This is a genomic window from Maridesulfovibrio sp. (assembly GCF_963676065.1).
Classification (GTDB): Bacteria; Desulfobacterota; Desulfovibrionia; order Desulfovibrionales; family Desulfovibrionaceae; genus Maridesulfovibrio.
In genome coordinates, this window is sequence record NZ_OY780933.1 from 1,463,015 (window position 1) to 1,690,501 (window position 227,487).

Annotated in this window: 228 protein-coding genes and 12 tRNA genes (2 of these 240 only partly in view); 123 read left to right on the forward strand and 117 right to left on the reverse strand. The window is 47.2% G+C overall.

All coding sequences use genetic code 11. The features are described from left to right. A protein-coding gene (locus tag ACKU35_RS06415) for an MFS transporter (RefSeq protein WP_319764233.1) crosses the window boundary here: on the reverse strand, positions 1-722 show its 5' portion. Its footprint begins 535 nt before the window's first position; only the first 722 of its 1,257 coding nucleotides appear in the window; its start codon is at positions 720-722; the stop codon falls past the left edge of the window. 348 nt (positions 723-1,070) lie between these two features. Here ACKU35_RS06415 and ACKU35_RS06420 point away from each other — a divergent pair, with 348 nt between their 5' ends. Then, positions 1,071-3,275, forward strand: a complete 2,205-nt coding sequence (locus ACKU35_RS06420; protein ID WP_319764235.1) for an ATP-binding protein — start codon at positions 1,071-1,073, stop codon at positions 3,273-3,275. Here the strand turns inward: ACKU35_RS06420 and ACKU35_RS06425 are convergent. The 14 genes from ACKU35_RS06425 to ACKU35_RS06490 all read right to left on the reverse strand — a co-directional run bounded on the left by ACKU35_RS06425 (position 3,241) and on the right by ACKU35_RS06490 (position 15,829). Then, entirely contained in the window at positions 3,241-4,224 is a 984-nt protein-coding gene (locus ACKU35_RS06425; RefSeq protein WP_319764237.1) for a hypothetical protein, read from the reverse strand. The genes ACKU35_RS06420 and ACKU35_RS06425 overlap by 35 nt on opposite strands. 484 nt (positions 4,225-4,708) lie before the next feature. After that, the gene (locus ACKU35_RS06430; RefSeq protein WP_319764238.1) at positions 4,709-5,065 is read right to left on the reverse strand and encodes an STAS/SEC14 domain-containing protein; all 357 of its coding nucleotides are present in this window, start codon (positions 5,063-5,065) and stop codon (positions 4,709-4,711) included. A 256-nt stretch (positions 5,066-5,321) separates the two neighbouring features. After that, the gene (locus ACKU35_RS06435) at positions 5,322-5,546 is read right to left on the reverse strand and encodes a hypothetical protein (protein WP_319764240.1); all 225 of its coding nucleotides are present in this window, start codon (positions 5,544-5,546) and stop codon (positions 5,322-5,324) included. Positions 5,547-5,823: 277 nt separating this feature from the next. Further along, positions 5,824-6,381 carry a hypothetical protein gene (locus ACKU35_RS06440; RefSeq protein ID WP_319764241.1) on the reverse strand — a complete coding sequence of 186 codons (558 nt, stop codon included), beginning with the start codon at positions 6,379-6,381 and terminating at the stop codon, positions 5,824-5,826. Positions 6,382-6,892: 511 nt separating this feature from the next. Next, entirely contained in the window at positions 6,893-8,200 is a 1,308-nt protein-coding gene (locus ACKU35_RS06445) for an agmatine deiminase family protein (protein WP_319764243.1), read from the reverse strand. Positions 8,201-8,579: 379 nt separating this feature from the next. Continuing rightward, positions 8,580-8,656, reverse strand: a tRNA-Asp gene (locus tag ACKU35_RS06450). A 244-nt stretch (positions 8,657-8,900) separates the two neighbouring features. Further along, positions 8,901-9,737, reverse strand: a complete 837-nt coding sequence (locus tag ACKU35_RS06455; protein ID WP_319764245.1) for an MBL fold metallo-hydrolase — start codon at positions 9,735-9,737, stop codon at positions 8,901-8,903. An 84-nt stretch (positions 9,738-9,821) separates the two neighbouring features. After that, complete coding sequence (locus ACKU35_RS06460) at positions 9,822-10,022, reverse strand: hypothetical protein (RefSeq protein WP_319764247.1); 201 nt, start codon at positions 10,020-10,022, stop codon at positions 9,822-9,824. A gap of 249 nt (positions 10,023-10,271) precedes the next feature. Beyond that, the gene (locus ACKU35_RS06465) at positions 10,272-11,057 is read right to left on the reverse strand and encodes a transporter substrate-binding domain-containing protein (protein WP_319764249.1); all 786 of its coding nucleotides are present in this window, start codon (positions 11,055-11,057) and stop codon (positions 10,272-10,274) included. A 416-nt stretch (positions 11,058-11,473) separates the two neighbouring features. Further along, positions 11,474-12,904, reverse strand: a complete 1,431-nt coding sequence (locus ACKU35_RS06470) for an esterase-like activity of phytase family protein (protein WP_319764251.1) — start codon at positions 12,902-12,904, stop codon at positions 11,474-11,476. Positions 12,905-13,450: 546 nt separating this feature from the next. Beyond that, positions 13,451-13,527, reverse strand: a tRNA-Asp gene (locus ACKU35_RS06475). 40 nt (positions 13,528-13,567) lie between these two features. Further along, positions 13,568-13,643: transfer RNA gene (locus ACKU35_RS06480), tRNA-Val, on the reverse strand. Positions 13,644-13,776: 133 nt separating this feature from the next. Further along, positions 13,777-14,553: a 2-amino-3,7-dideoxy-D-threo-hept-6-ulosonate synthase gene (locus ACKU35_RS06485; RefSeq protein ID WP_319764253.1), complete on the reverse strand. Its 777-nt coding sequence runs from the start codon at positions 14,551-14,553 to the stop codon at positions 13,777-13,779. 19 nt (positions 14,554-14,572) lie between these two features. After that, a complete protein-coding gene (locus ACKU35_RS06490) occupies positions 14,573-15,829 on the reverse strand; it encodes an RsmB/NOP family class I SAM-dependent RNA methyltransferase (RefSeq protein ID WP_319764255.1) in 1,257 nt (418 codons plus the stop codon). A 371-nt stretch (positions 15,830-16,200) separates the two neighbouring features. Here ACKU35_RS06490 and ACKU35_RS06495 point away from each other — a divergent pair, with 371 nt between their 5' ends. The 7 genes from ACKU35_RS06495 to ACKU35_RS06525 all read left to right on the forward strand — a co-directional run bounded on the left by ACKU35_RS06495 (position 16,201) and on the right by ACKU35_RS06525 (position 22,865). Beyond that, positions 16,201-17,847, forward strand: a complete 1,647-nt coding sequence (locus ACKU35_RS06495) for an FG-GAP-like repeat-containing protein (protein WP_319764258.1) — start codon at positions 16,201-16,203, stop codon at positions 17,845-17,847. A gap of 132 nt (positions 17,848-17,979) precedes the next feature. Then, the gene (locus ACKU35_RS06500) at positions 17,980-19,002 is read left to right on the forward strand and encodes a TRAP transporter substrate-binding protein (RefSeq protein WP_407944198.1); all 1,023 of its coding nucleotides are present in this window, start codon (positions 17,980-17,982) and stop codon (positions 19,000-19,002) included. Between the two features lie 130 nt (positions 19,003-19,132). Next, positions 19,133-19,630 (forward strand): TRAP transporter small permease, encoded by a 498-nt coding sequence (locus ACKU35_RS06505; RefSeq protein ID WP_319764260.1) that lies wholly within the window; start codon positions 19,133-19,135, stop codon positions 19,628-19,630. A 14-nt stretch (positions 19,631-19,644) separates the two neighbouring features. Continuing rightward, positions 19,645-20,946: a TRAP transporter large permease gene (locus ACKU35_RS06510; protein WP_319764262.1), complete on the forward strand. Its 1,302-nt coding sequence runs from the start codon at positions 19,645-19,647 to the stop codon at positions 20,944-20,946. A 93-nt stretch (positions 20,947-21,039) separates the two neighbouring features. After that, on the forward strand, positions 21,040-21,906 hold the full coding sequence (locus ACKU35_RS06515) for an RluA family pseudouridine synthase (RefSeq protein WP_319764264.1): 867 nt from the start codon (positions 21,040-21,042) through the stop codon (positions 21,904-21,906). A 188-nt stretch (positions 21,907-22,094) separates the two neighbouring features. Further along, a complete protein-coding gene (locus ACKU35_RS06520; RefSeq protein ID WP_319764266.1) occupies positions 22,095-22,634 on the forward strand; it encodes a DUF2975 domain-containing protein in 540 nt (179 codons plus the stop codon). A 9-nt stretch (positions 22,635-22,643) separates the two neighbouring features. Beyond that, positions 22,644-22,865, forward strand: coding sequence for a helix-turn-helix transcriptional regulator (locus ACKU35_RS06525; protein ID WP_319764267.1), 222 nt, complete (start codon positions 22,644-22,646; stop codon positions 22,863-22,865). A gap of 143 nt (positions 22,866-23,008) precedes the next feature. Here ACKU35_RS06525 and ACKU35_RS06530 read toward each other — a convergent pair whose 3' ends face one another. Genes ACKU35_RS06530 through ACKU35_RS06555 form a run of 6 tightly spaced genes read right to left on the reverse strand, consistent with a single transcriptional unit; the run spans position 23,009 to position 28,103 of the window. Further along, complete coding sequence (locus ACKU35_RS06530; RefSeq protein ID WP_319764269.1) at positions 23,009-23,383, reverse strand: 4Fe-4S dicluster domain-containing protein; 375 nt, start codon at positions 23,381-23,383, stop codon at positions 23,009-23,011. 11 nt (positions 23,384-23,394) lie between these two features. Continuing rightward, positions 23,395-24,471, reverse strand: coding sequence for a nickel-dependent hydrogenase large subunit (locus ACKU35_RS06535; protein WP_319764271.1), 1,077 nt, complete (start codon positions 24,469-24,471; stop codon positions 23,395-23,397). Between the two features lie 48 nt (positions 24,472-24,519). After that, positions 24,520-24,891, reverse strand: a complete 372-nt coding sequence (locus ACKU35_RS06540; RefSeq protein ID WP_319764273.1) for an NADH-quinone oxidoreductase subunit C — start codon at positions 24,889-24,891, stop codon at positions 24,520-24,522. 20 nt (positions 24,892-24,911) lie between these two features. Next, on the reverse strand, positions 24,912-25,346 hold the full coding sequence (locus ACKU35_RS06545) for an NADH-quinone oxidoreductase subunit B family protein (RefSeq protein WP_319764275.1): 435 nt from the start codon (positions 25,344-25,346) through the stop codon (positions 24,912-24,914). A 4-nt stretch (positions 25,347-25,350) separates the two neighbouring features. Next, a complete protein-coding gene (locus tag ACKU35_RS06550; RefSeq protein WP_319764277.1) occupies positions 25,351-26,199 on the reverse strand; it encodes a complex I subunit 1 family protein in 849 nt (282 codons plus the stop codon). Next, the gene (locus ACKU35_RS06555; protein WP_319764279.1) at positions 26,199-28,103 is read right to left on the reverse strand and encodes a proton-conducting transporter membrane subunit; all 1,905 of its coding nucleotides are present in this window, start codon (positions 28,101-28,103) and stop codon (positions 26,199-26,201) included. Before ACKU35_RS06555 ends, ACKU35_RS06550 begins: the two co-directional genes overlap by 1 nt. A gap of 313 nt (positions 28,104-28,416) precedes the next feature. On the opposite strand from ACKU35_RS06555, the gene ACKU35_RS06560 reads away from it, so the two are divergent. Next, positions 28,417-28,914 carry a C40 family peptidase gene (locus tag ACKU35_RS06560; RefSeq protein WP_319764281.1) on the forward strand — a complete coding sequence of 166 codons (498 nt, stop codon included), beginning with the start codon at positions 28,417-28,419 and terminating at the stop codon, positions 28,912-28,914. 56 nt (positions 28,915-28,970) lie between these two features. Here ACKU35_RS06560 and ACKU35_RS06565 read toward each other — a convergent pair whose 3' ends face one another. Continuing rightward, positions 28,971-29,489, reverse strand: a complete 519-nt coding sequence (locus tag ACKU35_RS06565; protein ID WP_319764283.1) for a hypothetical protein — start codon at positions 29,487-29,489, stop codon at positions 28,971-28,973. Positions 29,490-30,051: 562 nt separating this feature from the next. Between ACKU35_RS06565 and ACKU35_RS06570 the strand changes: the two genes are divergently transcribed. The 6 genes from ACKU35_RS06570 to ACKU35_RS06595 all read left to right on the forward strand — a co-directional run bounded on the left by ACKU35_RS06570 (position 30,052) and on the right by ACKU35_RS06595 (position 36,614). Then, complete coding sequence (locus ACKU35_RS06570; RefSeq protein WP_319764285.1) at positions 30,052-30,339, forward strand: zinc ribbon domain-containing protein; 288 nt, start codon at positions 30,052-30,054, stop codon at positions 30,337-30,339. A gap of 170 nt (positions 30,340-30,509) precedes the next feature. Continuing rightward, on the forward strand, positions 30,510-31,805 hold the full coding sequence (purB, locus tag ACKU35_RS06575; RefSeq protein WP_319764287.1) for an adenylosuccinate lyase: 1,296 nt from the start codon (positions 30,510-30,512) through the stop codon (positions 31,803-31,805). 308 nt (positions 31,806-32,113) lie between these two features. After that, positions 32,114-33,370, forward strand: coding sequence for a L,D-transpeptidase family protein (locus ACKU35_RS06580; protein ID WP_319764289.1), 1,257 nt, complete (start codon positions 32,114-32,116; stop codon positions 33,368-33,370). Next, positions 33,370-34,074: a hypothetical protein gene (locus ACKU35_RS06585; protein WP_319764291.1), complete on the forward strand. Its 705-nt coding sequence runs from the start codon at positions 33,370-33,372 to the stop codon at positions 34,072-34,074. The genes ACKU35_RS06580 and ACKU35_RS06585 overlap by 1 nt, the downstream gene beginning before the upstream one ends. A gap of 43 nt (positions 34,075-34,117) precedes the next feature. Beyond that, the gene (locus ACKU35_RS06590; protein WP_319764292.1) at positions 34,118-35,776 is read left to right on the forward strand and encodes a M99 family carboxypeptidase catalytic domain-containing protein; all 1,659 of its coding nucleotides are present in this window, start codon (positions 34,118-34,120) and stop codon (positions 35,774-35,776) included. Between the two features lie 28 nt (positions 35,777-35,804). Next, positions 35,805-36,614 carry a sugar phosphate isomerase/epimerase family protein gene (locus tag ACKU35_RS06595; RefSeq protein WP_319764294.1) on the forward strand — a complete coding sequence of 270 codons (810 nt, stop codon included), beginning with the start codon at positions 35,805-35,807 and terminating at the stop codon, positions 36,612-36,614. Between the two features lie 21 nt (positions 36,615-36,635). On the opposite strand, the gene ACKU35_RS06600 is transcribed toward ACKU35_RS06595, so the two are convergent. Genes ACKU35_RS06600 through ACKU35_RS06610 form a run of 3 tightly spaced genes read right to left on the reverse strand, consistent with a single transcriptional unit; the run spans position 36,636 to position 38,247 of the window. After that, positions 36,636-37,190, reverse strand: coding sequence for an HDIG domain-containing metalloprotein (locus ACKU35_RS06600; protein ID WP_319764296.1), 555 nt, complete (start codon positions 37,188-37,190; stop codon positions 36,636-36,638). A gap of 23 nt (positions 37,191-37,213) precedes the next feature. Continuing rightward, positions 37,214-37,537: an AzlD domain-containing protein gene (locus ACKU35_RS06605; protein WP_319764298.1), complete on the reverse strand. Its 324-nt coding sequence runs from the start codon at positions 37,535-37,537 to the stop codon at positions 37,214-37,216. Further along, positions 37,537-38,247 carry an AzlC family ABC transporter permease gene (locus tag ACKU35_RS06610; protein WP_319764300.1) on the reverse strand — a complete coding sequence of 237 codons (711 nt, stop codon included), beginning with the start codon at positions 38,245-38,247 and terminating at the stop codon, positions 37,537-37,539. The genes ACKU35_RS06605 and ACKU35_RS06610 overlap by 1 nt, the downstream gene beginning before the upstream one ends. Before the next feature lie 136 nt (positions 38,248-38,383). Between ACKU35_RS06610 and ACKU35_RS06615 the strand changes: the two genes are divergently transcribed. Then, on the forward strand, positions 38,384-39,814 hold the full coding sequence (locus ACKU35_RS06615) for a PLP-dependent aminotransferase family protein (protein ID WP_319764302.1): 1,431 nt from the start codon (positions 38,384-38,386) through the stop codon (positions 39,812-39,814). 63 nt (positions 39,815-39,877) lie between these two features. On the opposite strand, the gene ACKU35_RS06620 is transcribed toward ACKU35_RS06615, so the two are convergent. After that, positions 39,878-40,423, reverse strand: coding sequence for a tetratricopeptide repeat protein (locus ACKU35_RS06620; RefSeq protein WP_319764304.1), 546 nt, complete (start codon positions 40,421-40,423; stop codon positions 39,878-39,880). A gap of 131 nt (positions 40,424-40,554) precedes the next feature. Between ACKU35_RS06620 and ACKU35_RS06625 the strand changes: the two genes are divergently transcribed. From ACKU35_RS06625 to ACKU35_RS06635, 3 genes are all read left to right on the forward strand, one after another. Then, the gene (locus ACKU35_RS06625; RefSeq protein ID WP_319764306.1) at positions 40,555-41,136 is read left to right on the forward strand and encodes a hypothetical protein; all 582 of its coding nucleotides are present in this window, start codon (positions 40,555-40,557) and stop codon (positions 41,134-41,136) included. Positions 41,137-41,159: 23 nt separating this feature from the next. Beyond that, on the forward strand, positions 41,160-41,639 hold the full coding sequence (locus tag ACKU35_RS06630) for a hypothetical protein (RefSeq protein ID WP_319764308.1): 480 nt from the start codon (positions 41,160-41,162) through the stop codon (positions 41,637-41,639). Between the two features lie 119 nt (positions 41,640-41,758). Further along, a complete protein-coding gene (locus tag ACKU35_RS06635; protein ID WP_319764309.1) occupies positions 41,759-43,909 on the forward strand; it encodes a Tex family protein in 2,151 nt (716 codons plus the stop codon). A gap of 205 nt (positions 43,910-44,114) precedes the next feature. On the opposite strand, the gene ACKU35_RS06640 is transcribed toward ACKU35_RS06635, so the two are convergent. The 4 genes from ACKU35_RS06640 to cbiQ all read right to left on the reverse strand — a co-directional run bounded on the left by ACKU35_RS06640 (position 44,115) and on the right by cbiQ (position 46,544). Beyond that, positions 44,115-44,450 carry a restriction endonuclease gene (locus ACKU35_RS06640; RefSeq protein ID WP_319764311.1) on the reverse strand — a complete coding sequence of 112 codons (336 nt, stop codon included), beginning with the start codon at positions 44,448-44,450 and terminating at the stop codon, positions 44,115-44,117. Between the two features lie 206 nt (positions 44,451-44,656). After that, positions 44,657-45,052, reverse strand: a complete 396-nt coding sequence (locus ACKU35_RS06645; protein WP_319764313.1) for a hypothetical protein — start codon at positions 45,050-45,052, stop codon at positions 44,657-44,659. A 17-nt stretch (positions 45,053-45,069) separates the two neighbouring features. Continuing rightward, entirely contained in the window at positions 45,070-45,774 is a 705-nt protein-coding gene (locus ACKU35_RS06650) for an ABC transporter ATP-binding protein (RefSeq protein WP_319764315.1), read from the reverse strand. Beyond that, entirely contained in the window at positions 45,771-46,544 is a 774-nt protein-coding gene (gene cbiQ, locus ACKU35_RS06655; protein WP_319764317.1) for a cobalt ECF transporter T component CbiQ, read from the reverse strand. Before cbiQ ends, ACKU35_RS06650 begins: the two co-directional genes overlap by 4 nt. A gap of 138 nt (positions 46,545-46,682) precedes the next feature. Here cbiQ and ACKU35_RS06660 point away from each other — a divergent pair, with 138 nt between their 5' ends. Both ACKU35_RS06660 and ACKU35_RS06665 read left to right on the forward strand, forming a co-directional pair. Next, a complete protein-coding gene (locus tag ACKU35_RS06660; RefSeq protein ID WP_319764319.1) occupies positions 46,683-47,363 on the forward strand; it encodes a methyltransferase domain-containing protein in 681 nt (226 codons plus the stop codon). Positions 47,364-47,435: 72 nt separating this feature from the next. Beyond that, positions 47,436-47,960, forward strand: coding sequence for a shikimate kinase (locus tag ACKU35_RS06665; RefSeq protein ID WP_319764321.1), 525 nt, complete (start codon positions 47,436-47,438; stop codon positions 47,958-47,960). Positions 47,961-48,000: 40 nt separating this feature from the next. Here the strand turns inward: ACKU35_RS06665 and ACKU35_RS06670 are convergent, their stop codons facing one another. Further along, positions 48,001-48,777: an arginine deiminase family protein gene (locus ACKU35_RS06670; RefSeq protein WP_319764323.1), complete on the reverse strand. Its 777-nt coding sequence runs from the start codon at positions 48,775-48,777 to the stop codon at positions 48,001-48,003. A 12-nt stretch (positions 48,778-48,789) separates the two neighbouring features. Further along, complete coding sequence (locus ACKU35_RS06675; protein ID WP_319764325.1) at positions 48,790-49,248, reverse strand: hypothetical protein; 459 nt, start codon at positions 49,246-49,248, stop codon at positions 48,790-48,792. 193 nt (positions 49,249-49,441) lie between these two features. Between ACKU35_RS06675 and ACKU35_RS06680 the strand changes: the two genes are divergently transcribed. From ACKU35_RS06680 to ACKU35_RS06700, 5 genes are all read left to right on the forward strand, one after another. Continuing rightward, positions 49,442-50,206 (forward strand): glycosyltransferase family 2 protein, encoded by a 765-nt coding sequence (locus ACKU35_RS06680; RefSeq protein WP_319764326.1) that lies wholly within the window; start codon positions 49,442-49,444, stop codon positions 50,204-50,206. Between the two features lie 2 nt (positions 50,207-50,208). Next, positions 50,209-51,924: a tetratricopeptide repeat protein gene (locus tag ACKU35_RS06685; RefSeq protein ID WP_319764328.1), complete on the forward strand. Its 1,716-nt coding sequence runs from the start codon at positions 50,209-50,211 to the stop codon at positions 51,922-51,924. 27 nt (positions 51,925-51,951) lie between these two features. Then, positions 51,952-53,238, forward strand: coding sequence for a DUF401 family protein (locus tag ACKU35_RS06690; protein WP_319764329.1), 1,287 nt, complete (start codon positions 51,952-51,954; stop codon positions 53,236-53,238). A gap of 47 nt (positions 53,239-53,285) precedes the next feature. Beyond that, a complete protein-coding gene (locus ACKU35_RS06695) occupies positions 53,286-53,795 on the forward strand; it encodes a peptidylprolyl isomerase (protein WP_319764331.1) in 510 nt (169 codons plus the stop codon). 185 nt (positions 53,796-53,980) lie between these two features. Beyond that, a complete protein-coding gene (locus tag ACKU35_RS06700; RefSeq protein ID WP_319764333.1) occupies positions 53,981-55,087 on the forward strand; it encodes an HD domain-containing phosphohydrolase in 1,107 nt (368 codons plus the stop codon). An 8-nt stretch (positions 55,088-55,095) separates the two neighbouring features. Here the strand turns inward: ACKU35_RS06700 and ACKU35_RS06705 are convergent, their stop codons facing one another. Further along, positions 55,096-55,779, reverse strand: coding sequence for a 4Fe-4S binding protein (locus ACKU35_RS06705; protein ID WP_319764334.1), 684 nt, complete (start codon positions 55,777-55,779; stop codon positions 55,096-55,098). A gap of 146 nt (positions 55,780-55,925) precedes the next feature. Between ACKU35_RS06705 and ACKU35_RS06710 the strand changes: the two genes are divergently transcribed. The 3 genes from ACKU35_RS06710 (at position 55,926) to ACKU35_RS06720 (ending at position 60,171) form a co-directional block, all read left to right on the forward strand. Further along, positions 55,926-57,401, forward strand: a complete 1,476-nt coding sequence (locus tag ACKU35_RS06710) for an STAS domain-containing protein (RefSeq protein ID WP_319764336.1) — start codon at positions 55,926-55,928, stop codon at positions 57,399-57,401. 101 nt (positions 57,402-57,502) lie between these two features. After that, complete coding sequence (locus ACKU35_RS06715) at positions 57,503-58,633, forward strand: ABC transporter substrate-binding protein (RefSeq protein ID WP_319764337.1); 1,131 nt, start codon at positions 57,503-57,505, stop codon at positions 58,631-58,633. Between the two features lie 32 nt (positions 58,634-58,665). After that, positions 58,666-60,171: a leucyl aminopeptidase gene (locus tag ACKU35_RS06720; protein ID WP_319764339.1), complete on the forward strand. Its 1,506-nt coding sequence runs from the start codon at positions 58,666-58,668 to the stop codon at positions 60,169-60,171. A gap of 38 nt (positions 60,172-60,209) precedes the next feature. Here the strand turns inward: ACKU35_RS06720 and ACKU35_RS06725 are convergent, their stop codons facing one another. Further along, complete coding sequence (locus ACKU35_RS06725) at positions 60,210-61,220, reverse strand: asparaginase (protein ID WP_319764341.1); 1,011 nt, start codon at positions 61,218-61,220, stop codon at positions 60,210-60,212. Positions 61,221-61,422: 202 nt separating this feature from the next. On the opposite strand from ACKU35_RS06725, the gene ACKU35_RS06730 reads away from it, so the two are divergent. Further along, a complete protein-coding gene (locus ACKU35_RS06730; RefSeq protein WP_319764343.1) occupies positions 61,423-63,357 on the forward strand; it encodes a PAS domain-containing protein in 1,935 nt (644 codons plus the stop codon). Between the two features lie 106 nt (positions 63,358-63,463). On the opposite strand, the gene typA is transcribed toward ACKU35_RS06730, so the two are convergent. Then, positions 63,464-65,311 carry a translational GTPase TypA gene (gene typA, locus ACKU35_RS06735; protein WP_319764345.1) on the reverse strand — a complete coding sequence of 616 codons (1,848 nt, stop codon included), beginning with the start codon at positions 65,309-65,311 and terminating at the stop codon, positions 63,464-63,466. 280 nt (positions 65,312-65,591) lie between these two features. Here typA and thyX point away from each other — a divergent pair, with 280 nt between their 5' ends. From thyX to ACKU35_RS06750, 3 genes are all read left to right on the forward strand, one after another. Next, complete coding sequence (thyX, locus tag ACKU35_RS06740) at positions 65,592-66,335, forward strand: FAD-dependent thymidylate synthase (RefSeq protein ID WP_319764347.1); 744 nt, start codon at positions 65,592-65,594, stop codon at positions 66,333-66,335. Positions 66,336-67,318: 983 nt separating this feature from the next. Next, entirely contained in the window at positions 67,319-68,680 is a 1,362-nt protein-coding gene (dnaA, locus tag ACKU35_RS06745; RefSeq protein WP_319764348.1) for a chromosomal replication initiator protein DnaA, read from the forward strand. A gap of 209 nt (positions 68,681-68,889) precedes the next feature. Next, positions 68,890-69,582 (forward strand): DnaA N-terminal domain-containing protein, encoded by a 693-nt coding sequence (locus ACKU35_RS06750; protein ID WP_319764350.1) that lies wholly within the window; start codon positions 68,890-68,892, stop codon positions 69,580-69,582. Positions 69,583-69,642: 60 nt separating this feature from the next. On the opposite strand, the gene ACKU35_RS06755 is transcribed toward ACKU35_RS06750, so the two are convergent. Together ACKU35_RS06755 and ACKU35_RS06760 are read right to left on the reverse strand one after the other, a co-directional pair. After that, positions 69,643-70,833, reverse strand: a complete 1,191-nt coding sequence (locus ACKU35_RS06755) for a PhoH family protein (RefSeq protein ID WP_319764352.1) — start codon at positions 70,831-70,833, stop codon at positions 69,643-69,645. A gap of 277 nt (positions 70,834-71,110) precedes the next feature. After that, positions 71,111-72,994, reverse strand: coding sequence for an NTP transferase domain-containing protein (locus ACKU35_RS06760; protein ID WP_319764354.1), 1,884 nt, complete (start codon positions 72,992-72,994; stop codon positions 71,111-71,113). A gap of 151 nt (positions 72,995-73,145) precedes the next feature. Here ACKU35_RS06760 and ACKU35_RS06765 point away from each other — a divergent pair, with 151 nt between their 5' ends. Both ACKU35_RS06765 and ACKU35_RS06770 read left to right on the forward strand, forming a co-directional pair. Next, positions 73,146-73,937, forward strand: a complete 792-nt coding sequence (locus ACKU35_RS06765; protein WP_319764356.1) for a 4Fe-4S binding protein — start codon at positions 73,146-73,148, stop codon at positions 73,935-73,937. 19 nt (positions 73,938-73,956) lie between these two features. Continuing rightward, entirely contained in the window at positions 73,957-74,349 is a 393-nt protein-coding gene (locus ACKU35_RS06770) for a DUF3574 domain-containing protein (protein ID WP_319764358.1), read from the forward strand. 65 nt (positions 74,350-74,414) lie between these two features. On the opposite strand, the gene ACKU35_RS06775 is transcribed toward ACKU35_RS06770, so the two are convergent. Further along, complete coding sequence (locus ACKU35_RS06775) at positions 74,415-74,954, reverse strand: ATP-binding protein (protein ID WP_319764360.1); 540 nt, start codon at positions 74,952-74,954, stop codon at positions 74,415-74,417. Then, on the reverse strand, positions 74,942-75,562 hold the full coding sequence (gene pnuC, locus ACKU35_RS06780; RefSeq protein WP_319764362.1) for a nicotinamide riboside transporter PnuC: 621 nt from the start codon (positions 75,560-75,562) through the stop codon (positions 74,942-74,944). The genes ACKU35_RS06775 and pnuC overlap by 13 nt, the downstream gene beginning before the upstream one ends. A gap of 197 nt (positions 75,563-75,759) precedes the next feature. Here pnuC and ACKU35_RS06785 point away from each other — a divergent pair, with 197 nt between their 5' ends. The 4 genes from ACKU35_RS06785 (at position 75,760) to ACKU35_RS06800 (ending at position 77,702) form a co-directional block, all read left to right on the forward strand. Further along, positions 75,760-76,449: an aspartate/glutamate racemase family protein gene (locus tag ACKU35_RS06785; RefSeq protein WP_319764364.1), complete on the forward strand. Its 690-nt coding sequence runs from the start codon at positions 75,760-75,762 to the stop codon at positions 76,447-76,449. 34 nt (positions 76,450-76,483) lie between these two features. After that, entirely contained in the window at positions 76,484-76,936 is a 453-nt protein-coding gene (locus ACKU35_RS06790) for a nucleoside deaminase (RefSeq protein ID WP_319764366.1), read from the forward strand. 137 nt (positions 76,937-77,073) lie between these two features. Then, complete coding sequence (locus ACKU35_RS06795; protein WP_319764368.1) at positions 77,074-77,403, forward strand: type II toxin-antitoxin system RelE/ParE family toxin; 330 nt, start codon at positions 77,074-77,076, stop codon at positions 77,401-77,403. A gap of 2 nt (positions 77,404-77,405) precedes the next feature. Further along, positions 77,406-77,702 (forward strand): addiction module antidote protein, encoded by a 297-nt coding sequence (locus tag ACKU35_RS06800; RefSeq protein ID WP_319764370.1) that lies wholly within the window; start codon positions 77,406-77,408, stop codon positions 77,700-77,702. A gap of 131 nt (positions 77,703-77,833) precedes the next feature. On the opposite strand, the gene ACKU35_RS06805 is transcribed toward ACKU35_RS06800, so the two are convergent. The 5 genes from ACKU35_RS06805 to ACKU35_RS06825 all read right to left on the reverse strand — a co-directional run bounded on the left by ACKU35_RS06805 (position 77,834) and on the right by ACKU35_RS06825 (position 81,177). Then, positions 77,834-77,909 (reverse strand) — tRNA-Thr (locus tag ACKU35_RS06805). A gap of 163 nt (positions 77,910-78,072) precedes the next feature. After that, a tRNA-Pro gene (locus tag ACKU35_RS06810) sits at positions 78,073-78,149 on the reverse strand. Positions 78,150-78,352: 203 nt separating this feature from the next. Continuing rightward, positions 78,353-78,511 carry a hypothetical protein gene (locus ACKU35_RS06815; protein WP_319764372.1) on the reverse strand — a complete coding sequence of 53 codons (159 nt, stop codon included), beginning with the start codon at positions 78,509-78,511 and terminating at the stop codon, positions 78,353-78,355. A 204-nt stretch (positions 78,512-78,715) separates the two neighbouring features. Beyond that, positions 78,716-79,891, reverse strand: a complete 1,176-nt coding sequence (locus tag ACKU35_RS06820) for a hypothetical protein (protein ID WP_319764374.1) — start codon at positions 79,889-79,891, stop codon at positions 78,716-78,718. Between the two features lie 131 nt (positions 79,892-80,022). Next, positions 80,023-81,177 carry an iron-containing alcohol dehydrogenase gene (locus ACKU35_RS06825; protein WP_319764376.1) on the reverse strand — a complete coding sequence of 385 codons (1,155 nt, stop codon included), beginning with the start codon at positions 81,175-81,177 and terminating at the stop codon, positions 80,023-80,025. Between the two features lie 201 nt (positions 81,178-81,378). Between ACKU35_RS06825 and ACKU35_RS06830 the strand changes: the two genes are divergently transcribed. After that, the gene (locus ACKU35_RS06830) at positions 81,379-82,488 is read left to right on the forward strand and encodes a twin-arginine translocation signal domain-containing protein (RefSeq protein ID WP_319764378.1); all 1,110 of its coding nucleotides are present in this window, start codon (positions 81,379-81,381) and stop codon (positions 82,486-82,488) included. 81 nt (positions 82,489-82,569) lie between these two features. On the opposite strand, the gene ACKU35_RS06835 is transcribed toward ACKU35_RS06830, so the two are convergent. Next, positions 82,570-82,881: a TIGR03905 family TSCPD domain-containing protein gene (locus tag ACKU35_RS06835; RefSeq protein WP_319764380.1), complete on the reverse strand. Its 312-nt coding sequence runs from the start codon at positions 82,879-82,881 to the stop codon at positions 82,570-82,572. Positions 82,882-83,102: 221 nt separating this feature from the next. Between ACKU35_RS06835 and ACKU35_RS06840 the strand changes: the two genes are divergently transcribed. After that, on the forward strand, positions 83,103-84,452 hold the full coding sequence (locus ACKU35_RS06840; RefSeq protein ID WP_319764382.1) for a radical SAM/SPASM family putative metalloenzyme maturase: 1,350 nt from the start codon (positions 83,103-83,105) through the stop codon (positions 84,450-84,452). Between the two features lie 68 nt (positions 84,453-84,520). On the opposite strand, the gene ACKU35_RS06845 is transcribed toward ACKU35_RS06840, so the two are convergent. Then, entirely contained in the window at positions 84,521-85,312 is a 792-nt protein-coding gene (locus ACKU35_RS06845; RefSeq protein ID WP_407944205.1) for a DeoR/GlpR family DNA-binding transcription regulator, read from the reverse strand. A gap of 617 nt (positions 85,313-85,929) precedes the next feature. Between ACKU35_RS06845 and ACKU35_RS06850 the strand changes: the two genes are divergently transcribed. The 7 genes from ACKU35_RS06850 to ACKU35_RS06880 all read left to right on the forward strand — a co-directional run bounded on the left by ACKU35_RS06850 (position 85,930) and on the right by ACKU35_RS06880 (position 94,219). Then, on the forward strand, positions 85,930-87,492 hold the full coding sequence (locus ACKU35_RS06850) for a glycerol-3-phosphate dehydrogenase/oxidase (protein WP_319764386.1): 1,563 nt from the start codon (positions 85,930-85,932) through the stop codon (positions 87,490-87,492). A gap of 658 nt (positions 87,493-88,150) precedes the next feature. Further along, on the forward strand, positions 88,151-88,858 hold the full coding sequence (locus ACKU35_RS06855; protein WP_319764388.1) for an MIP/aquaporin family protein: 708 nt from the start codon (positions 88,151-88,153) through the stop codon (positions 88,856-88,858). Between the two features lie 90 nt (positions 88,859-88,948). Continuing rightward, positions 88,949-90,436: a glycerol kinase GlpK gene (glpK, locus tag ACKU35_RS06860; protein ID WP_319764390.1), complete on the forward strand. Its 1,488-nt coding sequence runs from the start codon at positions 88,949-88,951 to the stop codon at positions 90,434-90,436. Between the two features lie 152 nt (positions 90,437-90,588). Next, positions 90,589-90,864, forward strand: coding sequence for a hypothetical protein (locus ACKU35_RS06865; protein WP_319764392.1), 276 nt, complete (start codon positions 90,589-90,591; stop codon positions 90,862-90,864). Between the two features lie 115 nt (positions 90,865-90,979). Further along, a complete protein-coding gene (locus ACKU35_RS06870; RefSeq protein WP_319764394.1) occupies positions 90,980-92,200 on the forward strand; it encodes a hypothetical protein in 1,221 nt (406 codons plus the stop codon). Between the two features lie 254 nt (positions 92,201-92,454). Beyond that, positions 92,455-93,096, forward strand: a complete 642-nt coding sequence (locus ACKU35_RS06875) for a peroxiredoxin (RefSeq protein WP_319764396.1) — start codon at positions 92,455-92,457, stop codon at positions 93,094-93,096. Positions 93,097-93,346: 250 nt separating this feature from the next. Continuing rightward, complete coding sequence (locus ACKU35_RS06880) at positions 93,347-94,219, forward strand: transporter substrate-binding domain-containing protein (protein WP_319764398.1); 873 nt, start codon at positions 93,347-93,349, stop codon at positions 94,217-94,219. A gap of 125 nt (positions 94,220-94,344) precedes the next feature. On the opposite strand, the gene ACKU35_RS06885 is transcribed toward ACKU35_RS06880, so the two are convergent. Next, positions 94,345-96,099 carry an ATP-binding protein gene (locus ACKU35_RS06885; RefSeq protein ID WP_324292729.1) on the reverse strand — a complete coding sequence of 585 codons (1,755 nt, stop codon included), beginning with the start codon at positions 96,097-96,099 and terminating at the stop codon, positions 94,345-94,347. Between the two features lie 692 nt (positions 96,100-96,791). Here ACKU35_RS06885 and ACKU35_RS06890 point away from each other — a divergent pair. Beyond that, the gene (locus tag ACKU35_RS06890) at positions 96,792-96,971 is read left to right on the forward strand and encodes a 4Fe-4S binding protein (protein WP_319764402.1); all 180 of its coding nucleotides are present in this window, start codon (positions 96,792-96,794) and stop codon (positions 96,969-96,971) included. Positions 96,972-97,065: 94 nt separating this feature from the next. Here ACKU35_RS06890 and ACKU35_RS06895 read toward each other — a convergent pair whose 3' ends face one another. After that, positions 97,066-97,272 (reverse strand): hypothetical protein, encoded by a 207-nt coding sequence (locus tag ACKU35_RS06895; protein ID WP_319764404.1) that lies wholly within the window; start codon positions 97,270-97,272, stop codon positions 97,066-97,068. 238 nt (positions 97,273-97,510) lie between these two features. Here ACKU35_RS06895 and ACKU35_RS06900 point away from each other — a divergent pair, with 238 nt between their 5' ends. The 3 genes from ACKU35_RS06900 (at position 97,511) to ACKU35_RS06910 (ending at position 101,417) form a co-directional block, all read left to right on the forward strand. Continuing rightward, the gene (locus ACKU35_RS06900) at positions 97,511-97,759 is read left to right on the forward strand and encodes a hypothetical protein (protein ID WP_319764406.1); all 249 of its coding nucleotides are present in this window, start codon (positions 97,511-97,513) and stop codon (positions 97,757-97,759) included. Between the two features lie 318 nt (positions 97,760-98,077). After that, on the forward strand, positions 98,078-99,214 hold the full coding sequence (locus ACKU35_RS06905) for an FAD-dependent oxidoreductase (protein WP_319764408.1): 1,137 nt from the start codon (positions 98,078-98,080) through the stop codon (positions 99,212-99,214). Between the two features lie 163 nt (positions 99,215-99,377). Beyond that, a complete protein-coding gene (locus ACKU35_RS06910) occupies positions 99,378-101,417 on the forward strand; it encodes a methyl-accepting chemotaxis protein (RefSeq protein ID WP_319764410.1) in 2,040 nt (679 codons plus the stop codon). 53 nt (positions 101,418-101,470) lie between these two features. Here the strand turns inward: ACKU35_RS06910 and ACKU35_RS06915 are convergent. The 3 genes from ACKU35_RS06915 to ACKU35_RS06925 form a co-directional block, all read right to left on the reverse strand. Then, positions 101,471-102,705 (reverse strand): IS3 family transposase gene (locus ACKU35_RS06915; RefSeq protein ID WP_319759405.1). Its coding sequence is split into 2 segments (ribosomal slippage): positions 101,471-102,351 and positions 102,351-102,705, totalling 1,236 coding nucleotides; the frame shifts between segments, so codons are not numbered across the junction. Positions 102,706-102,806: 101 nt separating this feature from the next. After that, complete coding sequence (locus ACKU35_RS06920; protein ID WP_319764412.1) at positions 102,807-104,498, reverse strand: hypothetical protein; 1,692 nt, start codon at positions 104,496-104,498, stop codon at positions 102,807-102,809. Between the two features lie 362 nt (positions 104,499-104,860). Further along, on the reverse strand, positions 104,861-106,462 hold the full coding sequence (locus ACKU35_RS06925) for a PQQ-binding-like beta-propeller repeat protein (RefSeq protein ID WP_319764413.1): 1,602 nt from the start codon (positions 106,460-106,462) through the stop codon (positions 104,861-104,863). Positions 106,463-107,504: 1,042 nt separating this feature from the next. Here ACKU35_RS06925 and ACKU35_RS06930 point away from each other — a divergent pair. The 5 genes from ACKU35_RS06930 (at position 107,505) to ACKU35_RS06950 (ending at position 113,418) form a co-directional block, all read left to right on the forward strand. After that, entirely contained in the window at positions 107,505-108,080 is a 576-nt protein-coding gene (locus ACKU35_RS06930) for a hypothetical protein (RefSeq protein WP_319764416.1), read from the forward strand. After that, positions 108,073-108,696 (forward strand): hypothetical protein, encoded by a 624-nt coding sequence (locus tag ACKU35_RS06935; protein WP_319764417.1) that lies wholly within the window; start codon positions 108,073-108,075, stop codon positions 108,694-108,696. The genes ACKU35_RS06930 and ACKU35_RS06935 overlap by 8 nt, the downstream gene beginning before the upstream one ends. Before the next feature lie 791 nt (positions 108,697-109,487). Further along, positions 109,488-110,288 carry an RHS repeat-associated core domain-containing protein gene (locus ACKU35_RS06940; protein ID WP_319764419.1) on the forward strand — a complete coding sequence of 267 codons (801 nt, stop codon included), beginning with the start codon at positions 109,488-109,490 and terminating at the stop codon, positions 110,286-110,288. A gap of 112 nt (positions 110,289-110,400) precedes the next feature. Continuing rightward, positions 110,401-110,922, forward strand: coding sequence for a hypothetical protein (locus tag ACKU35_RS06945; protein ID WP_319764421.1), 522 nt, complete (start codon positions 110,401-110,403; stop codon positions 110,920-110,922). Positions 110,923-111,612: 690 nt separating this feature from the next. Next, positions 111,613-113,418, forward strand: a complete 1,806-nt coding sequence (locus ACKU35_RS06950; RefSeq protein WP_319764423.1) for a hypothetical protein — start codon at positions 111,613-111,615, stop codon at positions 113,416-113,418. A 561-nt stretch (positions 113,419-113,979) separates the two neighbouring features. Here ACKU35_RS06950 and ACKU35_RS06955 read toward each other — a convergent pair. The 23 genes from ACKU35_RS06955 to ACKU35_RS07065 all read right to left on the reverse strand — a co-directional run bounded on the left by ACKU35_RS06955 (position 113,980) and on the right by ACKU35_RS07065 (position 127,479). After that, positions 113,980-115,041, reverse strand: coding sequence for a site-specific integrase (locus tag ACKU35_RS06955; RefSeq protein ID WP_319764425.1), 1,062 nt, complete (start codon positions 115,039-115,041; stop codon positions 113,980-113,982). A gap of 15 nt (positions 115,042-115,056) precedes the next feature. Further along, entirely contained in the window at positions 115,057-115,296 is a 240-nt protein-coding gene (locus ACKU35_RS06960) for a DNA-binding protein (RefSeq protein WP_319764427.1), read from the reverse strand. A gap of 5 nt (positions 115,297-115,301) precedes the next feature. Beyond that, positions 115,302-115,508: a Lar family restriction alleviation protein gene (locus ACKU35_RS06965; protein WP_319764429.1), complete on the reverse strand. Its 207-nt coding sequence runs from the start codon at positions 115,506-115,508 to the stop codon at positions 115,302-115,304. 3 nt (positions 115,509-115,511) lie between these two features. Then, positions 115,512-115,937 carry a hypothetical protein gene (locus tag ACKU35_RS06970; RefSeq protein WP_319764430.1) on the reverse strand — a complete coding sequence of 142 codons (426 nt, stop codon included), beginning with the start codon at positions 115,935-115,937 and terminating at the stop codon, positions 115,512-115,514. Next, positions 115,934-116,110, reverse strand: coding sequence for a hypothetical protein (locus ACKU35_RS06975; RefSeq protein ID WP_319764432.1), 177 nt, complete (start codon positions 116,108-116,110; stop codon positions 115,934-115,936). The genes ACKU35_RS06970 and ACKU35_RS06975 overlap by 4 nt, the downstream gene beginning before the upstream one ends. Next, entirely contained in the window at positions 116,107-116,487 is a 381-nt protein-coding gene (locus tag ACKU35_RS06980) for a hypothetical protein (RefSeq protein WP_319764434.1), read from the reverse strand. Before ACKU35_RS06980 ends, ACKU35_RS06975 begins: the two co-directional genes overlap by 4 nt. A gap of 15 nt (positions 116,488-116,502) precedes the next feature. Then, a complete protein-coding gene (locus tag ACKU35_RS06985; protein WP_319764436.1) occupies positions 116,503-117,042 on the reverse strand; it encodes a hypothetical protein in 540 nt (179 codons plus the stop codon). Next, a complete protein-coding gene (locus ACKU35_RS06990; RefSeq protein WP_319764437.1) occupies positions 117,042-117,224 on the reverse strand; it encodes a hypothetical protein in 183 nt (60 codons plus the stop codon). Before ACKU35_RS06990 ends, ACKU35_RS06985 begins: the two co-directional genes overlap by 1 nt. Next, positions 117,217-117,711 (reverse strand): class I SAM-dependent methyltransferase, encoded by a 495-nt coding sequence (locus tag ACKU35_RS06995; RefSeq protein WP_319764439.1) that lies wholly within the window; start codon positions 117,709-117,711, stop codon positions 117,217-117,219. Before ACKU35_RS06995 ends, ACKU35_RS06990 begins: the two co-directional genes overlap by 8 nt. A gap of 42 nt (positions 117,712-117,753) precedes the next feature. Beyond that, the gene (locus ACKU35_RS07000) at positions 117,754-118,848 is read right to left on the reverse strand and encodes a DNA cytosine methyltransferase (protein WP_319764441.1); all 1,095 of its coding nucleotides are present in this window, start codon (positions 118,846-118,848) and stop codon (positions 117,754-117,756) included. After that, on the reverse strand, positions 118,845-119,474 hold the full coding sequence (locus ACKU35_RS07005; protein ID WP_319764443.1) for a hypothetical protein: 630 nt from the start codon (positions 119,472-119,474) through the stop codon (positions 118,845-118,847). Before ACKU35_RS07005 ends, ACKU35_RS07000 begins: the two co-directional genes overlap by 4 nt. Further along, positions 119,467-119,709 (reverse strand): hypothetical protein, encoded by a 243-nt coding sequence (locus tag ACKU35_RS07010; RefSeq protein WP_319764445.1) that lies wholly within the window; start codon positions 119,707-119,709, stop codon positions 119,467-119,469. The genes ACKU35_RS07005 and ACKU35_RS07010 overlap by 8 nt, the downstream gene beginning before the upstream one ends. A gap of 2 nt (positions 119,710-119,711) precedes the next feature. Beyond that, positions 119,712-120,140, reverse strand: a complete 429-nt coding sequence (locus tag ACKU35_RS07015) for a hypothetical protein (RefSeq protein ID WP_319764447.1) — start codon at positions 120,138-120,140, stop codon at positions 119,712-119,714. Positions 120,141-120,142: 2 nt separating this feature from the next. Continuing rightward, positions 120,143-121,267 carry a recombination-associated protein RdgC gene (rdgC, locus tag ACKU35_RS07020; RefSeq protein WP_319764448.1) on the reverse strand — a complete coding sequence of 375 codons (1,125 nt, stop codon included), beginning with the start codon at positions 121,265-121,267 and terminating at the stop codon, positions 120,143-120,145. Positions 121,268-121,327: 60 nt separating this feature from the next. Then, the gene (locus ACKU35_RS07025) at positions 121,328-122,704 is read right to left on the reverse strand and encodes a recombinase RecT (protein ID WP_319764450.1); all 1,377 of its coding nucleotides are present in this window, start codon (positions 122,702-122,704) and stop codon (positions 121,328-121,330) included. Between the two features lie 12 nt (positions 122,705-122,716). After that, positions 122,717-123,625, reverse strand: a complete 909-nt coding sequence (locus tag ACKU35_RS07030; RefSeq protein ID WP_319764451.1) for a DUF1351 domain-containing protein — start codon at positions 123,623-123,625, stop codon at positions 122,717-122,719. Continuing rightward, positions 123,615-124,274 (reverse strand): YqaJ viral recombinase family protein, encoded by a 660-nt coding sequence (locus ACKU35_RS07035; RefSeq protein ID WP_319764453.1) that lies wholly within the window; start codon positions 124,272-124,274, stop codon positions 123,615-123,617. The genes ACKU35_RS07030 and ACKU35_RS07035 overlap by 11 nt, the downstream gene beginning before the upstream one ends. Beyond that, complete coding sequence (locus tag ACKU35_RS07040) at positions 124,275-124,541, reverse strand: hypothetical protein (RefSeq protein WP_319764455.1); 267 nt, start codon at positions 124,539-124,541, stop codon at positions 124,275-124,277. It lies immediately after the preceding gene. Then, a complete protein-coding gene (locus tag ACKU35_RS07045) occupies positions 124,529-124,732 on the reverse strand; it encodes a hypothetical protein (RefSeq protein WP_319764457.1) in 204 nt (67 codons plus the stop codon). Before ACKU35_RS07045 ends, ACKU35_RS07040 begins: the two co-directional genes overlap by 13 nt. Next, on the reverse strand, positions 124,725-124,925 hold the full coding sequence (locus tag ACKU35_RS07050) for a hypothetical protein (protein ID WP_319764459.1): 201 nt from the start codon (positions 124,923-124,925) through the stop codon (positions 124,725-124,727). The genes ACKU35_RS07045 and ACKU35_RS07050 overlap by 8 nt, the downstream gene beginning before the upstream one ends. Positions 124,926-125,551: 626 nt before the next feature. Continuing rightward, positions 125,552-125,740, reverse strand: coding sequence for a hypothetical protein (locus ACKU35_RS07055; RefSeq protein WP_319764461.1), 189 nt, complete (start codon positions 125,738-125,740; stop codon positions 125,552-125,554). Next, positions 125,730-127,019, reverse strand: a complete 1,290-nt coding sequence (locus ACKU35_RS07060; protein WP_319764463.1) for a hypothetical protein — start codon at positions 127,017-127,019, stop codon at positions 125,730-125,732. The genes ACKU35_RS07055 and ACKU35_RS07060 overlap by 11 nt, the downstream gene beginning before the upstream one ends. Position 127,020: 1 nt before the next feature. Further along, a complete protein-coding gene (locus ACKU35_RS07065; RefSeq protein WP_319764465.1) occupies positions 127,021-127,479 on the reverse strand; it encodes a hypothetical protein in 459 nt (152 codons plus the stop codon). 92 nt (positions 127,480-127,571) lie between these two features. Here ACKU35_RS07065 and ACKU35_RS07070 point away from each other — a divergent pair, with 92 nt between their 5' ends. From ACKU35_RS07070 to ACKU35_RS07135, 14 genes are all read left to right on the forward strand, one after another. Beyond that, the gene (locus ACKU35_RS07070; RefSeq protein ID WP_319764467.1) at positions 127,572-127,787 is read left to right on the forward strand and encodes a helix-turn-helix transcriptional regulator; all 216 of its coding nucleotides are present in this window, start codon (positions 127,572-127,574) and stop codon (positions 127,785-127,787) included. 308 nt (positions 127,788-128,095) lie between these two features. Further along, a complete protein-coding gene (locus tag ACKU35_RS07075; RefSeq protein WP_319764468.1) occupies positions 128,096-128,638 on the forward strand; it encodes a hypothetical protein in 543 nt (180 codons plus the stop codon). A 10-nt stretch (positions 128,639-128,648) separates the two neighbouring features. Beyond that, positions 128,649-129,551 carry a hypothetical protein gene (locus ACKU35_RS07080; protein ID WP_319764470.1) on the forward strand — a complete coding sequence of 301 codons (903 nt, stop codon included), beginning with the start codon at positions 128,649-128,651 and terminating at the stop codon, positions 129,549-129,551. 4 nt (positions 129,552-129,555) lie between these two features. Next, positions 129,556-130,164 carry a hypothetical protein gene (locus ACKU35_RS07085; protein ID WP_319764472.1) on the forward strand — a complete coding sequence of 203 codons (609 nt, stop codon included), beginning with the start codon at positions 129,556-129,558 and terminating at the stop codon, positions 130,162-130,164. Further along, positions 130,157-130,615: a hypothetical protein gene (locus ACKU35_RS07090; protein WP_319764474.1), complete on the forward strand. Its 459-nt coding sequence runs from the start codon at positions 130,157-130,159 to the stop codon at positions 130,613-130,615. Before ACKU35_RS07085 ends, ACKU35_RS07090 begins: the two co-directional genes overlap by 8 nt. A gap of 213 nt (positions 130,616-130,828) precedes the next feature. Next, complete coding sequence (locus tag ACKU35_RS07095; RefSeq protein ID WP_319764475.1) at positions 130,829-131,284, forward strand: RusA family crossover junction endodeoxyribonuclease; 456 nt, start codon at positions 130,829-130,831, stop codon at positions 131,282-131,284. Beyond that, positions 131,284-131,658: a hypothetical protein gene (locus tag ACKU35_RS07100; protein WP_319764477.1), complete on the forward strand. Its 375-nt coding sequence runs from the start codon at positions 131,284-131,286 to the stop codon at positions 131,656-131,658. Before ACKU35_RS07095 ends, ACKU35_RS07100 begins: the two co-directional genes overlap by 1 nt. Continuing rightward, positions 131,651-131,932: a hypothetical protein gene (locus ACKU35_RS07105; RefSeq protein ID WP_319764479.1), complete on the forward strand. Its 282-nt coding sequence runs from the start codon at positions 131,651-131,653 to the stop codon at positions 131,930-131,932. Before ACKU35_RS07100 ends, ACKU35_RS07105 begins: the two co-directional genes overlap by 8 nt. Before the next feature lie 38 nt (positions 131,933-131,970). Continuing rightward, positions 131,971-132,192: a hypothetical protein gene (locus ACKU35_RS07110; protein WP_319764481.1), complete on the forward strand. Its 222-nt coding sequence runs from the start codon at positions 131,971-131,973 to the stop codon at positions 132,190-132,192. After that, positions 132,189-132,320, forward strand: coding sequence for a hypothetical protein (locus ACKU35_RS07115; protein ID WP_319764483.1), 132 nt, complete (start codon positions 132,189-132,191; stop codon positions 132,318-132,320). The genes ACKU35_RS07110 and ACKU35_RS07115 overlap by 4 nt, the downstream gene beginning before the upstream one ends. Beyond that, positions 132,313-132,786 (forward strand): peptidase M15, encoded by a 474-nt coding sequence (locus tag ACKU35_RS07120; protein ID WP_319764484.1) that lies wholly within the window; start codon positions 132,313-132,315, stop codon positions 132,784-132,786. The genes ACKU35_RS07115 and ACKU35_RS07120 overlap by 8 nt, the downstream gene beginning before the upstream one ends. Continuing rightward, positions 132,783-132,983 (forward strand): hypothetical protein, encoded by a 201-nt coding sequence (locus ACKU35_RS07125; RefSeq protein WP_319764485.1) that lies wholly within the window; start codon positions 132,783-132,785, stop codon positions 132,981-132,983. Before ACKU35_RS07120 ends, ACKU35_RS07125 begins: the two co-directional genes overlap by 4 nt. After that, a complete protein-coding gene (locus ACKU35_RS07130) occupies positions 132,980-133,201 on the forward strand; it encodes a hypothetical protein (RefSeq protein WP_319764487.1) in 222 nt (73 codons plus the stop codon). The genes ACKU35_RS07125 and ACKU35_RS07130 overlap by 4 nt, the downstream gene beginning before the upstream one ends. Next, positions 133,198-133,833, forward strand: a complete 636-nt coding sequence (locus tag ACKU35_RS07135; protein ID WP_319764489.1) for a hypothetical protein — start codon at positions 133,198-133,200, stop codon at positions 133,831-133,833. Before ACKU35_RS07130 ends, ACKU35_RS07135 begins: the two co-directional genes overlap by 4 nt. Positions 133,834-133,884: 51 nt before the next feature. On the opposite strand, the gene ACKU35_RS07140 is transcribed toward ACKU35_RS07135, so the two are convergent. Both ACKU35_RS07140 and ACKU35_RS07145 read right to left on the reverse strand, forming a co-directional pair. Then, positions 133,885-134,457, reverse strand: coding sequence for a hypothetical protein (locus ACKU35_RS07140; RefSeq protein WP_319764491.1), 573 nt, complete (start codon positions 134,455-134,457; stop codon positions 133,885-133,887). Positions 134,458-134,628: 171 nt separating this feature from the next. Further along, positions 134,629-134,961 carry a hypothetical protein gene (locus tag ACKU35_RS07145; RefSeq protein ID WP_319764493.1) on the reverse strand — a complete coding sequence of 111 codons (333 nt, stop codon included), beginning with the start codon at positions 134,959-134,961 and terminating at the stop codon, positions 134,629-134,631. A gap of 370 nt (positions 134,962-135,331) precedes the next feature. Here ACKU35_RS07145 and ACKU35_RS07150 point away from each other — a divergent pair, with 370 nt between their 5' ends. The 26 genes from ACKU35_RS07150 (at position 135,332) to ACKU35_RS07275 (ending at position 164,624) form a co-directional block, all read left to right on the forward strand. Next, entirely contained in the window at positions 135,332-135,517 is a 186-nt protein-coding gene (locus ACKU35_RS07150; protein WP_319764495.1) for a hypothetical protein, read from the forward strand. Further along, positions 135,517-135,912: a hypothetical protein gene (locus tag ACKU35_RS07155; protein ID WP_319764497.1), complete on the forward strand. Its 396-nt coding sequence runs from the start codon at positions 135,517-135,519 to the stop codon at positions 135,910-135,912. The genes ACKU35_RS07150 and ACKU35_RS07155 overlap by 1 nt, the downstream gene beginning before the upstream one ends. Before the next feature lie 6 nt (positions 135,913-135,918). Beyond that, positions 135,919-136,158 carry a hypothetical protein gene (locus ACKU35_RS07160; protein WP_319764499.1) on the forward strand — a complete coding sequence of 80 codons (240 nt, stop codon included), beginning with the start codon at positions 135,919-135,921 and terminating at the stop codon, positions 136,156-136,158. Positions 136,159-136,166: 8 nt separating this feature from the next. Continuing rightward, positions 136,167-136,400, forward strand: a complete 234-nt coding sequence (locus ACKU35_RS07165) for a hypothetical protein (protein ID WP_319764501.1) — start codon at positions 136,167-136,169, stop codon at positions 136,398-136,400. Next, positions 136,401-136,865 (forward strand): hypothetical protein, encoded by a 465-nt coding sequence (locus ACKU35_RS07170; RefSeq protein ID WP_319764503.1) that lies wholly within the window; start codon positions 136,401-136,403, stop codon positions 136,863-136,865. Beyond that, positions 136,865-137,323: a hypothetical protein gene (locus ACKU35_RS07175; protein WP_319764505.1), complete on the forward strand. Its 459-nt coding sequence runs from the start codon at positions 136,865-136,867 to the stop codon at positions 137,321-137,323. The genes ACKU35_RS07170 and ACKU35_RS07175 overlap by 1 nt, the downstream gene beginning before the upstream one ends. Further along, positions 137,301-138,812, forward strand: a complete 1,512-nt coding sequence (locus tag ACKU35_RS07180; protein WP_319764507.1) for a hypothetical protein — start codon at positions 137,301-137,303, stop codon at positions 138,810-138,812. The genes ACKU35_RS07175 and ACKU35_RS07180 overlap by 23 nt, the downstream gene beginning before the upstream one ends. Further along, positions 138,812-141,016 (forward strand): hypothetical protein, encoded by a 2,205-nt coding sequence (locus tag ACKU35_RS07185; RefSeq protein WP_319764509.1) that lies wholly within the window; start codon positions 138,812-138,814, stop codon positions 141,014-141,016. Before ACKU35_RS07180 ends, ACKU35_RS07185 begins: the two co-directional genes overlap by 1 nt. Continuing rightward, the gene (locus tag ACKU35_RS07190) at positions 141,017-141,268 is read left to right on the forward strand and encodes a hypothetical protein (protein ID WP_319764511.1); all 252 of its coding nucleotides are present in this window, start codon (positions 141,017-141,019) and stop codon (positions 141,266-141,268) included. It begins immediately after the preceding gene. Positions 141,269-141,542: 274 nt separating this feature from the next. Further along, on the forward strand, positions 141,543-142,604 hold the full coding sequence (locus tag ACKU35_RS07195; protein WP_319764513.1) for a hypothetical protein: 1,062 nt from the start codon (positions 141,543-141,545) through the stop codon (positions 142,602-142,604). Between the two features lie 31 nt (positions 142,605-142,635). Continuing rightward, positions 142,636-143,553: a hypothetical protein gene (locus ACKU35_RS07200; protein WP_319764515.1), complete on the forward strand. Its 918-nt coding sequence runs from the start codon at positions 142,636-142,638 to the stop codon at positions 143,551-143,553. 52 nt (positions 143,554-143,605) lie between these two features. Further along, positions 143,606-144,097: a hypothetical protein gene (locus ACKU35_RS07205; RefSeq protein WP_319764517.1), complete on the forward strand. Its 492-nt coding sequence runs from the start codon at positions 143,606-143,608 to the stop codon at positions 144,095-144,097. Positions 144,098-144,100: 3 nt separating this feature from the next. Next, positions 144,101-144,769, forward strand: coding sequence for a DUF6682 family protein (locus ACKU35_RS07210; protein WP_319764519.1), 669 nt, complete (start codon positions 144,101-144,103; stop codon positions 144,767-144,769). Next, entirely contained in the window at positions 144,769-145,437 is a 669-nt protein-coding gene (locus tag ACKU35_RS07215; RefSeq protein ID WP_319764521.1) for a hypothetical protein, read from the forward strand. The genes ACKU35_RS07210 and ACKU35_RS07215 overlap by 1 nt, the downstream gene beginning before the upstream one ends. Before the next feature lie 9 nt (positions 145,438-145,446). After that, positions 145,447-145,869 carry a hypothetical protein gene (locus ACKU35_RS07220; RefSeq protein ID WP_319764523.1) on the forward strand — a complete coding sequence of 141 codons (423 nt, stop codon included), beginning with the start codon at positions 145,447-145,449 and terminating at the stop codon, positions 145,867-145,869. Further along, entirely contained in the window at positions 145,869-146,162 is a 294-nt protein-coding gene (locus tag ACKU35_RS07225; RefSeq protein WP_319764525.1) for a hypothetical protein, read from the forward strand. The genes ACKU35_RS07220 and ACKU35_RS07225 overlap by 1 nt, the downstream gene beginning before the upstream one ends. Positions 146,163-146,171: 9 nt before the next feature. Then, positions 146,172-146,888: a hypothetical protein gene (locus ACKU35_RS07230; protein ID WP_319764527.1), complete on the forward strand. Its 717-nt coding sequence runs from the start codon at positions 146,172-146,174 to the stop codon at positions 146,886-146,888. Positions 146,889-146,902: 14 nt separating this feature from the next. Then, positions 146,903-148,501: a discoidin domain-containing protein gene (locus ACKU35_RS07235; RefSeq protein ID WP_319764529.1), complete on the forward strand. Its 1,599-nt coding sequence runs from the start codon at positions 146,903-146,905 to the stop codon at positions 148,499-148,501. A gap of 3 nt (positions 148,502-148,504) precedes the next feature. Further along, positions 148,505-150,280, forward strand: coding sequence for a hypothetical protein (locus tag ACKU35_RS07240; RefSeq protein ID WP_319764531.1), 1,776 nt, complete (start codon positions 148,505-148,507; stop codon positions 150,278-150,280). Further along, complete coding sequence (locus tag ACKU35_RS07245; protein ID WP_319764533.1) at positions 150,280-150,582, forward strand: hypothetical protein; 303 nt, start codon at positions 150,280-150,282, stop codon at positions 150,580-150,582. The genes ACKU35_RS07240 and ACKU35_RS07245 overlap by 1 nt, the downstream gene beginning before the upstream one ends. Continuing rightward, positions 150,582-151,727 (forward strand): hypothetical protein, encoded by a 1,146-nt coding sequence (locus ACKU35_RS07250; RefSeq protein WP_319764535.1) that lies wholly within the window; start codon positions 150,582-150,584, stop codon positions 151,725-151,727. The genes ACKU35_RS07245 and ACKU35_RS07250 overlap by 1 nt, the downstream gene beginning before the upstream one ends. A gap of 171 nt (positions 151,728-151,898) precedes the next feature. After that, a complete protein-coding gene (locus ACKU35_RS07255; protein WP_319764537.1) occupies positions 151,899-152,279 on the forward strand; it encodes a hypothetical protein in 381 nt (126 codons plus the stop codon). Positions 152,280-152,296: 17 nt separating this feature from the next. Beyond that, positions 152,297-152,854 carry a hypothetical protein gene (locus ACKU35_RS07260; RefSeq protein ID WP_319764539.1) on the forward strand — a complete coding sequence of 186 codons (558 nt, stop codon included), beginning with the start codon at positions 152,297-152,299 and terminating at the stop codon, positions 152,852-152,854. Between the two features lie 75 nt (positions 152,855-152,929). Next, complete coding sequence (locus ACKU35_RS07265) at positions 152,930-153,826, forward strand: hypothetical protein (protein WP_319764540.1); 897 nt, start codon at positions 152,930-152,932, stop codon at positions 153,824-153,826. Positions 153,827-153,834: 8 nt separating this feature from the next. After that, positions 153,835-155,007 (forward strand): hypothetical protein, encoded by a 1,173-nt coding sequence (locus ACKU35_RS07270; protein ID WP_319764542.1) that lies wholly within the window; start codon positions 153,835-153,837, stop codon positions 155,005-155,007. Positions 155,008-155,015: 8 nt separating this feature from the next. Continuing rightward, positions 155,016-164,624 carry a PLxRFG domain-containing protein gene (locus ACKU35_RS07275; RefSeq protein ID WP_319764544.1) on the forward strand — a complete coding sequence of 3,203 codons (9,609 nt, stop codon included), beginning with the start codon at positions 155,016-155,018 and terminating at the stop codon, positions 164,622-164,624. A 77-nt stretch (positions 164,625-164,701) separates the two neighbouring features. Here the strand turns inward: ACKU35_RS07275 and ACKU35_RS07280 are convergent, their stop codons facing one another. Beyond that, the gene (locus ACKU35_RS07280; RefSeq protein ID WP_319764546.1) at positions 164,702-164,908 is read right to left on the reverse strand and encodes a hypothetical protein; all 207 of its coding nucleotides are present in this window, start codon (positions 164,906-164,908) and stop codon (positions 164,702-164,704) included. A 154-nt stretch (positions 164,909-165,062) separates the two neighbouring features. Between ACKU35_RS07280 and ACKU35_RS07285 the strand changes: the two genes are divergently transcribed. Continuing rightward, the gene (locus ACKU35_RS07285; RefSeq protein WP_319764548.1) at positions 165,063-165,269 is read left to right on the forward strand and encodes a hypothetical protein; all 207 of its coding nucleotides are present in this window, start codon (positions 165,063-165,065) and stop codon (positions 165,267-165,269) included. Between the two features lie 181 nt (positions 165,270-165,450). Here ACKU35_RS07285 and ACKU35_RS07290 read toward each other — a convergent pair. The 3 genes from ACKU35_RS07290 to ACKU35_RS07300 all read right to left on the reverse strand — a co-directional run bounded on the left by ACKU35_RS07290 (position 165,451) and on the right by ACKU35_RS07300 (position 166,942). Continuing rightward, positions 165,451-165,527, reverse strand: a tRNA-Pro gene (locus tag ACKU35_RS07290). Between the two features lie 113 nt (positions 165,528-165,640). Next, on the reverse strand, positions 165,641-166,654 hold the full coding sequence (gene amrS / locus ACKU35_RS07295) for an AmmeMemoRadiSam system radical SAM enzyme (RefSeq protein WP_319764550.1): 1,014 nt from the start codon (positions 166,652-166,654) through the stop codon (positions 165,641-165,643). Between the two features lie 18 nt (positions 166,655-166,672). Then, positions 166,673-166,942 carry a hypothetical protein gene (locus ACKU35_RS07300; RefSeq protein WP_319764552.1) on the reverse strand — a complete coding sequence of 90 codons (270 nt, stop codon included), beginning with the start codon at positions 166,940-166,942 and terminating at the stop codon, positions 166,673-166,675. Positions 166,943-167,102: 160 nt separating this feature from the next. Here ACKU35_RS07300 and purM point away from each other — a divergent pair, with 160 nt between their 5' ends. After that, on the forward strand, positions 167,103-168,149 hold the full coding sequence (purM, locus tag ACKU35_RS07305) for a phosphoribosylformylglycinamidine cyclo-ligase (protein WP_319764553.1): 1,047 nt from the start codon (positions 167,103-167,105) through the stop codon (positions 168,147-168,149). 60 nt (positions 168,150-168,209) lie between these two features. Here the strand turns inward: purM and ACKU35_RS07310 are convergent, their stop codons facing one another. From ACKU35_RS07310 to recA, 10 genes are all read right to left on the reverse strand, one after another. Then, positions 168,210-169,664, reverse strand: coding sequence for a protein adenylyltransferase SelO family protein (locus ACKU35_RS07310; protein ID WP_319764555.1), 1,455 nt, complete (start codon positions 169,662-169,664; stop codon positions 168,210-168,212). 9 nt (positions 169,665-169,673) lie between these two features. Beyond that, a complete protein-coding gene (locus ACKU35_RS07315; protein ID WP_319764557.1) occupies positions 169,674-170,270 on the reverse strand; it encodes a DUF1318 domain-containing protein in 597 nt (198 codons plus the stop codon). 17 nt (positions 170,271-170,287) lie between these two features. Continuing rightward, positions 170,288-172,408 (reverse strand): hypothetical protein, encoded by a 2,121-nt coding sequence (locus ACKU35_RS07320; RefSeq protein ID WP_319764559.1) that lies wholly within the window; start codon positions 172,406-172,408, stop codon positions 170,288-170,290. Between the two features lie 158 nt (positions 172,409-172,566). Next, complete coding sequence (locus ACKU35_RS07325) at positions 172,567-173,844, reverse strand: radical SAM protein (RefSeq protein WP_319764561.1); 1,278 nt, start codon at positions 173,842-173,844, stop codon at positions 172,567-172,569. Positions 173,845-173,867: 23 nt separating this feature from the next. After that, entirely contained in the window at positions 173,868-175,274 is a 1,407-nt protein-coding gene (locus ACKU35_RS07330; RefSeq protein ID WP_319764563.1) for a HAMP domain-containing sensor histidine kinase, read from the reverse strand. A gap of 37 nt (positions 175,275-175,311) precedes the next feature. Continuing rightward, positions 175,312-176,562, reverse strand: a complete 1,251-nt coding sequence (locus ACKU35_RS07335; protein WP_319764565.1) for an HDOD domain-containing protein — start codon at positions 176,560-176,562, stop codon at positions 175,312-175,314. Positions 176,563-176,732: 170 nt separating this feature from the next. Then, complete coding sequence (gene rpsI, locus ACKU35_RS07340) at positions 176,733-177,125, reverse strand: 30S ribosomal protein S9 (RefSeq protein WP_319764567.1); 393 nt, start codon at positions 177,123-177,125, stop codon at positions 176,733-176,735. A gap of 19 nt (positions 177,126-177,144) precedes the next feature. Then, positions 177,145-177,573, reverse strand: coding sequence for a 50S ribosomal protein L13 (gene rplM / locus ACKU35_RS07345; RefSeq protein ID WP_319764569.1), 429 nt, complete (start codon positions 177,571-177,573; stop codon positions 177,145-177,147). A 91-nt stretch (positions 177,574-177,664) separates the two neighbouring features. Then, positions 177,665-180,307, reverse strand: a complete 2,643-nt coding sequence (alaS, locus tag ACKU35_RS07350) for an alanine--tRNA ligase (RefSeq protein WP_319764571.1) — start codon at positions 180,305-180,307, stop codon at positions 177,665-177,667. 110 nt (positions 180,308-180,417) lie between these two features. After that, positions 180,418-181,485 (reverse strand): recombinase RecA, encoded by a 1,068-nt coding sequence (gene recA, locus ACKU35_RS07355; protein WP_319764572.1) that lies wholly within the window; start codon positions 181,483-181,485, stop codon positions 180,418-180,420. Between the two features lie 219 nt (positions 181,486-181,704). Here recA and ACKU35_RS07360 point away from each other — a divergent pair, with 219 nt between their 5' ends. Both ACKU35_RS07360 and ACKU35_RS07365 read left to right on the forward strand, forming a co-directional pair. Next, entirely contained in the window at positions 181,705-182,757 is a 1,053-nt protein-coding gene (locus tag ACKU35_RS07360) for a tRNA(5-methylaminomethyl-2-thiouridylate) methyltransferase (protein ID WP_319764574.1), read from the forward strand. A 172-nt stretch (positions 182,758-182,929) separates the two neighbouring features. Next, positions 182,930-183,877, forward strand: coding sequence for a calcium/sodium antiporter (locus tag ACKU35_RS07365; RefSeq protein WP_319764576.1), 948 nt, complete (start codon positions 182,930-182,932; stop codon positions 183,875-183,877). Between the two features lie 78 nt (positions 183,878-183,955). Here ACKU35_RS07365 and ACKU35_RS07370 read toward each other — a convergent pair whose 3' ends face one another. Then, positions 183,956-184,162, reverse strand: coding sequence for a TOBE domain-containing protein (locus ACKU35_RS07370; protein ID WP_319764578.1), 207 nt, complete (start codon positions 184,160-184,162; stop codon positions 183,956-183,958). Between the two features lie 196 nt (positions 184,163-184,358). On the opposite strand from ACKU35_RS07370, the gene ACKU35_RS07375 reads away from it, so the two are divergent. The 4 genes from ACKU35_RS07375 to rnr all read left to right on the forward strand — a co-directional run bounded on the left by ACKU35_RS07375 (position 184,359) and on the right by rnr (position 190,311). Beyond that, entirely contained in the window at positions 184,359-185,807 is a 1,449-nt protein-coding gene (locus ACKU35_RS07375; protein WP_319764580.1) for an oligopeptide:H+ symporter, read from the forward strand. A gap of 238 nt (positions 185,808-186,045) precedes the next feature. After that, on the forward strand, positions 186,046-186,777 hold the full coding sequence (locus ACKU35_RS07380) for a Bax inhibitor-1/YccA family protein (protein WP_319764582.1): 732 nt from the start codon (positions 186,046-186,048) through the stop codon (positions 186,775-186,777). Positions 186,778-186,860: 83 nt separating this feature from the next. Next, entirely contained in the window at positions 186,861-187,946 is a 1,086-nt protein-coding gene (gene lpxK, locus ACKU35_RS07385; protein WP_319764584.1) for a tetraacyldisaccharide 4'-kinase, read from the forward strand. Positions 187,947-188,070: 124 nt separating this feature from the next. Beyond that, positions 188,071-190,311: a ribonuclease R gene (gene rnr, locus ACKU35_RS07390; protein ID WP_319764585.1), complete on the forward strand. Its 2,241-nt coding sequence runs from the start codon at positions 188,071-188,073 to the stop codon at positions 190,309-190,311. Between the two features lie 61 nt (positions 190,312-190,372). Here rnr and ACKU35_RS07395 read toward each other — a convergent pair whose 3' ends face one another. Continuing rightward, positions 190,373-190,672, reverse strand: coding sequence for a hypothetical protein (locus tag ACKU35_RS07395; RefSeq protein ID WP_319764587.1), 300 nt, complete (start codon positions 190,670-190,672; stop codon positions 190,373-190,375). A gap of 156 nt (positions 190,673-190,828) precedes the next feature. On the opposite strand from ACKU35_RS07395, the gene ACKU35_RS07400 reads away from it, so the two are divergent. The 3 genes from ACKU35_RS07400 to ACKU35_RS07410 all read left to right on the forward strand — a co-directional run bounded on the left by ACKU35_RS07400 (position 190,829) and on the right by ACKU35_RS07410 (position 192,953). After that, positions 190,829-191,485 (forward strand): helix-turn-helix transcriptional regulator, encoded by a 657-nt coding sequence (locus ACKU35_RS07400; RefSeq protein ID WP_319764589.1) that lies wholly within the window; start codon positions 190,829-190,831, stop codon positions 191,483-191,485. A 230-nt stretch (positions 191,486-191,715) separates the two neighbouring features. Continuing rightward, complete coding sequence (locus ACKU35_RS07405; protein ID WP_319764591.1) at positions 191,716-191,883, forward strand: hypothetical protein; 168 nt, start codon at positions 191,716-191,718, stop codon at positions 191,881-191,883. Positions 191,884-192,242: 359 nt separating this feature from the next. Continuing rightward, positions 192,243-192,953, forward strand: coding sequence for a UPF0489 family protein (locus ACKU35_RS07410; RefSeq protein ID WP_319764593.1), 711 nt, complete (start codon positions 192,243-192,245; stop codon positions 192,951-192,953). 55 nt (positions 192,954-193,008) lie between these two features. On the opposite strand, the gene ACKU35_RS07415 is transcribed toward ACKU35_RS07410, so the two are convergent. Beyond that, on the reverse strand, positions 193,009-193,347 hold the full coding sequence (locus ACKU35_RS07415; protein WP_319764595.1) for a hypothetical protein: 339 nt from the start codon (positions 193,345-193,347) through the stop codon (positions 193,009-193,011). Between the two features lie 316 nt (positions 193,348-193,663). Beyond that, the gene (locus tag ACKU35_RS07420) at positions 193,664-194,233 is read right to left on the reverse strand and encodes a hypothetical protein (RefSeq protein WP_319764597.1); all 570 of its coding nucleotides are present in this window, start codon (positions 194,231-194,233) and stop codon (positions 193,664-193,666) included. Between the two features lie 81 nt (positions 194,234-194,314). On the opposite strand from ACKU35_RS07420, the gene ACKU35_RS07425 reads away from it, so the two are divergent. Both ACKU35_RS07425 and ACKU35_RS07430 read left to right on the forward strand, forming a co-directional pair. After that, the gene (locus ACKU35_RS07425) at positions 194,315-194,773 is read left to right on the forward strand and encodes a hypothetical protein (RefSeq protein ID WP_319764599.1); all 459 of its coding nucleotides are present in this window, start codon (positions 194,315-194,317) and stop codon (positions 194,771-194,773) included. 80 nt (positions 194,774-194,853) lie between these two features. Then, positions 194,854-195,027 (forward strand): hypothetical protein, encoded by a 174-nt coding sequence (locus tag ACKU35_RS07430; protein ID WP_319764601.1) that lies wholly within the window; start codon positions 194,854-194,856, stop codon positions 195,025-195,027. A gap of 5 nt (positions 195,028-195,032) precedes the next feature. Here the strand turns inward: ACKU35_RS07430 and ACKU35_RS07435 are convergent, their stop codons facing one another. Next, complete coding sequence (locus tag ACKU35_RS07435) at positions 195,033-195,635, reverse strand: substrate-binding periplasmic protein (RefSeq protein WP_407944199.1); 603 nt, start codon at positions 195,633-195,635, stop codon at positions 195,033-195,035. Positions 195,636-195,912: 277 nt separating this feature from the next. On the opposite strand from ACKU35_RS07435, the gene ACKU35_RS07440 reads away from it, so the two are divergent. From ACKU35_RS07440 to ACKU35_RS07450, 3 genes are all read left to right on the forward strand, one after another. Beyond that, positions 195,913-196,899: an endonuclease/exonuclease/phosphatase family protein gene (locus tag ACKU35_RS07440; protein ID WP_319764605.1), complete on the forward strand. Its 987-nt coding sequence runs from the start codon at positions 195,913-195,915 to the stop codon at positions 196,897-196,899. Positions 196,900-197,032: 133 nt separating this feature from the next. Beyond that, complete coding sequence (locus ACKU35_RS07445; RefSeq protein ID WP_319764607.1) at positions 197,033-198,094, forward strand: ABC transporter substrate binding protein; 1,062 nt, start codon at positions 197,033-197,035, stop codon at positions 198,092-198,094. A 20-nt stretch (positions 198,095-198,114) separates the two neighbouring features. Next, positions 198,115-201,135, forward strand: coding sequence for an ATP-binding protein (locus ACKU35_RS07450; protein ID WP_319764609.1), 3,021 nt, complete (start codon positions 198,115-198,117; stop codon positions 201,133-201,135). 7 nt (positions 201,136-201,142) lie between these two features. Here the strand turns inward: ACKU35_RS07450 and ACKU35_RS07455 are convergent, their stop codons facing one another. After that, the gene (locus tag ACKU35_RS07455) at positions 201,143-201,568 is read right to left on the reverse strand and encodes an iron-sulfur cluster assembly scaffold protein (protein WP_319764611.1); all 426 of its coding nucleotides are present in this window, start codon (positions 201,566-201,568) and stop codon (positions 201,143-201,145) included. Between the two features lie 149 nt (positions 201,569-201,717). Here ACKU35_RS07455 and ACKU35_RS07460 point away from each other — a divergent pair, with 149 nt between their 5' ends. Continuing rightward, positions 201,718-202,632, forward strand: coding sequence for a LysR substrate-binding domain-containing protein (locus tag ACKU35_RS07460; RefSeq protein ID WP_319764613.1), 915 nt, complete (start codon positions 201,718-201,720; stop codon positions 202,630-202,632). Between the two features lie 22 nt (positions 202,633-202,654). Next, the gene (locus ACKU35_RS07465) at positions 202,655-203,839 is read left to right on the forward strand and encodes a GNAT family N-acetyltransferase (RefSeq protein ID WP_319764615.1); all 1,185 of its coding nucleotides are present in this window, start codon (positions 202,655-202,657) and stop codon (positions 203,837-203,839) included. Here ACKU35_RS07465 and ACKU35_RS07470 read toward each other — a convergent pair. Further along, positions 203,836-204,438 carry a YqiA/YcfP family alpha/beta fold hydrolase gene (locus tag ACKU35_RS07470; RefSeq protein WP_319764617.1) on the reverse strand — a complete coding sequence of 201 codons (603 nt, stop codon included), beginning with the start codon at positions 204,436-204,438 and terminating at the stop codon, positions 203,836-203,838. The genes ACKU35_RS07465 and ACKU35_RS07470 overlap by 4 nt on opposite strands. A gap of 212 nt (positions 204,439-204,650) precedes the next feature. Here ACKU35_RS07470 and ACKU35_RS07475 point away from each other — a divergent pair, with 212 nt between their 5' ends. Next, entirely contained in the window at positions 204,651-205,802 is a 1,152-nt protein-coding gene (locus ACKU35_RS07475) for a GAK system CofD-like protein (protein ID WP_319764619.1), read from the forward strand. 19 nt (positions 205,803-205,821) lie between these two features. After that, a complete protein-coding gene (locus ACKU35_RS07480) occupies positions 205,822-206,673 on the forward strand; it encodes a deoxyribonuclease IV (protein ID WP_319764621.1) in 852 nt (283 codons plus the stop codon). Positions 206,674-206,682: 9 nt separating this feature from the next. Here the strand turns inward: ACKU35_RS07480 and ACKU35_RS07485 are convergent, their stop codons facing one another. Next, entirely contained in the window at positions 206,683-206,958 is a 276-nt protein-coding gene (locus tag ACKU35_RS07485; protein WP_319764623.1) for a DUF2325 domain-containing protein, read from the reverse strand. Between the two features lie 245 nt (positions 206,959-207,203). On the opposite strand from ACKU35_RS07485, the gene ACKU35_RS07490 reads away from it, so the two are divergent. Both ACKU35_RS07490 and ACKU35_RS07495 read left to right on the forward strand, forming a co-directional pair. Beyond that, positions 207,204-210,323 (forward strand): PAS domain S-box protein, encoded by a 3,120-nt coding sequence (locus ACKU35_RS07490; RefSeq protein ID WP_319764625.1) that lies wholly within the window; start codon positions 207,204-207,206, stop codon positions 210,321-210,323. Positions 210,324-210,545: 222 nt separating this feature from the next. Then, complete coding sequence (locus ACKU35_RS07495) at positions 210,546-211,046, forward strand: hypothetical protein (RefSeq protein WP_319764627.1); 501 nt, start codon at positions 210,546-210,548, stop codon at positions 211,044-211,046. Positions 211,047-211,168: 122 nt separating this feature from the next. Here ACKU35_RS07495 and ACKU35_RS07500 read toward each other — a convergent pair whose 3' ends face one another. The 11 genes from ACKU35_RS07500 to ACKU35_RS07550 form a co-directional block, all read right to left on the reverse strand. Then, on the reverse strand, positions 211,169-212,032 hold the full coding sequence (locus tag ACKU35_RS07500) for a nitroreductase family protein (RefSeq protein WP_319764629.1): 864 nt from the start codon (positions 212,030-212,032) through the stop codon (positions 211,169-211,171). A gap of 218 nt (positions 212,033-212,250) precedes the next feature. Then, positions 212,251-212,625, reverse strand: coding sequence for an amphi-Trp domain-containing protein (locus tag ACKU35_RS07505; protein ID WP_319764631.1), 375 nt, complete (start codon positions 212,623-212,625; stop codon positions 212,251-212,253). Between the two features lie 25 nt (positions 212,626-212,650). Beyond that, positions 212,651-213,838 (reverse strand): GAK system CofD-like protein, encoded by a 1,188-nt coding sequence (locus ACKU35_RS07510; RefSeq protein ID WP_319764633.1) that lies wholly within the window; start codon positions 213,836-213,838, stop codon positions 212,651-212,653. A gap of 22 nt (positions 213,839-213,860) precedes the next feature. Next, on the reverse strand, positions 213,861-214,949 hold the full coding sequence (locus tag ACKU35_RS07515; RefSeq protein WP_319764635.1) for an HprK-related kinase B: 1,089 nt from the start codon (positions 214,947-214,949) through the stop codon (positions 213,861-213,863). After that, the gene (locus ACKU35_RS07520) at positions 214,949-215,824 is read right to left on the reverse strand and encodes a GAK system ATP-grasp enzyme (RefSeq protein WP_319764636.1); all 876 of its coding nucleotides are present in this window, start codon (positions 215,822-215,824) and stop codon (positions 214,949-214,951) included. The genes ACKU35_RS07515 and ACKU35_RS07520 overlap by 1 nt, the downstream gene beginning before the upstream one ends. Positions 215,825-215,848: 24 nt before the next feature. Then, a complete protein-coding gene (locus ACKU35_RS07525; RefSeq protein ID WP_319764638.1) occupies positions 215,849-217,507 on the reverse strand; it encodes a PhoU domain-containing protein in 1,659 nt (552 codons plus the stop codon). A 3-nt stretch (positions 217,508-217,510) separates the two neighbouring features. After that, complete coding sequence (locus ACKU35_RS07530; protein ID WP_319764640.1) at positions 217,511-217,783, reverse strand: amphi-Trp domain-containing protein; 273 nt, start codon at positions 217,781-217,783, stop codon at positions 217,511-217,513. Positions 217,784-217,876: 93 nt separating this feature from the next. Beyond that, positions 217,877-219,016: a hypothetical protein gene (locus ACKU35_RS07535; RefSeq protein WP_319764642.1), complete on the reverse strand. Its 1,140-nt coding sequence runs from the start codon at positions 219,014-219,016 to the stop codon at positions 217,877-217,879. A 48-nt stretch (positions 219,017-219,064) separates the two neighbouring features. Continuing rightward, on the reverse strand, positions 219,065-219,619 hold the full coding sequence (locus tag ACKU35_RS07540) for a GAK system XXXCH domain-containing protein (protein WP_319764644.1): 555 nt from the start codon (positions 219,617-219,619) through the stop codon (positions 219,065-219,067). A gap of 154 nt (positions 219,620-219,773) precedes the next feature. Next, complete coding sequence (locus ACKU35_RS07545) at positions 219,774-220,307, reverse strand: HD domain-containing protein (protein WP_319764646.1); 534 nt, start codon at positions 220,305-220,307, stop codon at positions 219,774-219,776. A 12-nt stretch (positions 220,308-220,319) separates the two neighbouring features. Then, the gene (locus ACKU35_RS07550; protein WP_319764648.1) at positions 220,320-221,237 is read right to left on the reverse strand and encodes a LysR family transcriptional regulator; all 918 of its coding nucleotides are present in this window, start codon (positions 221,235-221,237) and stop codon (positions 220,320-220,322) included. 139 nt (positions 221,238-221,376) lie between these two features. Between ACKU35_RS07550 and ACKU35_RS07555 the strand changes: the two genes are divergently transcribed. Beyond that, positions 221,377-221,748 carry a hypothetical protein gene (locus tag ACKU35_RS07555; protein ID WP_319764650.1) on the forward strand — a complete coding sequence of 124 codons (372 nt, stop codon included), beginning with the start codon at positions 221,377-221,379 and terminating at the stop codon, positions 221,746-221,748. A gap of 74 nt (positions 221,749-221,822) precedes the next feature. Then, positions 221,823-222,632 (forward strand): nitroreductase family protein, encoded by an 810-nt coding sequence (locus ACKU35_RS07560; protein WP_319764652.1) that lies wholly within the window; start codon positions 221,823-221,825, stop codon positions 222,630-222,632. A 93-nt stretch (positions 222,633-222,725) separates the two neighbouring features. Here the strand turns inward: ACKU35_RS07560 and ACKU35_RS07565 are convergent. From ACKU35_RS07565 to ACKU35_RS07600, 8 genes are all read right to left on the reverse strand, one after another. After that, positions 222,726-222,803 (reverse strand) — tRNA-Glu (locus ACKU35_RS07565). 100 nt (positions 222,804-222,903) lie between these two features. Beyond that, a tRNA-Glu gene (locus ACKU35_RS07570) sits at positions 222,904-222,981 on the reverse strand. Positions 222,982-223,046: 65 nt separating this feature from the next. Next, a tRNA-Gln gene (locus tag ACKU35_RS07575) sits at positions 223,047-223,121 on the reverse strand. Positions 223,122-223,536: 415 nt separating this feature from the next. Beyond that, a tRNA-Glu gene (locus ACKU35_RS07580) sits at positions 223,537-223,614 on the reverse strand. A gap of 97 nt (positions 223,615-223,711) precedes the next feature. Further along, positions 223,712-223,789, reverse strand: a tRNA-Glu gene (locus tag ACKU35_RS07585). A gap of 21 nt (positions 223,790-223,810) precedes the next feature. After that, a tRNA-Gln gene (locus tag ACKU35_RS07590) sits at positions 223,811-223,885 on the reverse strand. A gap of 85 nt (positions 223,886-223,970) precedes the next feature. Then, positions 223,971-224,318, reverse strand: coding sequence for a hypothetical protein (locus ACKU35_RS07595; protein WP_319764654.1), 348 nt, complete (start codon positions 224,316-224,318; stop codon positions 223,971-223,973). 36 nt (positions 224,319-224,354) lie between these two features. Continuing rightward, entirely contained in the window at positions 224,355-224,858 is a 504-nt protein-coding gene (locus ACKU35_RS07600; RefSeq protein ID WP_319764655.1) for a DUF721 domain-containing protein, read from the reverse strand. A 186-nt stretch (positions 224,859-225,044) separates the two neighbouring features. On the opposite strand from ACKU35_RS07600, the gene ACKU35_RS07605 reads away from it, so the two are divergent. Further along, the gene (locus ACKU35_RS07605; protein ID WP_319764657.1) at positions 225,045-225,956 is read left to right on the forward strand and encodes a metalloregulator ArsR/SmtB family transcription factor; all 912 of its coding nucleotides are present in this window, start codon (positions 225,045-225,047) and stop codon (positions 225,954-225,956) included. Positions 225,957-226,103: 147 nt separating this feature from the next. Further along, positions 226,104-227,487 carry the 5' portion of an adenosylhomocysteinase gene (gene ahcY / locus ACKU35_RS07610; RefSeq protein ID WP_319764659.1) on the forward strand. It continues 35 nt past the right edge of the window, so only the first 1,384 of its 1,419 coding nucleotides appear in the window; it begins with the start codon at positions 226,104-226,106; its stop codon lies off the right edge, out of view.

Sequence of the window (227,487 nt, forward strand, 5' to 3'; positions counted from 1 at the left end):
TGGATCATAAACCAGCTGAGGATGAATCTGCCGTAGGGTGTTTCTGCCTTTCGTGCGAGCAGCACGATGTGGTCGGCGTTGAAACGTTCGTAATGATGGGTTTGCGGCAGGGCGGACCGAGATGCCATATGTTGGCGTCTATCGAGTTTCGGGGTTTCGAGAGGAGTGCTCCGCGCAGTGTTCGGAAGATCCATGCGTCCGAATATGAAACCCGGAATCATCAGCAGCGCTGAAAATATGAGCCCCAGTTCCGGGGTCATCTGAAGCAGCGCGGCAAGTCCCAGTCCGATGGCCTGTCCGGCTCCGTAGAAAGTCTGGAGCCAGCCTACGCGCTGATCCCATTCTTCTTTGGGGCGCCATTCCACAATAAACATGGCGGAAACAGTGTTCGAGGCTGCGGAACCTGCTCCCTGCAGCATGGACAGCAGCAGCCAGAAGGGTAGATTCGATGTTGCCGGAAAAAGAGCCAGTCCCAGAGCGAGCATAGCGAAACCGCTTAGGAAAACTATTTTGTGCAAACCGGAACGGTCGGTAAAAGTTCCGATTACAGGAGCCAGTAATTGGCCGACATAGAAAAGGGCAATTACCACACCAGCCTGCGCCGCTCCGCCTGCCTTGGCTACAACCAGCGGTAGAAGGATTGGAATGATTCCGAGTACGACCGCCCCCTGAAAGGCGTAACCTGCATACCAGCGTTCTGAATAGCGCTTCCAATTTATCATGGCAGAAGTTTACTTTAGATAAATTGTTCTAGCAATGTTCTTAAATGGTATTTTGTGAAGTCTCTCATTCTGCACTGTATTCAGTCTGAAAATGAATCCGGGTGTGACTGTTGTGTCAATGTTCTATTTAATGAATCCTTAGACATTAATCGATTTTATGGGTTATAGTTTAGGTCATTTCCGGTGTATTATGATTTGTAAAATTTTTTGTCGTGTAATTTTTTTTAAAAAAAACTTAATGAATATTTTGTCTAGTTTAAAACATACGATTAAGGACACAGCTCAATGCGGATTCGTCATTCAATTAGGTTCAATTTAGTTCTGGTAGCAATGTTGGGGGTGCTCCCCATGCTTGTTATGTTGATTTTTATCGGTATTGAACGGCGAGCGGATGAAATTGAGCACGCGCAACATACGGCACTCCAGCTGACAGAGTCATATGCGTTTACGGAAAATCAGGAACTTCGGCGGATTAAGAAGATTCTGGCCAACTTAGGTAAATCTCAAGCTGTCCAGTCGTTGGATGAAAATGCTTGCAATTCACTATTTAAAAAATACCTTAACGCTAATCCGGCTTACGCAAATTTTGCAATGATGGGGACCGATGGGTTCGCGATATCCTCAGCCTTACCCTTTAAAAAGCCCAAAGACCTTTCAAAGCGTAAGGAAATTATTGCTGCTTTGGATAGTGGACATTTTTCCATTGGAGAGGTTTCCACAGGGAGAGTTAGTAAATTACAAATACTTCCAGTTGCATATCCTGTATATAATGATGCAGGTGCAATGGTGTGTATTTTGGTCGCATCTTTAAAATTAGAAGGTCTGGACACTTTATTTCAACATATGATTTTACCGCCGGGGTCGTTTGTCGGGTTGATAGACCATAAAGGAAACCAATTGTTTCGTTACCCTCTTAACGGACATAAAATTGGAGCACCAATTACGGCTGATGTCGGGAAGCGGATTTTTGGCATTAAGAAAGCCGGAATGTTCAGTGCGAAAAATGAAAATGGAGTCGACATGGTATTTACCGTGCGACGTCTTGCGGGTAGCAGTGAAAGTAATCCATATCTCAATATTATCGTGGGCATACCTCGTGAGGTGCTCATAAAAAGAGTAGATGCGTATACTGTTTCATATATTGTGCTGAGTGGAGTGGGGTTTCTTTTTTCAGTGCTTTTTGCCATTTTTCTCGGCCATCGCCTAATCCACACCAAGATGCTTGATCTTCTGGCTGTAACGCAACGCCTGAAAGTCGGGGATTTAAAAGCACGTTCCAAGCTTCCATATTCAAAGGGAGAATTTGGGCAACTTTCAAATTCCATTAATAGAATGGCAGATGCGTTGGAAGAGGAAGTGGAGATTCGCACAAACGCTGAAAATGAAGTGCTGGCATTACGTAACTATCTTTCAAACATTATCGATTCCATGCCTTCAGTTATAATCGGCGTAACCTCGGATGGAATAATTACACAATGGAACCTCAAGGCTGAAAACGATTTCGGTTTATCCAAAGAGGAAGCTCTTGGGAAAAAGATTGAGGCTGTTTCGCCGCGCCTTGCACTTGAGATGGAAAAAGTGCGCGCAGCCATAAGTTCGCGCACAGTGCAGGCAGAAAACAAGCAGGTACGCAAGGAGGCCGGTCAAACCATTTACGAGGACATGACGGTCTACCCTTTAATTGCAGATGGCATACAGGGCGCGGTTATCCGCATTGATGATGTGACTGACCGTGTCAATCTTGAACAGATGCTTGTGCAATCCGAGAAAATGATGTCAGTAGGTGGGCTCGCTGCCGGAATGGCTCATGAAATAAATAATCCTTTATCCGGTATTCTGGGGAACGTATATAATGTTCACAATCGATTGTTTTCAACCATGGATTCAAACAAAATAGCCGCTCGAGAATGCGGAGTCGAACTTGAACAATTGCAGGAATATCTTGAAAAAAGAAAAATATCCAAAATGCTTGAAGGAATACGGGAAAGCGGCAAGCGGGCAGCATTTATAGTTCATAACATGCTCAGCTTCAGTCGTAAGAGTGACAAGAGAATGGAAAAGTTAGACTTGTCATCCCTCATAGACAAAACTTTGGAGCTTGCCTCCAATGATTATGATTTAAAGAGATTTTACGACTTCAAGCAGATCAAAGTGGTGCGTGATTATGAGAAAAACATGCCCGGAGTGATTTGCGAAGGCAATGAATTGCAGCAGGTTTTTCTTAATCTGTTCAAAAACGGTGCTGAAGCAATGTTTGAAAAAGACTATACAACTGAGAGCCCCAGCTTTCATTGCCGTCTTTACCGTCAGGATAATATGGCTGTTATTGAAATTGAGGACAACGGTCCCGGTCTGGATGAGTCTGCCCAGTCAAGAATATTTGAACCTTTCTACACGACCAAAGAAGTAGGCAAAGGAACGGGGCTTGGGCTTTCGGTTTCATATTTCATAATTACCGACCAGCACAATGGGAAGATGTCCGTGGAATCTTCTCTTGGGAAAGGAACAAAATTTATAATTAAAATTCCGCTAGATGGCCGAATGACGGGGTAGATAATCGTTTCAGAAAAGGGCTTTTGTAAAATGGATTGGAAAAGAGCTTATCTAATTCTGAATTTATCAGACCATAACCATCCAGTGTGAAATGGCATAAGGTATTATTGATCTCCGTCCACTCTGCTATGGGCACCTCCTCATCATATGGGAAATTAACAAAATTTTTTCTTCCCATGTTTATATAGTCTAGAGAGTTATGTGCCTTTTCAAATTTTTTATTAATTGATTTCAGGTAATCATCCGACAGTACTCCACACAACACATTCATAAGATCGTTTTTTAGGGAGTCTTTAACTATGTTTAATACTGTGCTGCTGGCAAGCCAGGATGCAACATCGAGACACTCGATCCTTGCGTTCCCGCAACTAACTACTTTTACTGGGGTATGCGCGCAGAGGGGCTCCTCTGCAACATATTTTGAAAAAGCTGACTGAGCAGCAACCGGAATGCTATCCCGGAACTGATCGCTCAATCTTCTATGTCTTTCTTTTTTTACGATCCTTAGCAGTAGACCTTTTTCAACAAAAGGAAAGAGCAAAGATGGATCAACGACCATTCTGCCCAGATCTTCAGAGTATTGCCATTCAATACACTTATGTACTTGCTTCCTGAACCAAATAGGAACGCTGTCAGTGACGCCATAATCTTCTTTTATCAATCTAGTATTTAAGATGCAAACGTCGATGTGCCTGGGGTTTACTACAAGATCCCCAAAATCCGTGATCTGGCAATTGTCGGCATATTTTCCTGCCAATAAAACAGTAAGTTCCAATAATTTTGCATAACTTAATGCAATAAAAGGAAGGCATTTAACATCGGAATTTTTGGATATACCACCTAGCTCGACTTGTCTTAAAGTAATAAATTCCTCATCTAACTTCTTTAGATCGATTGTTGAATCCAGAAAATCATTAAATTTGATTAAATCACCAATGGTCATGTCCATCTTTCACTCCGTATACCAAGTTGGAGAAAATAGTCTTGCAACGATACAGAGTTCATTACGAATAACGAAAAGAGGAATGATAGAAATTTAATTTCAATATGTTGCATAAAGACTTTCACTCGCTAACGGTATGTTGCAGAGCGATTCTAAGTCTAGTTTGCGCAATATGTGCTCAAATTGACACAATATGCTTCCCGGGCAGATTCGGCAGGATAAAATCAATAAGAGGTTGTAAAGAGTCCCCTCCCAACTGCCGTTTTTACTCTCGAAAATAAATATTTTTTTCGGTCAATTTTGCCGGCCAAAAAACAGGAAAAGGGCACCAATCCTATGATTAGTGCCCTTTTTGGAAAAGTGGCGGAGCCGCAGGGACTCGAACCTGTTCCCCTCGTCCTATGAGTCCTATGCTCTCACAAATGAGCTATATGCCCCAAGGGGCGAGGCAAAAATACTCTCTCAAGTTATCAACGCAAAATTTAAAAAATTATTCGAGTACCCATTTTTTCGCATTTTCACGCTCCTCAGGGGTGAAATGTCGAATTTCAATGGATGAAAAAAGCTTATCAATGACCTTTGCCAGCTTATCATGCCATTTGCTTTCAGATACAACCGCTTTTTTTGAAAACTTTTTTAAGTTGGGCAGTGCGAATTTAAGATCTGTAAAGAATGCATCGATGCTTATACCGCCCATTTCGATGATTTCGATATAAATAGCAATCCTGTCGTAGTTTTCTAACTTATCTTCACTGGTTTCGATCAGTTTCTGTATGTCTTCGTTCTGAATTTTTCCCAGAATTTTTAGACCTAGAACATTAGGGCCGATATCCATGAGTTCAAGCATGTCATACTCCAGCTTTTTTTCTTTGAACGTTAATTTACAGTAGTAAATTTAAAATAATGTAACTTACCTTTGCGGTCCTTCGCAAGAGTCCTTTCTTGGCTCTAGAATAGTTTGAAGTTTCTATTCAATATTTTGCCGTTGAGGTCATGAATATACCTGAAGACGGATTTAATAACTACTCGCTTTGTTTTAAATTGCGTGCCGCTCTTTCAAAGGCTGATAATGGATAAGGAGGCGGACGGTGTCTTCCTGAACTTTAAAAGCTTAAGCTGAGTCCCACTCCCACTTCAGTCCCTTTATCTTTCGCCTGATCTCTGTGCTTGTCATTCATCACATTCTTTTCACGCTTGGAGATAATTCCAGTGCTGATTCCATCTGAGATTTTAACATCGTCATAAGGATTTGCGAATTTATCCGTGATGTCTTTTTCCGACGAATTCTCCGGGCGTGATTCAGACCCGATAATCACACCGTTTCCCATATTGATGTCGTCTGCCTTAACTTGGTTTGATGCGGCTGACAAAAGAACAACTGTAAGTAATATAAATATTAATTTGTACATTTTCATATTAGCAAAAAGCTACCTGTTTTGTTTTCTTATTCAAGAAAGACTTATTTTCGAGCTTGCGTCATCTAGATACCCTTAAATATAAAAATATGTACTTCCAGCAGATAGTCAAATCTTTAGTCTGATCCAGCAACTGGGAAGGCTGCCACTCTTCATTACCCTTCAAGATGGTGGGAAGACTGTCCTCACATTACGAGCTTTCCTGGCGTGCTTGGTTTTCCAAATATTCAGCTCGTTGTTGTTGAAGTAGCTGGAGTTGATAGTAAATAGGGTCGGATTTCATAGACTCGTAATCCACGCTCGCTTTGGGCTTGGCAATGCTGTCGTACTGGGCTTGTGTCATGGCAGAGGACGATTTCACTATTTCACCCCCCATTGTTTCGGCAATTTTTTCCGCCCTGTCTTGAGCCAGACCAGGACCGCTCGATAAGTTTTGACTCCCACGGAGAGCATTTTGAATCCCTGAGAGGGCTGCGTTTGAGCTTTGCACAAAACCGTTATTGTCTATTTCGCAGATGACATTTCCATTCACCTCGATCGTTGCATATGATGAATTGGATGGATTGCAGGAGGGATCAGGCATCTTGGTATAAAGACATTCAAGAAATTTTTGCTGGCCCTCAATATAGGATTGGTAGAATTCTTCCGAACCTTCGGAAACATGGAACATAGTAAGATCTGCTTTATCCAGCTTTTTGGCCTGGGATAAATCTCTGGACCTCTCGTTAGAAGCTGCAATATACGACATGGAGACTTCCTTATGGGGTATTTTATTCCGGTTTTGGATTTGCGAAAATTTTAAGCAATATACATGCCGATAGTATACGAGGGAAGTCTATAATTAATTGTATGTTGGTTTAAAGCCTCGCATTATAACCTTGGGATATCCCTGCCTGGAGATCAGTTGGGTTGCCTTGTTAAGCTTTAGCGGCACCAAAAAGAAAAAGGATACTAATCTAAACGATTAGTATCCTTTTTCTTGAAAAATGGCGGAGCCGAAGGGACTCGAACCCTCGGCCTCCGGCGTGACAGGCAAGTGAACTTGCTACAGCGTATTAGAATTTAAGAACTCACTCTAAGAAAGAATAAGAGAGTAGACGTAGTGGACTTGCTGATGATCTTTTGCGCTCTTGATGCAGTCTCCTCCAGAGGCGCAACGAAAGAAACTATTCGTGAAGGAGCATTGCCAATTAATTTGATTGGTGATGGTTGAGATTAAAATAGGTACCTCAAACCGCTCACGGCAGGAATAGCCAGGTTTACTTTGTGTACTCTTGCACTGCAGGCTCCTGCTGAGTTGTGCAGTGAATGCCTCCACCACCGAAATTGATGCTCAGGGTGTTAATGGCAATCACTTTGCGATTCGGAAAAATTCTTTGAAGCACTTTAAGAGCTTGTTCATCCTTTTTCCTGACTGATTCGGGGGCCCCTTTGAACCAATACTTCTGGGCCAAAACAATATCATTAGTGATCAGAAAATTACAATAACTCTGTGCAGGGATAAGTTTGATCGGATTACCAAAAGGAAAAACTGTTCCGTCCGTAAATTGGGGGAACGAGGCCAAATTTAAATAAGCGGCATCGGTGGGGGAGGCGGTAAAATATTGTAATTCGGGCATGGGAATACGAACAATTTTGAACGGCTTACCATCTTGGTCGCGAGCCTGCTTGAGGATTGCAACATTCTCCTCCATGCGCCGACGGTTCTCCTTTTCAACCGGTCCACGGGAAGCTTCTTCCTCACTTACCTCAGCCAACAGGATGGTATCAGGGGCCACAAATCGGCAAAATTCGTCCGTATGGTTGTTGGCTGATCCGCTACGGTACGCAACTCCTTTACCGTCTGGGCCGGGTAAAGTGGAAGTGTTGTACGGGTCATCGTCTAATATGCCGCTTTTAAGCCAGATGAAATTGGTCCCCCCCAACATCTGGGACAAGGCCGCCTCAATGTCAGCTCTTGATAGATTGGGATTGCGCTGAAACTCGCAGGCTTCAGTCAATATGATGGAGCCTTTGCCGTTAAGTTCCCGGTTTCCCCCTTCGCTGATCAATCGGGTCATGCGACTGGAAAGCCCAAGAAATTTAGCCGCATCTCGGTCAATGCGTTCCATCATTCGGGCATGAGGATGAGATTCCGGGGTGTAGCCCCAACAATTGAAATTAAAGTCCGCAATGCTTTTAGTTCCACGATCATCTACAGTAAAAATGGGGCCGAAGTCCCGCCAGTAGAGCATAGTGAAGGGAGTGATGAAGAAAGAAATATTACTAGTATTCACAGAATTTTCATTAAGTAAGGAAAAGACATGATTTTCTTGTTCCTTACTCGGAACACAGATGCGAACCTTTACATGTTTCGCAAGATTGCGGGCCATTTCAAGAAGTACCGTGTCGGTGTTGAATCCCTTGATGTACTCCTTGGAAAGCCACCCCATCCAAACTGTTTCATGCGGTTCAAACTCTGCAGGGAAGCGCCACTTGGAAGCCTGCAGCGCTGACGCAGGCAAAGGAAGTGCAAAAGCAACAAGCATCAAGAGACATAAAATACTGATGACCGGTCGGTTGTTCATGCTAATATCCTTGGTTGGCTCTCACTTATGAGAATTCTGACTAAGCTGGTTATTACACAGTTTTCATTATCTGTATATATTCTATGGCTAACCCCTGGGTTACCAAGAAAAAACTGACCTGCATTTATGGATGTAATGCATTGAATTGTTGAAGGAAACTGTTGCAATAGTCTGCTCTTGGAAAGAGCAGGACAATGTGTCTTCAGGAGTGTGCTTCATGTCATCCAGAACTTGTTCTCATCGCAATTCTACGAATATTGGATTTTTGGGCTTGTTCTTAAGAATCGGCTGTGTCCGGTCTCATCCTCACCCTTGTGTCCAAAATACCAAAAGAGAAAAGGGTATCAATCATTTAGATTGATACCCTTTTCAGGAAAAGTGGCGGAGCCGAAGGGACTCGAACCCTCGGCCTCCGGCGTGACAGGCCGGCGTTATAACCAGCTTAACTACGGCTCCGCATATATTTAAGCACGTTAAGCGGTGCTTAAGTTCTCTTTCGTGAGAAAGTTTCTATGTAAAACTGCATCTGCTCGCAATTATAAAGATTTAGTTTTAAAATAACCAAACAGTTTTGTGCTTTAAGTGTCTGTTGTGACGTAATAATTTGCTATGCTTCGTTTATTATTTTTATGGATTTTGGGTAGCTGGTAGACATGTCACTGAGTATTTATTCGGAATAATTGCCCGGAATCTGCGCAGGCTAATAGTCTAGCCTAAGGCCCACGCCGGCCTCGCATAGATTGGCAACGCTGGAAAGTTTGATTTTAGATGCCAGATCCGTGCAATGACAGGCAAAAATTCGTTGCGCATTTAACTTGCTGAAATAGTCCAGAGTGCCTTGAACCTGTTCGGGCTTAGGATCTAGCAGGTGGAAGCCACCTATCACGTCGAGTATGCGTTCTTCTCCGCAGACTTCGCGGGCATGCGCAATTATGTTGCATATCCCTGCATGTGAACATCCGGTTATGATTACCAGTCCTTCGCCGGTGCGGTAAGCCATAGCGGAATCTTCTTTGACGAAACAGTCATCGATTCCCTCGGAAGTCCTGACTTTGCCCATGGGATCAAGATTCTCGAAATCGTTTTTGCGCGGTATTTCACCTAAGAATACGATGTCGTCAGTTATCCAGAGCGGATCTTTGGACAGCTGTACGGAACAGAAATTATTGATTGTTGCCTCGGTAAGGAAAGAACCAATTTCGGGCAGACCGTCCGCAGTGCGGCTGCAAAATACATCAGGATGGGCGATGAACTCCGGCTTCGGCGAGCCTAAACCCTCAATTATTGCTTCGGAAAAAAGCTGAAAGAGCGGGGCGAGCCCCCAGCTGTGATCCATGTGTGAATGTGAGAGCACGAGGCTGTCCAGCTTCAGCAGGTCGATACCTATCCGTGATGCGTTGCGGATAAAAGCATCGCTGTATCCGGCATCAAAAAGAATATTCTTTTCGTTTGTCGCAATGTGGAAACTCAGCCCTGGTTCACCAAGAAAGTATCTATCGATGAAGGTGTTGTTATCAACTAAAACAGTCAGTTGCATATGTGTTTTTCCGGTTGCTAATTGTGTTTCATGATCCAGATTATAGGATTCATTTGCGAGATCTGTAATGTGCCTGAATGATGGTCAGATCGGCCAGCTTGCCGAATCTGGGGAGATCATCCTGATGGCAGGTCTCGATGTGCTCCATTCGGTGCAGAATTCTGTAACCTTTTTTTGCTCAATCTTTTTATTAGCTTCACGCGCATTTGAGATCGCGTCAAGCAGGGATTTTATCGAACCGTCCCCTATTGAATGGGCGGCGACCTGAGTTCCTAGCCTGTCCACCAACACTCCCCACTCTTATGTCCTATCCCGCAAATATAGAACACGCCACTAATCTTACGATTGATGGCTTTCTGGCGAAAAGTGGCGGAGCCGAAGTCGATTTGGCTCGCGGCTTCCGGCGTGACAGTTGAGATGTTAATGGAAAGTTGGGGGAACATTCTGATAGAATGTAATGCCCTTACTATGGGCTTTTGCTAAAGAAAGGTGAATTGAGGGTAAGCGCCAGCTATAGACCTTGTTAGTTTATTGTTAGTGTATCTGGTACGTATCTTTTATTTTTCGCCATTTCTTATTCTTCTTTAATTTCGCTACAAAGTTAAAAATAAATTTTTTAAGTTTTGGGGATGGATTGTTAAGAAGTAAGTGACGAGTGTACTTCGCCAAAGGAGTTGGAGATATGTATGCTTTGTCTTTGTATCCAAATTTTAAAAGCAGGTATCCCAGCGTGGATTTTGGTATTGTTGTGAAATCATTGCCATGGTTCTCTATGACTGTACGCAGATTTAATGCCATGTTTTTAGCATCCCTACGCTTTATTTTACCTTGGGCTACAGCTGAGTCCAGATCCTTGTATTTATGTCCATGAACACCTGCAATGGTAAGGCCGTAAACTGATTCAGGACCTGAATAGTTTACTGGAAATGATTTTCTGGAAACAATTTCATTCTTATCATGCAGCAGAGGGGGACTCCATACGAAGTTTGCCTTACCTTTTTCCTCCATCCAAATAGGGCTGACAAATAAAGCAATTCCTGTTCGGCCGGCTTTGAGAAATGTATCAAGGCGTTTTCTGGACATTGATACTAAGTAGAATGTGAATTGTCCTTTTGACTCTTCATTAAGAAGATTAACTATATCATGTTCCAGTCCCTGATCTTGTCCTATGGCGAACGGAGGTTCATTGTAGTAGCACCAAACGGGTATTTCTAGATCTGCCAATGCAGGTGTTGATGCTAAAATGATTATTGTAAATAATGCAAACGCACGTATTATCTGGAAAGTGTGTTTGGGGCTGAGGGGAAGATGTATAGCCATACTCCTTCTAAAAAAAATTAGAACAACATGTAGAAGTCGATAAAACCAGTATACATTTTTGAGGAAGGGGTATGCTGGCGTATAGCGCAGTCTAAAAAAATATAACTATTGTGTCCATTAACTAGTTCTATCAATGTATCCAATGCACAAAAAAGAAAAGGATACCAATCTAAACGATTAGTATCCTTTCCTTAAAAAATGGCGGAGCCGAAGGGACTCTAACCCTCGGCCTTCGGCGTGACAGGAGTGCTGTATGTTTTAGTAATTCAATTAATTTGATGATTTAGAAGATTCACCAAACTAAATATTATCATTTTTTTCAGCTGATGGGTGCTTGTATGGGATTTTCTATGCTTAAAGAAAAGAGAGTGATCGGCAATTTCGCTGACCACTCTCTTTCATTTTATTCAGGTCGTTTAATCAAGTTTTATGTCGACGATGTACAGCGTATTGCCGTCGATCATGGTGTCGTTGAGCATTTTTTGATGCAGCTTGCCTTTGGTGGACCATGATGCAAAATCATCATCGTTCAAGACTCCAAGAGTGGTCTCATTAATCAACCAGAGCCCTTCCATCTTGTCGTGCGGATAGCCGACTTCTTTGACCATATCCACGACAAGCTTCTTGGAAACGGGCTTTATTCCAGCCGCCTCAAGCATTTCCCAGCCGCCTTTTTGAACAGCCTGTTCAACGGTCATGCCATTTATGAGAAGGCCAAGCTTCTCATCCTGTTTCAAACCGTTGCCGGACACTTTTTCCAGATCAGTTCCGGTTGAAAGATCGATGAGATACACATGCTTTTGCGCTTTGGCGTCCTTGTTCAAAAATTTGCCGTCACGCTCAATGACCAGGAACTTCGTTGGGGAAACCGCAACGATTTCAGAGTTGGAGTTTGCCGTCTTTTCCTGCTTGTAAAGGAATTGTGAGACAGCTCCTGTTTGCGGATCGATTGTGACAATGCGGGTGGCATCCAGTTTTTGAACACTCTTGTTCGGGTTGCGCATGGTGGACTGCATGATGCCCACCAGGGTTTTCTCATCCGGGGTAATGGCTAAGCCTTCCATCCCTCTGTTGGGACGACGGTTGGCAAATTCTGCAGGCAGATTGACCTTGCACCGTTTATCGGCTCTGAAAGCGTTGATGCGTTCGATTTCCTTTCCCTCGCTGTCAAAATGGACCATGTGGGGCCCGTATTCGTCACTGACCCAGAATGTCCCGTCGGAAACAGCGACAAGTCCTTCTCCATCGAGACCGTAATCATCCTTACGGATTGGATTATAGTCCGGGCTGGATGCATCGTTGTTGAATGGTTTTTCGCCGTTTTTGAGAATGGGACTGCCGTCATTGTGGTAAGGTGTTTCGCCAGTACCGCCCAGTGCAGATGAGTTTGGAAGGCCGGTGATGCGTGTTCCGTCAGGACGACGGAGCAGGATTGTTTTTACGAGTTTGACACTGCCGTCCTGTTGAAGTTCGAAAAGTCCGATGCGGGGGGTGTAATCAGGAGTCGGAAAAATCTTCCCCTTGCCGTATGCCTTTGTGGAGTATTTAGCGTTCGGGCCGCGGTCAGTCAGGGCGTAGAATTGATTGGCAACGGTAGGGTGCGCAGTCATTGCTGAACCAAATCCGCCATTGCGGACTTCCATGTTTTGATTCGGTTTCAAGCCATCGAGCATGTCGCTTCGCAAAACAGTATACGGAAGTCGTACTCCGTTGCGGTCGATTTTTTGCGTCGCTTTTAAGACGCTGACATTGGCCTGATCGTTTGCCTGAGCATAAATTGCATTAAAACTCAAGGCAAGTCCGAGGACGCCTCCGGCGAGAAGATGACGAAATTTTAAATTTTTCATTGAAATTTCCTGTTAGTGTTTGGAGTGAAAATAATTATTATATCACACTTTTTTTTCTTGGATTTCTTTTCAAATTCATGAACATTTCGTTACCGGGGGGAAACAGCCGGAGCTAATCGTTTGTTTATATTGTGGGCTTTTTCCATAACAGCGTCATCAGACGCACTTCATTGGAAGAATTGCAGGCTGTGAAAGCTGTCCAGAACGGCAAGCATGGAGTTTAAACTGAACGGACATTTCGGCCATTAGAAAGACGGACTGTCAGATCAAGTATGAACCACTACATGTCAACATTGCGGTGCCGATCTTCGATATTTACCTGATTCTATAAAATGTCGATGTCTTCAAATTTATAGGAGATTGGTGAGGAAAAAAGGTATTTCTGACACAATATTCTTCTCAAACAAATTGGGTAAGATAAGAGCAACAAATCGGAGGTTTAAGAATATAGCCTCCGCAACCTTAAAGAAGGGGGCGCTGAAATTTACCAGCGTTTAAAACAGAAAAAGCCACCAATCTTACGATTGATGGCTTCTCCGCGAAAAGTGGCGGAGCCGAAGGGACTCGAACCCTCGGCCTCCGGCGTGACAGGCCGGCGTTATAACCAGCTTAACTACGGCTCCGCATATATTTAAAAGCGCGGTATATTGCGCTTGTTGACGGTGGTAGGCGGAACAGGGCTCGAACCTGTGACCCTCGGCTTGTAAGGCCGATGCTCTCCCAACTGAGCTATCCGCCCACTGTCTTTGTGGTTTATCGTAAGCCCCTTGAATGTCTGTCACCATTCGGTGTTGCTCACTGCCACGAGGAGGGATACTGCCGATGTAACCCTGTTTTGTCAAATGAAAATTTGAATATTTTTAAAATAAATTCTAATCTTCTGAAATAACAGGTTTTTTGTGTGCTATTTGTGCGAATTTTTCAAGGCTTTCAATGGGGTTTTCAGTTTGGAAGATGTTGCGGCCTATGCAGCAGCCCTTGCAGCCGGACTCAAGCCCCTGTTTGGTGTTGTTCATGGCACCTTCTACATTCTGTCCCAGCGGTCCGCCTGTCACGAGGACCGGAATCGGGCTGGCAGCCACAGCTTTCACAAAAGTATCTCCGTTGTTGGGGTATGAGACGGCTACGATATCCGGTCCCAGTTCAGCACCGATGCGGATACAGTGGGCTACTAGGCTGGAATCGTGCTCATTTACTATCTGGCTTCCGCGGGCGAGGACTGTTGCCAGTACCGGGAGTCCGAACTGGTGCGCTTCATCAGTTATTTCGCCGAGGTCCACAAGCATGCGGTCTTCAAGCTCATTGCCTATGTTTACATGCATGGAAACCGCGTCGGCTCCAAGGCGCAGGGCTTCGGTGATGGAGCAGACTATGTTCTTATTGTATGCTGGTGAGCCGTGCCTTGTGCCTGCATTAAGCTGGATGATGAGATTTACATCCAGCGGTACCAGATGGCCGTAATGGCGGGCCAAGCCTTTGTTGAGAATTACTCCCTGAACGCCTGAAGCGGGGAGTGACTCAAGGATGGATTGGATAGAGCCGAGCCCTTCGATCATCCCTTCATTCGCTCCGTGGTCGAGGGCCAGAATCAGTGAGTTTCCGCTTTTCTGGTCAAATAGCCTTTTGAAGCGGCGGTTAGTTCCATTCATTGTTTGTTAAATCCTTATGTTACTTATCTGTCCAGATGAACCGGGTTCCTTTTTTTCCGGTAAATCCTAACAGCATGTCTTTATAGTATAACCCCACCGGACCTTTTCCTTTGGGTGGGGCGGGCAGGCTTTGTCCTGCAAGCAGGTTGGTAATGTCCTGCGGTTTATCAATTACAAGCGCTGAGCTGTTCGGTTTTTCCGGGAGCAGGCAGCGGGCAAATGGATCGGGCCTGAATTTGTCCCGATTGACTTTGCCGATGTGAAAGCCTTGCCAGCGCAATTTTTCGGGAAGGATTTCAAGGGCGTGCTTGTTCAGGAACATTGCTTTGCCTTTGAATTCATATATTTCACCGTCCGGAAGCGAAGAAAGATCTACGCTGCCGGGTATTTCGGTCTTTTTCAAATTTATTTTTTTACCCGGAGGGTTGCAGCTATCCGGGATTTGCGCTTCTTCGTTACCGGGTTTGCGCAGTCCGCATAGGTAGAATCCCTGTCCGCCTCCTGATCCGTCCACTCTCAGCACTCCTTCTGTCTCAGGCAGGAGCGGGTCGGCAATGGTGAAACCCTCGGGGCGGGGAAGGCTGTATAATTCAAAACCCAGCTCCTCAACGGCAAATCTGGTCTGCTCTTCATTTTCCTGTACGTTTGTGGTGCAGGTGGAATAAACCAGTCGTCCTCCGGGAGCGAGCAGTTCATATGCCTTGGAGAGCAGTTTGCGTTGCAGGTTTACCAGCGGGACGGTTTTTTCCCCTTTCCATACTTCCATCGCTTTGGGGTTTTTATTCAATGTTCCCCAGCCGCTGCAGGGTGGGTCGAGCTGGATTGTTTTCCAGCTTGATGGGGGCAGTGGAAGCTTTTGAGATTCGTAATGAACAGTTGCAGTATTTACAGCTTGGACTTTTCGCAGATTCTGTCGCAGCAGGGCCAGCCGATCACTTGACGGCTCACTTGCCAGTACGAAACCGCTGCGGCCTACAAGCCTTGCCAGCAGTCCTGTTTTGCTGCCGGGAGCGGCGCACATGTCCAGTACCCTGTCGCCTTCATCGGGGGCGAGCATAAGCGGGGGCAGCATGGAGGAACGGTCTTGAATGTAAATCCTTCCGAATCTTGCAGCAACCGACTCACCCAGCGGAAAAGGTTCTTTCTCTAGAATGCGGGCCATGGAATAAAATGGTTCCGGCCTGAATTCAAAGCCCTGCGCCCGGAGCAGCTCTTCAACTGCGGGTACATCTTTCGGGGAACAGACCAGCCTGAAAGTTCTCAAATCTGTGTTCATAAATATTAGTACCGGCCTTGGAAATAGGAGTAGAGTAAAAACAGGGAGCCGTAAAAAATGTAAAACAATGTAAAATTATGGCCTGATAGAAATTAAAGTGTACAGACCGGACTGTAGAAAGTCGCAAAACCCTTGTAAACAGAAGCAAGACAGATAAATCAGCAACGCGTGTTTGACAAGGGGCGGCGGGGCTTGTTTCCATCTTTAACTTTGCGTCTCAAAGCATTAACTGCTACAAGCATTTAACCCGCTTACACGAATATAAGTGTTTCCGTCATGGCGGGATGACATGTCTTGTTTTAAGTTTTTTGCATGTAATTGTTTATAATTAAAGTATATGTTTGCGTTAAAATTAATCCGGAGGATTATCCATGGCGTTTCGTCGTGTAATGATTTTTTTAATTGTCGCACTTTCCATGCTTGCGACCACAGCGGCTTTCGCGCAGGAAGCCCGCTCTTATGCAGTTTACCCTTTTGAGATTAATGGTCCGGCACAGTATAAATATCTGAGTCGCGGCGTTCAGACCATGCTCATCTCCCGTCTTAACTGGACCGGGCATTTTGAGCCCATGGCCGGTTCTTCCAGCTTGAAAGAATCTGACGTGCCTAAGGGTGAAATTGAAGAAGTAAAAAAGATTAAAACTCTTGGTGTTGATTATCTCGCTATCGGGTCAGTCGTCATCGCCGGTAAGCAGGCTTCTGTTGATGTCCGCATGATTGATGGTGACGGCAAGTCCTGGACCAAAACAGCTGAGACTACCATTTCCGGTCTGATTCCCGCTATTGACGGCCTTGCAAAAGAAATCAAAGGTCAGCTTTTCCAGAAGCCGGGTAGTAAAAAAGCCAGTGAGGAAGAGCAGAAGCGTGAAGAAGCTCGTCCTGACAGTCCTGTGAATCCTGAATTTGTTACTGCTGCCGGCGCCGGAAAAGTACTTGAAAGTACAATTAACCCTCAGTTCAGATATCAGGGCGGAGCCCAGACTCCGGGCCGTTGGCGCAGTCAGAGCATGAAGTTCGTTAACCGTGGCGGATTTGTGCAGGATGTGACCGGTGACGGTAAGAAGGATCTGGTTGCCCTTACTGAGCACGAAGTAAAAATACTCAGCATTGAAGGGCAGCGCCTGAAAGAAATTGCTTCCTACGATTTCGGAAAACGTGCTTCGGGATTGCGTATCAGCGGTATTGATCTGGATCGTGACGGAGTTTACGAGGTTGTGCTGTGTACTGAAGTAGATAGAAAACCGCTTTCTTATATTATTTCTTTTAAAGGCAAAACAGCGAAGGTTCTGCTTGACCGTGACCGGAATTTCCTTTCCGTGGTCAGAACTCCTCCGAACTTCACCGAAGCACTCGTAGGCCAGCGTTTTGACCCCAATAGAACATTTTACTCCAAGCATCTTGTTGAATACACTTTCGCCAATGGTAAGCTGATACCTATCCGCAAGATGAATGTTCCCGAATATGCCAATGTTTTTAACCTGACTTATCTGCCGCTGAAAGGTGATGACTATAAAATCATTGTCTTGAATAAATATGGTCGAATTAATCTTTACGATAAAAAGCTGGAGCCTCTTTACGAAAGTAACGACAGCTACAACTCTTCAGCCGTTTCTATTGAGCTTGTTTCAAAGTTGATAGGTATGAATGAGGTGAGCGAAAAAAGCAAGTTGGAGCATAATTATTTTATACCCATGCCTGTAACTGTTGCGTCGATCTCCGATCCAACTAAAAAAGAAGTTCTTTTGAATAAGGACCTTTCTGTCGCCGGGCAGGTGTTCTCCAACTATAAGAATTTTTCGCAGGGAGAAATCCATGCTGAATTCTGGGACGGAGTCGGTTTGAATCTGGCATGGAAGACACGCCGGATTAAAGGAACCGTTACCTCATACGGCGTTGCCGATATTGATAATGATGGAGAGGATGAACTCTTTTGCCTCATGAATACTTATCCGGGATCATTGGGGATTAAATACCGCAAGACACTGGTTATGGCCTACGAACTCAATATGGGCCAGTAAGTTGTTTGATAGGGCCTCCCGTTTATTACGGGGGGCCTTTTTATATGTAATTGTTACCCCCGTCTTTTTATTGTGAAGTTGCCTTGCCCTACTTCGCTGGTAAATCAATAAGTACTTACAATGGAGGAAGTGATGATGAGAACCGGAAAAGTGACCGGAATTCTGACTGTTCTTATGTTTTGTGTGTCTTTGCTTGGGTCTTTTGCTGTTGCATCTGCTGCGGAGATAAGCCTGAGTTACGCAAACTTTCCGCCTGCAAAGACCTTTCCCTGCATCCAGATGGAGCGTTGGAAGCAGGAAGTTGAAAAAAGAACCGGTGGCAAGGTTCAGGTGCAGACTTATCCCGGTTCAACCCTGCTTGGCGCCAAGAATACCTTGCGCGGAGTAATGCAGGGACAGGCCGATATCGGTTGTATCAGCCTCGCTTATCATCCGGGTGTGTTTCCTCTTTGTTCCGTGTTTGAACTGCCTCTGGGATTTACCTCTTCCTATTCCGCCAGTCTCGCACTCTGGGATCTCTATAATAAATTTCAGCCCAAGGAATTCCGTAAGTTCAAGGTTCTGACCATGTTTGCCTCTGCTCCTTCCAATCTCATGACCAAACAGCCTGTACGCTCTCTTGCCGATCTCAATGGCCTTGAATTGCGGGCATCAGGAATTCTGTCCAAGATTCTTGAATCACTCGGTGCCACACCGGTATCAATGCCCATGTCGGCAACTCCTGAAGCATTACAGAAAGGTGTGGTAAAAGGTCTCTTCTCTTCTTTTGAAGTCCTTAAGGACCTTAACTTTGCCGAGATCTGCCGTTATGAGACAGAAACCAACACAGCTGTTTATCCTTTTGCTATTATCATGAATAGAAATTCATGGAATGCCCTGCCCGATGATGTAAAAAAAGTACTTAATGATCTGGGCCGCGAACAGGCAGAATGGACCGGTAAATATATGGATCAGCACGTCAAGGATTCTCTTGCATGGGCCAAGGATAAATATTCAATTGAAATGATCAAGATGTCTGAAGCCGATATGAAAACCATTAAGGAAAAAACTCTGCCGCTGATCGAAGATTGGAAGAAAAAAGCAGCAGCGAAAGGTGTTGACGCAGACGCCGTGCTTTCAGAAGTGGAAGCTTCCCGCGTTAAATATGAAAAATAATTTGTGATGATTGTGCGGCCGGTGAATGAAACTGCTAAAATTTTCATTTACCGGCCGTATTCCTTAAATCTACAGCCTGCTTCGCATATAGCGTATTGGAGCTGTTTCGAAATAAAGCGTTTCAAATATCATGATTGATTACTTGGAAAAAATAGCGATTTGGATCTGTCGGATTCTGGCTGTTATTGCCGGAGCGGCGTTAACCCTGATGATCGTACTGGCCTGCGCAAATATGGTTTCGCGTGCTGTATGGCTTCCGGTTAAGGGCACCTTTGAGCTGATGGGGTTCCTCGGAGCGGTTACTGCCGGATTTTCTTTAGGATTTTCGCAGCTTCACCGTAGTCATATTGCCGTAGGATTATTTTTCAGGCTTTTTCCGCGTCCGGTCCAGATACTGCTTGATGTTTTGGCCGGGGCAGTTTCCTGTGTCTTTTTTATCTTTTGTGCCAATGAGACCTATAAATGGGGAATGTTCCTGCGTGAGATAGGAGAAGTGTCCGAGACTCTGGGAATTCTTTTTCATCCTTTCGTCTTTGCCGTCGCTGTCGGCTGTCTGTCCATGGCTTTTGTGATTATGCTTGATATCTTTCGTATTCTGCGCGGCAAAGAGCCGCTTAAACCCGTTTAATCCCGCTTAAAATTATGGAACCGATTACTGTTGGAATTCTGGGCATCCTCTGCCTGTTACTGGTTATTCTCGTGTTGCGTTTACCTGTTGGCTTTGCCATGGGAATTATCGGGTTTGTCGGCTTTGCGAAAGTGCTGAACCTGAAAGCCGCTTACGGGATGCTGGGTACCGAAATATGGAATGTTTTTTCCTCTTACGGATTGACTGTCATTCCTTTGTTCATCCTCATGGGCCAGATATGTTTCTATTCCGGGGTTAATGAGCGATTGTACAAGTCCGCATACGCATGGATGGGCCATATACGCGGTGGTATTGCCATGGCAACGGTTTTGGCCTGCGCTGGCTTTGCTGCAATTTGCGGCTCCAATACAGCCACGGCTGCGACCATGTCCACAGTGGCCCTGCCGGAGATGAAAAAATTCAACTACAATCCTGTTCTCTCCACCGGTTCTGTCGCCGCTGGAGCAACACTCGGTGTGGTTATTCCACCCAGTGTGGTACTGATCATTATCGGTCTGCAGACCGGGGAATCCATCAGTCGGCTGTTTATGGGCAGCGTCATTCCCGGAATCCTGCTCTGCCTGCTTTTTCTGCTTACGGTCTATTTGATGTGTGTTGCCCATCCTGATTGGGGTCCGGCCGGTCCGAAAGCTACATTCAAGGAAAAACTGGCTTCTCTGCCCGGTTCCATTGAGATGATCATTCTTTTTATATTGGTTATGGGCGGACTTTTTGTCGGCTGGTTCACTCCTACAGAGGCCGGTGCCGCCGGTTCTGCCTTTGCGCTTTTGATTAGTATGGTTTCCCGGGAGATGACCTTTAAGCGATTTGCCGCTGCCGTAAGCGATACCTTGAAGGTCTCCTGCATGATCATGGTTGTCATGCTCGGTGCGGTTATTTTCGGGCGTTTCCTCGCCGTGACCCGTATTCCGTTCGAGGCGGCTAGTTTTGTGGCCGGACTGCCTATCCCCCCCACAGTGATTATCCTGCTTATCTGCATAATCTATGCGATCGGCGGAATGGTCATGGACGCTCTGGCTCTGCTGCTTATTACCATCCCGATCTTTTTCCCCATTGTCAGCGCCATGGGTTACGATCCGGTCTGGTTTGGCGTTCTGATCACTATTGTAACGACTCTGGGGGCTATCACACCTCCGGTAGGCGTGACGACATTCATCGTTGCTTCCATGGCCGAGGATGTCTCAATCGACCGTGTTTTTCTGGGCGTCAGCTATTTCATGATTGCCTATGTGGTTTTGGTTGGGATCATGCTCGCTTTTCCTGCAACAGTGACTTTTATGCCCGGTTTATTATAATTTAGGATTACACATCGGTGAAGCCGGATTTAAAAGGTTTTGGGATTCTTAACCCTTTTTTTTAAAAGGGGTTAAGCCGTCGGAGGCAAAAAAATGGCTGCTGAATTTGTAGAAGTAACCAAAGCCGAAGCAGGGCAGAAGCTGGTCCGCTTTCTGGAGCGAAGGGTGGACAGTGCTGTTCCTCGTTCGGCCATTATGCGCTGGATTCGCAAAGGTAATGTGCGGGTCGATAAAGGGCGTTGCAAGCCTTTCGATCTGGTAAAAGAAGGTCAGACGGTGCGTATCCCGCCGTATCAGGCGGAGGAAACGAAGGGGAAGAAGCTGCCCGCATTACCGATAATTTATGAGGACGATGATTATCTGGCTGTCTGCAAGCCTGCCGGGTTGCCTACACAAGGTGGAACAGGGCATGAGGATTCCGTCGCGGACCGTCTTCTTTCCATGTTTGCTGATGCTCCCTACAAACCCGCTCCGGCGCATAGATTGGATCGCGATACGTCCGGAGTAATCCTTGCGGGTAAATCTCATAAGGGGCAGAAAAATCTGTCTGTCTTTTTTGCTGAACACGGCGAAGGTGGAAAATATTATCTTGCGGAGGTTGATGGATGCTGGCCTCATGATGACTGGACCGAGTTGCGGGATATGATGGAAAAGCGCGGTCCCAAGGGACGCGAAAAGGTTGTGGTTGGTTCAGGTAAAGAGGCCGTAAGCTCTGTTTGTACTGTAAAAAAAGGCGAAAAGGCATCGCTGCTTATCGTAAAGCTTCATACCGGACGTACCCACCAGATAAGGGTACAGCTTTCCTCGCGCGGATTTCCCATTATCGGAGATTCCAAATATGGCGGTAAAAATGGATCAATGAAATTACACTGCCTGCGTATAGAAACCCCTTGGTTTACTGCCTTCTGTTCACCTGATTGGGATAGTCTGCCTGAAATTTCCGAATGTTATTTTCTTTAAACTCAATTTAATTTTCTGGATACCAGAGTTCTAAAAATAAGACAGTTGTACTTGTTTCAGCTGTCTTTTTTTTGGCGTTTTGATAAAAGGAAGTTTATGTTTCACGGTATCAAGTTATTGACAAACGATAACTACTTTATGTAATACGGTAAGTGGGTGAGGGGAAAACTACTAAAAAGGAGGCACTGATGGAAAACATTAAGAAGATGAGTATTTTTTTAAAGTATGCATTTTTACTGACATTAATAGTCATCCCCATTCTTGAGTTTGCCGGATGGTTTTTATTTGATGGTAACCCGCAATCGTTTTTTATTTCAGAATTTTTGGTCGTAATAGACCCTGATTACTTGTCGGGGTTGACTGGCGAGCAAAAAGTATTTGGAGCATTAGTCTCTGTCCCGTACGCCGCTCTGAAAATGTATTGCTGCTGGCAGATGGTCAAATTGTTCGAGCTTTATTCACATGGCCGAATTTTCACTGCCGACAACTCTATGTGTTACAGAAAAGCAGCATGGGCGTTGCTCATAGGAGAGATTGTCTATCCCTTTATCCAGTCCGCGGCTTCGTATATTGCAACTATGAATAATGCGGTAGGTGAGAGGCTTATTTGCGTTTCTTTTGACGATACCAATATGGGTAACATCGTTGTCGCTTGTGTCGTTCTGGCCATATCATGGGTTATGGATGAAGGGCGCAAGCTTCAGGATGAAGCTGAATTAACCATTTAAGGGATTGATATGCCGATACTTGTCAACCTCGATGTAATGCTGGCTAAGCGTAAAGTTTCTTCCAAGGAATTAGCGAAATCGGTTGGAATTACTCCGCAGAATTTGTCTGTGCTTAAGACCGGAAAGGCCAAAGCTATAAGATTCAGCACTCTTGATGCAATCTGTACGGTTTTGGAATGTCAGCCCGGTGATATTCTGGAATTTAAGGCTGAAAAAGACGATGATTTTTAATTTTCTTGACGGCAGGGGCAGGATGTGACCGGTTTCATATAGAACTGGAATCGGCGCGATTTATTTGCAGGATGGCGATTATAGCAAAACCCCCGCAATCTTATGATTGCGGGGGTTTTTTATAGTTCGAACTAAGCTTTGAATTACTTCTTGGCTTTTTTCTTCGGCGGTTTGACTTTGCCGGTCTGTTCCATCATCTGACGTTCTGCGGACGGTGCGCGGTGTACAGGTTTCATGTACAGGCTGTTTGTCGGGCAGTGGTCAACGCAAATGGAGCAGTAGACACATGCGAAAGGATCACAAGTCCATGTGCCGGTTCCGCTGTCTTTGTCTTTAGTGACGGTAATGCACTGAGAAGGGCATTTCATCTGGCATTTCTTACAGAAAATGCAGTCGTCAATGTTATTGAACAGTTCACCTCTGTATCGGTCAAAGGGCTCACGCTTTTCCACTGGATACATACGCGTGGAGCTCTTTGAAAGGAGGTTCTTCAGTACAGTGGGAGTCATGTTAAGCATGTCTCGGCCTCCTAGCGTTCCGTGCAGCTGATGCACGGGTCGATTGACAGAATAATAACCGGAACATCAGCCAGTTCGCAGTTGGGAAGCATCGCCAGGAGAGGCGGTATGTTTGCGAACGTGGGGGTTCTGATGCGGACCCTGTCAAGGAACTTTTTGCCGCTACCTTTTATGTAGTAGAGGCATTCTCCGCGGGGCTGTTCCACGCGGGTTATGATTTCGCCTTCGGGATTGCCTTTGCATGGAGCAGCGATGTCACCCTGAGGCATGCCAGCAAGGGCCTGTCTCACGAGATCTACGGACTGCAGAGTCTCACGGAAACGAACTGTGGAACGTGCCCAGCAGTCGCCGTCGTTTTCTACAATAGGTTCGAAGTCGATTTTATCAAATGCTGCGTACTTGAGCAGACGCATATCAGAAGCAACACCGCTACCGCGCAGGGTCGGTCCCGCTGCGCCGAGGTCGTATGCCTGATCTTTAGTCAGAACGCCGACACCTTTAGTACGGGTGCATACTGTGTAGTCGTTGAGAATGGTATTCTGGATTTCCTTGATTTCTTTTTCGGCTGCATCGAGCTCGGAAAGAATCCAGGAACACATTTCAGGAGTAAGGTCCTGACGGACACCGCCGACGATGTTCACGGAAGTGATTACACGTGAACCGGTGGTGGCTTCGTTGATATCCATGATGCGTTCGCGAATACGCCAGAACTGCATGAACAGGGCTTCAAAGCCGAATGCATCGGCAAAGAGACCAAGCCAAAGCAGGTGACTGTGCATGCGGTGGAGTTCAGACCACGCGGTGCGCAGGAATTTAGCCCGTTCAGGAATTTCAATTCCCATTATTTCTTCAATGCCCTGACAGTAGCACATTGAGTGGATGTTGGAGCAGATTCCGCAAACACGTTCTACAACCTGAATCATCTGGTGGTAATCGCGAATTTCAGCGAGTTTTTCCAGACCTCTGTGAACGTATCCGAGCGCGGGAATGGCCTCCTGTACAATCTCGTCTTCCACGACAAGCTTCACATGCAGCGGCTCCGGGAGAACCGGATGCTGCGGACCGAAAGGTATGATGGTACGTGCCATAATTTACCCTATAGTTGTTTTCGTCTTGGGTTCATCCGGGAAGACGAGTTATTTATTTACCTTCATCGCCTTTGTGTTGTTACACATGGGGACGATTGTTATTTCATCGTCAAGATACAGCTTGCGGCCGAAATCGAGCACAAGGCCTTCGAATTTAATATCGAATTGGTCCTGTATTTCGTTTTCGATAAGCAGTGCTGCAAAGTATACGCTGCTGATAGAGGGCACGGGGTTGTCCATGTCCACGGTCAGGCGCAGGTTGGTGAGTACTTCGTTTTTATCAAAATGGTAGATGATATCCGCTTTACCGCCACCGATGTTGGTGCAGGAGAGAGTGACCATACGCTGGCCGGTACTCTTCATTTTGGATACTTCGCCTACCAGGCTTTCCAGAGTTACATCTATCTGATTTTCAATCACGATCTTACCCCTCGTAATGTTTAACCTTTGAGGCCTTCAAACTTGGCAAGGGCTGCGACCACGCCGTCGATGATGGCTTCGGGTTTCGCCGGGCAACCGGGGACGTAAACATCAACCGGGATAACCTTGTCTACACCGCCTATGACGTTGTAGCACTCGCGGAAAATACCGCCGGACAGTCCGCAGGCTCCGATGGCTATAACCCCTTTAGGGTCAGGCATCTGATCATAGATGTTGCGTAACACCTTTGCGTTTCTGTGGTTGACGGTTCCAGTTACCAGAAGGACATCGGCGTGCTTGGGGTTACCCACGTTGACAATGCCGAAACGTTCAATGTCGTACAGCGGTGTCAGGCATGCCAGAACTTCGATATCGCAGCCGTTACAGCTTCCGCAGTCAAAATGCATGACCCACGGAGACTTGGCGCGTGAACTTCCAATGAATTTCTTGAACATAAGCTTAACCTGCGTACAGCCAGATGAGGTTTACGAAAGACATGGCCAGACCGATGCTCCATACGTATTTCAGCATCCAGCGCCATGTCATGCGCGCCATAGTGTTATCTATGACCAACTCCGCAAAGTAGGTGGAGACGATCAGAAGTACGCAACCAACAAGGCTGGTGTGCCAGAAGAGAGCGCAGATTCCGAGAATGAAGATAGTCTCGTACCAGTGGCCGATTTCAATAATGCCGAGATAAGGACCGGAGAATTCGGTCAGGAGCCCTTTGACCAGTTCCTGATGCCCGTGATGGGAAGTGGAAAAGTCAAAAGGTGATTTTCTCAGCTTAATGGTCAGCGCGTATCCAAGAACAACGAACATTAGCGGCAGCTGAACAAGCAGAGGCTGGTCAAAAGCCATGATCGCGTCAACCCTGAAGCTTCCGGTCACCATGAAAATGGATGCGAAAACGAGGATGAGGAGCGGTTCGTAAGTAAGTACCTGGATCAGTTCACGCTGTGCACCGACCTGACTGTAAGGTGACGGGGTTGAAAGACCGCCCATAACCAGGAAAACAGCACCGATAGCCTGAACAAAGAAGATCAGGACCAGGTCAGTTCCTGCGAAGAGCAGGCCTACGGACAGGGCTGCTGCAGCAAGGTATATCCATGAGCAGAAAACCTGCCAGAAGTTACTGACAACCTTGTCTTTGCCAAACAGTTTGGCAACATCATAAAAAGGCTGCAGAATCGGCGGGCCGAAGCGGGATTGCAGGCGCGCGGTAATGCGTCTGTCAATACCGGAAATCAGGCCGCCTAATATAGGAGCAATGACAATGCCGAGTATAAGTAGAATGATTGTTTTCATTACAGTGCTCCTCCCAGCATAAGAACTATGAGAGCAAGAGCAACGAAGTTTACCCAGAGGGTGAGTTTTTCTTCACCGAAGAACTCCTTCATGTAGTAGTTGCTTGCCTTAAGTTCTACAGGAGTATTCATGGGGCCGATGAAGGACTGAACTCCTATTTCAGGAACGTTGGCACCACACATGTATGTCTGGGAAGTCTTATCGCTTGCAGACTTCTTGGTCTCAATCCATGAGTAGATGAACACGGCGGCAAGCACGAGGAATATGGGGTAGACCGCAAAAACACCTATTGGTGATGCGAATACGCCCGCAGTGATTTCGAAGGTTTTGCCGACCATGGGTTCAATGAGCTTGGTGTAGATTACGGGTGAGAAGAAAGACATAGCCACCGCGAGACATGCAAGGGTAGTCAGAGTCAGTCTTGTCAGTATACTTTGTGATTCCGCGGGAACCTTGTCGCGCAGGGGTGCAGTAAGCAGGATACCTGCCCATCTGGCCCAGAAGACCAGCGAAACAGCACTGCCGAGAGCGAGCATGGTGATGACGAACATGTCGCCGGATGCGGATTCGATTGCCATCCACTTACCGAGCAGGACGCCGAAGGGAGGCAGCAGCATAGTAAGTACGCCCACTATGGTGATTACCGTAGTACGGGGCATCTTGAGGTATAAGCCGTGCATGTCTTCGATGTCGCGGCTGCCGATGCCGTGCTCAATTGTGCCGACGCACAGGAAGAGCAGAGCTTTGGAAGCAGCGTGGAAGATAATCAGAATGATTGCCGCAGTGATAGCCCAGCTTGAATTCAAGCCGGCACAACAGATGATCAGACCGAGGTTACTGATAGTCGAGTAGGCAAGAATTTTCTTACCATTGCTCTGGCTGATCGCAATAGCAGCACATGCCAGAAAGGTGAACGCACCGCAAAGAGCCACGCCCTGACTGAGAAATGTTCCTGCGTAAGCGGGAGCGAGTCTCAGAACGATGTATACACCGGCTTTAACCATGGTGGAGGAGTGGAGCAGCGCGGAGACCGGAGTCGGCGCAACCATCGCTCCAAGCAGCCAGCTCTGGAAAGGAACCTGAGCGGCTTTTGTGAATCCGGCGAGGCAGAGCAGGCCCAGAGGAGCAAGCATAAGGCCGCCCATAGGACCGGCATGAATGATGACCTGAAGGTCAAGGGAGCCGGTTTCAGCGTAGGCCCAGATCATACCGAAGACGAAAGCGACACCGCCGAGTGCGTTAAGCATCAAGGCGCGGGTTGCGTTCTTAACCGCGATCTGGTTCTGATCATGCCCAATGAGCATGAAAGAGCAGAAGGTGGTCACTTCAAAGAAGAAGTAGAGCCAGAGAATGTTGTTGGAAAGTACCAATCCGTTCATAGCTCCGAGGAACAGAACGAGGTAGAAAAAGAATTGCGGTTGACGTGATTTTACAAGGTGCAGATGTTCTTCATGCTCTTTCATGTAAGGAATCGCGAAAATACAGATAAGCGATCCAATAATTGAGATGATTGCAACCATGATAAGAGAAAGGCTATCCGCAAAGATAGCGGGAGTCTCTACCGCATGGTCGACAACGAACAGCTCAAACGCAGCAAGCGGGATGATCTGCAGGATTACGAAAACCTTGATCATCTGATTTTTGAGTTTGAACGCGTAATAAAGCATTACGAAAAGCAGGGCAAAATCCGCCAGGGTTACGAGGGAATCCCAGTGGACTCCTACAATTGTACCTGGAGAATAGGTAAATGACCCTTGACCGAGCAGGGCAAGGGAGACCGCGGCAAGAACTACACCTGTGCAGAGTACGATCAGAGTCCTGATCGCGCTTACGCGCAGGAAATAGCAGCCGACAGCAGCCACCAAGGGCAACAAGATGGCCAGAACTAACATCATGGGCAACATACGGACCTCACTGTAACGCGATGTTGTACCAGATTTTGGAAAAAATACCTCAGCCGTGTTAACTTTTTAGGTTTCGTGTAACTCTTGAGAATGTTTCACTATTATCACCTAAACAGTAGAAATTTGTCTTCAAAATTTGAAGAAAAGTCAACTGCTAATTGAGCTGGAATGGGTTTAACTACCTATAGAAAAAGCTGATAATTGGAAAAAATATTGTGAAAAATTTAACCTTCTCTTTTGATGGTAGTGGTTAAATCTATTGTTAATGCCGATTATTCGAGGTAGAAACTATGCTATGAGTAGGGGGAGATAAGTGAAAAAAAAGATTTTGAGGCTGATATCTTTTTGCGTAATAGCTTTTTTTCTCTTTGGGTGCGGAAAAAGAGTCATCGGACCTGTCCCCGGAGTAAATCTCTCTTCCGGTTCAGCTGCTTTGAGGCATTCGGTTGTGAAGACTGCCCGTGCCCAGATAGGGAAGCCTTATAGATGGGGCGGAGCTTCTCCCGGTAGGGGGTTTGATTGTTCCGGTCTGGTCTGGTGGGTTTACAGGCGGCACGGGATAGATGTCCCAAGAGTTTCATGGCAGCAGAAATATGCGGGAAGGGCGGTGCCGGAAAGTAGTATTAAGGCGGGTGATATCGTTTTATTTAAAGTTCCGGGACAGGGGAAGAGTCTCCATACAGGGGTCTATTCAGGGAATGGTTATTCCTTTATCCACAGTCCTAAGAGCGGTTCTGTCGTGCGAGAGGAGTCCATGAAAAATAATTACTGGCGCAAGTATTACATTGGTGCAAGAAGGATTATCCAATAAAAAAAGGGAGCCACGTAGCGTGAGTCCCTTTTTTTTATTGCATATGAAATGATTCTTTATTGTACTGTGGAGCAGGTCGGAGGCTGAATGTGCGCTCCGCTTCCGGCATTTCCCAGTCTTTCAACATAGTTTTTAACCTCGTCCTGCTCGCGCCATCCTGCGTAGAGATCTTTCCAGTCTGCAAAAGACATTACTTCCGATTCGAGATAGGATTCATGACCTTTGATCCAGAGATTGAACAGGTACATTTCCATTTTGAAAGCTTTGGAATCGAAAACTTTAGGTACGATTTTATCACTGTATTTTGAACCGTCAAACCGGGAACCGATATAAGAACAGACGATTTTCATTGATCTCTGCTGATCGATTTCGTCATTATTCATCAGATCAAGCAGGCCTTTTAATCCGGGGAATTCTTTATCCACCTGATTACAGACTTCTTCAGGAACTTTGACCATCAGTTTTTTATCTTCTTCAAAGATAAAATAAAATCTTGTCCAATGGTCGAACATGAAAACTTCAGTTATATCTTCAACAGCTTTATCAAATGCTTTGTTGGTCTTGGCTTTCTTCATGGTATTCTCCTCACAGGCTTTTAGCCGGAAATATTAGTGTTTCTACAATGCTTCATTCCGGCAGGAAGTTTTATATGTTCATGATGAGGGCTCTAGTCAAGTCCTAAAAAACAGCTTAGATTCTTTTGTTTAGATATTTCAACGTTTTGATTTGTGAAAAAAATATTTAAGTCCCGGACGGCATAAGCCTGACGGATTGCGTTAACTTAAGTTCTTTACAATAGTGCTTCTTTTGGGGTAATGACACTTTCTTTGCAGCATTCAATCGTGCAGCAAGTACGAAAAAATATTTAGGAGGTCTCCAGATGGGTAGGCACAAAAAGATCGAAAGAAAGAAAGAACTTCAGCGTAAACGTCACCGCAAAGCAAAAAGAATTAAAGCTCGTATCGCAGAAGCAAAAGCCGCAGCAGCAAGCTAGGTTATTTTTACTGAATTGTTTCAGTTCTCGCACTGGCTTTTGTCCTTTGCGGGACTGATCCGGTTCAGAGCCCCTCATATGCAGGGACAGGTTCGCCGGCCTCGACGTTGAGGTGTGGCGCGCCTTTTTTATTGGAGGATATTATGCCGATTTATGAATATCAATGTCATGAGTGTCAGCAGATATTTGAAGAGTGGCAGACAAGCTTTGAAGATAAAGAACTGGAATGTCCGGTATGCGGTGGAGTTGCCACCAAGGTGCTGTCTCATTCCTCATTTGTTCTGAAAGGCGGAGGCTGGTATTCTTCAGGGTACTGTAAAACCGACTCAGCTGCCGGGAAAACCGGTAACTCGAGTCCGGCGGGAAGCAGTACCAGTGCATCAACTTCCTCGGATTCTTCCACAAAGAGTTCCGACAGCGCATCAAGTTAGCTGATATTAGGCCAGACGGCCCGGTGTTTTCCGGGCCGTCTGGCTTTTTTAGATATTGCTGCTTCGCGAAAACAACCTGCATCTTGTCTCGGCCTGCTGTTTATAATATAGTAGGCGGGATCGTCCCGAACATATTCTCACATTTTCAACAACTAACCGGAATAGGGAAAATGATTGAAAGATATACCCGTCCCGCAATGGGTGAACTGTGGACTCTGGAAAACCGTTTCAGGGTTTGGCTTGAAGTTGAAATCGCTGTCTGCGAAGCATGGCATAAACTTGGCCGAATTCCCGCAGAGGACATGGAAATTATCCGTGAAAAGGCTGATTTCGAGCTGGATCGTATCCTTGAAATTGAAAAGAAGACCAAACACGATGTTATCGCCTTCCTGACCGCAGTGGAGGAGAAGGTAGGTCCTTCCTCTCGTTTTATCCACCTTGGCTGCACTTCTTCCGACATTGTGGATACTGCCAACGGGGTTATGCTCAGTCGCGCAGGTAAGATGATTCTGGACGACCTCGACGAATTTCTGGTCACACTCAAGGAAATGGCTCACGCCAATAAAGGTCGTATGTGTATGGGCCGTACCCACGGCATTCATGCCGAGCCCACCAGTTTCGGCTTGAAAATGGCAGGGTTCTACGCCGAGTTTTCCCGTCACCGTGAGCGTATCGCCGATGCTTTGAAGAGTGTCAGCGTAGGCAAAATTTCCGGAGCGGTAGGAACTTATGCTTTGCTTGACCCTGAAGTGGAACGCATTACCTGCGAACTGCTCGGTCTCGGAGTTGATCCCATCTCCACCCAGATTGTTCAGCGTGACCGCCATGCTGATTTCTTTACCGCGCTTGGAATGCTCGGCGGCGGTATTGAGCGTCTCGGCGTGGAATTAAGGCATCTGCAACGCACCGAGGTTCTGGAAGTTGAGGAAGGTTTCACCAAGGGCCAGAAGGGCTCCTCGGCCATGCCTCACAAAAAGAACCCCATCTCCGCTGAAAACCTTTGCGGTCTTTCCCGTCTGCTGCGTACCAACGGACTTGTGTCCATGGAAAACATGCCGCTCTGGCATGAACGCGACATCAGTCATTCTTCAGTGGAAAGAGTCATTATGCCTGATTCCACCATTCTCGCTGACTACATTCTTGGCCGGATGACCGGAGTTATCAAGCGTTTGAAGATCAACGGTGACAACATGGACCGTAATCTCATGGCTTCTTACGGACTGTTTTACTCTCAGCGGGTACTGATCGCGCTGGTCGAAACTGGTCTTGAGCGTCAGAAAGCATATGAAATGGTACAGAAAGTAGCCATGCATTGCTGGGAAAACAAGGTCTTCTTCCCTGATGAAGTCCGCAAGGATGAAACCATCAATTCCCACCTTGATTCCGGTGCTCTCGATGAAGCTTTTGATATGGGCTACTACACCCGTTATGAAGATATGATCTTCAAAAGAGTATTCGGTGAATAGTTTGAAAATTCTCATTTTAAACTGATTATCACCCCCGGTGCAGTCGTTTAAGCTGCTCCGGGGGTTCTTTTTTGCAGGACTACTGTGTTTGTGCTAGAGTGATAAAAAGCAGCTTTTTAATCATTGGGAATTGTTGTAGTGATGGTGATAGAAACCGAAATTTCGCATAGTTGTCACAGCGTTGAATTTTAATTTTCTGATCACCTGTATAAGTGCATCTCTGGTTTTGGGAAGTTTTGTTAATGTTTTTTAATTTCGTCTTTTGTGCTTACGGGCGATGGAGTGACGGGCTCGGTATGATATATTTTTTGAGAGTTTTTACAGCAGTATGTATTCTGCTGACAGGACTTACCTCTACGGGATATACTCAAGGATGGAAGCCTGTAATCGAATCGACCCCGCTGATTCCTGATTATGTTCTGGCGGTGGATAAGGAATCCCAGAAACTGCATCTGCTGGTCCACAAGAGCCCTTTGCATGCTGAAGTCAGCTTTACCTGCGCTACCGGGCAGATTGCCGGAGATAAGGAAATTGAAGGGGACCTGAAGACTCCGGAAGGTGTTTATTTCATCACCGGGAAAAGAACCGGACTTAAGGATTTTGAACTTTACGGAGATATGGCTTTCCCGCTTGATTTTCCGAATCCGGTTGACCGTATAAAAGGTAAAACCGGTTACGGTATATGGATTCACGGGCGTGGCAAGAAACTTGTTCCCATGGATACCAAAGGCTGCGTGGCTCTGGTCAATTCGGACATTGATTACCTCGATCACAATATCAAGCCCGGTGCGCCTGTTGTCATCGGTGAAAATGTCGGCTGGAGTAACGGCGAAGAAGTGCAGTCCACAGAATCCGCTCAGCTGGAGAAAAAGGTCCGGAAATGGATTGCCGACTGGGAAGCACGTGATAGTGATTTCTTTGCTGCCTATGCTCCGAAACTTTTTGCCAAGTCGGAAGGGCGTCCTTTCAGAGCCTTTGAAAACAGGAAAAAAAGGATTTTTTCTCATGCCGGTTGGATTGATATCGAAATTTATAACCTGCACGCCCTGCGTGGCCCTGATTACTGGGTTACATGGTTCGACCAGTATTATCGTTCGGGCAGACTCTCCTCTTCCTCTGCAAAGCGACTGTACTGGCAGAAAGTGAACGGCGTATGGAAAATTGTCGGCCGAGAATACGGTCCGGCTATCCGATCTCTAAGGAATAGGTATCTGGAAACAAAGCTGGCGGGTGTGAAAGATTTTCTTGCTGAATGGAAGAAGTGCTGGCTTTCCGCTGATATTGATAAGTACCTCTCTCTGTATGCTTCCCAAGCGAGACAGGGACGCATAAAAGGAGTCTCTTCCATCAGGGAGAATAAACAATCCATTTGGAAAGAGCGCAGCCCTTCTACCCTTGATCTTGGTAAACCGACCCTGCATGAGAACCCACAGGGGCTGGAGGTCGTTTTCAGACAGAAATACTCCGATTCCTCTGGGTACAGTGATAAGGGATTGAAGACACTTATTCTCCGCCCTGAGCAGGATGGTTGGCTGATTGTAGATGAACAATGGAGAAAGCTTTAATGGGTAATACCAAGTATAATGTTCTATTTATGCGCGATGACGACAGCGTCAAGCGCTACCGCCTCAGTCCCTTTTGGCTGCGGGTCCTTCTGTGGATTGTCATCCTGCTGGCGATTTGTGCCGGTGCTGGGGCTTGGGCCGGATACACGTTCTGGACTGAGAACATGCATCTTAAACAGGATAAAATTGAGCTTCAGAAAAATTTGAGTGACGCTTCTGTACAGTTGGAGCGGCTTGAAAATGTTAATAAGATTCTAGATTCATACGACCCTAATGAACTGCAGTCTCTTCTGGCCGCGGTACCTGTAGAAGAAAAAAAGGTTGAATCCACTCCTGCGGTGAATCTGGATAAACTTCTCTTCTATAAAAATCTGATGCGGGCCGGGGTTGAAAATGTGAAGCTGCGTAAGTCCGGCGGCAGACTGGCTCTGAGTTTCGACCTGAATAATCTGCAGACAGCTTCTGCCTTGAGCGGGTTGGCTAAAATCGCGCTTATTAAGAACGATGGCAAAAGTGTTGAGATCAAGGCAAATCACAATGATATGTCTTTCCATATCCAGAGGTTTAAAGTGGTCAGGACCCGTTTCAGCGTGCCTTCAGGCTCGGAGCTTGATGATCTGTACGGAGTAAGGTTGATGATCACTACAAACAAGGGTGAGTTGATTTTCAGTGAAGTATATCCTTTATCGCGCTTTCTTAATTAGTTTCTTTGTCCTTTGTCTTGCCCTTCCTGCGAAGGCGCAACAGGTGAGGAATTATACCTTTTTTGAAGGTACACAATACCCCCTTCGGGTTACCTGGGTGTTCGGCGATGAGCCCGGCCCGGTGATCATGGTGCAGGGAGGTATACAGGGTGATGAGCTTTCCGGTTTTTTTACTGCCCAGCTTCTGACCCGCTGCAAAGTGCGTAAAGGAAGTCTGATCATAGTTCCACGGGCCAACGAGCCTTCTATTTTAAGACGCGCCCGCCAGATCAATGTTGATCTTAATCGCCGTTTCGACAAGGAATACAACAGCTTTTACGAAGATCGCCTCGCCAGAGCTATTCGTTTTTTAATTTCCGGTGCCGAGGGCTTTATCCACCTTCATGAAGGCAGCGGTTTTTACAATCCCAAGTATGTGAGCAATCTGCGCAATCCTAAGCGCTATGGGCAGTCTTTGATTATTGATGCCGCAGTGTACAAAGATATCCGGCTTGCGGATATGTGTGAGCGTGCAATCAAAAAACTCAACAGCAAAATAAGCAATAAATCATATTGGTTTACTCTTTTTAATACCAAAACTTTCGCTAAAGCCACCAAGTATCCCGAGATGCTTAAATCCCTGACCTGCTACGCCCTGCATGAGCGGGGAATTCCGGCTATGGCCGTTGAAGTCAGCAAGGATATTTTGGATCTTGGCTGGAAGGTTCGTCAGCAATTGCAGGCCACGGTTTACCTATTGCGGGAATTCGGAATCGAGCTGGATGTCCCTGAATTTTCATTTCCCAAAAATCAAAAAGGGCAGGATTTTGAGATTCTGGTCAACGGCAAACCGTTGCGGGGAAACAGTATTGAGCTGGTTCGCGGAGCACCTGTTTCCACCTCCGGTAAGGCAGTGGTTGATTCAGGTCTTGAACCGGCAGTGGCTGTTTTCGCGAGCGACCGGCCCAACCTTAATCTGCTCACCGCGCCGCGCATGGCTTTGTCGCAGTTCCCGGCCCTTGAGGTTCGCATTGACGGCAGCAGGCAGGCTAAGGCCCGTGTCCGCTGGAAAGGCAGCCGGTCTGACTTATCGGAAGTGAACGGACCTGTCTTTCTCTGCTGGCTGAATGGCCAGCCCCGGTTTATCAGAGCAGGGGGAACCCTGCCGGCAGTTGAAGGTGACCAGATTATTCTCGAAGGAATCCTCGGCAGCAGCAGTGAAGAAATATTGAATCTTAAAGGATTCGTAGCTTCAGTGACAGTTAATAGCGGTCAGGATGTGGGTTACGAGATAATAGCCGATCCTTCCAATTTTATGGAGAAATATAAGCTTGATTCTCAGGACGGTCTTGCCCGGTACAGAGTTGTTCGTGAAACACCCGGTAAAAAACGTTCAGAATTTTATTTGTCCATTGTGCCCCGCAGTATTAAGGCTCTTGAGTTGCAGGACGAAGCCGGCAACCCTGATCTGGTTAACTGGAAGAATGGAGAAAGAGTACCGCTCCGGCCTGATACTTACGTGTTGGAAGATGTTTGGAGTAACGGGAACCGTTGCAAAATTCAGCCTTTTGTTGATAATATCCCGGTAGCATGGGGCGAAACATTTGATGTGCAGTCCGGCAGAAAAACGGTTTTGACCATGCGTCACTCTACTACTTTTGTCCCAGTGGGGCAGATGGTTCTAGAGGGAACTGATTATCTTAAGAACCGGCAGGATCAGTAGAAAGTTCAGGCCGGAAGGGAGTCCGCGAATGAGGCCTGAGTTTGAAACGTGTTTTGTAAATCTGCCTTTGCGCTATATTTATAATTCCCCGCATTATCTTGACTTTTTCATAGAAAATGCAATCCAGCCCGAGCTTGGACTGGATTGCCTCGGGGATGAGTGTTTGAGCATGGACTGGTTGATCTCAGTCAGGGACCGTATCCGCGAAGCCGGGTTGGGGTGTACTGTGCATCTGCCTTTTCTCGATCTCAAGCCGAGTAGTTTGAATCCGGCCATCCGCACCGCATCTATTGATACACTTCTTTCCGCTTTTGAACTCGCAAATTTTTTTGGCCCGAAGCGCATGGTCATGCATCCTTCCTTCACTTCATGGCTTGAACCGCCACTCTTTGAACGCTCCTATGCCAATTGTGTGGAAGGTATTTTGCGGCTGAGCAACTCATGGCCGGATCATCCACCGCTTTGCATAGAGAATACCTATGAATTTACTCCCGATGTAATTGCCCGGCTGGTTGCCGATCTTAATCGTGAGAACATAGGTATCTGCTTTGATCTTGGGCATTGGTTTTCTTTTTCCAAAGGCGCGGAGAATGACGACTTTGATGTCTGGTTTGATGCTTTTGCTCCCCACATCAAGCACATGCACCTGCATGATAATCACGGCAGCAAAGATGAGCATCTCGCCCTTGGGCAGGGAAGTATGAACTGGGAGCACATTGTTTCCCGCATCGCTGAACTGGACCCGCTGCCGACCTTCACCCTTGAGCCTCACAATGTGGATGACTTCACTTTGACCTATGCCTATTTCAGAGAGCACGTGGCTGCAAAATTATTCTAGACCGATTCTTCCGGCTCAGTTTTAATCAAGACCTACTTCCGGAGCGATACTAGTTACGGCCTCAATAGAAAGGGTGAAAAAATCTCCCAGTTCAAGTCCGACTTTGTCACATTCTTTGATAATTTCGCGGTCCACGCTGGCGGCGAAGGCCTTGGCTTTCATCTTTTTCTTAAGGCTTTTGGGCTTCATGCCGTTCATTTTTTCCGGGCGCATGAGCGCGTTGGCGTGGATAAGTCCGGTTACGGTCTCTCCGCAACGCAGGGCGAAATCGAAATCTGACTGCGGGGGTACACCGGTCATTTCACCGTTATGGGCGCGAATGGCCTGAATTGCTTCTTTCGGCAGTTTTCCTTCAAGCATTTCAGCGGCGATCAGGCCGTGCTTTTCAGGAGTTTCAGCGGTCTGGCTGTAATCAAGATCGTGCAGCAGACCGGTCATGGACCAGAGCTGTACATCCTGTCCCAGTTTTTCTGCCAGTGCTCCAAGTACGGCTTCGGATTCGAGGGAGTGCTGGATCAGGTTTTCTTCCGTTACATTTTCTTTGAGCAGTTCAAGTGCTTCATCTCTTGAGATCATTTTGAAATCCTTTTTTTAGGGAATTATAAAAAATAGCGTGCTGCGGCAACCAAACCCATGCCGATAGCCACTGTGCCGAAGAAATTGCGGGTGAACATAGCTACGGCAAAGGTCGGCAGTGCCACCCATAAATAAATGTTGCTGAAGCTAAGATCAATAGTTCCTTCTGGAGCGAGCAATGAGGGGGCCAGCAGGGCGGAAAGGACCGCCGTGGGCACGTAGGAAAGCCATTTAACCACGATGGGTGGCAGGTCGCGTGAACTAAGGGCCATTGCCGGAAGCATGCGCGGGATATAAGTAACCGCCATCATACCGAAAAGTGTATAAAGTATTGTCTGCTGGTCCATTATTTATTCCCCCATTTTAATGCCGCGCCAAGGGTCGCCCCGATCAGGGTGGCGATGATTACATTCCACTGCCCGGCCCCGGTCAAAGTCAATGCGGTTGACAAAAGCCCGGTAATTATTCCGACAACGACGTGGCTCTTATCCTTGATCTGAAAGATCAGCAGGGCAATGAACATTGCCGGCAGTGCGTAATCGAGACCCATTGGCTTTACGTCGCTTATGAGCGTGCTTGAGAAAATGCCCAGAACGGTTCCGCCAACCCAAGCAAGTTGCGCGATTGAATTGATCAGAAAAGTCTCGCCCTTGTGCATGTCGCCGTTGGCAAATCTGGTGGAATGTACGGCAAAACTTTCGTCCGTAAGCTGGAAAGTGAATCCGGCCAGTTCCATTTTGCTCCATTTTTTAAGATACGGGGAAAGAGCCGCGGACATGAGCATATGTCGCAGGTTGACGATGAAGGTGGTGAGAATCACCGTAAGGGAAGATGCGCCGGACGCGATAAGGCTAACCGCGATAAATTGAGCTGACCCCGCAAAGACTATCAGCGACATGAGCACGGTGTTATCTATGGAAAGACCAGATTTACGGGCCAGCACCCCGTAGGCGAAGCCCACAGGCAGATAGCCCAGTACGATGGGCAGAGCCTGTTTGAATGCCGCTGCCAGCGAATCTTTTGGTTTTATTTTTTGGGAATTCATGACCGATTCCACGGTTACCTCCGGCGTAATTAAATTTCAACAACAGATTTTTGATTTACTTGTCAGTCTACATAAAATCTGACATCAGTACAGATACAGATTTTATAAATATAGACCATAACAGATGGCGAGAATGAGGGTAGAGTATATGAATCTGGACAGTTCAGACAGTCAGTACAGATACAAAAAAGTGGAGCAGGAACTTTCAAAACATATTGAAGCCGGGGATCTTGTGCCCGGTGATAAGCTACCGTCCCTGCGTCAGATGAGCAAAACCCTCAAAGTCTCCATTTCAACTGTTTCCCACGCTTACGAAGAGCTTGAAAAACGCGGTCTGATCGAGTCTCGGCCCCGCTCCGGATACTACGTGCGCAGTGAATTTAGAACTATTCCCACCCCGCAGATTACGACCATCCAGAAGCTTGAACCACATCTGGTTACCAAGAACAAGCTGATTCGGACCGCCCTTGAAACAGTGGGGAATAAAAACCTGCTTCCGTTGGGTGTGGTTTGTCCAAATGCAGAGCTGCTGCCGACCCGGCAACTGAGCAAGATCATGACCAGTGTTATCCGGGATAATCCCTATGATACCGCCAGCTATGAAATGATACCCGGCAACCTCGACCTGCGCAGGCAGATAGCATTCCGTTCAGTGGATTGCGGGTCGAACGTTACCGCCGGTGAATTGGTCATTACTACCGGAGCCATGGAGGCCTTGTATATTTCCCTTCGCACTCTGACCCGCCCCGGTGATCTGGTACTTATCCAGTCGCCGTCCTATTACTGCTTTCTACAATTGGTGGAAAATCTGGGACTGCGGGCAATTGAAATCCCTTCCTGCCCGGACAAGGGCATAAACCCGGACCGGGTTGCTGAAATTGTCCGTACTTTTGACATCAAGGCTTGTATCTTCTCTCCTAATTTCAATAATCCAGACGGTAGCCTGACTTCTAATGACCGCAAACGCAAGATTGTTAAAATCCTAGCGGACCACAAGGTGCCGCTGGTAGAGGATGATGTCTACGGGGAGATCTATTTCGGTGATTCCCGGCCCCGCACCTTCAAATCTTATGACCGATCCGGCGGGGTGCTGCTTTGTTCATCTTTCTCAAAGACCATTGCCCCCGGATACCGGGTCGGCTGGTTGGCACCGGGCCGATATCTGGAAAAGGCCCTCGAGATCAAAGCCACGACCAATGTTTCCTGTGTAGCCGTCACTCAGATGGCCATCGCCCGTTACCTGCGCGAAACTCTTTATGACCGTCATCTTAAGAAGCTGCGTGCGGCCATGAAGGACCAGATGCAGAAGATGCGTGCAGAGATTGGGCTCGCTTTCCCTGAAGGCTCCAAGGTAACCAGTCCTAAGGGCGGCTCGGTTCTTTGGGTGGAGCTGCCTGAAGGAAAAGACGGGGTTGAACTTTTTTTCAAGGCCCGTGAAGAAGGTATCGGAATAGTGCCCGGAACAGTTTTTTCTCCGCAGGATGTTTTTTCAAACTACATCCGCCTTTCCAGCGGAGCACTCTGGAGTGCTGAGATTCAGGCCGGAGTACGCCGTTTAGGAGAGCTGGCAGCGCAATGATTATTGCCGGGATCAGCGGTACTCCAGCTTAATCTTGTCGTGAAAACGGTCAGTCGTTTCTCATTAAGCTGTCGCCGATGTTTCTTCGATGATTTTTTCTACCATATCGGCGGCGTCATCTATTGATGCTTCGGGGTCTGCTTCTATCAGGGCTATTTGAAGGTTGATTTCACGTTGCAGGGTGATGTTTTCAGGGTCGAAATATAGTTTCCAGACCGGCACAGCCTTTTTCCCCGCACCGGCGCGGCATAACACCAGCCCAAGGTAAAGATAGGAGAAATTATCCTTGCCGAGTATACGGATAGCCCTTTCAAATTCCACTTTGGCCTGAATGTATTTCTCGATCTTGTACAGGCAGTGACCGTATCTCTTGCGGGCATCAGCGTTTTGCGGTTCTGTTTTTATGAATTCACAGTACTTGGCTGCGGCTTCTTCATAACGGCCGTTTTCGTATGCCACATTGGCTTCGGCGAGAGTATCGAGATTCAGCTCTTTGGCGGCAATGGGCTTGGCCGCACTTTGCGGCTGCTCCCGATCTTCTTTTTTCCTGAATCCGCCGAACAGGAATCCTCTTCTGGAAAGTTTTTGGGCCTTCTTTTTACCGGACATTTTTTCCTCCGCATTGAAAAATTGCTGGAGTGTAACGATAAACGCTGTGAACGCCAAGCTTATTCAGGTCCTATGGACATATGCCCCCAGCCGGGATAAAATAGGGCAATTCTATAAAATATGAGGTAGTCATGAAAAAATTATTGATGCTTCTGGTTTTTTGCCTCCTCTGTGTTTCCTGTACCCGTGCTTATAGCTACACAACTCCATTTGATACCGGAGGTAAGGTTTATAAACTGGCATTGTTGCCTTGGCATACAACGACCATGAATTTTGATTTTAAGTACCGCTGGCGCATGACCCAGTCTTTGCTGAACGCCTGTAAAGAGGCCGGAGCCTTTGAATTGAAATGGTCTACGTATGCAGTGAACGGCGGTGATGTTGAGATTTTGAATAATATTCGCAAATCCGGCTTGTGGGAACGTCGCAAGTATGGAAATTATTATCCGGTTGTTTCCGAAGTCCGGTCCGCTCTCACGGGAGTGGATGCTGATCTGGCCTTGCTCTACGATATATCTGCGGATAATGCCATGAGGGACGATGCTTCCATGGCTGATTCCCGCAGTGATTTTATTCGGCTTTTCCTTGTGGATGTGAAGACCGGGAAGGTAATTGTCGAGTTCGTACGTACCGACTTCATGCACAACGGGGCCACCGTAGATATAAAATTGGTCAACCTGCGTGCTTTCAGCAAATGGCTTTTGAATAAGTAGTCTGATCTCAAAGGAGTTTTATTGTGTTTAAAAGATTATTTTTTCCGGTGGTTCTTTGTCTTACGCTTCTTTCCGCTTCATTGGCTTTTGCCGGTGAGATGAACATCAAAGGCTGGGAAAAAGGCAGTGAATATGACAATCTTTACGATAACACCGACCGTGATGTTTTTAAGGGAACACTGGTTGATATTGAAAATATCACGCCTATGGACGGTATGGCTGAAGGAATCGCAGTTCTTGTGAAAGACAAGGAAGACGGCGAGGAAGTGCTGGTGCATCTCGGCCCCAAGGACTTTGTTGAACCGCGTATCAAGGATTTACGTCCCGGCGTGCGGGTAAAAGTCTACGGCGTGCTGATTGAACTCAATGGCGAGTATGAATATATGGCTGCCAAGCTCAAGGCAGGTGAGGAGCGTAAATACAAGTTTCGCCTGACCAAGGACGGTACCCCTTTCTGGTCCCTTTCTCCTGAAGCATTGAAAAAAGAAGAATCCGGTATGTAATATATGTGCCTCCGTCAGCAGGGAATAGATTCTTTTTGGTAAGTTTCTCAGATTCTTGCAGATTTGTCGGGGGCATTCTTTTTTAAAAAAGCGCTAAGCGCATCAAAGTAAATCCTTTTATGAATTCCAAAAATATATCCCGTATCTCGTCTGAACTGAGTATTCCCGATAAAAGCGTAAAGGCGGTGGCCGCTCTTCTTGATGAAGGAGCTACCATTCCTTTTATTTCACGTTACCGTAAAGAGGCGACCGGCAGCCTTGATGAGGTGGCGGTAGCTGCTATCAGTGATCTTTTTGAAAAACTTAAAGAGCTGGATAAACGCCGCGAGACAGTACTGAAATCCATTGATGAGCAAGGCAAGCTTGATGACGACCTGCGTAGAAAGATAGAATCAGCAGAAAATATGCGTCAGCTTGAGGATTTGTATCTGCCATACAAGCCTAAACGTAAAACAAAAGGACAGGCTGCGGTCCAGAAAGGATTGGAGCCGCTGGCTTATAAAATTTTTGCCCAGAAATGTGATCCCGAGCAGGAAGCACAGGCTTTTGTTGTGCCGGCAAAAGGCGTGGAGTCCGTGGACGAAGCTTTAGCCGGGGCACGGGATATTATCGCTGAAAAGATTGCTGAGAACACAGTCACCCGCAGTGCGATACGTTCTTTGTTTGAACGCAGGGCGGTGATTGAATCCAAACCGACCAAAGCCGCGCTGGCCGAAGAGAACGAGGACAAAGCATCCAAGTTCAGGGATTGGTTTGATTGGCGTGAATCTGCGAAAAAAGCGGCCGGGCATCGCATTCTGGCCTTGTTTCGCGGGGAGCGGGATAAGTTTTTGAAAGTTACCATCCGTCCAGAAGAGTCAGAAGGACTGGATATTCTGCACCGTAAGCTGGTCCGCTCCCGCTCGGCAGTTTCCAAGCAGGTGGAAATGGCGGCAACGGACAGTTACAAGAGGCTGCTGGCTCCGCAGATGGAGACAGAGTTGCGCGGGGTGCTGCTGGAAAAGGCCGAGACTGAGGCGATCAATATATTCGCCGCCAACCTGCGTGAAATTCTGCTTTCACCTCCTCTTGGTGGTAAGCGGGTACTGGCCCTTGATCCGGGATTCCGCACCGGCGCCAAACTGGTCTGCCTTGATGCGCAGGGAACCCTGCTGCATAACGAAACCATCTATCCCGTGACATCAGAGGGTAAAAAGAAAGAAGCCGCGCGGATAGTTACCTCGCTGGTCAAAAAATATGACATTGAAGCCGTCGCAATCGGTAACGGTACCGCCGGACGGGAAACCGAGCAGTTTGTAAAAGAACTGGGCCTTCCTCAATCCATTCAGGTGATCATGGTTAATGAATCCGGGGCCTCGGTTTATTCCGCGTCTGAAATAGCGCGTGAGGAATTTCCGGACTATGACATTACCGTTCGCGGGGCTGTTTCCATCGGACGCAGGCTCATGGACCCACTGGCTGAACTGGTCAAGATTGATCCCAAGTCCATCGGCGTGGGGCAGTATCAGCATGATGTGGACCAGAAAGGGCTGGCGGAAAGTCTGGGCCGGGTTGTGGAATCCTGCGTTAATCTGGTCGGCGTTGAGTTGAACACGGCCAGTGCAAGGTTATTGCAGTCTGTTTCAGGACTGGGACCGGTGCTGGCATCCAATGTAATTAAATTTCGTGACGAGAACGGACCTTTCGGCTCGCGTCGGGATTTGCTCAAAGTCCCCCGGCTTGGTCCTAAGGCTTTTGAGCAGTGTGCTGGGTTTCTGCGAATTCGCGGGGCTAAAAATCCACTGGACGGAACAGCCGTACACCCGGAGCGTTACAAGGCCGTGGCCGGAATAGCCAAAGATCTCGGGGCGGACGTGAGTGAACTGATCAAGTCCGCTGAGCTGCGGTCCAGGGTGAGGCTGGAAGATTATGTTTCAGATGATCTGGGGCTGCCCACTCTTAAAGATATCATGAAGGAACTGGAAAAGCCGGGTCGAGATCCGCGTAAACAGTTCGAGGCCGTGCAGTTCGATGATTCCGTAAAGGAAGTTTCAGACTTACAGGAAGGCATGATCCTGAACGGCATCGTGACCAATGTCACCGCTTTCGGGGCTTTTGTTGATATCGGAGTGCATCAGGACGGTCTGGTTCATATCAGCCGCATGGCAGATGAATTTGTGCGTGATCCGGCGACGGTAGTTCATCCGGGGCAGGCCCTGAAAGTAAAAGTGCTGGAGGTCGATATTCAGCGCAAAAGAATATCGCTCAGCATGCGCGGGTCTGACATGTAGGAATCTCTCCTGCGGTCAGCGCAGGTTTTATTCAGGGCGTTTTATTTAAAAAAGTGTAAACCAATTAACCCGCAATATCTCAAGAGATATTGCGGGTTTTGATTGAAAGCTGTTTTTTAAGTCCAAATGCGAAGCTGATTAAAAAAGTTTGAGATTTTTAAACCCTTTTCAAAGGGTTTAAAGCCCTCGGCAGAGCTGCCAGTGGCTAAAGTCCCGGCAGAGTGAGGTAACTCTTTTCGATCTGACGTCTCTTTCGCTTTTGGATGGTTTTGGGATGAACTCCGAAGCGGAAGCGGCGCAGTACGCATTCCTTTTCTTTGCATTCGCGTATGGCCTGACGGTCGCCGACAGTACAGGCAAGACAATGCCTGCGTATGGCTCTGATACAGGTACGCTGTGATTCTTCGGTTTTGGGTCCGCGCAATTCATAAAGAGAGCAGTCGCTGTCCTCACATTCCCTTACAAGCTGCGGGCTGCCGCCCATGCACCACAGGCAGTATGCCCGTATGGACTGATGAGGATTTCTTTTCCGTTCGCTCAATTGATTCTCCATTTTTCGCGGCTTGAATTTAATGGGGCGCAATTGTTGCCGTGGGCCGCGAAAGCCCATCTTTACGTAAATTGGGCTTAAAAATAAAGAGCCGATCTACTTTGGGATTAAGTTTTTTGCAACTCTTTTAAAGATTAAAAAAAAGGCGCATCCTGCTTTTGTGGATACGCCTTTTGCTTTTGTTGCATCTGTATTAATTACTTATCTTTTTTCTCAAAAATTATAGTGACTTCGCGTTTGCCCCAATCTTTTGCCGCCTTGGTATCGAGTCCCATATAGATGTCTATTTTATTGGTCCAGCGTTTATTCATTTTGTCTTTGATCAGATATTCACCGGAAAGACCTTCAATTTTGACCTTTGTGTCATGGGTCAGCCCCTTTGCGATCAGGTCTCGGGATACGGCGATGCATTTCATGCCCGGCTTAAGCTCATCGCCCCATGCGCCGAGAAAAGGATGGGCGGAAGTCTGATCCACATGTGAAGTGTAGGCCGTGGATGTTACTTTCATGGTTACCGCGTTATCGTCGCCAATGCAGCCTGAAAAGAGAAAGAGAGCGGCTATGATCAGTACCAGATTACATAATTTGTTCATTGTGATTCCTGTCTGTTTTACGGCTGGAATTCGCACCGTCCGTAATCGTTATTATCTTTGAAATTTGAAGCCTCGCGTAAAATTGTTCCCCTGTTGCACGAGTATTCCATATCCGTAACCTGTACCAGAAAATCAAGATCATGTGAAACGACCAGCATGGCTATATCAAGCGAATTAAGGATCTCGATCAGCCTCTTGCGCATGGTCGGGTCCAGATCATTGGTGGGTTCGTCAAGCACCAGCGCCTGCGGTTCCATGGCTAGAACCGTGGCCAGAGATACCAGCTTTTTTTCTCCACCGGAAAGACGGTAGGAAAGCCGGTCTTCGTATCCTGAAAGTCCCAGTGTGCAAAGGGTGTATGAGGCTATTTTGCGGGCTTCTTCCGGGGATTTACCCAGATTTAGCGGACCGAAAGCCACGTCTTCCAGCACGGTGGGGCAGAACAGCTGATCATCGGCCTGCTGGAAAAGCAGCCCCACGCCCTTGCGCAGTTCACGAAAATCTTCTTCGGTTTTTATTTCCCGGTTCATATAACGGATCTGCCCGGACTGCGGCTTAAGTAAACCCATTATGATATGCAGCAAGGTTGTTTTGCCGGAACCGTTGTGCCCGGTCAGTCCTATTTTTCGGCCCGGTTCAAGGGCAAAATCTACGTTTTTGAGGACTTCATTTCCGGGATAGGAAAAATTAATCCCGTGCAGGGAAAATATGGTCGAACTCATAGCAGAACCTCGATTTTATTAAACTCAAGAAAAATAAAAAGAATGATGCAGCATGTGGTGGCGGTCAGCAACAGCAGGTCTTTTCTGCCCGTGCGGTAGCTGTTCAGGGTATAAAATGTGCCTCTGAATCCTCGGCAGAGCATGGCCTGCCAGACTCTGTGCGCACGGTCCAGACTGCGTACCAGAAGCATGCCCATGAGCCATGCATAAGTGCGGTAGGTGCGTATATTTGTACCGGGGCAGAACCCGCGCATGGCGGCGGCCCTGCGCATACGGGTATACTCTGTTAGCATCACATGCACATAGCGCCAGCTGAAAAGGAGCAGGCGGCACAATTTATCCGGTAATTTCAGGGATTGCATACCCGCGCCGAGAGTCTGCACCGGCATGGTGGAGATCAGGGCGGTCATGGTGAGAACTATCCCGTTTGATTTCAAGGTTATGATCGCAGTATAGATGATTCCTTCCAGTGTGGCGGTAAAGGGGCCGATGTTGAAAACAGGTTCCCCTGGCCTGGAAAAGGGCAGGAACAGCCATAGAAAAAGAATGAAAAAATTTATGAGCAGCAATCGTTTAAGCAGGATTTTAAAATTCAGCCGGGCGAAAATTGCGAAAATCAATCCCGTCGCTAAGACGCTGCCTGCCGCCGCAAGATTTGTTACCAAGGCTCCGGTAAGTGAAAAGAAGAATGCACAGGCCAGCCTTAATCCGGGATGCATGGTGTGGATGATCGAGGTGCCGTAGGCAAACTGTTCAGTAATCTGTTCCAAAATAATCTCCTGATTTCGGCTTATCCGAGTAGCACGCATCCACATTTCATGCAATTTTAAACAACTCTTGAGCTGAGTGCGTTATGCGGATATATCCCTTTTGTCTTTAGAAAATTAACAATTCTCCGGAAGGTCCGCATGAGCAGAAATGATGAATTAAAAAAAATTGTCGCCGAGGTGGGGAAAGACCTGATCTGGCGGCCCCTTCACGACTTTGAACAAACCCGTCTTGCCGATGGCGTCGGTGAAGATATCGATGGAATAGATCCTGAATTCAAGGACCTTGATTTTTCCGGCAAGAGCGTCTGTGATCTTGGTTGTAATCTGGGCCATTTCTCATTTTATGCCAGTGAACACGGGGCAAGGGAAGTCGTCGGCTATGACATTGAACCCAAGGTTGTAAGCGGAGCTGAAAAGCTGGCTGCGCTTTATTCCGTAGACAATGTCGAGTTCAGGCTTTGCAACTTCGCTTATGACGCGCCGGAGAGGACTTTTGATCTGGGCATGCTCATAGATATCCTCGGTAAGGTGAATATTGCCAAAGGGCATATGGTCGCCATCCTTCAGGGGCTGGAAAAACGCAGTGAATCTGAAATGCTGCTTACTTTCCGTCCTGAATATTATGTGGAAAAGCATTTCGGAGTTACAATTGAAAGCTTTCTGGAATTGTACCCGCAGGCGGTTATTAAAGATGGTCTGTTCAGTCTGTTGGATTTCGCGGTGAATCTTTTCTCCGCAAAATGGGAGCTGGCTTATCTTTCCAAACCGCATCCCGAGGATGAACAGTATAAACGCACTGTTTATTTTAAGCGCAGGTAGGCTTGCCCCTTTCGCGCAAATGATTAGTTAATAATCTGCTCGGATTCTGGATTGATAATACAAGGAATTGAAATGGATAAAGAATATATAGAAATGGTTGATGTCGAATATCAGGTGGAAGAAAAAGATAAGAAAAATGTTTACGTGCCGGGCATGGCCAAAGACATGATCATAGGCGGACGTGATTCCGGAAATGTTTTTCTATTTTGTCTTAATGATGAATTGCGCAAATCCATCGCAGCACAGGTGGCCGAAAAGCTGGAACGGGAATTTGTTGTTGTCAGCCGCAGCGACGGTAACCCGGTTCTGGAGAAGCTTGCCGCCGGTGACAATCAGATAATCAGCCTGCCGCGGGGAGCCGCAAAATCAGCAAAAATCCGCGAACTGCTCAAAAGCAACGGCAAAGTCATATTCATAATGTGCGACTTTACGGCTCTGTTGGCCGCTTCCGACGGTTCCGAAGATGCGCGTGAGCAGATTTCACTCATGCTTAACCGTTTTGAACCCAGCTTCATGGAAGCGGCTCACCACATTGTGCGGTCCGATCAGAGTGAAGAAGAAATCCTGCAGGATGTTCTGGATAAAATAGCCATATAAGCGGGGCAACTCCCGATAGGGAGAAGCCCCTTTGAAATTGCTACCAGCGTAAAGATAAGCAGGTTAACCCGCCATCCATTTTGCGGAATTCAGACATATTGATAAAATCCGGTGTAAAACCGTTTTTATCAAGCAGCTCCGCTGTACGGGGGAACCCTTCGGGGGCGAGCAGGCTGTTGCCGAGATAGAGGCAGTTGGCGCTGTATTCTTCACCTTCGGGAACGATGAGCTTTTTGAATCCTGAGAATTCTTCACGCTTGGCAAAACGGGCGCTCATGAGCAGCGTTTCCTGATCAAGAGCGGAGACTTCTGTCTTCAGGTGCGGCATGCCGTTAGTAAATGGCACTGGTACTGTTTTGTAGCCGAATTCTGCTGCTGCCGCGGTAAACTGTTCACATCCTTCAGCATTGGTGCGGCTGTCGATGCCTACATAAAATGTTTTACCCATGAGCAGAACATCGCCGCCCTCCATTAAACCATTACCTTCCATACGGATTATCCGGTCGGTTTCGGCTGCGAGGGCAGCTTCTATCTCGTCCACTTCACCACGCCGGGACTTTGCTCCGGGGCAGGTCAGGAAGGCTGCTGTGCCGTTTTCGTGCGGGATCATGACTGCGGTATCTTCCACGAATACTGAATCCGGGAATTTCTCTACCGGAGGCAGCACAGTCACTTTGATCCCGGCCTGAGTGAAATATTCAATGTAATTTTTGTGCTGAGCAGCAGTAAGTTCCATATCCGGACAGCCCAGACCGGCTTCGGTCAACCCTTGCCCAAGGGATTGCGCCGGTGTTCTGACTATTATTTTACTGAACATTTTTTTAGTCCTTTACTGAATTATGGAGTCTTTCTTTTTCTGCTCTTCGGCAATGAGTGTCAGTTTAGAGCGGATATAAGCGCTGGCAATGTTGCCTGCTTCATCGTTCTGGGTGGGCGCAAAGGCGGAGATGTCTTCGGCGACTTGCTTTTCCATGCGTTCCGATTCCATGAACATGATATAGACCAGCACAAGCGCGGAATCGTTGTCGGGAGTACCGCTGCATAGTTCCTCGATCTGGTCGCGGGGAACGGTTTCCATCAGCCGGTCAACAAACATGCCTGCCCATTTATCATACAGATCGGTGATGGGCGGGATCATGGATTTGATGTTGCGGACCGCGCCTTCGTCGATATTGGGCATGGTCATGGCTATAAATTCGCCTAATGCATCCTGCCTTGCTTCTTCGTCGGCAGTGCATTTATCCATTATGATTTTATAGATATATTTTTTGATTTCCGCTTCTTGCATTTAAAATCCCCTATGCTGAAAATTTCTGTAGAAAAGTTGCTGCTTGATTACTAGAAAGAGGGGACGCAGGCAACATCTGCGGTTTCCTAAACTTGATTAGGCTCGGGCTTTGGTGGTACTCAATTGCCTTTGTCGATAAATTCCTATGCGAAATATAAATAACAGGCAGTTAATTTCAGGAGAGAACCGGTAAATGGTTAGTGATAAGAAAGTTGTGATGGTTATGCCCGCTTATAATGCGGCAACCACTTTGAAGAAGACTCTGGATGAATTGCCTGCAGGAGTGGTGGACGAAATTCTGCTGGTCGACGACTGCAGCCGTGATGATACTGTTTCGCAAGCAGAGCAGTTGGGCCTCAAAACCATTGTTCACGGCTGTAATACCGGGTACGGCGGAAATCAGAAAACCTGCTACCGGACCGCTCTTGAAATGGGCGCGGATGTGGTGGTTATGGTTCATCCTGATTATCAGTACACACCGTTGATTATCTCAGCTATGGTTTCGCCCATCGCCAACGGGGTGTTTGACTGCATGCTCGGCTCAAGGATTCTGGGAACCGGTGCGCGTAAAGGCGGCATGCCGCTCTACAAATATATTTCCAACCGGGTGCTGACATGGTTCCAAAATTTGATGGTTGGCTATCATCTTTCTGAATACCACACCGGATACCGGGCTTTTTCCCGTGAATTGCTGGAAGTAATTCCTTTTGATGATAACAGCGATGATTTTGTTTTTGATAACCAGATGCTCTGTCAGATTATATATTCCGGGTATGATATCGGGGAAGTGACCTGCCCCACCCGCTATATGGATGACTCTTCTTCCATCAGCTTTGCCCGTTCGGTTAAATATGGACTGGGAGTACTGCGCTGTTCCAGCGAGACATTGGGACATCGACTGGGCTGGATTAAAAGTGATTTTCTGAAAAACGTACCCAAAAGAAAACAGGCTGTTTGATCATGAGTGCTGCGAAGGCTGGTAATGAAATGAAGAAAGCGTTGATCGCGGCGGCGATACTGTCCGTGCTGGTGCTTATAATTTATGGACAGTGCGGAGGTTTCGAGCTGGTTACTTACGATGACACCAGCTATGTAACCAACAACCAGCGTGTCATGCAGGGGATTTCAGCAGAGAATATCGGCTGGGCTTTCAGCTCGTTCCAGCTTTCAAACTACCATCCGCTGACAGTTGTTTCCCATATGCTCGATACCACCCTGTTCGGTGATTCCGCTGGGGCGCGCCATCTGGTTAATGTTTTTCTGCATATCTGCAATGTGCTGCTGCTTTTCTTTTTTCTGCTCAAAGCGACAGCAAAACAGGATAAAGACGGATTAATCCCATCTTTTTTTGTGGCCGCACTTTTTGCCGTGCATCCGGTTCATGTGGAGTCTGTCGCATGGGTTGCAGAGCGCAAGGACGTGCTTTCCACCTTTTTCTGGCTCAGTGCCATGCACAGCTGGCTTGGCTTTGCTAAAGAAAAAAAAGCGGCATCCTACGGGCTTACTTTTTTCTTTACCGGTCTCGGAATTTTGGTCAAACCCATGGTGGTTACTCTGCCTGCCGCTCTGGTACTGCTGGATATCTGGCCGTTGAACCGAGTTGATTTTTCCAAAAAATTACTGGCGCAACTGGGTAAACTTATTGCTGAGAAGCTGCCCTTATTTGCCCTTTCCGTGTTGTCCTGTGTTTTGACTGTAATGGCGCAGCAGGGCGGGGGAGCCATGCAAAGCGTGCAATCCTTCCCCTTGAGCCTACGTATCTCCAATGCTCTTGTTTCATGGGTGGCCTATCTTGGGGAGCTTGTCGCACCGATCAATCTCGCTGTCTTTTATCCTTATCCGCATGATATCCCGCTCTGGAAGCCGCTGCTTGCCGCTTTGTTACTGCTTGCCGTTTCAATTGCTGTAGTCCGGTTTTTCAAGAAATTTCCCCTCGGTGCGGTGGGCTGGTTCTGGTATCTGGGAACCCTCGTGCCGGTGATAGGACTGGTGCAGGTGGGTGATCAGTCCATGGCGGACCGGTATGCCTATATCCCCTTTATGGGGATTTATATGGTCCTGGCTTTCGGAGCAGCCCGTCTGGTACGTGAGGGGCGTGTGCCCGGAAAGGCCGTCACCGTATTGGGCTCAATTCTGGTAGCGGTGCTGCTGACTGTGGCCTACACCCAAGCCGGGTATTGGAAAGATAGTAAAGCCCTCTACACCCGCGCGCTGGCAGTTACCGAAAACAATCATCATATGCATTACAATTACGGCAACCTGCTGGAACGGGAAAAGGATCTCACCGAGGCTGCAAAGCAGTTCAAGGCCGCGATCGAGGCAGATCCTTCCCACTATAAAGCCATGAGCAGCCTTGCCGCCATTCTCAGCCGCAAGGGCGATCTCTACTCCGCCCTAGACCTCTATCGGCGTTCTTTACAGATAAAACCTGATTACGCCACAGCTTTGGGTAACCGGGGAATTGTTTATATGAAGCAGGGTAAATTTGAAGCGGCACTTGCCGATATTAAAAGAGCACAGCAGCTGGAGCCGAAGCAGGTTAACCACATGATTAACATGGGACTGCTTTATTACATGCGTGGTGATAACCGACAGGCCAAAGAATGGTTGCGCAGAGCTCTACAGATTGATCCTGATAACAAAATCGCACGCAAAAATCTGGTTTTGATTCCCTAATCTGTTTATTGGTATTCGGGGTAAAAAATGGAAATTTTTCATAACTTTCTTCCTCTTTTTAAAGTTCTATTCGTATTTATCTGCATGCTGGCCGGTATCAGGCTCAAACTCGGAGTGGGACCGTCTATTCTGCTCGGGGGAGGAGTTCTGGCTCTTCTAACTTCCATGGGCGTCCCGGAGGTTATCGAAGTCGGAATTCAGGCTCTGCTGGATGAGCAGACAATTTTTCTGGCTTTGATAGTGGCTTTGATCATGATTCTGTCCGGCCTGCTGGAGCGAACAGGGCAGGCAGGAAGAATAATGGAGTCACTGTCCGGATATCTCAGAAGCCCCCGCTTACGGCTTGTGTTCTTTCCGGCACTTATCGGTCTGCTGCCCATGCCCGGCGGGGCCATCTTTTCCGCGCCAATGATTCAGGAAGCCGCAGAAGGACTCGATGTGAGCGGTCGTGACAAGGTGGTCATAAATTACTGGTTTCGGCATGTATGGGAGCTTTCATGGCCTCTTTACCCGGGCATGATACTCGCTGCCTCTTTGTGCGGAATGGGTATCTTTAAGTATCTCAGCTATACTTTTCCGGGCACGCTTGCCTGTATAGGACTCGGATATTTTTTCTATCTGCGGCCTTCGGTGCTGCCTTTGCGCGAAACCGTTGGTGAGTCCGGTTTTTCCGCGAATAAGCGTGATTTCAAAAAAGTGATTAAGGAAGGACTGCCGCTTATTGTAGCCATTGTAGGCGCATTCTTTTTTGAAACACTGCTTAGTTTAATTTTCACGGGAGTTCCTTTTGAGATCGGGATTGTTCTGGCTTTGCTGGGAGCTATTTTTTGCTCCATGTTCGCTAATGTCGGTTCAATGCAGATTATCCGGAATGTGCTTTTTGAAAAACGGTTCCTGAACATGATTTTCATGATTCTTTGTGTTTTTGTGTTCAAGGATATTCTTGGCTCAAGTGGTGTGGTGAGCGAACTGTCCCGTGTGGCAGGAGGCGAGGCCGCACTTATTGCCGCGGCCATGTTTATACCCTTTCTGGTCGGTTTTATCGCCGGGATTACCATGGCCTTTGTCGGTGCTGCTATGCCGCTGGTGGTTGGACTTGTACAGGCTGCCGGACTGCAGGATCAACTTCCGGCATGGGCTGTGCTCTGTATGTTCTGCGGCTTTTCCGGAATAATGGCCTCACCTCTTCATATCTGTTTTTTACTGACCTGCGAGTATTTCAAGGTGGATATGGTGGTGGCGTGGAAAAAGGTTGTCATTCCCAGTTTGATGCTTATGTTGCTCGGAGTGGCGTACTTTCTTGTTTTATTGTAGATGAAAATCCCCGTTGAGGGTAAGATAAAAAATCGGAGGAATTAAATATGTCCAATCCCATGGTACTGATGGAAACACCTGAAGGTGAAGTCCTGATTGAACTTTTTGAAAAAGAAGCCCCCAAAACAGTAGAAAATTTTCTGCGCTACGTTGATGAAGGTTTTTATGAAGGAACTCTTTTTCACCGTGTTATCAATAACTTCATGATTCAGGGCGGCGGTTTCGACTTCTCCATGAAAGAGAAAGATACTTTTGAGCCGGTTGAGAATGAAGCTGACAACGGCCTTAAGAATGAAGTAGGAACTCTGGCCATGGCCCGTACTATGGACCCACACTCCGCAACTTCACAGTTTTTTATTAATGTGAAGGATAACGGTTTTCTTAATCACAGCGGCAAAAATCCTCAGGGTTGGGGCTACTGCGTATTCGGTAAAGTCATCGACGGCATGGAAGCTGTTGAAAAAATTAAGAAAGTAAAGACCGGTTCTTACGGACCCATGGATGATGTTCCGGTTGATCCTATCAGCATTATTTCCATGAAGCGTTTTGAAGATTAAAGATTTTTTGCTGTTATTATGTCTTTTAAGGTGCCGGAAAGTTTAACTTTTCGGCACTTTTTTTTGGGTCATGGCTCAGGATGCAACTTTTAGAATAACAGTTTTAAATATATTGTTTTTTTGCTATGTCTTTATGCAAGTGGTCGAATTAGTAATTGCAGGGTAAAAATGATCAGGGGTAACCATTGGATAATTCTGAATTAACCATCCTCGTTATTGATGATGAAGATTTTGTAAGGGAAACAATCAGCGACTATCTCAGCGATTCCGGGTTTAATACCATTGATGCCCGTGACGGAGAGGAAGGGATTGAGATTTTTAAGCGGGAAAATCCCGATGCGATTTTGGTAGATCTTAATATGCCCAAGGTTGACGGGTTCGGGGTTATTGAGCAGGTAACCAGCGACAGTCCCGATACCCCTATAATTGTTGTTTCCGGTGCCGGGCTCATTCAGGACGCCATCAAAGCGGTCCGTCTTGGTGCTTGGGACTTCGTTACCAAGCCCATTGTTGATCTTAGCATTCTGGAGCATGTCCTCGGCCAGGGGCTTGAGCGGGCCGGCTTGATTAAAGAAAACCGCCGCTACAAGGAACATCTTGAAGCCGAGGTGGAAAAAAGGACCAGAGCTCTGCGCCATGAGGTTAAAGTCAGGCGCGAGGCTCAGGATGCTCTGATGGCTATACAGGACGAGGTGATTGAAACTCAGAAGGAAGTCATCCTCACTCTTGGCGAAGTGGTCGAAACACGTTCCAATGAAACTGCAAACCATGTGCGCAGAGTGGCCGAATTCTCTTACATACTGGCCCGCCGTTACGGATTGTCCGAAGAGGAATCAGAGCTGTTGCGTCTCGCATCACCCATGCATGATGTCGGCAAGATAGGTATCCCGGACACCGTTTTAAACAAGCCCGGCAAGCTGACTCCTGAAGAATTTGATCTGATCAAGACCCACACAACAATCGGGCATGATATTTTAAAGCATTCCGAGCGCCCTATTTTCAAGGCCGCGGCAATAGTTGCTTATGAGCACCATGAATGGTGGAATGGAAAAGGCTACCCCCGCGGTCTTTCCGGTGAAGAAATAAATGTTTACGGGCGGATAATAGGTATTGTTGACGTCTTTGACGCTCTGTGCAGTGACCGGATTTATAAGAAGGCATGGCCCCTTGAAAAAATTAGGGATTATTTTGCAGAGAGTAAGGGTAAACAGTTCGATCCGCATCTGACCGATTTGTTTTTTGCTAATATGGATGAAATTCTTGAATTACGGCGAACTTTTCCCGACGGTTAGCCCTACGGTCATTTATTCTTAAGTTTATCCACCAGCAAAGGGGCAGGATGTTTTTTATTGCGGGCAAGGCGCAACGCTTCCTTGCGGCATTTGTTGGTGCACACACCGCAGCCCATGCATTTTCTGGGATTGATGCGCATACGCTTGTCGCGTAGATTCATGGCTCCAAACGGGCAATATTCCATACACTGACCGCAACCGATACATTTATTCGGGTCCACCACGGCAATGTAGCCGGCCGGAATCAGTTTAGGACCTTTGCCATGTTCGCTTCCCACAGTGGCGCAGCAGTCCTGACAGCAGTTGCAGATGGCGTAGAACTTTCCGGATTCGCATTCCTTGAAATAAATATAATGCACATGACCTTTCGCATTTTTTGTTTCCAAAATTCTTATAGCTTCTTCTTCATTTATGCGTCTGGATTTGCCCAGATTGTCATTGATTGCGCGGGAAGCATAAGGTTCGCCTGCGCAGATGCATACTTCCGCCATGGAAGAGGACGTCTTTTCCGATGTCGGGCAGAGAGATTCAAAAAGCACAATGCAGTTTCTATCGCCGCACACCGGATTTCCCGGCGCGGGTTCATCGCTGATCACCATTGCTTTAAGCAGTTTGATCGCTTCTTTTGTAGGTATGAGTTTGCCGTGTAACTTTTCGGCAACATCATCTTCAAAATTCAGCCTTTTTTTCATGATACTCCCTCTTATAGACATAATTACCAGAGCCGTAAAAAATAGTACAGTTTTTCCAGAAGCAACTTCACAATTCACTATGCTTATGTCTATGCTGGTCCCGAACCTGATAACATATTTATTGAGGGATTGAACAGGAGTTGCGAGTGGAAATAAGAGTGCGCAGACACGGGGATACTGTAGTTGTCAGTATGGGCGGAAGAGTGGATGCCTATGGCGCCGGGGAACTGGACAGGGCCTTGAAAAATGTCCTCGACGATGAAAAACTGGCTTGTATGGCTTTTGATATGGCTGATGTCCGTTATCTGAGCAGTGCCGGGATCCGATCCATTGTGCGGACTATGAAAATCCTGCGCAGCCGTAACGGGGCACTGGCTATCTGCGCTCTCTGCTTATATTGCCGCAACGTGCTTGATACAGCCGGAATGACTGGTTCACTGAATATTTTTCCCACCCGCAGTGAAGCCATGGGCTTTTTGCAGTCCGTGCACTGGGAGCGGCAGGCTCTTGAAAACTGGGATAGTATGGAAACAGCTGATTCACCCATCGGACGGTTCCGTTTTGTTCCCGGCGAAAACTCACCGGCAGACCTGAAAGTGATCGGATCTGTTGCCGATATATATCATTCCCGAATTGATGAATCCCGCATCTTTTCGCGTGGTTTTTCACAGACTGAGTATTCAATAGGTGTGGGAGGACTCGGCGAAGTTCCTGAAGATTATATGAAAGTGCTCGGCTCCATGATCACAATCGGAGGAACCATGGGGTGGCTGCCTACAGACGGGCATGACCTTGCTGATTTTTTGGTTCCGCGAAACGATACCGGGTCGGTGCTGATCCGTACTCCTTTTAATCTGACGCTTTCCGGTGCTTTCAATGAATACATAATGTTTGATTCCAGTGAGAAGGACGGCACTACGCTGGACCGCCTTTACCGTGGATTATTTTTGCTTTCCAGACGTCGCCGCCGGGATTTTAAAGGCGTGCTTGGTGTTGCCGCATGGATGCAGACAAGCGAGCTGCTGGCCGGAACCATGATGCGCTCTCCGGTACGCGAGTTTGCCCCGGAAAACAAAAGGGTGATCACCGATCCCTCCAACAGCGGGGAATGGTTCAAGCGCGATGTCTTACCCCGGCACCGGGATGTGAGCTGCCTGACCTGCGGGGTCGGGGTGGATCTTTCCTGTGATCTTTCGGTTTATGACCAGTCCGGTCTTTATGCCGCTTTTTATATTGATCCGGCTACGGCCGGGGATAGGGGCCATATCCTGAACAATCACGGGGCAGTTTTTGAGCAGGTACATATGCCGGAAAAAATGGTCTGCCTTGATAAAATGATTCAGGAAGTATCGTCTAAAGCTGAATTTAAGGATATGCGTAAATTGCGCGACAACACCCGCGTTACCCGTGCTTTTCTGGGAGTAAGCTATATTCAGAAATTGGTCCGGGACAGTGCGGGGTGGCGGGGAACGGAAATGCCGGTCAACCGGAACATAGCGGAAAAACGATATCGCGAAGAAGCTGAGTTTCCGCTTGTGCCTGAAAAACGTGAAGCTGAGTTGAGCAAATTTCAGAGATTTCTTGAAGCCCAGCAGGCCAAACTGGGAAAACAGCACAATTAAGCCTCTGTTTCTATAGATTACGGTTGCCTGATGTTTTATGTTGCGGGTAAAGAGGGCCTTGAAGATTAAATGCATAATGTTATGAATTTTTAGGAGGATATATGCGGTTGTATTTTGTGATTTGCCTGCTGGGCATGCTTCTCTTTCCGGCGCATGGTTTTGCCGGGGATAAGATAATCCGGGTAGGGGTGCTCTACAATCTGACCGGTAATATGGCCGCCATTGATCGGCCCGGACTTCTCGGTATGGAAATGGCCAAGGAGATTATCAATTCCGGCGGGGGGATTCTGGGCCGCAAATTGAGTCTTGTTATTTCAGACTGCCGTTCCGATCTTGATTCCGCCGCAATGGCTTCCGAAGCGCTGGCCGGGCAGAAGAATATGGTGGCGGTGATCGGCCTGAACGATACTGATTACGTAATGGCCGCGGCCCCCGCTGTCACGGCAAAAGATATCATCTTTATCACAGCCGGAGCTACCATGCAGAACCTGCCTTACATGTATGGTAAATATTTTTTTATGACTGCCTTCGGGGATAACATGCAGGCCCGCGCCGTTGCAAAGTTTGCCAAGCGCAGGCTCAATACTTCCAGCTGTTTTGTGGGTACGGATATCTCCAACGAGTTCACTAAGGTCCTTGCCAAGTATTTCAAGCGTCGTTACCGCAAATATGGAGGAACCATCGCAGATGAAGTCTGGTATAATTCCGGTGCTGCGAAATATCCCCTGCCGAAAGGTAGTGAAGATAAAACCGACTTGATTTTTATGTCTTCCGTTCCGCCCGATGCCCCCAAGTATATAACCGAGGTTCGCAAAGCCGGCTTTGATCAGCCTATTGTTTCCGGAGACGGTTTTGACACACCGGGACTGCATGATATCCCTGCTGAATATGCGCATTCCATTTATTTTGCCACCCACGTGGCTTATGATAATCCGGCACCCATGGTGCAGGAATTTGTGGACAGCTATGAGCATATGTTTGGTAACGGTCCGGAATCAGGATTCGCTGCTCTCGGGTATGATACGGTAATGCTGCTGGCTAACGCTATTGAAAAGGCTGGGGTGGATGATCCTGAAAAGGTGCGTGAATCCTTATCCAAAACGAAAGGATTCAAGGGCGTTACCGGAGATTTTTATTTCCCTGAGGGACTCAGGACTCCTATGAAAAGTGTGGATATTGTCAAATATGAGAACGGCACCTTTTCTTTTGTGGAACAGGTCAGCCCTAATTAAATATCATTTCAGCAAACGATATGGAGCAGTAAATGGAATTCAGCATAGTTAGAGAACAGGCCTCCGCATGGTCTGCGGATGCGGTTATTTTTTTTGCTTTCAAAGATGCGGACGAACATCTTTCCGGTTTTTCTTCATGGATGGCTACGGAAGCGGATTGGGTTGCCGGATCTCCTGCTCTAGGTGATTTCTCCGCTGAACTGGGCAGTTCTTCCGTCATTTACGGAAGTAGATCGTCCGTACAGCGGGTACTTGTTGTCGGGCTTGGTGAGGAAAAAGATTTCGGCGTGGAGCAATTTTTTCAGGCTGTAAGTTCAGCCCTGCGCAAATGTCGGGAGCTTAAATTTCGTACCGTAGGGGTGCCTTTAATTGCTTTTGAAGGCATCGCCCTTGAAGAGAAGCTGGTTCACTTCGTAGTCGCGGCTATTGAGGGACTGTATTCCTTTAATGAATTTAAATCCAAAAAGGATGACCTGAAAGAACTGCCGGAGACAGTACGTTTTTTGACCGAAGAAGAACCTCCAGCTTATCTTGAAGAAATGATTCTCAGGGGACAGGCAGTGGGACTGGGAATGGGGTACGCCCGCGATCTGGTCAATTTGCCGCCCAATGTTGCCACTCCTGTTTATCTTGCTGAAGAGGCCAAAAAACTTGCCAAGCAGTACGGGTTCAAATTCAAGGCCATGAAGCGCAAGGAGATCATCGATAAGGGCATGGGCGCTTATGCTTCTGTTTTTCGCGGCTCCAGTGATGAGCCCCGGATGATCACGCTTGAATATTGCCCTAAAGACCGTGAAGGGCAAAAACCGTTGGTTCTGGTAGGTAAGGGAGTTACCTTTGATACCGGGGGTATTTCCCTTAAACCCACCGGATTCATCGAAGATATGAAGTGCGATATGGCCGGGGCTGCTGCCATTTTCGGTTTTTTCCGGGCCATCGGTGAAATCAAACCTGATCTGCCTGTTGTGGGCATTCTGCCTTGTGCCGATAATATGCCGGATGCCTCTTCCACCCGTCCGGGAGAGGTGGTCACTTCATTTTCCGGCAAGACAATTGAGATTTTAAATACTGATGCCGAGGGACGTCTGCTGCTCTGCGATGCGCTTGCCTATTCCGCGCAGTTTGAACCGGCGGCGATTATCGACCTAGCCACCCTTACCGGGGGATGCATTGTTGCTTTCGGATGGGATGTGGCCGCGGTGATGGATAATTCCGCCTTTATGCAGAATCTGGTTGTTGAATCGGGTATGAGCGTAGGCGAAAGGTTCTGGCCTATGCCGCTCTGGGATATTTATAAGGAGGAGCTAAAGAGTGAAGTTGCCGATCTTAAAAATATCGGCTCCCGTGAAGGCATGACCATCCATGCCGGTATGTTCCTCAAAGAGTTTGTGCCCGAGAACACTCCATGGGCGCATCTGGATATCGCCGGACCGGCATGGCGTAAGAAAAAGACTCCGGCAGGATCAGCCGGGGGAACCGGGTTCGGAGTGCGTACGCTGGTGGAAATAGCGGAGCGCATCGATCTGGAAGATATGTAAGTTAAAACAAAAGGCCCGGTAAACCGGGCCTTTTCCATTTATACGCTTTCTTCTGTAAATATTTTTTTAATCTCATCGCGGGAGCATCCCGATCCCAGCAGCAGCTGCAGGAGCAGGGTCGCTTTCAATGCTGAGAGGGCGCCGGCGATGATGACCCCTTTCTGTTTAAGATTGGCGGCTCCTCCGGGGTAGGCGTAGATGGGCCAGACCCCGCCTTCAACACAGCGGGTACAGAGCACTACAGGGATTCCGGATTCTATGCATTTTTCAATTCCGGGGACAATTCCGGGAGGGGTATTTCCGGCTCCGAAACCTTCCAGCACGATTCCTTTCGCACCATTCTCAAGTAGACTTTCCAATATGGATGAATTCATGCCTGGATGGCAGCCCACCAGATGAACTTTATCTTCCATGGCTGTGACAGGAAAAGACAGGCGCGGTCTGCGGCCTGATTTTGCACGGGTCAGGATTACCGATTCACCGGCGATAAAACCGAGGCGTCCTGTATTCTGACCGATGAAGGGGTCAACATTCAGGGAGCTGGATTTGATGGCATTCTTGGCCGTGAAAAGTTTGTCGGCCATCTGAATGATGACATCGGTTCCCTGCGGCGGAGGCAGGAGGCAGGTGCGGACGGCGTCCACAAGGTTGCGTATGCCGTCATACCCGGCTTCATTGAAATAGCGCATCGATCCGGTAAGGATGACCGGTTTGGGTGAGCGCACGGTCAGGTCCAGCACGTATGCTGTTTCGGCCATGAGGTCTGTTCCGTGCAGGATTACCGTACCCAATACCTCTTCTTCGCTGAGAAAAGTTTCCACATCATTAGCCAGCTTTAGCATCCTTTCCGGGCACATGTGCGGGCTGGGAATATCCGACCAGAGGACGGGCCTGATTTTTATATCATGTCCGTCGGGGGTTACTTCATTAAGAAGTTTGGTGAAATTGTCATCCGGGACCACTCCTCCGGCTTCAGCATTTTCGCTCATGCCGATGGTTCCGCCTGTGAAGATGAGGACGATTTCGCCTGAAATATTATTTGAAGCCATCTTGTACTCCGTAAAAAAAGTATTGATGCATCAGGTAACGCAGGAAGCCTTGAATGGCAATATTTACGTGCTGGGAGTTGAGCGTCTTAATTCATAAAAAAATTCTATGTTCATATATGCAGTCTATGGTATAATAAGAAATGTTCTCGGTCTTATTGCGTTTGAGGTGCTTCAAGAGTGTTGCTTTTTTGAAGGATGAATCATGGAGAGTCTTCAGTTTATTGCTCAGGGTTACCCCGGTATAGTCGTTGGCGTTGATAAAAACAGGCAAGTTGTTTTTGTGGGCGGTGAAAAGGCTTCGGCTCTTACCGGGCAACTGACTGTCGGGGAATATCTGGACACTTCCACTTCCGGTTCTCTGCTGAAGGGGCTGGACGGATATGTGAAGAAGATAATGGAAACGTCCCCCAGTCCCGTGGAAAACCTTGAGTTGGAATCACCTGTTGAGGTTATTATCTGGCGAGGGGTATATGATGACGGTTTCGGGCTGATTGTTCTAAAGGGGGATATCCATTCACGGAGCTCCTATTCTCCAGTGACGGAAATGGAGTGTGAAAAAGAAAAAATTCTATCAACGTTGCTCGGAAATATTCCGGGAATGGCTTACCGCTGCCGTAATGATGTGAATTGGACCATGTATTTTGCCAGTGAAGGCTGCTTTGAGCTGACCGGATACCATCCTGAATCGCTGATTGAAAACCGTGATATCTCCTATGCCGATCTTATTTTGCCCCAATATCAGGCGCATGTCTGGGAGTGTGTTCAGGAGGCGGTGCAGGATCGTGAACCATTTGAAATCATTTATAAGATCAGGACCGCTTCGGGAGAGGAAAAGTGGGTCTGGGAAAAGGGCGTGGATACCCGCAGCGAAGACGGAGTAATTCTAGAAGGATTTGTCACTGATGTGACCCCACTCATGGAAGCTGAGCAGGCCTTGCATCAAAGTGAGGAGCGTTACCGGCTGATGGCGGAAAAGACCGGCCAAATGGTATATGATTTGTCTATCGATAGCGGTAAAATAGTATGGTCCGGGGCCGTTCATGAAATTACCGGTTATGAGGATCATGAATTTCAATCCGTGGACCTCAAAGGATGGGAAGCCAAAATTCATCTTGATGACAGGGATGAAGTGCTCGGTGAATTGAATGACTGTATTCGTGAAGGACGCCCCTTTGTCTCTGTATACAGATTCAAGCGTAAAAACGGCAGTTATCTTTACGTTGAGGATGAGGGAAGCTTTTTAAAAAACAGCAGTGGAGTTCCGATCCGTATGGTTGGGGTTCTGCGTGACTATTCCCATAAGATGAAGATTCAGGAATTGATGATACAGACTGAGAAAATGACCACTGTAGCCAGCATTTCCGCGGGAATGGCGCATGAAATAAATAATCCTCTTGGAATAATAACTCAGTCGGCCCAGAATATTGAACGCAGGCTTTCACTTGATCTTCCCGGAAACATTGAGGTTGCCTGTAAAGTCGGAGTCCCCCTTGAAGCGGTGCGCAGCTATCTTGGTGAACGTAAAATTCTGAGCATGGTGGAGGATATCAAAGAGGCCGGTGCCCGTGCCGCAAAAGTGATTCTGAATATGTTAAATTTCACAAGCAAATCAGGAGGTAAAAAAAGTTACTGTTCTGTACCTGATATTGTCGAACGGATCATTGAAATTGCGGACAAGGATTTTTGCCACGAAGAAGGATGTGATTTCCGCAAGATCAATTTTGTGAAGGAATTTGAAGAGGGGTTGCCCCATGTGTTTTGCTTTCCGAGTGAGTTGGAGCAGGTGCTGCTGAATCTTGTGCGCAATTCAACACAGTCCGTGATTGATGCCGGAGTGGAGGGAAGCTCTCCGGAAATAGTGATCCGGTCTTTCAGTGACAATGCCTACCTGACCATAGAAGTGGAGGATAACGGACCGGGAATGGACAGATATACCCGCAAAAAGGCCTTTGAACCTTTTTTCAGTACTAGACCGGAAGGTGGCGGGGGATTAGGATTGTCCGTGGCTTACTTTATAATTACCCGCAATCACGGTGGCATGATAAGGATTGATTCCGAGCCGGGGAAAGGTACTAAATTTACAATTCAGCTGCCTCGCGGGGCTGTTTCGGAGATATTCTCCCAAGGGTTGGTTTAGCTGCCCGGGAACTGTAGCCAAAGGGAAGTTGGCAGAAAAGGGAAAAGCCGGGGAGAGTCAATGCAGTGACTTTCCCCGGCTGATTTATTGCAGTAAGTGGTCCGATTTATTTCTGACCTTTGGCCTTGAGCTGCTTGCCGCGACTCATGTGGCGCTTGGCTGCGGAAAGCTCAGCTTTACGCAGACGGATGGATTCAGGAGTGACTTCAATTAATTCATCGTCCCTGATGAAGTGCATGGCCCGTTCCAGAGTCATGGGGCGGATGGGAGTCAGGATAACCGCTTCATCCTTACCGGATGCACGCATGTTACTGAGCTTCTTTTCTTTGGAGGGGTTGATATTAATATCATTGTCCCTGTTGTGCTCACCGACGATCATTCCTTCATAGATGGGATCGCCCGGTTCGATGAAGAGTTCACCACGCGGTTCGAGGTTGAAAATTGCGTATGCAACGCCTTTACCTGCGCGGTCGGCAACAAGAGAGCCGGTGTAACGGGAGGGGAAATCTCCACGGTATGTTTCGTAACCTGCGAAAAGTGAGTTCATGATACCGGTACCTTTGGTGTCGGTAAGGAATTCATCGCGGTAACCGATGAGAGCGCGGGAAGGTGCGGAAAATTCAATACGCACGCGGCCCTTGCCGTTGTTGACAAGGTTGGTCATTTTACCTTTGCGGGTGGAGAGCTTTTCAGTCACCACGCCGAGGAAAGCTTCTTCGCAGTCAATAAAAACCTGTTCCATAGGTTCAAGCTTCTGACCATCTTCATGCTTGAAGATAACTTCAGGACGGCCGACAGAAAGCTCGAATCCTTCGCGACGCATGGTTTCGATGAGGATCGCAAGCTGAAATTCGCCGCGTCCTTTAACGATGAAGCTGTCTTTCTCATCGCTTTCTTCGACTTTTACCGCCACGTTGAGCAGAGTTTCCTTGTGCAGTCTTTCGCGTATCTTGGAAGACTGTACCAGCTTACCTTCAAGACCGGCCATGGGCGAGGTGTTGATGGTAAAACGCATGGATACTGTCGGTTCGTCAACGGTGATACGAGGAAGAGCCTTAGGAGCTTCTTTAGTACAGATAGTGTCACCGATAGTGATATCTTCAATTCCGGAAACAACAACAATATCGCCGGGATTTGCTATATCGGTTTCCACAAATGAAAGACCGTCATAGGTCTGAATTTTGGTCAGGCGCAGGGATACGTGCTCTCCTGCTTCATTGATACAGACCAGAGGTTCATTTTGTTTTGCGGAACCGTGGATTACCTTACCGATGGCGAGGCGTCCGAGGTAATCGGAGTAACCGAGGTCGGATACCAGCATCTGGAAAGGTTCTGTTGCATTATATGAAGGACCGGGAACCTTTTCGACAACCAGATCCATAAGGGGGTGCAGGTTTTCACCTTTTTCTTCAAGTGTTTTTTGTGCAATACCGTCGCGTCCGATGGCGTAGAGCAGAGGAAATTCGAGTTGTTCTTCTGTGGCGTCAAGGTCGATGAAGAGGTCGTATACTTCATCAAGTACCTCGTCGGGACGGGCATCGGCGCGGTCGATTTTGTTGACTACAACGATAATTTTGAGACCGGCTTCAAGTGCTTTTTTGAGTACGAACCGGGTCTGGGGAAGGGGGCCTTCAGAAGCGTCTACAAGCAGGATTGCACCATCTGCCATGGACAGGGAGCGTTCCACTTCACCGCCGAAGTCGGCGTGACCGGGAGTATCAATGATATTAATCTTGATTCCTTTCCAGTCCACAGCGCAGTTTTTAGCGGCAATGGTGATGCCGCGTTCGCGTTCAAGGTCCATGCTGTCCATGAGGCGGTCATCGACTTCCTGGCCTTCACGGAATAAACCGCTTTGCTTGAACATACCATCAACCAATGTGGTTTTACCATGGTCAACGTGTGCTATGATAGCTATATTTCTGATTTTTTCGTTTTGGGTGAGTGTTGTCACGGATTCCTCCGGTGCCGGATATTTGCCAAAGAAAATCCCCTGCATGGGGGACGCAGTATAAAAAGGCAAAATTCTCAACGGCTGGTTAAAGTAGAGATAAGGAGACGTTAGTTAGGGTATATTACTGCGACTGGCAAGGGAAAAGATAGGGTAAAAGGTGACATTCCGGAGAATATTTTTCTGTTGCGTCCCTAAGGATCTTTTTTTAAAGGGCTTCCCCAACCAGTTGCAGCCCGATATGAATTACTTTATGTAGGGTGCATAAATTTAAGGAGCGCTTATGCCTGAGAAAGATTTAAGAGTGGAACTTTTGTCCATGACCCCTAATGCCCTTGAGCTGCTTTATGCCTCATTTCGTCAGTGTTACCATGCCGGCTTTGTTGCCGATATGTGGCCCCGGCTCCTTAGTGGAGAAATTGAAAAGGATAAACAGGCAGCATTTGTTTCCAAGATTATGGAGTCTGGTCACAACAGTCCCATCGAGCATGTCAGCTTCACCTTTGCCATTGAGGGGATTTCCCGGGCCTGTTCCCATCAGGTTGTGCGCCACCGGGTAGCTTCCTATTCTCAGCAGAGCCAGCGCTATGTTACGGAGAACGATATGGACTATATCATTCCTCCCGCTATAGCTAAGATTCCTGAAGCCCGTAAACGCTTTGAAGAGTTTATGGATGAGGTTGGCAGTGCTTATAAAGATCTGCGTGAAATTCTGGTAAATGCCGGGCGAGAAGCCAAAGCCAATGAGGATGCACGCTTTGTACTTCCTCAGGCTGCAGAGACCAAAATTGTAATCACGATGAATTGCCGCTCATTAATGCATTTTTTCAATCTTCGCTGCTGCCAGCGGGCTCAGTGGGAAGTTCGTAAGATGGCTGATAAAATGCTTAAAATCTGTAAGGAAGAATTTCCGGCTATTTTCAGCAATGGCGGTGCAAGTTGTGAGCAGCTCGGATATTGTCCTGAGGTTGAGCGATTCGCTTGCGGTCGTTACCCCACGCTCAGCCAGTTGGCTGCGAAAGAGTGAAGCCCTACATTATATAAGGAAACTACGCAGAACTAATTTTTAAGTGATATTTTTTTTAGTTTTCTTTAATGGTATTAGATTTAAGCTCGTCCTTTTTAAGGTCGGGCTTTTTTTTTGACTAGTATTAGCCTGAAATAGGCTGAAATAGGCTGAAACAGAAAATTAGCCCTCAATTAGGGCCTGTTGTATGAATCCTGACATATATATGAAGCTATATCGATGCTTTTTCGGTTTTACGGGGTGCCCAGCGGCTAGTTTCAGTTTCCATAAAAGGTGTTTTTTTCTTTTTACGGTATTGTTGTTTTGATGTTATATATAGTTATATTAGTTGTAATTTTACTTTTTGATGCTCAGAATGAAACTATTGATTGATTATTCGATCAACAACAGCAGGTAATGGGCATTACCCTGTTGGTAATTGCGATAGCTGTGAACCCTTTGTTTCTGGGTGATGAAGAGTGTCAAGAATTAATATATACAATTAAAACAAGTGCTTAAATATTGTTCTAAAGTTGAGTGTGGCTCAGCCCTTTGTATTACTGGTTTTTCAGAGTATGTTGCCAAAAAAATGATTTGATAAAAAAAAGATGTTTTTTGAGTTATTTCTAAAAAAATATAATAAAACAATATGTTGTGCGCAAAATTTTGTAAAAATTAATGAAAGTAACTAATAAAAATAATGATCAGGATAAAAACTACAAATGAGAGAAATAGAGTAATTTTATGAAAAACGAAGATTATATAAAAATTGCCTGTGGAAAAAGTTTTCCACACCTGTTTATAAAAAATTATTAAAAACTGCTTAAGCTTGATTTTACGGTGTCCAGCTCGGTTTTTGCCTTCTGAACCATGTTTGCACGCATAACATGAAAGTGCTTAATAAACAGTATGTTAGGCTGTAGAAAACAAATGGGGAAACATTGCGTGCCCGTAGCTTTATCAAGAGTTGATCGACTTACTTAATCTGACTTAGTTAACTCCACATGATGAGAGACAGCTGGAATAAAATTTTAAAATTTCTTGAGAAGGGTCTGAACCCCGGTCTGTACAAAGTATGGATCAAACCCCTCAAAGCCGAGGTCAGCGCAAATACAATTAAATTGTATGCGCCAAATGACTTTGTGGCAGCCTGGGTCAGGGATCGTCTCATGGACAACATTAAAGAAGCAGGCGAGCAGGTTCTCGGTACCAGCCCCAAGGTGGAGATTGGGGTTAGAAAAACCGTGAGAAAGCCCGCTGCAACGGCTACCATAGCCAAGCCTGCTGTAGCACGTCCGGTTCAGACAAGCATGGGACTGCCCATGATGTCTTCAGCCGTGGTTAATACTCGTATTCCCCGTTGGCGCTTTTCTTTTGATGATTTCGTAATCGGTGAGTCCAACAGACTCGCTTGTGCTGCGTCCAGAAGTCTCTGTGACAACTCCCTGCCCGGTGATCAGCTTTTCCTTAGCTCCTCACCCGGTCTCGGAAAAACCCATCTGCTGCATTCGATAGGCAAAAATCTTTGTGCTTCAAGCAACAAGAAGCATATATCCATTGCCTGTCTTACAGCGGAAGAGTTTGCCAACAGAATGGTTCTGGCGCTGAAAGCGGGAGAGATTTCCCGTTTTAAATCCGAGTTCAGGGACAATGTGGATTGTCTGCTGCTTGAAGATATTCACTTCTTTCAGGGTAAGCAGAAAATGCAGGATGAAATTCTGGAAACACTGAAGAGTCTGCAACTGCGTGGCTCCAAGGTTGTTATGACCAGCTCTTTCCTGCCCCGCGAGTTGGAAAAAATTGATCAGCAGTTGGTTTCCCGTTTTAGTTCGGGACTGCTGGCCCTTATTTCCACCCCGGATTTCGAGACCAGAAAACGAATCGTTGAAAGCAAGGCCATACGCTTGGGAACTCAGGTTCCGGATTCCATATCAGAGCTTCTTGCGGATCGTATTACCACTGATGTCAGACAGCTGGAAAGCTGCCTGCAGAACCTAGTGCTCAAGGCAAGACTTTTAAACCGTGACGTTTCACAGGAACTGGCATGGCAGGTGTTGGAGAATTATTCCATCGCCAAAGCCGCGCCCAACTATGATTCCATTGTGGATCATATTTGCCGTTCCTACGAACTCACACCTGAACAGTTGCGTTCAAAAAGCCGTAAAAGGCAGATCGTGCTGGCCAGAAATACCGCTTTCTTCCTCGCCCGCAAACATACCGAACTGTCCCTCAAGGATATCGGTACCAGACTGGGCCGCAGACATTCCACAGTAATCAAAGGCATTACCAATATAGAACGTGAAATTTCCCTGCAGACACCTCTCGGGAGGCAGTTACAGGATACAATTGAACGCCTTACACCTTAAACGGTTTTTTCGGGCAACTGGATTAATTTATACCCCTTAGAGGGTGTTTTTTCTGTTGTTCGTCATGGTTTTGTTTTTTCTCCCGAGAAGAGTGACAGCCTTTGGCTGTTTGCTCTTTTTCGGGTTTGGGGATACTCATAGCAACCGGTTTGTATCTGTCTTTGAGCGGCCCGTTGGCCAATCAAGGGCTTAATCACAGAGGTTAGGAAATGAACTCCAATGTTTGGAACTCCATAAAGAAGAAGCTTCTTGTACGCATTAATCCCGTGCTGGTCAGGGTTTGGGTGGAACCTCTGTCAGCACGTTACGAAGATGGTATTGTACAGCTTACCGCTCCTAACGAGTTCGTTATGAAGTGGGTGCAGGATCATCTGCTTGATCGCATAAAAGATGCGGCTCAGGAAGTTCTGGAAGCAAAGGTCGGGGTTACCATTGATTTGGAAAGCGGCAAAGCGGACAGTCCTCGGGAATTTATCTCCGATGTGACTGCTTATTACGCCGTGGATGAAATCCTTGACAGCATTAACAGGCTTACATCCATAGTACGCAGTTCCTATCCTGTTGATTGCGGAGCTGAGGACTCTCCGTCCGAAGCTGAAGAATTCGCCGCTGAACTTGAAGTTCAGACCTTTGATTCTATTCTTGATGCTGTGCTGGAATCTTTTGGCGTAGCCTTTCGTGAGCTGATGATGCAGGAAAATGAGCATGCTGTGCTGGCCCGTAGGGCCCTGTATTATCTTTGTTTCCGTTATGGTATTCCCGCAGAGGAAGTGGCTTTGAACATTGACTGCACAGTTTCCGAAGTCCGTGAAGGCGCAAAAGTGCTGGAGAACGAAATTTCGGAAGCTATTGATAATGGCGAAGATCTCGATGAACTCCTCCTGAGGATCTTCCAAAAATAATAAAATTTTATAAGTAAAGTTGAAACGGCAGCCGCAAGGACTGCCGTTTTTTTTTGCTTTTTATAGTCCAGTCTTCAATACCACATCGGTAATTGGTCCGCGTGAACGTTCTCCTTTGAGTACCATATGCGCGTATTCTTTATTGTTACGCAGCTTCTTTACCACCCAGTTGAGCCCGTTGTTGCTTTCATTCAGGTAAGGATTATCCACCTGCCGTGTATCACCAAGGCAGATGCATTTTACGCCTTCTCCCATGCGCGTGAGCAGAGAACGCACTTCAGAGCGTGACATGTTCTGCATCTCATCAATTATGACAATACAATTTTCGAGATTCATGCCCCGGATGTACGCAATCGGCAGGATTTCGAATTTTTTCTGGTTGAACCGGAATTTATCGGAATCGGTTTCCATGAATATGCGGTTGGCCGGACGCTGTTCATGCAGTTTCACGGTCAGATCGCGAACATAGCGTACGTAGGGCTGCATTTTTTCTTCAACTGTTCCGGGCAAAAATCCCATTTTGGGCCCGATTTCCCATATGGGTTTGACCAGATAGACTTTTTCATAGGAATTATCCTTTTTCTCCAGCGCCAGATATAGAGCGGAGGCAAGCGCCAGAAATGTTTTACCATACCCGGCTTCTGACTGGATGGAGACGATATTTATATCCTGATTGAGCATCAGTTCAAGGGCAAGGTTCTGGTAAATATTGCGCGGCTTCACGCCCCAGACTTCGTGGGTATACGAAATGGGCTTGTTCTCCTTGTCTCCGTAGAAAATCGCAGTTCCTTTTTCCCAGCGGAAGCTGTTTACGTAAGGTTCCTGCTCATCATCCACAAATCCGGTATACATCTGAGAATCGGAACGGAAGGGGTCGGAATCCTTGTATTCTTCGCTTTTAAGGCTGTATATCCCGGCCTTGATCTGCAAAATGCGGTCATTGGTGACCAGAATGGGGGCCTCGATATCTGCATTCATGATTTCTTTGAGAATACGGTCATCGGGGTTTAAGTCGCGAAGCTTTTCAGCAAAAGCGGGGGGAAGGATCGTGAGTTTGTCGTCTTTTAAAATCGAATGGACGGCCTGAGCCACAATATGGCCTATGCGCGGGTCTCTCTTCAGCTTATCCAGCTCAGTAATTACGGTGTAGGGAAGGTATACATTGTTTTCCTCTCCGTTGCGCAGGGCGGTGATACATTTGGGATTTTCAATAAGTACGTTAGTGTCTAAAATGAAGTTCTTCTGGCCCATAAATACTCCTCTTTTACGGTTATACAAAAGAGAAAAGGCAACCCGGATTCAGGTTGCCTTGAAATGATAATGCATCGGTAATGCCATGGTGTATGTGCGGGAATTTCCCGCTGAATTACCTCTCATGGTTTTAATGTACACAGGATGCGTGTTTTGGGAAACTTAAATTTGTCCCGGTTGGGTTAAGGTTTAGTCACATACGTTTAGAGCGCAGTTGGTGTCGGTTTATTCTTTTTACCCCTGTCCGGTACACTTTTGAGAAAACTGCTGAGGGTTTTTAGAATCTGATTACCCGGACAATGCTTTGCGGAGGCATCTCCCCGCAACCGGCGGGCAGGATGATGATGCCGTTGCTTAGGTTCATGACTTTGCGTGGCGAAAGGGATTTATCGAGCAGCGGGTCCGCTAAAATCTTTCCATTTTTTTCCGTTATTGTGCAGGGGCGAAGCTTTTCCCGGTCCTGTCCGCCTTTTAAGGCTTCGGTAAGAACTGCCGGGATGGTGGCTGAGGTAACTGCTTTGGCCTGCAACATGTTGATGACCGGATGCACGATGGTGTGGAAGGCAAGATTCACAGCTACCGGCGGGCCGGGTAGCCCGATGACAATGGAATTGTGAAGTTTGCATGCAAAGACGGATTTAGCCGGATGCATGGCCAGCCCCTTGAAAATGGGCTTTCCTTCGGCCTGCTGGATGGAATTGAACACGAAGTCGCGATTGCCGGGGCCGGTGCCTCCGGTTGTGACAATGAGTCTGCAATCGCTGTTGGTGAGTACTGCCTCGGAAATAGCTTCCGGTGAATTGGCGCAGGGCGCTATGTGGATATCGCTGATTCCATAACGGCTGCAAAGGGATTTCATGAGAATGAGGTTATCCGCCGGGATCAATCCGCATTCTGTTTGTTTTGTCGGGTCGCAGAGCTCGTTGCCTACAGCGAGTATGGCTACTTTCGGCTGCGGATTGACCGGGATTAAGCATTTGCCCGCATATGCCAGCAGGGCTGCCTCACAGGGCGTAATCACACAGCCCTTGCTGACGATGGTTTCACCTTTAAAAATATCAGAACCGGCTTTGCGGATGAATTCTCCCTCGCGGACCGGTCGGCTTATGCTGATGGTGTTCTCGTTTGCAGTTACCTGCTCGTAGGGAATGACGGCGTCCGTCCCTGCCGGGATAATTCCCCCGGTGAGAACCCGCCTGGTCTGCTCAGAACAGCTCACGTCCTGGGCCGGACATGAGGGGCGTATTTCCCCGTAAAAAGCTAATACGGTGTTGTTTTCAGGCGTGGCTCCGGCTGTGCATCTGCTGGAAACCGCGTAACCGTCCATAGCCGAGCGATCATGCTCAGGCAGTGATATTTCCGAACATATGGTTTCGGATGCCACAAGTCCTGCACAATCGGTTACTGGCACGTAAATTCCCTGTGCCTGACGTATTTTTTTGCGGATAAGCTTAAGGGCCGCGCTACGGGGAATGGTTTGCGGGTAGTCCGGCTGGTCGTTATCTTCTCCGCTCAGGTTCATATTTATACGGCTTAATTGATCCGGTGTATTTATATTGATGAAGGTTTCCAGTGCCTGATCTTTTTCTTTCAGTAGGTCTGTTTCCACTGTCCTGACCTTGACCTGCGGAAAAAAGCGAATGATCTGGAAACGGTCATTTTCCAGATTCTGCTCAATAAAGGGCAGGCATCGTTTTGAGTAAACAGCGCAAAGCGGTTCGTAGAATCCGTCCGGGTGGATGGGGATGAGTACATCGTCATCGGGCTCAATGCGGCTTAGCAGTTCGATTATCAGTTCCCGGTTAAGGAATGGTGAGTCGCAGGCCGTGACGAATACGTGATCAGTTTTAGAGTGGTAGAGAGCGGAATGTATGCCGGTCAGCGAACTGCGCGCCTCAAAAACATCACCTTCCATTCTCAGCTTCAGGTCCGGATGGTTTTCCGGGGTGCGGGTGATGATAAAAGTTTCCGCGAAAATGTCATCAAGGGCCCGTATTATCCTGCTGACCAGTTTTTCACCGGAAATTTCAAGGCAGGATTTATCTGTTTTGCCCATGCGTCGTCCTTCACCACCGGCAAGGATGGCTGCACTTATCTGCTGGTATTTCGCGTTTGATCCGGTCATGAACTTTATATCGCACAAAAGATAATTCAGTTCCATAACCTTTTTATTATGCGGAAAAAAGCTGGATATCCTGGTGGGCGTAAATTCAAAACTATTTACAACATACCCTTTGCGCCTGTACTTATTCTGTTTGAAAGCTAAGTCACTTGGCGGATGTCTTACTTGAATAATTCGATATGGAGATTTTATGTCTTGTAATAAACTTAAGATGATCTGTTTTTCACCTACCCGGACCACCCGCCGCATTCTGGATGCAATTGCCGAAGGGTTCGGTGTGGAAGATCCGGAAGTGGTTGACGTAACCCGTGAGGATAAGGTTCCCGAGACCTGCGAATGTAGTGATAATGAGCTGGTGATAATCGGCGCTCCGGTTTACGGCGGACGCATTCCCCTGACTGCGGTGGAGAGGTTTAAGGCTCTTAAATCATCGGGTGTTCCGGTTGTTTCCGTTGTTGTTTATGGGAATCGCGCCTACGAAGACGCACTGATCGAGCTTGTTGATCTGGCCGGTGAAGCCGGGTTTAAGCCTGTTGCGGGAGCTGCATTCATCGGTGAGCATTCATTCTCCACCGAGAAAACCCCCGTCGCCGTTAGCAGGCCCGATGAAGATGATTTGAGTAAGGCCCGTGAATTCGGCAAGAGTCTTGCCGCAAAATTGAAGGAAGGCGCTCTTGCCGGAACAGAGGTTGAATTTCCGGGTAACCGTCCATATAAGGACCGCTCCCCGAAAGCTTCCGCTTCTCCCGTCTCCAATGATGACTGCCAGCTCTGCGGCGCCTGTGAGAGGGTCTGTCCTACAGCGGCAATCTCTGTCGGAGCCATGGTTGAGACTGACCCTGATAAGTGTATCTTCTGCTGCGCCTGCGTTAAAGTTTGTGATTTTGATGCCCGTAAGCTGGAAGTCCCCAAATTGCTTGAAGTCTCTAAGTGGCTGGCTGATAATTTCAGCTCCCGTCGCGAACCGGAAGTATTCATATAGATTCGGAGCAGTGCTGATTATGATTAGATCAATGCGGATTTGTGTGATTATTCTTTTACTGGCTTTTTGTGTGTCCGGCTGTGCGACTGGTAAGTGGAACCGTTACGAGCTTTACATGGGACAGACTTACCATGAAGGTAAGAAAAGAATAAGTTCCAGAAGGTTTCAGAGCTTTCTTAATAAGGAAGTCACGCCTAAGTTCAGTGATGGTTACACTGTTTACGATGCTCAGGGGTTTTGGGGCGGCAAGAGCGGTTTTACCTATTCTGAAAGAAGTAAGGTGCTCATGGTTGTTTCCCCGGATAAAGATGCCGGGCAGCGCGTGGATGCTATCGCTAAAGCCTATAAGGAAGAATTTAATCAGGAGTCTGTATTGAAGATTGTCAGCCCTGTGGCCGTTGATTTCAAATAGATTGAAGCTGTATTAAGTTATCGATAATGAAAAATCCCCCGGTGCATCGGCAGCGGGGGATTTTCTTATTTTTTTGTGGCTCTATGGATCATAGCGTTAATCTCTGCATCGATTATCCGGCTGGATTTTATGAACCTGCGTTCAAGGGAACCGCTGATTATCTGGAGTGGGATGCCGCGCTTTTTGAATTCCTCTATGAATAGATTCTGCATGTATTCGCGTTCTTCAGGCATGTCACGCTGGCCGTCGTCCTGCCAGGGGATGTCAATGTCGCAGAGTAGGTAAAGAGAGGGGGCAAGCGTTTTAAACTTATCGTCAAGCCACTGCGGATATTCACCGAAATAATGGCTGGCGTATACAATTGACGAAATTATGTCCGTATCACAGATGAGCGGGCTTGAGCCCTTTGCAGCTGCTTCTGCCTCAAGGCGCAACTGTCCGCGGGCGATGGGGAGAACATCGTCTATGGTCAGGTTGCCGTTTTTGAGCGCAAAGTATTCGCGCAGATATTCAGGCACGGCTTCCGCTTTATAATGCTCGGCAAGCTTGGCGGCGAGGGTGGATTTCCCGGTGCATTCAGAGCCGGTCAGGACTACGCGGAGCATTGAGGCTCCCGGTCGATACGGTAGGATTTGAGCCAGCTGATGAAACCGAGCACAGCCATAGCGGTGTACACGATCATAAGTCCGCTGTAACCGGACCAGCCTTTTGCATAGTAGATACCGACATACATGGTGTCGGCGGTGATCCAGAGCAGCCAGTTTTCCATATACTTCCTGGCCAGCAGATATTGGGCTATGAGAGAAAGTACGGTAGTCAGGGCATCCCACCAGGGGAATGACGCCTCAAGGTAATTCTCCATCAAATATCCGGTGGGGACAAAGGTAACCAGTCCTATCAGAATAAGTCGCAAAGCCAGTTTGCGGTCCACGCGCTGAATCTTCAGCGGGCTGTTGTCTTGGCCGCCTCGCAGCCATTGATACCAGCCGTAAAAGCCGAGAATGACATAGACAAGCTGTAGAAATGCGTCTGAATATAGTTTGCCCTGAAATACAATGACCATCCAGATTCCCACGCTGACAATCCCGAAAGGCCAACAGAGCGGATTCTGACGCACGCTCAGAAAGATGTATACCAGCCCGGTGGCGATGGAAAGTTGCTCCCCGAGTCCCATTGAGCTTACGAAATTGATTATGAAGTTGATGATTTCCATATATATCCTGTGACGATATGTTTTTTGCGTTGAATAAGTTTTGCAATATTATCGATTTCAGGGATAAAGTCCATTTACGGTCCAGTTTAAAGCCTTGGTTTGATCTGTACCGGTTTTGTTTTTTATTGCTGTATATTACAGGGTACAGATTGATCTGCTATGTGGATATGAAAAAGATTGAGTCCAAGGAGGACACTATGAAAACTCTCGGAATTCTCGGCGGTATGAGCTGGGAATCAACTGTATCATATTACAAACTTCTCAATGAGGGAGTGCGCGATAAACTGGGCGGACTTCATTCCTGCCGCATGATCATGCACAGCGTTGATTTCGCACCTTTTGCGGAGCAGATGGGGCAAGACGACTGGGAAAGCGTAACCGCAGGATTGATTCAGGCCGCAAAGAGCGTTGAAGCAGGTGGATCAGATGCCCTTATCATTGCTACAAATACCATGCACAAGGCTGCGGATGAAATTCAGAGCGAGTTGAACATTCCCCTGCTGCATATGGCTGATGCCATCGCCGGGGGCGCGAAAAAGACCGGTGCTTCCAAACTTGGGCTGCTGGGTACCGCTTTTACCATGGAGCAGGACTTTCTGTCCCGCCCGCTGAAGGAAAAGTATGGTCTGGACGTGATAGTACCGGACTGCGAAGAAAGGGCGATGGTTCACCGGACAATATTTGATGAGCTTTGTTGCGGCAGAATGATGGATGCGACTAGGGCAGGATACGTAAAAATTATTGAAAAAATGGTCGAACAGGGCGCTGAAACAGTTGTACTCGGCTGTACTGAGATCGGGTTGCTTGTTAGGCCGGAAGATGTATCTGTACCATTGATTGATACGGTCCGTGCTCATGTAGATCTTGCGCTTGATTATGTTTTATGATTCCTGAAAATAATCAGTTACGGTAGGAGTTTATATGTCTGATATGGACATGAAGTTTATGGAAGAGGCCTACAAGCTCGCTAAAAAAAGTTTTGATGACGGTGGATTGCCCATCGGCGCTGTACTGGTTCGTGACGGTGAAATTATCGGGCGCGGTCATAACCAGCGGGTGCAAAAAGGTGATCCCATCGCGCATGGTGAAATGGATTGCATCCGCAACGCGGGGCGGCAGAAAACCTACAAGGATACAACAATCTACACCACATTATCGCCATGTATGATGTGCTCAGGCACTATCGTACAGTTCGGCATTTCCCGTGTAGTTATCGGTGAGAACAGGAATTTCGGCGGCAATGAAGAGTTCCTGATCTCGCGCGGTGTACAGGTGGATGTTCTGGATCATCCCAAGTGTATAGATTTGATGGAAAGGCTCAAATCCGAAAAGCCCGCCCTTTGGGCGGAAGACATCGGAGCCGCAGGAAGCTAAGGAAGGCTGGACCAAAGCCGCAGAACTGGGTGAAGCAGTTGAGTACTGGAAGCAGGTCCCCTTTCATTCTCTACGCAAAGCCGTTCCGTAATTCACGGGACGGTTTTCCATTTTTAATTATGCCGGATATTGACACGGTGTATCCGAATGAATACATTTTAAACATGAATCAGTTCGACAGCACAGATGTCTTTGATAAATGGCTTTGCAAGCTTAAAGATCATGTAGGGAAAGCCCGCATTCTTTCAAGGATTGATCAGGCTAAGTTCGGACTGTTCGGTGATTGTAAATCTGTTGGTAATAATGTTTCTGAAATGAGGATTTCAGTTGGTCCGGGCTATAGGGTTTATTTTACCAAAGTCCGTGACAGGTATTATTTTTTGCTGGCAGGCGGGGATAAATCCAGCCAGAAGAAAGATATTTCAAAAGCACATGTACTGGCTGATGAAATAAGGAACGAGGTGTAATCATGGCAAAGACAAAGCCTTTTGAAACATATGAACATCTTGATAATGAAGAAGTAATAGCTGAATATTTGAATGCAGCACTTGAATCCGGCAATCAGGATGTAATGCTTATGGCTGTGGCTAATATTGCCAAGGCTAGAGGGATGAGCCAGTTGGCTAAAGATGCCGGACTTGGCAGGGAGAGTCTGTATAAGGCTCTTAGTCCCGGTTCTCAGCCGCGATACAGCACTATTATGAAGGTTCTCGGTGCTCTTGGGGTTTCACTACGTGTTGAGCCTAAGGATAATTCTATGCAGTAGTCTCTCGGCTGGTACTGCCACCGAATCTTACGATATGTATCACACGGGACCGGGGTTGGTTCGTGCCACCGGCAAAACCAGAACGCAAAAAAGCCCTGCTTTATTTCTAAAGCAGGGCTTTTTGATTGCTGTGGAGCTTCCGAGCAGGATTGAACTGCTGACCTCGTCCTTACCAAGGACGCGCTCTACCGACTGAGCCACGGAAGCGCCTTTATATGGTGGCTTTCTTTAGCGGTAATGCCTTTGGCGGCACGCTCAACCGCGTTAGCGGGAGCTTCGTCGAAAGCCTTAGAGAACCAATTTGCAATGATCTTTATGTCAAAAGAAAGGGTCGTAGTGGTCTACGACCCTTGGGGGTATCTTTTTGACGTGGTCGGGATGAGAGGATTTGAACCTCCGACCCCTTGAACCCCATTCAAGTGCGCTCCCAGGCTGCGCTACATCCCGACGTCACGAAGAGAGGTTCTATGGAAATGTGACGGACAAGTCAACACCTTTTTTCGGAAAAATAAGATTTATTAAAAGTTCAAGTATTATAACAATTGCGAAACCTTAACTCGTATATCCCAAGAGGATGAGCTAAAGGCCGGAATCAGGCGCTCGAGACTCATTCGCGGAGCGATTCAGTCAGGGCTATCTCGGGTTTTCAGCTAGGTATGCGTTTTTGGCGGCGGCAGGTCTTTTCCGCAGCGACTGCATTTTATGGTCTTGTCCTTATTCTCAAGACCTACGACATTTTGCTGTCCGCACGCAGGACATTTGCGTTTACGTTTGAATGCCGCCATCAGCGTTGAATATATTCCCCACATTATGATAATTCCCGTGTTTAAAATTACTTGGCTCGGAGTCGGGCAGTACTAGCCCGGAAACTGCGGGCTTGGTTCCCGGCAGATTTTAATCGATAAAATCTGCCGGGGAGGGGATATGATGCTTTATTTTGATCGGGAGTGCATTAAAAACCGTACCGATTATACCATACGTTCAGTGAATAAAGCTGCGCTGTACAGGTTGTCTTAATGCCATTCGCACCGCCAACCGGCATAGCCGCCCTCTGAAAAAAGGCGGATTTTATAAACACCGGGGCTTACGGTGATATGTTCAGACATGCCGACGACAACTTCTTCCACGAGCTGATTGTCTTTGGTCAGAATTTTTACCCTGTAGCGCTGCTTTCCCTGCTTGTAAGGATCGGTGAAGCGCAGGGTGGTTCCTGATACAGTGCTAAGTTCCCATTCGCCCCGGCTGTCTGCGGTACCGGCCTTGAGGCTTCCGTGAGCCAGACGCCAACTTGCGGCCAGATTTCCGCGAATCTTTCTGGCGTAATTCATCTTGGGCCGGGGCTGCTGGGGAACATTCTGCACTGCGGGGGGCGGTACGGACTGTGAACCGCCGGAAATCTTTGTACCCCAGACCCGGTTACCGATCTGGTTTTTACCTTCAACTTTTCTGCCGTCAGCTGAAAGGGTCAGGGTATCCACCCATCTACCGTTACTCCAGATTATTTTTACCACGCCGCGTGCGGGATCAAGGCATTGCCAGCTGTTGCCGTTTCCGGGCATGCGTCCACCTGCATAGAACTGTGCTTCTGATCCGGTAAACCACTTCCACTTGCCCACTAACTGCTCACAACCGTTGCCGCTAGTTCCGTATGGGGAGTTGCCTCCTGCTGTCGCGCTGGAGGGCGGCGAAAAACGCAGGCTGTTAATGCTTTGGTAGACCAGGTTCTGGTATTGCTGTGCAAAAGATTCGGCAAATACACCGATGGCGACAACCGCCCCGCCGTTGGCGTATGTGAAAATGGCGTAGGCATGAAGTCGGTTGCCGTTATAAAATGAACTGTATTCCCGAAAGATTGCCGGGTGGTTGTCCTGCATTATATTACGGCTGTTTATCCTGTTTTGAAAATAGGCACCGCCACGATTCAGGATTCCTTTTTCCATGTGATCGGCAATGGTTTGCAGTCCGGGATTGTTTCCTGGTGCGGCATAGACTTCAATGAAGGCGTTGCGGTCCGGGGATATGACCTGTTTTTTTAGGTCGTTGGATAAACCTTGTGTGTTTTGGGTCCATGCGGTGGGTGTTTGGATCCAAAAATCATAATCACCATAAGCTGTAGCTTTATGCGTTCCGGACAGCAGAAAGACCGCTGTCAGCAGGATGTAAATGAGTAGGCATTTGTTATTTCGCATAGTGTGCCTCCGGCTAAATGAAAGTTTTCAGGCATTCTCATTATAGGCCGGATTCAGGCTTTTTTGCAATTACTAAGCGAAAATTTCAATGCCGGCTGCTTGTCGGCAAGATGGGATAAAATACAGTTGATTTAAAGAGCGTTAGTTAATATCTCCCGCAATTCCTGTTTAGTCAGCTCGATAGGATTACCTTTCATACTGCTGGCCCGCGCGGCTTTGGAGGCTAAGGAGTCGAAATCTCTTTCCTGCACACCTATTTCTCTCAGTCCGGGGATTTTCATCGCGGCGCAGACGTCTTTTACCCATTCAATACCATCCGCAGCTATGGCGGAGCTGTTTCCGGTCAGGATCTGCGCGGTTTCATCATAAGCGTTCAGTGCCGGATTTTGCGGGTCGCGATTCTTCAGGGCGCGGATATTAACTTCCATTACATAAGGCAGAAGAGCTGCACAGACCGCCCCGTGCGGAGCCTTGAATTCTCCTCCCAGAGGGGCAGCGAAACCATGGACCGCGCCTAATTTGGCGTTGGCAAGGGTGATGCCGGAAAAAAGGCTTGCCAGTGCCATGCCGGTGCGTGCTTCTGCATTCTGCCCGTCTTTGTATGCTTTAAGCAGAGACTGTGCTCCGTGTTTCAACCCTTCGCGGCAGAGTGCATCAGTCATTGGCGAAGAAAATTTTGAGACAAAAGATTCCATGAGCTGGGTCAGGGCATCCAGACCGGTGGCCGCGGTTACTTCCGGGGGAGCAGAAATGGTCAGCAGCGGATCAACAACGGCGAGATCGGCAATCATGTCAGCGGAGCGCAGGCTGACTTTTACTTTGTGCTCAGCGCAAAGAAGTACCGCGTTGGTTGTTACCTCCGAGCCGGTTCCCGATGTGGTGGGAGCGGCGATGAGCGGCAGGGGCTTTTCTTCCAGCGGCATTCCCTTGCCGACTACTTCCAGATAATCCAGCAGATCCCGTTTGTTGGGAATGAGTGCGGCTATGGCCTTTCCTGCGTCAAGAACGCTGCCGCCGCCGACAGCGACAACTACGTCGCAGCCTTTGGCGCGGGCTTCTGCCACATGGTTGGCAATCAGTTCCGTCTCCGGTTCTTGCGATATGGAAATAATATGCGGGTCCAGTCCCTTTTCTTGCAAAATTTTAATGAGCCATTGCACTCTCCGGGGGGACTTTCCGGTAACAAGGCAGACATTGTTACCCATGGCAGCTGCATGGGCGGGGATCGAGCGGGAACTGTCCGCTCCGAAGACAATTTTGGGTGCGGTGGAAAATTGAAAGTTCATGACGGAAGGATACCTCACAGATTTTGTGTCCGCAATTTGTTTATTGAGCTGTAAGTTGTAACAAAAACTATGCTGGTTTTGCTGATAATGCGCACAAACCTGTAATGAAAACGAAGTCTTCCTGTAATGTCTTTACGCAAAAATTTGAGCATAAATTCCACGTTCTGGGGAGTAAAAATTACGCATATCAGGAGTTATACAATGGAAAGACGCGATTTCTTAAAGATGGGTATTGTTGCCGGAGCCGCAGTGGCTGCTTCCGCAATGCCAGCACTGGCTGAGGCTTCTTATACTGAGTTCACCATTAAAGATTGCATGGAGCTGACACCAAAGCAGATGGCGGAGAATTCCGGCGCTGTAATGGAATCCTGGAAGTATATTCAAAAACAGGCTGCCAGCATAAGAAATCCTAAACTGCGTAAAGCAGTACAGGAAATAATCGAAAATCCTGCTCCCAGGCTTTTGAACGCCGTTGCCGGACGCAAGAAAGAAGTTTACAAAGAACTTAAAAAGAAAGGCTGGCTTGAGGGTGTATCCTATGATGCCTTTTTGCCTGAAAACGGATCTGCCAAAAATGCCAATCAGCCTTTCTACGCCGCACCGGGCAGCGGGTATACCAGCCATCACTGCTATCCCGGAGGCCTTGCTACCCATACAGCCTTAAATGTTGAAATGTCTTTGGCCCTGTACGACAATTACAAGAACATTTACGGATTCGATCTTGACCGCGATGTTGTCGTTGCCGCTCAGATTCTGCATGACCTGCATAAACCGTGGGTTTTCCAGTGGCAGAAAGACGGTTCCAGCCGCAATGAAAACAAGCTTGCCGGAACCGGTGAACATCATGTTCTCGGTTTGGCTGAGTCTATTACCCGCGGTCTCCCTGCCGAGGTCTGCGTGGCGCAAGCCTGTGCCCATAACCATCCCGGATTTTCAAAAGACGAGGAAAGTCCGGTCAGATGGCTTAAGGCCGCAGCTGTAATTGCCGATGTTGAGCCTGTGGAATATGGTCTGCTTGCCGCTGATGGCAAAACTCTTCCTTTGCAGCGCAGCATGGAAGCTTTTGTTACCCACTTAGGTGATCATGATTGGATTCTGACTGTTCCGGCAGCCAAATGGCTTATCCCGGTCATGGAAGATATTGCAGTGCAGGATTACGGTATGACCAAAGCTGAGACCAAATCAGCCAAGTTCCATGCTTTTCGTAATATTGTTTTCAGTCAGGCCACGATAATGGCTCTTTATCACCTGATGCAAAAGGATGGTAGAGAAGCTCTGCGTAAGCAGGTCCACACAATCGTAAAAGCTTAGCTGTTTGATGTATCGATAAAAAAAGAGGGTGGTTGCCGATTTTCGGCAGCCACCCTCTTTTTGTTAGATTGAAAATTCTGTTTAGCTTTCCATGTATTCGGTCAGAGCTTTACAGAGCTGGTCAGCGCAGGAAGTAGATTTTTTACCGCAGGTGATTCCTTCAAGGGTCAGAATTATCTTTTCAAGTTCCATCCCGGTTACAAGGGCGGAAACCGCCTTGAGGTTACCGTCGCAGCCGCCGGTGAATTTCAGGTAAGTGACTTTATTGTCTTCCACTTTGAAGCGGATCAATTTTGCACAGACTCCTTTAGGAGTGAAAGTCCGACTGCCTTCGGGAGCGTCTATGCCTCCCATGGGTGTGAGCGCGCTTGGCTGTAGGGTGATATTTTCCATTTTTTCCTCTGTATTTGATTAAAGTCATATCCGCGTATGGAATTGCGGGTAGTCTTGAATTTATTTTGTCGATATTTTTCATCATGAAAATACAGCTAAGGTCAAGGTCGTTTTCGGATCTTATTCAGACTTATTTTTGACTTTTTTAGCTTAGTGTGAAATTTTTTTGCTGTTTGGCAAATAACGAAAGTATGTTTGAAATTTATTAAAGGATGAGTGGAATGCAGAAACAAATTTCGGATAGTCTGTCTAATGATTTTCCCGCTGCGTTCGAGAAATATCCTGCACGGCTTCAGGTCGAGGTCACCACCCGGTGCAATATGCATTGCTCCATGTGTGTGAAATACGCCCCTGAGAGTGATATTCCGGAAACAGACCTGAGTCTTGATGATTTCAAAAAACTGGGTCCGGCTTTGGAAAATTGCGAGAAGCTGGTTCTGAACGGTATCGGCGAACCTCTGCTGCATCCTGATCTTGCGGCTATGGCCGCTTTTGCCCGGAAGCGTATGCCTGAAAACGGCAGCATCGGTTTTCAGACCAATGGGCTACTTTTTACGGAATACCGGGTGCAGGAATTGGTTGCTGCCGGGGTGGATACATTTTGCATATCCGTTGATTCCCTTGATCCATCCTCCACAACTGGAGAATTGCACGGACAGTCCAGCACTGACCGACTGGCGCGCACCTTTGCTATGCTCAGGCAGGCCGGACAGAAGGCAGGAAAGCGGGTAAGACTGGGTGCTGAATTTGTGCTCATGGCTGAAACCTATGCGCAATTGCCCGGAGTCATTCGCTGGGCGGCGGAGCAGGGTGTTGAATTTATGCTTTGTTCACACGTGCTTGCCTATGATCAATCCTTACAAAATCAATCCCTGTTTAACCCCAACACTTCAGATGCGCTTGAAATATATGAAAAATGGAAGCATATCGCCCGTGATAAGGGGCAGGATTTGCAGAATTATTTCAGTTTTGTCTGGAATCCGGGAAGAAATAAAAAGCGGGAGCAGCTTTTTGATCTCATTCGGGAAATGCGCGCAGAAGCGGAAAGTCGCGGCGTCTGGTTGAATCTGCGAAGTCTCGCGGACTGGGACAGGCGCGGCAACACCGGGGAGCACCGGCAGTTGCGCGAAGTCTACGCCCGCTCGGAAAAATCGGCAGCGGAGCTTGGTGTGAATCTACATCTGCCGCCGCTTATGGCTGCAAATGAATTAAGCTGTTCATTTGTTGAAAACGGAACTGCTTTTATTACCTCAAGCGGGGATGTCTCACCATGTCAGTTTCTGTGGCATACCTGCACCTGTTTTATGGATGGCAGTGAAAAGCTGCTCCGGCAGAAACATTTCGGAAATATCTCGGGAAGAGATTTCAGTGAGATATGGGGTTCCAAAGATTATTCAGGTTTCCGGGCTGAAGTGCTCAGGTATGAGTATCCGTATTGCTCAAACTGTCCAATGGTTCCCTGCGACGATATTATCGGCCGGAGCAATGAGTTTGAGTGTGATTGTCTTGGGGTAGAGGTCCCATGCGGACATTGTCCATGGGCCATGGGAGGCTTGCAGTGTCTGATGTGATCTGTACCGGGAAATGAAAAAATAAAATGAAAGTGGCGGTATCATAGTAGAATGATACCGCCACTTTTTTATTCTTCTTCGGGGTCCGGTTCGGTTACAAAGAGGTCTACCTCTTTGCTTTTCATTAAGTCGCAAAAGACCTGTGGGGGCCTTTTGTCGGTAAAGATAGCGTCGATCTCGCCTAAATCGGCTATGCGGACCATGGCATTGCGGTTGAATTTGGTATGGTCGGTAACCAGAAAGATGTTGCGGGCGTTGTTGATGATTTCGCGGGCCACGCGCACTTCATGATAATCGTAGTCGAGCAGCGTTCCGTCCTCATCAATACCTGAAACACCGATAATACCGTAATCAACTTTGAACTGCTTAATGAATTCAACAGTCGCTTCGCCGGTAATCCCTTTATCCCGCTGGCGGACCATACCTCCGGCAACAATGACTTCGCAATCGTTGTTGCTCATGGTCTGGGCCACATTAAGGTTGTTGGTGATTATGCGCAGGGATTTATGGTTGGCAAGCGCTTTGGCTACTTCTTCAGTAGTGGTCCCGATATTGATGAACATGGAAGCATGCTCAGGAATGTGCTTTGCTACCATTTCGGCAATGAGGCGTTTTTCCTGATGCAGGATGTTCCGACGCGCGCTGTAATCAACGTTTTCAACGCTGGAAGCCCTGCCGGCACCGCCGTGAAACCTTTGTAGCAAGTTGTTTTTACAGAGTTTGTTGATGTCTCTTCTTATTGTCTGGGGGGTAACTTCAAAATGCTGCGCAAGAGATTCGATTGGTGTAAAACCTCTTTCATTAACAATATTAAAAATTTCCCTTTGTCTTTTCGATAATGAATCGAGATTAAACTTCATGCCTTTATTCTTTCTTTTTTGTTTTTCAGTCAAAATCAGCGTCCCCTTCCTTTCGTCACCGAACAAATTTGTCCGTATAATGAGAGACTTCGATATTTTTGGTTGTTTCTCTACCCAAAGGTATTCGTTTCATGTAAAATGAAAACGATTGCATTCTGTTTTCATTCTGTAGCAGTCCTAGCACACACGCGCAAGGCATAGACATTATTTTATACAGGATGAATTTATTATGCCTGCAATAATTTTCGTTTTTGAATGAAGATGGAGTTAAATTGAATGTTTTTGGAGTGTTGAGTTCTTTTTATTACTGATCAAAGTGATAATTTTGATTCGCTGATCGAAAATATTTTTTATTATATAAGGCTTTGTTTTTATTGGATTTATAAATTAATGTTTCGCCAAGTGAAAATAAATTCTTGTCATACTGTTTTCAATATGTCACATTTTGTTCAAAAGCGAAACGGAAAGAGGTGGCTTACGAAATTTTTAGCGTTTCGTCTTTTTCTGATGCGTGGGAAAGGTTCGGTTCAGGTGATTAGGCTTACCAGGAGACCGGGCTATACATTAATTACAATTTTTATCCGGCGTTCGCGGTCGGTTTATAGAGTGGGGGTTGCATGAAACGTTCAGATTTTATCCAGCAGATGGAAGACAGTTCAAAGGTCTGGGACTTCATCATTATAGGTGGCGGTGCTACCGGGCTTGGTTCCGGTCTTGATGCGGCTGCCCGTGGTTATTCCGTACTTCTTCTTGAGCAGGGAGACTTTGCCGAGGCTACTTCCAGCCGCAGTACCAAGATGGTTCACGGCGGTGTGCGCTATCTCGCGCAGGGTAATATTTCGCTGGTTATGGAAGCCCTGTATGAGCGCGGTATTCTCAAGCAGAATGCTCCGCACATGTGCTACAATCAGAAATTCATCGTTCCTGATTATAAATGGTGGGGTCTTCCTTACTACGGCATTGGTCTGAAGTGTTATGATATGCTGGCCAGAAAATACAGCTTCGGCCCGTCTCAGATCTACTCCAAGGGATCTGTTATGAAAGAGGTTCCCGGTGTTCTTGCCAAAAAGCTTAAAGGCGGCGTGACTTACCATGACGGACAGTTTGACGATGCCCGTCTTGCCCTGACTCTTGCCCGGACTATGGCCGATATGGGCGGTTGTCCCATGAACCACACCAAAGTTACCGACCTTGTCAAAAGTTCCACCGGCTATGTCTGCGGCGTTAAAGCTGAAGACAAACTCTCCGGCAAATCTTATGAACTGAAAGCCAAGGCGGTTATCAATGCCACCGGTATTTTTACCGATGACATTATGAATATGGATAACGGTGATCACAAAAAACTCATCGCTCCCAGTCAGGGTATCCATATTGTTATCGACCGTGATTTTCTCGGTGGCGATACCGGTATCATGGTTCCCAAGACCGATGACGGTCGCGTAATTTTCTTCGTGCCCTGGCATGGCAAAGTCGTTGTCGGTACCACTGACACCGCGCTCGATTCTGTATGTATGGAGCCCAAGCCGCTTGAAGAAGAAATTAATTTTCTCGTGGAGCACTCCGCAAGGTACCTCTCCAAACCTCCGACCCGTGCGGATGTACGCAGTGTGTTCACCGGTATTCGTCCTCTGATTGCAGCGGGTGATTCCGAATCAACTTCTGCTCTTTCAAGGGATCACTACCTGACTGTATCTCCCAATAAGCTGCTGACTATCGCCGGCGGTAAGTGGACTACCTATAGACATATGGCTGAAGATTGCATTGATAACGCAATCCAGATGGGCGGTCTTCCTTTCCGTCCCTGCGTGACTAAGAACGTTAAACTGCATGGTTATACTGAAGAATTTGATCACAATGACCATATGCATGTTTACGGAAGTGAAGCCGTTGAGATTGAAGCCTTGGCGGAAGAGTATCCCGAACTTGATACCCGTATGCATGAAAGGCTTCCTTATTCATGGCTTGAAGTTGTCTGGGCTGCCCGTAACGAATGGGCTCAGACCGTCTCCGATGCCTTGGCCCGCAGAACCAGAGCTCTCATCATTGATGCCAAAGCTGCCAACGAAGTGGCTCCCAAGGCTGCTGAAATTATGGCAAAAGAGCTTGGTAAGGATGAATCCTGGATTAAAGATCAGACCGAACATTTTCAGGAGTTGGCTAAGAATTACATCGTAGATTAATAGATCATATATTGTAATTTACCTGCACAGGTGTTGATGTACCCCTACTGCATCAATGCCTGTGCTGAATGTTACATATTCATATTTCGCACTGTTCTCAGTGTAAGATATTCTCCAAAGAACGATGGGGGGCTTCCCTACCCCCATCACCACTTCCCTTTGCCGTCGGTCGCCTGGGCCGACGGCTTCTTTTTTTTATTCAAGTAAAGAAAAATAGTGCTTCTGTGTTTGAAGCTGCGTGTATTCGAAATCCATTTCTTTGCATGGATGTTCGTTTCGTATGCATGTCTGTCTGCACGAGTGGCTTTGTGTTTACCGCAATGTGTCATTTTCATTTCAGGTAAACTGCCATGATATGTTGTTGTGTGCCATAAAACCCCTGCTATTGGCGAGAATAGATGGATTTGAAGAAAATAAATATTTCAATAATAGATGTTGCAACTGTTTAATATCAAACTATTTTTACTAAACCGAAAGCATAAAGTGAAGATTTCTTTTCGATTTTGAACATTATGGGGTTGATTTTTTGTTTGTTACAAAATAGTGTTCATCCATAGGAAATGGAAAAGCGTAAGAGTTAATCGAGCGCGAGGTGGTATTCGTTTCCGAAAAGAAACGAATTTGTGTTTTAACTGCTTTAAGAGATGTGGGAGTGATTATGAGTCCTTTCTTAGGCGAAGTAATTGGTACTATGATTCTGACTCTTTTTGGTTGCGGCGTAGTTGCGAACGTCGTTCTTGAAAAGTCCAAAGGTCAGAACGGCGGCTGGATTGTTATCTCCATGGGTTGGGGATTTGCTGTTGCATTTGCAGTGTATGTTGCTGGTAAATATTCCGGTGCACACATCAACCCTGCTGTTACCCTCGGCCTTGCTGCCGGCGGCTATTTTCCCTGGGCACAGGTTCCCCTTTACATTGCCGGCCAGATGCTCGGTGCGTTCCTCGGTGCAGTACTTTGTTACTTCACCTACAAATGCCACTGGGAACCCACTGACGATGCAGCCCTGAAACTGGCTGTATTTGCTACCGGACCTGCTATTCCCTGCACAACTGAAAACTTTCTCTGCGAATTTATCGGCACCTTCTTCCTGGTTTTTATCCTTCTCGGAATCGGTGCAAATGAATTCACACAAGGCCTTAACCCCTTGATCGTCGGTTTCTTCATTATGGCTATCGGCCTTTCCCTTGGTGGCCCCACCGGCTACGCTATCAACCCTGCTCGTGACCTCGGTCCCCGTATCGCTCATGCTATCCTGCCCATTCCGGGTAAAGGCGGCAGTGACTGGGGATATGCATGGATTCCTGTTGTTGCACCCATATGCGGCGGTGTTGCAGGAGCCCTCGTATACAAAGCTATCGTAGGCTAAGTCTCTCGCGATTGTCGGATAGATAGGAATAAAATGATAAAACGGGGCGAATTACCGTTTCGCCCCGATTATAAAAAGGGGAAATAAAGAATGGAAAAGAAATACGTACTTTCAATTGACCAGGGTACTACCAGCTCCCGCGCAATTATCTTTAATAAAGGCGGCGAGATCGTAAAGGTAACCCAGAAAGAATTTACCCAGATTTTTCCCAATCCCAGCTGGGTTGAGCACGACGCTATGGAAATCTGGTCTTCCGTCCAGTCCGTAGTTGCGGAAGCCCTTGCCGACGTTCCTGCTGCTGAAATTGCTGCAATCGGTATTACCAACCAGCGTGAAACTACTGTTGTATGGGATAAGAACACCGGCAAGCCCGTATACAACGCAATTGTATGGCAGTCCCGCCAGACCATGGACATCTGCAACGAGCTGAAAGCAAAAGGTCTTGACTCTACTGTCCGTGAAAAAACAGGTCTGCTCATTGACGCATACTTCTCCGGAACCAAAGTTAAATGGATTCTCGATAACGTAGAAGGCGCTCGTGAAAAAGCTGAAGCTGGCGATCTCCTTTTCGGTACTATCGACACATGGCTGGTTTGGAAGCTTACCGGCGGCGCAGTTCACGTAACTGACTACACCAACGCTTCCCGTACTCTCATGTACAACATCCATGAGCTCAAGTGGGACGAAGAACTCCTCGAAGCTCTTACCGTTCCCGCTTCCATGCTTCCCGAAGTTAAGCCTTCCTCCGCAGTTTACGGCAGCACCCACAAAGATAAGTTTCAGGGCCTGGAAATTCCTATTTCCGGTATGGCCGGTGACCAGCAGGCAGCTCTGTTCGGTCAGGCTTGCTTTGAAAAAGGTATGGCTAAGAACACTTACGGAACCGGTTGCTTCATGCTCATGAATACCGGTGAAAAAGCAGTTCCTTCCAAGAACGGCCTGCTGACCACCATCGCATGGGGTGTTGACGGTAAAGTTGAATACGCTCTGGAAGGTTCCATCTTCGTAGCAGGTTCCGCTATCCAGTGGCTGCGCGACGGTATGAGAATGTTCCGTGACGCTAAAGATTCCGAGCTCTACGCTACCCGCGTGCAGGGCACCGACGGCGTATACATGGTTCCCGCATTTGTCGGCCTCGGCGCTCCTTACTGGAACTCTGAAGTTCGCGGCGCAGTATTCGGCCTGACTCGTGGTACCACTAAAGAACATTTTGTTCGTGCTACCCTCGAATCTCTCTGCTACCAGACCAAAGACGTTCTCTCCGCTATGGAAGCTGACTCAGGTATCAACCTCGCTAAACTCCGTGTTGACGGCGGCGCAGTTGCAAACGACCTGATGCTCCAGATTCAGGCTGACCTCCTCGGTGTACCTGTTGAGCGTCCTCTGTGCATTGAAACCACCGCTCTCGGCGCAGCATACCTTGCTGGTCTGGCTGTTGGTTTCTGGGCAGATAAAAATGACATCAAACAGAACTTCGGCGTTGACCGTGAGTTCGGTCCCAAAATGGAAGCTGGCGAATCTGCAAAGCTTTATGAAGGCTGGCAGAAAGCTGTTGAAGCTACCATGGCTTTCAAATAGTAAAACATACGCAGCTTAGCTGCTGTAACTTACTGTACATAATAAAGGGTATCCTTCGGGGTACCCTTTCTGTTTTTGGATGCTCTTATTTTGTTACAAAGCAGGGTGCCTGTAGCTATTTTTAATAATAAATTTTATAGCCTATCATTAATATGCTGGACAAATCTTCCGCCATAGAAACTGTTATACGAAAACTTAAGAAGGTTCCCGTCGGCCGGGGTCTTGACCTGCGTACCTATAAACGTGACCGCTCCATTCTTATCCTGCGTACGGGCGAAGACTCTTTCAAAATAGTTGAGGATGGCTTTGCACAAAAACAATTCACCGAAAATCTGAAGGGGCTTAAAAAGCTTTTAAAAAAACTTTTGAAAAGCGAATTTCCGCGTAGCAATAAGATCCGTGTTTATGATGCTGCGGAAGATTCATAATGAGTTCTTTCGTCTCCTGCAAAGATGTCTAAACCTGGCATTCGCTTAATTAAAGAGGAATGTTTTTCAGCATGCATCCTTGCGGATACCATCTGTTTACTTTATCAATAAACTTATGCAGAGCTCCAATCAGCCTATCCTCTACGCGCAGAGTAAATACAAGGAAAGTGTCATCGATCGCCCCCTCCTCAACCTTGAGGCTGGAGCAGGGCAGACACGGTTAAATATTATCCTTCCCCATTTTTTTTCCCGCTGGGCATTTGGAGGTGTTGTCTCGGCCTTACAGGTATCCAAACCCCTGACAGCTCATTATGAATCCATACGTTTCTTATCCCTCAATGCTTTGGGAAAGGCTGATGAGATGTTCGATTTTAATAGTTTTGTGGAAAACCCTGAAGGTAAGACCATTCAGCATGAGGCCGTGTACGGGGAGCAGCCTCTGGCTACAACTGCCGGTGACGTGTTCTTTTGTACATACTGGATTAGTACACTTGTCTGGGAGGAACATGCGCGATTGATGGAGCAGGCGGGGAATGCCAAAACCCCGTTTTACTATTTTATTCAGGATTATGAACCGGGATTTTATCCCTTTGGTTATCGTTTTGCCATGAGTCAGGCTTCCTACCGACATCATGAATATACACATGCCTTGTTCAATTCCAATACTCTCGCTCAGTGGTTTGACGAAGAATCCTACCCCTTTGCCGAGCGAAACGTGGTTGTCCCTTCCTTGAACCCTTTGCTGCGTGATCGACTTGATGAACTGGATTGGAGGCTGGAGAGCAAGAATTCAGAAAAAGTTGTTATTTTCTTTTATGGCCGTCCGGAACAGCCACGGAATTGCTTTGCCTCTATCCTTTCCGGTCTGGATATCTTCTTTAATGAGATGACTCCGGAAGAACGGGCCGGATTCCATGTTATAAGCGCAGGGCAGGAGCATGAAGATATTATTCTTTCATCCGGCGTCCCTATAAAAAGCATGGGCAAACTTTCCATGGAAAAATACGCATCTTATCTGGAGTTCTCGCATATAGGCATCTCGTTTATGGTCTCTCCGCACCCGTCCTATCCTCCTTTGGAAATGGCTTCGTTCGGACTTTATACCATTACCAATGATTTCGGTCCCAAAACAATTTCCACATGTCACCCAAACCTGAAGAGCCTTCCCGCACCGGATCCAGTCTTGCTGGGAGCTGAGCTGCACAAAGCCGCCAATTGGGCGGCAAAGCGCAAAAATGCCGTCCATAAAGCAGTTCTGCCCAGTTGTATCAGTCCTTTGTCCTGGGAAGAGAACGCACGTGCTTTGGGGCTTTCTCCTATTCATCCTGTCATATGACCGGAAAGACCGGTTGTCGGATATATGCTTAATAGCTGATGATTCGGTCTATTTTATTCGGGCATTTCAAAGGGTAACGGCTTTGATTTCTTGATGGGTAAAGATCGTGGTGATCTTGGTGCGTAATACTGCTGTTATTTCTTGACTCAGGAAGAGGGGAGTAGGTAATAATAGAAACTGATCCTATATAAATGTCGATTGGTTCATGGAGTTTTATTAATAAACCCAACCCGCACAACGTGCAGGAGACAGTCATGGAATCAGGAATACCTTTACTTGGTGATGACTTCCCGGAATTGGAAGTCGTTACTACTCACGGCGTCCTAAATTTGCCTAAAGACATGTCAGGAAAGTGGTTTGTCCTTTTTTCTCATCCGGCGGATTACACACCGGTTTGCACCACCGAATTTGTGGCCTTTCAGAAACGTTTTGCAGACTTCAAGGCTCTTAATTGCGAACTGATCGGGCTATCCATTGATCAGGTCTTTTCACACATTAAGTGGACTGAGTGGATTAAAGAAAATCTGGATGTTGAGATTGAATTTCCCATCATTGCAGATGATATGGGGAAAGTCGCAGCCAAACTTGGGATGGTGCATCCCGGTAAAGGTACCAATACCGTACGGGCTGTTTTTATTGTTGATGATAAGGGTAAGCTCAGAATTATGTTTTATTACCCTCAAGAACTGGGCAGAAACATGGATGAGATTTTGCGGGCGGTTAAAGGCATGCAAACATCTGACGCAAAGGGAGTCGCAATCCCTGCAGGCTGGCCAAATAATGAGTTAATCAAGGACTCGGTTATCATCCCTCCAGCAAACAATGTTAAAACAGCCAAAGAGCGCACTGGAGCTACTGACTGCTACGATTGGTGGTTTTGTCATAAAAAGATTTAAGGTTCGTAAATCAAAAACATAAAGTGGATTGTTGAGTTCTGGGTCTGCTTTCAACAATATGAAATTGTTTTCAGTCACAGGGCCGGTCTAGACAAAGGCCGGCTCTTTTTTTGTTTTATAAATACACCAGCTAATTATAGCTCAACATAATAACTTAGAAAGTATAGTGAAAAACTTCACAAAGTAGAGTGTTGCTGCTACAAAGGTTGAAACACAGCATCTGATAACTCCTATCTTCTACCATGCTGACATGAAAAAAATATCAATAATCTGGTACCTTGTGGTCATATCCTTCCTTTCTGTCGACAATGCGTTTGCAGAAGCAGAGGTTTACTGGCCAAGCTTTGATCTTCCCCCACTCTTTATATACGACGAGCATGGCAACAGATCAGGGCTGGGAGACGACTTGAATAAATATATGCAGCAGCGTCTTTCTGGCTGCGCTCATCTAAACACAATAACGTCTCCGAAAAAAATACTCCTTGAGGCTAAGCAAGGTAAAAAAATGGTTATTACGGGAGTTTTAAAAAATACTAAGAGACAGCACTATTTATATTACTCAAAATATCCCTGCAGGATGTCATGGAGCATGGTTGCTATCATAAGAAAAGAAGATAAAAACAGGCTCACAACAGATGGTAAGTTCCCATTAACTACCAATATTAAAAACAACAAGCTCAAGTTTAGCTATATTAATGGTGTATATTACGACAAACTTACTGATTTGATTAGCAAAGTTAAATGTGAAAACAGAAGTACTGCAAAGAGTATATCCAGCATAGATACCAGTCATCAAGTGAACTTGCTTGTTAATAAAAGAATAGATTTCTTTTTTGCTGACCCCCTCATTATATTTGAGATGCAAAATCAAAAGAATAAGCACAATATTGAATTAGTAGAATGCGTAGAACTTCCAGTTATGCCCATGTATGGTTACTTTGCAACACCCAAAACATTATGGGGATACAATATGATGAAAAAAATAAATAAAATACTTAAGCAGGTAATATGTTCCGGACAACTTAAAAGAATGATTAATAGCTGGATTCCTGACAACCTTAAAGGCAAATTTAAAGAAGGTTACAGTAAGGGAATCGCAGAGAAGGTTGTATGCGGCCATTAATGTGACTTAATAATCATTCAATATATAAAACTTAAAAAAACTAGGTATTTAATTGTTTTATGTCTCGCAAACACTCGCAAGGACAGGGAGGAGTGTTCAAAGGTCCACGGGGACCTCGCTTAACATTAAGGGATAGGTAGTCTGATCGTAAAACGCGTCCATTCACCCGGAACCGAATTCACCTCCAGAGCCCCTTCATGCTGCTCTTTGATAATGAAATAGGATATCGAAAGCCCCAGTCCGGTTCCCAGTCCGACACCTTTGCTGGTATAGAAAGGGTCAAATATTTTCTTTTGAAGGTCCAAATCAATACCGGGACCGTTGTCTTCTATTTCAACAACAGCCATGTCATTTTCCTCTCTTATTCGGCAAATGAATTTTGGACTGTCCCCAGCATATTCTTTTTCCGACATAGCTTCAGCACCATTTTTGAGAAGGTTGAGGAAAACCTGCTGAATCTCATTGTCGCTACAAACTACAGGGGGCATATTATCAGAATATTGCCTGACTATTTCTATCTTCCTAAAATCATAATGCTTCTTCAGGTTGTAGTCGTTTGCAGCCAGTTCTATTGTTTTATCCAAAAGTTCTTCCAGATGGTAAAGGCCGCGTTTACTTTCACTTTTACGGCTGAAGTTAAGCATGTTGGAGACAATTTTTGCCGCACGATTTCCACAATCAAAAATGCCGTTAAGCATTAGTGGTATTTTCCTTTTGTTCAAGTAGCGGCGTAGCTGCTCGAGCGTAAATCCGCATTCATCGGCAACGGACTTATTCAACTTCAGATCTGCCAGAAGGCGTTTATGTATGTTTTGGGCGTGACCAAGAATTCCGGCCAGTGGATTATTGATTTCATGAGCCATTCCAGCTGCAAGCCCGCCTACAGAAAGCATTTTTTCTGATTGTATTATCATCTGCTCAAACTGCATCTTCTGCGTTACATCATCAATACGGATAACCGCTCCTTGACTCCCGTTACTAATTAACGGGTAGATGGTGATTTCCTCATAGCGAACCATACCTTCTGCCGTTCTGGTTTGCACAGAATCAGTTTCAGCTACCTTGTCCTTCATTGCCGTATGAATTTTTTCAATTTTTCCCTGCATTTCAGGCAAAGCGATTTCCAACTGAAGGCCTAATGCGTCTTTTGAAGTGAGACCGCTGATTTTCTCGGCCTCAGTATTCCAATGAGTAATTTTTAATTCCTGATCAACCCCCACAAGAACGGAGGGCATGGAATTGATTATATTAGCCAGATAATTTTTGGTCATGCCCAGTTCTTTTTCAGCAAAACGACGAGCCCGCTCATTGCGTCCAAGCGCTATAAAGCAAATGGCCAGAGTCATAACTCCGACAATCCATATGGTTAAAAAAGTCGTGTCTGTCTTTGTTGTAAATGCGGACAGGGTGGCCTGATATTCAGACATTGGCACAACTACACTGATTCCGCCCCTGATATCACCTTCTACGTATCCCTGATAAGCATGGCATTTCAGGCAAGGTTTTTCGGTTACCATAGCCCGCATGAAACGAAGAACCGGTTTTCCGGCCTCCACAGCCATTTCGTGGAACTCAACATTATTATTGTTAAATTGTTTTAACGCCGTTTTTTCCCATTCGACAGGCTTATTTGAAGGACGTATTGGGTTTAAGCTTGTGATATGAGCATGCAAACCAGCTTCGGTATTCATCATTGAATAGACCATCCGCATCATATACGCGGGGTTTATCATGGTCATATTCTTACCGCTGGTAGTAGCAACATCCCGGTCCGTCACCTTGAGAAAATCATTGGGAAGCAAATTAGGTGAAATTTCCGCGTAAAGACCACCGAGCCCGGAAACCCAGTGACGGTAGGTTAGATCTTTTTCGTAGGCCACCTCAGCCTCTCTTAAAGCAATTTTATACGTATGTTCTTTTTCAACCTGCACTAAAGAATTATGAAGGATGTATAGTGTAGAGCTCCACAAAGCAGTCAGGAGTGCTCCGGAAAAAATAAGTTTATGATAGTATTTCAATATATTTCTCATTGAAAATTAAGATTGAGGTTATGGCATATTACCAGACAAAAGAACGCTAATCCATAGCAATCTTAATATTGAAGAGCGGTATTAAACAGCATTTGTAAATTTCAACATGCTTTATTTAATATAAAAATCAAAGTGTTTGAGTGCGGCGGCTGAATTGCATTTGAAGAATATTTTTTCGTATTTATAAGGTATGTTGTGACTTTTCTGGCAGGGGGCTGCTCTTGGTTTTTTACTCCATGTCTCTTATCTGCTTCATCTTGAGTTCCACCGAATTCTCAATGGGTAAAATTTGGATGTCCAAGCTTTATGGCATCAGCTGATCTTCTTTCTGGGGATAGTCTTCTAAGGCATGGTCGAAGTAGGTCACGTTGGCAGCTAACATATTAAAATAACTACTGTGCCAGCATCCTCGCTTCCCGGCAAGATATAGGCATGCATCTTTGCATTGACAGCGCGATGTAAAAAAGTGCAAATTAAGCATCAAAATTAACGCTCATTAAATAGCCAGTTTGTCGTAATTGTTAATTAAGAGGAGAAATCAAATGCATAAAATTGACCCTGATGAATGCCAGTTTTGCGGTGCATGTCAAAGCGCATGTCCTTCTGAGGCCATTATTCACCCCGATGGAACCAACTACTACGCAATAAATGAAAATTGTACCGACTGTGGAGCGTGCGAAGCAGAGTGCGGATTCAATGCAATTTTGAGCGACGACAGCTAAGCTAGAAACAAAAATATTGACCGGCTGTTTAAAAACAGCCGGTCAATATAAAAAAATTGTATTATTATATTTCAAAAATGTTGATAATTGCTATCTATTCCCCTAGATCTACGTCTTTAAGAGATAAGATGTATGATTTATTAATCCACTCATCTCCTTCTTCTTCATTAAGATCATCTAAATAATTTTTCTGTACGCATATAAATTCTAAAGAGTGCTTCTTAACATACGAATCAACATCAAGGTCTGCCTCTTTACTTAATTTATTGAGTATTGCTACTTGAATTTTATTTAAATTCATGACTTGTGCTCCTTTGGTGTTAGGTTCGCGGCAAAGTTCTTCAGCGAGTTTCGTTTTTGAAAAAAGTGTCTTCGCTGCATAAGGTTCATGGGTGTCGTTTTACAAAAAAACTAATTGTGCTTTTATAGGCTTGTATTTAAGTCAGTAAAATACTTTTTTTGTAAATAAGTTTGAGAAAATCGCAAATAAAACATATCGTAATTACATGCAACCCTAAAACTTCAACCGGAGAGTAAAAATGCAAAAAGGAACCCTTGAAAAGATCTTTGAGTACGCCTCCATGCCCTTACATGGAACCCTATCTCGCAAGCTGAGAAAAAACCTTAAAATTCAGGTTAACGAGGGCGCTGTTTATGAAGCGGCAGTGCTTTTTCTCGGTGATGATTTTATAAGGATCACCGAAGAAAAGGAAGGTCTTTCCATGAATACCTACTACAACTGGGAAGATATCTCATCTGTAAGAACATACAGTCCTATCGAGGACTGATATAACGTTAAGAAAAGGGCCCCTTGCAGCTAAAAAGCCGCAAGGGGCCCTTTCTTTCCATTCAACGCGTTAACTGTGCTAAATATTATATGGGAGCTTGGTTGCAGACTTTAACAGTGTGATGTTAGTACAACTATATATAAATATGGCACAAAAATATCGGAACAGATCGGGGGTGAGGATTCATCACAACTTGATCCGTTTGTGTTGAGACTACAAAGCAAAGGAATGCGGCATTTTTTATGCTTTGCACCTTTAATTTGAAGTAACTATTTTTACAATGTCACTGTAATTAAGTGATTTTTGTCAGGAGTTAATATGGGTGAACTCGTCCTTGCGGGCGCCGGGCACGCGCATATGCTGCTAATGGAAGCCATCCCCGATATCATTGCGGACGGACACCGCGTAACGGTTATCGGGCCGGACGACTGTCACTATTACTCGGGTATGGGACCGGGTATGCTCGGAGGTTCTTACTACCCTGATGAAATCAGCTTTCCCGTTAAGTCCATGGTGGAAAGCCGAGGCGGTGATTTCGTTCTCGGCAAAGTTGTACGTATAGATCCGCACAAGCGGCTGGTCATACTTGAAGCCGGACAGGAAATTCCCTACGACGTACTTTCCTGTAATCTTGGCAGCTTCGTACCAAGTGGGCTCATGGGCGAGGACTGCACCGATGTCTATACTGTAAAGCCCATACAAAATCTTTTTCAGGCCCGTATAAGAATTCAGGAAATATCCTCCGAGCGCCCGGTACGCATCGGCATATGCGGCGGCGGTCCCGCAGCTCTTGAAGTGGCCGGAAACGCTTGGGCTGCGGCCAAGGAGCAGAGCTGTTTGGGTGCGAAAGTACAGATCTTTACGGGTAGTACCTTTCTTCGCAAATTTCCGGACAGTGTGCGTAACCTTGCTCTTAAAAACCTGACTAAACGCGGAATCGAAATTGTTCAGGGTAGTTACGTTGAACGTGTGGCAACCGGCGGCATTACACTACAGAACAAACAACACTACGAACAAGACATCATTTTTATGGCTTTGGGTGTGAAGCCATCTAAAGTGTTCGCCGCTTCGGATATGCTCATTGGTAAGGATGGCGGACTAATGGTCAACAGCTACCTGCAAAGCATTTCCCATCCTGAAATTTTCGGTGGGGGCGATTGTATCTGGTTCGAGCCGAAGCCACTGGATAAAGTCGGCGTCTATGCCGTACGCCAGAACCCCGTGCTTGTTCACAATGTGCGGGCGCAGCTTGAAGGCAACAGCCTTAACGAATTCAATCCGGGCGGTTCCTATCTCCTCATATTTAATACTGGAGGGGGGAAAGGAATACTGCAAAAGTATGGATTGAGTTTTGGTGGGGCACCGGCTTTCTGGATTAAGGACTATATAGATAATAAATTTATCGAGCGGTTTAATAAGAATGTATCTGCTCCGTCTATTCCAGACATATTGTAAAAAATGTTCACTTAGAAGAAAGAATAAAGTATAAGAAATTGTAAGTAGTGTTTTTTTGAAGAATTTTGTTTTTACACATTAATTCAGCATCTTGTACTTAGAAAATCTTTTAAAGTTATCAGGCGATAGGCACGACTCACGATTTTGATAATAGGAGAGAAGTATGCGATCACTTTCGGCCAAATTTTTAGTCCCCACTCTGGTATTAATTCTTATTTGTATGGTTGCAATGGCCTCACTAATCTATAATAAGTCTTACTCCTCAGCACAGAAGTCAGCTGAAGCTCTTAATGAAGCTAAGCTTGCAAACTCTGTTTCCCTTATCGATATGTGGATAAACGGACTTAAGAAGGAAGTTTCATTGGCAGGCAGACTTTCTAGCGTGATTGATGCCGCCGCTAACGGGAAAAATGATAAAGCTGTAAGGGATGCTGCAGAAAAATCATTACAAAAGATAAATAATAACAGGCCGGTACTGCCTAGAATTAATATTCTTGATATGAATGGTGATACCGTAGGTTCTACCAGTGCGAAATCCATTGGAAAAAAATACGGAGACAGAAACTATTTTCAGCAGGCGGCAAAAGGGGAAATATTTCTTTCTAAACCGCTGATCAGCCGTACAACCGGAACTCCGGTAGTTATCATTTCCGCTCCGATCAAAAAAGATGACCGCATAATCGGTGTCATCGCCGCGATCATTGAGATCAGTGTATTTGCCGATAAATTTATCAATAATATTAAGGTGGCAGATACAGGTTATATCTATATTCTCGATGGTAATGGGCTTATCATTTCCCACGTGAACAAAGATCTCATTGCCAAAGTTAATGTTGCTGATGAATATGACTGGGGAAAGGATATCGTCCGTCAGAAGAATGGTAACCTGAGATATGAATTTGAGAACTCGGAACGACTTACTTTTTTTGATCAATCCCCTGTTACCGGGTGGATTACCTGTTCCACTGCCCCGGAAGAAGAATTCATGAAAGAGGCTGAAGCTATCGGAATGTTTATCATATATTCCGCACTGGCGATTGTTCTCATCATAGGGGTCGGGGTTTTCTTTATTCTTAAAATGAATGTTATCGTACCCGTCAGTGGAATTGTGAGCGCTGCTTCTGAAATTGCGGAAGGAAAGTTGGATACTAAACTTGATGTAAACCGCAATGATGAGATCGGTGTACTGCAATCAAGTCTGCTCAAAATGGTGGAAAGACTGCGTCTGAAAATATCTGAAGCAGATGAAAAGACAGCACAAGCCGAGGAAGAATCCCGCCGGGCACAGATTGCCACGGAAGAAGCGGAGGAAGCCCGGCAGCAGGCAGAACATGCAAAGAGCGAAGGGATGCAGCAGGCAGCAGGTGAGCTGGAAAAAATTGTGAATCAGGTTATAGCATCCAGTTCCGATCTGGATGAAAAAATACGCAGGTCCCATTCCGGTGCCGACACTCAGAAAGAACGGGCAACTGAATCAGCTACAGCTATGGAAGAGATGAATGCCTCGGTAATGGAAGTTGCCAGCAACGCGTCACAAACAGCTACCATGGCCGATGAAGCAAAGCAGGAAGGAGTTAAGGGCGGTGAGGTAATTACTCAGGTGGTGAGAAGCATCAAACAGCTTAATTCCGAAACTGATATGCTTCAAAAGGAGCTTAACAACCTTGGTGTTCAAGCCGATTCCATCAACATGGTCATGGGTGTGATTAATGATATTGCAGACCAGACAAACCTTCTGGCACTTAATGCGGCAATCGAAGCTGCAAGAGCCGGTGAAGCCGGGCGAGGGTTTGCTGTTGTTGCCGATGAGGTTCGCAAGTTGGCAGAAAAAACAATGGATGCGACTCAGGAAGTGGGAGAAGCAATTAAGACAATACAAGCCGGAACCTCCAAGTCCATAGACCGCATGCAGGAGACTTCCAAGGTTGTTGACAACAGCACGGAACTGGTCGATCAGGCTGGATCTGTAATTAGAAAGATTATGCAGATGATAGAAGAAACCTCAGACAGGGTCCGGGCAATTGCAGCGGCTTCGGAAGAACAATCCGCCGCTTCAGAGGAAATTACCGGCAGCATGACCGAGGTTAATTCCATCGCTAATGAAACCGCAGATCTTATGTCTGACTCTTTACAATCAATGCATGATCTTTCAGATATGTCCGCCAGACTGCAGAATCTCATAGAAGATCTTAAGAACAGTTAAACAATACAAACTTGATGAGCCGTCCTAAAATAGATTGACGGTTAATTGGTTTACTACAGGGCTGTGGGGGTACCCCCACAGCCCTGTTTATGTATTTGGTTCGGTGTTTTCATTTTCAAACTAAGATGAGGACGTTCAGAATTATATATTTCAATAGACTCTTTTACGAGTGAATTTAACTCATCAAAACTAGTGCATTTAAACACCAAAAATTCTTGTTTTAAAATTCCATTTATACGTTCAGCTAACGCATTTTGGTAACAATCATACCCATCTGTCATAGATGGGACCATTTCGGCTTTCTTGAGCTTGTTTTGATAAATGGACGATGCGTACTGCAATCCACGATCTGAATGGTGGATTGTTTTGTTTCGCGTTTTTCGGTTTTTGATAGCCATATCTAAAGCTTTAGCGGTCCCTTCGGCACTAAGATCAGAACTCAAATTGTGACCTACAATTTTTCTGCTAAAAGAGTCTGTAATTAGTGATAGATAGTATGTTTTATTTAACGTTTTTACGTAAGTTATATCACTAACAAAGACTTCTTCTGAATACTGAGGCTTAAACTCCTTCAATAAATTAGGATGTTTTTTGAGCCAATGCTTTGAATTTGTAGTTTTTGTGTAATTTTTTCTTGTTTTTATCAGTAAATGCTCTCTGCGCAATAATGCGAAAAAGGCATCCCGTCCAAGCTTGATTCCACGAGCTACAAATTTCTCACGCAATAAAAAATAAAGCTTACGCGTTCCCAGCCGAGGCATTCTGGCCCGCAGACTCAAAACAAGTTTCTTTACTTCTTGGAACTGTTTTTCCCGTACCTTATGGCGTTTTTCAGCCTGATATATCGATTGCCGACTCACCCCGAGCTGTCTACAGCAAGCAGATAAACTTATTTGCTTTGTTTCCTGAAGACCTCGTGCAGCTCGGGGGTAAGTTTTTTTCTTATGGAAGTACCCAGTTCTCTGTCAGAAATATCAATCATTTCGTTGAGAAGCATAGTTTTGATCTTCTCTTCCTGAAGCTCTTTTTCAAGACGCTTGATCTTTTGTGCTGGAGTCTCTTTAGATTTTGGCATTCTTTTCAGATGTACCATAGGTTTGCTCCAGTCAAGGGTTCCGTGCTTTCTCAGCCAGACTAAAACAGTGCTGCGGCCTTGAATCCCGTATGTCTTTTGGGCTTGCTTGTAGGTCATTTCGCCTTCTTCTACCATCGCAACAACCGCTAATTTAAAGCCCATTGTGTAATCGCGCTGACTTCGCCTTACTCTTTGACTTTCTTCCTTTTTCATAAAATAGGTCCTTTGGGTGTAAACCTATTTCAGGACGGGACATGAACAATTAAAAGGCCGGTCTCGCAGGAGATCGGCCTTTTCTTTTAGCTGGTGCAGTTTTAATACCTAGTTTTTAGTCTGACATGGTATTCTTTCATCTCCGGTGTGGGGTTATCCTTATCTAATGGATCAAGTAGGCTGAGTGTATCATCGAGCATTTGTTCATCAAGGCGGTTAATTTTCTTTGATGCTGCATGCAGGTCCGTATCAGCTGCATCGATCCTTCCATCAACCGTCTTGTTTACTTTAGTGGTCTTAAAACCGTTTTTTTGCGTTCCCCGTACACTCGTTGAGATTGTGTCCGGCCCGTGATGGTTAAAAATAGCATTTTCTTCAAGCGATATCGTCGCAGTGTTTTTCTCTCTTCCATATTCAAAGCTGCTATCTGTGTGCGATGCGCTTTTTATTGTTGTCGGTGACTCACTTTCCGTCAGACCATGTCCGGTCCAGAACTCAAGACCATGGTGCAGGGGATTCTTCCGTGCTTTTTCCGTCTCTTTCTGTTCTGCAACCTTCTCACCGTCTTTATAAATTTCGCTTGACCATTTTAAGTCATAAGGTCGGTCATTAACGGTATCGTCTTCAACCATAAAAGCACTTTTATAGTGACCTTTGGAAGTATGGTCCTTTACGTTATCCAGGTAAAATGATGACCGGGCCGAACCATCCATTAACGGGTCTGCCAAAAGCTGCGATGCCGACTTCGCTGAATTCCCCGCGGTGTATTTATATTCCGAAGTTCCTAGCATTTCGAGTAAGTTTGGACGTTTCTCCAGTTTTGAAGATTCTGTTTCCTTAATCTTAGCCGAACTATGCTCTTTTTTTACCAACTCACCCTTGTTATACCAGAATACTTGCATGTTCTGCTTTACGACTCCGTCATCAGGACCGGTGGAGTCCTTGTATGACTCATCCCAGAGAGTCTGCTGCTGGATATTGCCATCAGTATCGAAAATTGTGGTGTTAATTTGCAGTGACGATTTTTGCTGCAATTCTATGGTCGACCTTGCTGCCATACTGTTGTTTTTGACATTAGCGCGGTTAGTTAAGTTCTGGAAATTTCCCTTTTGCTTGATATGGGCTTCCTTTGTTTTTCTACCATTATGGTACTCAATAATTGCAGCTTTATATTCGGTTCTGTGCTTATCAGTCGTATTTTGTTGTACTAATGAATTGAAGTCGCCGGAAATTTCAGTTGTGCCATATGATGCCATAGTGTCCTTGATAGACTTGGACTCGAGTAACATGGAATCCTCCATGGTTCGTGTAACTTTGCCGTCATCAAACCATTGCGCATATCTGGATACTTTGGCAGCAGATTTATCCCCAGTTTTTAAGCATGTGAACTGTGTGGTTATTTCTTGAATTAACTTATTATTTTCATCAAAAATCTGGGTGTTGAATACGGCTCCGTCCTTATTTAAATTACCTTCGACTTTTCGGACGAGTTTGTCATCGTCATATTCTTCAATCGTCAGTTTTGACCCTTCTATTTTTACATTCTGGATGTTTCCGTTATCAAGCTTGAATTGTCCATTTCCGAAGTCAAAGGTTGACCATGAGTGATCTTCTTCTGTTGGCTTCCTTGTCTCCGCTTTAAAAATATTGAAAGCTTCACCGGATATAGTAACTTTGTCTAATTTTGCTTCATGATTTGAATTTGAGTTCTGCTCACGTATTTTATCAGCATCAAATGTTTTGCTTTCTACCGGAGCGGTTCTAAACCCGAATGATGATATAGCGTCTGACATTTTTTATTCCCCAGATTTTGAAGATAGACAATTAAGCTGTAAATAATATCGTCACGTCCTCAGTATATCTTTATACTCAATATCAAAAAAATAAATTCATTGTTTAATGTTTTTTCAATAGCACATGGGGGGAGGCAGATGAGAACTATGCCTAGGCTGTCGCTTCAAAATTCAATGAACAGGTAGGCGGCGAAGATCGTTTATAAGCGGCGGTATGGGCCGGTAATGGTTTTTCGCAGGGTTCAATTAAAAGTTGTCTTTAATCTTGAGCTTAAATAAGAGCAGCCCCCTTCTCATAGCGAAAGAGGGCTGCTCAAAAAGGATACAGGGTACGGGTAAAAGTATCCTTATCTTCTTACTGGTTACCTTCTGAGTCTGTAGCGTAAGCGCAGGAGCAAGGGACTAAGCATAAGCAGCAACCATTCTACACTGAAGGTTGCCTGCGGATTCAAAGTGCAGCCCGTTCCGCTGCTGCCTGAACCAGTCCCCACTGCTACCGGGTCAGTTATTTTACCGAGGTTGGAATCCTCGTCGTAGTCGCCGTTATCCTTGACCACAAAATAGATATAATACTCCGTGCCGAGGGTTACGTCGTCAGTTTGGCTCATGTAATTTCCGTCTGCATCTGTAACCCACCAGTAGCCGTCAAGATTATATTCAGGTCCGCTCAGGGCGTAATTTTTGTATGCCTTGGAGGTTCCACCTGTGTTGTAAAACTTCATCAGGATCAGGTCGGAGACCTTCCCGGTTGGGATGGAAGTGGAACTGATCCTGAAAGTTGCCGTAGCTCCATTGGAGCTTACTGTGGCATTGAAAGAAACCACTTCCGTTATAGGCTCGAAGTCTCCTGACTGATATTTAGAATTAAGGTCGGTAGTGTCCAACTCTTTGGAACAACTGTTCTGTATGGCTACCTCTACGCCAGTTGCCTGAGTCTGACTGGCTTCTATAGATTCTCCGCGCCCTGTATTTTCAATGTCTTTGCGAAATTTGGGCCATGGAGTTGAGGCCAGTCCTCCCGAATTAGTTTTTACGGCATATAATTTACCGTCATCTGACCCGAAATAAACTGTTCCATCGCTTGAAATTGTCGGTGAAGACTTTATGAAGTCTCCAGTCTCAGCTATAAGAACAGGAGCTTCTTGTGGGTTTTTTGAGTCTACAGCATACAGCTTATTCCCCACGGCGATGTAAATAGTCCCGTCACTGGCGACGGCGGCAGAAGAAAACATACTATTCTGCCCATCGAATAAATCCCATTTTTCTTCACGATTAGGAGATAACGCGTACAATTTATTAGCTGCTGCTATAATAATAGTTCCATCTTCCGTTATCACAGCTGAATTGTTGATAGTCACGAATTGTCCAAATGCAAACCTCCACTTTTCTTTACCGCTCGGGGATATTGCGTAAAGGTTTTCATCGCCTGATCCTACATAAATGGTTCCGTCAGCGGCAATGGCGGGAGAAGACACGATAGACTTGTCCGTTGGAAAAGACCATTTTTTCTTTCCTTCAGGGGTTATTGCGTAAAGGTTTCCATCGTCTGATCCTACATAAATGGTTCCGTCAGCGGCAATGGCGGGGGAGCTGTAAATACTATTCCCTGTAGGAAAAGCCCATTTTTGCTTTCCATCAGAGGTTATTGCGTAAAGGTTTCTATCGTCTGATCCTACATAAATGGTTCCGTCAGCGGCAATGGCGGGGGAGCTGTAAATACTATCCCCTGTAGGAAAAGCCCATTTTTGCTTTCCATCAGGGGTTATCGCGTAAAAAGACTTATCGGTTGATCCGACATAAATAGTTCCATCAGCAGCAATGGCGGGGGAGCTTCTAATACTGCCTGTTATGGGACATTCCCATTTTTGGCTCCCGTTCGGGGATATTGCGAAAAGATTATTTGAATCGGAGTCGGCTGTTCCTACATAAATGGTTCCATCGCTAGCAATAGCAGGGGAAGACATTATCTTTACATTTGCACCGAGACTTAACGGCCAACCATTTGTATTTGCAAAAGCAACTGAGTGTTGCAGTAGCACTGTAGTTAAAATTGCTATTGAAATAAACAAGCGCAAATTAGTGCTGAAATTACCAAAATACGAAAGTGCCCCTTCTCTTGTGAAGTTATATATATAATTAGAGCATGCACTAAGAGGGAAATAGTATACTTTTCTCATCATTTACCTATTCTATTTTAGAATTTTATCAGGTTACACAAAGAAGATAGAAACTATCTGGAAACCACAACTTTGCCCCAATATAAGACGATCATTTCTAGCCTAACGATTATTGGAATTAATTTGAGATACTAAAATATACATCATGAATCGGGTTTGTGTCTGTCCGTCAAAAGACGTACATTTCATTAATGCTGAAGTGATGGGTGTAGTCCAAAAAGGTTTCCCCTCCGGTTACCCACGAAAAAAGGCTTACAACAATGAATGCTGTAAGCCTTTGAATTTACTGGTCGGGGCAGGATTATTTCATTCGCCGCGTCCTGCGGCTCACCCTTGGGGCGGTCTCCGCTTCGCTGCGCCGTGCAAATTGTTTTCCTGACAATTTGTGAACACTCGGCATCTTGCTCCCAAAGCCTTCTTTGGATGTGACAACCGCTGAATTAATTGAATAACTTTTGGTGTTGGGAACATGGGTTCCGAGATTTTTGGGGATTCTTGGGGGTGAATGGTTCCCCGTGTTTTTTTCTTCTACAGCATTTTCAAAACTTACATTTTCTTACCAAGGCGGACCTGAATCACCTGTTTCAGGTCTGCCTTACCAGTTAATTTGAAATTTTAAATACTGGAGGAAAGAATGAAATCTTTCACTGATTATCGGATGGAGCGTAGACCCCGCAGTGAATTGACAACCGGATCTGTTTTATTTGGTTGCTGATGATCAGGGAAATGGGCTAAAAAGAATTATATATGATTAGTTTGGAAATATATTAACATATATAAATAAACGATTTCCTCTGCCCAAGATCCGCTTGGCTATGGCGGCGGTGATGTGGATGTTTATGGGTATTGTCTGGATGATCCGATTAATTTTAATGATCCTTTGGGACTAACCACTGGGGGAATTTGGGGAAACATGCCGCGTAGGCATAATGTGAAGATGTGGTATATATGGAAGGCTGGTGAAGGAGCTTGTAAAGATTGTTTAGCAAAAAATAATAATGTTTTTGAAACACCAACTATGGAGAGGCCACATCCCAATTGTCGGTGTCAGCAAGTTGAGTGTCAAACTTGGGACGAGTTCACCAAGTGGGAAGAAACAAAAAGATTGGGTAATGGGCCAGCGACAATGTCACAACCTGTTTTTCCTCCTGGAACAACGACCGTTGGCGTAACGTGGAGAAGAAAAATTCGTATTGAAGAGGGTCGGACAGTAAAACATTTCAGAATGATGGAAGGAAACATTGAACTTTTGTATTCAAAGTCCGAAACAAGAGTTGTCATAAAAACGGAAGAAAGAGACGGTACCGCACACAAAGTAAACACAAATTACGGTATCGAGAATGGAGATTCATGGTGGGCGACTAATCCATGGACGGGAAAAACAATCGGAGGTAGCTGTGGTTAGTCGATCATTAGTTATCATAATCATTTTTGTGTTTGCACATGGTGCAGCATATGCCGCTGATATTGATGCCAAGATGTTTCTTGGACCTAGTCTTGGTGAAACAATTATTTTAAAGAATTCAGGCGATGGAGGAGTAACCAAACGGACGTGTTCTTTTATTTCTGATTCTGGAACTTATTATATTGAAGAAAGAACAAGACTGCCAAAGAAGAAGATTCACCCTAAAGGTTTTCCACCTGAAATAGTCAAAATAATCATGGGTGAAGCTGACCTGATTAATCATTATCGGCTGTATGTAAAAGATGGGCGACTAATTCTTGATAGTATTACTTTTAAGGGAGAAAAGAATATCATGGTCGACTTTGTCAGCAGACGTTGGTCTCAGTTTGGTAAGTCTCCGACAGATAAGATCAAAATTGATTATGTTATAGCTAAAGAAGATAAAAAAGTTGTTATGGGAAAGTTGCGGAATCTTGTACACGTGAAATATTCGTATGACCTTGATGGTCTTCACTATGCGCAGTCGTATGTGTTGGCTTCAGGGTTAGGTATTATTCGTAAAAGGAACTTATCCCCCGGTCCTAATGAAGTTATATCTACTTTAGTTGAAGAATGACAGATTCAAAGCCAGTCTCCCCGGAGGCTGGCTTTTTGCTTTATGCGGCATCTTGCTATCTTACCAAGTGTACTGGTAGCAGCGTATTCTGTGTAAAAAGCAAATCCAGTGTATCTATTTGAAAATGTGTACTAATTTTCAGGAACTGTCTCTCCCTATATCAAGGCGCGTTCAGCTGATTTTATCATATATTTTTCAAAAGGTTCCCAGCAACGAAAAAGCCCTTATGCAAAGTATAACGGACGTTTGATGTGTGCCAAAGTGTGTGCCAACGAAAAAAGGCTTACAACAATGAATGCTGTAAGCCTTTGAATTTACTGGTCGGGGCAGGATGATTTCATTCGCCGCGTCCTGCGGCTCACCCTTCGGGCGGTCTCCGCTTCGCTGCGCCGTGCAAATTGTTTTCCTGACAATTTGTGAACACCCGGCATCTTGCTCCCAAAGCCGTTTGAGAATGTTTCAAGCGTTGAATTAATTGAATAAAATTTCGCATAGGGGACATTTTTTCGAGATTATTAGGGATTTTTGGGGTGAATGGTTCCCCGTGTTTTTAGTTCGCCTACGGCATTTTTCAAAAGTTAAATTTCTTATCAAGGCGGACCTGAGTTACCTTTTTCAGGTCCGCCTTGCCTGTTAATTTGAAATTATAGGGGGAACGCAAGTGCTTTGAATCACATGGATTCTGAGTGTCTTCCCAAAATTTTAAATACTGGAGATCAGAAATTAAATTTTTTACCGATTACCGGATGGAGCTCCGACCCCGCAGTGAATTGACTACCGGATCTGTTTTTATGGTTGCTGATGATCAAGGAAATGAGGTAAAGCGAATTATATATGATTCGTTTGGAAATGTACTTGTGGATACAAATGAACAATTTCATCTGCCGCTAGGTTTTGCATCCGGGCTTAATGATCAAGATACCGGGTTGGTTCATTTCGGGTTCCGGGAGTATGATCCTGAAGTCGGTCGTTTCACTGCCCAAGATCCGCTTGGCTATGGCGGCGGTGATGTGGATGTTTATGGGTATTGTCTGGATGATCCGATTAATTTTAATGACGGATTGGGTTTGGAGGCTGGTGGGATTGGCCCTATAGAATTTCCTCCTCGTAAGTATAATGTACTGAAATGGTATATCTGGAAAGCCAATGAAGGAGCGTGTGAGGCGTGTAAAAAATTGGATGGTAACGTGTCCGAAACCCCGACAATGGAACGTCCTCATCCGAATTGCCTCTGCCAGCAGATTGAGTGTACTGAGTGGGATGAATTTACTGAATGGGAAGATGTTAGAGAATTGGAAACTATCAACATAACAATGTTTCCACCGATAATTATTAAAGGATTGCCTGTGCCGGATGTTAAATGGAGGAAAGACTACAGGGCGGAAGAGCAAAGAGTTAAGAGGCATTATGCTTCGTGCGGTAATTATGGAAGAGGTTCATCTGAAACTACAGAATCTCGTGTGAATAGGAAAGATATGTATAGATATTCGAAAGCGTACAAAATAAATACGGGGTATGGGATTGAAACAGGTGACCGTGGTTGGACTCATAATCCATGGACGGGTGAAACAGTGTGGTTTTTCTTTGGTTAGTAGTTTAATTTTTTTATGTTTTTTCGCAATAGCAACTGGGTGCTGCGAGGAGAGTACTAATATAGAAAATGTGGATATATTTTTAGGGCCAGCACTAGGCGAAACCATAAAAATGAAATCAAGAGATTTTGAAATTATTACGCGACGGACGTGTACGAAAATAAATAACGATGGAAGTTATGAAATTGAAGAATGGACAAGGCTTCCTAAACCCAAAAGGATTTCATCAGCAGAAGAGAGAAGCAGGACGAAACTTCCAGAAGGAGCTTACTACTGGGATGATGCACCGGAAGAGACTCTGTTTAAGTATACTCTCGTCGCTGAAAATGGAAAACTCATTTTCAATAAGGGTAAACGTGATGAGGCTATCTATCTTGATTTAATCAATAGAGAGTGGAGTCAGGATGTTCGATCTTCGACTGGGAAGGTAAAAGCTGACTATGTTATTGTGAAAGAAGAGAAAAAAGTAGTTCTGGGTAAGTTACGCAAACTTATACACGTTAAATATTCACTTGATCTTGCAGGGATGCACATTGAGCAATTATACGTGGTGGCTTCTGGGCTGGGTATTATCCGAGAAGAGAATTTAGCTCCCGGCTCAAACAAACTTAGGTCTACTTTGGTTGAAGAGTAAATTTAAAGCCAGTCTCCCCGGAGGCTGGCTTTTTGCTTTATGCGGCATCTTGCTATCTTACCAAGTGTACTGGTAGCAGCGTATTCTGTGTAAAAAGCAAATCCAGTGTATCTATTTGAAAATGTGTACTAATTTTCAGGAGCTGTCTCTATCTATCGAGGCGCGTTCAGATGATTTTATCATATATTTTTCAAAAGGTTCCCAGCAACGAAAAAGCCCTTATGCAAAGTATAACGGACGTTTGATGTGTGCCAAAGTGTGTGCCAACGAAAAAAGGCTTACAACAAAAAATGCTGTAAGCCTTTGAATTTACTGGTCGGGGCAGGATGATTTGAACACCCGGCATCTTGCTCCCAAAGCCGTGTAATGTTGTTTCAGTCATTGAAATAATTGAATAAATTTTCGTATTGGGGACATTCTTTCGGTATTTTTAGGGGTGAATGGTTCCCCGTTTCCTTCCCGTAAACAGTTGTTTTTGGGGGGTGATTATTTGTCTTTAAGGCCCATAGATGGAGGGCAGCTTGGGGTATAAATGTAAGGGTTATGAGAAGTGGGCTTATGTAGCATTTCAGACCATGAAAAAGGGAAGGTTAGGTCTTAGGGTGTCGCAGAAGTATAAAGGGCATTGACAGAGAGTTTTTCTGGTGATTACTCTTGTAATTTAATCACAAAAATAACAAGGTTGCCTGCATGCCGAATCTTCCAAGATTTACTCTTGATGTTTGGAAAAACATTCCAGAAACGAAAAATTTATTATTATTCGCTCAAGCTGTAGATATACAATTGTTTGATCATTCCTTTGATTCTTTTAGAGCTCCTGTTCTAAATACACATAGTTCAGCTATGGAACTACGACGTCTTATTATTAATTATTGTCAATCAAAAGTGAATAAAGGTGTTTTAAATCATTCAATAGAAGAGTTTAAAATAAAGATGGGGTCAGATGATGCAATTACAAATAAAAAATTATATTCATGTATAATTGAAGATATTGCATTCAATATTAATGATAAAGATAAGCTTAAAAGTTTGATACGTCTTTTATTGACTGATCTAGATAGTAGATATTATGATAGCTTGGTCGATAAAATCAAGATTGTTGTGAGTAGTGAACATCTAGACTTATGTATTTTTGGATTAGCTTCTAGTTTTATTTCTGAACTTGAACTAAAAGGTTTTGATAGACGGTATATTTATAGAAAAAGTTTGAAATATTTTTTTAATAAAAATATTAGACCACGGGAAATCACTACATCGGAATGTATTTCTGAATATATAAGCTTATTTGAAGGTGAAGATAAGCAATGGGTTGTTTTAATATCAGTTTCTAATTCAATATTAGAATTTAGTGATAACGCTAAGGATATTGGTATAGAAATCCTCGATTCTTTGCCTAGTGAGTTGTCTTCGTTGGTTCGGGCTAAAGAATTTTACCGTGCAGGTGGTGAGGAGTCGTTAATCAAACTTGTGCTTGATGCCAAGGATCCGCATTCAGCAAGTGTATTTTCTAGGAAGGTGGTGGATTTCTTTTGTGATATCTGTAAGTTTCATCGACACAGTCTTACACTGAATGTTGGTAAAAAGATATTTGTTCGTGAGCTGCCATCGGGGAATCCTATTGTTCTTCCGAAGAGTGTGAATCCTCTCTTATGTGGAGTCGAGCAGCGTCAGCATGAGGATGATGAACATTTGCAGCTGACATTGTCGATATTCAATGGTGATCGCTTTAGTAAGAGTACTCAAGATTATTTTTTATTTATGAAGGCACTTGATTTTCATCATGCCGCGATGCAGTCAATCTCAGAAGAGAATCAATTGTTAAATTTATGGTCAGCAATTGAAGGCTTTTTACCCCCTTGCATGGGAAGTACTGATAGAATTGTACATTATGTTAGTTATCTAGCCCCGTGTCTTGTTGTAACATATTGTGAATACTATTTAAAAGCTGTATATAGAGAGTTCTGTTTGTCTCCCTTTAATTTTAATGAATTTCTTGCTGATATCGAAGGAGATAATGATTTTCAAAAGATGGTTAAGTTGATTGCTTGTTCAGAGTATAATGAAGTCAGGAATACTATGTTATATTCTCTGGATAATTATCCAATACTTTACAAACTTTTTTTTGAAGCTAATGACCATTTTAAATCACCTAAAAGTGTTTCTCAATTTATCTCTACGCATAAAAAGAATTTAGAATTACATTTGAGACGTATTTATACCGTTCGAAACGCGATTGTACATAATGCTCATGCTGAGGTTGGTCCTAGCTTAAGAACTCTTATAATCAATTTGCATAATTATTTTGATGTAATGATTTCATCTGTTTCTAAAATGAGTAGTGTTGTTCCCCCGAACAATTCTGTTTATTCAACTTTAGAGAGGATGGTTATATGTGAGCGTATTTATTTAGAAGAATTGAAAAAGAATAAAGATTTATTTACTGTAGAAAATTATAAAGGAATATTTGGAAGTTCAAATCCGCTAAATCCATTTTGATTTGTATCGTTGATATTTTAAGGCCGACTTCGGGTTTATTTCCGAAGTCGGCCCTTATTATTCAAATTTATGCGAAAATAGTTCGTAAAGAATTAAGCTGTGAATTTTCAAGCATGAATATTTGCAGAGATTGTTAACGACTTGTTCTGTTAAAGATTTGTTCCAGTTTGGAATGGTTCTTTTGGTTGTGTATGGAATAATAAAATTTTGGGGATAAATACTTATTCACTTTCACTTCGCATTGCCTGCTGTAATTTCCCGCGATTCCCAACATCACCCACACCAGCACCGCCACTCCAACCCACTCAAAGATTAAAAAGGTTTCCCACCCAATTCCCCATAAAAAAAAGGACTTACATCATAGTAATGTAAGTCCTTGAATTTACTGGTCGGGGCAGGATGATTTGAACACCCGGCATCTTGCTCCCAAAGAATGCTGCCTAGTATGAATGTGCTGATATGATTGGATAAGTTTGTTTTCTGGTCTACACTTTTTGGACATTTGGGCTACTTTAAGGACATAAATGTAGACCAAGGTGTAGACCAAACGTAGACCGTAAATTATCGCTTCAGCTTTACGACTTTCCCAGTTGGTTTTTGGATGGATGGTTTCAGATTTACAGCGCGCTGTTTTTCGCCCTGAAGCAGATGGTAATATCTTTTCTGGGTGGTGGTGATGTCGGAGTGTCCGAGAAGGGAAGATACCGCCGCCAAATCTCCACCATTGCGGAGAAGTTCAGAGGCGTACAGGTGGCGAATGTCGGACCATGTAACCTCATAGTTGAGCCCTGCTCGTTTTGCTGCGGTCTGGAGGCTCTTGAACATTTGCTTAACCGGTTTCCCCTTGTATTCGATTATGTATTCGCTCTTTGCTTTTGAGCGCATAGAGATAAGCCGCCCGTTGTCTTCAGGGGTCAGAGGTATGAAGCGATCTGACTTCTCTGTCTTGGTTCCGCGGACATGGATGGTTGCGGCGCGAGGATCATGGTCAGACCAGAGAAGGGAAAAAAGTTCTGACGGGCCGGTTCTGGCTCCGCACATCCACGCCACCTCAAGTCCCCATGCAGCATGAGGAGCAGCAACGGCAATCATGCGGGTCAGGCCATCAACATCAAGACCCATATTGCGTTTACGCTCTTTGGATTTGCGCCATTTCTTGAGGGGGTTATTTGTGGTGATTTCCTGCTCTATACCGTAAAGGAAAACGGCGCGGAGGTATCCGAAATATCTATTCAGAGTTGCAGGCTTTACTTTTTCAGGAGACCATGCCGTCTCGGTCAGAATGAGCAGATCGGAGTATTCCAGCTGGTCCACGGGCTTGTGAGTGAGAGCAGGCAGGACAGTGTTATTAAGGATGGAACTCCATGTTTTTAGGAACTCAGCACCGACATTTCGTGCTTTGGCATCCCGCAAATATTCTTGAGCAAGCTCATCAAGATAAACTTCTGAGCCATGGCGAATCTCAACGCCTCTGGCCTTTTGTAATGAAATTTCTGCGTCACGGACCTTTGCATGCTTTAAGGACTCCGGACCTCTCCCGCAATATTCTCTAACAGGGCTCTTGCGCCCTTTTACTCTGTACTGGACATAATGACGTCCATCTTTAGTTGTTCCTACTCCCATGAATGCTATCTATCACTAAACCGCTACGGGCGTAAATCCTTCCTTGGGCCTGCGCCTGGAGGTGTATTTCTTCTTGGTGAAAGTCTTGCGGTCTTCCATCCAGCTATCAAGGTCAGCGACTTTATAGCGGCTGTTCTTGGGGCCGTAAGTGGGGATGTGGTCAGCAGTAACGTATCGTCCGAACTGCTTCGCGCTATATCCTACGTACTCGGCTGCGTCTGCTCTGTTTATATATGCGGGCTTAATGTCTGCCATAATCCTTACCCCTCAATCCTAATCTTATTCCACAATTCGATTGCGTTCGCCTCATCCTCACCGTAGGGACCATGAAGCCCGCAACTGTGACAACGGACATAGAAATTACCCATCTGTTGCTCTCCCCAACGAGACATCTGTGGACGGCAGTTGCCTTTGTGGGTTGATGAGACTTTGCAATTTGGGCATTTTTTGATTCTGGGTTCTGCCATGCCTTACCCCTCAACCCCGGACCCAGCGCAATGGGGGCAGCGTCTGAGCTTTGCAGGGCAACCACCTTTCCCGGTTGCGTCTACCTGAAGGCAATAGCCGGTCGCTACGGCCTGTTCACCTTCTACGCAGTCATAGCAGTCTGTATAGTCTGTGATCTTGGTTTGCCCGCGCTGGTTGGTGAAGCAAGCTCTGTTGCGCATATCACAGATATACTGTCTCAATTCCCCAGCAGCCCCGGCAAGCTTTGCGTTCTGGGTGCGGAGGCGGGCGTTTTCGTCATATGCCTTTTCTGCGTCGTGGAGGGCGGAACGGAGGTTTGCGTTTTCCTCTTTAATGCTGGAAATTTCTTCCATCGCCCGAATGAATCTTTTGCGGAGATTCTCGCAACGGATAGATAATTTTCGAATCATTGTTTTGTCGTCTATCATTCCTTCATTCCTTCATGCTGTTTCTGTCCGAACTGATTATAGTGAGACTGCATCAATTCTTTCGGACCAATCTTGGGGCATCTTGCCGCAAGTTCTTCAATCATTTTGACTTGTTCTTTCTTGAGGAATCCCGTTTTGTTGCGGCCTGCATCGAATTTTATGTATTCGCTCATGCTGCATCCTTCACTTTTCTAGCCGATTCCAAATCACTGGCACCGCTGCTGTATTCCTGTGCCGTGTATTCGTAATAAGACTGAAGTTCTCGCAATGCGCGGGCAAGGGTTCCGTCTGTCTTCTCTGCCAACCAACGAGCCTTTAAGCCGAACCCAGCACTCCTCACCGTATATTCAATACCCGGCTTTCCAAATCTGGTGTGTTCTCGCCGGACAACTTCCAGTGTTGAAGTCCTGTTAAATCCAGCGGTTTTGATTCCCGTAGCTGTAATGTACTCTTTGGGATTCTCTGCCCGGTGAACGGTCCACTTGTAACCCGGCATGATTTTGACGAGTTCTTTCCGAAATGCAGTGGAATTGAATTTTTTATCTGCCATATTCCCTCCCGCCGCTTACGCGGATTTACGGTGTGCGTAGAGCGATTCTTCGTAGGCGAAGAGTTGATCCCACTCATGCACAGTGTTTTCATTGTTGAAACGCGCTTTCTTGCCCTGCATTTGCCCCCCCCAATCCAGCATTTTTGTCCAGAGTTCGGGATAATTGCTTCGCAGTATTCGCAATGACTCCTTACTGGTGATAGGACAGCAGAAGCAGGAAACACGATTAAAGTGGTCATATGGTGAGCCGGGGCCAAAGAATCCAAGTTCCCGGCAACCTTCGAGTGCTTCCGCTTCGGTGATTCCCCACTCAATCAAGGGGAACCTGCACTTATATTTTGTACTGTTTAAGTTTTTGGACTTGGTTCTATGGGCTTCATCCGCAGCAATGCCGATGCAAGAAACAACATCCGGCACTTGCAATAGGTACTTGTCTTTGACTTCATTCTTCCGGGTCGTACACCAGCGTCTTGAAGCTGACGGCCAGCCTTTACCAATCATGCTCAACTTGCCTTTATCTTCTCCCGTCCGTTTAAAAACGGGGTGATTGAACATCAGGTGCTGCGCGTACATAGTTTTTCAAGCTGGTTTATATGCTGAACCATCCAAGGGAATTCCCAGCCCATATCTACGTAAACAGCTGAGTGGATGGGGATGCCCCGGCGGATGAATTCAAACCCCATGAAGAGGGAGTCTTTGCCGCCGGAAACGTTCAGCACATAATTAACACTACCCATCACAACCCCCAACCACAGGTTTATAAAAAACTATCCAATGAGTTTTCAGATTCTGGGTAGTCCGGTGGCCACATATGGGCCGCTGGGAAAAACAGGCCAGAATTTCATTCACTTTTATTTGTGTCTCGTTCCATTTAAAGATCATGGTGCCCCCCCCCGCGAGGACTCGCCAGCATTCACTGAAGCCTTGGGCGAGGTCTTCACGCCATGTTTCCTTATTCAGCTTGCCGTACTTCGCGGCCTGCCATGATTTAGGGCCTGCACGTTCAAGGTGCGGCGGGTCAAAAATAATAAGATGAAAGGATTCATCCTCGTGCGGAAGGTCGCGGAAGTCCGCCACCTGATCTGGGTGAACCTTTAGCAAGCGTCCGTCACACAGGGGGTGTTCTTCGTCCCGGATGTCGCAGAAGTGAACTAACGGGGTTTCCTTATCGAAATAGAACATCTTGGAGCCGCAAGCGGGGTCTAGGATTTGGGGGGTAGTCATACCTAAACTGCCTCCTCGATCGAGCCACAAAATTCAGCTGAATTAGTCATTACTTCGCATCCTTCCCCAAAGAGCCACAAACGCCAGCGCAGCATCCACAGGCACCACTCCGTTTCCGAGCAGGCAAAGCTGCTCTGCCCTTTGGCCCACCCCATAAGTTGCTCCACCCACATTGGATTTAACTGTCCTTGGTTCTTCCCAGCTGTGCTGGTATTCTCCGGGGCCTGCGGGCCAGAGGTCTCCGCGATAAAGTTCGGTAGCTGAGACATATGTCCTTTTCCCCTGGCTCGATGCTCCTTCGAGTTCGTGCCTTTGAAGTCCCGCGCGGCCGGAGTCGGAAATCTTTCCACGCTGTTCATCATCTGCGGAAGACTCTGTCCGGACATGTTTTCCGTGATAGTCCCGCCCCGTTTGGAATCCGTTGCTGCGGGAGTTGCCCAATTCACCTGAGAACCTAGCCCGGGCGAAGTTCTGTTTCTCTCGCAGGGGCAGTCCCTGTGCTGTGAGGCCTTCGGAGTTGTCCAGCGTTGAACAACCATATCGTTCAAATTCTGTGACCAGCCCTGTGCCTGTTTCCGTTGATTGCGCTTGTTGCCCGCAACATCTCCGCTGCGGAAATCCCGTGCTTGGGGTGTCTGCCAGTTCTGCGAGGATAAACAGCCTTGCTCTTTCATGCGGCGCGCCGACTTCCTCCGCCGAGAAGATTCCTGCCTCAACCTTGTAACCATCTTCTTGAAGCTCCCTTCGGATTCGGGCAAAGCCACGGGTAAGGTGAGCTGCGACGTTCTCGAAGAACAGCCAGCGCGGATTAACTTCCCGCACAATCCTGCGGATTGCAGGCCAGATATAACGAGGGTCGTTTTCTGCAAGACACTCCCCGGCGTTACTGAAAGGCTGGCACGGGTAGCCGCCAGTGATGATATCCACGATTCCACGCCACGGCTTGCCGTCGAAGGTTTTAACATCGTCCCAGACAGGAGCTTCATCCATTCCCGCCTTGCCCATCCGCGCCACGAGAGAGGCCGCGGCATAGGCTTGCCGTTCGACAACACAAACGGTTCGGTACTGATCTGGCAGGACGAGCGATAGGCCCGCTTCGAGACCGCCGCCCCCGGCACATAGAGCCAAGCCATTCACGCTACCTCCACAACATCACCCAACCCAATAACCGCAATCTCAATATCCAGAGAATCAAAACAAGCGATAACCGCTTGCTGATCTTTGGCACTGAGATCGGTAGCCGGAATCTTTCCGAAGCTGGTAATTCTGCTGGTTGCGCGGGCATGCTTGCCGTAGCCCTTGGAGAGAAGGACCGGACGCCCTACGCGGCAGGTTTTCTCGTTCCAGTGCGGGCCGTACATACGGAGTTCTTCTTTCTTCTCGCCTGAGAGGAACTTGTTAAAGAATTCTGTGCGTAGGGGGATGAAGAGGGGCTTAAGCTTTGCTGCTGCTTCCAGTTTGTTCAAAGCCTCAAGCGTCCAATCACCCTCATAAGGCTCAATCACGTAGACGGTATTCTTGCCGCCTTCGCACCAGTGAGAAGGTTTGCCCGAAACCCATTCCATTTCAGGAGGACGAACGCCAAGACCATGCCAGTTTTCAGCAAGCACGCTGACAGCGCCATACTGGTTCAGGTAGGCTTTATGTTCACCCATGCGGGCAACGGTTCCGGCAAAGCAGAAATCGCCGCGCACATCATGCAGGAGCCTTACAACCGGGGTTTCGCCTGCGGGGATTTGCTGGGGGAGGAATTGTTTATTCATTCTCGGCCTCCGGGCACACTTCGTGCCAGTAAATTCCCTCAGAATCCCGAAGGTGTTCGTCGTCAGAGAAGACCGGCAGACCGCAGACTTCGCACAGGCTGACAAAATGGCCTTTGCCCTCGGCTTCTGCGTCCTGAGTCATGAAGCCAAGCTTATGCAGGGCCTGTATCTCCGCTGCGGTGGTTACTTTTACGGCCTTGGATTCGGTGCGGGTTACGTGGATGGTGTAGGTCATGGTTAGGACTCCTGTTTGGTTTTCAAAAGCGAGCAGTATCCTCTCTTGTGGCGTCCGTACTCTGTCTTGAGCCAAGTCCAAGCCATACAGCCGGAGCCTACGCAATTCTGTGCGGGGTTTTTATCCACTGGGCACAGTTTTCTTTTTGCATCTTTTTCAGTGTACCCAGAGCGGTGTCTTGCAATCATCGCCTCACGATCTTTGATGTTGCCGGACATTACGTTCCATTTGGTAATTGCTTTATCTTCAATAGAGTACTTGCCGAGAGCGTCTAATCCTGAACTTTCGCCCGCTTCGACCCGGGGCCCTTTCGCCCAGCATGCGCAGCACGCCACATAGGCTGAAAAAATTTCGTCGTCAGAGTGGTAAATACTCAGATGTTTGGCTTCGCCACAGTATGGGCAAGGGTCAATCTCTCTATGGTCATACATAACTACGCAACCTCCACCTTTTCGCCGTCAGAGGTGACAATGGTCATGGTAGTGCCTTCTGGAAGGGTACCCTTGAGGTCTTCCGCTGCCTGCCTTGCTCCGGCCCGCATGCGTCTCCTGAACTCCTCGGGAGAGATTTCAAGGCTGCTTTCCTGCTTCCAGTGTTCCACCAGAGAATTCAGCAGGCCGAAAGCCGTTTCAACCCGGTCAATCTGGGTGAGCATCGCGCCGTCAATCTCTTCCTGTTCAAGGTGCGTCACAGCAGGAACGGAAACCTTGAGGATGGGAGTAAGAGCCGAATCAACGTCTATCTCATAGTCAGTGTCGTCGTATGAGATAGTCAGCTGTGCGCCGACGATAAACTTGCCGTCTTCAACAGCTCTCTTAATGTCGTCGAACTCAGCGTTGGAGCCGACCTCGGAAACCTTGATTGTCTCCTGCGCATCGGCTGCGGTGATGTTGTCGGATATGAAGGCATGAGCCGAGTCTTCTCCGTGGGAGAAAGTGGTTCCGTTGGCATTCCAGATAGAAGTAAGAAAGTCGTGGCCGACCATGTTTTTTTCTTCATCAAGCCCCAAGGTCAGCGGCTCTATAACGAACCGAGTTCCGAAGGCAGTGCGGAAGACATCGTCCAAAGCTTCAACAAAGCCTTTGCTTTTGTCGGTCAGAAACAGCAGGTTTGTTTTGGTGTTCCACCACACATCCGCAACCTTGGGAGTAGGGACTGTGTGAGCCCGCAGCCGGAGTTTGACCTGCTCCTTGATTTCCCTTTTGCGGTCACGGGAGATGAAATTCTTCCCCTCCTTCTTGGCTTCAACCATTTCTTTATCAATGGCATCTTCGACCTGTTTATTGAGAGCTGCGCCGGGGATCTTGCGCTCGTCGATACGGACGGAAAACACCACGTACTCACCGAATTCCACATTACCGGGTCCGAATCCGGTAGAGCGGTAGTCCTCAAAAACGACTGTTCCAGTTGATTTTTCAATATGGGAAAGTTCGTCGATGTCCTCAAAGGAGGCATGCGCAATGGCTTCGTAATCCCGTGTTTTGGGAAGCAGGGTAAGCTGCTCTTCGGGGCTGACCCGGTACACGGTCAGAGGGTGTGCTTTGAATAAACGGCCCATGTTCTTCCATCCTTGGGGCGGTTTCCCGCCCCTGTTGTATATGTTGTGACTGTTGATAGCTTAGTTGGTAGGGAAGACGTCGGGCAGATCAGCACCGTTTGCCAGCATGGTATATGCTTCAAGCAACTTGGTGCGGTCCTTCTTGGTCCACTGGTTCTGGCTTTTGCTGACCAACCGTTCCATGTCTTTCAGGGTTCCACCCCAAGGCCCCATAACGTCTACGAGAATCGTATTCCGGACGGATGCTTGAGAACCTTCATATTCCTCAGCCTTGTCTCCGAGGTTGGGAGAGAGGTCGGCTTCGGTGAGTTCGGTCTGAGCTTCATGTTCCACGGGCTGTTCATTCTGCTGCGGTTCTTGGTCGAAGAACTCTTCTTCTGCGGAAGGTTCAGCCTGCTCGTTCTGAACAGGTTCGCCCTGCTTGGTTTTCTGGTTAACCGGCTGAGAAGTGGGCTGCTGATCAAGCTGTTTCTGCTCAGGCTCAACATCCATGGCGGTGTCTTCCTGCTGTGCGGGTTGAGTCGGTTCGTCGTGGATCGGATCGGTATCGATGTACTGAGGAGTTCCGTCGTTAAGGATCTTGGCATTGTCTCCGGCCATGGCCTGCTGCATTTCAATGGACATGATGCCCCATTTACTTATGAGCTGGCGGATCATGGTTTTGTAGGCCATGCCATCAAAGTCTTTGTACCAAAAGGAACTGTACTTCCACATATCCCGATCAGAGACTTTGCCATCCATCAGAAGGCGGTAATCGTCGAGTTTGAAAGCAGCACTGTATGTGTCGGCATGAATTTCCATTTTCTCTTTGGGCCAGTACATTGTCTTACGAAAGCCGTTGAGAAGTTCAAACATGCAGTAATAGCCGACAGTGGGAGTGTTCTCGCGCTGCATGGTGTCCTGAATAAGTTCCACTTCAATTTCTTCAAAGAGCGGGTCGTATCTTTTCAGTTCGCCTTCTTTAATGGAAATGACGTTCATCTTTTTGTACTGGCCGGAGCGGATAGCAAGCTGAGTATATCCCTTGTAGCCGAGCTGGAAAGTTGCGGTCTTACAACCGGGCATGTTGTTGTATTCGCACTGCTTGTTGCAGAATCGCCAGTCGTTTTTTCTGCTGGGATATTTGCACATCTTCTTGTCTTTGAAGGGAACCATATAGAAGTGCCCGAGCTGAGGACTGGGGGAGAGTCCGAGGCTTTCGCCGAGAAGGGCTGCACTTACAATCGAACCGGGCTGACAAGCTGCAATTGCAGGGTTGGTCGAAACTGCCGAAACCATGGAAGCGATAAAACGATCACCGGCTTTGGTGCCGATCATGTTCTGAATGTGCTGTTTGGGGGCAGTTGAGGTGATGTATCTGGAAAAGCTCTGTGCCGGGGTCAGCTGAGGGCTGTTGCCATTTCCCTGGGGGGCCAGTGAATTTTTAGGCTGAGTCATAATCTATACTCCTTAAGCTGCTTCTTTGGTTTCAGAGGGCACGGGGCCGAAGGCGATACCATTGTTGTTCAGGAACGCTTTCAGCTGCTGAAGCTGGTCGCGGGTAGCGGTGACACGGAAGTCCACGGTTACCTGTTCGGGTTTACGCTGGACTTCTACTGGTCGACGCTGTTCTTCCTGAGCGGACTGGGTGGACTGCTGAACAGGCTTAGGTTCCGGCTTCGGCTGTGCGTTGGCTGCTGCCTGACGGGCTTTTTCGGCTTCTTCCTTCTTGACCCGTTGTTCTTCGGCGTATGCTTCACGCTTTGCTTTTTGTTCAAGGAGGCTTTTGTTTTCGGCCAGAGCTGCGGCAATGGAGAAAGTCTTCAAGTAAACCCGGATCACCTGATCTTCGAATTCGGTGTTTAATTCTTCAATGGTGGCGATTTCGGTTTCAGTAGTTGCGAAGAAGGCTTTAATTTCTTCCTCGATTTTGTTCATGGAGTAGGTCTTATTGAGCCAGCGAGAATCGAAAACACGGTCCAGACTCACCAGCTTCTTTACGCTGGATTCCTGTTCTTCCCAGAACTGCTTAATCGCGGCATGCTTTTCTTGCTTCAGGCGCTCTTCGTATCCTTTGACCTGGGCGTCGATAGCGGCCCAAGGCTTTTCAACCAGCTCAATCAGCTCCTTGACCTGCCCCTCGAATATGTTGAAAGGCTCAAGGTATTTCTTCTTCATTCTGATCCGCTCAGCGTTCATGGCTTCCCTGAATTTATTAAGGGTTTTCCTATCTTCTTTGGCGTCGCTGATAGTGTCGTCTGTGTATACGAGGTCATGATATTTCTCTGCCTTGGTCGCGATTTTTTCCTTGAGTTCTTCGTAGTTGAACTCAAGCTTTTTCGGAAAATCCTCTTCCTTGGTGAGCATCTTAATTTCCATGTGAAGGCTCCTTTATTTTTGGCAGGATCAAATCCGGCCTGGTGTCTGTTTCAACGTATCTCCAGAAAGCAAGTTCCGCTTTAAGAAGGTGGATTGTGTCGCCGATGTGGTTAGACCTTTCAAAGTGGTAGTGATTCTCGGTGATACTAACCGAGCCTCCCCACTCATTTTTTATTCTGGCTTTCAGAATGGCGAACTGTGCGCCTGTGACCAGCATGTAATGAAGCAGCTGAATGAAATAGTTTTGCGGGACCTTGTTTTTCCACTTGTCGTAGTCGGCCCCGCGTTGGACTGTGGTGGTCTTGATTTCCAGTATTCCGAGTCTCCCGGCCTGATCCCAAAGCATGCCGTCAAGGGAAGCTTGCAACTGAGGGTAAACAGGGTGCTGGAGAACAACATTTTCTTCGTGCTTAACTCTGAATTCCGGGTAATCCAGCTTGAACATTTCCCGCATAAGAGGTTCACAAGCCACGCCGTACTTGACGCATTCCTTGTCGGAAATATCTTCGTCTTCCCGGCGTCCGGTCTTCTCTTCCCAGAGTTCGACGTTTGTCTTCCACTGGCTGAGGCCGAGAGCTACGGAAGCATCGGAGCCGCCGAGCCCTTTTCTGCGGGCCTCAAGCCATTCTTTGCGGGTGGGGGTGGTCATTTAAGCGGCTCCGTCCAAAACTTCACCCGCAGCAACAGCCCGTTCCACGTAATCCACGAATTCCAGAGGACTGAAGAGCTTACACTTATCAGCACGGGCATTGCCGTAAACAACCGGAACAGTCGGAGCGCCGACCTTCTTCATTAGCTCGTTCAGGGCTTTGCACTGACCTTTCTGGATGCCGGCACAAGGTCCGTCGAAGCTCTGGCACTCATTACAGTACCGCTCCACCAGGCCGTTACCGAGAATTTCAATTAAGCTGCCCATGATTCCTCCCTTTCCAGTTCTGCGCGGGCTTCCGCACGTTCTTCCGCTGCTTCGTCGCGATAGTATTCGTCACGTTCCATGTCTTCACGGAGTTCGAGGTATTCCTCTTCGGAGTACCAACGGCCTCTGAAAAGAACTTCCCCGGTGTAATCGTCCCGGCGAAGATTCGAAAAAGTCATGAGGTTATCCATGAATCCTCCGGGGGCCTTCGACATTACCTTTGTAGGCTGCTCCAGCCTTGGTCAGAGCGTAGACGCCCAGGCGGTCGCAAAGCACGTCTGCTTTATCGAGGTTGTCCTTTGAGGGATTCTCAACAGAATCCAGAACCGCCTTCTCTGTTATGGCTCTCAAGTACAGAGCCGAAAATTTTTCTAAAGCATCCATCTTGTCCACCCTCCAATCAGAACTCCGTAAATGATCCCGACTGTCAGTAATTCAAAAAGCAGAAGTATTGACCATGCCGCAATCCGCATGCTGACCTCCGGCTTTGTTTGGGGTTAATTGGGACTTGGCAAGCGACCTTATAAACCTGCCAAGCCCCGTTCCTTAATTGCTGCCTCGAACCCTGTGAGGGTGGCGGGACCGGGGAAAGTCCCGCCGAAACCCATTATGGAGGTGTGATGAGTGATAGACACACGAGGGGTGTATGCCTTCACAGAGTCCGAAGCGGTTTCTGACTTTTTTCGCATGGGGTACGGAGGTTGAGTCAGAAAGAAATCAAAGATCCAAAAGCAAATTCAGATAATTAAGTTAGAGTGTTGAGTTATTAAGTTTTTCTAAATAGCTGGCCGACATTCGTGCCGGTCAGTTGCCACAACCATTTGGGAAATTTGAACATATCCAACAACTGCCTAAATCGTTACCCGCGTACTGGCCGGACATCGTCGCGACGGATTCGGCGGGGCGTGTTTCGCTGTCGTTGAGGAAATGATACCAAATGGCATTCTTGTGTCAACATAAAATTCCATATGGCATTCGAGTGGGCAAAAAAAATCCCCGCCGGAGCGGGGTTATCTGCTTGCTAATTCTTCTTCGACTTTCTTGCGTATTTTTTGTGAAAGATTGCGGGCAAATTTATTGGGATCAGTACTTTCGTCGTCAACCATACGTCTATTCGCTAATTGCGGAAAGTAGTCGGCTTTTACGTCTTCCCACGATCGGTATTTTTTGGTTTCATTTTTGGAGTTATTATTCTGCATTTTTATCTCCAAAGTAGTTTTGGAAAAAGTGGTGATTTAAACTTGGGTCAAAGTAATGTTTTCGTTTGATCCAAACAAAACCATCACCTTTAGTGATTATGGCCACGTCGGTTGGACCGCCTACACTCTCACGATCAAAAGACATTCGTCTTTTAATACCTGTTAAGTTTACCAACGTTTCAGCAAAAAGCGCAAGTTCTGATTTTGGTAGTATGCTAACAATTTTTAAAATTGGTCCGACGTGATTATCATATTTATATTTATGAATTTCGTCATGAAAGCTGTCGGTTAGTTTCTTTTCATATGACTTGGCAAACTCTCTGATATTATTAGCTTGCTCTCCATTCTGAGATTCGACACTTTGAGCACTTTCGTTAAGCATTGATGTAAAGTCATTGATCATATTGTAAAAAAGACTTTGAATCATACTTTCAAAATGGGGGTGTACGCCCGCTGTAAAAACTTCGATCATGTCTCTTTGCGCAAAAGCCATTAGGTCTGAGGGCGTTTTATGACTAATTTGGCTTTCTAAGTCATCTATCCAGTGTAAATTTCCTCTTAAGGAGAGTCCCACTTTGAACGAAGATACTGCTGGAAAAAACTGATCTTCTCCAAATCCAGCAACAACGACCCCAGAATACGAAGGTTCGAATGTTGTCTTGGAAAATAACGCGTAGGCAGCGGCTTTAAATTTGATGTAAAGATCTGAAATTTGAGAGCTGAAAGGTTCAATTTGTTTGTATGCTTCGTTAATACTGGCAGCGTATGTGGAACAAAATTCTTCTTCTGAAAAAGAGTTGGTGATAGGAGCATTGTGTTGTTGCTTAAGTATCTCAAATTCGTCCAAAAGAACTTCACACACAATCGTATCGACCTCTTCTTTTGAAAGAGAATCTTTTTTATTTGCTTCCCGGTCTACGTAAGCCCCCGCTTTGTTGAGGGCTTGAGAAATGAAAGAATCTAACCCGAAATATACGTTAGCGGCTTCGTTCTCGGTGTCGCAGGGCAGTCCCTGTAGAAAGAGTCTGAATTCTTGAGCATACTCAGCTACCGTCGAAAAATGTTTTGTCCCTATTCGATCTCGAAAAACCTTGATAATTGTTTCCCATGGAGTGCCCATAAAATTGGCAGCTGAGTATACCATTATCCCTACAGGGTGATGTTTGGAGAGGGTAAAAATTTTTTCTGCTGTTGGGAATATTTTATGCTGGCTGCTTACAGCACTGTCTGCAGCAAGTGCAACGGCTGTTTTATTTAATATTGCGATTTCTGTAGTCACGCTAACTCCCCTTTTGCTTTGCCGCTGCTTTCTTCATAACAATCTTAGGGTTCTGGTCTGTTTGATTGCATATCTGGTATACTATTTCAGCGGGAACCGGTTCCTCTCCGGAAAGAATCTTTTTCAATTCTTCTTCCTTTCTTCCAATACTGCGGGCCATATCTGAAAAAGATATGTCACTGTATTCAATATCTTCCAATAAAATTTTTGCAATGGCGACATCAAAGGCAGATCGAGGGCGCGCGGGCTCGATCTCTTCGGCGTCGCTGAACACTATGCGAGCCCCAATTGCATCAAGTAGATGACTCAATTTTTCAAAGTCAGGGGCGCGTTGTTCTGCAAGCCATCGCGTAAGCGTGACCGGATTCATATCCGCATATTCCGCAAGGGCTCTTGCGCTGGAAAAGCGTTTGACGATGGTCTGCCTTAATCCCTCAAGTGTGTCTTCGTATATTCCCATAATTATTTATAGATACCAAAAGGTATCATTTTTAGCTGCTTCCATACGGTTGTTTGTTGACCTTTTGTAGTGCCATACGGTATCATTGCGGCATGAACATCAAAGAAGACCTCAAAAAATTCTTGGAAGACACCGGCTGGACGGCTGCGAAGCTTGCAAATGAGGCGAATATTTCGGCCCCGGTAATCACTCGCTTTTTAAGTGGAGCTCGTAAGGGGCTTCATTCGTCCACCCTCGAAAAACTCTGGCCCTACCTCTACGGCGACAAACGCCCGAAACCCGAAACTAAACACGACCAGGCGGCGTAACCAATTACGCCCGAAGGTATTCGTGCGTCCAAATTTCAAAGAAACGGCAATACCCCCTGGCTCCGCACGATTGGCAACTCAAGTCGTTTCGCAGCGTTTGAAATCGCCAGATCGTGGGAATCAGAAAGGGATACGTCGGAGCACAGTCGCTCCCGGTGCCACTTGATGTGACCTTGATGAATGATTGCAACCGTCAGCAGGAGCCCTTTTTCGTCGTGCTGGACGCGGACCCGCGCTGAGGCTGCATTGTGTGGATTGCGGTCCATGATGAATACATAACTTAAACTCAGAATAGAGGTAACGAGTAGATGAGAAAGAAATACTCGCTTGAGTCGTGGGAGATAATGGACGAAGCCAAGTCTGTGCTCAAGGACCGCGCACTTTCAAAAGCAATCGGCCTATCAATCCCCCAGACAAATAAATATTGCGCTAACCCGGAGTGTACCGAAGATACTCATCCAAACCCGTTGGACCGCACTTCAGGGATGATCGTGAAGTTGTGTGAGTCGGGGGGAGCGAAGGGTCGTGAAGTCGCTAAGCTGGCATTGAATTATCTTGCTTGTGATTGTGGTTTCAAGGTTGTGGATGCAAACAGGCCCAAACCCGTCACAGACGAACCCCGGGCCGAATTCCTGGAGATTTTTAACCGGGTCAATGAGCTGCAGACGTCAGCCCAGAACCACGAAGATCCGCTCATAGTCGACTCGTATGCGTCCAAGGTAAAAGATACCACGGACGCTTTTATTGTGCGCTACATGGCCGATTACCGTGAGCGTGATGGCCGAGTCCGTTTTTCCAAAAAAACAGAACCCCTGTCAGCATGGCAGCGGTTTAAGCAGTGGTTTGGGTAGGGGAATTGGCATGACTGGCTGGATCAGACTCCATAGGTCGCTTGCAGAGTGGGAATGGTACACCGATTCCAAGACTCTTCATCTGTTCTTACACCTACTCATAAAAGCGAACCACAAACCTGCCAAACACAGAGGAACTGTGATTGAACGAGGCCAGCTTTTGACTGGCCGTAAGCAGCTCGCTTCTGAAACAGGGATTTCAGAGCAATCAATACGCACAGCACTTAATCGCCTAAAATCAACCAACGAAATAACCATCAAATCAACCAGCAAGCACAGCGTTGTAACTGTCTGTAATTACGATAAATACCAAACTCCAGAAGAAGGAGTTAACCAGCAAAATAACCAACCAGCTAACCAACAACTAACCAACGATCAACCAGCAACTAACCACAAACAAGAATGTAAAGAAGATTTAAATACATTGGGGTGTGGGGATCGCGCGCGCGTTGATCCTCCTGCCGCCTCTTCGCCCGAAAACCGCCCCCAAGAACCACCTCCGCAATCAGGTCCAAAACACACAGACAGCCCGAGCAAATCCAGACCGTCCTATCAGGGCTTTAAATCCTGCTGGCAGGTTTACCCGCTCAAGCAGGACGAAGAGGCCGCTTGGTGCGAATGGTGCCGACTCGAAGACAAGCAGTTGCTTCCAGACCCGTGGATGGTTCGTGAAGCCATCATCCTGCTGACTCAGGAAGACGACAAGTTTCAGCGTGGGTACCTCGTTACTTTCGCCAAGTGGCTCAAAGGCAAGAGGTGGAACGACGAACCTTTCCAGAAACCCGCACAGCAGAACGGAGGACCGCCGGGAATACCCCAAGGCGGACAAGGCAAGGTGGTCCGCATGACCAGAGATCAGGCAGTGCATCAGGAGAATTACGAATCGAATCAACGCTTAATGCTGGAGGATTAGCAGCATGAATTGGCAGAACAAACAGGAACGGGCTCAATTTCTCGCAGCGTTCACCGCGCTTTCGGAAATGCATGGCAAGGCTTTCTCGGACAACATGAAGAAATTCTATTTTTCGTGTTTTGAGAAATACGACATTGCCGTGGTGGTTGAAGCAATGCGCAAGTCAACCATGTCTCTCAAGTTCTTCCCCAAGCCGGTTGAGCTGGTTGAGCTCATCGAAGGACCGAAGGAAGACGTCACTGTCACGGCTGAGTTGTGGGCGGACAGAGTTCTCGAAGCAGCAAGCAAGCACGGCAGGAATGCAAACCCTCAATTCTCTGACCCTGTGGTCAACGCCGTTATCAAGAACAGGTTCGGAAGTTGGGGAGCTGTTTGCAATTCCCCAATCAAGGACCGCATCTGGTTCGAAAAGAAATTTGTGAAGAGCTACGTCGAATACGCTGAGCGCGGCATTGAACTCCATGAGCCGGTCAAAGGGCTAAGGGGAACCACTCAGCCCATCATGATTGGCGAAGGTGGACAGGCTTTGCAGGCTATCTCCTCCGGTAATCAGAACCGACTCAAGGGGTTGGTGTCCAATCTCGCAGCACAGAAGGCGGTGGGAAATGTTTGATCACGAGTTCGACGACTTCTGGGAACAGATCCACCTGACCTTCGGCATTGATCCCAACTCGAAGAGCAAACGGGACGCCAAGAACTTTGCTTTTCAGAGCGTGAAGGAAATCCCCGGCGAGGTGCTGGAGATTGCCAAGGATCAAATTGCTACTCTGGACAGTTTACCGCGGAACATCGTTAAGCAGGTCCACCACGCTTGGAGTAAGTGGAAGATACGCAATCCTGATCGGATTGTTCGTGAGCAGGGAGAAGAGGATCATCCGAAGTGCCCGTTCTGCGAAGATGGAAATATCTTCGTTATCAGCCGTAAGCGCGGTTGTGCGCCGAGGACTACGTTCTTTGCCTGCGGACATTGCAGGGTAGGCGGGTCTACGCGGGAAGAAATCGAAAGAATAGGCTGGGAAATAACCAACCCGAAGCGGGTACGGCAGGTCACTCATGCTGCTTAGCCCCGCTAGACTTTTGTAGACCATGACGATTGAGGAAATGAAAACCAGACACCCGGATTTCTGCAACAATCATTGCTGTTGCCGATGTTCAGGCGAGAACGCACGAGGTTGGTGCTACGGAGTGGATAGACCCGACGGGCAGTGCGTGTGGAGCCGGGAAGCGATAACGAAATATCTCTGCGAAAAGCGGATTGAACTTAGGAGGCCGATTAGATGCAAGTTTTAAAATTCACTATCCCCATCACCCCAGTAGCTCAGAAAAGAGCACGTCACGCCGTTAGAGGCAAGCATGCCTGCGCATACAAGCACAAAGATCAGAGGTCAGCAGAGCAGGTGCTGAACACATTTCTCAAGGATTTTCAGCCGACGCAGCCGCTCACAGGTCCGCTGGTGCTGGGAGTACGTGCTTTTCTCCCCATTCCCAAGTCCAAACCTAAGAAATTTAAGGCGGCGGCTCAGGCGGGCGAAATAAGGCCTATAGTCAAGCCCGATATGGACAACGTGCTTAAGCATATCAAGGACTGCATGAGTCAGATGCGTTACTGGGGCGACGATAAGCAGGTCGTGGAGTATCTGCCCGGAACCGGGAAATACTACAGCGATCAGCCGCGATGGGAGATTGAACTTAGGCCGTGGGTGCCTGATATGAAGCCGCTGGAGGAGGCGTGATGGAAACTAAACCGCCTCTTGGCATAATGCCTCGCAAGCTTCATGACGAGTCCCGCCTGAAAGCGCTTTATTTAGCCGCAGCTCGATATAACCAGGCCGAGAAAACAGTTCCTGCCGAATGGGCAGATGAAATGCTTGAGCTTGAAGTCTCGCTGGAGCTCCACGAATGGAAGCCCAAGACACTGGAGGAAAGGCTTTTGGGTGTCTTGTTTGATTTTTTCAAGGCTTTGGCATTCATTGCCCTCGCCTATCTCTTCGCTTGCTACGCACTGTCACTGGCCGGGGAGTCTCCACCTTTGACGACATTGGTCATGGCGGCATCGTATGCGGTCCTGAAGGGAGTGAGGGAGTGGTGGGAGAGTCGACATGCCTAACACCCCGGAGAGAGGTTCATATATTTTCGTACAGACCTCTGCTGAGTTCTGGAGATACATCAACGCAGAATGGTGGAGCGACAGTGTGCCACTTGAGGCACGAACTTGCGGATTTCTGCTTGAGAAGGGAGTTCCCTTGTCTCCTGTGTTTGGAGGTGGAGGACAGATGCAGCTTAGGCTCGGATACAAGCTAACCGTAGAGGATGTACCGAGTCTGCACGGCATTAAATACACATGGGAGAAGGTCACATGCCTAACACCCTGCACAACATAACTACGACCGTTTATGAAATTTTGGAGAGAAATTAATCCATGGCACTTTTTGAGCTAAATGAAGACACAAAAAAGATACTGGGGATGCCTAACTTCCGATGCGGAGGTCTTGCCCAACTTTTAAGAGGCAAAGGTCATGAGATTCCCTATAAAGCCAGGGAGGAACAGTCATACGTGATTTATTGGATGCTCGAGCTTTATGAAAAGCATGGGCCAGATTGGAGATTTAAGGCTATGAAATATCTGGAGGAAGGGAAATGACGAGTTTTCAAATTAAACAAATGCTTCAGTTTCGCTTTCTGCGGAACGCAACAGGTGGACAGAAGGGAGTCAAGCGGCTGTTTTGGCTCGGAATGCATGACGAACTCAAGGAGATGAACCGTGTCTAGACTCTACATCCCCAAACATTTCAGAATCGAAGAACTAGTTTACCCCGGCTTTTACGAAGCCCACAAACACCGTGACAATCTGATCTGGTTGGCGTTTGACGTCCGAGTTCTTAAGACCGCTGACCGGCTGCGCGAGAGATACGGCAAGATGACCGTCAATAACTGGTGCTGGGGCGGTGATCGTACAGAGTCTGGCTTGCGGGCTATGAACACCAGTACAGGAGCTGCACTCAGTCAGCATAAGTTCGGGCGGGCCCTGGATTGTATTTTCCATGATTGCACGGCGGAGGAAGTAAGGGCGGATATGCGGAAAGAGGAAATACTGGAGCCTAACAATATGTGGGGTGGCCAGCCTTGCTTTGACCTCATCACCTGCATCGAGGAATTCCCCGGCATGAGCTGGTTTCATTTTGACGTCAGGAACCGGGACACAAACAAGTATGGCGTTAAGGTGGTGGGGAAGTGAAATTTATCGAAGTCGACGTCTACATGCTCGACCCCACCGAATACGGTTGGCTGTGGCTATGCGGCAAGAATACCGCACAGCTCGGACTTACGCAGCGGATCAAGGAATACTGGCTGCTAGGGATTTCCGTCGCTCTGACGTTTGAGACTACGGAGAAGGAAGCCAAGGATTTTGTGAAGAAGGAGATTGGGAAGTGAGTCAGGAATCCTCAATAGCTCCACGAGCCACCGAGATAGTCCGGACATACGGCTCAATTGAGAAACGGTTCGGTATCGGTGTGAGACTAGTGAAAAAATACGAAGACGAAGGAGCCCCGATTGTCCGTGATGATCGGGGCGTTCCCAGCTGTGAGATGTGGGAGCTTTGGTGCTGGATCAGGAAACGGGCTGAGAAACGGAAGGAGAAGCGGGGATGATGAAGAGTGTAGGTCTTTCAGGTGGCAAAAGTTGGTGCGGTATTGAGTTCAAAGTTTCCGAACAGGCACTTGAATTCCTGGAGCGTCAGTGCAGGATTCCCCGAAGCAAAAAGAAGCGGATACGGCGCAAGTGGTTAAAGAAATATGGGGTGTTGAAGATTGAGAAGCCCGCTTGTTATCAGGTGGGCGGACCTAACGGGTTGCTGATTATGCATCCTGAGATTGCGCGTAGGGTAGAAGCGGAAATGCATCGGCAGCAGGTAGAGATGTTCAACGAGATGTTGGATAAGACTTTGTTTCATGACATGGCGGCAATAGTGCCTAAGACTATGCTGGTCAGCACTTCTGATCCGGTCGGTGAGCGTTTCTCTTCTTTTGACGAGCTGACCGAGAAAGCTATGAGCACTATTGCCGCCTCAGTTGAGCAGGAGGTGCTTAATAAAAGCACGCTCCTTGACGCGATAGTGCAGGCAAAGAAGATACTCGAAGAAGAGGAATCGCCTATCGACTGGGACTCTTATCCCTCCGGACCTATCCCGCGCTTATTCGAACCCTATGGACCGAATAAGGATCGGTTTGAGACGAAGGAAAGGGGAGGGGGGCATTGGCGGTATCGGTTTAAGTTGGGCTAGTGGAAGGGGGTTAAGTTCTGGCCGTGGAATAAGCGGGCAATTGACTAGGGTTTACTTCGCAAACCTGACGTCAGGTGTATTTCTGCCGTCTGGGAATACGTGGACAATGGCACCGAATAAAGCGCCAACGTCACCCACGTCAATTCCAAGCTTGTTACTTGCCGCGATACCTTCAATGTCATAAATCTCACCACGCATCTTACGCCAGAAAGTAGTACTCAGCTCAGCGTGTATGCAATGTCTATTGCTTTCGCGTTGGGCTTTTTTGAATTGTTTAATATGTTCGTGAGGGTATCCAGTTGAGTAGTGAACAAGTTCAGAATCAAGCGTGATTAAGCCCATCTCATCGCCCACCCTTTCCATTCTCTGGCCTAGCCCAAGCAGAAACATCGCTCTTTCGCTGGGAATATTGTACGTGAAGCCGTATCCGCCAGTAAATGTGAGTGTCGAAGGGAAGGAAGAAGTCTTAGGCGGAGGGCCAGGATTCACATGGGCGAAAGCGCGGGCACTTTCATGAATCTGGTATTTCCACTCGGATTCGAGTTGTCCGAGTGTGAAGATTGCTTTTTTTACTGCATCATTTATCCACATAGCTACCTCTCCCTGCGCGTAGGAGCCTATCAAGAACACCCACCGCTCGGCTATCACATAAAACCGGAAGTCCATAACGGCTTGCTCTCAAAATCACCTCGTCCCGATCTTTGGACTCGTACAGCTCCTCGTTCTTCCCAAAGTGCTCACAGCCGTATGCTATCCATCTGTCACCGAGTAGATCAATTTGAATCCAGTTGTATCTCATACCCGCTCTAAAGATCCGTCAGGCATCCGTTTGAATAAGTGCTCACGATCAGGATCTACATAGACCCTCTTTCCACCTTCTTTGCATCGCAATATCCTGACTTGTCCTTGCTCGTGGAAATATTCAACGTGCCATGCGCCAAAAGAGGAGCCTATTTTCGAGGACAGAAAGGCCTGCTCATGTGTTTTATAGATGGAGGGGAAGCCGCAAGGATATGCCTTCTCGAAGTTCCCTATTGAAATCGCAGCACATTCGCCGACTTTCATGTTGTCACAGATATGGTCAATTTCTTCGCGGTATTCATTCATACCCGCAATTATCCTCTCCATAAGAACCCCTGTCAACCCCCCCCTACCCTCGCTCTGGCCTAGCTCTGGCCTAGCTCTAGCCCGACATGCCCAAAAGTCCGGGTTATAATGCAGGCTACTAATCCAAGACCCGTAGCCCTCCGCTGTTTTCGTTCAGGAAAGCCTCCCGTCGGCCCTCCGTCCCGACTCATGAGAAAGCGCGGGTACTTGGATTGAACTTAACCAAGTGGGGAATGATTTTGCGGTCCATCCTCCAAGACAAACTGAATTCGTTACATGTCTCGGCTAGACTCCTCGATTGGGGATTCAAGCCGGGCTTTGTTGCGTGGTTTGCTCCGAAGTGGGAACGGGCCGTTCATCCCCTGATTTACAAGGAGGAAAAAGCGTGAATGTGAGTATCTATGAAATCGCAGTCGCGTTGCTTGTAGCATGGCCTCTTCTGGCCGCTATCGCCGCTGCAACCCCCACACCAAAGGATGATCAGTTTCTGATTGTTCTGCGTAAGGTGCTGGACGCGATTGTTTTTAACTGGGGGCATGCAAAGAATGCACTCCCTGAAAACAAGGAGGGCAAATAATGCGGCGTATTTTACTTCTTGTTTTTATCTTACTCGTGGCTCTGACTCAGGGTTGCGCATTCAAAAAGATTTCGGACCTTCCTCCGGCTGACCAGAGCGTGGAATATTCCATCATTCTCATGGAGTCATGGAAGGCTACCTATCACCAGTACAACCAGATTAAGCCTAGCTTGACTGCTGACCAGAAGATTCTCGCGGCGGACTTTGTGCAGGCTATGAACCTCGCTAAGCCTTGCATCCTTGAAGCTACTCGCTGTGCTGAACTCTGGAAGATAGCAACCGCTGACCATTCTGCCGAAGCTGAACGTATTTACCGCCAGCAGAGCCAGATTGCAGCCGACATGCTGAAAGAAGCCATGAACATCTGGAAGAAGCTGAGAGGCGCAAGGGAGTAACCCATTATGGATTTGAGTTGGATTGAAGAAATCGAAGTTACTGACCAGAACGCTGAACAGATTGGCGGAGTCGTGACCAGTATTGCGGCTCTGGCCGGTGTTGGTGTTGCTCCTGCCGCTCTTATCGGTCTGGGTGTTCAGCTGGGCCTCAAGTGCTGCAATGGCGGATATAAGCCCAAGGGGCTGGAAGTTCTGCAGGAACTTGCCGCTGAAATTGAAGCTTACCCTGAACTGACTGTGGAGTAGAGGCGTTCATGGCACCAAAAGAAGCAATACAAGCCAGTTGCTGGCAGATCGACAGGAATCTCGGCTTGTCTGTGATTCTTGCTCTGGTGCTCCAGTTTGCAACCTGTGTCTGGTGGGCCAGTGAAACATCTGCCCGCCTTGACACAGTTGAGCGTGAGCAGGCCCGTTATGACCGGGTGTTGCAGGAGTTATCAACTATCAAGGCCGACATCGGCTGGATTAAGCGGTCATTGGAGAAATAAATGGCAACTAACGTCTGGGATCTATTCGGAAACGTCGTATCTCGCGATCTCCTCGACCTATGTGTAGGCAAGCAGCTTGGCACAGGCATGAGTCGTGACGTGTACGAGTTCGGGCCTGATCCGTCGTTGGTCATCAAGTTTGAAACCGTAGCTGGGAACTTCCAGAACGTTTTTGAATACGAAATCTGGAATACGGTCAAAGGGACTGAGGCTGAAAAGTGGTTCGCTCCGGTCCTGAGGATCAGTGACAACGGCAAATGTTTGCTCATGAAGAGGACGGAGGCTCTTGGATGGAACGAGAAGCCTGCCAAGATGCCCCGGTTCTTAACTGACCTCAAAATACAAAATTTCGGCTGGCTCGACGGCCAGCTTGTCGCTCATGACTACGGTTTTTCCTATCTCATGGAAAAGGGAATGAAGCCGGTCATGGTCAATGTTTCTAAGGAATGGTGGAAGGCTGAGTAATGGCAAGCAAGCGCGAAATTTGGCTTTGTCACTATCTCGACCAGAGCGACCCGAAAACATACCTCAACGCCGCAGAGTCTGCGAGAGCCGCCGGGTACAAGTGCGCCAAGGATAATTTTAAGAAGATCGGCTACGTCAACCGCCGGGAATGCGAGAAGCAAATAAACGACTGGCTTGATGATGCGGGTCTTTCCGAGAGTGTTTTAAAGCTAAAGCTCGTTTCGCTGCTCGATGCCAAAGAAACCAAGTTTTTTCAAAAGGATGGTCTCGTTAAAACAGCCGTTGAGGTTGAAAATTTAGGAGTTCAGCAGAAGGCTCTCGACATGGCTATGAAAATGAAGGGCATGTATGCGCCGGAGAAAAAGAAGGTCAGCTTTGAGGATGACGAAGGCAAGCAAGCGGTAGTCGGCTTTTTCGCGAAAGTCATGGGGGTTGATGATGACCCTGCAGGAGATTGAACAGAACGTCCATAGCAAGAAATGGAGACTTGAGAACCTTTACTACATCAAGGACGTAAAGGGCCAAGAGATCAAGTTCAAGCCCAACTGGGCACAGTCTCGTTTCAACAAGGACGCTCACTCTCGAAACATCATCCTGAAGGCAAGACAGCTGGGGTTGACAACATTTGCTTGTATCGACGCCTTAGACGACTGCCTGTTTAAGAAAAATTTTAAGGCTGGGATCATCGCCCACGTAAAGGAAGATGCCCACGAGTTCTTTGAAGACAAGATTCAGTTTGCCTACGACAGACTGCCCGAAGAAATAAGGGCGGCGAATCCGGCAACTACCGACAAGGCAGGAAAGCTGGCCTTTGCAAACGGCTCCTCGATCAGGGTTTCGACCTCGTTTCGTTCAGGGACACTGCAAAGGCTGCATGTCTCCGAGTTCGGTAAAATCTGTGCCCAGTATCCCAAGAAGGCCAAGGAGATCATCACCGGGGCCTTAAACGCAGTTCATACCGGGATGCGTGTGGACATTGAGTCTACTGCTGAAGGTCGCCTCGGCAAGTTCTACGAACTGTGTACCGAGGCTGAGAATCTTCAGCTTTCAGGCGGCAAACTGACAGATGAAGATTTTAAGTTCTGGTTCTTTTCATGGTTTCAGCATCCGGAATACCGGCTTGATCCACACGGGGTGCAGATCACCAAGGAGATGCAGGACTACTTCGCCAAGGTCGAAGCGGAAACTGGCATCACCTTAGAGCCTGAACAAAAGGCCTGGTACGTCAAAAGGTACGCGGTTCTTGGTGACGACATGAAGCAGGAGTTTCCGTCCACTCCTGCCGAAGCTTTTGAACAGACGATTCAGGGGGCTTACTTCTCCAGTCAGTTCCAGAAGATTCGGAAAGAAGGACGGATTTGCCGGGTTCCGGTTCAGGGCGGAGTGTCCGTCGACACATACTGGGATCTTGGGATGAACGATGTAATGGCAATCTGGTTTGTTCAGGTCATTGGCCGGGAGTGCAGACTGGTCGATTACTACGAAAATTCCGGCGAAGGCTTGGAATTTTACGCCAGAGTCCTTCAGGAAAAGAGGGTTGAGAGAGATTTCTTCTACGGGACTCACTACGGGCCTCACGACTTGGAGGTCCGGGAATTGGGAACCGGGATAAGCAGGATTAAGCGGGCTGGGCAGCTTGGGATTGATTTTCAAGTAGTCCCAAGGGTTGGACAGAAGTCAGACTCCATTGAAGCTGCTCGTAATGCACTAAGTCTTTGTTGGTTTGATGATGAGCATTGCTCACTGGGTATTCAGAGACTGGAAGGATACCGCAAGAAATTTAACGACGTGCTCGGGACTTATTCATCACAGCCCCTGCACGACATCTGCTCAAACGGAGCAGATGCATTTCAGCAGCTTGCAATGGCCTGCCCGCTGTTTAGCGGCAGAGGACGAGGGTTCAAGTCCCGCCCAATCAAAAAAGTTTCAAGGAGAGGATGGACATAATGCAGACAGCTCTACCTCAAGCAGTCACAGGCCAACCTACGGGGTTTAAGAAAGGGATGCTGTCCGTAATTCCCAATTCTGTTCTTGAGGAGCAGGAGAAGGCAGAGGCGCAGCGTAGAACAGACTTACGTCAATCCCGTCCTGAAATAGTGGGTCTTGCTGCTCATGTCCGTACTTCTTGGCAGGCGGCTAAACAGGCCAAGCAGCCCATTGAAAAGCGCATGATCGAATGTGCCCGCGCTCGGAAGGGCGAATATGATCCGATGGATTTGGCGGAGATCCAGTCTACCGGAGGGTCAGAGGTCTATATGATGCTTGTTGACGAAAAGTGCAGCGGTGCGGCCTCATGGATACGGGATATTCTCATGCAGCCGGGTGAGGAGCCATGGGGGATTGACCCAACTCCTATGCCGGACCTTCCGCCTGAAATAGCTGAAGACATAGCAAAGCAGGTTCAAATTGAGGCTATGCAGATGCTTCAGTCTGACGTGGAGATGTACCAGCAGATAACCGGACAGCAGGCTACACACCAGGACGTAGAAGATCGGCTCCGCGACATTCAGCCGCAGATTATGGAGCGGTTCAAGACTCTTTATGACGATAACCTCCGAGCTATTACCAAAGAAGCCAAGAAGAGAGCTGACCGCGCAGAAGCTAAGATGCGGGATATAGCTGTTGAATCCAATTTTAAAGACGCTCTTGACGAGATGATTGAGGACATTGTCGAACAGCCCGCAGGGTTCATTTACGGTCCGCTGGTTGTTCGCAAGAAGCAGCTCGAATGGAGGCAGGACGAAACAGGAAAATCTCATCCTCATGTGGCTGAAAAGCTGGTTCTGACCTTCAGAAGAATTTCTCCATTTGATGTTTATCCCGGTCCTTCAGCCACCAGCATCGAGGACGGAGACATCATTGTCCGTCACCGTATGAGTCGTAAGGCTTTGAGTTCTATGATCGGAGTGAAAAGTTTTGACGACGACGCAATACGGCAGGTTCTGGACCATTATAGCTCCGGCATGACCAACTGGCTTGCCATGGACAACGAAACTACTCGTGAACAACTCGAAGACCGTGGACAGGTTGTTTCCGACCCTTCCGGTAAAATCGACGTGCTGCAATATTTTGGAAGTGTACAGGGACGTATGCTCATTATGCACGGGGTTCCGACTGAACGTATTCCTGATCCTTTTGCGGAATATGATGCGGAGGTTTGGTTGTGCGGTTCCTATGTCCTCAAAGCGACCCTTAACGCTGATCCGCTGGGCCGCAAACCTATCTACAAAGCCAGCTTTCGCAACGTAGCCGGTTCTTTCTGGGGGCGTGGAATCCCTGAATTGATCCGGGATTGTCAGCGTACCGCAAACGCCACTGTGCGCAGCATGATCAATAATATGGGACTGGCTTCCGGTCCTATGGTTGGTGTTGATGTTAGCGCTATGGACCCCGGCGAAGACCTGACTGAACTCCATCCTTGGAAAATCTTTCAATTCAACATGGAGAACAAACCTTCCGGGCAGGCTCCGCTCTGGTTTTTCCAGCCTAATTCAAATGTGGGCGAACTGATGAAGACCTATGAATTTTTTTCCAATGAAGCAGACAACAAGTCCGGGGTTCCCAAATACTCATATGGCACCGGTAAGACTCAGGGCGCAGCGGGAACCAGTTCCGGACTTGCAATGCTTATCAGCAACGCTGCCCGAGGAATCAAGGGTGTTATCCGCAACATGGACAAGGGAACAATCAGACCGCCGGTTGAAGCCCTTTTCGACTGGGTGATGCTTTATCAGCCTGATCCTGCGTTGCAGGGCGATTGTAAGATAGTTGCTCGTGGATCGTCCGCACTGGTTGCCAAAGAGCAGCAGGCCGTGCGCCGCAATGAGGCTATGCAAATCATTCTGAATAGTCCGGCAGTCCTGAATATGATCGGACCTGAAGGACTGGCCGAGTTCCTTCGGGGATTTTTTCAGGCTCTGGATATTGGTGCTGACGAGATTGTCCCGCGTAAGGAAGTCATAGCCGCTCAGAACAACAAGGACATGATCATCCAGCAGCTGTCCGCGCAAAATCAACAGCTTCAGCAAGTTCTTGGCGGTGGGCAAGCCCCGCAAGGACAGCCTCAACAACAGCTACCCATGGGAAGGGCAGTAGATGACGCCGGAGCCGTACAGGGCGGTATGGAAGCAAATCTTTTTCCCGGAGGATAAGTGATGTTTTTTCCCCACAATAAAAAAGATTCCCATAACAAGACTCAGATTGCACACGCTCTATGCTCAGTAGCTGAAAGTCATGGAGGGAAGTTCATCATCAAGGAAATCGAAAAAGAACGGGAGAATTTGCACAGACAGATGGAATCAGCCCCGACCGACCTTTTCCCCATGATGCAGGGGAAGTGTCAGGCTTACACCGAGATACTGAAAGCGTTTGAAGTTGCGGAGGAGATCCGCCGTAATGCTTAAGGAATAAATTTCAATGGCAAGGCCCCCTGAACACATGGAACAGAGAGCCTTGCGCGGTTCGGGCTGGATAGCCCGGTGTGGCAACCTAAACTATCCAACACCCGACCTCGCAAGTCAATCTCCATGCTCAGGGCCCACATTAACCCTCATGACCGGGAATACCGGACAGTTTTGAACAGCATTGAGCGGAACACCTGCATTAACCGGGAGACTCGGCAAGCCAAAGCCGAACACCTCACCGGGTAGGCTCTGTAAAATGACCGGACAAAGCTGAATGGCTCTCGAAGGAGTTGTACTTATGTCCAAGGATAAATTTGAAGGAATGCCCGCGCAGGTTCGCGCACTGGGTGAACTGGCCGACGAGGAAGAAGCTCGCATGCGTGATGAAAGGAAGACCGGGGATGACAATCCTGATCAGGCTCCCGGAGAGCAGCAGCCTCATTCTCCCGCTGATCCTAAGCCCAAGCCTGAACCGCAGCCCGGCGAAAACTGGGAACAGAAGTTTTATACCCTTCAGGGAAAGTACAACTCAGAGGTTCCGAGGCTCCATGCTGACAATCGCGAACTGTCCAATCAGCTCATGTCTATCCGTGAGGAAATGACAGAACTGAAAGGACAACTTGAAGAAAGCCGGAAAGCCCCGGAAGGACCCGCCGCATCAAAACCGAGCAGTGTCGACAAACTCAACCCTGAAAGCTTTGGCGATTACGGGCCGGAGATTGTCGAGATTGTAAACACTCTGAACGGCTATGTTGACGCTTTCCAGAATCAAGGAACCCTCGTCAACAAACAGGCTGAAACAATCCGCACCCTGCAATCACAGATTCAGGGAGTTCAGGAGACTCAGGGACAACAGGCACAAGCCACTTTTGGTGAAAAGCTGACCAAGAAGTGTGCTGAATGGGAACGGTTGAATACCGATCCTGACTTTAATTCCTGGCTGGACGAAAACGGATTCAGGGAAACCTTGAATCAGCATGCCCAGAATGGTGACGTAATAAGGACAGCAAAGCTGTTCAATCGTTACCTGACTGAATCTGGCAAAGCCCCTGCAGCCCCCAAAACCCCTCCCGAAGAAGAGCAGGTTAAAAAACCTGCTCAGCCCGATCTTGAGGAGCACCTTGCACCTCAGGTCAATGGAGGGGGAACTCCTCCCGCTGACGCTCCGACCTTCTCAAATGGTGACATTCAGGTGTTCTTCCAGAGATGGTCACAGGCTGAAGCAGGAGGCGGTTATCCGTTTGAAGCGTGTGGAAAGCTGATCAGCTCCGGTGAAGATGCGGCCAAACTTGATTACGAAATATCCCGCGCAAACAAAGAAGGGCGTATCCGATAGCCCTTAGCGCGGCCCTCAAGCGAGGTCATATATGGCTTTTCCTGTAAACGGTGTCCCGTCTCATAGCGGGACCAACATCCCGGTAATCTTTTCGGGCAAACTGCTCGTAAAGTTCTACGGCGCTTCGATTCTGACTCATATCTCAAACACAGACTATGAGGGCGAGATCAAAGACAAGGGCGATACTGTAAAAATCCGGCTGACCCCGGACATCACCATTAACGACTACGAGAAGGGAACCCCTCTCGTTTATGAAAACCCGAACTCGGCTACTGTCGACCTGCTGATTGATCAGGGCAAGTACTACGGCGTCAACATCTTTGACGTCGATAAGGCTCAGTCTGACTACGAGTTCATGGATAAGTGGGCTGAAGATGCCAGTGAGCAAATGAAGATCGTCATTGATACTGATGTTCTTTCTGCTATTCCCGCTGACGCTCATGCAAGCAACATCGGCGCAACAGCTGGTGCGCAGTGCGGAAACATCAACCTCGGAACTGCTGGCGCTCCTGTAGAACTAACCAAGGCCAATGTGCTCGATAAAATCGTTGAGTGCGGACAGATCCTTTCTGAACAGAAAGCGCCTGCCACTGGCCGTTGGATGGGCATCCCTCCGTGGATGAAGACCCGTGCGCTGCTCTCTGACCTCAAGGACGCCTCCCTCACTGGTGATGGTCAGTCCTCTCTGCGTTCCGGGCGTTTGGGCGTTATCGGGGATTTTACTCTGTATGAATCCCTGAACATTAAGCATGTGGTTGACGGCACTGACAATTGTGCTTCCATTCCCTTCGGACACAAAAGCGGACTGACTTTCGCTTCTCAGCTGGTCAAGAATGAAACCCTCAAAAACCCCACCGACTTCGGAGATATTCTTCGTGGTCTGCAGGTTTACGGTTTTGAAGTGATCAAGCCTGAAGTCATGGGCGTTCTGTACGCAACCGGTAAATAGTAACAACTAAGCAGGGGAGTCGTTAGTTCGGCTCCCCTTAATTGGAGTAAATATGGCTGAAGTAAGTTTCCTTATACGTGATGATGGCGTGGTTTTCCCTTTCGATGAGAGGACTGCCGGGCGCAAAGATATGCGGCTCATGTCCAAAGCAGAAATGGAGCGTTATCGGACAAGCCTGAAACCGGACGGCAAGAAGTTTGTGGCTGATCCTTCCGCAGCAAGTGCAGCAGAACTGGTTGAGTCTGATCTGGCTATCAATCTTTATAACGGCGAATACCTGGAATCCACCCCGGAGAATCTCAAGACTCCCGGTGTAATTGTCCTGACTGCTAAACAGGCCGAGATTGCGCAGGCTGTGAAGGATGAACTCGATAAGGAAGAAGCCGAGGACGTACAGTCTGCGGCTGATAATTCCGACAACCTCGAATCCATGACCGTAATGCAGCTTCGCAGCCATGCTAAGGCCAGATTCAACCTCGACATGCCTAACACCATCAAGAAGGCCGAGGCCATCGCCATTATCAGGGCCAAGACCGGCGTATAGTCCATGAAAGCCTCAACAATCATAAACAGGGTCCGCAAAGACCTGCACGACGCTGACGGGATCAGGTGGACGGACGACGATATGTTCGACTACCTGACCTCGGCGTGTCGTGAGCTCGTCAGTTTGCGGCCTGATACAAGAGCCGTTACCGAATCGGTCAAACTGGCTGCGGGTTCTACCAGACAGACAATTCCTGCCGGAGGATTCCGTTTGCTGGATATAGTGCGAAATATGGGTGCTGACGGTGAAACTCCAGGTTATCCGGTTCAGATTACTGACCGTGATGCCTTGGATGACGCCAACACCTCTTGGCATATGGACGATCCTGAGGACGAAATCGACAACTTCACATTTGATGACACCAACCCCACGGTTTTTTATGTGACTCCGCCGCCGGCGGATTCGGTGTTTGTTGAGATGGTTTACTCCAAGTCTCCGGCCAGAATCGAGGACATGGGTGATCCAATTGTAGTTGATGAGGCCTACGAGGGAACCATCCGTAAATACATGATGCACCGGGCTTTTTGTACTGACGATGCCGCTCCTACTGATTTTCAGAAGGCAGCTCAGTACCTGAGTCAGTTTTATCTCTCTTTGGGAGAGGAAGCCAAGGCCAAGATTGCCTTCACTCCTAACCGACAGCTGCAACCATATAGCGGGCAAGGTGCGTAATGGCTGTTAAGTGGAAAGAGTTCGAGTCATATATCAAGCCGGATATGACCGGGTGCCCCCGCAAGGTTGTAGCTGACGCTGCGAGAAGGGCGGCTATTGAGTTCTGTGAGGAAACGCAGCTTTGGGAAATGGTCAGCGAACCAAGTGCGATTATTGGCGGTCATGCTGTGTATACGCCGGATGCCCCGGATGACGCAGAGGTAACAGCAATCATTAAAGCTGTATTTGTCCGTAGAGACGAGCAGGGCAACGAGCTTAGCAGGACTGAGCTTCAACCACTGAATGATTCCGATCTATCCAGAATGGGCAATTGGGAATCGTTGAAAGACCGGGCGCCCCGCTACTATCGCACCTATGAACCTGCCCGGGTGCAGTTGATTCCTGCGCCTACTGAAACGTTGACGGACGCTTTGGTTATGACCGTGGCGGTCAAGCCCGCACACAACGCAAAGACATGCCCGCAGTTTCTTTTGTCTTCACATGCCGCGGCCATCGGGTTCGGAGCGAAAAGGGATTTGGCGTCCATACCAAATAAGACTTGGTCTAATCTCGGAAAGGTGGATTCTTACCGCAGAGAATTTCAAAACAAAATAAACATGTCTCGCCGCAACAAGAACACAGCGAATTCTCGCAAGTCGCTGAGAGTGCAGGCCATACGATTTATTTAAGGAGAGCATATGCCGTTCACCAAGAATGAGAACAATAAAATTTTGGATATGTATCTGCGCGGGGAGGCAATAACTCCGCCCGAAAGCCTCTACTTGGGGCTGTTCACCGCAGATACCGGACTGGCCGACAACGATCTGACTGTGGCTCAGGAAATTGAGTACGGCAACTACAGCCGGGTCAAAGTGCGTGACGCTGTGACTCAGACAACTTCGGCAGCTGTTAACGGCGAGTCAGTCAACGAAACCGCATATGTATTCCCCGTGGCAACATCCCCCGGCGGTACTCCAACCCATGCAGTTCTACTGGATGCATCAACCGACGGTAATGTTATCGCGTTCGGCGCGCTGGCAATGATCGGTGGTTCCCGGCCTCTTGAGGCTGGCTTGGGGTTCGCCCTTGATCTGAATCAGGTGAAATGGAGCATGAGCTAATGCCCGGTCTGAACTGTGGGCTGACCCTAATAGAGTTTCCGAACCACAGCGGAGTTTTTATTCGTAAAGCGACTGCGTCGTTTGACGCAAAGACAGAAGCTGACATCACTGGTTTTCTGGTTATTAGTGGGGAAGTCGATATGCATTCGCAGACAGTGGCTGTAGCTCTCGCAACTTATGCTCAGTACGGCGGAGCCTGTTTTATGGACTCGCAAGCGAACATGGAGGCCGAAGGGCTGAGACAAGGCCCCGATGGAGCCGTCCCGATCAATTTTCAGCGTGAATTTTATTAGGAGTAAGTCATGGGTTTAAAATTCAATAATAACGGTTACGGGACACTCGGAGCAGGTATTACCGACGTCCAGACGACCATTACTCTATCATTAGGGCAGGGTGAAAGATTCCCTGAATATCCCAATGGTAACGATTATTCATACATAACCATACAGTCTCTATCCAATCCGGGAGACGTAGAGGTCATGAGGGTCACTGGCAGAAACGGTGATGTTTTGACCGTGGAACGCGGGGCAAGCGACGAGCATCCGGCGAAGGCTTTTGTTGCAGGCGACTATGTCTATCTAGGCTTGCCGGCCGAAGCCGTGCGTGATCTTTTTCAGATTGATTCCTCTCCTGCTCCGGGTACTTTCTCCGGTCCTTTCTTGTGGCTGACAGCAAAGACACGCACCGAGTTCGGTGAGGTTGTCTATATGGCACCTGATTTCGAGGCTGGTAAGGCGGATGCTGACGTTGCTGCCTCTCTGCCCGGATTTTATATGTGTGTAGAGCCCAACGGCGTGAACGCTGGAGAACGGGGTAGGTATCTTGAAAGCGGGACCGTTACAAATTCTGCATGGAACTGGACCGGAGGGACTGTGTACTTGTCCCTGAACGAGGGAGAATTGACCCAGACTCCGCCGAGCGCTGACGGTCAGTTTGTGCAGCCCATAGGTGTCGCTATATCTACGTCAACTATTAACTTTAAGCCTAGCTTCATCGTTATTGAGACTAAAACCGCATAATAGAGAGGTGAGCCATGGCTGAGATTGTAAAGGTTTGCGGTGTAGCCAGAGATAAGATTGCGTCTATTTGCGGCATCCAGAATATCAAGCGGATTTGCAGTATTGACTTTTTGGTAGTCGTTTTCGGTACGCTCATGTCTTTTTTGATTCCTGATGACATGGAAATAACCGAGGGGCACACCGTAGAAGGAAGCACGATTATTTCCGGTGATCCCGATAAATGGATTGCAACCAAAAGCAAGGATCATGCGGACGGTAAACAGCTAGTTTCTGCTATCATGAAATACTTGCTGACTAATCCGGTAGTGATGGAAATTCAGGTTGAATCTACCGCCAGTGTCCTCAAGGTTACATGTGCGATCGCAATTCTGCCCGGGCACTTTGTTATTACCGATCAAGGGCGCAGTCAGGTTGTAAGTGTCGTTGACCACGGGAACAACCTTTATACACTGACGCTCGCTACGCCGCTAACAACTGCTCCGGCATCGGCGTACCTTGATCCTCTTTGGGTGTCGCTTTTACCATTCAACTCCACAACTACCGGCTTTGACACCCAAGAACCTGTTGAGGTCGGCGATATTATTTTTGCGGATACGGGGCAGGGAACGGTATTAACAGTATCGGAAAATACAGGCGTATATAGTGTAACTCTAACCGAGGCTCTACCAAGTATTCCTGCTATGGCAGTAAAAAAATCTAACGCCACTCTTAAGGTCGGCGTAGGCGCCACGGGTGAATATATGAGCCCGGAACAATCACTTACACTGACTGGCACACCTACGACCACATCGTTTGACGTTAATGGTGGATACGCCACTGAAATTTATACTGAAGGAGGAATTTTCAACAGCCTTATTGTTGATGGTGTGGAACAAGAAGTAAGCAGTGTGAGTGAGACTGTTAATGAAGGTAATGCGACACCTGTATTACCAACTATGTCTGATTATACTCAAGACGGATTTACTGTAACCGCATCGGCTGATGTTGGTGCTGGCCCAGCGTACGAAGCTGCTGGTGATGGACCAGATGCTTACGGATGGGCGTGCCCTGATTTAATCGGTTGGTGGCAAGTTCATTTACCAGAACCTAGGTTAATTACTGGGTATGATCTATGGGCGGCAACATCGTTGAACTGGGATAGAGACTATACAGCCACTTCTTGGGTTTTACGTGGATCAAATGATGGTATTAACTGGACTATTCTTGACACTAAAACCGATCAACCTAACTGGAGTGCTGGAGAACAGAGACAATACCCGGTATCCCCAGATCAGGCATATGAATACTATAAGGTAGATGTTTCTACGTCAGAGAGTGGTTCAACCAATGGTATCGGTAAAATTCAGATGTGCTATGTACCGTATGTGTATACCACAACCATAATTCCGGCAACAGAACTCCCGGCAGTCCCTGAATCTGTATCCATTCCTGATAGACTACTCGATCTTCCCTGCTCTTTAACTTGTGCAATTACTTCTGGCGGTCTGGAAATTTCCGGTGAAAAAATTGTCTTTGAAGATAACCCGGCCCTTCGTGCTCTGGCTATGGCTATGAAGATTCCTGCGGGATGGACAGTCAAAGACTTGAGCATCCTCCCTGAAAGGATGGGCTAGTCCATGCGAATTTCAATTAATTCGTTTATGGGTATGGCCCCTAGGCTTGCTGCGCAGAAGTTAAGAGCGGAGCAGGGGCAGATAGCCACTAACGTTGATCTATACGCCGGGGAACTACGGCCTATGCCTCGTCCCTCTGCGCTGGGTAAGCTTGCGGCAGGAAGCGTGAAGGCTTTGTTTCTCTATCAGGATAGGTGGCTGACATTCAATGAGAACGCGGACTTTGTTCAAGGCCCTATCTATGAGGATCATTTGAATCGGGTCTACTGCTCGTTTGAGTTTCGTGCCCCCTCCTTATTTAAGAACGACGACATGTCCGTCAACGAGGACGGCGACGATGTAGTTGCACTGAGGACATTGGGTGTCCCTGCACCTATTTCTGCTCCGTCAGTTTCTGTCGTTGGCGGTACCGGAGACGTTACTGAATCCCGCACTTACGTAATTACTTATGTAACCGACCTCGGAGAGGAGGGCGATATCTCCCCGGCTTCAACTGTGGTTGATGTTAAAATTGATTCTACCGTTTCCTTATCTGGAATATCAGTTCCTTCAGCCGATAGCTTTGTAGTAAAGAAACGAATTTACCGTTCCAATACAGGCAGCAGCGATACCAAGTTTCAGTTTGTCGCGGAGATTGATGCGGCAGCTGAATCTTATACGGACTCCATAGCTTCCAGCGATCTGGGCGAAACCCTTTCGACTGAGGGTTTTGTGCCTCCTCCGGCAGACATGCGCGGGCTTATTGCCCTTCCCGGTGGCATTATGGCCGGATTTACTGGCAAGACTGTTTGTTTTTCAGAACCGTATCATCCGTATGCATGGCCTACTAAATATCAACTGACCACCAACTACGACATTGTAGGGTTGGGTCGTATCGGTTCGGTGTTGGTGGTGCTAACCTCGGCACTTGTCTATCTGGTGCAATGCGCCGATCCGGCAACGGCCAGTATGGATAGCTTCGACGACATTGCCCCTTGTGTGAGCAAGCGCGGTATTGTGTCCAGTCGATGGGGTGTAATCTACCCGTCAACGCAGGGGCTGGTTTCTGTTACCCTGACAGGCGTTAATTTGATCACCCGCGACCTGTTCACACGTAGAGAGTGGGATAAGCTGAAACCTGAGACAATCCACGGTTACATTCACGCTGACAAGTATATCGGTTTTCATCATCCTGATTCCGGTGGCAAGGGCTTCATCGTCGATCCGGTAGAGCCTGCCGCAAGGCTGGTTGATATCTCCCTGAATGCTGTGGCCGGTTACGTGCGGCCGGAAGATGATTTGTGTCTGGCCGTACCTGGAGGGGATGGACACAAGGTTTTGTCATGGGCTCAAAACTCTATGACTCCGCATGTCATGCAATGGCGGAGTAAGGATTTTCGCACTCCTCACACGCTCAATTTTTCTACAGCCAAGGTCATGTGTGACCCTCCGGATGTTGTTACCGCCGAAGAATGGGCAGTAATCCGCGACAAGCTTATCGGGCAGGAGGGTGAAGAGATTAAAGCGAACCCCGGTGGATGTCTAAATGATGGACATCTGGGACGTTACGCCATGAACGGCAGTCGTCTTGATGTTGTGGCTGCAACGTATTCACCCCCGGCTCCGGTTGTTTTTCGCTTGTATGGTAACGGCAAACTTCGTCATGCCTGCGAAGTTGTGGACGGCTACCCATTCAGGCTCCCCGGCGGGTATTCTGCCCAGTCTTGGGAAGTGGAGGTTACCGGATCGCGTCCTGTTAAAGAAATCCATCTCGTAACCTCAGTATCGGAGCTAAGTTAATGCGACTGCCTAGTCTACCTACACTGCCAAAGATTGAGGACAGAAGTCTATATAACATCCTGACATCACTGATCGGGGTTATCCGTATACGTTTTTACGGGGGTACCACTAAGGGTGAAACCGTAGTCCTGCATAAAGAATTACCGGGAGCCGTCGCGTCTATGGAGTCCGGTTTTACTGGGGTCTTAAACCCTATTGTGGAAGTTCGTCTGACTGATGGCGTTCTGGAAACGAGAACGACTGCTGTAAGCATCGAGAAGGGACGGATTGTTAATGTTCAAGAAAATGAGTGGGGTGCGTAATGGGCTTTGATGGGACAGCTAGTGGACATGGTGCCAGTAGCATGGGGAATGCCGGCAGTGGTGGACCTGGTGGATTCAGCAGCAGCAATCCCGGCGGTATGACTGCTCACGAAGCAGGAGTTCGCGGAGGCTATAAGGATGCTACAGGGACGCCGGGATCTGGTGGTTTCGGCGGTGGCAATGCAGGCTCGATCAGTGTTCATGACGCCGCCGGAAATCTTACCAGCACTTACGACAATAAAGGAAACCTCACTGGCATCTACGACAAAGCGGGGAATCTTGTGGGTAAGCCCACAGGAATAGGCAATGGCATGATGACCACTACCGCAGGATGGCAGCATGCGCCGGGTAATATTGGGAATCCGTATGGCATAGGCGATCCGCGCAATACGAATTACGGCGGATATCTGTCGGGCAAGAGGGGAATACAGCAGCGGGCCTATACGGGCTGGAATGATATCCGGACTGGGCTCATGTCTAACATGCAAAATATGGGGCTACCTCATACGCAACAAGATGCCTACTTATCCGCCTTTGATGCGGGAAATCTTGATTCCATTCCTGATTCGCTCATGGGTACCAATGCAAGACAGGGAGCACTGTCTGCGCTTGAAACAATGAATGGTCCGGTGATGTCAGCACTGGGGCTGACTCAGACACCGGCAGAGGCAATCAACGACCTCGCCCGAGATCTGACCTTTTCCGAAGACGGCACGATGGGGCTTAAGCCGGGCGGTGTTTTCTCCAGAGTTTTCGGGGGCAGAGCCGGATACTCAACCCCTATCCAAGCCGGGATGGGGGTTGGCGGCATGCTCACCGGTCAGGCCATGGGCGGCATCGGCGGCAAGATCACGCAGGCGTTAGGGCAGATGAGCTTGACCAGCGCTTTCGGTCCTATGTCCGCACTAAGCACGATGGGCAGCGTTTTAGACCTTGCTCAGACCGCGCAGGTCGCCGGGGTTTCCGCTCCGAATAGAAGCAATTTTTCTACAACACCTGAAGGATCCGGACAACAGTACTATCAGCAGCCGACTATGATGGCCTCGGCGGGGGCGGCACAGACGACCAGTCAGCCCAGCGCGTCAACAGCAGTTAGCTATGGTGGATTCAGCCCATACAATGGGTATGGGTATACGTTGATTTAGAAATTTGAAAATTGGTCTTTGAAAATCAAATAGCGAGTGGGTTTGATGAGAAACCGCCGGGGGAAGTAATAACTTTCCTCGGCGGATATGATATATTTTTGTAAAGTTGTTATTTAGTGTATATTGGGGTACGGGCTAAGATATTACATTTAAGAATAACAAAGGCGTGTTGTGAAGAAAAGTCTAGGCATACTGGTAATTATAGCTTTTTTCTCCTTCTTGGGGGGTGTTATAGGGAACGGCGGCTTTGTCTCTTTCAAAGCCTTGAGTCGTTTCGATTCAAAGTCGTACCTGCTGGAACTCCGTAAAGAAAAACTTTCTGACCTTTCCGAGACGACAATTGACGCGATTCAAAATAGCAACAGAGAAAGAATAATGGATATCTTCGCTGACCTTAATAAGTGGAACCAGTCGGCATTTGAAGATAAAAAAGTTTGGCTGGTAATTAGCCCCGCAGACATTAAACGTCAGATTAAATTTAAATGTGAAGATCAGGGGATAGACTCAAAATTCCTTTTAAAAAAAGCACAACGTTTGATGGTAAATAATTAAAAAGCTTGCAGGTTCTTATGAAAAAAATATTCCTCTCTATACTAGCAATATTCCTCTTAGTCACTTCCGCCTTCGCAGCCCCACAGGTAGTAACGGAAACCCATACCTACGTTCTCGGTGATAATGACTCCAAGAATGATGCCCGTTCTATGTGCTTCCTTGAAGCAAAGCGTAAGATGCTGGAGAAAGCCGGGATTCTGGTCATGGGCCATACTCAAGCTGAAAGCGGCATGCTGACCAAGGACGAGATCAACAGCTACACGGCAGCACTGATCAAGGTTGAGAGCGCCGAAGAGAAGTGGCGGTTCAACGAATCAGGCTCCATGGTCGTGATTATGACCGTGCGGGCTGTTCTGGATTATGATGATATTCAGAGGCGGCTTAATGAGATTCAAAGAGGCTCGGATAAGAAAGAAAAGAGCCCTTTCTCGGACGAGGAGTTTAAAAAAATTTACACACGGCCACTGGTTGTGGATTTTCCTGACGGGTCAACTTTGACTTTTTCTCCCGGTACTCCAGAGTCTGTAACTCAAAGAGTCTGCCGATACTACTGGGAAGTACGTAGCAAAAAATAAATCTCCAAATAAAACACCTCATCACCCCTCTCACCCGCTATTTGATTTCTCCATAACATAAACCACGGAGGAATCATGGGCTGGGATAGTCTTGGCAGCTGGGGAAGTCTCCTATCAGGAGCCGCCGATTTAGCCGGAACAGCATACGCAATGTATCAAGGTTCTCAGACTAATGACACTGCCGCACAATATTACAATGCCGCTGGCGATGCCGCAAAAGATCAAGTCGCGTTCAGCAGAGAACAGTGGGCGCGATATAAGAGTGTCTACGGACCTCTTGAAGAAGCTCAGGTGAAAGAAGCCTTGCTTGACATGGAGGCTAACCGGCCTCTTAAAGCTGCGATTCTCGACGAGACTCAACGCAACATTGAAAACTACCGTCCAATAGAAGACCAGATGATTGCCGAGGCAGGTAAATCTGGTTCAGCGTTGGGACAGGAATATGCAGCAAGGTCCAGTGCTGACATTAATCAGGCATTCGGACAGCAGAAAGCTATCAATTCACGGAACCTCGGACGGATGGGGGTGAACCCTAATTCCGGCAGATTCGCTAACACCAACAAGTCCACAAATACCGCTCAAGCCCTGGCTTTGGCCGGGGGTAAAACTTCAGCTTTCCAGCGGGGGCAGACAGAGGCTTTGAATCGTAAAGCCAATGCTCTCAATTACCGTCGAGGCTTACCTATGGTGCAAAAAGAGAACCCAAATGGAAGTGCAACGTTGAGCTCCGCTCTTAACGCGATGTCTTCAGGTGTCGCTAATACGGCGAGTCTTGCCGGAATAGCCAGCAATGCTGCTTCATCCAGCAACCAGACAGCAGGGTACTTACTAGGACAAGGAGCTCAGGCCCTTGGTAATGTAAACTGGGGCAATATTGGAAACCAGATCAGCGGCATGTTTTCATCCGGCAATTCTGGGGCAACAGGGACGACAGCATTAGCGGGACTTAACGGTACATATTCAGCAAGGTAGGAGGAGGTATGTCAGATTTTACAGGATCAGCACTTAACGGAATAGTTCAGGGCATGCGCCTACATGATCAGGATCAAAGAGTTGAGGAGCAACACGATTGGAAGAAAGATAAACATCAATGGGAAGGTGAAACTCATCAGGCTTTGAATCTCCGGCGCGACCTTGAAAATCAGGTTCTCCAACAGGGTATTAATGACGATCATGAATACCGTACAGCATTGAAAGTCAACCCCGGCACCATGAAGGCGGGGCAGGAAAACAATGCCTATGATGATGCCAAGACAGAGCGTGAACGCGAACAGGACATGGCGCTCATGGCGCGTGGCTTTTTCCAGTTTGAGAATTCCGGTGATCCTAACTTTCTTACCGGGGCTATGGGGCAGACCTTTTTAGGCAAAGGCAAAAGCTATACTCCTCAGTGGGACAGAAATAGCAACACCTTTTCCATTATCAACCGTGATGGAAAAGCGATTCTCAGCGCACAAGGCAAGACACAGGAAGAAATGATGGACAGGCTGCAGGATATGCTCATCATGGGCCTTTCCAATCCTGCAAACTATTTGAAAGCCCGCAGTGCGAGAAGGCAGGCTCTTAATCTCGAAAACGTCAAGGCTGACAATGAACGGAATAAAATCAGATGGAATCGCGACGCAGGTATTGCTCTTGAGGGCGTGAAAGGGCTGAATAAAAGAAAAGCAATTGAACTTGAGCATGGGTTAAAAGAACAAGACAAGGATGACATTATTTTGCCCACTTCCGATGGCAGGGGAGAACGGTTGACCCTTAAAGAAGCTCGTCAGCAGCTCACTGACATTAGCAAGTACCTCAAGGATAAGTCCGGAGATCAGTCTTTAGTTGCAACCTTTGCTGCTATGCAGAGTGGACAGCTTTCACCAGAAGAGGTGTTTTCATCCAATGACGGAGAAATGTTGATTGAGCGCATTGAACAGATTGCAAGTAGCAATGCCGACAGCAGAGCACGCGGATATGCGCAGCGTTTTCTTGCAATTGTTGATGAAATGTACGGAGACTCTCCTTCTACTCCTAAGGCTAATTATGAGCCTGCACTTAATCCTGCAATTGCTGGGATGCGTGGGAACTCGCAACCTCCTAGCCCGATCAAGGAAAGTTATAATCCCCAGGCAGGAAGACATAGCGCTCAATCTTGGAGAGACTACTAGGAGTCCATATGCATCAACATCCTGAAATCGCAAAATGGAACACTGACCCTGAATTTTCAGCACTTCCGGAAGAGGTGAAGGTTCAGAAAATCGGGAATTTTTTTGACCGTCAGTTGGTGGACAATGAGTTTTATTCTTTACCCAAAGCCGAACAGGTCGCAAGGCGTGGGCGGTTTGTTTCTTCCCATCTTCCTGCCGGGTCCGGTCAGTCCATCCAGCAGGCCCCGGAAGAGTCTTTTGTTGATTCGATTAAAGGCTTCTTTGATCCCGGTTTATCTGAGGAAGAAAAAGCACAATCAGCAATAGCCATCACCAACGCAGAAGACCAGAACCGCGGACCTCATGAATTTATGGGGCCTGACCGGAATGTGGTTACTGATGTTGCTTTGAACCTTACTCGTGGCGCACTTGCGGATGCCCCTGAAACTCTGCTCCGCGCCGGGCGAACACTGGGTCTTGATACTGATGATGGAATTAAAGCCGTTCAGGATTTCAGAAATATAAATTTTCAGCCGTCGTTTCAGGCTTTGAATCAGCCTTTGCGCCGAGATATGACCGAGGGAGCTGCGTCGAGTGCCGCCAGCATGGTTGCCGGTGCGCCGGGAATGGTGGCAGGGGTAATAGGCGGACCAGTGGGAATGGCCGCAGGATATGCTACCAGCGGTGGTACAATCTATGGTCTGGCTGAATATGATCAGTTTATGGAAGAAGCAGAAAAGGCCGGACTTAATCGGGAAGATGTGAGACCAGAAGCTATAGCCTCGGCTGTCGCAGAAGGCGGACTTGAAGGGGTTTCCAATTTTCTGGATATGGTTTTGATGAAAGTCGGCAAACCCATCACCAGTGCTGCTACCAATCGTTTGAAGCTGTTCGCTACAAACTACGCTAAGACCGTGGCTTCCGAAGTCCCTACAGAAATGGCACAGTCTGCATCTGAAGTAGCTCTACGGAACAAAGCAGGTTTTGAAGAGCAAAGCCCGTGGGAAGCTGCAAAGTCAGCTATTCGTCCGACGCTTTTCTCAGGTGTTGGCTTTGCCGGAGCCAGTACGCTTTCCAGAAGGCACAAGCCTATTCCTCAGGACAAGCCCACCGACTTGCTGAACGAGGGTTTGGAACCTCTGGAGGAGAAGCCTGTTCAGGCTCTTAACCTCTCCCAAGGCACAGCACGAGCCCTACCCTTGGATGCAATGCGCCAGCATTACCGACAGGAAGAGGCGAAGAATGGTCCGGCAGATAGTCCGCTAATGAATGCTATTGACGCTCAGTATGAACAGAATTCAGTGCCTTCCGCCTTACGTAGCGACATCATTGAGCGTAACCGCTTCCGTCCTTCTCCTGAGATTGAGGAGGGCATTAAAAGGGAAACCGCACTACGTGAAAACTCTCCTCTTGAAAGGTTCGACCACGCCGACACCCTTTCTGTTCAGCCGCAATCTCCAGTGGCTCCGACTCCTGTTCAAGAATCTTTTTCTTTATCTCCTCAGACAAATGAACACCTTGCGCCTACTCCCGTAGAGGAAACATTTTCATTATCTGGGCCTGAAGCTTATGTCGCTCCCGGCGAAGCCAAGGTAGTTGAAACTTCCCTTGGTCAGGCCGCACACGAAGCAGCCACTTCCCCCGTTAATAACCTCCCTGAGCCAACACAGGCCCAGAAGGAAGCCGGGAATTACAAGAAAGGTCACACCCGCATTCTGGGTATGGACATTGCCATCGAGAACCCTGCAGGTTCCGAGCGTTCCGGTAAAGATGATTCAGGCAAAGATTGGTCTGTACAGATGGACCACCATTACGGCTACATTAAGGGCACTGTTGGCAAAGACAAGGACCACCTTGACCTTTTCATCAAAGACGGAGTTGAAGCCGATCAGGTGGAGAATAAGCCCGTTTACGTGGTCGACCAGATTAATAAAGACGGTTCTTTTGATGAACATAAAATCATGGCCGGATTTGAGAACGAACAGGAAGCCCGTGCTGGCTACCTCTCCAATTATGAAGAAGGCTGGAGCGGTCTGGGTGCTATCACCGAAATGTCTCCCGAAAAGTTCAAGGGGTGGGTTAAGAACGGGAAGACAAAAAGGGCATTAGCATATAAGCGCCCATCTAAATCAGTTGGTTCCATAAATAAGCAAATCGAATCCGGCCCATACTCCCGCGAATCCCACGCCGATTTTATGGACAAACTGAATAGCGGCGAAGTGGATTCTGAAACCTTCAAGCAGAACTTCAAGAAGGTTCAGGAAGGCAAATATTCCATCCTTGCTGACTTGAGCAAGCTGACCAAGAAGAAGCTCCTGTCTATGACCGGCCTCCGCTACACCATGAGCGACAAGAAGGACACTCTTGTTCGTGCTGCATATGAAAGCATGGTCAATTCCTTTTCTCTGGGTAAGCCTATTTCTTACATGATGACCGCTGACGGTTTGAGTAAGGTTCGGGCTCTGGAAGACATAGTTAATTCTGTGACCGATGAAGATTTGAAAGCCCACGCTGAAGCTTACAGCAAACGCAGGGCCAAACAGGATGAATACATCAAGGGTAAGCAGAAAGCTTTGGATAATCCCGAGACCTATGAAGACTATGAGTTCTTTGTCCGTGTTAAAGGAGTTGAGTCCCTTACCACTGAACAACATATGCGCTGGGACGAGCTTCAAGCTGAGAAGTCTGGTAAGCAGAAGGAAGCCCAGCGAGAGCAGCAGGCTACCGTTAAAGCCGTGCAGTCTGAAAGCGTCCAGATGGAATACAAAGGGCAGACCGTTCATTCCAAGCACGGACACGATCTCTTCGTGGTTGGACTTGCTGAACGAGTAGACAAGCCTGTTTTTCAGGAACTCAAGAATAAAGCCAAGCAGCTAGGTGGTTATTATTCAATCTACCGGGCTAAAGGGGCTATCCCCGGTTTCCAGTTCAAGACCAAGGAAGCCGCTGACAAGTTTATAGGGCTGCAGGATGGCGATATTTCCAAGACCGACCTTATTGAACAGAAAGAGGATCAGTCTCAAAACAAGGCAGTCTCTAAGCTGAGGGGAATGGCTTCCTCCTTGCGTGAAAGCGCAGAGGAGAACCTTGGGCAGGAGCGCAAAACAAACACGGCGAGGAGAGCCAATCAAGCCGCATATGCTGAAGATCAGGCTCAAAAGAGTATCCAGTTCGCCCAGACCATGGAGAATCTTGCTGATGCCATTGAGTCCGGTGAAGCCAAGATGCTTTCCGGTATCAAGGCCAAGACTCATGTGGAGTTGCTTGAATCTTTAACCCGAATAGCAAAACGGCAGCACGATTCTGCCAATGATGTAAGCTATTCGCAAAGCCAGAAGACAACGGCAACCCCTGAACACATGAGTGCGGCTAAACTGCCCAGTTTGACCTTTGACCGGGGTGTCATCCTCGACATGGCAAAGGATGTTGAAACTATCCGGGGTGGTAAACGGCTTGCCTTGATGCTCAGGGCCAGAGCCAAAAGAGCGAAGCGCGTTCAAGGACGCCATGATCCCGTCTATAATTTCCGTTTGTATGATGAAAAGTTAATCCGCGATCTGGTTGCCAAGTTCAACCAGTCCGGCGATAAATATAAAGGCTGGCAGGTCCGTGACAAAGTTGCTGATCTTGACCGGCTGGCTCGCATGGGCATCACCACGGATGCCGAGCTGCGCGTTGCTCTGCGTGAATATCTCACTTACCGCGGTAAAAAGATGAAGGCTGATCCGGTCAAGGAGGCTGAACGTGCTCTTGTTGGTCGCAAGATAGACGGCTACTTCCCGACTCCCAAGCCTATTGTTGAGCGCATGCTTGAAGAAGCAGAGGTTGAACCGGGAATGGATGTGCTTGAACCCAGTGCGGGCAAGGGCAATATTGCCGACCTCATCAAGGAAGATGAGCCGGAAGCCAACCTTGAAACCATTGAACCAGTGCAGGACCTGCGCACGATTCTTGAAGCCAAAGAGCATAATCTTGTTGGCCGGAATTTTCTTGAGCATGACGGCGAATATGACCGCATCATCATGAACCCGCCTTTCGAGAAACGGCAGGACGTTGAACATGTAAGGAATGCTTACAAGTTGCTCAAGCCTGGTGGTCGGGTTGTAGCTATCATGTCTGAAGGTCCGTTCTTCGGTAAGGACAAAGTCGCTACCGACTTCAGGGAATGGCTGAATACTGTGGGCTGGTCTGAGAAATTGCCCGAAGGATCTTTCAAAAGTTCGGAACGTCCTACCGGTGTAGCAACCAGACTTGTCGTAATTGATAAGCCGGATGCTGTTTCCGGTGGCAATGCAGCCGAAACAAGCGTAAAATCCCCTGAAACAACCTCAATAGGAGCCGTTTCAGATGAGCGACACCAAGATACAGAAAGAAGACACAAACGAGTTCTGGGAGAACGCGACAGCGGAAGACGGGCTCGACCTTCTTCTGGCGATCAAGGACCAGAAGAGGGAAAAGGAACAGGATCAGAAAATCAGAACAGCAACCGAAGTACCCAAGGTTCAGCAGTAAGCGTACTCCACTCCGAAGGCGAGGACGCAGGTCATTATGAATTGCGTGAAGCTTCTGACCTTATTCCTTCCCATCAAGCGACTCAGGGATTCAAAAAACATGAAGCCTATCCTGATGATGTTCAGGAGCGGCCTTATCATTCTGATAAGAACGAGCAGATCAAGGTAAAGACCAATGCGTCACAGCTTGATCCTCGTTTTGTCGTGTCTGATAACCCTGACGCTGTAAACGGCCCTCCTATCATCACCAGTGACGGTATTGTCCTTGGCGGCAACTCCCGGACCATGAGCATCCAATATGCCTACGAGAATTATCCCGATAAAGCCGGGAGCTATGTCGACGCCCTGAAGCGTAAGGCGGAAAGCTTTGGGCTGGACTCCAGCGACGTTAATTCATTCAGACAGCCGGTGCTTGTCCGTTCCATTGATGACAGCATCAGCCGTAAGGACATGGCCCGCAAAGCCCGTTTGTATAACCAGTCACGCATGCAGGGATTGGACTCCACTGCTGAGGGTATTTCCAAGGGTCGCATGATTTCCAAGCAGTCTATGGCGACTCTGGCTCAGGCTTTGGAAGACTTCTCGACCTTGCGCTCCTATCTTGATTCGAATAGCTCACGAAAATTGATTGATTCTTTGCTTGCAGATGGGGTTCTTGAATCTACGCAAATTGGCAAGCTCTCTAAAGGCACCGGTCTGCTTAACTCTGAAGGAAAGCGTCTTGTTGAGCTGGCTGTTCGTGGGCACATCATTGATGATTTCGACACTCTCGATAGATTGCCAGATAGCATTCTGGAAAAATTGGACCGCATAGTCCCAGCTGCCTCCAAAGTCAAAAACAGAGGCGGAGACTGGGATATTACCCCCATTCTGAAAAATGCCCTGCAGCATGTAGTCAAGTTCAGAGCTTCAAAGGCTGAAACATTGGATACTTACTTTGGGCAAGCCACTCTATTTGGTGAAGATTCAAGCAAGTCCAACCCTCTTGTGCAGAGGTTGGCGCGGGCTGCTGTGTCCGCCAAGCCTACCGTTTTCAGGGGAATGTGGACCGAGTACGCCAAGAAGGCCGTGGCAGATAAAAAAGACCAAGCAGCTTTACCCGGAGCGGAGCCTGTCTCGCCTGAAGAGGCCCAGAGGGCCTTTGAAGACAAAACACGGTTTTCATTTTCCAAAAGCAATCCTGCTAAAGGTTCTACAGTTGCCGAAGTAAAAGAGGTTATTTCCAAATTGGAAACAGCCTCTGTCAATGCTGGCCGCACTGAGGTTGTGCAGTCGGTCGAAGACCTGCCTCAGCACATTCAGGATGAATTCAATGCGACCGGCGGCGGGGTACTTGAAGCTGCGTACCATGACGGGAAAACCTACATTGTCGCTGACAGCATCCCGAATTCAAAGCGGGCTGTACAACTGTGGATGCATGAACAAGGGGTCCACCATGGCTTGCGTGGCTTCTTTGGCGAGAAGGATTTGAAGCAGTTTTTGAGTAAGGTCCACCTTAGTGCAGCGAAATCCTCAATCTATAAGAACATCGTCGATCTTTATGGTTTGGATATTAATAAAGCCGAAGACCGCCAGATGGCTGCTGAGGAATACCTTGCTCATGTTGGCGAAAAGGTGGGAGCCGGTGAAGCCCTTAGTGGGCGCGAAAAAAGCATATGGCAACAGATTGTTGCTATGTTCCGTCGTTGGCTGAACCAGTTGAGCTTTTCCAAGGACGCCACACTGACCTATGCGGAGATTGAGCAGACTGTAGCTGACGTTATTTCTTGGACCGTTCACGGCCCTGCAGGACAGTTAAGTTATGATGCTGATCCGGCGGTTGCCTTCTCCAAGGATGCGACAGAAGAGCAGCTTGAAGCCGGAAGACAGCTTCAGGAGGATATAGACGAGTGGAGCCAGCAACTTGATAATTTCAGTAAAGGCAAATTCAATAGTCGTAAAGATTTACAGTTGGGCGAAACCCCAGACGTACTCAGGAAATTAGGTATTCCTGCGCGCCCTATGGTTATGGTCCAAAGCGACGTTGCCAAAGTCATGTCGGATAGAGAGGATCACGCGATACCGCTTGAATCACTCAAGCAGCTTCCGCGACAGCTTGCAGCACCTGTAATGGTTTTCAAATCCGCAACAGTGCCAGACGCTTTTGTTTTTCTCACTGAGATTAAGCTGGGAAGAAAATCCGTGATGGCAGCAGTTCATTACGACACAAAAAGCCAGCATGTTAAAGTTAACAAAGTGGCAAGCATGTATGGTAGGTGGCCCAGTTGGTACGCTCGGCAGATGGAAGAAGGGAGACTTGTTTACAGAGACAAAAAGAAAAGCCTCGCTTGGGCGAGGACGAACGGGCTACAATTGCCCAAGGTTCCGCTCAAACGAGGCAACAATAAAATAATAACTGAAAAAGATATTGTCAAGCCTGTATTGCCCGGTGATGCTCTGCGTTTCTCTCGTGGCGAAATGACTGCTCAGCAGGTAGTTGAAACAGTTAACGAACCTGAAATCCGCAACTTCCTGAATGACAAGGATTTGTCAGCCCTACAGGAGGTCGGTTCACTCCCCCATTGGATTGCAAAGCGGTTTCCTGAGTTCCAGAAAATATATGAAGTCCATTTGGGTCGCATGGAAAAACGTTCGGCTATGTTCAGTGATTCGCTGGCAGAGGTAGAGGATTTCTTTACCGGGCTTAACAAAAAAGAGCTTCAGGAAATTTCTGATATGGTCTGGAAGCTGGACGGTGAAAAGATCAAGGATATTACTGAAAGTAAGTTTGTTGTTGCCACGGACAAGGACGGTAAGAAAGTTCGCGAAAATGGACGTGCTGTCCTTGAGTCCAACCCTGAATTTTATGAGCAGTTTGAGAAATGGCTTAAAGGGCAGGGGATGTCCAAGAAAGCCGCTAAGGTTTTCCTTGCTGTGCGTAAGTCTTTGGATAGTGATTTCCTGCGGGCATATGATGCAATGCGCCAGATGTCGGATATCTCAGATTCTGATCTGGATCAGTTTAGAAAGAATATCAATCATATTCAGAACTACTTTCCGCATCACCGGTATGGACAGTATTATGTAGCCGGTTATGCCGATGATGGGAATGGTGCGCGTGTCTGCGTTTACCGGGAACATTTTGACGCACTCAACAAATTGCGTGCTAACACAATAGCTGCTGATAAAATTAAGGAATTAAAAGAAAAATATCCTGATGTTCACACTTGGGATAAGGGTAAGAATCAGCGTCTTCCTGAAGAAGTCTATGGGGTGCCCATAGATAGCAACGCCATGGAACAGGTGATAGCGAGTGCCGCTTCATCAATTGCCGATCCTGATCAGGCCGGAGATATCCGCAACAAGCTGACTCAAGCGGTTTCGGATGTACTCAAGTCTCGTGGTTGGGGTAGTCATGCCATAGGACGCAAGAATATTCCGGGACATGAAACCGAAGACATTCGCAGAGTTCTGTATGATTACAAAGCAGGGTTGACCGGCTGGCTGACAAAGATGGAGGCCAGTAAGGAAATGACCGCCGCTGTGGGCAAAATTAATGCCCGGAAGAATCCGAAGCTGTACCGGTACGCTTTGACCTATGTTCAAAATATGTTGCGTAACTCAGACAGCATTGACCGGGCCGTAGGCAACGTGAAGTCCTTAGCTTTCGCTTGGTATCTTGGCGGCAATATTAAAACCGCTGCGCTCAACCTGACACAGAACATCATCACCGGTGTTCCTCGTCTGGGTATGGAGACAAACGCAGGAAGCATTAAAATTTTTAATGCAGCTGCAAGCAGCATTGTTTCAGCAGCCTCCGGATCAAAGAATCTTACCAAGGACGAACAGCGACTGCTTGATGATATGTATAAGGAAGGCATTATAACCGAAGCTTTCCTTGACGAGATCCGGGGTGAAGTTTCCGGCATATCCGGCTCCCGGGCTTGGAACAAAACTCTTAAATGGATGGGTATGCCCATGGCAATTGCTGAACGTTTCAACCGGGCTACATTGGCTCTCGCGGCGTACCGTGTTGCTCGTGACGGACAGCTCAAGAGGCAGGAAACAAAAGACGCTCTCGGTTTAAAGGAAGGCGACAAGGCAAGCTATGACCAGAGCAAGCAATTTGCCGAGGGACTCGTTAATGATGCGCACTTTGTTTATGGCAAGGCGAATCTCCCTCAGCCGTTTCGTAGTTCTACACTCGGTAGGCTCGGTTCATCCATGTACACGTTCCGCACATTCTCCCACAACCTGCTTTCTTTGTGGGGCTGGATGCTCAGAAGTCAGGGCAAGGAGGGAGCAAAAGCTTTTGGTAAGAGTCTTTTTGCCACTGCATCCCTTGGCGGTGTAACAGCGTTGCCGTTTTACTATTCGGCTATGGCTATTACTCAAGCATTAACCGGAGATGACGACGACTGGACTGAAGAGGTTCGCAAGAAGCTTCCTGAAAGCGATATTGCGAGAGATATAGTTTGCTATGGCGTTCCTGCTATGGCCGGGATCAGTATGGGCGGTTCCCTCGGCATTGAGGTTCCGCTTGCCCGCCATATTGAACCAGGAGCAGACGCTGAATCTGTTGTCGCCGGGAACATCGGTGAAATTCTGGGCATCCCTTATGATTTGCTAATGAAGCCATCTAAAGTAGCGAAGTACAGTCGTGCAGGAGATAATTATCGAGCAGTTGAGGAAGCTGCCCCTACTGTTATTAAAAACATGATGAAGGCTTACCGGATGTACACCGAAGGTCAGACATCACTTTCAGGTAGACCAATCAATGAACCGGGTAAGATAGGCCCCCGCAAGCTTGAACTTGGTGAAGCGATTAAAAAGGGATTCGGCTTTCAACCCTTGGAGAGCACGAAGAATTGGAATAACTACCGGGCAAGATCCATATCTAGTAAGTTACGGAAAGATAAGCTTGCTAATCTCTCCAACAATCTGATCCGGGCTATTCGTGATAATGACAGAGAAAGAATGATGGATATCTTCGCTGACCTTAACAAGTGGAACAAGTCAGCATTTGAAGATAAAAAAGTTTGGCTGGTAATTAGCCCCGCAGACATTAAACGAGGGATTGCGTCCCGGGCAAAAGTTCGGGGTATGAGCAAACGAGATTTGTTTCGCATGGCCGAACAGATGAAATAAGCTTACTCAATCTTCACTCATATAATTAACAGGGGTACGGGCCACATCAGTCCGCCCCCCTATAAGAATCCTCGGTGTCAATGTTTTGCTGGGGATTCTTTATTTTGCGAGTATATGAGGTCGTCGAAATCTTCGGCGCTACGATCTATAGATTTTTTAATCCTTTCTAAAATATACGCCTCACCGCTTTTCTCCTCATCCCAGAGTTTTTCGATTACAACTTTCAATGCACAGCTTGAGCACATTAGATCCGATACACGTTTTTGATAATTTTGATCCGACATTCTCCACCTCCGTAGGAATTGAAATCTAAATTTTGAGATCCGATGTGTATTAATAATTATTTAGCGATTAATATTCTCTTTAGTAAACCGTCAATATAATTGAATATATTATAGTTATGATTGTTCGTTAAACTGGTATATTAAGGAAAACATTATGGAAGCAAACAGATATACAGCGAAGCGATCCGGGTTGGATTGGATCATCAAGGACAATAAGACGGGGGAGGTCGTGGGAACATTTCATCATAATCCGAGGATTCCGAAATTAGCAGAGAAATTAGCCAAGACTGCGGCCGGAAAATTCAATGAATTGGTGGCAGCTAAGCTGACTTATAAGCGGCGGTATGAGCAGTTGCGGTGAGTCAAAACACGGTCAAAGAAACTATTCTTTAAAATTCGGGGGTTTGTTTTGAATATGGCAAGTTTAGTCAAATGGCAGTCAAGAAACCGCATAACTACATAAAGAAAGCTAAATGTAGACCAAAGTGTATATCAAAAAAAAAAGGCTTACAACAATTAATGCTGTAAGCCTTTGAATTTACTGGTCGGGGCAGGATGATTTGAACACCCGGCATCTTGCTCCCAAAGCAAGCGCGCTACCAGACTGCGCCATGCCCCGATTTGTTTCGTGCAGAAAGAGGAAGTACTTGAATTGTATTTGGTTGGCAAGAACTAAATATAATTTTTTTTAATTTTGCCATTAATTTTTTATTTCACATTTTATTTAACCACTTAGAATAAGCCTTCAATTTTGCATCCGCAATACTTACACATGCCGTTGTTCAGGCCGGCGTTGGTCATTTCGAATCCGAATCGTTTCAGCAGTTCCTTATGACAGTCCGGGCAGAAGGTGGAGGTGTTGTCATCTCCCGGTACGTTACCGATGTAGACATATTCTAGTCCTGCTGCTTTTCCTGTTTTTCTTGCCAGTTGCAGAGCTTTCATCGGTGTGATTGGGCAGTCCTGCATTTTGTAATCCGGGTGAAATCTTGAAATATGCCACGGAACTTCCGAGCCCAGTTTATCATTTATGAAAGCGGCCATCTGTTTTAATTCTTCCGGGGAATCGTTTTTACCGGGAATGAGCAGGGTGGTTACTTCCACCCACCAGCCGTTTTTCTTCATGTGCTTTAGGTTTTCAAGTACAGGATTCAGCCTTCCCGAGCATATCTTTTTGTAGAAATCGTCATTAAACGCCTTTAAATCAATGTTTGCGGCATCAATTAGACCTGTCAGCTCCTCGATGCATTCCGGGCTTTGGAAGCCATTGGAAACCATTACGTTTTTTAGCCCTTTTCTACGCGCTAAACGGGCTGTATCCTGCATCAGCTCGAAAAAAATGGTCGGCTCGGAATAAGTGTACGATATGGATTCACAATTATGGGCGATGGCCGCTTCCACAAGAATTTCCGGGGTGACTTTTTGTCCGGTTATTTCCCTGCCTGTTTTGGGGTGCTGCGAGAGGGAAGCGTTCTGGCAGAATGTGCAGCCGAAGTTACAGCCCTGCGTGCCCAGTGAAAAAGTTTTGGTGCCGGGGAGAAAATGGTAGAGCGGCTTTTTTTCCACCGGGTCCACATTCATCGCGGCTACCAGTTCGTAGGTGCGGGTCATGAGTTGGCCGTCAACATTTTGCCGTACACCGCATTTCCCATGTTTGTTATTGTCAATTATACAGAAATGGCTGCATAGTCGACATTGTACCTGATCGTCTTTCAGTGATTTCCAGAGTCTGGCCGGATGGAGCATATTATTCCTTAGCAAATGCTATGGTTTGATTTCAGGAACGACAAAAATGGGGCCCAGCTGCTGGCTCTCATTGTCTTCGTCATCTTGTTTCGGAATGACTCTTATGGTGTTTGATTTATTGTCGGATTGAATAGTTATATGGCTTTTGTTGCCGCCTCCGGTGCCCATGCGGATGGGTTTGCGGTCCTTGGCGGTATCCTTGTTGATAAACTTTGTGCCCGCTACGGCGTTGCCGCACAGGAATACTCCCAGAATAATTAAAACCGTGAGCAAAGATTTCTTGTACATGGTATTTCTCCGTGGCATAGTATAAACTCTTATTAAGTCCTGTGCAAACTATGGACCCTTTCATTTATCATTATTAAAAAATGGGTAATGTTGTTCCTTGAACTCTTGCAGGATTCAGCATATACAGTCCGTTCTTAGAGACTGTTAGGAGAAATTATTTATGGCAAGTCGTTCTGATGCATACAAGGCCGCCGGTGTTGACATTGATGCGGCCAATGATTTTATAGGCCGCATTAAAGGTATGGTGGGTTCCACCTTCACCAAAGGTGTGGTCACCGATATTGGCGGGTTCGGCGGGCTGTTCAAGCTCGATCTTACCCAGATGGACGAGCCTGTACTGGTTTCCGGTACAGATGGTGTAGGAACCAAGCTCAAACTCGCTTTTGCCGTGGACAAGCACGATACCATCGGTATTGATCTTGTGGCTATGAGCGTAAACGACATCCTTGTTCAGGGTGCCAAGCCGCTTTTTTTCCTCGATTACTTTGCTACGGGGAAACTCGAATCCGGCGTTGCAGAAGAAGTAATCGCAGGTATTGTGGATGGATGTAAGCAGTCCGGCTGCGCGTTGCTCGGCGGTGAAACCGCGGAGATGCCCGGTTTTTACGCTGACGGTGAGTATGACCTCTCCGGTTTTTGCGTAGGAATTGTGGATAACACCAAGATCGTTGACGGTTCTTCCATCACTATCGGTGATTCCATTATCGGTCTGGAGTCTTCCGGTATTCATTCAAATGGTTATTCTCTGGTTCGTAAGATTTTTGATGAGTCCGGACTCAAGGCGGATGACCTGCTGCCCGGCACTGATCAGAAAATCGGAGAAGCTCTGCTGACCCCTACCAGAATTTATGTTGATGCGGTTCACAGCCTTTCCCGTGATATTGAAATCAAGGGGATGGTTCATGTTACCGGCGGCGGTTTCTATGATAACCTGCCCCGTATCCTGCCCAAGCAGGTTACCGCTGAAATTGATTTTAATTCATGGGAAATTTCTCCCGTTTTCAAATGGCTCAAGGAGCAGGGCGATCTGAGCTGGCCTGAAATGCTGCAGATTTTCAACTCCGGTATCGGTTACATCCTCGTTGTACCCAAAGACCGTGAAGAAGATGTGCTCAGCAGACTTTCCGGTATGAAACTTAATTCATGGAAAATCGGTAGAATCACCGCCCGTGATGGTGATTCCGAACAGGTTCAAGTTAATTTCTAGTTTTATTGCTGATAAATTTAAGGCCCTCAAACCGTTTGGTTTGAGGGCCTTTTCTTATGCTTAAGTTCCGCAGAAAGTTTGATATACCCGTTCTTCCGGTTCCGGAGGAGCCATATATTCACTGCTCTCCGGTTGTTCCAAGTAGGGATTGGCGAGAATTTTGATCAGCTTTTTGGCTGGATTGAAATCGTCTTGCTCAACCGCTGCGGTGATGGCCTGCTCTATACGGTGATTCCGGGGAATGAAAACCGGGTTGACGCGTCCCATTGTCGTTATTGCTGTCGTTGCATCTATTTTTTGCCGGGCCAGTTCTTTTTCCCAGTCATCCAGCCAGACCGTGATTTTATCCTGATCAGCAAAACGCTCCAACACCGGTTTTCGGTCATCTGATAGAGCCTTGCTGAGTCCATGGAAGGTCTGGGTGAAGTCCGCTTTGGCTTCGTGCATAATCGCCAGCAGCGCATCAAGTAGTTTGCGGCCCTGCTCATTCGCAGACAGTCCGATCTTACTGCACATTTCTGTGAAATAGTGCTGCCGGAACTCGGCCCCGAAGCCTTGCACTATTTCTTCCGCATGGGATTTTGCCTGCTCGGGATCATCATAGATCAGCGGCAACAGGCACCCGGCAAGCCCGGCAAGGTTCCACTGGGCAATAGAGGGCTGGCGTCCATAGGCATACCTGCCGTAGCTGTCAATGGAACTGAACACGGTAGCCGGATCGTATCCGTCCATGAAGGCGCAGGGACCATAATCAATGGTCTCCCCGGAAATGGTTGTATTGTCGGTATTCATGACTCCGTGGATAAAGCCTATCCGCATCCATCCTGCTACCAGTTTGGCCTGAGCCGAGCAGACTTTTCCCAGAAACGCCGCGTATGGATTTTCAGCTTCTTTCAGCTCCGGGTAATGCCTCTCAATAGCGTAATCAGCCAGAGTCCGTATCCCTTCATGATCATTGCGTGATGCAAAGTATTCAAAGGTGCCGATCCTGATGTGACTGGATGCGACCCTTGTGAAAACAGCACCGGGAAGTTCCTGTTCCCGAAAAACTTTTTCACCGCTGCTGACCATAGCTAGAGCGCGCGTAGTGGGAATGCCAAGCCGGTACATGGCCTCACTTACAATATATTCACGAATGACCGGGCCAAGGGGCGACCGTCCGTCCCCGTTGCGGGAGTATTGGGTCTGTCCGGCTCCTTTGAGCTGGATATCGTACCGCTGACCGTGGCTGTTGACGAATTCACCCAGCAGCACTGCGCGCCCGTCCCCTAGTCGGGGAACGAAATTCCCGAACTGGTGTCCGGCATATACCTGGGCCAGCGGTTGTGAACCCTGCGGGGGATTGTTCCCGGAAAACATCTGTGCCAGTTCGGAATCTGTTTCCGGCAGGGGAAAATCCATTTCCCCGGCTAGTTCCCGGTTCACCATAATGATTCGCGGGTCCTTGACCGGAGTGGGATTTATGAGCTGGTAGAATTTTTCGTCCAGCCGGGCGTAGCTGTTATCAAAGGGCATGGCTACGCTTTACTTCTGTTTCCAATTGCCGTTTGCGGTCTGGATGAACCAGCCTGAAGGTGCGCCCTGCTGCCATTTTTCGGCGAAGATGGCCTTTACCTTGCCTATTTCGCTACCGGGAATATTCATGGAGGCGGCAACTTCGGTGTAGAGCTGTTCACGGGTATTATTATCCTGTGAAATCAATCGGCGCAGGTTTGCGGTCTGCTTTATGTTTAACCCGTCTTTATTGATGATCTGAATATAGCCCTCTTTGTTGATTCCTATGTTGCCTGCATTATAGAAAGGAATCAGTTTTTTGTGGTCTGCGGCGATGCTTTTTTTCAGTCCGCGGATGGCTGAATTGGATTTATTCAGGCTTTCTATGTCTGATTTGGATACGGATTGGGCATGGGCCTCTTGCGGTGTTACGAGGGCGATAAAAATTTCAAGAGCAGACTGGTCGTCTGTATTTTTCTGATTGATATCAGTTCCGTAAACGTCCTCTACAATATCTTCAGCGGCTCGCTCCACCTTGGCTGCCGGAAAGTAGATATTTACTGTGACACAGGCCACAAAGGAAAGAAGGCTGAGTAAAGTTAAAACCTGCGCGGTTTTCTTAAGCATGATGAACTCCTGTAATGTTAATTGCCGATAACCCGTTTCAGCCTTTTGAGCATGTCGGAAAAGCTGATCAGGTTTTCGGGATTGCTGTTTACCACATTAATGCCGAATAAAGGCGGTCTTTTAATGATATACTCGATTCCGTCATCCCTGATCAAGCCTCTGATCTTGAATATGTCGGCATCGAGGGTACATTCCAGACCTAATCCGGCGTAACCGAATTCCTTGAAAAATTGTGAAAACATACCCACGCCAGCCCCGGTAAGCCCCGAACCTGTCCCGATTACCGAGAGAGTATTCACCGCCTTGAGACTGATATCGCCGGATTTACCGGAACCGGGAGTAGTCCGGGCCAGCAGGTGGAAGGCTGCGGGCTGGGCATAGGCAATAATCAGACCGGTCAGGTCCAGATCCATGCGACCGGTGATGCGGCCTATATCCAAAGCCTGACTGAGTGGCTCAAGGTCGAGATGTTTTATTTTGAAATCCGCACCGTACTGCCTAGAATCCTCGAACGGATTTTCCGCAAAAATTTCATCTATTTTCATTTCCCCTCCGTAAACTTTACCGAAAAGTTTACCCGTGGTGGAGAGGTGGTCTTTCAGCAGCCAGAATTTAAGGTCGCCGCTGATCTGTCCGTCAACAGGCAGTGATTTCGGGGAGAGCGGCAGAAGATTTATGTTTCTAGCTACAACTTTACCATTGAGGACAAAATTATCGTCAAACGGGTTGCGCATTTTCAAGCTCAAAAGCTTAAGGGTGCCTCCTTCCAGATGGATGACCGGGATAGTTCCGAATTCAATGGAATTGGAAGAAACACTGACCGGAAAATCAAAGTTTCTGACCTTGAGCTCCCCGGCGGTGATTTTTTTTATTCTGATCGTGCCGGACTGGGAATAGGGCAGTGTCTTATCCGTTTGCGGGAGGAAATTTTCATTTAGTGAAAGCACAAAGGGCAGTCCGGCGGTTATCCCTTCGAAAACTGCCTTGTCCTTGCTTACCGTGCAATTTTCAAAGTTCATTTTGCCTTTCAGATGTGTTCTCGTCCTGTTTCCGTCGAATTTGCAATGCATGGAAAATTTGCCGCTGCCGTCAAGGCCTTCAAGGGAAAAGGGATCTATTGCGAAGGTTCTGAAGGGTGTTGCCAATTCATCTGTTCTGAGCGTCGATGTACCGGAAAAATGTAGATCATCGAATATGCTTCTCAAGTCGGCGGAGGCTTTCAGGATGCCCATACCTTTCCATTCTGTGTGGGCCGTGATGTTCATATTCCCGTTGCTGTCCGGCAGCGGGAATTTAATTTCAGAAAAGAGAGGATGTGCTCCGAAATTTACATAGAAGGTTTCATAAAGAGCTTCGCCGGATTTAATATTTATGGTCAGGGCTGAGCCATTCTTTTCAAAAGGGTGGTTAATTGTAATGCTTCCGGCCATGCTGTCCACCAGCGCCATTCCATCTGGCGAGCTCGCGGACAGTGCGGAAAATTTAAGACTCAGGTCAGCTTCCGGGGAATTTTGTATATTACGCAGCGCAACATCAAGCGAGAATTGTCCTGATCTGTCCCATTTTTCAAAACCCGGTATATTTAGTTCCGCAACCCGTTCAAGCAGCGGCAGCGGGTTATCGATTCTCAGCAGGCAGTGGCCGGATTCTTTCGGGGAGTAAATTAGCGAAGCGTTAATTTCTGGTAACTGTCCGGCATTAATACGCAGTTTGCTTAAATTAACGGCGCCGGAGGCCGGATCAATAATACCGGACCCGGTTAAGGTCAGGTCCGGTGTGTTTAACCCAAGCTGGGGGATTTTAATTCCCAGTGCGCGGATATTCATCTTGATTCGCTCAAGTTTTAACAGCCCATCCGCCATATCAAAGCGTGTATCAATCGTGACCGGACCGGATTTTATCGGGCCGTCCTCATTAATATATTTACCGCTGAATCTGAATTTAGTTCCCTGCAGATGCTCGATATACCCTTTTAATTTACCGGAAATTCCGGCTTGCGGCAGATTTACGGCAAATTGCCAGCGCAGCCCGAAGCTGTTTTCCTTTGCAGAAGCAGGATGTGCGAAGATTATTGTCAGCAGCAGGAATATGCAGATGCTGAAAAAGGTAAAGCGGCTGTTCATCTGCTGATTATACACGTGGGGAGGCTTACTGAAAAGCAGGACCGTCCAAAAGAAAAAAGGAAGATCTGACCATCGCAGTCAAATCTTCCCTGCTTAGGCAGAACAGAATTAAACATTAGTGCATGACCGGGCTTGCGAAGATAAATAATTATCGTCAAAAGCGGGCTACAAAGCTAATTCTTGTTTCCGTCACCCAGATAAGGATTAAAGTATCCGAAGTTCACCCACGGGCACTCATGTTTTATCCGTTTGCGGAAGTTTATAAAGCCCATACCCGGTCCGAATTCATAGGGTTCCATTAGCTCCATGTACAGGTCGGGATCGATATTCAGGTTGCGGAGCTGAATGAAATCGAATTTGGTTTTTTTCGCCACTTCAACGAGCGCGCTTACTTCGAATTCCGTATCGCTGATACCGGGAAAGTAAAGATAGTTGAGCGAAACGTGCAGCCCAAGTTCCTTGGCTTTGGCGATGGTCGCCATTACGTCATCGAATTTGTAACCCTTGGGTCGGTAGTAGGTATTGTAAACAGGTTCACGCAGACTGTTCAGGCTGACCCGGATAGAGTTGAGACCCGCAGCGGCAAGCGGTTCCATTGATTCGGTTATGGAGCCGTTGGTGTTGATGTTTACCGTACCAATACCGCCTTCAGCACGATATTTACGGATTGCTTCAGCGAGCAGCACATGTTCGGTAAGGGGTTCTCCTTCACAGCCCTGTCCGAATGAAAAGACGGGTTTGCGTTCACGTTTGGCGTGGTAATGCATAACTTCGGTGATTTCTTCAGCTGTGGGCGTAAATTTGATACGTTCCTGCGGTGAGGGAAAACCGGAGTCTTCCGGCTGTTCGGAAATGCAACCGATACAGCGGGCGTTGCAGGTACGGGCCGTGGGAAGAGGTGCTTCAAAACGGCCGAGTGCGAGATTTTTCGCAGCTGGGCAGCCGTAGGTCAGGGCACAGCCGCAAAGATGACGAACCAGCCTGTTTTCAGGCAATTCTTTCATCATGCGATTGGCACCGGCATCAATCTTCTTATTCGGTATTCTGGTGAAAACCTGCCGTTTATCTTCATCCACCTTTTTTGCGGTAACCCAGAACTTACCGTTGGCATAGCCCACTGCGCCGTATGAAAACATGGGCAGTACCGGTGCGTCTTCTGTGTTTCCATAGGCGGCAAGACCGGTCAGGGTGTGGCCCGGACAGGGGAACGCAGTGACGGCGGTTCCTTCCACCTCTACTACTTCTCCGCTTTCAGGGTCCAGTCCAATAGGAAAGCGTCCGGGGAGGAGGAAAAATTCGCTGTCCGGGGGCAGGGGGATATATTCTTCCGGTTTGGGCTGGAACAGTTCATCGCCCCGGCGGCACATCATTTCAAGTTCAGGGTGGTCATATATCTGTCCGTCTTCATCAGCGAATACGAGCAACGGACGTGGTTTCTTTTTGGCTGCCATTAAATCCGGTCCTGTTTTTTGATTTATGGTTTGGGAATGGTTGTGATCAGGGTAGTACCCTTTTCTTCGGACGTTGTGAATGAAATATCTCCGCCTGAAGCGTCAGCGATTAGCCGGGCGCTGTAGGTGCCCAGACCGGTCCCGTGCTTTTTGCCGAAGGTGGCGTAGCGGTCAAAGAAAGTATCACGGATGCTGACCGGGATTTCTCCCCTGTTATGGATTTTGGTCGTGATGAAGCGTTGATCCTCGCTGATACTGATCGTTATGGCTGAGTTTTCCGGGGCAGCCTCTGCAGCATTTTTCAGCAGGTTGGAGAACATGGTGATAATCAGTGAAGCTTCACCGTAGCAGACTATTGAACTTTCTTCCTGAACAGGTTCCCCGTCAAATAGGCAGATAACTTCAAGATTCTTGTCGTCCACCAGTTGATTCAAGTCGCCGATAGCGGCGCTAATGGCATTATAGAGATTGAATGGGTGGGCGTCAGCTTTGAGTGATCCGGTTTCAAGCCGTATCAGGGTCAGGGATGTATCTATCTGGCGGATCATGCGTTCACTGGTTTTACGGACGATTTCCGCCAGTGATTGAAATTCATCCGTAAGCCCGGCTTCGGTCTCTAGAATACGTGACATTCCGACGATATTTGCTGTGGGAGAGCGCAGATCGTGTCTTGCGATTCGTTCCATCTCTTCGCGCAGCTGCAACTGCTGGCGCTGTTCGGTTATATCGATGGCCAGCACCATAAACACAGAAGGAGCTACCTGATCTACAGTTAAGTCCCAGAAGCGGTCATAGGCTGTGATCGATTTCAGTGAATGGAGGTTGTATGCCTCGATATCGCTGAAAAGATCCCGGCGCACCTCATCTGAAAGTGAGGAAAGAAACGGCGGGGCCTGCTCGTATTCAAAAGCCGGAAGCTGATCATGTGCGGCCTTGTTGGCAAGTATTGTTTCCTGCGTTCTGGTACTTACCAGCAGGGCAGGAAAGGGCAGACTTTGCAGGATCAGTTTGTAAAGCCTTGCGTCCTCTTCGTTAATTTTTTGGCGGATATGCCGACCTTGAAATTCATGGATAAAGCCGAGCAGTTTCTCCGGAGTTGCAGAAGAGGGCAGGAAAGATACATTCTGGAAGTCGAAAAGAGGTTTGAATGATTCCGGCCTGTCTGTATCAATGATGAACAGGGCCGGGGCTTCGCTGTTTACTTCACGGATGCTCGAAAAAGTTTGCACTGTGTCTTCCTGTTCAGCCATGATGGTCAGGTCCGGCTGGCGGCTGGCATAGGTGAACAGGGTTTCTTTAGGAGATAGGGTAATAGATACCTCATGCCCGAGGTCGTGCAAGGCCGGGATAAGGGTATGGATCAGCGGATTTTTACCGGTGATCAGAATGTTCAGTTTTGCGTGCTCATCACTGTGGCGTGTGTGAGGCATGTCTGCTCCTGTTTGCACTTTGGCGGCAGGTCGTTGCTCAGGCTGTTCCGGGAATCTGAAAGAAGCTGTTCGCCCAGCGAGTCGCTTCGTAGTAGCTTTTGGAAACTTGTATCGGGTCAAGCTGAAGTTCCCCTAAGAGTATTTCCAGATTATCCCACTCTCCTGATTCAAAAAAAGTGGTTAGTTCCAGATACCTGCTGTATACATTTTCTTCATCGCAGAGGGCGGCTTTGACCTCGGCTTCAAGCGGCAGGTATCCGGTCAATTCTTTCATGGGCAGGTCGAACATTGCTTCAAGCAGCGAAAAGAGACCCAGCAGAAACATCGAATCCGGCGCTATGTCTTTGTCTGATCTCTCGGCTACAAGCTGTAAAAATTTTGCCCGCTGAGTGGCAAGTTGCGGAAGCTCCCGGCTTTTCCCTTCCGGATTCAGGTCTGTGAGCAGGATAACCCGCAGCCAGTTTTTGAGCATCTTCCATCCTGCTAGAACCAAGGCCTGCTTGATGGACGTAATCTTTTGAGAGAATCCGAAGGTAGGGGAGTTGAGCAGGGTCAGTAGTCTGAAACTGATTGAAACATCATTTTGCAAAGCCTCGGCCATGACCTGAAAATCAGGAGAAGGGTCTTCGATAAGCTTAAGCAGTTTGAGCTTTACAATTTCACCTGAACGCAGTTTCCTGCCGTTCACATTTTCCGGCCTTTTAAAGTAAAAACCTTGAAATAAGCTGAAGCCAAGCTTTCTGGCTAATTGGTATTGCTCAGTAGTTTCTACGCGTTTGGCGATAAGCTCGGTCTCGTATTGACCGCACATTTGGCAGATCTTTTCCAGCTTAGCTTCGCTTGAGGAAAGAAAGTCCACGATAATCGCATCGGCGTAAGCAATTAAAAATTCGCCCTGCGGTCTGGCCTCAAAATCATCAATGGCAATACAGAAACCGTCTTTGGATAATTCCTTCAACGCCTTGATAAGGTTGGGGGTGGGCGGTGTCGTCTCCGGTATCTGGACAACTGTCTTTCTGGCAGGCAGGGAGTATGGAACTTTGTCCATAATTGCTTTGTGGGAAAAATTGACTACGATTTTTACATTGTCAGGGATATTTTCCCCAGGGGCGGCACAAAGATCTGCCGCTACCATCAATGTCGCCTTGTAACTGTCTGAAATGTCAGCGCTGGTGGCTTCATGGCTGTTACGAAAAAGCAGCTCGTAGCCCCACAAGGATTGGTCTGCCTTTAAAATAGGCTGACGGGCGAAGAATATTTTGTCGTAAAGTGGTTCTCTGCCGGACATATTATTTTTACCTGCATACATTTGTTTCTTAACTATATTGTTTTGAAATGAATATCCAGAACTTCGCGATAATTAGAAGCGATATCATTTGTATGCAGAAAATAAAAAAGGCGGAACCGCAAAAAGCGGTTCCGCCTGAATGGTCTTGCGAAAAAACTCGCAGTACTTTCTTAACGCTTGGAGTACTGGAATTTAGCACGTGCGCCGGGCTGACCGTATTTTTTACGCTCTTTCTTACGAGCGTCACGAGTCAGGAGGCCTGCACGTTTGAGGATAGGACGAAGTTCAGGATCAACTTCAAGCAGTGCACGGGAGATACCGTGTCTTACTGCCTGTGCCTGACCTGCCACACCGCCACCGTCAGCGTTGACTTTGATGTCGAACTTGCCGAGGTTTTTGGTAAGTTTCAGGGGCTGCTGAACGATCATCTGCAGGGTTTTACGAGGAAAGTAATCTTCGTAAGGTTTACCGTTAACGGTGATTGCACCGGTTCCCTCATAAAGGCGGGTACGGGCAACAGCGTTTTTTCTTCTGCCAGTAGCGTAATTGAAATCTTTACTCATTTTATTGCTCCACCCTTAATTAGAATTCCAGTACTTTGGGCTGCTGCGCAGTGTGAGGATGATCAGTACCAGCGTAAACTTTCAGCTTTTTGATCATTTCTCTGCCGAGGCTGCTCTTAGGAAGCATGCCGCGAACTGCGGTCTCGATGACTACTTCAGGATTTTTTTCCAGCATAACCCGGAGGGTTCTGGATTTCAGACCACCGGGGTGGTTTGTGTGCTTGTAGTAGTACTTTTTGTCCATCTTGGCGCCGGTCACTTTGATTTTGTCTGCGTTAAGCACGACAACGAAATCGCCGGTATCAACATGAGGAGTAAACATTGCTTTGTCTTTTCCTCTGAGTTTGTTGGCGATCTGGGTAGCAAGGCGACCGAGTACCATATCTTCTGCATCAACTACGAACCATTCGCGGCTGATGTCTTCTTCTTTAGGAATATATGTCTTCATTAGAAATGCTCCTTACATGAAATCTGGGAAGGGGCTTTATACAAGCATTAACTGTCGGATGTCAAGCTTAAAAGTAGCCCTTTTTTACAGATTATGACTCTGCAACCAGTTTCTTGAGGGTTGCGAATGCTTTTTCAATTCCAGCGGGGTTGGTTCCACCGGCCTGCGCCATATCGGGCCTGCCGCCACCACCACCGCCTACCTCAGCTGCAACGGGTTTGATTAATGCGCCGGCCTTGAATCTATCGTGCAAGTCCTTGGTCACGGCGATAATCAGGGAAACTTTACCGTCATCAACCTGTGCGGCAAGGCAGAAGATACCGGAATCCATCTTGGATTTTAAGGCATCAGCCTGATCACGCAGGGCTTTGACATTGGTAACTTCGAGCTTGGCTGCGAGCAGTTTGACTCCGCCAATCTCTTCTACGGAACTCATGAGGTCCGCACCTGCACCGGAAGCCAATTTTGACTGAAGCTTGTCATTGGCCCGGGTCAGTTCCTTCACCTGAGACTGCAAAGCCGCGATTCTTGCGGTCAGCTGTCCCGGTGCTGCTTTGAGCATTGCGGAAGATTTTGCTACTTCAGCGCGCTGCTCCTGCAGAAATTTAAGAGAATTCCATCCGGTAGCGGCTTCGATGCGGCGGATACCCGCAGCTACGCCGGATTCGGACAGAATCATAAATGTTCCGGCTTCACCGGTCGCTTTGAGATGTGTTCCACCGCAAAGCTCCATGGATTCTCCCGGAATTTCAACTACTCTGACTACATCACCGTATTTTTCGCCGAACAATGCGGTGGCGCCTTTTTTGACAGCCTCGTCATTGCTCATCTCCTGTACGACAACGGGAGTGTCGCCCAGTATAGCACGGTTTACCTCATTTTCAACCTGACTGATTTCTTCGGTCGTCATGGCCGCAATGTGGGTGAAGTCAAAACGCAGTCTGTCAGGTCCCACCAGTGACCCGGACTGCTTTACGTGGTCTCCCAGAACATTTTTAAGAGCTGCGTGCAGCAGGTGTGTAACTGTGTGGTTACGCTCTGTTGCGGCTCTTGTTTCCTGGGAAACCTCAAGCTTGGCTTCCTGATCAATGAGCAGTTCGCCTTCACTTACGAAAATTTTAGATGCGGTAAGACCGGCGGAAGCCTTAACTGTTTCCAGCACTTCAGCATTACCTGTCATGGTTCCGACAGCTCCGGTGTCGCCCATCTGACCGCCTGATTCTCCGTAGAAAGGAGTAGCAGCTGTGATTATCCAGCCTCCCTGTCCCTGAGTCATGCGTTCAAGATGCTGCCCTTCTTCCGAAAGCAGATTAACAATACGTGATTCAGTGGACAGCTCGGAATACCCGGTGAAGCTGTTCTTGAGACCGGCTTCCAGAACCTGACGGAAAATAGCGCCGGAATTCTTTTCTCCGGAACCTTTCCACGCGGCCTTGGCGCGGTCTTTCTGTTCTTTCATCGCAGCATTAAAGCCGTCTTCATCAACCTGAAACCCCTGTTTTTCAGCAACATCATTGATAATGTCCAGCGGAAAACCAAAAGTATCATAGAGTTTGAAAGCGGTTTCACCGGTGATGACTTTTTCGCCCGCTTTGCCCAGTGCTTCCATTTCTTCTTCAAGGATGATCAGCCCTTTGTCTAGAGTCTGGCTGAAACGTTCTTCTTCTTCCTTGACCATGCGGGCCATGAAATCTTTGTTGCTCAGCAGTTCCGGGAACTGACCGCTCATCTGCTCAACAACCATACCGGTAGTTTCGTGCAGGAAAGGATCGGTCAGGCCGAGCAGGCGGCCAAAACGGAATGCGCGGCGGATTAAGCGGCGCAGCACGTAACCACGTCCTTCATTAGAAGGTAGGATCTGATCAGTGATCAGAAAAGCAATGGAGCGGGAATGGTCGGCGATAACCTGAAGAGCTGTATCGATTTCAGGGTCATCTTTATATTTAACGCCAGCTTTTTTGGCTACAGCCTGAATCATGGGCTGAAAAATATCGGTTTCGAAGTTGGACTGTACGCCCTGACAAACAGCAGTAATGCGCTCAAGGCCCATGCCTGTATCAATGGAGGGGCGCGGAAGCGGGACGCGGTTGCCTTCTTCGTCCTGGTCGTATTGCATGAACACGAGGTTCCAGATCTCAAGGTAGCGGTCACAATCACATTTGCCGATACCGCAGTTGGGGCCGCAGCTCATGTCCTCGCCCTGATCTATGTGTACTTCGGAGCAGGGACCGCAGGGGCCGGTGTCGCCCATGGACCAGAAGTTTTCTTTCTCACCGAGACGGTAAATACGTTCAGCGGGAAAGTTAACAGCTTTTTGCCACAGTTCATCCGCTTCATCGTCATCAGTATAAATGGTGACGTAAAGTTTATCTTTGGGGAGATTCAGTTCTTCAGTCAGGAATTTCCAGCAAAATTTAATGGCGTCTTCTTTGAAGTAGTCGCCAAAAGAAAAGTTTCCGAGCATTTCAAAGAAGGTGTGGTGACGAGCTGTACGGCCTACATTTTCAAGGTCGTTGTGCTTGCCGCCGACGCGCAGACATTTCTGGGAAGTTGTCGCCCGTACATAATCCCTTTTTTCCTGACCGAGGAAAGTGTTCTTGAACTGCACCATCCCTGCATTGGTAAAAAGCAGGGTCGGGTCGTCCTTGGGAACAAGGGAAGAGCTGTGTACGATTTTATGACCGTTCTTCTCGAAATACTTAAGGAATTTTTCTCTGATTTCACTGGCCTTCATGGCTGTCTCCGTAATAACTATAGCACCGAAAAGAGGTATTTCAATCCGGTTTTATTTCTGGTTCCCCGCCGAAGCGGGGTACCTTAAAAACTAAGTTGGGCCAACAGGCTTTACTCTGCCGGACCTTGTTCGTCAACCTTATCGTCTACATTCGCGTCGGGGTCCTCTTTGACGCCGAGGTGAATGAGCAGTTTATCTTCAATCTGCTGCCGCAGTTCCGGTGTTTCAAGAAGGAACTGACGTACGTTTTCCTTACCCTGTCCTAAACGTTCAGAGCCAAAAGCATACCATGCACCGGATTTGTCCACGACGCCGTGGTCAACTCCAAGGTCGAGCAGTTCTCCCTCGCGGGACATGCCTGTTCCGTAGAGAATATCCACCAGCGCTTCACGGAAGGGCGGCGCAACTTTGTTCTTAATAACCTTAATTCTTGTTCTGGAGCCGAAAACTTCATCCTTATCTTTAAGGGTCTGGATTCTACGGATATCCAAGCGTACTGAGGCGTAGAATTTCAGGGCGTTACCGCCGGAAGTTGTTTCGGGGCTGCCGTATCCTGTCATACCGATTTTCATACGTATCTGGTTGATGAAAAGTACGACAGCTTTGGATTTGTGGATGGTTCCGGTCAGTTTTCTAAGGGCATGTGACATAAGTCTTGCCTGTCCGCCGACCTGGGTTTCACCCATGTTTCCTTCAAGCTCGGCCTGAGGAATGAGTGCTGCAACGGAGTCAATGATCACAATATCGATGGCTCCTGAGCGTACCAGCAGGTCGGTAATCTCCAGAGCCTGTTCGCCGTAGTCCGGCTGGGAAATGAGCAGTTCGTCAGTGTTTACGCCAAGTCTTTTGGCGTATTTTACATCAAGGGCGTGCTCTGCATCAACAAATGCAGCTGTTCCGCCTGCTTTCTGGCATTCTGCGATAACATGCAGGGCAAGTGTTGTTTTACCGGAAGATTCCGGGCCGTATACCTCAGTGATTCTGCCCTTAGGGATGCCGCCGATGCCCAGAGCCATATCAAGGCTGATGGACCCGGTGGGAATCACTGGAATATTATGCGCTGCATCGGAATCAAGGCGCATGATTGAACCCTTACCAAACTTACGTTCAATGGTAGTCAGGGCTGTGCTTAAGGCCGCCTTGCGGAGTTCTTCGGGATTTACATTCTTTTTGCTCATTTTTTCTCCATATGGGTTGGACGTTCAACGTATCCTGTTCTTGCTTATTGTCACATGTACAAGGGGTACGGGGGCGGTTGTTCGTCCTTCTGCCTGCATGAACCGAATTTTCGACACAAGAGGCAAGTGATTTCCATATCAAACACATTCTGATTTTGCAATGGAAATGGACGTTCGGATTTTGTTGCGGTTTTTATGAAATGAGGTTACAGCCGCCCCATGAATAAACAATATGACGCTTTGGCCCTGTTTTCCGGGGGTCTCGACAGTATACTGGCCTGCAAGGTCATCCAAGATCAGGGGTTGAAAGTCTTAGGTCTGCATTTTATCACGCCTTTTTTCGGTAATCCCGAAAAGATTGATCACTGGCAGAAAATTTACGGTGTGGAAATCATTCCTGTAGACATCAGTGAAAAATATATTCAGATGATGATGGATGTGCCCGAACACGGTATGGGAAAGCTGGTCAATCCTTGTGTTGACTGTAAAATTATGATGATCAGCCATGCCAAAACCTTAATGAAAGAGTACGGGGCTAAATTTATCATTTCCGGTGAAGTTACCGGGCAGCGGCCGATGTCACAGCGTCCGCCTGTCCTTAATGCCATCCGCAACAGCTCCGGTACTGAAGATATACTTCTCCGTCCGCTCTGTGCACGTTCACAGCCCGAAAGCGCCGCGGAAAAGTCCGGTCTTGTCGACCGTGAAAAATTACCAAATATTTTTGGTCGCGGCCGTAAGGTTCAGCTACAGATGGCCAAAGAGTACGGTTTTTCAGAAATTCCCACTCCTGCCGGCGGTTGCAAGCTCACCGAGCAGGAGAATGCTGCCCGCTATTTCCCGCTTCTGCGGCGTCTTAATGAAGCGGACGTTAATTCTTTTCAACTCGCAATTACAGGACGGCAGTTCTGGGCCGGAAACAAGATGCTGGTTATCGGGCGCAATCAGAAGGACAATGAGCGCATTGAAGACCTTTATGAAGCGGATGATTATCTCTTTGAGGTTAGCGGCTTTCCCGGTCCGCTCAGCATCGGACGAGCCTATTGCGGTGATGAATGGACGCAGCAGGAAGTTCTCGACGCAGCAGCCATGACCGCTTCATTCTCGCCCAAGGCAGTTAAGTCCGGTGAGGAAATTCACGTGGCCGTTATCGGGCCTGAAGGGGAAATGGTTGTAAAGATTATGCCCAGTCGTGAGACTCCTTTTGCCCACCCCACACTTGACGGCCTGAAAGAATGGAAAAAAGAACGCGCAGAGGCAAAAAAGGCGTAAGAATCCTGAACTAGTTAACTGAAGCGTACCTTTTCGGCGAGGAAAAGCCTGTCGGAAATGCTTTAGTATTGAATCGCGACCTGTTATTATGTGCCGGATTTTAGGCAATAATTGAAACACGTCCGAAGTTTCATATCAAAAGCGCGTAGCGCATCAAAATTAAGGGATTTAAATGCTTTCCAATGTATTGTTCTTTGTTCTGAGTATCTTTCTGTTATGGTTCGGTGCCGACTGGATTGTAGAATCTGCTTCAAAGATTGCAAAGAAATACAAGGTGTCAGATCTGGTTATCGGATTGACAATTGTGGCTTTCGGTACATCCGCGCCTGAATTTTTGGTTACGGCCACTGCCGCATTCAAGGGACTTTCCGATATTTCCCTCTCGAATGTTGTGGGCTCCAATATTTTTAATCTGGGGTTCATTCTGGGCTTGATGGCCTTGATCAAGCCCCTGCCGACCAACAGGTCTTTGGCTTTGCGTGATGCACCGCTACTGCTGGCAACCACTGCCCTCATTCTGGGGCTGGCCTATTTTGATATGCTGGACCGTTCCGCCGGGATTATGCTGTTGTGTATCCTTGGCGGCTACATCGGCTACCTGATGGTTCATTCAAAAAGGGCGGCCGGCGCCATGGCCGGTATTGTGCCGGAAGTGGAAGATGATGACGGGACTGAATTGAGTGGCAAGGATTGGCTCAAATTACTGGTCGGATTCGTGGGTATCGCTTTGGGCGGGGAATTTATGGTTGATTCAGCCTCGGAGATTGCACGTCATTTCGGCGTTTCCAACTGGGTGATAGGTATGACTATCGTCGCGGCCGGAACTTCTCTGCCGGAGCTGGTTACCTGCCTTGCCGCTTCGCTGAAAGGTCGCAATGAAATGTTGCTCGGTAACCTGATTGGGAGTGACTTTTTTAATTTCGCTGGTGTTCTAGGTCTGACCTGCCTGATGCGGCCTCTGGAAGTTTCTCCGGACGCATTGCCAGGATTGACCGTACTGGTAGGAATGGTCGGGCTGGTGCTTGTTTTTATCCGAACAGGCTGGAAAGTCAGCAGACTGGAAGGTGCGATCCTCGTACTACTGAGCATAGGGCGATGGGTATTTGATTTTATGGGCTAGAATTTTTTTATACAAACCCCAAAAAAAAGACCGGCGGAGTAACTCTGCCGGTCTTTTTTTATTCATGCCAAGTCTTGATTATTTGGCAACCATAACGCTGGTTGCTTTAATCATGGCTTTGATATCATCACCTTTTTTAAGTCCCATTCTTTCAACGGAATTTTTAGTGATGATAGATACTACTTCCACTCCCGGAGCAACTTCAATTACAACCTCGGCATTAACCATGCCAACAGTGATTTCTTTGATTTTTCCGGGGATAAGATTTCTTGCGCTAAGTTCCATTATAATCTCCTTTTTTTTATTTTCATGCAAATTGAACCTTTTAAAAAGATACGTCAAGTTAGTAAATAATAATATTAACTTTATTTCACCAATATTATTGGCGCTGAAAGAGGTTCCATAATCCCTCGCATTTCATTTTTATATAACGTATGGGTATACTGAGAAAAGTTAATTCGTCAGGAATAAGGAGTTACTCATGTCGCAGAGTTCAAGCGGTGCTTTCAGACATCCCAAGCCATTTTATCTACTCTTCTCCGTGGAAATGTGGGAACGGTTCGGTTATTACGGGATGCAGGCCCTTCTGGTCTTATTTATGGTCAAGAAGCTGGGGTTCGATGATAATCTGGCGGACCAGACCTTTAGCGCTTTTGCCGCGCTTGTTTATGCATTTATCTGCGCAGGTGGATATATCGGGGATAAAATTCTCGGTAATCGCCGGACCATGTTTTTGGGGGCTGCTGTGCTGGCTGCCGGATACGGACTGCTGGGATTCGACTGCGAAAGGTTTCTTTATCCGGCACTGGGAATCATCATTGCCGGGAACGGATTGTTTAAGGCCAACCCCTCGGCGCTGGTTTCCAAGCTTTATGAAAAAGGCGACTCGCAGGTGGACGGCGCTTTTACTCTCTATTACATGGCGATTAATGTCGGTTCGTTTGCGGCTATGTCTCTTTGTCCCATCATTCAAAAACATTATGGCTGGGATGCCGGATTTTTTACCTGCTTTATCGGTATGGGCATAGCCATAATCAACTTCATTGTTTTTCGTTCCATTCTTGATCCCATCGGTTCAGATCCTGATTTTGAACCGCTGAATATTAAAAAACTGTTACTGACCGTGATCGGGACCGCAGGCATTGCCGGTATTTCAGCTTTACTGCTGGTTCATCTAACTCTTGCCCATGAAATTCTTTACGGCGCTCTTGTGGTTGTTGCCGTTCTTTATGTGCGTGAAATTATGCGCGCCGAGCCTCACGAAAAGGCCAATCTCATCATCTGCTTGATTCTTATGGCCGAAGCGATTGTTTTCTTCGCCCTTTATCAGCAGATGCCCACTTCTCTTAATCTTTTCGCTGCCCGCAATGTAAATCCTTATATCTTCGGCATTCCGGTGGAAGCGGCTTCTTTTCAGGCTTTGAATCCGTTTTGGGTCATGGTCCTGAGTCCCGTACTGGCCGTTCTTTATGCCCGTCTGGATCGCGGCGGCAGGGATCTTTCACTTCCCGGTAAATTTGCGCTGGGCATGATGATGTGCTGCGCTGCATTCATGACGCTTGCGTTTGTTGCCAAATATCATGCCGATGCAAACGGTTTTGTTTCCGGTAACTGGCTGGTGTTGAGTTATGGCTTTCAAAGCCTCGGCGAGTTGCTGGTCAGCGGACTCGGTCTGGCGATGGTGGCTCGTTTGACCCCGGAACGCTCCATGGGGTTCATGATGGGGGCATGGTTTATGTTTCAGTCGGTGGCAATGGTTATCGGCGGAGAGATAGCCACCATGGCGAGTGTTCCCGAACACGGGGTGACTGCTATGCAGTCTTTGCAAATTTATGATTCACTGTTCTTAAAAATCGGTACTGCAACCGGAGCTATCGGTCTGGTTATGACCGCATTTGTGCCGGTGCTGAAAAAGTATATACGCGACTAGTTTTGTAATAATTATCTATGTCAAACAGGGAAACAGGCGGTGAATCAGGCAGTATTCCAATTGCCTGATTCTTTGATGTGTCAGGCGGGCGGGAGGCCTGCCTGAATGTATCGTCAATTGTAAAATCCACCGAAAGTCCTTGCCTGTTGGGCTTAAGCTGTTTATTTATACTTTTGAAGTAAGTGAAAATGCGGATGGAAAATGTCCGCTCTTAAAAAAGATTCCAAGGAGACTAATTATGAGTAGGTTTGGTGCAGCCGGTTCCGTTAGTGCGAGACCGGAAGTCCTTAATGCTTTTATGCGCGGTATTTACAGCTGGATGAGTGCAGGATTACTGGCAACCGCTGCCGTGGCATGGGTGACTCTTTCCTCCCCGGCGGTTATGAATCTGGTCTTGGCCCAGAATCCCGAAACCGGAATGATCTCCCCGACCATGCTTTTCTGGGTTGCGGCAATCGGTGAAATTGGTCTGGTCTTCTATTTGAGCTTGCGTATTTCCAAACTTTCAGCAAGTGCCGCTACCGGGCTGTTTATGGCTTACAGTGCGCTTAACGGACTGACTCTCTCCACCATTCTGGTCGCTTATACCACGGCTTCCATTTTTCAGACTTTTCTCGTTACCGCGGGAATGTTCGGAGCCATGTCCCTGTACGGTCTGACTACCAGAAAAGACCTGACCGGCATGGGATCATTTATGATGATGGGCCTTTTCGGTATCCTCATCGCCATGGTGGTGAACTTCTTCATGCACAGTTCTGCTATGACATTCGCCATTTCCGTACTCGGCGTATTCATCTTTGCAGGTCTGACTGCTTACGATTCTCAGAAGCTCAAGGATATGGGCGAGTATATCCCCGCTGACGATGAAACCGCTGTAAGACGCGGCACCATACTCGGTGCGCTCACTTTGTACCTTGATTTCATCAACATGTTTATTTTCCTGCTTCGCCTCATGGGTAACCGCGAGTAGTTACAGCAGCTTGTACATTTACAGGCACGCTTAAACTCCGTAGGGTTTAAGCGTGCCTTTTTTAATGTCTTTTATTTAGGAGAATGTCCTTGTCGCTTTTGTTCAAGGTCCAGAAAATTTTAAGACCGATTCTTTTGCCTGTTTCAAAAGGATATGGGGCTGCGATGGCCCGTCGGGAGCGAAAGTATGTCCATGGCGAATACGAAAGGTTCAGACCTGCGTGCCCGTGTATTTCCGTGGGTAATATCGGCTCAGGGGGCAGCGGTAAAACTCCGCTGGCGGACTGGCTGCTCAAGTGGGCGGAGCGGGAAGGGCTGAAGACTGTTCTGCTGACCCGTGGTTACGGTGCCAAGCCTGCCCGGCTTCCTTATCCGGTAAATGGATTCAGCCCGGTTGATGAGGCCGGGGACGAACCGCTTATGCTGGCTAACGCAAATCCGCAGGCTAAAATAATTGTCGATCCTGTCCGTAAACGGTCCGGGGCTTGGGCAATGGGAGAATTCAAGCCCGATCTGATGCTGCTGGATGACGGATTTCAGCATATGGCCGTGGAGCGCGATCTGGATTTTGTCTTGCTCACTCCCGATGATTTTACTTCGGGCTGGAATCAGGTAATACCCTGCGGAACATGGCGCGAGAGTGTGCTGGGAATGCAACGGGCGGATGTTTTCTTCGTGAAGAGTGGCCCGCGGGCTTTTACGCAGATGCGTTCATTGATAAAACAGAGGCTGGCGGAATTCGGCAGACCCGTATTTCAATTTGAGCTTTGCGCCAAGGGTCTTAAGCTGCTTGGCGGTGGCGAACGGCTTGGATTCGGCAGTGACAAATACCTGCTTTTTGCCGGTATCGGCAAACCTGAGATTCTTCGTGAAGACGCTGTGGAATATATGGGCCGCAAACCTGAAGAATTTATGATTTTCAAGGATCACCACGCATACACAGCGCAGGACGTGGAACTGATCCGTAAAAAAGCGGCGGCAATGGGAGTTAAGAAAATTATATGTACTCCCAAGGACGCTATTAAACTGACAAAACTTGGGTGTGAAGATTTCTACGTAATTGACTTGGAAGTGGAATTTACAGAATCAATATTTTTTGACCGGACAGAAGAAGCTCCCTTCAATAGCTGGTGGAATAAACAAATATTAACTGACGCATACAGCAAATAAAACGTACCCTCCTTTACGTTTAAACGGCCTGAAAAAAGAGAATGTATTAATAATCCGGAAGGCCGCCGGAACAGACTCCAATAATTTAAAAGCGCTACAGCGCATGATATAATCAGGAATTAAAATGGGAAAAAAGAGAAAAGCTAAGAATCCCGGTATGATTAAGCCTCACGAGGCTATGAATGTATTTAAGAAAAGTCGTAACCCCTTATCACTTGGGGATTTAGAAAAAAGGCTCGGCCTGACCAAAAGGCACCGTAAATTTGTTAAGAATATACTGAAAGATCTTGTCCGTGACGGTAAAATCATCAAAATCGGCAGTGTTTACGATTTGGTTGAAAAGATGAATATGGTTACCGGAAAATTGCAGGTTCAACGCTCCGGCGCTGCATTTTTGCTACCGGACGATCAGAATCGTAAGGATATCTACATCCACACCAAAAATTTGAGCGATGCATGGCACGGTGACCGTGTAGCCGTGGCAATTACCGGTTCCCACTGGGGAGGCAAGCGCGAAGAGGGACGTGTGGTCCGGGTTCTCGAACGCGGCAAACAGGTCTTTCCCGTCCGTGTCATAAGGCCCTCGGGAGCAACGGCTCTACTGTGTCATCCTACTGATCCAAAGCTGGATTTCGGCATAGTTGTCGAGCCTGGCGAAGCCGTGAAAGGCGGTCCTGCTCAGGATCAAAACGGCGAGGAAATCTATCCGGCTGAACAGATTGATGCGGAAGTGGATTACACACGTATTTCGAAAGGGGATATCCTGCTGGTTGCCCCCGGCGAGCAGATTAATCCATCACTCTGGGAAGGGCGTATTCTAAAAGTGCTCGGTGAAGAAGATGACGTCACCGTGCAGGAATCCATCGTCAAAGCCAATCACGGCATCTCTACGGCTTTTCCTCCCAAGGTATTGGCTGTGGCTGAGGCTTTGCCTGATGAACCGGGTGAAGATGATTTTGCCGAGCGCGAAGATATGCGCGGCATTCCTTTTGTGACTATCGATGGCGAAACTGCGAAAGATTTTGATGACGCCGTATTTGTTGAAAAGACTGATGACGGTTATCGACTGCGAGTGGCTATCGCTGATGTCAGCCATTACGTTGCCATGCAGTCTCCTCTGGACCGTGAGGCCCTGAAGCGAGGTAACTCCTACTATTTCCCCAAGTCTGTGGAACCGATGTTTCCGGAAGCTCTCAGTAACGGGCTGTGCAGCCTGAATCCCGATGTAAATCGTCTGGCAATGACCGCTACCATCGAGTTTGACAAAAGCGGTGCTCCGGTCCGTTCCTCTTTTGCTCCCGCGGTTATCCGCAGTCACGCGCGGCTTACTTATACTCAAGTCTATAAGGGCGTAATCCTCGGTGAGAAGGAAGAACAGCAAAGTTTTGGCGATTTTCTGCCCATGCTTCAGCTGTGTGAAGAACTGGCTCGCAAGATTAATACGCGACGTAAGGATCGCGGCAGTCTGGAATTCGATCTGCCGGAGCCGGAAATTATTTTCAATTCTCAGGGGCGTACTGTTGATATTCGCCCGCGAAGCCGTAATTTTGCGCATCAGATCGTTGAGGAGTTCATGATTGCGGCTAACGAAGCGGTGGCTGAATTCCTGACAGAAAAAGAGCTGGGCTGCCTGTATCGTGTCCATCCCGGTCCGGATTCTGAAAAACTTACCAATCTTTTTAAAGTATTGCGTAAGATAGGAATCAGCAAGCAGATCCCGGACCCGGTCACTCCGCAGACCCTGCAGGCTGTTATCAAGGACTCCGAAGGTTCGGATCAGGAATATCTGGTCAGCAGGCTATTGCTGCGCTCCATGAAGCAGGCCAAATATGGACCGGTAAATGAGGGCCATTTCGGACTTGCATCGGAATGCTATTGCCATTTTACCTCACCGATCAGGCGCTATGCTGATTTGGTGGTGCATCGTCTGCTTAAGGTTGCGCTGGGTGATGAGCATCAGGCTATTCCCGGTCATAAACAGCTTGGCCGTATCGGTGATTCCATCAGTGGAACAGAACGGGTCGCCATGGAAGCGGAACGCGAAATCCTTAAACGGCTGACCATTATTTTCCTTAAGGATAAGATAGGCGAAGAGTTTCACGGGGTTATATCCTCCATTGCTGAATTTGGCTTCTGGGTCGAATTTCAGGAGGTTATGGCTGAGGGTATGGTACGTCTTGCTTCGCTGGAGGATGATTATTATACTTTCTGGGCAGACCGGCAGATGATTGTCGGCGAGCGCACCGGGAATGCTTTCCGCTTAGGGCAGAAAATTACCGTTCGGCTGGAATCGGTCAGTCTGGAAATGCTGGAAGCCAATCTTTCTCTTGTCTCCGGAGCGGAAGATTATAAGAAGTTCGTATAAAAAATAAACCCCGCTCAATCTATGATAGAGCGGGGTCTTTTTAGCTATGGGCGGTTCAAACTTAGCTGGTGGCAATTTTTTCAATGCGGCGAGCTATTTTGCAAAAGAGTGTGAGTTCACACACTTTTTCATCAATTTCACAGACATAAATATTTTCACATTCTGCTATAGCGTTTAGTGATTCGTATACCTTGACCAGATTTTCCGGGCTAATTCTTCCACAGAGATCAACGATCATATCTTTTAGATCTGCCGGAGCATCGTCAAGCAAAGACAGCTGGACTCCGGCGTCACCGAAATCAAAGTCAAAATGCTCTACGTACTCAGCGGCTAGATTTTTAATAATCAGGTCATTACTCATTCATCTCTCCACTATTCCACCAATTAGCTACATACTTACTACAAACGTATATTTTTTGAAAGAGTTCTCTGTTTATAAAAATAGTTGCAGTATCGGATTATGAATGTTAAGTATAGATGAACTTTTTAGTTAAACAGTTGTTAATTTGAGGTGCCGATGCAAACTAAAGATTTTGATTCCTTTTTTGAAAGACTGAAAGAATATACGGATATTGCAACACAGGCTCAACTGGCGCGGGAACTGGGCGTCGGCAGAGCTGCAGTCTCTTTGGTTAAAAAGAAGGGAGCTGTTCCTCCACGCTGGATTCTTGAACTTTCAGTGCGATATAATTTAGATTCAACTTGGCTTGAATCAGGTGTTGGCTCGCCTCGTGCTGAAGTCAGCGCTGCCGAATTTGCTGATGAATTCGCCCGTATTCCGAAGGTGGCGGCACGACTTTCCGCAGGTGGAGGGTCCTTTGAAACAGGGGGCGAAATAGAAGGGTTTTACGCATTCCGCAAGGATTGGATCGGCAGTAAAGGTAACCCTATTGATATGGTTTTGATGGAAGTTTACGGCAACAGTATGGAGCCTGAATTGAAGGAAGGGGATATTGTTTTGCTGGATCAGTCCCGTAAGGATATTCTCGCCGGAGGAATATACGCTGTGGGAGTAGAGGATACTGTCATGGTTAAAAGGGTTGAAAAGAGACCCGGCCAGGTTGTTCTGCATAGTGACAACAAGGATTATGCCCCGATTCACCTTGGTGGAGATGAACTTGAGAATGTGCGGGTTCTGGGGCAGGTTGTCTGGGTTTCACGTGAATACCATTAGGTCCATACAACATGTGTTTTTCTTGGCCTCCTCTTTGGGAGGCTTTTTTTTGGTGTTTTATTGGACGGTTAGTAAGTTTTAGTAAACTAAAAGTGGTATATTTGTGTACATATGTTTATTTAAGATTGACATAGGTGTTTTGTTGTGATTAATTGAAGTCGTCACATGGCAAGGGAACGTCTCATCGGCGGTAATTTTGTCCACCTAAGAACACGGAGCAGGAGTCAGTCATGCAGGAAAGATTTTGCAAATGCGGTAACCGGGTAATGGTCCAATACCACAGCAAAAAAGATGCAGCATGGTTTACCCGTTTCTGGGTGATGGGAAACACTTTCGGCAAGACCATCCGGGTCTGTCCGGTTTGCGGTTCCCCTCTTGATATCAACAGTCTCAACTAAATAGTTAATCATTTTTACCTGCGCATTTTTGCAAACAGAAACGCGGAAGCTTTTAAGGCGATAGTTTTTCGCATGAATATTTTTCTAAATTTCCGTGGGCTTCTCCCCTGTTGCCTGCGCGAAAAAGCACCATCTCATCACACACTTAATTCATCTCTCATCATCATGGCAGGCTGTCTTCCGGGCAGTCTGCCATACCCCCCTGATCCTGTATGTGGAATTGATATCCGTAAGAGGAGTTCTTTTTTGTTTATGCGGGATCAGCCCTCTAGGAGGGCTATACCGGCTGGACCGCAGGCGGGCGGACTGATAAAGGGTTTGTTGTTAATTCTTTTAAGCCTGATTTTGCGGAGGACCGGATGGGTAAATGGATTGTTGATTTTCAAGGGCGTAACCACTCCACAGCAATTAAGCTGAATTTCCTGTGGCAGCAGGATAATATTTTCATCATGGATAATCACCGGGCGGCATTATGGTGCTGGCTTGATGTATTGAAAAAAAGTGAATCAGTTAACCTCTTCCATGTTGACCGTCATTTTGATGCTCTGTTTTCCGCTAAGGATTATGCTCATTTCCCGCATGATGATTTTGAGGGTTTTGGGATAAAGGAATATCTTGAATTCGGTTATGATAATGATTTTTTTGCCGTAACGCCTTTGTTCCGCTGGGATAACTATCTGGGTCTATTTATTGAAAAGTATGGCGAGAAGATAGGTGAATGGGCTTTTGCTACCCATGGCAAAGGTTCGGCTCCCCGGAATATAGGTTTCGCGGCCTATGAACCGTGGGAATTGCCCGCCGCTCTGAATAAATTGGAGGGGAATTGGATATTCAACCTTGATCTTGACTATTTCTTCGGCCGTATGGCCGATAATAAAATGGGGCGTTTATTTACCGATGCTTACATAAATGATTGGGGAAATGAACTTCGCAAGGCTTATGATACAGGGACAATTAAAGTTCTGACCATTAGCCTCAGTCCGGAATGCGCTGCCGGGTGGGCGGGGGCTGAAGCCGCGCTCGCCGCATTCAATGAGGGACTGGGAATCAGTTTTACCCTACCTGAATAGAGTTTTTGTAAAAACCGGTTTTCCATAATGGAGACCGGTTTTTTTGTAACAACGGTTAGTCCCTGTTCCATACTTTGAATTTGTGATTGGCAAAGAAGTCGGTATATAGCTCTTCGGCTTTTTCTTTAAACTTTTCGTCATGCATTATCAGTACGCTTAGAGCTTCGTATTTAAAATAAGCCACTACATCTTCCCAATCTATTTCTTCTTTATTATTCTTAAATCTAAACCCTTGAAGGCCGGGTTCCACAAGTTTTTGAGTCATGGGATCATCAACGCCGGCCGTCTTAAAAAAATCACAAATTTCATTTTTTACATTTTCTGGCCAGTCTGTTTCGCCAAGGGGAATGAGGTCCTGAAATTTATTTTCCTGTCCTTTTTTTAAGATATACATATTAAACTCCGTATTTTTCCATATTGTTATATTTATTATGGAATAAAAGTAATTCTTTTTCAAGAAAATCCGGTCAGATAAAATGAAAATCAACTGCAATCAAGATCATGTCGGCATACTGACTGGTAAATGTAACCACTTCGCCATGAAGCCTGCTGCTATGATGTGTAGATCTATCTCCATAGACACTTCTCCCATTCTGAGGAAAATGTACCAGCCTCTTCCCAGCTGTTCCCCCCGGTCCTTCCTGACACCCGGCCGGGGGGAAATCAGGGGGAATTAAAGTTATCGCCTGCAATATCTTCCATTATTAAATTTATTCTTTGACCCGCAAAAATCTTCCTATGATCTGACCTGTCGCCGGAGCTTTACGTGCGTCGTCAAATTCAGTCTTAAGGAAAGTCAGCGCTGAGCAGTCCTGTGAAAATACGAGCGTTCTGATCTGAGAATTTCCGCCTTTTCCATAATCGATGATGTCTGTAATGTAGAGAGTATTTCCGGAAACAGTTACGGACCTGTTGACCTCATTTTTGTCAAGTTTCCATTTATATTGCACGTAATCTTTATTGGCTGGGATGATATAATTATCGTAGTGGCTGCCGTCTGTTTTCTCGCCTGTTGCGATGTGAAGCGTAGCTTCTGCTGTAACCATGTTGTTCTTATAGTGTACGGTCACCCGGCCTTTGAAGGTTCCTGCAAACCGGGAATTATTCATTCTTGCGGTTTCTTGCGTATTAGTCTTTTGAGGGGCGGGGGCTTTTGTTTCTTCGGCTTCAAAAATTCCGTAGCGCGGACGTTTGAGATCTCTAAGGTTATTCATATCCTGCGCCAAACCGGCGGAGCAGGTTATGAATGTCAGGAGCATTGCGATAAAAAAAATCTTCATATGTGTGACTCCGTTGTTTTGCTAGAGATATTTGCTGGTCCAGTGTATTGTATCGGCATATTTATCAGGAGGAAAATGATTATGGTCAGGTTTGCTTTTATCTCTTTGCTGTTCGCTTTGGTCTTTTTTGTATCTGTACCCTATCTTCATGCTGAAATGAAGATTACCCTTAAAGACGGAAAGGTTCTTAATATTCCTGTCTCTGAAAATGAGGTGGAATCAATCCAATATGCTGAGCCGGATGAACCGGAAGAAGTTTTTCCGGAAAAAGCTATCCGGGTCCAAAGTGCTAAGTACGGAAATGTCAGCTTCGAACTGGAAGGACAGTTGGGGTATAAACAGTATTTCTGCAATGCCAAAGAGGCGCTGGTAAAAAAATGTGACGGTAAAAATAAATGCCGGGCTGTTGTCGGCAATTCCTTCTGTGGTGATCCCTATCCAGGAAAAGGTAAATATTTATATGTTGAATACACATGCGGACAGAAACTCAAACGGGCAAAAAAATCTCAGACTGAGATAATGATATTGAGCTGTCCGTGATCTGGCTTTGAATTATCCGGTAGGCCCGTTTTTTGCTTTCATCAGCTGAAGTGAAAAATATTCCTGCTGGAGGTTAGCGTATGCGGAATACTTTGGCACTGGGCCTCGTACTGCTCAGTGGCATGCTGCTTTTAAATTCAGGGCTTGAGGTCTACCGTTGCTTTGTTCCCAATAAAATAGAAGAACCGCGACCGGTCCGGCTTGTCCGGATAGAAGGAAAAAATTGTCCCCTTTATTTTCCACAGGGGCAGTAGGAAAATCACCCCCCTTCCTGTAAATCAGGCAGGGGGGTGTTTTTTATGAATTCGTTAAAATCATGCAGAAAACCGGATTTCTCCCGGTTGACCATCAGGTGGAGTTTAAAGGTGTAAAGAGGCTTATCAAGCATCTTGAACTCATTCATTACATGTCCTGATCTTTTTACCAGTCCGGGTAGGGTGCTTTTATTGCAAATCGCCGCATCTACCCTTTTTTTTAGCAGGAGTTCCAGCATCTGGCTGGTTGAGTAGACAGCGTGCCGGTTAAGCTGTCCTTTTTTAAAATACTCATCCAGCGGTCCGTAAGAATTACCATGCAGAACTGCAATGGTTCTTCCTGTCAGAGAGAGCAGATCCGATTTTGTAAGTGGAGAATTTTTGCGTACCAGCAGATAGTCTCCTACCGTCCATAAGGGTAGTGAGTTTCTGTATTTTGAGTTTATTTCATCACAGAGGAACATAGGTGAACTCAGAGCAAAAGCGTCTGCTTTTCCGGTCGCGAGTATTTTGCCGATTCTTGCTCTTGGCAAACACTTATATTCAAGGTCGTATTCTGGGTGCTGGGCCTGAAATTTATCCAGCATATCGATAAATAACCCATGCATACTTTTTGAGGGTTCCTTTTTACTCGTTACAATGTAAAAGGGTGGGAACTTGTATCCGAATATTATTTTTACATGCTGGCAGGACGCAGAGCCCGCATAACTGAATGTAGGCGTCAGCAGGAAAAATACAATTGATATTATAAAAGTTTTTATCGGTGATATGGACATATCTTTTTTGAATATGGGTTTATAGTTTAAAACTGGTTTGGGAGATGATGAGTAGATGTATCCTTTATTGAAGTTTTTTTCAGCTTGTTTTTTGTTTCTCGCTGTTTTGGTGACAGGATATTTTTTCATAAAATGGTTTACTGCGCCGCTTTTTCATATCGGAAGTCTGGAGCAGGGGCAGGTTCTGAGGTTTAATGACACAGATTTGCTGCCGGAATTTGAAAATGAAGAGTTGCGAGTGCTCAGTTATAATCTGGGATTTGCCGCCGGACCGGTTCAGATTACTTTGGCCGATGATCATCCGGAATCTTTCTATACTTCCAATCTAGATAAATTTATTGAGCTGGTCAGGGCAAAAAAGGCTAACATTCTGCTTTTGCAGGAGGTGGATCTTGATTCAAAACGCTCTTGGTACATGAATCAGCTTGATTACATCATGCAGGAGCTGGGTTGGGGATATGCAGCTCCGGTGGTGGACTGGGATATGTTTTTTCCTTTTAGAAAAGAACGCAAAATAACCAAAGCCACCGTGGTTATATCCAAATTTCCTATGGTCAGTAATGAGTACACACTGACTTCCTGTAAGCCTAATTTTGAAAATATGCTCCTGAATCTGTTTTACTATCCGCTGCTTTGGAAATCCACAATGCAGCGGGTAGGGCTGAAGGTAAACGGTAAAATTCTGGATATCTATAATGTCCATCTGTGTGTCTGGAATAGAGCGGCCCGTGTGGCACAGGCAGAATTTCTGACTGAATGGATAAATAGGGAGAGTGCCGGCAATAATTATCTCATCGGCGGGGACTTCAATTTTCAGGCTTATATCCGGGGCACGCCAGTTCCAAATGATGATTTAAAGAAGATACCGTTTATAAAAGGATTTCGGGAGCGTTTGAAAGGTTGCGGTGAGATCCTGAGCAACTTCAATAGTTCGGCTGAGGAGCTTCATAAAAATTATACATTTGCAGAACGCAAACATCGCTACGACTTTCTCTTTTATTCCCAAGGACTGCATCGTGATGGGGGTGAAGTCGTTAGGACCATTGACTCCTCTGATCATTTTCCGGTGTTCGGACGATTTAAAATTGCGGAATAAATAGTGCTGATAAGTAGAATAATGCAATTGAATAGGAGTAACCTATCTGTAGGGCTAAAAAAATGCTATAAGAACAAACAGTAAAAAAAAGTTGCGTTATGTTCGGTTCATGTCACGAAACTTGGGGGACGTGATGAAGATAAATAAAAGTTCTTTTGCCGTAGTTAGTCTGGTTTTATTTTTTGCGTATTACGTTCTTATTATTCCGCAGGCCGAGGCAAAAGATATTTTTATTGTTCACAGCTATGCTTTGGATAATATCTGCGGCGACCCGCAACATCAGGGAGTTTTGGAAAGTCTGGCCAAGGCCGGATTTGTGGAAGGGGATAACCTTACGGTGTACAAATACGCTATGGATACCAAGAAGGTGAACAATACCCCGGAATTGATCGCTCAACAGGCTGAGATTGTCCTTGAAAAAGTGAAAGCGCAGCATCCTGATGTTCTGGTTCTGCTGGATGACAATGCATTCCGGACCGTGGGGCTAAGGCTTGTGGATACGGATATCAATATTGTCTTTTGCGGCTTGAACGGGCAGCCCGAAGATTATGACCGCAAGGTAAAGTGGATGACTTCGAAGAGCCGTCCGGGTCACAATATTACCGGAGTATATGAGAAACTTCATTTTATTGAAGCGTGTCTGGTTCAGCAGAAGATTATTCCTGACCTCAAAAAAATTTTGGTGATCGGAGACGAATCTCCCACCGGAAAGGCCATTCTGAAGCAGATTAATAAAGAGCTGGAAGAGTCCGAGTTAGGTCCGGGCCTTGAGATAGAAATACGCATAGCCCCCAGTTGGGAAGAGTATAAAAAAATACTGGGTCAGGCCTGCTCCGATTCATCAATCGGGACAATTTATCCCTCGGCAACTTTACTTAAAGACAGCAAATCCGGAGCACATTCTACCTCGGAGATTGTTGAATGGACCGTAGCCCATTGCCGAACTCCGGGAATTCCCTTGAATTACTCCTTTGCCCGGCTTGGAATGCTGGGAGGTGTAGGAGTTGATTTTATCGCTATGGGCAGGCAGGCAGGGAAAATGGTAGCGCAAATAATGAAAGGGACGTCCCCCGGTGATATCCCTATCGAAGAAGCCGAGCGTTATGCTTTGGTTTTCAATCTTAGAAGGGCCCGTGAACTGGGAATGGAAATTCCGATTGATATACTTATGGCTGCTGACGTTGTTTACAAATAGAAGATATCCTTTTCGCTGCGATGAAGAATAAAATTTCTTATAAATTGTCCTCGCTGGTGGCTGCCGCAATTTGCGGTATGGCCCTTGTTGCTGCTCTGGCTATGGGCGGCGTATTTTCCTACAGCTATTTTAATACCCTTAAGGATGAGTTCCATAACCGGGTAAGCGCTGAAGGGCAGGAAGTCAGTCTTGAACTGTACAGCTTTCTGCATCGGGCCATGGCCCGCCTTGGCGAGCTCAGCAAGGATAACTCCATCCGTGTAGCTACGATGATGGGAGTGGACTATCCTCTTTCCGAAAAACTTTCCGAGTATGACCAGTCTCCGCTGGGCCTTGATTTTTATGTCATGCGTAAGGATGACGGCAGGATTTTCGATTCTTCCGGAAAGATGTTCTATAAATCTTATGTACTTGCTGCGCTTCTCGACCCTCCTCACCGTTGTTCATTCTGCAGGAAAGATGATGGCGGATTTATAACTGTTTTTTCGCTACCTATCCGCAGCCGCTCAAAGATTGTGGGAAGCGCCGCCTGTCTGGTTGATTTCTCCCGGTCGGAGGTGAAATCCACAATACAGAATTCTGAAATGAGCAGAATGGTGCTTTTTGAGAAAGGAAAGGCTTATGATCTCCTTACCGGAGCCCCCCTGCCTTTTGAGCTTGATGAAGAAGTCGCAAATGGGGATCTTATAAACGTCACCCTGAATAACGACCAGCACGGGGTTCTCTATCGCAGTTCTCTGGTTCCTGGATTGTCTTATTTTGTATCTAATGACAGTCTTGACGAGTCCTTGCAGCATACATTTTGGTTGCTGTTTCCTCTTTTCGGCGCGGTAATCGGGCTATGTCTCATGGTTTCTCTTTACCTCAGCAGTATCCTGACCCGTCCGTTAAGCGAAATGACTGATTCCGCGGAAGAGATTTCCAATGGCCGGGAAGAGGATCTCCCTGACCGTAAGAGTATGATCACTGAGATCAACGCCTTGGGGGGAGCTCTCGCTTCCATGCTGGAAAGCCTGCGTAAAAACAGAGGGTTGGAACAGTATCAATTCTTTTTTGATAACGTTGATGATCTCGTCTGCATTACCGATATTGATGGCTTTTTTCTAAAGGTCAACAGCCGTGGAACGGATTTTCTGGGCTACGGGTATGATGAGTTTTTGAAAAAAACAATTTTTGAAATTATGCCTCCTTATGAGCGCGATAGTTTGCGGTGCATCCTGAACAGTATCTTTACCGACGAAGGAGCCATGCAATTTGAATGTCCGGTAATTGCCAAATCCGGGGAGATTGTGCACACGGATGTTAGGTCTCGGAGGATTGCTTACGAGGGACAAAATGTTTTGCTGAGCGTTGTCCGTGATGTTACTGACCGTAAGCGTGATGAAGAAGAGCTCCAGCGTTATGCCGCCGAGATTCTGAAGGCCAAGGAGGTGGAAGAGAGAAATTCCGCCCATATGGCAGAGACTCTGAAAAAGCTGGAAGAGGCCATGGCCCGTGCGGAAGTGGCCAACCGCACCAAAAGTGAATTTCTAGCCCAGATGAGTCATGAAATTCGTACCCCCATGAACTCTATTCTGGGCATGGCTGATATGCTTTCAGATACTCCACTTACTGCTGAACAGAAGAGTTATGTATCTATTTTCAGCGATTCAGGTAGAGCCCTGATGAATCTTATCAATGATATTCTGGATATTTCAAAGATTGAATCCGGTAAGCTGCTTCTTGAAAATACGGTATTTAATATTGATGATCTAGTTGATGAGGTCGCAGGCATCATGTCAGTAAGTGCATGGAAAAAGAGACTTGTTTTTGCCTGCCATGTGGACCCTCTTTGTCCCGAACAATTCAAAGGTGATCCAACCAGAATCAAACAGATTCTGGTCAACCTGCTCAGCAATGCGATAAAATTCACCGATACCGGCAGTGTGACGCTGGCTATTTCAAGTCGGTCCGGTTCGGCGGATAAGGCAACACTGCACATGGTTGTCAGTGACAGTGGAATAGGTATTTCCGAGGAGAAGCTGAAAGTAATTTTTGATAATTTTGTACAGGCGGACTCCTCGACTACCCGCAAGTACGGCGGAACCGGGCTTGGGCTATCAATTACCAGAAATCTGGTGGAGATGATGGGCGGTAATATTACCGTGCATAATTTAACCTCCGGCGGGGCAGAATTCAGGGCCGATATTCAAGTCGGGCAAGTTTCTTTACCGGAAGAGGGTAGCGCAGCTGTCAGAACTGCTGTGCAGGAGCGTGAAATTCTGGTCATTGATGAGCATGATCTGGTCGGAAACTATATCTGTAAGTGCCTCACTCAATGGGGAGCAAAATGTATGCATTCCGGTGATTTGAATTTCGCCTGCGTGCAAAATAAGTCCTGCCGGAGCAATGCCGAGCTGATAATTGTTTCTGACAGACTGGGAGAAGAGGACGGACTTAGCGAAGTTGAGGCTATTAAAGCCAGATTGAATTGCAAAAATCCAGTACTCTGCACTATGTCATCTTCGCCCGGGGTGAGCAGTAACCGGCCTGAAATTAATTATCTTTTCGGGGTTAAAGGCAGTATGGGCTGGCCTGTAACCCGCGGCGGACTGAGGCGAGCAATGCTCGAAATCTATGGCATTAGCGTTAACCGGCCGATAGAAAAGGAAAGTTTTGTCGAACTGAATCCGCTGCGTCTACTTATTGCCGATGATTCGGAAAACAACCGCACGCTTTTTGACTTTTTCCTCAAGGATACACCTTTCAGGCTCTGGTATGCCAGCGACGGTGAAGAGGCTGTGCAGATTTACCGTGAAAATAATTTTGACCTTGTACTGATGGATATCCAAATGCCCGTTAAAGACGGACTTGATGCTACTCGGGAGATCAGGGCTTACGAGCTGGAAAACGGTTATCCTTCCACCCCGGTGATAGCTCTTTCCGCCAGCAGCCGGGAGGAAGATAAGAAAAGATGCCTCGAGGCCGGGTGCAACGGATTCATGAGTAAACCGATCAAAAAAATTGTCCTGATAAAAGGCATCCTCAAGTACGGTTCTTAATTATATTTTATTTTTTGCGGAGCCAGTTTCCCAGTGCTTCCTGCAGCGCGGACGCGGCCAGATGGGCGCAATGGGTTTTGTCTTTCGGCAGTCCTCCCAGTTTCTCAAGTATGTTCTCCCCACCTATTTCGGAAGCCCGGTCAATAGTTTTACCGCTGCATAGTTCACAGGCCATATCGCCGCTGACTATGCTGGGACCACATCCGGTTGTGAAGAATGATGCCTCGGTAATGGTCTCGTTTTCCACTTTGAGGAATATTTTAATTAAATCACCGCAGGTCCCCTTCATTTCTCCTACAGAATCAGGATTATCCATGAGTTTTGCGTAGGTGGGGTTATGCCAGCGTGAAGTCTCTCCCCCGAACATATCGTGGGCTGCGTCATTGCATTGCTGCTGAATATCGGAAAGAATATTGTCCAGATCATCAACCATAAAAAACTCCTTGTTTGAATAGGCGAATTGAGGTTGGCTCATGCAGGAATAAAATGCAATAATCTTTTAGCATTTTTTTGTCCTTCCGATATTAATATTGTAATTATACAGGATTTATTGTTGAATAGAAGGAAGTCGGATTTTTTATAATGGAATTAAGACAACTCAGATATTTTATTGCCGTAGCCGAAGAGTTACATTTCGGCAGGGCGGCCCGCAGGGTCCACATAGCCCAGCCTCCTTTCTCACAGCAGATCAAGGGACTGGAAGAGGAGATTGGCGCACGTCTGCTGGAGCGTAACAGCCGAAAGGTGCGGCTGACCAATGAGGGCAGATATTTTTACAAGCAGGCCATGGATATCGTGGCGCATGCTGAAGAGGCGGTGGCGACAGCAGGACGAATGGCCAAAGGTGAATATGGCAATGTCCGGGTGGGATTTCTTGAAATCGCCATGGACAGCCTTCTGCCCGAGGCGGTGCGTTCATTCAGCCACCGTTATCCCGGAGTCTCAGTGCGTTTAAGTCAGTTCGGGGCTGCCATCCAGCTGGAAAAAATTCATTCGGGTGAACTTGATGTGGGATTTTGCACTGTGTATCTTAATGCGATGGAGGGGCTTTCCTCGGTTAAACTGTTTTCAAAAAAACATGTTCTCGCCGTGCCGGAAGATCATATCTTTACCGCAAAAAAAAGCGTATCATTGCAGGATATCGCAAGTGAGAACCTGCTTATGTTCCCCCGGACCGGGCAGCCGGATCTTTATGATTCCATTATGGAGGCATTTACCTCCAGGGGGCTGGTCCCGAATGTCCGGCAGGAAATATCCGGCCTTTCCGGGGCGTCAGCCCTGATCTCTTCCGGCATGGGAGTTGCCTTTCTTCCAGACAACAGCCGTGTTTCCAGAAAAGGTATCGCCATGGTTCCTATCAGCGAGAAATTCCCCAGTATGGATATTTTCATGGTCTGGAACAGGGAGGATTATTCCAATACGGCAGGTGTTTTCATGGAATGGGTGGCTGACTATTTTTCGGTTTCCGGCGCTTTTGCCGGAGAAGTCAGCGGTTAGTTTGTTTTTTCAGGGTTGGTAAATGACTGATATTCTCGATGGACTTGAAATATCATGGGTTCCTTCGATTACCGAAGTTGACCGTGAAGAATGGGACTGCCTCGCCAAGGGGCTGAATTTCCCGTTTCTGGAGTGGGATTGGCTGCGGCTTATTGAGCAGAGCGGCAGTGCCTCTCCTGAGAGCGGCTGGCTTACAGCCCATCTGCTTGTCCGCTATGAGGGAAAGCTGGTTGGGGCCGCACCTTTGTTTGTCCGGGATCAGAGTGAAGGAGAATTCATTTTTGACCGGGTCTGGATGGAAGTCGCCAAGAAGGGCGGTCTTACATATTTTCCTAAAATTGTAGGCATGAGTCCTTTTACTCCCGCTTCGGGCTACCGTTTTCTTATTTCTCCTGATCTACCCGACAAAAGAATCAGCGGATTGATATGCCGTACACTTGACCGTTTTTGTTCTGTAAATGGACTGGGAAGTTGTGCCTTTAATTTTGTAGACCCTGACTGGGTAACCGAAATGGAGGCTTTCGGTTACGCGGCGTGGAAACATCAAGGATATGTCTGGGAAAATCATGATTACAGGGATTTCGATCACTGGCTGCTGACCATGAACAGTAACAGGCGCAAGACCATCCGCCGGGAGCGAAAAGCCCTGCGGCGAGAGAATGTCCGGGTGGAAATACTTACCGGGTACGATATCCCGGACAGTTATTTTGATCTCATGTTTCGCTGTTATGAATCTACCAATGACAAGTTCGGTGTCTGGAGTTGTAAATATCTGACTCCCCGCTTTTTTGACGGCTTGAAGCATAGCATGAGGGAAAATCTCATGTTTACTGTTGCTTATCGCGGAGATGATCCTGATCCTCTGGCTATGTCCATGTTTGTTTTTTCCGGGGACAGGCTTTGGGGCAGGTATTGGGGCTGTTTTGAGGAAGTGCGCTTCCTTCATTTTGAGCTTTGTTATTACGCGCCTATCGAGTGGGCAATGAAGAATGGTATAAATTTATACGATCCGGGCATGGGCGGGGAACACAAGGCCAGACGCGGATTTTTTTCCACGCCCTCTTACAGTCTGCATAAATTTACCGATCCGTCCATGGACCTGACCTTTAAGACTTATATTCAGGAAGTTAATAATCTTGAAAACGGTTATATCAGCGAAATGAACGAACTCATGCCTGTAGGGAGTCCAGAGAACAGCGAAGATTAGTTGCGCTGTTTCAGCAGAAAATTACGCACATCATCCGTAATGGAAATCTCTTCATATCCTTGGAACTGATGGTCGTTGTCATAAGAAATTATTTGAGCTCCGGCTCTTTTGAGTATCGATTTCATATGATTCTGATCCAGCAGTTCATCCTGTTCCCCGAGCAGGGCCAGCACCTGTCCTTTTATAGTACCTTTTTCTGCGATGCCTTTCTCCAGCTCTTCTTCGACCATAGCGAAGCGGTCAACATGTTCCTGCTTGATGAGGATGCTGTCCCCATTGGCGAATTCGTAAACATCGCCCAGACGGCTGCGAACCAGCGCGGCCGGATTGAGTGCCGGATTGATCAGAAGCGCAGGAACGCCATGACGAAGGTGCATGATCAAAGAATACAGTCCTCCCATAGAAGAACCCTGCATTACAACAGGCAGATCTTTGCTTTTCATGACAATGTCATCAATAATTTCGAGGCTTTCCAGCGGGTCCGCGGGCAGGTCGGGACTTATTAGTTCATGGTCCGGGTAATTTTTGCCAAGCGCGGCTGCCTTGGAGTTTGCACCGCTTGATCCGAATCCATGAATGTTAATAAAAATATTTTTCATATCAGTAAGATTGGGGTATGTTGGTTGCAAATATGAGATGAATTTCGTTCAAATATTACTGATTAAATAATCAAAAGCTTGCCTGCCCGCAAGGGAAACCTACTTTTGTCTGGCTGGTGTGGAATCTGTATTTGTCCGGTCCGTATAAATATGCTTAGGAGATGGCGTGATATCTTACAGTACTTGTTTTGCTGAAAAATCGGGAGTGCGAGGTGAGTAAAGAACATCCGGCGATTGTTTTTTTCAGCGGAGGTACTGCTTTGAACGGGTTGGCCGCTGAACTCGCTAAAGTCAATCCGGAATGCGCGTATATCATTACCACTTTTGATTCCGGAGGCAGTTCCGCCGCTCTGCGGGAGGTTTTTGATATGCCTGCGGTAGGGGATGTCCGTAACCGTATGCTGGCTCTTGCCGATACGGAAAGTCCCGAGAGAAAAAATATAGTGGATCTACTGAATACCAGACTTCCTCCTTTTGCGGATCGTACCGCGCTTAACGGGCAGCTTTCCCATCTGGCCAGTGGTTCACATCCGCTTATGGAAGCCCTTCCTGAAGTTATCCGTAAAATCCTTTCCGAGCGCTTTGCCATGTTTATCGAACTGGTAGGTGATAATTTTGATCCGCTGAACGCAAGTCTGGGAAATATTGTACTTGCGACCGGATTTATGGTGCACGAAAGGGTATTGGTCCAGTCCATAGCTCAGCTTTCCAGACTGATCGGAGTGCGGGGAATTGTTCGGGCAGCCACTGTGGATAACGGGCATCTGGCGGTACGCTTGATGAACGGGGAAATTCTGGCCGGCCAGCATTTATTCACCGGCAAGGAATTGGACCCCGTAGGTTCACCCATTGAGGGAATGTGGATCTGTGCCGGAGTGGATGACCCATGGCCGCGCTCGGTGCATGCTTCCTCGCTGGCTATAAATCTGGTCAATAAAGCTGAGTTGATCGTCTATCCAATGGGCAGTTTTTATTCCAGTACATTGGCGGCTCTCTCGCCGCAGGGGCTGGGTCTGGCTGTTTCGGCTAACCCCTGTCCCAAGGTGTTTATACCGAATATGGGGCATGACCCGGAACTCCTCGGGCATGGCATGGCTCTTCAGGTTGAGCGGCTTCTGGAAATTATGCGTATGGATAACGCCGCATACATTAAATCCGACAAGGTCTTGAATTATATTCTTATTGATTCCAAAAACGGTAGTTATCAGGAAAAACTGGACCTTACGGACTTGGAAAAAATGCCGCTGAAAGTAATTGACCGCAGACTGGTTTCAGACGAATCTGGAGGACTGATTGACCCTCGGTTGCTGGCCCCGGTATTAATGGAAATGGCGGCAGGAACCGGATTTTCTGATACAAGTTGAATTTGAAGGAAGGATTTATATGTTTATAGGCGCTCATATGCCCATAACCGGTGGCGTGGATAAGGCAGTGGAAAGGATTATGTCCATCGGAGGTACTGCCCTGCAGATTTTTACCCGCAACCAGCGCCAGTGGAAAGTCAAGCCGCTTGAAGAAAAAGTGGTAGATAGATTTAAAAATCTAAGGGAAGAGTGGGGCAATTATCCGGTTAGCGTTCATGATTCCTATCTCATAAATCTCGCCTCACCAAAGCCGGACAGCGCAGCTAAATCCGTAAAGGCTTTTGCTGAGGAATTACGCCGTACAGAGCGTCTGGGGATTGAATCTCTGGTAACACATCCCGGATCGCATTTGGGGTCAGGAAATGTTGAGGCCCTTGAGCGATATGTGGCTAACCTCGATCAGGCTATTGAGCTTTCTGAAACCGAAGAAGTGAATGTGCTTATCGAGAATACCGCCGGACAGGGAACGAATCTCGGAAGCAGGTTTGGAGAATTGGCGACCATTTTGGAAGGTTCCGGCTATACCTCGCGTATGGGAGTATGTTTTGATACCTGCCATGCATTTGCCGCCGGATATGATCTGCGTACACCAGAATCATGCGCAGAAGTCTTTGAACGGTTCGATAAGCTTATCGGCCTGGACTTCATTCGTTTTTTTCATCTGAACGACAGCAAGCAGGAATTTGGGTCCAACAAAGACCGTCATGAACATATCGGCAAAGGATATATCGGGCTTGAGGGATTCAGGTATATCGTGAGTGATTCCCGCTTTGCTGCTGTGCCTAAGGTTATTGAAACACCAAAAGATGACGATCCAGAATTCAAACTCGATATAGAGAATATCGAGCTTCTGCGTTCCCTGCATGAGTAGCTGACTTACCTACAGATTGTCCAAGCAGTTCTTCAGGGTGGATACTCCGCATGAGTGGAACATATGCAGGGGGATCTGCTTGGATTTGGTGTATTTCACGATATCTTTTTTGGCCGCGTGAGATATCTGGTTGGTGAAGATTATCACGTGATCGGCACTTCCCAGTTTTGCGGAAACCTTATTTTCCTTACCGGTGAAAACTTTGAGTTTAACGCCTTTTTTCTGGGCTGAAATAATATAGTCACGCTTTAGCCTATCCATTCCGCCTATAAGAGCTGCACACATGGTCGTCTCCTTTTGTTGATTTCTAACAGTTTTACTGAAAACGATTTTCAATGTCAATTAATAGTGACGAAAAAACATGAGAAACTGGGGAATTTAAGCGGTAATATTGTTAACTTTTAAAAAACTTGTAATAACGGTATATGTTTATTGAGCTTTACGGTATAAATTAAATCAAAATGTCAGGTTTTTTACGGTAAAATTAATTTTTAGAATTTAATTCATATTTGAATGGAAATAAAAATTTGATGATTACGCAAAGTTCCAGATCTGATTCGGGTTCAGACCATCTTGTTTTCCGTATTCTGATAATTCTTGCATTTACGATCTTTGCCGTATTTGTAGGGCTGTCATTATGGGTAGGCTATTCTTCCCAGCTACAGGTCAGGGATACTGCCCGTGAGTTGTTCGTAGGTGAATCAGCTAAAAGGGCCATGGCTGTCAGGTTCTATTTTTCCAACCGTGTTTCCGAGCTTGAGAGTGCCACAGATAGTAAGACCCTGCGGTCTTTTGTCCGTGTGCTGGAAGAGAAAGGGGCACTCTCCTCTCAAAAAGAGACAACCCTTATCTCCGATGTTTGCGCTGTAATTAGCGGAATTTTGTCCAAGCGTAGTGCAGGGGGGGAGCTTGCCTATTCAAGAATCGCGGTTCTTGATGAAAACGGAAAATTATTGCTGGATTCAGATGTGGAATGCATGATTGTCAAAGATAACCGTGAATTCGATAAATTCAGGGTCCGGCATGGAGTTCCGGCTTATTTTGCTGGCTCGTACGCTGGCGAGCTGTCCATTGTCGTCAGTGTTCCCATAGAATACGCAAAGGGGGGACGGGGGACCATTGTGGGCTGGACCAGAATGGAAAGCCTGCATCGCAGCTTGAGTTTCATGACGGTATCTCCTTCGGTTGGGAGCGATTTTCTGCGTGTTGGGGATACTGTTGTAGCTGTATCAAACATTTCCGCACAGCAGAGCGGGCACCTTCTACTAATGGACGCCTTGCATGAATGGAACGGTTTGACCGTGCTTAAGGCCGGACAGTCAGGGCGGGAAGTTGATTATCTGGCCATTTCGTCTCCTGTCCGCGGGACGTCGCTTAGTGTTATCAGTTTAGTGGAAGAAGATAAGCTGTTCGGTTTTCTCAGCCTGAGGCAGCAGTTCCTGCTTACTATATTTTTATTTATAGTTATTTCTGGTGGTTGTTTGTGGCTTATCCGTTCTGTACTGGCTCGTAAGGTTTATGAAGCACGCATGCAGGAAGCGGCCAAAAGGGTCGAGGAAGTCAACAGGCAGAAGGAAAAGATAGAGCAGGAAATCAAGAACCGTCACATGGCTGATGCCTTGCGCAAAAAAGCGGAAAACCGCTATCGGGATATTTTCGATAATGCCCCTATCGGGATTTTTCAGGCTAGTACGGACGGAAGATATCTGACTGTTAATAAGGCTCTTGCCGGTCTTTACGGTTATGAAAGCAGTGAAGAACTGGTTCAGAATGTCGAGAGTGTGGCTAAGCAGATTTATGTAAATCGGGATGATTGGGATCGAGCTATAGATATTTTGGATTTTTCCGGGCAGATATCTTCTTTTGAAGTTGAATGCAGGCATAGGGACGGCCATTCCATATGGACCTCCAGAGATTTAAGATTGGTCAAGGCAGAGCCGGGAATGCCTACCTATGTTGAAGGGTTTGTGGTTAATATCACTGCCCGGAAAAAGGCCGAAGAGAAGCAGCTTAAAAGTGAGTGGAGGTTCCGTTCCCTTTTTGAAAATTCACCAGTGGCTCTCTGGGAACTGGATATGAGCGCACTCAAGAATATCTTTGATTCTTACTCTCAGGACATGGTCCCGGTTATACGGGAAGATCTCCTTTCGGATCTGGATTCAGTGAAAGACTGTCTTGATCTGGTCAAGATAATTGATGCCAACAACCGCACTATTGAATTCTTGGGAAGCCATTCCCGTGAAGAGCTGTTTCAGAGAGGCTTTTCACCTTATGTCACACCTCATTCATGGCGTTTTTACCGTACATTGATTCTTGATATGCTTAATGGAGCTCTTCGAAATCGCAGTGAGTTTAATTTTCTCCGGCGCGATGGCCTTGAACAGTCTTTTATCCTGAATCTTAATATTGTGCCTGGCTTCGAGGATTCGTGGGGCCGGGTGTTGGTCTCGGTTGAAGATATTTCCGAGCTTAAGAGAATTGAAAAAGAATTGCGGCTCAGCAGGGAAGAAGCGCAGAAAGCCAACGAAGCCAAGGGGCGTTTTCTTGCTAACATGACTCACGAATTCAGGACTCCGATGAATGCGGTAAAAGGTATGGTCCAGCTTCTTCAGCGATCCGATCTTAACGATGAGCAGCAGGAAAATTTGCGCCTGATCAAATCTTCCGTTGATAGTCTGCTGGTCATAGTCAACGATATTCTCGACTATTCCAGACTGGATTCAGTTCATATGGAATTAAATGAGGAAAATATAGATTTGCCTGCTTTTCTGCAGGAAATGAGGGATGTTGTCGACGTTGGGGCCATGAACAAGACCTTACAGGTGAATCTCGAAGCTGATAACGTTCCTGAATGTGTGCGGGTGGACAGCCTTCGGTTGCGGCAGGTGCTGGTTAATCTGCTTGGAAACGCGGTAAAATTTACGGATAAAGGTTCCGTAACCCTTTGCTGTACTCCGGTCTCGCGAACCGGGGATGATACTGTAATTTATCTGCTTTTTGAGATCTCTGATACCGGTATAGGATTACCGGAAAATGCAATTGATTCCCTGTTTAAATCTTTCGTGCAGGCCGATCCGAGTATAACGCGCCGTTACGGAGGTACTGGATTGGGATTGGCTATCTGCTATAAATTAGTCAAGCATCTTGGTGGTGAATTATCCGCGCGCAACAATGATGAGGGCGGAGCTCTTTTTTCATTCACTCTCCCGGTGGAAGCATGTTGCGATGTTCCGGCTTTGGACAAAAGTGATGGTGTTGAAGAAGCTGTTGATTTATCTGGTGTTAAGGTGCTTGTGGCGGAAGATAGTAAGATGAACCGTATTTTGCTTCGGAAGATTTTTGAAAAGAATGGGGTCAGCGATTATGTAATGGTTGAGAACGGTAAGGATGCGGTGGATACTTTTATGGAAAGTGACGATTTTGATCTGATTTTCATGGACATACAAATGCCGGTGCTGGATGGTTTTGAAGCTGCGCAGGCAATCCGCAAAACCCATTCTCCTGTAAGAATAGTCGCCCTTACTGCCAATGCGGGTGAAGAATTTTATGAAAAATGCATTGAAAGCGGCATGGATTCCCGGATCACCAAACCGTTTAATGTGGATGATCTTTTGAAAGAGCTGGCGAAATCAGCTTCCGCAAAGTCTTGATCTACTTAGCTGTTTATCAAGTCTGTTTTTGCGTCTAAATTACTTTTATTCAATATATTCAGCTTGCTATCCCTGACCGATATTTCTTGAACGGTTTTGATTACAATGGTAACTCCCTAGTTGTGGCGTATGGAATTTTGGACTGCTGAAAAACGCTGTATAGCGTTCAATGGGGCTGTAATCTGTCCCCCTGCGAAACTGTTGCTAAATTGGTGAGTTGTGATGTTAAAGGCTCTTGCACAGAAAAAATATAATTATTTGCGTGTGGCCCCTTTACCTCATTTTGTTCTGGGCCTCTGTCTTGGTATGGTTGTGACTCTGGCGTGGCTTGCCGCCGAGTTTTATCGCGATGGGCACAGTTTCGGTTTTATCACTTCGCTGGCTATTGCTTTGAGCTGGATTACCGGGGCTTTTTTTTCAGTTGCGGATATTATCAGCCGCTACCGGGAATATCTGCGTATCCGCAAAATGCTTGTCGATAAGGGCTATAGCGATAAGATATTCAAGGCCGTGGCTTCTTCAAGATGTCAGCGGGATGCCGCACTTTGGGCCGCACGTCAGGCCGGGTATGGTTGTCTGGCCAAGAAGGTTTACCTGCGCCTGGGGTATCGCTGGTATCATGTACTGCCGGATAAGCTGGTCAGCAACCCTTTACGTCTTTTCACGCCTAGATTTTTACGCACAGCCTTTATGCCCGGCAAGCGTATAAACGAAGACCGTTAGATCATAATTTTCGAATCTTAAGAAAGCTAGACATATTCAATCAGGCATCGCTGTCTATTCTCAAATTTTTTAGAAATAAGTAAAGGCCGTAACCCTCATAAGAGTTACGGCCTTTATTTTTTTTAATGTGCATTCTGCTTTGCGTGGAAAATAAATTTTCCGTCAACTTTTTCAGCAACAGCCTTATGGCGGGGCGGAATGTTGCGGTAGTTAACAGCCGGATATCCCAGAAAAAGAGCTCCGTGGGCCATGCAGCCTTCCGGTACTCCCAGAAAATCAAGAACTTTCGGACTGTATGCGGCAGCAAGTATAACATAGCCAGCCCAACAGCTGCCATATCCTTTGGCGTGTGCTGCAAGTTCAAGAGTGTTGGTGGCGATAATTGCATCAGCCTGTGGGGTGATACCCTGTTCAGGTGCCCATGCAATGGCCACGGCTGGAGCATTGCGGCAGATCGCGTCATTCCCTTTGTTCCATGCGTTGACCAGTCCGCTGAAGAACAGTTTACCCGCCAGCGGATGTTTTTGATCAACCATTTCTTTCATCCATTCAACTATCACTTCCCCAAGCTCATGTATTTTTTCAGGGGTATCCAGGACAGTCCATGAAACGGGTTGAACATTATGCCCGGAAGGAGCGTAGGCGGCAATGTGGATGAGCTCGCCGATCTTTTCGGCGCTAAGTTGTTTCTTTTTGAATTTGCGGACAGATCGACGGGTTTTGACCAACGTTTCTATTGAGTCCGGATCTGGCATATCCTGCTTGCTGAAGGGAACCGCCTCCTGTCCCTCAAAGGCAGTAAGAGTGATGGCCCCGGTGGGGCAGACGGCCATACAGTGACCGCAGTTGATGCAGTAGCTTGCTTTTCTGGGATGTACCGTGGGAACTTGGTCTTTGCCTTCTACGACCAGAACCGAGAGAGGACATTCGTGTACGCAGAGCTCATCTTTTTTGCAGAGTTCTGGATTAATTATAACTGGTAGCATTTTTTCTCCATTTTATGTTGAGAACGTTGTTTCATGTAAGGATAATCACTTTCTTTTCTTTGACCAGATAGCAGAAGACCCCGGCAATCTACCGGGGTCTTCTTTGATTTAGTTGGTCATTAGTTCTTACGAGGCGATGAGAATCAGTCCGGCGAGAACGAACTATTGTGTGGCGGGAATCGGTACCGGCGCAGAAGCGCTCTGCGGCCCGAACAGATTTATTGGTCAGCTTTTTTGATGATTCTGGCCTTACCCGGTTCCGGCTTGGACTCCTGATCTTCGGCAGCAGTCTCATCTGGGGCTGATTTCTCATTGTCTCCAGCTTCGGTGACGCTGAAATTTTCAACTTCAACCTCAACCGGGGTTGCTTTCCATGAAAATTCCATGCTGAGTTTGTTTTTCAGCTTTTTGGTTTTGGCTTTGATTTCCACATTGATTTCATCGGATGGAATCAGGGTGACAGTTTCATCCCCGTTCTGGATGAGCATGTTCCCGGACTTGAAGCTGTTCAGGATGTTTTCCAGAATGACGATAGCTTCTTCCTGTCCTACTTTCTTTTTCAGAGTTACTTTAGACTTTTCATCCTTACTCATATCAAACCTGCCTTTTGTGCAGTTGTCAGGTCAGTGATAGCAGGGCCTGAGAAAGAAGATGCGGGTCCAGATAAGGAGCGCTTTCTTTGCTGATCAGCTCGCAGTCTATGGCCTGAATACCGAGTTTATTGATTTCTTTTTTATCAACACCGCCGGGATAAATCCCATTTACCGAGTCTACGAGAATAAAGTTGAGTACATCACTTACCCGGATGTTCTCCGGATCATCCTTACGCAGATAGTAGAGGAGCTTCTGAATCTGGTGCGTCAGCGAGTGCCCTTTCAATTCGGGATCTGTTCCGGTGTTGGGTGTGAAAACTTTAGGGCACCTGCTGTCGCTGACCGCACTGCCGATGCCTTCCGGCAGAAGATTCGCCACAACACTGGAATAGAAGCTGCCTAAAGGATAGCAGATCAGCTCGGCACTGTTGATTAATTTTTTCATTTTTTTGCGGATCCGGACAGTGCAGGGAGTGGAATCACCGAGTTTTTCAGCCAGCCAGAGCTTTTTGATGCCCGAGGCGATGGGTGAAGACTCCTTTCCGGTCATCAGATGCTGGCCGACTACAAATGTTCCGTCTTCCAATTCTGCGGCGAGGTGAAGGTCCTTGTTGACCGTGGGCCGCACAACGCCTCGAACTTCTACCAGTTTGGAGAAAATATAGATTACCGGGTCGATATGCCTTCGGTTGGTCATATACCCGGCAGTGAGAATTATGTTTCCGATGCTTGCCCCGCGTAGGTTGAAATCCTCCATGAAATTTGCAAATTGAATAAAATGGTTGCGGATGATCTTGCGCATGGGGGCCGGGATATCGCGTACCAGCGGATGCTTGCATTCCATCATTTCTTCAAATTCAGCGCGCAGCTCATCCTCTCCGGCATCTTTAGGCAACCGGTAGGCGAAAAGCTTATATATAGCTGGATTTCCCAGAACGCTTTGATCAGCGAGAGCCATGAGCCGGTTGCGGATATCACCCACGGCCAGCATCTTGAACTTGTTGCGGATAACAGCGGAACTGCCCCCTGAATCAAAGGGGGTAATTATGTGGATGCTGTTGTGCGTGTACTGGGCCAGCACGGACGAAGTCTTCTTGAGCGCAGTTCCGCCACTGAAAAACAGGATTCTTGGACCGAGGTCCGGTGTTCTCCTGTATCTTTCCAGCTTGAGCGGGTCCGGTACCCTGACTTCACGTTCGATTTTGATGCGCATTGAATTCCTTTGAAATTTTATTTTAAATGGACCCTTCGTCCATAAACCGCAGACAGGCGTCGGCTGCCTTATCAAAATCCACACCGCCGCTTATTTCAATCAGGGTGGTTTTTGAGAGTAGCTCCGCGTATGCATCGATATCGGGATCATCTCTCTTCTCAGGGGAATCAGGCAGATAGAAGAGACCGGTGGATTTCATAAATGCGGGAAGCAGATCCTTGCGTTCTTTGGGATCAACTTTTTTAACTACGGTTTCGGAACTGTCGCGTTTCCAGTTGAGGATGACCAATGCGCTCAGAGGTGCTTTGAGCACGAATTTGTTTTTGCCGTAACATTCATCGATGAGCGCGTCGTATTTGTGCTCAAGTTCCCAGAGTTCCTCCTTGGGCATGCTCAGGAACCTCTCTTTATCTTCAGAGCTTACGATGCAGGTCAGGTCCGGGTTGTTAAGCGCGGTACCCGGGTTGATGCGCGGCTGTTTGGCAACGCCGTACATGGTCAGTGAATCGCCGTTATCTTCGGCCATGATCCGGTCATTGCTGACGAAAGTGGTTCCGCGGCTCATCAGGTGCAAGGCGAGGGTCGATTTGCCCATACCTGAGAATCCCGCCATGGCGATACCGCGTCCGTTTTTAAGGACCCCTGCGGCGTGGCCGAGTAAAGAACCGTTGTTGAGTTTGTATTCGATGAAGCGGTTGTTGATGAAGTTTATGAGCTGATTGGAGTTCTCAATGCAGGGACCGATGGCTATGTTTTCATCACCGCCGAAAGCGAAAATCATCCCGGTTAATCTTTTGTAGACCACACGACCGTCAGGGAGATTATAAAATTCTTCCTTGATCTTGGTCTTGCCGGGGTCCGGCTGCTTTACGGAATATTCAAGGCCGAGGTCCACAGCGGGGCATTCGTGAGCGGTGATAAGGATATCGCCCTTATCGACGTCAGCCAGAAATTCCTTGAAATAGTTGTTCAGGTCGTCCAGCAGTTCTGAGCTGTTTACCCGTGTTTCGATTATGCAGCCTCCGAAGTCTATGAAAATGGATTCGGTAGCCGGAAATTCAGTGCGGAATTTATCAACAATTGCGGATTTAGTGATTGCGGTCTGGCTCATTAACCTTCCACCTTTTTTATTACATAGTCTACGTAGTGGGCTGCGGCGTCGATACCCCGAGCGTCAAGCAGCCCCCGGAAGCCGCCGAATGCAGATACTTCAAAAATAAAGGGTCCGTCGGGAGTTATGGCAACATCAACACAGGTGAAATCGAGATTAAAAATGGCCTGTGCTTTCCGGGCCAGCTCGATGATTTCCTGCGGCGGGTCAACCGGTGCGTATTTACCGCCGTTAACGGTTGTCGTGTTCCATGAGTCGGTTGTCTTGCAGCGGGCGTAAGTGGTCAGGTATTCTCCGCCGAGAAAGACAATGCCGAGATCGCTGTCATTGAGATCGATGGTCTTCTGGATATACATGGTGTTGTAATCCTTATGGTAATCTTCAATGATTTTGCGCGCATCCGGTCCGGGTTTAAGCACGAACATGCCTCTGGCCTTGGTGCTGTAGAGGGGCTTGAAAACGGCCTCACCGTATTCTTCCACCGCGGCCAGCGCATGATCCACGTCTTCGGTGATAGTGGTCGGCGGCATGGGGATATCGCCCAGTTGCAAGGAAATGGTACAGGTGAGGCGATCCAGTACACGCAGGATGGAGTAGGGGGATGAGAAAATTTTCACCCCGCGCCCTTCGAGCATGCGCAGCATTTCAAGACGGTCCAGCAGGTCCGGTGAATACTGTTTGCCGATCTTTTTAATGATCAATGCATCGTAGTCTGAGAGATCTTCGTTTTCTACAACAGCCTTCCCGGAAGGCAGATCCAGACGCACATCCTGCATTTCAAAAACTTTTGTATCCCGGCCGGTCTTTTCGGCAACAGCCTTGGCAAGTTGCTCGGACGACCATGCGCCTTTTAGTCCGATTACACCTATTTTCATAGTTTGCACCTTTTCTTAGCCTCTTTAATAGTGAAGGATGTCTTCCGATAAAATAAAGTCAGTCCATTTTCCGTTGTAGCGGTTTATTTTTTCCAGCAGGAACATGGACCGGTTGAACATTTCCTTGGCAAAAGCGTAGTTGAATTCAAAACGGGTGGACGTATAGAAGGAGCGAGCAAGGGCAAGGGCAAGCCGGGCCTGCCATGTCTCATCATTATATTCCTGAGCGAATTCCTCGGCAAAGCTGTGCATGCGGGAAATTACAGCATTGATTTTGTTTCTGATGGGACGTTCGAAAACCGGCATGCGAAAGCCGGAGACAAGGAAAACGGAAAGATCCTGAATGTAGTCGAAATCGCGAGAACGGTGGAGGTCGATGAACCTGACCCTTTCATCGTCGTTGCTGTAGACGACATTGTTGCAATTGAAATCGCCGTGAATAAATACTGTGAACGGTGCCGGAAGCGTCTTTTCAATGGCAGCGCATTCGGTAAGCAGTTCCTCGGAAGAAATAATCTCCGCGGTTCCAAGCTGCCGGGCATTACGGTTAAATTCCGGATGAACCTGTAATACGCCGTTCTGCCGGGATTTTAACTGATCCATGAAGGTGGTCTGAACAGGCTGATCCTTTTTGGTACTGGTCCAGACATGGCGCAGAGTGTTTTCCAGAGTGAACAGAGCGTTTTCAAGGTCTGCGTCATCGGAGGTGAGAATCATTGTATCCAGTGTGCATCCGGGCAGGAATTCCACCAGCATGGAGCCCTTATTCTCTTCCTTGGTTTCATGAAAACCGAAAATTTCCGGGACCATACCCGGAAAGCGTTCCGCCCATTGCTCAAGGCTGCTCTTTTCCAAACGGATTTTATCGAGGTTGCCTTCCTTATAAATACTTCCTTGTGCTACGGGCGGAGTGTTAGCGTTCTCATCGCCTTTGGCTTGTATCCTGCCTATACGGCAGCCGGACCGGGAGCCCCATATGCCCTGAAAATCGATATCCGAAAAGGAACCGTCATACCCCGAAACGCTCAAGGTCTGCTGCAACGACTCAAACTGTTCGATTTTGATGCGTTCGCCGAGGATGGAAAAGATGATCGCTTCTCCGATGTTAAGCAGGGAATCTCCTATCCTTTCCAGATAGCGGAATATGAACAGACAGGTGACAAGATCGGGAATGTTTTTACCGCTTCCCATTTCCGCCATGATGCGGTTGAAATTGTCTTTGTATAAAGAATCCAGCCGGTATTCAGATTTGCAGATTTCAAGGGCGAGAGGCATGTCTTCGGAGCTGAATCCATCTGCGATCTTGGCGACTGTTTCTTCTATAATATCAAAGGCTTCTGATGATTCGTAACGGTTAACATAGCCCTTGTCATCCAAGTATGCCATCTGATTGATAATATTAACGCAGTGATCACCGATGCGTTCAAGATTAACCGATGAAACTTGAATCGCCCTGATTTTATTCAACAGCTTTGTGTCGAGATCGATCGAACTGTTGATGCGCGAATAAGACTTGTTTTCAATAACAGTTTTGAGGTTGTCAATGTAGTCATCGCGCGAGGTGATTCTGCGGAACAGGGACCGGGAGGGATAATTAACGAATTCCCGGGTAGCCTTAAGTTGATTTAATACCTCAATTATGAGGAATTTAAAATTTTCGTCCAAGCCTTCAAAAGTGAGCATAATTTATGTGTCGATGTTCAGGGTTTTGTTGATTGGGTTTGTTTCATCGGCAGAGTCTTTCCACGCAATTTTGATATTGATCTTACTAGCTCCGGATTTCATCTTCGCTTTCACAGTAAAGTTGAGCATCCCTTCCGGGGTGAGTTCAATTTCGTCGCCATTGGTGGAAAGTTTAATTGTGCCGGACTCAAACCCGTCAACGAGGGATTGCAGAAAAGCGCGGATGCTTTCCGAGTCCTGAAGTGATTCAAATACAAATTTTTTTTCGCCAGCCATCAGGGGTCTCCATAAATGTTTTGCTGCTTACTAGCATTGGAGGTGACGGGAATGATTGCAGCAATGTAAAGATTCGATGACGAAGAAATACTTTTAGCCGGCCATACGGGCTTTGTATTCTTCTATTACCGAAGAGCGGTTGATGCCGGAGATGATCAGTTTTTTTCTGATATTCAGGTCATCCCATGCCGGCTGCAGGCCAATCTCGCGGGCTGCTTTGGTCGGGTCCTGAGTCTCAACGGGTTTGGTTTTCTCACTCATATGGCAGTCGTCGCCCATAAAAATGAGCAGCTCTTTGTTTCCGGCAGGGCGTTTGATGTTCTGTTCATTGACCACGGAAATAAGGAACTCGGTATAACGCTGGGATTGCGGGTTCCATGCTTCAATGCCGTCTACGTCGTACTTGGCCAGCAGAATGGGCCAGAATTCTTCCGGGTGAGGGATAACAACGCAACCGCCCAAAGAGCGTGCTTCCTCAATCACTTCGGTTGCCCGGTAGAAAAATTTGAGTGAGAAGTCAGTTTTGACCTGTTTTTTTATAGCCTTGAGATAGGCCTGAAGACGGTTGATCAGAGTGTCTCCGTATTTGGGCCGCAGGGCATCAAAATAATTTTTGAGCAGTTTATTTTTTATGGAATCCTTGGGAACGCTGGACCATTCTTCGTCGAGCATTGTCTGGATTTTCGTTACATAGACCCGGACCATTTCAACCAGATCTTCATCTGCACCGGTGGCTTTTGCCGCTTTTTCTATGCGGTCTTCCATGGGCTTGGTAATGGTGTCCATGTATTCGAAAAGCTGGGAAGAACGGTATTTGAAAGTGTGTGCCAGCATGGATTTAAGCACATGGGCTTCTTTCACCTTTTCGTTCTCAAAGTGGAGCAGGAGCTGCACTTTCTGGTTGAATCCGCTGGCGTAGCAGTCAACTTCCACTCCGGTGTAATCCCCATAGCTCATAAGCACGTTGTGCTGGGTAGGGATCATCAGTTTATCCTGTACATTGGGAAACATCTTTTCCACGCGCCGGGAAATATGTTTGAAGGGAACGAATTCCGGGTGCCAGTGTACAGCCAGCAGTTTTTCCTGCCGGGGGTATATCTTAGAAGGAGTCTCCACCTGTTCAATCTGCCAGTCAGCAAGGTCCGTGGAGATTACTTCATGGAATAGCGCCCGATCGTCATCCGTTATTTCAGGTGATACTTTTACTGCCGCTGGGCAGGTTGCTGCTTTCATTTTATTTTCAGTCCTGTTTTTTAGAGAGGTTTGAATTAAATTTTCATCTCAATCGTATTTGGCGTGGCACTGGGTTTTTATGTGGTTCAGCTCATCGCAGGCGGCGTGGGCTTTTTCCACATCTCCTTCGTCAAACGCCTTTTGAAATGCATCGCAACCTGCAATGTATTCATCATAGAATTCGTCACCGTATCCCTGATCGGTATAGGTAACCATCAGGTGAGAATCATCTATGAATTCCTGCACTGCTTCTTTCGGAGGCAGGTTTCCGGTATGAAGTGCTTTAAAAATAATTTTGAAGGATTTTTTCATCCTTTTTTTAAGATGGGTATATTTTAATCCCGGTGTTTCTGCAGGTTCATCTACTTCGGTTTCGCTTAAGTGGGTAGCCGGAATCTCTTTAGACGGTTTGGCTTTGATTTTGATCACGGTCTGTCCGTTTTCATTGCGGATGCCCATTTTCAGTTTTTCAAAACCTTCAATGGAGGCTAGGTACGCGTTTTCATCCGTGGCTCCGTTCTCAATCGCTGATGCCATCTTGCGGAGAAAATCAGGTAATTCTTCAGCGCTCATCATCCTTTCTATTTTGTTATGTTTGGCCATGTCTTTACTCCGGCTGATTCTTTTTGTTTTTAAAACCTGTTTAGCTTGTGTATCCCCTCAGTATATATGACTGGCATAGCACAGAAGTTTCGAAATTGTTACGGTTCTGTGAATAGAGGGGGCGGTTATAAGCATATGCCGCTAATGAAGATTATTACTCCGCAATAGCCAGCTCTTCAAGGTTTTTACCGGTCTCCTGTTCTATGGCGGACTTGATGCGCAGCGCGGTTTCTTTGCGCTTTTTCAGGTATTTCGTTCTCCGGGCATCATCAGCGCAGGCTTTTAGCTTGTGGTCATACATATATATAACGGTGACCATCTGATCTTCTTTGACGAGTTTATCCGCGATAAATACGATTTCCTTTTCCGTAACCGGGAGTTCTCCAGAGTAATCGAGATTGTTATGGGCGGCGACAATCTCTGCAACTTCATCATATCCGTGTTCACGTAGAATAGCTGCTCCGGCGGCGGCATGGTCCGACTCACCCTTGGCGATATCATGTAGCAGGGCGGCAGCGTTGATAAGGGCCAGATTAGGGCCTCTGTCGCGCAGCCATTTTAAATCACGTCCTATCCTCCGGGCTACGTCCCGTACGATTCTGGAGTGGATTACGGTCTTTTCAGGGGTGCCTGTAGATGCGAGAAGCTCTTCGCATTGTTCCGGTGTTGGGATTTGGGGCCGTGTCATATATTCAGTTCCTCATGATGGTTCTAATTCTGTTTCGGGCAGAATTTTTCTTAATTCTCTCTTATAAAAATCAATAAAGTTCTGCACTAGCGGTGTCATATGCTCAGGATGCCAGGTCATGAGTACCTCCAGAGGCGAATAATCGCAATCTACAGGCCTGAGCACTACTCCGTCCGGGGTGATAGCTCTGGATTCGCAGTCTGTTAAGGTCCAACCTAATCCTGAGGCGATAAAGACAGTTCCCGTGTGCTTACGTTTATATTTCATCCCAAGCTTGAGTTCCAGCCCCTCCGCTCTAAACTGCTTCTGGATTTTTTTTACCCGCTGCTGGCAATATGCTTCACGGCTGCAGATGTAAGGCAATTCGGCAAGATCCTTGAGTGTAAGTTTTTCCCTCTCTGCTAGGGGATGATTCGCCGGTATAGCAGCGCATGTTTGGGTGCGGTGCACCGTATAAGTGGAGAGCGACGTCGTATCTGAGATATTGCCGGTAAGGAAAGCCACATGTCTTCTACCTTCCTGTATTCCTAGAATTTGTTCCTGGCTGGTCTCGTCGTGCAGTACCAACTCCACGTTTGGGTATTTTTTCATAAAGTCTCCGACGATATCCGGGAAAGGCGAGGATAGTGCCAAGTATACAAAGCTTACATGCAACTTTCCGGCAGTTCCATTTCCCATGGACTGAAGCGTTGTCTTTGAGCGGTCCATTATAGCCAGCACTTCTTTTGCTTCCTGCAGAAAATACCTTCCTTCATCAGTCAGTTCGACCTTGCGGTTGGTACGTTTGAAAAGCTGGACTTCAAGCTCCTCTTCAAGATTTTGAATCTGTCTGCTGAGTGGCGGTTGTTGAATATGGAGCCTTTCCGCTGCCTTTCCGAAATGAAGTTCTTCGGCAACGGCTTGGAAATAGCGAAGTTGACGTATACGCATAATGATACCTTTTCGGTCTTAATAAGTAATTAAATTGTATTGGATTGATATTATAGACTGTCGTAAATTTAATCAAACACAAATCGGAGGTACCAAAATGTACAAATTATATTGCTCAAGTTTAGTGAAGAGAAGCTTAATGTCAGTCATATTAATGATGTCTTTTCTGGTTTTGATGGTAGCCTCAGCTTCTGCCGGAAAGCTGGTTGCTGAGGGTAAGCGGTACCATTACATCGCTCATCAGGAAGAGGGGATCATTTATGTCGTGTATGCAGATGGCGAGAGCGTTCGTTTTGCGGATGGATTTGGGTATATCAGCGGTTTGGCTGTGTCTCCTGACAATTCCCTCTATGTCGTCTCAAAGTCGCAGCAGAGGGTGTTTAAGGTTAATTCTGATGGCAAAGTCATAGCAGCGAGGAAAGTCAGTGCTGTTCCGGAGGCTGTTTTTGTGGACCGGGATGGTCGGGTTAAATTTGTACAGCGTAACGGTGCTGTTACGGGGATTAGATAAATTTAAAACCGTCATACTGAAATGCTGAGTTATTAGCATGTTAATAATTAATTTGGTGTAGTTGAGGAATAAAGATGTCTTTTATTGAACTGGATACCGAGCGCTGTGTCCAATGTGAGTTGTGTGTTAAAGCCTGTCCTGTCGGTGCGCTCGGATTAGGTGAGTCAGGTCCTGAGGTTGTTTTAGAAGGGGTTTGTAATAAGTGCGGACATTGTGTGGCGGTCTGTCCAAAGGATGCTCTGAACAATCGTTATGCCAGTCTTATCTCACAGAAGCATATAGACACTTATCCAGTACTGGATGCGGAAACAGCAGAAATATTTTTACGTTCCCGCAGGTCTATCCGTTATTATAAAAAGCGCGCTGCTTCTAGAGAGCAGTTACTTCAACTTGTAAATATTGCCAGATTCGCACCCACAGCCAGCAATTCGCAAAGCGTCTCATACTATATAGTCGAGGACCGCTCTGTTTTGGATGAGTTGGCAGAATTGGTTGTAGAATGGATGAAAATGCAGATTGCGACGGGTGAATACCATCATAGCTTCCCTGTCCATATAGATGCATGGAAAAATGGAAAGGATACGATTTTTAGAGGTGCTCCGCATCTGGTTGTTGCTGCGGCTCCTAAAGAGCTGAAAAACAGGCGCGATAATACTGTTTTCAGCTTGGCCTATCTGGAATTGTATGCCGGATCTGTTGGGCTTGGCAGTTGCTGGGCCGGTCTTTTCGAAATGTTTGCGTCGGCCAATGATGAATATGTTAGCAAGAGGATTGGTATTAAACCGGGGTTGATGCTGACTGGAGCTGTCATGGTTGGTGTGCCGGTGGAGCGGTATTTAAAGCTCGTAAATAGGGATCCATTGGATGTTACCTGGGTAGACTAATTTATTCGTAGAAGATTCTGGAGCAGAATCGTTTAAATAGCAGGAAAGCAAAAAAGGATTGAATCTTTCGATTCAATCCTTTTTTTTGAAAAGTGGCGTCCCCAAGGGGATTTGAACCCCTGTCGCCGGCGTGAAAGGCCGGTGTCCTGGGCCAGGCTAGACGATGGGGACGCATCCTAAATATATATGTACCTGCTTCAGTGGCCTGAATCACTTTAAGCGAAGCCGGTATTTGTAGAGACCTGCTTTGGCTGCAAGTCGTTTCAATCGATGGCGTCCCCAAGGGGATTTGAACCCCTGTCGCCGGCGTGAAAGGCCGGTGTCCTGGGCCAGGCTAGACGATGGGGACGCATCTTGTATAAAATACCCGCTTCAGCAGCCTGTTACTTTAATGAAGCGGGTAGAAATTTTTGCTGGCTGGGACACAAGGACTCGAACCTTGATTAACGGAACCAGAACCCGTCGTCCTGCCAATTGAACGATGTCCCAGCAGCGGAGAAAACCTTTTATGTATATTTGAGATTACTGTCAACAAGAAATTAAATCTTTTTTTAAATATGTGAAGATGACAGTGTCTTTTGGCAGAAATATGGGCAGCAGGATCTGCAGGAAAGCAATGCGTAGATTTGTTGTTAAGTATATGGTCGCTGTTGTGCCGGAAACCTAAGAGACATTTCAAGCTCGTTTCGTCCCCGGTATTTATTATAGTGACAGGATTAAGTTGACCATTAACAAAAAAGGCGCGTTGAACTCCCTAGCCATTATAGGTGGGGGCTTTGAGAGATAATTGCATTTATTTGTGGCGATGTATGCAGATTAAAAAGAGTAAGGTCCTTTCGGGAGGTAATTTTAAGTTTTAAAAACGAAAAAGCCCGATTCTTGCGAATCGGGCTTTGAAATTTCGTGGCGTCCCCAAGGGGATTTGAACCCCTGTCGCCGGCGTGAAAGGCCGGTGTCCTGGGCCAGGCTAGACGATGGGGACGCATCTTGAATATGTACCTGCTTCACTTTGGCCTGATTAGCGTGAAGCCGGATTTTAGCGAAACTTGGTCTGGCAGTTCAAGTTTCTATTTTGTGAGTGGCGTCCCCAAGGGGATTTGAACCCCTGTCGCCGGCGTGAAAGGCCGGTGTCCTGGGCCAGGCTAGACGATGGGGACGCATCTCATAAAATTTGTTGTTGGCTGGGACACAAGGACTCGAACCTTGATTAACGGAACCAGAACCCGTCGTCCTGCCAATTGAACGATGTCCCAGCAACGAGAAGAGTGTTTATGTGGAATGACTCTTCCTGTCAACAACTATTTTCGGAATTTTGGATATATTCCGAAAATAAAATTATTACAGAGCTCTAGACAGTGCGCGAGTCTGCTTTTTCATTCTGTTGATTCTGCGGCGGAGCTGGCAGCGCTCTTTGCGTCCGTCAACAGCTTTTTTCTCAATACGCATTTCTCTCATTTTTCTTTTGATAGAAATGATCTGATCTTTGTACGGAGATACTGCACCTTCTTCTTCTTCGATTCCGAGATATTCCTTGATGTTGGAAATCAGGGTGTCTTTGTCCATACCGGATGCACCTGCAATCAGGGGCATTTTGTCGATGCAGAGTTGACGCAGGTCCTTGGTGGTCATTTTGTCGAGGGGCTTTTTAAGTTCAAGACTCTCGAGAGTAGGGGTTTCTTCGCTCATGTTATCCTCCTTAAGGTGGGCTTTGTGCCCTGAAATTTATGAATTTTCAAAAAGGCGGACGTATCTCAGATAACATCTTCCGACCGCCGATTCTGGATCAAATTTGTCTTTCAACCCGCCCAATTTGCCGGGTTTTTTGATCTTGGCGTCCTTGAACTCGGTGCGTTTTAATTCGTACCCGTCCAATGGAACCCTGCCGTTTAACAGCTCGAATAGCACCTTGTCAAAGATTTCTTCACCAAAAAATGAATTTATTCGATCAAGAATCTCCGGGGCGAAATATGAAAGCTCCTGCGCGGCCACGGAATCCTCAGAAGCAAGGATGAGGGTTCGTTTGCGGTGACCGAGCGGCTTGGCGAATTCTGCCAGCTCGCCCATTAGCTCGGGCCATGCCTTCCAAAGCCTTGGAATCATGAGCTTGTAGTCGCCGTCCATGCTGGAAACGTAGTCACCCATGGCTTCACCCATGTGGCGTATTTTGCGTTGCCGTGGATGGAAGACCCGTTTCCGGGGGCCGTTATATTTTTTTTTTGCTGCCATACTATATGTTACACCCGTAATGTCCTCGGTGAAGCTTCTTTATACATTAAATCTCGGCTTGGCAAAAGGTTTCCTCGTCTTTTCGTCCGGCAATAATTATTGCTTGACGCTTTTTAATACGAGAGGTAGTGCTTATTGAGTTTTTGTTATATAAAGATGTCGTTATGTTTGGCGATGGGGTATTCGATGGAAATTTTGAAGTTCAGTAAGGCCTTGTCTGATGAGATTCGTATCAGACTTCTGGCTATGCTGCGTGATAATGAACTAAATGTCGGCGAGGTTGTGCAGGTTCTGGGTATGTCCCAGCCCCGTGTTTCCCGTCATTTGAAAATTATGCATGAGAGCGGACTTCTGGAATCCAGAAGGGAAGGGCTCTGGAATTTCTACCGTCTGGCCCGGTCCGGTAACGGCAACCGGTTTGCAGAGTCCATCAGCTGGCTTATTGAAAATGAACCGGAGGTCGAGGAAGACCGTCACCGGGTAGCCAAGGTGCTGGCCGAGCGTAATCTGGAGACCCGCAAGTTTTTCGATGAAATTGCTGAAGACTGGGAACGGCTTCAGAGTGATGTGTTCGGGGAATTTAATCTGGACAGCGAACTGCTGACCCTCGTTGACCGCTGCAATGTCGGCGTCGACCTTGGCTGCGGAAACGGTTCTCTGCTGGAAAGCCTGCTTTCCAAATGCAAAACCGTAATCGGTGTGGACAGTTCACCAAAGATGCTGGAACTGGCTGAAAAACGTCTGGGAAATCATCCAGACGTGAGCCTGCGCATAGGTGAACTGACTCATTTGCCCCTGCGCGACTGGGAGGCAGACCTGACCTTTATTTCCATGGTTCTGCATCATCTCCCGCGTCCGGACGAGGCTGTTGCTGAAGCCGCGCGAACCCTTTCGAGCGGCGGCAAGCTGATTATTGCTGATTTTTTGTCCCACTCAAATGAGAGAATGCGCAGTGAATTCGGTGACCGCAGGCTCGGTTTTACTGAAGATGAACTTCGCGGCTGGACCGAAAATGCAGGACTAGGTTCCATGGATTTTCGCCGTTATCCTGTTAATGAAGGACTGACCGTCCTTGTTTGTATATCTGAAAAAAAATAAAGCCAGACAGTCGATAGAGCGCTATCTGCGGCGTTGATGCGGAAGTGGTTTTAAAATTACGTATGTTGAAATACGTTCCGCACCACTCTTTTTTACGCTCAGCATCCGCACTTTCTTGATTTTCTGGGAGAAATGATGGAGGTTTCCATGCTTAAAGTAGATCCGAAACTTGATTACAAAGTTGCTGATATTTCCCTCGCCGACTGGGGTAACAAGGAAATGCAGCTTTCCGAACGCGAAATGCCCGGTCTTATGGCCATCCGTGAAAAATACGGTAAAGAAAAACCCCTCAAAGGTCTCAAGGTTATGGGCTCCCTGCACATGACCATCCAGACCGCAATGCTCATCGAGACTCTGTATGCTCTCGGTGCTGACATCCGCTGGGCATCCTGCAACATTTTTTCCACTCAGGACCACGCTGCCGCAGCCATCGCCGCTAACGGTACTGCTAAAGTGTTCGCATGGAAGGGTGAAACCCTCGAAGAATACTGGTGGTGCACCGAGCAGGCCCTCACATGGCCCGACGGTTCCGGTCCCGATCTCATCGTTGATGACGGTGGCGATGCAACCCTGCTGATCCACCACGGTGTGAAAGCTGAAAAAGACGCTTCCGTTGCTGACGAAAAGACCGACAATAAAGAATTTCAGTGTGTTCTGGATCGTTTGAAACTTTCCATCACCGAAAATCCCGGTAAATGGACTGCAATCGCTAAGAAAGTACGCGGTGTTTCTGAAGAAACAACCACCGGTGTACATCGTCTTTACCAGATGCAGGAAGCCGGCGAACTGCTTTTTCCCGCTGTCAACGTTAACGATTCCGTTACCAAGTCCAAATTCGACAACCTTTACGGTTGCCGCGAATCCCTTGCTGACGGCATCAAACGTGCAACCGATGTAATGATCGCCGGTAAGGTTGTTGTTGTCGTCGGTTACGGTGATGTAGGTAAGGGGTGTGCCCAGTCCATGCGCGGTTTCGGTGCTCGTGTTCTCGTTACCGAGATCGACCCCATCTGCGCGCTTCAGGCTGCTATGGAAGGCTTTGAAGTCTGCACCATGGATAAAGCTGTTGAACGCGGTGATGTTTTCGTTACCTGTACCGGTAACTACCACGTTGTCAGAGGCGAGCACATTGCACGCATGAAAGATGAAGCTATCATCTGCAACATCGGTCACTTTGATAACGAAATCGAAATGGGCTATCTTGAAAATGATTCCAAAGCCCAGAAGATTGAAATCAAACCTCAGGTTGATAAATGGGTCATGGAATCAGGTAAGTCCGTCATCGTTCTTGCTGAAGGCCGCCTTGTAAACCTCGGTTGCGCTACCGGACACCCGAGCTTCGTAATGTCCAACAGCTTCACCAACCAGGCTCTTGCACAGATTGACCTTGCTAAGAACGATTACGAACCCAAAGTAATGATCCTTTCCAAGAAACTCGACGAAGAAGTTGCAAGACTTCACCTCGAGCGTCTCGGTGTTGAGCTTGATGTTCTCTCCAAAGAACAGGCTGACTACATCAGCGTTGATGTTG

What these genes read in the sequence shown, in the direction of transcription:
- ACKU35_RS07065 (WP_319764465.1), bottom strand. Translation starts at nt 127,479, where the DNA reads ATGGGAATATACGAAGACACACTTGAGGGATTAAGGCAGACCATCGTC.
- ACKU35_RS07235 (WP_319764529.1), top strand. Translation starts at nt 146,903, where the DNA reads ATGGCTGAGATTGTAAAGGTTTGCGGTGTAGCCAGAGATAAGATTGCG.
- ACKU35_RS07215 (WP_319764521.1), top strand. Translation starts at nt 144,769, where the DNA reads ATGGCTGTTAAGTGGAAAGAGTTCGAGTCATATATCAAGCCGGATATG.
- ACKU35_RS07415 (WP_319764595.1), bottom strand. Translation starts at nt 193,347, where the DNA reads ATGTATATCTTAAAAAAAGGACAGGAAAATAAATTTCAGGACCTCATT.
- ACKU35_RS06485 (WP_319764253.1), bottom strand. Translation starts at nt 14,553, where the DNA reads ATGAATGGAACTAACCGCCGCTTCAAAAGGCTATTTGACCAGAAAAGC.
- ACKU35_RS07450 (WP_319764609.1), top strand. Translation starts at nt 198,115, where the DNA reads ATGAAGAATAAAATTTCTTATAAATTGTCCTCGCTGGTGGCTGCCGCA.
- ACKU35_RS07045 (WP_319764457.1), bottom strand. Translation starts at nt 124,732, where the DNA reads ATGGATAACCTCATGACTTTTTCGAATCTTCGCCGGGACGATTACACC.
- ACKU35_RS06840 (WP_319764382.1), top strand. Translation starts at nt 83,103, where the DNA reads ATGCAGAAACAAATTTCGGATAGTCTGTCTAATGATTTTCCCGCTGCG.
- ACKU35_RS07310 (WP_319764555.1), bottom strand. Translation starts at nt 169,664, where the DNA reads ATGCCCTTTGATAACAGCTACGCCCGGCTGGACGAAAAATTCTACCAG.
- ACKU35_RS07205 (WP_319764517.1), top strand. Translation starts at nt 143,606, where the DNA reads ATGGCTGAAGTAAGTTTCCTTATACGTGATGATGGCGTGGTTTTCCCT.
- ACKU35_RS06875 (WP_319764396.1), top strand. Translation starts at nt 92,455, where the DNA reads ATGGAATCAGGAATACCTTTACTTGGTGATGACTTCCCGGAATTGGAA.
- ACKU35_RS07560 (WP_319764652.1), top strand. Translation starts at nt 221,823, where the DNA reads ATGTCTTTTATTGAACTGGATACCGAGCGCTGTGTCCAATGTGAGTTG.
- ACKU35_RS06470 (WP_319764251.1), bottom strand. Translation starts at nt 12,904, where the DNA reads ATGAAAAATTTAAAATTTCGTCATCTTCTCGCCGGAGGCGTCCTCGGA.
- ACKU35_RS07070 (WP_319764467.1), top strand. Translation starts at nt 127,572, where the DNA reads ATGAACATCAAAGAAGACCTCAAAAAATTCTTGGAAGACACCGGCTGG.
- ACKU35_RS06530 (WP_319764269.1), bottom strand. Translation starts at nt 23,383, where the DNA reads ATGCTTAACATGACTCCCACTGTACTGAAGAACCTCCTTTCAAAGAGC.
- ACKU35_RS06595 (WP_319764294.1), top strand. Translation starts at nt 35,805, where the DNA reads ATGAGGCCTGAGTTTGAAACGTGTTTTGTAAATCTGCCTTTGCGCTAT.
- ACKU35_RS07115 (WP_319764483.1), top strand. Translation starts at nt 132,189, where the DNA reads ATGACGAGTTTTCAAATTAAACAAATGCTTCAGTTTCGCTTTCTGCGG.
- ACKU35_RS07375 (WP_319764580.1), top strand. Translation starts at nt 184,359, where the DNA reads ATGTCGCAGAGTTCAAGCGGTGCTTTCAGACATCCCAAGCCATTTTAT.
- rnr (WP_319764585.1), top strand. Translation starts at nt 188,071, where the DNA reads ATGGGAAAAAAGAGAAAAGCTAAGAATCCCGGTATGATTAAGCCTCAC.
- ACKU35_RS07495 (WP_319764627.1), top strand. Translation starts at nt 210,546, where the DNA reads ATGTTAAAGGCTCTTGCACAGAAAAAATATAATTATTTGCGTGTGGCC.
- ACKU35_RS06515 (WP_319764264.1), top strand. Translation starts at nt 21,040, where the DNA reads ATGGCTGCTGAATTTGTAGAAGTAACCAAAGCCGAAGCAGGGCAGAAG.
- ACKU35_RS07365 (WP_319764576.1), top strand. Translation starts at nt 182,930, where the DNA reads ATGCTTTCCAATGTATTGTTCTTTGTTCTGAGTATCTTTCTGTTATGG.
- ACKU35_RS06665 (WP_319764321.1), top strand. Translation starts at nt 47,436, where the DNA reads ATGGATAAAGAATATATAGAAATGGTTGATGTCGAATATCAGGTGGAA.
- ACKU35_RS07135 (WP_319764489.1), top strand. Translation starts at nt 133,198, where the DNA reads ATGATGAAGAGTGTAGGTCTTTCAGGTGGCAAAAGTTGGTGCGGTATT.
- ACKU35_RS07370 (WP_319764578.1), bottom strand. Translation starts at nt 184,162, where the DNA reads ATGGAACTTAGCGCAAGAAATCTTATCCCCGGAAAAATCAAAGAAATC.
- amrS (WP_319764550.1), bottom strand. Translation starts at nt 166,654, where the DNA reads ATGCTCCATCCGGCCAGACTCTGGAAATCACTGAAAGACGATCAGGTA.
- ACKU35_RS06880 (WP_319764398.1), top strand. Translation starts at nt 93,347, where the DNA reads ATGAAAAAAATATCAATAATCTGGTACCTTGTGGTCATATCCTTCCTT.
- recA (WP_319764572.1), bottom strand. Translation starts at nt 181,485, where the DNA reads ATGAGCAAAAAGAATGTAAATCCCGAAGAACTCCGCAAGGCGGCCTTA.
- ACKU35_RS07155 (WP_319764497.1), top strand. Translation starts at nt 135,517, where the DNA reads ATGCGGCGTATTTTACTTCTTGTTTTTATCTTACTCGTGGCTCTGACT.
- ACKU35_RS07040 (WP_319764455.1), bottom strand. Translation starts at nt 124,541, where the DNA reads ATGGGCAGCTTAATTGAAATTCTCGGTAACGGCCTGGTGGAGCGGTAC.
- ACKU35_RS06790 (WP_319764366.1), top strand. Translation starts at nt 76,484, where the DNA reads ATGTCTGATATGGACATGAAGTTTATGGAAGAGGCCTACAAGCTCGCT.
- ACKU35_RS06975 (WP_319764432.1), bottom strand. Translation starts at nt 116,110, where the DNA reads ATGAGCGAATACATAAAATTCGATGCAGGCCGCAACAAAACGGGATTC.
- ACKU35_RS07490 (WP_319764625.1), top strand. Translation starts at nt 207,204, where the DNA reads ATGATTACGCAAAGTTCCAGATCTGATTCGGGTTCAGACCATCTTGTT.
- ACKU35_RS07180 (WP_319764507.1), top strand. Translation starts at nt 137,301, where the DNA reads ATGATGACCCTGCAGGAGATTGAACAGAACGTCCATAGCAAGAAATGG.
- ACKU35_RS06960 (WP_319764427.1), bottom strand. Translation starts at nt 115,296, where the DNA reads ATGGCAGACATTAAGCCCGCATATATAAACAGAGCAGACGCAGCCGAG.
- ACKU35_RS07510 (WP_319764633.1), bottom strand. Translation starts at nt 213,838, where the DNA reads ATGCGCATCAAAATCGAACGTGAAGTCAGGGTACCGGACCCGCTCAAG.
- ACKU35_RS06775 (WP_319764360.1), bottom strand. Translation starts at nt 74,954, where the DNA reads ATGCTCCGCGTAGTCCTGACCGGCTCTGAATGCACCGGGAAATCCACC.
- ACKU35_RS06720 (WP_319764339.1), top strand. Translation starts at nt 58,666, where the DNA reads ATGGAATTCAGCATAGTTAGAGAACAGGCCTCCGCATGGTCTGCGGAT.
- ACKU35_RS07230 (WP_319764527.1), top strand. Translation starts at nt 146,172, where the DNA reads ATGGGTTTAAAATTCAATAATAACGGTTACGGGACACTCGGAGCAGGT.
- ACKU35_RS06600 (WP_319764296.1), bottom strand. Translation starts at nt 37,190, where the DNA reads ATGATCTCAAGAGATGAAGCACTTGAACTGCTCAAAGAAAATGTAACG.
- ACKU35_RS06845 (WP_407944205.1), bottom strand. Translation starts at nt 85,312, where the DNA reads ATGAAGTTTAATCTCGATTCATTATCGAAAAGACAAAGGGAAATTTTT.
- ACKU35_RS06705 (WP_319764334.1), bottom strand. Translation starts at nt 55,779, where the DNA reads ATGAAAAAAAGGCTGAATTTTGAAGATGATGTTGCCGAAAAGTTACAC.
- ACKU35_RS07240 (WP_319764531.1), top strand. Translation starts at nt 148,505, where the DNA reads ATGCGAATTTCAATTAATTCGTTTATGGGTATGGCCCCTAGGCTTGCT.
- ACKU35_RS07335 (WP_319764565.1), bottom strand. Translation starts at nt 176,562, where the DNA reads ATGTCCGGCAGAGAACCACTTTACGACAAAATATTCTTCGCCCGTCAG.
- ACKU35_RS06830 (WP_319764378.1), top strand. Translation starts at nt 81,379, where the DNA reads ATGGAAAGACGCGATTTCTTAAAGATGGGTATTGTTGCCGGAGCCGCA.
- ACKU35_RS07445 (WP_319764607.1), top strand. Translation starts at nt 197,033, where the DNA reads ATGAAGATAAATAAAAGTTCTTTTGCCGTAGTTAGTCTGGTTTTATTT.
- ACKU35_RS07170 (WP_319764503.1), top strand. Translation starts at nt 136,401, where the DNA reads ATGGCAACTAACGTCTGGGATCTATTCGGAAACGTCGTATCTCGCGAT.
- ACKU35_RS07005 (WP_319764443.1), bottom strand. Translation starts at nt 119,474, where the DNA reads ATGAATAAACAATTCCTCCCCCAGCAAATCCCCGCAGGCGAAACCCCG.
- ACKU35_RS07540 (WP_319764644.1), bottom strand. Translation starts at nt 219,619, where the DNA reads ATGGCCAAACATAACAAAATAGAAAGGATGATGAGCGCTGAAGAATTA.
- thyX (WP_319764347.1), top strand. Translation starts at nt 65,592, where the DNA reads ATGCCTGAGAAAGATTTAAGAGTGGAACTTTTGTCCATGACCCCTAAT.
- ACKU35_RS06760 (WP_319764354.1), bottom strand. Translation starts at nt 72,994, where the DNA reads ATGGAACTGAATTATCTTTTGTGCGATATAAAGTTCATGACCGGATCA.
- ACKU35_RS06835 (WP_319764380.1), bottom strand. Translation starts at nt 82,881, where the DNA reads ATGGAAAATATCACCCTACAGCCAAGCGCGCTCACACCCATGGGAGGC.
- ACKU35_RS07535 (WP_319764642.1), bottom strand. Translation starts at nt 219,016, where the DNA reads ATGAAAGCAGCAACCTGCCCAGCGGCAGTAAAAGTATCACCTGAAATA.
- ACKU35_RS06970 (WP_319764430.1), bottom strand. Translation starts at nt 115,937, where the DNA reads ATGATAGACGACAAAACAATGATTCGAAAATTATCTATCCGTTGCGAG.
- ACKU35_RS06445 (WP_319764243.1), bottom strand. Translation starts at nt 8,200, where the DNA reads ATGAACAACCGACCGGTCATCAGTATTTTATGTCTCTTGATGCTTGTT.
- ACKU35_RS07425 (WP_319764599.1), top strand. Translation starts at nt 194,315, where the DNA reads ATGGTCAGGTTTGCTTTTATCTCTTTGCTGTTCGCTTTGGTCTTTTTT.
- ACKU35_RS07195 (WP_319764513.1), top strand. Translation starts at nt 141,543, where the DNA reads ATGGCTCTCGAAGGAGTTGTACTTATGTCCAAGGATAAATTTGAAGGA.
- ACKU35_RS07455 (WP_319764611.1), bottom strand. Translation starts at nt 201,568, where the DNA reads ATGGTTGATGATCTGGACAATATTCTTTCCGATATTCAGCAGCAATGC.
- ACKU35_RS07260 (WP_319764539.1), top strand. Translation starts at nt 152,297, where the DNA reads ATGAAAAAAATATTCCTCTCTATACTAGCAATATTCCTCTTAGTCACT.
- ACKU35_RS07030 (WP_319764451.1), bottom strand. Translation starts at nt 123,625, where the DNA reads ATGGAAATTAAGATGCTCACCAAGGAAGAGGATTTTCCGAAAAAGCTT.
- ACKU35_RS07410 (WP_319764593.1), top strand. Translation starts at nt 192,243, where the DNA reads ATGGGTAAATGGATTGTTGATTTTCAAGGGCGTAACCACTCCACAGCA.
- ACKU35_RS07015 (WP_319764447.1), bottom strand. Translation starts at nt 120,140, where the DNA reads ATGTATGACCATAGAGAGATTGACCCTTGCCCATACTGTGGCGAAGCC.
- ACKU35_RS07465 (WP_319764615.1), top strand. Translation starts at nt 202,655, where the DNA reads ATGACTGATATTCTCGATGGACTTGAAATATCATGGGTTCCTTCGATT.
- ACKU35_RS07400 (WP_319764589.1), top strand. Translation starts at nt 190,829, where the DNA reads ATGCAAACTAAAGATTTTGATTCCTTTTTTGAAAGACTGAAAGAATAT.
- ACKU35_RS06605 (WP_319764298.1), bottom strand. Translation starts at nt 37,537, where the DNA reads ATGGACCAGCAGACAATACTTTATACACTTTTCGGTATGATGGCGGTT.
- ACKU35_RS06765 (WP_319764356.1), top strand. Translation starts at nt 73,146, where the DNA reads ATGTCTTGTAATAAACTTAAGATGATCTGTTTTTCACCTACCCGGACC.
- ACKU35_RS06455 (WP_319764245.1), bottom strand. Translation starts at nt 9,737, where the DNA reads ATGCAACTGACTGTTTTAGTTGATAACAACACCTTCATCGATAGATAC.
- ACKU35_RS06920 (WP_319764412.1), bottom strand. Translation starts at nt 104,498, where the DNA reads ATGTCAGACGCTATATCATCATTCGGGTTTAGAACCGCTCCGGTAGAA.
- ACKU35_RS06550 (WP_319764277.1), bottom strand. Translation starts at nt 26,199, where the DNA reads ATGAAAACAATCATTCTACTTATACTCGGCATTGTCATTGCTCCTATA.
- ACKU35_RS07275 (WP_319764544.1), top strand. Translation starts at nt 155,016, where the DNA reads ATGCATCAACATCCTGAAATCGCAAAATGGAACACTGACCCTGAATTT.
- rplM (WP_319764569.1), bottom strand. Translation starts at nt 177,573, where the DNA reads ATGAAGACATATATTCCTAAAGAAGAAGACATCAGCCGCGAATGGTTC.
- ACKU35_RS06905 (WP_319764408.1), top strand. Translation starts at nt 98,078, where the DNA reads ATGGGTGAACTCGTCCTTGCGGGCGCCGGGCACGCGCATATGCTGCTA.
- purB (WP_319764287.1), top strand. Translation starts at nt 30,510, where the DNA reads ATGATTGAAAGATATACCCGTCCCGCAATGGGTGAACTGTGGACTCTG.
- ACKU35_RS06945 (WP_319764421.1), top strand. Translation starts at nt 110,401, where the DNA reads ATGAAATCAAGAGATTTTGAAATTATTACGCGACGGACGTGTACGAAA.
- ACKU35_RS07075 (WP_319764468.1), top strand. Translation starts at nt 128,096, where the DNA reads ATGAGAAAGAAATACTCGCTTGAGTCGTGGGAGATAATGGACGAAGCC.
- ACKU35_RS06635 (WP_319764309.1), top strand. Translation starts at nt 41,759, where the DNA reads ATGAATTCCAAAAATATATCCCGTATCTCGTCTGAACTGAGTATTCCC.
- ACKU35_RS07110 (WP_319764481.1), top strand. Translation starts at nt 131,971, where the DNA reads ATGGCACTTTTTGAGCTAAATGAAGACACAAAAAAGATACTGGGGATG.
- ACKU35_RS07460 (WP_319764613.1), top strand. Translation starts at nt 201,718, where the DNA reads ATGGAATTAAGACAACTCAGATATTTTATTGCCGTAGCCGAAGAGTTA.
- ACKU35_RS06645 (WP_319764313.1), bottom strand. Translation starts at nt 45,052, where the DNA reads ATGAACAAATTATGTAATCTGGTACTGATCATAGCCGCTCTCTTTCTC.
- ACKU35_RS06585 (WP_319764291.1), top strand. Translation starts at nt 33,370, where the DNA reads ATGGGTAATACCAAGTATAATGTTCTATTTATGCGCGATGACGACAGC.
- ACKU35_RS07145 (WP_319764493.1), bottom strand. Translation starts at nt 134,961, where the DNA reads ATGGAGAGGATAATTGCGGGTATGAATGAATACCGCGAAGAAATTGAC.
- ACKU35_RS07025 (WP_319764450.1), bottom strand. Translation starts at nt 122,704, where the DNA reads ATGACTCAGCCTAAAAATTCACTGGCCCCCCAGGGAAATGGCAACAGC.
- ACKU35_RS07100 (WP_319764477.1), top strand. Translation starts at nt 131,284, where the DNA reads ATGGAAACTAAACCGCCTCTTGGCATAATGCCTCGCAAGCTTCATGAC.
- ACKU35_RS06675 (WP_319764325.1), bottom strand. Translation starts at nt 49,248, where the DNA reads ATGCAAGAAGCGGAAATCAAAAAATATATCTATAAAATCATAATGGAT.
- ACKU35_RS06650 (WP_319764315.1), bottom strand. Translation starts at nt 45,774, where the DNA reads ATGAGTTCGACCATATTTTCCCTGCACGGGATTAATTTTTCCTATCCC.
- ACKU35_RS06725 (WP_319764341.1), bottom strand. Translation starts at nt 61,220, where the DNA reads ATGGCTTCAAATAATATTTCAGGCGAAATCGTCCTCATCTTCACAGGC.
- ACKU35_RS06565 (WP_319764283.1), bottom strand. Translation starts at nt 29,489, where the DNA reads ATGAAGAAAGCCAAGACCAACAAAGCATTTGATAAAGCTGTTGAAGAT.
- ACKU35_RS06750 (WP_319764350.1), top strand. Translation starts at nt 68,890, where the DNA reads ATGAACTCCAATGTTTGGAACTCCATAAAGAAGAAGCTTCTTGTACGC.
- ACKU35_RS06520 (WP_319764266.1), top strand. Translation starts at nt 22,095, where the DNA reads ATGGAAAACATTAAGAAGATGAGTATTTTTTTAAAGTATGCATTTTTA.
- ACKU35_RS06695 (WP_319764331.1), top strand. Translation starts at nt 53,286, where the DNA reads ATGTCCAATCCCATGGTACTGATGGAAACACCTGAAGGTGAAGTCCTG.
- ACKU35_RS06490 (WP_319764255.1), bottom strand. Translation starts at nt 15,829, where the DNA reads ATGAACACAGATTTGAGAACTTTCAGGCTGGTCTGTTCCCCGAAAGAT.
- ACKU35_RS06525 (WP_319764267.1), top strand. Translation starts at nt 22,644, where the DNA reads ATGCCGATACTTGTCAACCTCGATGTAATGCTGGCTAAGCGTAAAGTT.
- ACKU35_RS06825 (WP_319764376.1), bottom strand. Translation starts at nt 81,177, where the DNA reads ATGAACTTTCAATTTTCCACCGCACCCAAAATTGTCTTCGGAGCGGAC.
- glpK (WP_319764390.1), top strand. Translation starts at nt 88,949, where the DNA reads ATGGAAAAGAAATACGTACTTTCAATTGACCAGGGTACTACCAGCTCC.
- ACKU35_RS07090 (WP_319764474.1), top strand. Translation starts at nt 130,157, where the DNA reads ATGTTTGATCACGAGTTCGACGACTTCTGGGAACAGATCCACCTGACC.
- ACKU35_RS07555 (WP_319764650.1), top strand. Translation starts at nt 221,377, where the DNA reads ATGTCAGTCATATTAATGATGTCTTTTCTGGTTTTGATGGTAGCCTCA.
- ACKU35_RS06910 (WP_319764410.1), top strand. Translation starts at nt 99,378, where the DNA reads ATGCGATCACTTTCGGCCAAATTTTTAGTCCCCACTCTGGTATTAATT.
- ACKU35_RS07550 (WP_319764648.1), bottom strand. Translation starts at nt 221,237, where the DNA reads ATGCGTATACGTCAACTTCGCTATTTCCAAGCCGTTGCCGAAGAACTT.
- ACKU35_RS06730 (WP_319764343.1), top strand. Translation starts at nt 61,423, where the DNA reads ATGGAGAGTCTTCAGTTTATTGCTCAGGGTTACCCCGGTATAGTCGTT.
- dnaA (WP_319764348.1), top strand. Translation starts at nt 67,319, where the DNA reads ATGATGAGAGACAGCTGGAATAAAATTTTAAAATTTCTTGAGAAGGGT.
- ACKU35_RS06690 (WP_319764329.1), top strand. Translation starts at nt 51,952, where the DNA reads ATGGAAATTTTTCATAACTTTCTTCCTCTTTTTAAAGTTCTATTCGTA.
- ACKU35_RS06555 (WP_319764279.1), bottom strand. Translation starts at nt 28,103, where the DNA reads ATGTTGCCCATGATGTTAGTTCTGGCCATCTTGTTGCCCTTGGTGGCT.
- ACKU35_RS07055 (WP_319764461.1), bottom strand. Translation starts at nt 125,740, where the DNA reads ATGCAGAATAATAACTCCAAAAATGAAACCAAAAAATACCGATCGTGG.
- ACKU35_RS06435 (WP_319764240.1), bottom strand. Translation starts at nt 5,546, where the DNA reads ATGGGAAACGGTGTGATTATCGGGTCTGAATCACGCCCGGAGAATTCG.
- ACKU35_RS06770 (WP_319764358.1), top strand. Translation starts at nt 73,957, where the DNA reads ATGATTAGATCAATGCGGATTTGTGTGATTATTCTTTTACTGGCTTTT.
- ACKU35_RS06865 (WP_319764392.1), top strand. Translation starts at nt 90,589, where the DNA reads ATGCTGGACAAATCTTCCGCCATAGAAACTGTTATACGAAAACTTAAG.
- ACKU35_RS07175 (WP_319764505.1), top strand. Translation starts at nt 136,865, where the DNA reads ATGGCAAGCAAGCGCGAAATTTGGCTTTGTCACTATCTCGACCAGAGC.
- ACKU35_RS07325 (WP_319764561.1), bottom strand. Translation starts at nt 173,844, where the DNA reads ATGGCAGCCAAAAAGAAACCACGTCCGTTGCTCGTATTCGCTGATGAA.
- ACKU35_RS06850 (WP_319764386.1), top strand. Translation starts at nt 85,930, where the DNA reads ATGAAACGTTCAGATTTTATCCAGCAGATGGAAGACAGTTCAAAGGTC.
- ACKU35_RS07010 (WP_319764445.1), bottom strand. Translation starts at nt 119,709, where the DNA reads ATGACCTACACCATCCACGTAACCCGCACCGAATCCAAGGCCGTAAAA.
- ACKU35_RS06680 (WP_319764326.1), top strand. Translation starts at nt 49,442, where the DNA reads ATGGTTAGTGATAAGAAAGTTGTGATGGTTATGCCCGCTTATAATGCG.
- ACKU35_RS06800 (WP_319764370.1), top strand. Translation starts at nt 77,406, where the DNA reads ATGGCAAAGACAAAGCCTTTTGAAACATATGAACATCTTGATAATGAA.
- ACKU35_RS07080 (WP_319764470.1), top strand. Translation starts at nt 128,649, where the DNA reads ATGACTGGCTGGATCAGACTCCATAGGTCGCTTGCAGAGTGGGAATGG.
- ACKU35_RS06670 (WP_319764323.1), bottom strand. Translation starts at nt 48,777, where the DNA reads ATGTTCAGTAAAATAATAGTCAGAACACCGGCGCAATCCCTTGGGCAA.
- ACKU35_RS07360 (WP_319764574.1), top strand. Translation starts at nt 181,705, where the DNA reads ATGAATAAACAATATGACGCTTTGGCCCTGTTTTCCGGGGGTCTCGAC.
- ACKU35_RS06715 (WP_319764337.1), top strand. Translation starts at nt 57,503, where the DNA reads ATGCGGTTGTATTTTGTGATTTGCCTGCTGGGCATGCTTCTCTTTCCG.
- ACKU35_RS07270 (WP_319764542.1), top strand. Translation starts at nt 153,835, where the DNA reads ATGTCAGATTTTACAGGATCAGCACTTAACGGAATAGTTCAGGGCATG.
- ACKU35_RS06990 (WP_319764437.1), bottom strand. Translation starts at nt 117,224, where the DNA reads ATGGGTAGTGTTAATTATGTGCTGAACGTTTCCGGCGGCAAAGACTCC.
- ACKU35_RS06890 (WP_319764402.1), top strand. Translation starts at nt 96,792, where the DNA reads ATGCATAAAATTGACCCTGATGAATGCCAGTTTTGCGGTGCATGTCAA.
- ACKU35_RS07485 (WP_319764623.1), bottom strand. Translation starts at nt 206,958, where the DNA reads ATGTGTGCAGCTCTTATAGGCGGAATGGATAGGCTAAAGCGTGACTAT.
- ACKU35_RS07220 (WP_319764523.1), top strand. Translation starts at nt 145,447, where the DNA reads ATGCCGTTCACCAAGAATGAGAACAATAAAATTTTGGATATGTATCTG.
- alaS (WP_319764571.1), bottom strand. Translation starts at nt 180,307, where the DNA reads ATGAAGGCCAGTGAAATCAGAGAAAAATTCCTTAAGTATTTCGAGAAG.
- ACKU35_RS07245 (WP_319764533.1), top strand. Translation starts at nt 150,280, where the DNA reads ATGCGACTGCCTAGTCTACCTACACTGCCAAAGATTGAGGACAGAAGT.
- ACKU35_RS06995 (WP_319764439.1), bottom strand. Translation starts at nt 117,711, where the DNA reads ATGACTACCCCCCAAATCCTAGACCCCGCTTGCGGCTCCAAGATGTTC.
- rdgC (WP_319764448.1), bottom strand. Translation starts at nt 121,267, where the DNA reads ATGGGCCGTTTATTCAAAGCACACCCTCTGACCGTGTACCGGGTCAGC.
- ACKU35_RS06815 (WP_319764372.1), bottom strand. Translation starts at nt 78,511, where the DNA reads ATGTGGGGAATATATTCAACGCTGATGGCGGCATTCAAACGTAAACGC.
- ACKU35_RS07280 (WP_319764546.1), bottom strand. Translation starts at nt 164,908, where the DNA reads ATGTCGGATCAAAATTATCAAAAACGTGTATCGGATCTAATGTGCTCA.
- ACKU35_RS07200 (WP_319764515.1), top strand. Translation starts at nt 142,636, where the DNA reads ATGGCTTTTCCTGTAAACGGTGTCCCGTCTCATAGCGGGACCAACATC.
- ACKU35_RS07050 (WP_319764459.1), bottom strand. Translation starts at nt 124,925, where the DNA reads ATGGATGCTTTAGAAAAATTTTCGGCTCTGTACTTGAGAGCCATAACA.
- ACKU35_RS06965 (WP_319764429.1), bottom strand. Translation starts at nt 115,508, where the DNA reads ATGGCAGAACCCAGAATCAAAAAATGCCCAAATTGCAAAGTCTCATCA.
- ACKU35_RS06625 (WP_319764306.1), top strand. Translation starts at nt 40,555, where the DNA reads ATGAAAAAATTATTGATGCTTCTGGTTTTTTGCCTCCTCTGTGTTTCC.
- ACKU35_RS07500 (WP_319764629.1), bottom strand. Translation starts at nt 212,032, where the DNA reads ATGCTACCAGTTATAATTAATCCAGAACTCTGCAAAAAAGATGAGCTC.
- ACKU35_RS06980 (WP_319764434.1), bottom strand. Translation starts at nt 116,487, where the DNA reads ATGGCAGATAAAAAATTCAATTCCACTGCATTTCGGAAAGAACTCGTC.
- ACKU35_RS06950 (WP_319764423.1), top strand. Translation starts at nt 111,613, where the DNA reads ATGCCGAATCTTCCAAGATTTACTCTTGATGTTTGGAAAAACATTCCA.
- ACKU35_RS07210 (WP_319764519.1), top strand. Translation starts at nt 144,101, where the DNA reads ATGAAAGCCTCAACAATCATAAACAGGGTCCGCAAAGACCTGCACGAC.
- ACKU35_RS06685 (WP_319764328.1), top strand. Translation starts at nt 50,209, where the DNA reads ATGAGTGCTGCGAAGGCTGGTAATGAAATGAAGAAAGCGTTGATCGCG.
- lpxK (WP_319764584.1), top strand. Translation starts at nt 186,861, where the DNA reads ATGTCCTTGTCGCTTTTGTTCAAGGTCCAGAAAATTTTAAGACCGATT.
- ACKU35_RS06500 (WP_407944198.1), top strand. Translation starts at nt 17,980, where the DNA reads ATGATGAGAACCGGAAAAGTGACCGGAATTCTGACTGTTCTTATGTTT.
- ACKU35_RS07285 (WP_319764548.1), top strand. Translation starts at nt 165,063, where the DNA reads ATGGAAGCAAACAGATATACAGCGAAGCGATCCGGGTTGGATTGGATC.
- ACKU35_RS06660 (WP_319764319.1), top strand. Translation starts at nt 46,683, where the DNA reads ATGAGCAGAAATGATGAATTAAAAAAAATTGTCGCCGAGGTGGGGAAA.
- ACKU35_RS07430 (WP_319764601.1), top strand. Translation starts at nt 194,854, where the DNA reads ATGCGGAATACTTTGGCACTGGGCCTCGTACTGCTCAGTGGCATGCTG.
- ACKU35_RS06900 (WP_319764406.1), top strand. Translation starts at nt 97,511, where the DNA reads ATGCAAAAAGGAACCCTTGAAAAGATCTTTGAGTACGCCTCCATGCCC.
- ACKU35_RS07505 (WP_319764631.1), bottom strand. Translation starts at nt 212,625, where the DNA reads ATGAGTAAGGATGAAAAGTCTAAAGTAACTCTGAAAAAGAAAGTAGGA.
- ACKU35_RS06925 (WP_319764413.1), bottom strand. Translation starts at nt 106,462, where the DNA reads ATGTCTTCCCCTGCTATTGCTAGCGATGGAACCATTTATGTAGGAACA.
- ACKU35_RS06615 (WP_319764302.1), top strand. Translation starts at nt 38,384, where the DNA reads ATGAATCTGGACAGTTCAGACAGTCAGTACAGATACAAAAAAGTGGAG.
- ACKU35_RS06420 (WP_319764235.1), top strand. Translation starts at nt 1,071, where the DNA reads ATGCTTGTTATGTTGATTTTTATCGGTATTGAACGGCGAGCGGATGAA.
- ACKU35_RS07605 (WP_319764657.1), top strand. Translation starts at nt 225,045, where the DNA reads ATGGAAATTTTGAAGTTCAGTAAGGCCTTGTCTGATGAGATTCGTATC.
- ACKU35_RS06955 (WP_319764425.1), bottom strand. Translation starts at nt 115,041, where the DNA reads ATGGGAGTAGGAACAACTAAAGATGGACGTCATTATGTCCAGTACAGA.
- ACKU35_RS07380 (WP_319764582.1), top strand. Translation starts at nt 186,046, where the DNA reads ATGAGTAGGTTTGGTGCAGCCGGTTCCGTTAGTGCGAGACCGGAAGTC.
- ACKU35_RS06495 (WP_319764258.1), top strand. Translation starts at nt 16,201, where the DNA reads ATGGCGTTTCGTCGTGTAATGATTTTTTTAATTGTCGCACTTTCCATG.
- ACKU35_RS07095 (WP_319764475.1), top strand. Translation starts at nt 130,829, where the DNA reads ATGCAAGTTTTAAAATTCACTATCCCCATCACCCCAGTAGCTCAGAAA.
- ACKU35_RS06755 (WP_319764352.1), bottom strand. Translation starts at nt 70,833, where the DNA reads ATGGGCCAGAAGAACTTCATTTTAGACACTAACGTACTTATTGAAAAT.
- ACKU35_RS07085 (WP_319764472.1), top strand. Translation starts at nt 129,556, where the DNA reads ATGAATTGGCAGAACAAACAGGAACGGGCTCAATTTCTCGCAGCGTTC.
- ACKU35_RS06820 (WP_319764374.1), bottom strand. Translation starts at nt 79,891, where the DNA reads ATGCGAAATAACAAATGCCTACTCATTTACATCCTGCTGACAGCGGTC.
- ACKU35_RS06620 (WP_319764304.1), bottom strand. Translation starts at nt 40,423, where the DNA reads ATGTCCGGTAAAAAGAAGGCCCAAAAACTTTCCAGAAGAGGATTCCTG.
- ACKU35_RS06855 (WP_319764388.1), top strand. Translation starts at nt 88,151, where the DNA reads ATGAGTCCTTTCTTAGGCGAAGTAATTGGTACTATGATTCTGACTCTT.
- ACKU35_RS06510 (WP_319764262.1), top strand. Translation starts at nt 19,645, where the DNA reads ATGGAACCGATTACTGTTGGAATTCTGGGCATCCTCTGCCTGTTACTG.
- ACKU35_RS06535 (WP_319764271.1), bottom strand. Translation starts at nt 24,471, where the DNA reads ATGGCACGTACCATCATACCTTTCGGTCCGCAGCATCCGGTTCTCCCG.
- ACKU35_RS07515 (WP_319764635.1), bottom strand. Translation starts at nt 214,949, where the DNA reads ATGAGCCAGACCGCAATCACTAAATCCGCAATTGTTGATAAATTCCGC.
- purM (WP_319764553.1), top strand. Translation starts at nt 167,103, where the DNA reads ATGGCAAGTCGTTCTGATGCATACAAGGCCGCCGGTGTTGACATTGAT.
- ACKU35_RS06430 (WP_319764238.1), bottom strand. Translation starts at nt 5,065, where the DNA reads ATGCTTGAACTCATGGATATCGGCCCTAATGTTCTAGGTCTAAAAATT.
- ACKU35_RS07525 (WP_319764638.1), bottom strand. Translation starts at nt 217,507, where the DNA reads ATGCTCACTTTTGAAGGCTTGGACGAAAATTTTAAATTCCTCATAATT.
- ACKU35_RS07595 (WP_319764654.1), bottom strand. Translation starts at nt 224,318, where the DNA reads ATGAGCGAAGAAACCCCTACTCTCGAGAGTCTTGAACTTAAAAAGCCC.
- ACKU35_RS07165 (WP_319764501.1), top strand. Translation starts at nt 136,167, where the DNA reads ATGGCACCAAAAGAAGCAATACAAGCCAGTTGCTGGCAGATCGACAGG.
- ACKU35_RS07435 (WP_407944199.1), bottom strand. Translation starts at nt 195,635, where the DNA reads ATGCATGGGTTATTTATCGATATGCTGGATAAATTTCAGGCCCAGCAC.
- ACKU35_RS06940 (WP_319764419.1), top strand. Translation starts at nt 109,488, where the DNA reads ATGGTTGCTGATGATCAAGGAAATGAGGTAAAGCGAATTATATATGAT.
- ACKU35_RS07545 (WP_319764646.1), bottom strand. Translation starts at nt 220,307, where the DNA reads ATGACACGGCCCCAAATCCCAACACCGGAACAATGCGAAGAGCTTCTC.
- ACKU35_RS07520 (WP_319764636.1), bottom strand. Translation starts at nt 215,824, where the DNA reads ATGAAAATAGGTGTAATCGGACTAAAAGGCGCATGGTCGTCCGAGCAA.
- ACKU35_RS06785 (WP_319764364.1), top strand. Translation starts at nt 75,760, where the DNA reads ATGAAAACTCTCGGAATTCTCGGCGGTATGAGCTGGGAATCAACTGTA.
- ACKU35_RS07395 (WP_319764587.1), bottom strand. Translation starts at nt 190,672, where the DNA reads ATGAGTAATGACCTGATTATTAAAAATCTAGCCGCTGAGTACGTAGAG.
- pnuC (WP_319764362.1), bottom strand. Translation starts at nt 75,562, where the DNA reads ATGGAAATCATCAACTTCATAATCAATTTCGTAAGCTCAATGGGACTC.
- ACKU35_RS06440 (WP_319764241.1), bottom strand. Translation starts at nt 6,381, where the DNA reads ATGTCGTATATTGCAGCTTCTAACGAGAGGTCCAGAGATTTATCCCAG.
- ACKU35_RS07160 (WP_319764499.1), top strand. Translation starts at nt 135,919, where the DNA reads ATGGATTTGAGTTGGATTGAAGAAATCGAAGTTACTGACCAGAACGCT.
- ACKU35_RS06425 (WP_319764237.1), bottom strand. Translation starts at nt 4,224, where the DNA reads ATGGACATGACCATTGGTGATTTAATCAAATTTAATGATTTTCTGGAT.
- ACKU35_RS06545 (WP_319764275.1), bottom strand. Translation starts at nt 25,346, where the DNA reads ATGTTCAAGAAATTCATTGGAAGTTCACGCGCCAAGTCTCCGTGGGTC.
- ACKU35_RS06870 (WP_319764394.1), top strand. Translation starts at nt 90,980, where the DNA reads ATGCAGAGCTCCAATCAGCCTATCCTCTACGCGCAGAGTAAATACAAG.
- ACKU35_RS07420 (WP_319764597.1), bottom strand. Translation starts at nt 194,233, where the DNA reads ATGAAGATTTTTTTTATCGCAATGCTCCTGACATTCATAACCTGCTCC.
- ACKU35_RS06465 (WP_319764249.1), bottom strand. Translation starts at nt 11,057, where the DNA reads ATGGCTATACATCTTCCCCTCAGCCCCAAACACACTTTCCAGATAATA.
- ACKU35_RS06505 (WP_319764260.1), top strand. Translation starts at nt 19,133, where the DNA reads ATGATTGATTACTTGGAAAAAATAGCGATTTGGATCTGTCGGATTCTG.
- ACKU35_RS07405 (WP_319764591.1), top strand. Translation starts at nt 191,716, where the DNA reads ATGCAGGAAAGATTTTGCAAATGCGGTAACCGGGTAATGGTCCAATAC.
- ACKU35_RS07530 (WP_319764640.1), bottom strand. Translation starts at nt 217,783, where the DNA reads ATGGCTGGCGAAAAAAAATTTGTATTTGAATCACTTCAGGACTCGGAA.
- ACKU35_RS07315 (WP_319764557.1), bottom strand. Translation starts at nt 170,270, where the DNA reads ATGCTTAAGAAAACCGCGCAGGTTTTAACTTTACTCAGCCTTCTTTCC.
- ACKU35_RS07300 (WP_319764552.1), bottom strand. Translation starts at nt 166,942, where the DNA reads ATGTACAAGAAATCTTTGCTCACGGTTTTAATTATTCTGGGAGTATTC.
- ACKU35_RS07265 (WP_319764540.1), top strand. Translation starts at nt 152,930, where the DNA reads ATGGGCTGGGATAGTCTTGGCAGCTGGGGAAGTCTCCTATCAGGAGCC.
- ACKU35_RS07470 (WP_319764617.1), bottom strand. Translation starts at nt 204,438, where the DNA reads ATGAAAAATATTTTTATTAACATTCATGGATTCGGATCAAGCGGTGCA.
- ACKU35_RS07330 (WP_319764563.1), bottom strand. Translation starts at nt 175,274, where the DNA reads ATGCCTCACACACGCCACAGTGATGAGCACGCAAAACTGAACATTCTG.
- ACKU35_RS07600 (WP_319764655.1), bottom strand. Translation starts at nt 224,858, where the DNA reads ATGGCAGCAAAAAAAAAATATAACGGCCCCCGGAAACGGGTCTTCCAT.
- ACKU35_RS06895 (WP_319764404.1), bottom strand. Translation starts at nt 97,272, where the DNA reads ATGAATTTAAATAAAATTCAAGTAGCAATACTCAATAAATTAAGTAAA.
- ACKU35_RS06570 (WP_319764285.1), top strand. Translation starts at nt 30,052, where the DNA reads ATGCCGATTTATGAATATCAATGTCATGAGTGTCAGCAGATATTTGAA.
- ACKU35_RS07250 (WP_319764535.1), top strand. Translation starts at nt 150,582, where the DNA reads ATGGGCTTTGATGGGACAGCTAGTGGACATGGTGCCAGTAGCATGGGG.
- ACKU35_RS07105 (WP_319764479.1), top strand. Translation starts at nt 131,651, where the DNA reads ATGCCTAACACCCCGGAGAGAGGTTCATATATTTTCGTACAGACCTCT.
- rpsI (WP_319764567.1), bottom strand. Translation starts at nt 177,125, where the DNA reads ATGAGTAAAGATTTCAATTACGCTACTGGCAGAAGAAAAAACGCTGTT.
- ACKU35_RS06985 (WP_319764436.1), bottom strand. Translation starts at nt 117,042, where the DNA reads ATGTTCAATCACCCCGTTTTTAAACGGACGGGAGAAGATAAAGGCAAG.
- ACKU35_RS07225 (WP_319764525.1), top strand. Translation starts at nt 145,869, where the DNA reads ATGCCCGGTCTGAACTGTGGGCTGACCCTAATAGAGTTTCCGAACCAC.
- ACKU35_RS07185 (WP_319764509.1), top strand. Translation starts at nt 138,812, where the DNA reads ATGCAGACAGCTCTACCTCAAGCAGTCACAGGCCAACCTACGGGGTTT.
- ACKU35_RS07480 (WP_319764621.1), top strand. Translation starts at nt 205,822, where the DNA reads ATGTTTATAGGCGCTCATATGCCCATAACCGGTGGCGTGGATAAGGCA.
- ACKU35_RS07035 (WP_319764453.1), bottom strand. Translation starts at nt 124,274, where the DNA reads ATGACCACCCCCACCCGCAAAGAATGGCTTGAGGCCCGCAGAAAAGGG.